We start from the raw sequence: 223,334 nt of genomic DNA, 5'->3' as shown, positions 1-223,334 counted from the left end.
CCAGAAAGTCGCCCGCCGGATCGCAGATCCCGACCAGTCCTGTCCTGAGCCCGCGAGTTCGTTCGAACGACAGTTCGGCGACCCAGCGGAAGCCGACGACGAATCGGGCGACGACGCGGAGGACTGTCCGCTCGTCGTCACCGTCTTCTGGGACAGCGGCGAACGGTACCTCTCGACCGGGCTGTTCGACTGATAATGATGGCTGTGACTGGGTGCCGACGCAACCGCACGATGGTTCGCGGTTGCTGTGGTAACGACTCACAGCCATCGTTATGATACGGTCTGCTGTACCGATTTCCCGGTGCAACCGCGACCACTCTGCGGTTGCACCGGAAATGACTACAGCAGCCGTATGATAGGTACGTCGATCGGAGAGAACGAAAGGCGCGTGCGCCGACCGATCACGGCGAGAACTCGGATTCCGTGAGCCGGACGACGAGCGTGTCCTCGACGTCCCGGAGGTCGTACTCGGGCACCTCGCCGTCGGTGCGGCGGACGAAAAGCGGTTCGACGAGTCGGTCGGTCGCGGGTGGCACCGTCGTCGCCGCCTCGCCGCTTTCCGCCGTCTCGGCGTCCGTACCAGCGTCGGCGTCGCCCGGGTCACCGCCGGCGTCGGCTCGCTCGACGCCGTAGACTTTCAGGAACTCGCCGGTCTTCTCGGGGTCGACCTCACCGTTTCGCAGCGACTCGGCGAGGTCGCGCGAGAGCCACTCCGATTCGCTGACGCTCGGTTCGCGGACGAGCGCCTCGTCGACGAACCGGACGAGGTACCACTGGAGGTCGTTGAGCAGCGACACTGCGGCCCCGACGCTTACCGTGCGGACGGCCAGCGCGTTCTCGAAGGGACGCTCGAGGTCGTAGGTCGCGAGCGCCTCGCGGGAGGTCTCTCGAGAGAGGAGTTCGTACCGCAGGTTCACCTCCGGGGAGCCGATGAGACAGACGCGCGTCACTGTGCTGTACTGTGTGCGTCGTGGTAATGTCGTTTTCGTCTCCAGTCGCCGTTCAGCGACGCTGTTGCCGTCGCCGGGACAGCTATCAAAAAGTCACAGTTCGATCAGCGTCGCGTTCGCCGCCGCCTCGTCGGCGCGCTCGAGTACGTCGTCGGGTTCGGCCTCGAGGAGTGGCTCGAGTCGCGCGTTCGTCTCGGCCTGGTCGGGGGCGATCCGGTTGCAACCGGCGGGGATCGTCGAGTCGGTGAAGGTGTCGATCTCGCGGGCGCGAGCGACGATATCCTGTTTGTCCCAGGTGAGCAACGGCCGGTGGATGGGGAGGTTCGTCGCGTGACTCGTGACGCCGAGGTTCTGGGCGGTCTGGCTCGACTTCTGGCCGACGGCCTCGCCGGTGACGATCCCGCTGGCGTCGACGCGCTCGGCGATTCGTTCGGCGACGCGGTAGAAGAAGCGTCGCAGCGAGAGCATCCGCCCCTGTTCCATCGTCTCGGCCAGCAGGGAGACGGTGTCGCCGCCGGGGACGCGGTAGACGTCCATCTCGAAGTTCGGCGCGTACCGGGCGAGCGAGCGGACGGTCTCGTACGCCCGCGCCTCGTGGTCGGGGCCGCCGTAGTCGCCGAGGTCGACGTAGACGGGGATCACGGGACTGCCGCGTCGCATCAGTTCGTAGGCGGCGACGGGCGAGTCGATCCCGCCGCTGACGAGCGCGACCATGGGTGCCTGCGAGCCAAGCGGTAGGCCGCCTGGTCCGTCGACCGTCTCGAGGTAGAGGTACGCGGCGTCCTCGCGGACCTCGACGCCGAAGGTGAGGTCGGGATCCTCGAGGTCAACTTCGGGTTCGAACTCGTCTTCGACCGCCGCCCAGATGGCGTCGCCGCCCTCGTAGGCGACGTCCTCGCTGGTGAAGGGGAGGTCCTTGTCGGCCCGGCGGGCGTCGACGGCGAACGAACCCCCATCGTAGTGGGCGCGGGCGGTCTCGGCGAGCGCCTCGCTGATCGCCTCGAGTTCGGGCGATACCGTGAGGGCGGCGCTCGCGGAGACGACGCCGAAGGTGTCGGCTGCGACCGTGGTCGCGTCTTCGACCGCGTCCTCGGTCGTGTGGATCAGGGGTCGGTTCCAGCGCCGTTCGACGTCACCGGGGACCGATCGGTCCTCCAGGAGGGCCTCGAGGTTGTCGGCGAGCATCCCCACCATGTACCGCTTTACCTGCGTGCTCTTCGTGTTCACGTCCCCGTGACGGACGAGAACGACGTCAGCTCCTGGTGGGTGCATATAACGGGAATAGTCGGTCAGGGTTATAAGGGGATTACGAGGTGGCTCTCATCCGAGCGACTCCGGAATCGTCGGACTCAGCCGGCCAGTGTGGACGTAGATGCCGACGACGAGCACCAGGCCCGCAAGGAGGGGGACGAGCGCGCTGATCGCGTAGACGGTCTCGAAGCCGAGTCGCTGGACGAGCGGCAGCGAGACCAGCGGCCCAAGTCCGCCGCCGACGTCGCCGAGGACGTTGTTCGTGCCCATCGCACGACCCATCCGCTCCTCGGGCGAGAGGTCCGCGAGGAGGGCGGTCAGCGGGCCACCGACACCACCCTGTCCCGCGCCGATCAGGAAACACGCGACTACGAGAAGTTCGATCGACGAGGAAACGGCGAGGGTGGCAAAGCCGACGCAGGTCGTGGCGAGAAAGGCGAGCAAGACCGGGACGCGAGCGCCGACCGTGTCGCTCAACACCCCGCCGCCGAGCGTGAACGTCGCGCCGGCGAGGACGGTTACGGCCATCAACATCCCCGAGGAGCCCTGCGAGTCGAGACCGAAGACGGTGATCTCTCGAGCGCCGAGCAGGAGGACGAGCGTCGAGAACAGCACACCGATGTACGCGAAGTAGAGCCCGAAGTTGACGAGACCGACGGTGAGTGCGGGGACCGTGCGTTCGACGTCCCACGGTTTGACCGACTCTTTCGCGCCCTCGACGTGGGTCTCGGGGACGATCAGGTAGGCGACGACGCTCGCGAACGCGGCGAACGCGGCGGCGAGGACGAACGCCTCCGAGTTCCCGTAGAGGTCGCTGACGACGCCGCCGAGGACGAGTCCAGCCGGGAAGCCGAACGTGATTCCGGCACGGACGATCCCCATACTGGTCCCGCGCGAGTCGGCCTCGCTGACGTCTGCCGTGATCGTATACGCTGTCGCGAAGACGAACGCACTGCCCAGCCCCCAGAGGATCCGGGCGAGGAGGAACCAGACCTCCGGTACCGCCGAGTTGATGGCGATCACGTACCCGAACGTCGCGACACCCTCGATCGCGAGGCCGGCGACGAACGGCGTTCGGGTGCCGATCCGATCGACGAGTGCGCCCGCGGGGGCGTTGCTCACCAGCCTGACGAAGCGGTTGGCACTCAGGATGATGCCGACCAGAAACGCGGAGATCCCGAGGACCTCGCCGAGGTTCGGCAGGATCGGGAAGACGACGCCACCGCCGAAGCCGACGAAGAATGTACTCGCGACGACCGCGTAGACCACGCGTCGCGGGTTCGGACTCGAGTCAGACACCGTCGACCCCTCGCTGTGATGTTTCGAATCGCAATTCGTCCGCTCGGTACCACGCGAGGTGGTTTGTGTCTGTCGAACCCGGAGCGCGGAGAGGAGTCGTCGAATCGACCGCTCTCGATTCGTTGTCAGAACGTCGTCAGTTCGCCGTCGACGACGCGGCGGGTGATACCGGTCACGTCGGCGAGTTGCTGGTCGACGATCGCCTCGATCTCGTCTTCGACGTCGGCGACCGAGACGCCGTCTTCGGTGACGACGTGGACGTCGGCGACGTGGGGCTGGTCGATCGGGCGGCCGATCTGGGAGAGCAGGCGGACCCGCATGTCGCGGATGCCGTCGACGTCGTCGACGACGCTCTCGGCGATCTCCGTCGACAGCAGGTTGTAGATCTTCCCGATGTGGTTGACCGGGTTCTTGCCGCTGGTCGCCTCCATCGACATCGAGCGGTTGGGCGTGATGAGGCCGTTCGCGCGGTTGCCCCGGCCGACGGAGCCGTCGTCTCCGTTCTCCGCGGAGGTACCGGTGACGGTGAGGTAGATCGAGCCCTCCTCGTAGTCGTCTGCCGTGTTGACGTGAACGTCGATCTCGCGGTCGGTGTACTCCGCGGCGACGTCGCGGACGTACTCGCGGACGGACTCGACGGCCTCGACGTACTCGTCCATGTCCGCGACGTGTTCGTCGACCATCGCGGCGGCGACGGTGACGTCGATCTGGTCGCCCTCGCGTTTGCCCATGATCTTCACGTCGGGGCCGAGTTCGGGGTGGTCGGCCGCGTACTCGCCGTTCAGTCGCCGCTCGGCGTTCAGGACGATCTGCTCGGTCTCGGTCAGCGGCGCGTGGCCGACGCCGAAACTCGTGTCGTTGGCCATCGGCACCGTCGCGCCGTCTTCCCCGAAGACTTCCTGGAGGTCGCCGCTTCCCTCGCCGAGTCGGACGTCGACGACGACGTCGGTGCCGTACTCGAGTTTCGGGATGTGCTCGTCCAGATACTCGCGTGCCGCCTCGAGGGCGATCTTCTCGGTCGGGATGGTCGTCCCCTCGTAGCGTTTCGTGGCTCGACCGACGATCAGCACGTAGATGGGGTCGACGACCTCGCCGCCGCCGAACGCCGGTGCGGCCTCGCCAGCGACCAGTTGCGTCTCGTCGGTGTTGAAGTGCAAAACCGTACCGACGCGGTCGATGTACTCGCGTGCGAGCGCTCCCGCGACGCTCTCTGCGATTCCGTCACAGATCGAGTCGGGGTGGCCGATTCCCTTTCGTTCGACGATCTCGATCCCCTGGTCCTCTACTGCTCGCCGGTCGATCGGCTCGACTCGGATGTTCCGCTCGGTCATTGCCGAATCTTGAGTCGGCGTGGTTCTATAACTTGCGAAAAGCTATGTCGAGCGAAATATGTCTCAGGATAATACATCCGGGCGAGCGAGCGGCACCGACTCAGCCCTCGAGTGCGAGCTCGAGGTACGACGTCCGGAGCTGTTCGTCGGGGTCCAGTCCGAGCCGCTCGAGGACGTCGAACGCGCCGTCACGAGCGGCGTCGATCTCGTCTTCGTCGGTTTCGGTTTCGACCTCGACGAACTCGCCGACGCCGTCGACGACGTCGAGCGTGATCGTGTATCCCTCGAGAGCGAACCGTTCTCGCGTCTTCTGGACCGTCGCCGCGGGGTCGAACCCGAGGTTCGCGAGGATCGCGGCCATCTCCTCGGCGTCGTCGACCCCCGTCTCGACTTCCTCGCGGGTCTTCGAGTCGTCGTCGACCAGCGGTCCCTTGTAGGTGATTCGTACGATTCCGTCGCCGCTGTCGTCTCGCCTTCGTTCGCGTCGAATCCGTAACGCCTCGTCGGTGTCCGGAAACGAGCGGTGGGGCGCATCGTAGTAGGTGTCCTCCTGAACGACGGTCGCGAGCGGGTCGGCCTCGAGTTCCGCCAGTCGGTCGCGAACGGACTCGAGTTCTGCAGGGACTTTCACTTCGACCTCGTACATATCAGAGGCCACGGAGAGCGGCCGTAAGTATCGGTCGTTCCCGCTGAGCAAAAACGTCGCCCTTAAATGTCGACGGCGGGACCTACCATGTATGACCGAGGAAGAGGAGGCCGAGCAGAAAGCGCAGGCCGATGACGTCGACGAAGAAGTCGAAGACGTAGCCGACGAGACCGAAGGGCTCCAGCCCGGCGACTTCGTCGAGATCGATTACACCGCCCGCACCGTCGAAGACGGTCAGCTGGTGGACACGACCGACCCCGACGTCGCCGAAGAAGAAGGCGTCGACGACCAGGGTCGCGAATTCAAGCCACGAACCATCGTGCTCGGCGAGGGCCACATCTTCCAGGCCGTCGAGGACGAGGTCATCGGCGAGGAGGCCGGCGCCTCCGGCACCGTCACGGTGCCCGCCGAGGAGGCGTTCGGCGAGTACGACCCCGACGATGTCGAGACGATCAGCGCAGAGAAGATCGACGAAGACGACCGCTACCCCGGCGCACACATCGACATCGACGGCCGCCACGGCCACATCAGCACGATCGTCGGCGGTCGCGCCCGCGTCGACTTCAACCACCCCCTCGCCGGCGAGGACGTCGAGTACGACTACGAGATCACGGACGTCGTCGACGACCGCGAACAGCGCGCTGCAGGGCTGTTCGAGATGTTCCTCGACGTCGAACCCGAACTCTGGATCGAGACCGAGGAGGTCGAAGAGGAAGTCCCCGTCGAACCCGACGAAGATGAGGAGGACGCCGAACCCGAGTTCGAAACCGAGACCGTCGAGAAAGAGACGCTGTACGTCGAGTCCACGCCGCAGTTGACGATGAACCAGCAGTGGATGTTCTCGAAACAGCAGATCGCCCAGGACGTCATCGACAAGGTCGGCGTCGACCGCGTCATCGTCCAGGAGGTCATCGACGGCATGGGCGGCATGGGCATGCCCGGCATGATGGGCGGTATGGGCGGCGGCGACATCGAAGACGCACTCGAGGACGCCGACGTCGACGCCGACGAGATCGTCGACGAACTCGAGGGCGACCTCGACGAGGAGTAGGAGTAATCGGCCACCCGCGGCACGGACGACCGCGAGCAGTGCAGGGCTGACGTTTTTCGCCCGGCGACGGCGCACGTCGTCGCCGTTCGACTCCGACAGCGACGCCGATTCGCTGTGTCGATTCGAACGAAACGACCTCGCCACGGACTCCTCGACGAGGGCGAGTCCGGGATCTTCGACGTCCTGTCGACGACCCTCGAGACGACCTCCGCCTACCAGGTTCAGAAACTCGAGGGGATCGACGTCTCATAATGATGGCTGTGACTGGTTACCGACGCAACCGCAAGACGGCCCGCGGTTGCGTCGGTACAGACTCACAGCTATCGTTATCAGAGACGCAGTCGGTTGTGGCCATTCTGTGCTCGTGGCGCGATCGGGATGCTCGCAGCGACTAACCTTTCGAATGACACTTACTGTGAATTATCAAAAATTGGAAGCCTGAATAATAGTATTATAGGAACTTTTCGAGACGTATCCGACTGACCGCCAGAAGGCTATTACGTCAGCGTGACCGCTGTGACAGACGCACTGTCACTTCCATTGACGATGAACGCAACGTCGTCGACGACGAACGGAGGGAAAAACGGCACGTAGTCCCACTTCGCTTCAGTCAGTCCCGAGTCGGAATCCGGGTCCAACACGTGGACGGAGTCGTCGAATCCCATTACGTACAGCCAGGAGTCCGTCGCCGTGATTCCGTAGGGGATCGCCGATCCGTACCAGCCCTCGGAATTCGGATCGGCGTCGACCGTCCAGAGACGGTCGCCCTCGAGCGTTATCGCGTGTACGACCCCGTCACGATCCATGACAAATATGCGATCGTCGTTGATTACCGGGTTCGTGATTATATACGAGTCGTCGATCTCGTATTCCCATCGCCGTTCACCGGAATCCGCATCGAACGCGTGAAGATTCGTATCGGTAGGTCCAGAACGTTTGGCGTCCATATCCACGAGAACGAGATCGTCGACCAGTGTGAGGTAATCACCGAATCGACCATCGGTCGATTGTTCCCACACGAACTCTCCCTCGTGATCGATGTGAACGATCCGATCTACGAAGACGATCCCGAAAACACCGCGATCGTTGACTGCGATCGGATCGGTGGTACCACTTTCTTCGACAGACCACATCAACTCACCATCGTCAGCTGAGTGTTTCCAGAACCCCTTGCTTCCATAGTAGAGGGACCCGTCGTATAGTGTTGCGGTCCCGCTATACTCTGCATCCTGTTTCCACTCTACTTCGCCTGTTTTCGCATCGTATGCGACGATACCGTTCTTTCGCCCATATACGAGTTCGCTATCTGCTGCGCCAAGTCCAGCGATATCCACCTTACTCCACAGTGCCTCCCCCGTCTGTGCATCGAGAGCCATCCCCTGAAATCCTCTCGGTGAGAAAAAGAGCCGGTTGTCAGCCATCACTGGCCTGGTCATGACACTGGAACCACTCCACTCCCACGCGAGCTCGTCCGGTCTCGATCCGGAGTCGACGCCCACGTGTCCAGTACGTTGCGCGTCTCCATACTTCATCGGCCACTCGGTACCGATCGGATCGAGATCGGTCGTCTTCTCGTCGGGCAGGTCGACTGTCTCGTCGTTGTCCGAAACACCAGTACAGCCCGCGAGGGCTATCGCACCAGTCACAGCGAGGAACCGCCGACGGGAGGATCTGTGTCTCATCTCTGCTCAACTTCCAGTTCCACCAATATATTACTAATGCATATTACCACCACCCGTAAACTGCTGGATTTCAGCATCGGCTTGGCTGTCTTGCGACGCGGTCAAACGCACACCTATCCTCGGCTGGATCAATCGCCAGGCCAAAACTAGTAGGTCCGCTGTTCACTACAATGTGGCTCTATTGCTAACTACCTATCAGCTCACTTTTTTAGCATTCAGTATAGGCAAATCCATAGCTGGTTTCGAGGCTTTTGTATATGTTGTAGCCAATTATGTCGCGTACGGTGAACTCACCACCTGCAGTCCCTATACTATCCCAACAATACGGCATTTCATAGAAGGGAGTAATACTCCCAGCTCCTAGAGTCTCTGATTCATCACGGTTATCATTCCATTTCCACCGAATGTCTACGAGATCTGAACTTGAATAATCAGTTCGTGAAATATCTGGTACAGTGTTCGTCCATGAGATAGATGGAGCACCATAGGTGAGGGTAAAATCCTGAGAGTACTCCCCGTCACGGGATCCCGATGGTTCTCGTGAAGACATTGACTTGTCGCTTGGCCAGTCATGTGTAGCATTAACCCGATGGCACTCCCAGTAAGAGCTAGAATCACACGAATTGGGGCCTGCTCCAGGATAGATATTGTGCTGAGACGCTAGTGCGAACGTAGATTGATATCGGTGCATTTCGAAGAAATTGTCGAACTCACCATAAGCGGAGCCATCACACTTTTCGATGTGATCATGGACATACCGACTAGTAGTCCAGTTGTCTGATTCGAAGAAAGATGATCGCTCATCCCGATACATTGTAACATAGGAGTTTCTCGAACCAGCTATCTGGTTCGTTGAGTTTCAGTTCAAGGAAATTGAGATACCGTTGGAGATGATGTTTTGAGACACCTCTGAACTTCGCCAGCCACTGGCGAAGGAAGCTGTGGCGGTTCTCACAGGTGTTCGTGTGGGCATCGCCGATGACGTAGGTGTCGGAGTGGGTGACGGCCAGATGGCCGTCCACCCCCTCCTTCTCCTCGATCTCGTCGTAGATTGTGTAATCATCGGTACAGAGGATGACGCTTCCATCACCGTATTCAGCGATGTCTTCGTCGGCGTCTTGGAGATCCTTGCAGACGAGAAACCGAACTCGTCCGTCATCCCGACGGACGAGTGTCAACACCGGTGGTTTGTCTGATTCGAATCGTCCTCGTCCCTTTTTTTGAGTCCGCGCTTGCGCGGACTCTGATCCTCGTCTTCGATCCCTTTCTCACCAGCTGTTACGTAGATCTCGTCAGCTTCACAGACATCGTACAGCTCAAATTCATCGATCTCCCGCTCACATCCTGGACTTTGTGAACGAAGTTGAGAACAGCTTCGTAGTCTCGGCCAAGGTCACGAGCGATCTGAGCGGTCGGCTCAGATCGCATCTCCTTGACGATATAGAACATCTCTTCCAGTTCGAAGCGATGTTGGCCGAAGATCGTGTTTGTGAGGTCGTTGAAGTACGTCTCACACCCCTTGCACCAGTACTGCTGGGCGTCTTTTCCGGTTGTTCCGCGCTTGACAACGTCGTCACTCTCGCAATGGACACACGTCACCGTCTCGCCGAAGCGGGCGAGACGGAGACGTTCAAAGCACCGCTCACGTGGTGGAAGGAACACTTGCGCAGACTTCTCGTCCATCTTGGAAGACACTTGGAGAGTAAGGAAAATTGATGTTACGACTTATCGAGATGAGCGAAGATGATTTATACTCTTCACCGTCCTTCCGTTCACAGTCGTCATCGGAAACACAGTCGTCCGGAGAGACACTGTACTCTGATGGAGAGACACTGTCACCATCCTTGAGGAACGCCCTCGCACGGTCGTGTATTCCAGCAACATCATCATCGCTCTCGCGTGCTTTTCTGATCTCTCTTCTCAGAATGCTATTACGTTTATGCTTCGGAACGTCTTCGTCGAACTCGAGTCCGAAGTTCTCTTCCGTGTAATACGAATCTGGCCGACCGTATCCAAAGTGCGACCACATAGCACCATTGTCGTCGACGTACTGTGCGTACGCGAGAACTTCACGCGATTCCTCGAGGTTTGGTTCCACTACGATCTTATCCTCGTCGTCGACGTTCTCATGGCGGTCGAATGCATCCGCCTGGATGTCTTCGATTGCGCCGAGCTCAACTGGATCGCCAGGCACACCGAAACGAATTGCAGATCCTTTTTTTCGTGATGGATTGCTTGCTGCCACAGTCCCGGTCGTAGTGAGACTGGTAGCTGCAATTACTCCAAGGACTTTGCGCCGTGACATGCCATCATGTGAATCAGGCATACATGTAAGTTTTTCAACTTGATTAGAAAAAGACCTAATGTAAATTATCAAAAATTGAAAACCCAAATAATAGTATTATAGGAACTTTTCGGGACGTATCCGACTGACCGCCAGAAGGCTATTATGTCAGCGTGACCGCTGTGACAGACGCACTGTCACTTCCGTTGACGATGAACGCAACGTCGTCGACGACGAACGGAGGGAAAAACGGCACGTAGTCCCACTTCGCTTCAGACAGTCCCGAGTCGGAATCCGGGTCCAACACGTGGACGGAGTCGTCGAATCCCATTACGTACAGCCAGGAGTCCGTCGCCGTGATTCCGTAGGGGATCGCCGATCCGTACCAGCCCTCGGAATTCGGATCGGCGTCGACCGTCCAGAGACGGTCGCCCTCGAGCGTTATCGCGTGTACGACCCCGTCACGATCCATGACAAATATGCGATCGTCGTTGACTACCGGGTTCGTGATTATATACGAGTCGTCGATCTCGTATTCCCATCGCCGTTCACCGGAATCCGCATCGAACGCGTGAAGATTCGTATCGGTAGGTCCAGAACGTTTTTCATGCATATCCACGAGAACGAGATCGTCGACCAGTGTGAGGTAATCACCGAATCGACCATCGGTCGATTGTTCCCACACGAACTCTCCCTCGTGATCGATGTGAACGATCCTATCGAAGACGATCCCGAAAACACCGCGATCGTTGACTGCGATCGGATGGGGGGTATCATTCTCTTCGACAGACCACATCAACTCACCGTCGTCAGCTGAGCGTTTCCAGAACCCCTCGCTTCCATAGTAGAGGAACCCGTCGTATAGTGTTGCTATCCCGCTATGTTCTGCATCCTGTTTCCACTCTACTTCGCCTGTTTTCGCATCGTATGCAACGAGATACGAGTCGAACTGCCCCACAATGTTCTTTCGCCCATATACGAGCTCCCCATCTGCTGCGTCAAGCCCAAAGATATCCTCCTTACTCCACAGTGCCTCCCCCGTCTGTGCATCGAGAGCCATCGCCTGAGATCCTCTCGGCGAGAAAAAGAGCCGGTTGTCAGCCATCACTGGCCTGGTCATGACACTGGAACCACTCCACTCCCACGCGAGCTCGTCCGGTCTCGATCCGGAGTCGACGCCCACGTGTCCAGTACGTTGTGCGTCTCCATACTTCATCGGCCACTCGGTACCGATCGGATCGAGATCGGTCGTCTTCTCGTCGGGCAAGTCGACTGTCTCGTCGTTGTCCGAAACACCAGTACAGCCCGCGAGGGCTATCGCACCAGTCACAGCGAGGAACCGCCGACGGGAGGATCTGTGTCTCATCTCTGCTCAACTTCCAGTTTCACTAACATATTACTAACGCATATTACCACATCCTGTCGACGACCCTCGAGACGACCTCCACCTACCAGGTCCGGAAGCTCGAGGAGATCGACGCCGCTCGCCAGAACTTCACGTCGATCTACCTGCAGGTCGAACGCTCCGAACTCTCGAGGTTCCTCCGCCACGTGGGAGTGCCCGCCGTCGGTATCGCCGTCGCCGTCACCGCGTTGCTCGTCCTGACGGGAAGCGACGGTCCCGTTGTCTCGAAACCGATCCAGCGGGCGTCGTTCTCGATCGCGATCACGGTGGGCGTGATCCCGGTCACGGTGCTGTTTTCGTACATCCGCCGTCCCGCGACGGTCACGGAACGGACGGCGGCGGTCATGCCGTTTATGACGCCAGAGCAGGAGCGTTGATACCTGCTGTCCCTGTTTTCGGAAAACCGCAGGACTGCACACGGTTGTACCGGAAACGACGGACGGCAGACGTTATCAGGCGATGTCGCGGCTGGTGTCGATCTCGACTCGCTCCGACAGCTCGAGTTTGATCGCCTCGGTCGGGGCACCGCCGCGGCGGTACTTGGGGATCGTGAGGTGGTTCTCGAGTTCGGTCGCGTTGACGGCCGTCCGGAGGTCGAAGACGGCGTCGGCGAGGTGGAGGGTCGTCGACCGGTTCGCTGGTTCGTCGTCGCCTTTGAGACAGTGCAAGATCGCGATACTGCGGGTCTCGAGCATGCGCTCTTTGAGGTCGTTGAGAAAGTCGACGTACTCACCGCGGTCCGTGCGCTCGAGGACGTCCATCGGGTCGACGATGAGGTTGGCTCCGTCCGGGAGCGCGCCGATCAGCCGCCTCGTCTCCTCGAGTGGCTGCTCGCTGTTGACCTGTCGGACGGTCGGACTGCCGACCTCGGCCATCGACTCGTCGATAGCCGTTCGAATGGCGCTGTCCGATCGCTGAGTCGAGAGATACAGCGTTCCGCGGGCGGCCGTCAGTTCGTACAACAACAGCTCCGACTGGCTGGCCGGCTCGGCAGTGTACGCCACGACACAGCCCGGCGGGAGGCCTCCGTCGAGTTTCCGATCCAACACGTCGATCCCGGTCTCCAGCCGACCCACCATACGATTGTGAGTAATTCCCGCACGCCGTTGATAACTCTTTGCCTTGAGCGCCGCTGCGACGCCGTCGTACGCCGCTCTGGCCGATTCCGCCTCGAGTGGCGACGGCGTCTCGGGGACCGTCTCGATCACCGACACGTCGAGTCGCTTCTCGATCGATCGTGGAACGGTCGCCGTGTCCGTGCGGGTAACGATCGTACCGCCCACGGGGACGCCGAGTCGGCGTGCGACGTCGACGGTCTTTCTCGCGGCGGCGACGCTTCGGTCGGTCCCCGTCGTCACGACGACGGCCACGTCGGCGAACTCGAGTGGTTCGGTCACGTGCGGTCCCACGCCGGACGGGCAGTCGAGGACGGTCTCCACGGAGGCCGACTCGAGCCGACGGAGACGGCGTCCGAAGTCGACGGTCTCCGACTCGGTCGGCGCGGGGACGACGCCGACGGTCGCCTCCGTTCCCGGAACTGTCCGTCGAGCGAGGTCGGTCACGTCGGATTCGTCGTCGATCGTGGCGATCGTCGGCTTCCGGTCGACGTCCGCGAGGAGGTGCAAGTTCGGGAGCTGTCGGTCCGCGTCGACGGCGACCGTCGGACGTCCAGCACGTGTGAACGCGTCCGCGAGGCCGATCGTCGTCGTGGTCTTTCCACAGCCGCCTTTCGCACCGACGATTGCGATCATAGCGAGGCTGGCCGCGTCATCCGTCTTGAACGTCAGGTCTGACGGACACCGAATGGAGAGATTCAAGGGCCACGGGAGAGCCCTAGCGAACAGATGCGCCACGATCACCTCATCACGAGCAAACAACTCTCGCGTGCGGACATCGAGACGGTCCTCGACCGCGCAGCCGAGATCGACGCGGATCCGGAGGCCGTAGCCGGGAAGTACGCAGGAACGCTCCTCGGCCTGCTCTTTTTCGAACCGAGCACGCGGACGAAGATGAGCTTCGAGACGGCGATGAAGCGTCTGGGGGGCGACGTCGTCGACATGGGCTCGATCGAGTCCTCGAGCGTGAAGAAAGGCGAGACCCTGGCCGACACCGTCCGCGTCATCGAGGGGTACGCGGACGCGCTCGTCTTGCGCCACCCACGACAGGGAGCACCGAAGATGGCGAGCGAGTACGTCGACGTGCCGCTCGTCAACGCCGGCGACGGGGCAGGCCACCACCCGTCACAGACCTTGCTGGACCTCTACACCATCCGCGAGAACGCCGGACTCGACGACCTCACCATCGGCATCATGGGCGACCTGAAGTACGGGCGGACAGTCCACTCGCTCGCGTACGCGCTGACGAACTTCGACGCCCAGCAACACTTCATCAGCCCCGAGAGCCTCCAGTTGCCCCGCGAGGTCGTCTACGACCTCCACCAGGAGGGCGCAACGGTCCGGGAACACGACGATCTAGACGACGTGCTCCCCACTCTCGACGTCCTCTACGTCACCCGGATCCAGCGCGAGCGATTCCCGGACGAAGACGAGTACCAGAAGGTCGCCGGCCAGTACCAGATCGACCTCGAGACGCTCGAGGCGGCAAGCGACGACCTGACCGTGATGCACCCACTGCCACGCGTCGACGAGATTGCGCCGGACGTCGACGAGACCGACCACGCGTCGTACTTCGAGCAGGCACACAACGGCGTTCCCGTTCGGATGGCGCTGCTCGACTTACTCCTGGGTGATTCTGCATGAGCGACTCCAACGCCAACGACCACAAACTGCGGGTCAGCAAGATCCGCGACGGCACCGTCATCGACCACATTCGCGGGGGACAGGCGATCAACGTCCTCGCCATCCTCGGCATCGACGGCTCGAGAGGCGAGGAGGTCTCCGTGGGAATGAACGTCCCCTCGGATCGACTCGCCCGAAAGGACATCGTCAAAGTCGAGGGCCGGGAGTTGAGCCAGGACGAAGTCGACGTCCTCTCGCTGATCGCCCCCGACGCGACGATCAACATCGTCCGCGATTACGACGTCGAGGCGAAACACCGCGTCGAACGTCCCGACGTCGTCGAGGGCGTCCTTGAGTGTCCCAACGCGGACTGCATCACTGCGACGGACGAACCGGTCACGAGTCGCTTCGAGGTCCTCGAGGACGGCGTCCGGTGTGACTACTGCGGAACGATCGTCCGCGAGAACATCGCCGAGTTGATCCGCGAGTGACCGTTCGCGACGGTTCTCGAGTCGACCTCTAGAAAAGTCTAAGTGCGTACCGCCCGACCGTTTATCCGTACATGTCACGTACTGTTAAAATACTGGTCGCGCTGGTCGTAATCGCTCTCCTCTGGAAGGTCGTCGGCGGTGGCTCCTCCGACGTCGAAGTCGAGTACGAACCAGCGGAGTAGCGGGGGATTCCGAACGCCTTACTCTCTGCGGTCTCTACGCTCGTCTATGTATGGCGTCGTCACGCGCAACGCCGAGGAAGTGAACTGGAAGGAGTTCGACCGCGGGTTCTACGAAGTCAAAGACGTCACCGGCCGGTCTGCGGATCCGGTGCCCGATGCCATCAACATGGTCTCGTGTTTCGGTGACAACGCCGCCGCCGACGCCGACCCGTCGCTCGTCCCGGTCGACGACGAGGGACGACGCGCGACGCGCGAGCAACCGTACTTCGACTGGGCGTACATCTGTCCGTCCCGCGAGGAGTACCGCGAGGGACTCCTCGAGATCATCGACGACTGCGCCGACGCAAACGAGGACGTTCGCCTCGACGACGTCGGCTTTCCCCGGGCCGAGTACTGTCACTGTGAGGTCTGTGACGAGCGGTTCGAAGCCAGCGAGTACGACGACCGCCTCGAGTGGCGCGCCAGCGTCATCACCGAGTTCGTCGAGGAGGCCGTCGAGCACGTCCCGGGTCGCGTCTACCTGACGCTCTACCCCGACCCCTACCCCGGCCACCTCTACGAACGCGCCGGCCTCGACCTCGAGGCGCTCGAGGAGGTCGTCGACGAGTTCGTCGTCCCGCTGTACGACATGGCCTACTCGACGACCTACTGGCTCGAGGTGATCGCGAGCGGATTCGAGAGCGCACTCGAGACGCCGTTTAGCATCGAACTGTACGCGGTCGACGTCGACGTCGACGACCTGATCCACGCAGCCGAGGTCGCCGACGCCTACGGGAAAGACGTCTTCTTCGGATACGAGGCGGGGAACGCCAGAGCGGCGATTCGCCGGATGCGCGCCGACAAGCGCGAGGGTGTCAGCTACGGCGATCCGGACGAGTAGCGCCGGTCGTCCGTCAGTTCCGTGCTCGCCACGCGAGCAGGTCGTCCCGATCGCGCGTGTCTTCCGGCAGTTTCGAAAACCACCGCGCGACCGAGATCTCGCCGTCGGGGTCCGTGACGTCGGGTTCGAACGTCTCTGCCCTGGCAGCGAAAATCGGGAGGACGCCCCAGGTTCGGTACCCCGACGCGTCGAGTTCGATCCTGGTAACCATCGCGAGGCCGTCGTATCGCGCTTCGACCCCCGCCTCCTCGGCGAGTTCGCGGCGTGCCGTCTCGGCGAACGACTCGCCGCCGTCGACGCCACCGCCCGGGAGCACCCAGAGGTCGACGCCCTCGTGGCGAACCAGGAGCAGTTCGCCCGACTCGCGGTAGACGATCGTGTGCGCGCCAAACGGTGCACCGGTCCGCCGAATGCGCTCGACGAGGGTGCGAAACCGTCGCCGTGAGACGCGCTGCGTTCGGTCGCGTTCGACGAACTCGTCGTACCTGGCCTCGAGGCGTCGGTACGCGTCCTCGGCGCAGCGGGACGCTTCGTCGGCCCGAAGCGTCAGTTCGTCGACTGCCATCGGCCTGGCCAGGCGTCGCAGTCGTCGGGAGTTGATCCGGACTGATACTGCCGGACAACACGGTTCAGCCATCGATCGCACTCGAGACACTGTCGTCGCTGACGACAGCCGTCGAGACGCGATCGAGTAGTCACTGACTGTTGTCTGGTAGTATGAGACGAAGTGAGCGGGAACGTGGACATAGTGGCGCGTACGCCGGACGACCGGAATAACGCTTCGGTCGTAACAGTCACTCGCAGTGTCCTCTCGAGCGGGCGTCGAGAGGCAGGAACGTCGCTCGTGTGCGCACACCGTTTTGTCCGTCGGAACCGTACGTCGGAACCGATGTACGAACGCATTCTCTTCCCGACGGACGGCAGCGAGACGACGGAACACGCACTCGAGCACGCGATCGATCTCGCCGACCGGTACGACGCCGAGTTGCACGTCCTCTACGTCGTCGACGCGACGATCTTCGCCGACGACGTCGACACCGGGGCGATCGTCGAGGAGTTCGAGACCGCGGGCGAACGGATCGTCGACGACGTCGCCGGCCAGGCGCGTGCGACCGACCTCGAGCCGGTCACGACCGCCGTCGTCCGTGGAACGCCACACCGGGAGATCCTCGCGTACGCCGACGCACACGACGTCGACCTGCTCGTCATGGGGACCCACGGTCGGGCGGGGATCGAGCGGTATCTGCTGGGAAGCGTCACCGAAAAAATCGTTCGACTCTCCGAGGTGCCCGTGCTGGTGGTCAGCCGGCCGGAGACGTGATGACCCCGACCGTTACCTGACGACGGTGACGGGAATCGGCGCGTGCCGGACGAGTCCGTTCGCGACGCTCCCGAGCAACGATTCGGCACGCTCCGAGAGACCGCGGTGGCCGACGAAGAGCCCGTCGTGGACGTCCGGATCGGCGTAGTCGACGATGCTCTCGACCGGTTCACCGTAGAGGAGTTCGGTCTCGACGTCGAGTCCGGATTCGGACGCCACCTCCGTTGCGTCCTCGAGGATCGATTCGCCGCGCTCTTCTGCGTTCTCGACGTTCTCGAGGATCAGTCGGCGGTCGGCGTCCGACAGCGAGCGGATCGGTTCGACGCCCTCGGAGTAGACCCGTGGCGTGACGACGTGGAGGACGGTCAGGTCGGCCCCGGCCGCGTCGGCGACGTCGATCGCGTGGCGAAGCGCCTGGTCGCTCTCCGGCGAGCCGTCGGTTGCGACGAGAAAGTGCACTGGTGAACACCTACCTATCAACTAGTCGATTGACTTATAAAGCTCTGTTGGGGCCTCGAGTCGGCCGATCTCCCGGGCGCGTCGCGACCACCCGTGGTCGATCTTTTATCCACCTGCGTATCGTACGACGGCCGACCATGGCCAACGCGCTTCGATTCGGGCTGACGGGCGACGTGATGCTCGGCCGGCTGGTCGACGACCGTCAGCGAGATCGGAACGTCGGTGCCGTCTGGGGGGACGTCCGCGAACGCCTCCAGTCGCTCGATTGCCTGGCGATCAACCTCGAGTGTACGCTCTCGACTCGCGGACAGCCCTGGACGAGGACGCACCGTCCCTTTCACTTCCGCGCCGATCCCGACTGGGCCGTCCCCGCGCTGACGGACGTGGACGTCTCGTTTGCAGCACTCGCGAACAACCACGTCCTCGACTTCGAGGAACCTGCCCTCGAGGACACCCTCGACGAACTCGAGGAGGCGGGGATCGCCCACGCGGGAGCGGGCCGAACCGAGGCGGCAGCGTTCGAACCGGCGACGATCGAAGTCGGCGGGCTGACGGTCGCGTTCGTCTCTCTGACCGACAACACACCGGAGTACGCGGCGGGTTCCGACGAGCCGGGGACCGCGTACGTGCCGATCCGGGACGACCAGGAGGAGACTCGAGAGCGAGCAGCGCGGGCGCTGTCGGATGCACGGGCAGCAGAGCCGGACCTGCTCGTGGCCTCGCTACACTGGGGGCCGAACATGGTCGAGGAACCGCCACCGGAGTTTCGCCAGTTCGCACGCTTTCTCGTCGACGAGGGCGTCGACCTGATCCACGGCCACAGCGCGCACGTCTTCCAGGGAATCGAGGTCGTCGACGGCGTTCCAGTCCTCTACGACTGTGGCGACTTCGTCGACGACTACGCAGTCGATCGACAGCTACACAACGACCGGAGTTTTCTCTTCGAGGTCCGACTCGCTCCCTCTGGAACGATCGAGTCGCTGCGACTGTTCCCAACCCAGATCGACAGCTGCGCCGTCTACCGGGCCAAAGAGCCGGCGGCGTCGTGGTCACGCGAGCGGATGCGCGACCTCTCCGAGCCGTTCGGTACGACGTTCGAGCGCGACGACGAGGAACTCGTCCTCGAACTCGAGTAGCAGGTCGCCGACGTCGAAAGCGTCGCACCTTTTAGCACACCGGACCCATCCTGTCACATGTCGCTCCCGACAGTACTCGAGGAGGCCGACGGACCGCGGGCGATCGACACCCACGCCCACCAGCCGACGAGCGAGTTCCTCCACGACGCCGGCGGCGAGATGATGCGAGACGCCGCCGACCGCTTCGGTGCCGACCTCGAGACCGACACCTACGAGAACATGATCGAGGAGTACCGCGAGGTCGGCGTCGGCCGCACCGTCTTGCTGGGGTGGGACGCCGAGACGAACACCGGGAACCCACCGGTCCCGAACGACTACGTCGCGGAGGTCCGCGACGAGTACGACGACTTCTTCGTCGGTTTCGGCTCCGTCGATCCCCTCAAAGACGACTGCGTCGAGGAGGCGATCCGCTGTGTCGACGACCTCGATCTCTCGGGGTTCAAGTTCCAGCAGATCGCCCAGGGCTTCGATCCGTCCGATCCCGAGCACGAAGAACTGTGGGCGACGATCGAGGACCTCGGCGTGCCCGTCGTCTTCCACGGCGGGAACTCGACTCTCGGGGCCTGTGCGCCCGGCGGGCGCGGCCTGCAGATCAAGTACGGCAACCCGATGTTGATCGACGACGTGGCGGCGAACTTCCCCGACCTGCAGATCCTCATCGCCCACCCCGCGTTCCCCTGGGAGAAAGAACAGCTCGCCATCTGCCAGCAAAAGGGCAACGTCTACATGGACCTCTCGGGGTGGATGCCCCGGTACATCGACGACCAGGTGCTCCACTACGCGAAGTCGCTGCTCAAAGACAAGGTCATGTTCGGCACCGACTACCCCATGCTCGAACCCGAGCCGTGGCTCGAGCAGTTCGCCGAACTCGACCTCTCACCCGAGGTCCAGCGAAAGATCCTCTGGGAGAACGCGGAGTCGTTCTTCGACCTCTAGGCTAGTCGAAGACGCCGACGACGGATCGACCGACCGAGGGGCGACGCGAGAGCACGAGCGCCGCGAACGCGACGGCCAGTAGCGCGAGCGCGTCGAGGTGAAAGCCCGTCACGAAGACGGCGACGACCGAGAGCGCGAACGCGACGACGAACGGCAGTGTGTGGCGATCGCCGTATTCCTCGAAGAGCGCTGACGTCGCAGCGAGGTAGACGAGGCCGACCGCGACGCCCGCGAGGACGTCCACGAGGTAGTGGACGCCGAGCAGGACCCGCGAGAGCGAGACGGCCGCGACGACCGTCCCCGCCGCGAGGTAGCGCCGACGGGCGGTCCCGACCGACAGCGTTCGCGCCAGGCCGACGTAGACGACCGTCGTGACGAGCGCGTGACCGCTCGGGAAGCCGTAGCCGCCGGCGTGTGCCGTCGACGCGTACAGCGGCCGGAGCACCGCGGGCAGTTGCTCGAGCGCGACCAGCGCCTGGTCCGGTCGCGGATACGCGAACAGATACTTGAGGACGTACAGCAGGCCGATCGCGCCCACGGTCTGGGCGACGAGGACGGCAACCTCCTCGCGTCGGGTGCGCAGGTAGAGCCACCCGAGCAGTACCGAGACGAACCAGATGTCACCCAGCTGGGTGACGAGCGCGACGATCAGCGCCGCCCACTCGGGGACGAACTCCTGGACGCCGAACTCGCCGATTGCCCTCGACATTCACTCGCCACTCTGTGAGCGAGCGTCATGTACCTGACGCAGACGGGTCGCACTCTCGCGAGCGCTCGAGTCGATGAACTCGCTGGATCGGACTCGAATGTCGGTCTCTCCAGCCGGGGGCTCGCTTACGAGGACAGGTCGTCCTCGTCGTCCTCCGCGCCGGCGTCCCTGGCGCGGTCGTCTGCAGGTTCTGTCTCGCGCAGCTCCATCTCGTCGGGTTCTTCCGACTCCGCTTCGGACGGCACCGAGTAGCGGAGGTCGTCACCGCGCTCGAGGCCGACGTCGGTGTCCGTCCGGCCGCGGTCCGCCTCGGGGTCGACTCGAGCGTCGGTTCGCTCCGACGGGTCGGTCGGTTCGACCTCGGCGTCGGTGCGGTCGCCCACGTCCTCCTCTGGCCGGAGCTCTGCCTCCGGTTCCCGGTTCGTCACCTCGGTCGGATCGACCTCCAGTTCTCGGGTCGTCCCCGTCTCGCGACGTTCCTCGCGACTGATCGCGTCCTCGGGGTCGACCCCGTGTTCGGACTCGAGGTCGCCTACACCGGGCTCGCGGCGATTCGGGTCGAAGACGCCGGATCTGCTGTCCGGGGTGGCCTTCTCGTCCGTCGCAGGACCGCTTTTACCATCTCTCGTCGATCGATTCGCTTCGGGTGGTTCGCTCCCTTTCAGCCGGACTTCGTCGTTCGTAACTCGTTCCACGGCGTCCTCGTCGAGGACGTACGATCGGGTCGACGGCTTCGACCAGCCAAGCGCCGCTTTGATCGTCTCGGTCAGTCCGGTGTCCGGATCGACGCGAACTGCGTCGCCTTCGACGGTCGCGACCGTCCCGATCCGCTCGCCGTTCGCGTTCACGACTGGCTTGCCGACGTCGTCGTCCGAAAGTCGTGCTGACATGGCACTAGAGACTATGCGACCGGTGCCAAGCAACAGGTGCCTGCACAGGCCGGTCGAGCCGATGCGTCGTCGTGACTCGCCGCAAAAATAGAACTCGTTCCGGCTTACAGCCCGGTATCCGTCCCGCCGACGTTGGAGAGGTCGCCCTTGAGTCGGATTTCGTCGTCTGTGACGCGGTCGACGGCCTGTTCTTGCAGCGGGTACGTCTCCTCGTCCATCTCTTCCCAGCCGAGTTTCGCCTTGACCGTGTCGATCGTCCCCGGATCCGGCTCGATCCGCGGCGTCCCGTGTTCGATCGCCGAGACGATGCCGATCTGGTCACCGCTCTCGTTCACGACTGGCTTGCCGACGTCGTCGTCGGTGAACATTGCGGACATTGCATCTGGGCCAAAGCGGGACTCGGCAAAACCAGTGTGGCCTGCAGATGCGGGGCCGACAGCGCGCTCGAGAGCCGACGGCCGAACCGACGCCGCTACACCGTTTTCCGGCCGGTCGCGTCGATCGTCGAGCGTGCGAGCGATCATAACGATAGCTGTGAGTCTGTACCGCCGCAACCGCGAACCGTCCTGCGGTTGCGTCGGCAACCAGTCACAGCCATCATTATCAGTCGAAGTCGGGCTTTCGACCCTCGAGGAACGCCTCGACGCCCTCCTCGTGAGAATCGGACATGTACGCCTGCACCTGCATCAGGTTCTCGTAATCGAGCGCCTCGGACCAGTGACGGCCGAGGTTCTCGTGCATCGCCTGTTTCATCAGCCCGATCGTCTCCGTCGGTCGCCGGCGCAGCCGATCGACCGTCTCCGCGACGCGCTCGTCGAGGTCCGCGGTCGCGACAGCCTCGTTTATCAGGTCGAGTTCCGCCGCCGTCTCGGCCGAGACGAACTCGCCGGTGAACGCGAGCCGCTTGGCGGTTCGCAACCCGACGAGTTGCGGGAGGAGGAACGTCCCGCCCGTGTCCGGCACGAGGCCGACCCGGACGAACGCACAGGAGAACGTCGCCTCCTCGTCGGCGTAGGCGAAGTCCGAGAGCGCCACGATCGCCAGCCCCGCGCCGACCGCGTCGCCGTTTACCTTCGCGACGATCGGTACGGGACACTCGAACATCTCCTCGACGACGCGGCCGAACGTCTCGCCGATGCGCTCGTACGCCTCCTGCGGGCCTTCCCTGCGTTCGGCCATCGCCTGGATGTCGCCGCCGGCACTGAAAGCATCGCCCTCGCCCGTGAGGACGACGGCGTGGTGGTCGTCGGGGTCGGCGCTCGCGACAGTGTCGGCGAACTCCGCTGCCGTCTCGGTCGAGAACGCGTTCATCACGTCCGGTCGATCGAACGTGATCCGCAACACCCCATCGTCGTTGTCGACGTGCATGAGACGAGGGTAATCGTCACGAACCTTAACTCTGATCGTCCGTCCGTCGTCGCTCCTCGAGTCGCGTGGCACTCCAGGGACGTGCCACTCGAGATCCGTCCTCGCCACGCGTTCCGACTCGCGCGTCGAGAATACGGGCCGGGCGCGATTTGAACTACGCCGAGACATTCCGGGTCGCTCACTACGTTCGCTTCCCGGGCTGTGACTCGTCTACTTCAAATCGCTTGTGACCGTTTTGCCACTCACGAAGTTGTTAGTCGCAAAAGCGGGCCGGGCGCGATTTGAACACACGGTCGCAGCAAAGCTGCTCTCTGCGTTCAAATCGTGCCTGCCGGTTCACTCACTGGTTCGCTACGCTCACCAGTTCGTTGCACGGGCCGGGCGCGATTTGAACACGCGACCGTCTGATTAAGAGTCAGACGCTCTGCCTAACTGAGCTACCGGCCCTACACCTGCACTTTTCCGGCGGGCGTTGATATAGGTTTTGTTTAGAACGCGGCCTGCGAGGCCACCACAAACCCATCACGTCCCGTGGTCTTCTTCACGACCGCACAAAAACGTAACAGTCTTCGGGAGCGTTAAGTGCGCTGGGTTCAACCGATCGCTCACATGAGTACGGGGGCTACGATCTCGTCGATCTCCGACTACGCCATTCTCGGGTGTGGCAGCGTCGGCTACGCCGTCGCGGAAGAACTCGCCGAGGAGGGGAAAGACGTCCTCATCGTCGACCGCGACGAGAGCCGCGTCGAATCGCTCCGAGATCAGGATCTTGACGCGCGCACCGCCGACATCCGCCAGAAGGAGGCCGCCGAACTGGTCGCCGACCGGAGCGTCGTCCTCATCCTCGCGTCCGACGTCGAGGCCAACAAACAGGCCGTCGAACACATCCGAAACGAAAACGGCGATCAGTTCGTCGTCGCTCGAGCGAGCGATCCCGTCTCCGGCGACGAACTCGAGGAACTCGGCGCGGACATCGTCATCAACCCCTCTGCCGTGATCGCCGACTCCGCACTGCGGGCACTCGAGTCGGGGGAACTCGAGTACAACGCCAGCAAGCTCGCGGAGTTACTCGAGGAGACGTCGGGGCGGCTGGCGATCGTCACGCAGGACAATCCCGATCCGGACTCGATCGCCAGCGCGGCGGCCTTGCAGGCGATCGCGGATCACCTCGACGTCGAGTCGGACATCGTCTACCTCGGCGACATCGGCCACCAGGAGAACCGAGCGTTCGTCAACCTGCTCGGGATCGAACTCCTCCAGTGGGAGGAGGTCGACGACCGGTCGGTCTACGACGTAGTCGCGCTCGTCGACCACGCCACCTCCGGCGAGATGGACCTCGAGGTCGACATCATCGTCGACCACAACGAGCCTGCGGAAGGGTACGACCCGGCGTTCGTCGACATCCGGCCGAACATGTCCTCGACGTCGACGATCATGACGAAGTACATCCAGGAGTTCGACGTCAACGTCTCCGAAGAAGTGGCGACGGCCCTGCTCTATGGCATCCGTGCGGAGACGCTCGACTTCAAGCGCGATACGACCCCCGCCGACCTCACCGCTGCCGCCTACCTCTACCCGTTCGCGAACCACGACACGTTAGAACAGGTCGAGTCCCCGTCGATGTCGCCCGAGACGCTCGACGTCCTCGCCGAGGCGATCGCCAACCGCGACGTACAGGGCAGTCACCTGGTCTCGAACGCCGGTTTCGTCCGCGGGCGCGAGGCGTTGACGCAGGCGGCCAACCACCTGCTCGACCTCGAGGGAGTGACCACGACGGCGGTCTTCGGCATCGCAGACGAGACGATCTTCCTCGCGGCGCGGTCGAAAGACATCCGAATGAACATCGGCAACGTCTTGGAAGACGCCTACGGCGACATCGGCGAGACGGCGGGTCACTCGACACAGGCGAGCGCCGAGATTCCGCTGGGCATTTTCACCGGCATCGAGATCTCCGACGACACCCGCGAGACGCTCCTCGAGCTCACCGAGGAGGCGGTAAAGCGGACGCTGTTCGACGCGATGGGCGTCGAGGGCGGCGAAGGGTCGAACGGGAGCTAACCGAGAAAACAGCGCGACGGTCGTGGTCGTACCCCCGATTCATACGGTCTGCTGTCCCGATTTTCCGCAGCGACCACCCGACGGGACGCGGTCGCTTCGGGACGGACGGACAGCGGTCCGTATCAGGCGACGATTTCTTCCGTTTCTTCGTCCGGTTCGCGAACGCGTTCGACCACGTCGTTGACCAGGACGATGTCGCCGACGGCGCGCACCCACCTGTAGGGGACGATGACGCCGACGTGGTCGGCGTTGTCGGCGAACAGTTCCGAGTTCAGGCCGCCGAGTGCGAGTCCGGTGACGGCTTCACCGTCGACGTCCAGGCGCAGATCTTCGACTTCGCCGACGAAGACGCCGTTGTTCGAGTAAACCTCCCGTCCGACGAGCGACGTGATTTCCTGTGGTGTGTCGTCCATATCTGGCTCCACGACTGGCAAACTATTAATTCTTGGTCAGACGACGTTCAGCGAATCGTGAACGTCGTGCGTTCTCGCCGAGATCCGGTCCAGCGGGCAGTCTACGGCGACAGTCAGCCCACCAGGCGACGGTCAGTACCCGTTTCATCCTGCAGTTTCATCGCTCCATCTAATTAAATGGTGGAAAGTGTTATATACTATAATTCACTCCTTGACCGAGAGTGCGAAAGATGAGGGTATATCGGTGGATAGCGTGTATTCGAACGCCGGGGTGCCTCTGACAACCGGCACATTGTCGGCGGGTCGCCTGCCCTACGACCCGCTCGCAACTACTGTACTCACCAGACGCGTCGTTGGGCACCAGCCGGACGGCCGATTCGTCCATCGAGCACCGTTCGAGCGTCGTACTCGACGAAATCGAACGCAGACGCTTCGTGCGGATGGGTCGGCGAGTTGAACACTCAACCGCGGAGGATGGCCTCGACGTTCGCGTGATCGGACAACAGTGACTCCATCTGGTCGACCGTCCGTTCGTCTCGCGTCCGGCCGCTCCGAACGACGTCTTCCGCGCGTTCGATCGTCGTGAGCGTATCCGTCTGAACCATCAGGATCGGTACCTCCTTCTCCGCGGCCTTGCCAAGGACGGCACTCGAGGGTCGGTGGCCGCCGGTGAGGATGAGACAGTGAATGCCCGGGGCCTCGAGTGCAGCCGTGTGAACGTCGGCGCGATCGCCGCCGGTGATGACCGCGGCGTTTTTGGTCCGCCGGAAGTGACGCAGGGCGCTATCGCCGCCCATCGCGCCGACGCTGAACCGTTCGACGTACGCGTCGAGTCCCTCCTCGACGAGCGCCGTCGCACCGAGTTCGTCCGCCAGTTCGGCGGCGGTGACGCCGGCCAGCGTCCGCTCTCGCGGCAGGACGCCGTGGACCGTGACACCCTTGCCCTCGAGGAAGGGCACGACGTCGGTCTCGAGCTGGTCGAACGCGGCGTCAGCGACGTTGTTGAACAGGACACCGTCGAGACGGTCGCCGAACGGCCGGGCCGCGGCGAGGACGTCGTCGACGTCCGCCGGGGTCTCGTACGGCGCGATCAACAGCGCACGAGCGTCGAGCAGTTCGGCGACGTCAGGGTCCGTGAGGTCGACGATACCGCCGAGGTCGAGCCGTCCCCCGCCTTCGAGGAACATCCGGTCGGTCCCGTCGGCGAGCGTCTCGAACGCCTCGCGGACGCGCTCGCTGAGGGCGTCGGGATTCTCGCGGCCGCGGATCGCCTGCTCGATGAACGTCGGCGAGTAGACGACGGGCTCCAGGTCCGCGACGTCCGCGTCGAGTTCGAGCAGTTCGCGGGCGAGCAGCGGATCCTCGTCCAGGGTCTTGCCGACGGTACTCTCGAGTCGCGTTCCCTTCGGTTTCATGTAGCCGACGCTGTCGCCGTCCTCGCGGGCCAGTCGTGCGAGTGCGAGCGCCACCGCCGTCTTGCCGGTGCTCTCTTCCAGTGACGTAACGAGTGTGTTCATAGCTTCTCCGTGTCGAGTGTGATGACGAGATCGAGTGCCTGTACGCCGTCTGCGCCCGCGACGAGCGGGTTCACGTCGAGTTCGACGATCGCCGGGAAATCCGTGACGAGCTGGGAGAGTCGCTGGATGGCCTCGACGAGCGCGTCGACGTCGGCCGGCTCGCGACCGCGCGCGCCGCGCAACAGCGGTGCCGCCTGGATTTCGTCGACCATCGCGCTCGCCTCGTGCTCCCCGATCGGTGCCACGCGCACCGAGGTGTCCTCGAGGATCTCGACGAAGATGCCACCGAGGCCGAACAGCAGGAGGGGACCGAACTGCGGGTCGCGGTTCATCCCGACGATGGTCTCGGTCGTCCCCTCGAGGTCGACCTGTTCTTGCACCTGGACGCCGAGCAACTGCGCGTCCGGCTGGTAGTTTCGCGCCCGCGAGACGAGGTCCTCGTAGGCGTCGTACACCTCGTCGTCGGGAACGCCGATCTTGACGCCGCCGATGTCCATCTTGTGTGCGATGTCCGGGCTGACGATCTTCATGACAGCGTCGCCCTCGAGCGACTCGGCGACGGCGACCGCGTCGGCCGGATCGTCGACGACCTCGCCATCCGGGATCGGGATGCCGTAGGTCTCGAGGAGGTCCATCGCCTCGACGCCAAGCCGGTTGTCATCGCGCTCTTTCGCCTGTGCGAGGATCTCCCGTGCGCGGTCGCGGTCGACGTCGAACGTCGTCGGCTCGTCGACTTCACGGTGTCTGACGTCGCGGTACGCCGAAAGCGCGTCGAGACCCGAGACGGCCCGCGCGGGGTCGAAGTAGTTCGGGATCCCGCCTTCCCGCAAGATCGCCGCCGGCGCGTCCGTCCGCTCGCCGCCCATCAGGCAGGGGACGATCGGCTTGCCGTGGATCTCGCTTTCCTCGACGACGATCTCCGCGAGGTCCTCGTACTCGAGGACGGCCGTCGGTGCGCTGACGACGACCGCGGATCCGACGTTCGGGTCCGAGAGGACGACGTCGAGTGCCCGTTCGAATCGCTCGACGTCGGCGTCGCCGATGACGTCGACCGGGTTGTAGACGTTCGCCTCCTCCGGCATCGCGTCGGCGAGTTCGTCGACGGTCTCGTCAGTGAACGAGGCCATCGACAGCCCGGAGTCGCCGACGGCGTCGGTCGTCAGCACGCCGGGGCCGCCCGCGTTCGTGACGACGGCGACGCCGTCCGTCTCGGGGACGTCAAGTCCCGACAGCGCGCGGGCGTAGTCGAACAGTTCCTGGACCGACTGGGCCCGGAGGACGCCGGCCTGCTCGAGTCCGGCCTCGTAGGCGCGCTCGCTGCCGGCGATCGCCCCCGTGTGCGAGGACGCCGCCTGCGCGCCGGCGTCGGTCCGCCCCGCCTTCACGAGGACGATCGGCGTGTCGTCGACGACCTCGCGGGTCGCGTCGACGAACGCACGACCGTCGTCGATCCCCTCGAGGTAGCCGATGACGACGTCGGTTCCGTCGTCGTCGCCCCACTCGCGGACGAAGTCCGTCTCGTCCAGGACGGCCTTGTTACCCAGCGAGACGACGTCGCGAAAGCCGATCTCCTGATCGTTCGCCCAGTCCAGGACGGCCGTGACGAACGCACCCGACTGGCTCATAAAGGAGATCGACCCCTCGAGTGCGTTCTCGGGTGCGAACGTGGCGTTCATGCCGACGGGAGTGCTCATCACGCCGAGGCTGTTGGGGCCGACGACGTCGAGATCGTACTCAGCGGCGAGTTCGCGCAGCCGCCGTTCTCGCGTCGCGCCCTCGCCGCCGGTCTCGCTGAAGCCAGCGGTGATGACGACGACCTGTCCGATCCCTTCCTGGCCGATCTCCTCCAGGACGTCGACGACGACGGGCGGCGGAACGACGACCACCGCGAGATCGATCGCCGGCGCGCTCGCGACGTCGGGGTAACACGTCATCCCGAGCAGTTCGTCGCGGTCGGGATTGACGGGGACGACCTCGCCCTCGAAGTCCGAACGGAGGTTCTCGAGGATCGCCCGGCCGACGGATCCCTCGCGGTCGGTCGCGCCGACCACGGCGACCGTCTCGGGTGCAAACAGTTCCGATAACCTTCCCATCGTGTGAGACCTCACTTGCAGACGAGTTAAAACCACGCCACCGGCCGCTGAGAGGTCGCTAAACGAGAGTATCGACGGCGACGAACCACACCGAAGTCACGCACCCGCGGCGACGGCGCTGTCCCGATCTGCGATCGCGACCGCGACGAGGTAGAGCACGATCGCGACCACGACGATCGAGCCGCCGGGCGCGAGTCCGTAGAGGAACGCGGCCGTAATACCGACCAGAACGGAGACCTCGCCGAGGATGATCGAGAGGTACTGGGCCTCGCGGAAGCTGTCGGCGACCGCGGAGGCGGCGGCGACCGGAACGACGAGCATCGCGGTCACGAGGATAATCCCCAGAATCTGCATCGCGCCGACGACGACGACGGCCGTGAGCAGGATCAACAGCGTATTGTACGCCGATACGTTCAGCCTGGCGACGCGGGCGGCCTGCTCGTCGAACGTGATGAAGAGGAACTGTTTGTAGTTGAACGCCACCAGCACGACCACGACGACGCTGACGACGCCCATCAACTGAGCGCCGCTCTGGGTGACGGCCGCCATCTGGCCGAACAGGTACGCGTCGATGCTCACGCCGCCGAACCCGCGTCCGAGGCTGATGACGATCGTCCCGATCGCGAAACTCCCCGTGAGGACGATCGCGATCGGCACGTCGCCGTGTGCCGCGGTCCGACTGGACAGGTACTGGACGCCGAACGCACCGATGACGCCCGTGACGAGGGCAGCGAGCAGTACCGAGACGCCCCAGTTCGTCGCCGATCCGAAGAAGATCCCGAAGGCGACGCCGGCGAACGCGGTGTGTGCGAGCGTCTCGCCGATCAGCGCCATCTCGCGGTGGACGACGTACGACCCGATCAACGGCCCGACGATGCCGACGAGCACGCCCGTCGCGACCGAGTACCAGACGAAGTTGAAACAGAGCAGTCTGGTCCCGGCGACGCTCCCGAGGGTACACCCGCCGTCGACCAGTCGGGTAGCGACCAGGCCAGCCGCCGAACTGTACTCGGCCAGCCCGCGAGCGGCCAGAAACGCGAGCATCACGACCGCGAGCACGCCCACTGCGAACACGCCGAGTCGCTCGAGACGGAGACGAGTGTCGTACTCCATGGTCAGTGGTCGTGGTGGACGATTTCGCTGTTCGGTCCATAGGCCGCCTCGAGCGCATCGCTCTCGGCGAACGAACTCGCCGACCCGTGGTGGTACAGCGTGCGGTTGATACAGGCGATCCGATCGGCGCGATCGGTGACGACACCGAGGTCGTGCTCGATCAGAATGATCGTGATTCCCCGATCGTTAAGGTCGCCGAGAAGGCCGTAGAACTGCTCTCGCGACCGGGCGTCGACGCCGACGGTCGGTTCGTCCATCGCCAGCAGGTCGGCCTCGGAGGCCAGCGCACGTGCGATGTACGCTCGCTGTGTCTGTCCGCCAGACAGCCCGTTGATACGGCGGCTCTCGAGGTTGCGGACACCGACCGTCTCGAGTGCCTCGTCGACGGCCTCGTGGTCGCGGTCCGAAAGACGGCGGTGACCGGCGTGGGCGAACCGGCCCATCGTCACGACCTCGCGAACGGTGACGGGCATCGTCGAACCCGCGTCGGTCGACTTCTGGGAGACGTAGCCGATCCGTTCGCCGTCGGCGAACTCGTCGACGGGGTCGCCGAACAGTTCGACCCGGCCCTCGTCGGGCGAGAGGACGCCGAGCATCAGCAACAACAGCGTCGTCTTGCCGGATCCGTTGGGACCGACGAGTCCGAGGAACTCGCCGGGTTCGACCGTCAGGCTGACGTTCTCGACGGCAGGCTGGTCTCCGTATCCGAACGTGACGTTTTCCATCCTGACGGCTGGCTCGGACTCGTGCTCGAGGGTCGCCGACGCCTCGGTTGCGTGGTCGTGGCCGGGCGTCGAGTCGGCTACGTGGTCGTGGTCGTGGTCGTGGTCGTGGTCATGATCGGAGTCGTCGTGGCCACCACCGGTCGTCTGGTCGTTCATCCGGTAATGTGCGTCAGCGTGTAGATCTATCGTCATACGTGTGACTCTGTTCGCGATCTCGAACTCGAGCGTCCGCGTGGCTTCGAAACGATTTCGGCTCCAATTCGGCGTGATCGGGTCGCTCGAGAAGACGGTCCGAAACGAGTTCCCGTCCCGACGAGGTGCGCTCGTCGGCCGTGTGTCGGACGAGACCAGGAAGGTCTCACCGGCGGTCCGTGGCGACGGGAACGGTCCATGTAAACGTGGTTTCTCCGGACGGATAAAAGAATTATTATCGGTGGTTGAGTTATTAATAACGGCGTGCTCGAGCGGTTCCGGGCGCTGGCCGTTCGGCCACGCGACCCGTCGACCGACGTGGCGAGCACGCGCTGCTTTCACTCCTCGGCACCGAGCGCCTTCCGCAACGCGGGGAGGTTGACTTCCTGCATCTGGTCGACGTATCCCCAGCCCTCGTCGTTCCACTCCTGGGTGGTCGACGTGAGGGTCGTCAGTTCTGCGATCTCCTCGGCGTGGCTGTCGGCGACGAGCGTCCTGGCGAGGTTGTCGTCCTCGAACGTGCCTTTCAACACGTAGTCGATCTCTTCGGCGTCGATCACGTCGATCAGGTCGACGATTTCGTCGGTGCTGGGCTCTTCGTCCGGGGAGACGCCGACCGGCGTCTTGAACTCGATGCCGTATCGAGCACCGATGTACTGGTAGGAGTCGTGACCGGCGAGGACGGCGACGTCGTGGTCGGCGTTCGCGACGACCTCCTCGAACTCCTCGTGGAGCTCCTGCAGTTCGGCCTTGTACTCCTCGGCGTTGTCGCGGTAGTACGACTCGTTGTCGGGGTCGACGTCGACCAGCGCCTCGGTGATGGTGTCGACCATCGTCTGGGCGTGGACGGGATCGATCCACGCGTGCGGGTCGTGCTCTCCGTGGTCGTGGTCGTGTCCGTCGTCCTCGCTCTCGTGGTTGTGTTCTTCTTCGCCTTCGTGGTCGTGCCCGTCGTCCTCGCTCTCGTGATTGTGCTCTTCTTCGCTCTCTTGGTCGTGCTCGTCCTCTCCCCCATGGTCGTGTTCATCCTCGCTTCCGTGGTCGTCGTGACCGGAAACCCCCTCCGCGAGGAGCGTTACACTCGTCCCTGCGCCGCCGGAAACCTCGAGCGTCACCGAACCGGTCTCGGTCTCGACGACGTGGTAGGCTGCGATGCCGTCACAGCTCTCGACGCCGTGTTCGTCGTGGACCGCGTGGCCGTCGACTGGGGCGAGCGCGTCCTGGAGGTTGGTAAAGAAGGCGTAGGTCCCGGGCTCACCCTCGAACGTGACGTAACCTGTCTCCGACTCGAGCGTGACTGCGTACGGCTGGTGGGTCTGTGAAAATGCCGGCGCGTCGCCCTCGGCAGCGGTCGCCGAAAGCGGCTCTCGCTCGTCGCCTTCCATGTGGCCACAGGCGTGAGACAGCGCGTGGTCGTCGAGTGCGCCATCGTCGTCGTGATCGTGGTCGTCCTCTGTCCCGTGATCGTGGCCGTCGTCGTACTCGTGGTCCCACTGAAGGAGGTCGATGCCCTCGAGTGCGTCGACGGTCCGGACGTCGTGGTCGCCGTCCTCGACGTTCGCGACGAAGTCCTGGGCCCAGGCGAACTCGGGCGAGTCGAGGTAGACGAACAGGTCCGAATCAGCGACCTTCGGCTGGAGGTCGGCACTGGGCTCCCAGCCGTGTCCCATCGCGCCGACCGGCACCGGGTTCTCGACCTGGAACTCGTCGCCGCCGACCGCGTTCGTGAACTCCGCCAGCGCGAACAGGATGGCGTAGCCGTCGTCGTCGCCGCCGCTCGAACCGGCGATGTCACCGAGGCAGCCGGCGAGCGATCCCATCGCCACTCCAGCAGTTCCCGTCAGCACCGAACGTCGTGACAGATCCATACTCGGGAATACGAGTCGTCGGGTAAAAGTGTTATTATTCTCTAACCCATAGTTATTAACTAGTGCCACTCCACACCCGCTCGTTGTTAACGTCGAGTGGCGACGACCGTACCAGTCGGTGGTCATCGCCGATCGACACGGACGTAGCGATAGCTCTCGTCGGGTACGACGCCAGAGAAATCGACGCGTCGACCGGGGTCGCGATCTCAACCGGTGACGTCGACCGGTTCCGCGTCCGCGTACGCCCGCAGTTCGGCCGGGTCGATCGGGAACACGGCCTCGGGCGTCCCTGCGGCCGCCCAGACGGTGTCGAACTCGAGTAACGTCTCGTCGATCAGGACGGGGACAGCCGTCTCGTGACAAAATGGCGGGACGCCGCCGATAGACCAGCCGAGCGTCTCCTTGATCCGGTCTGCATCGGCCATAGAGACGTCGTCGGCCGACACGTCGAACTGCGCCCCGAGTGCGGCTTCGCTCACGCGATTCGCCCCGCTCGTGACCGACACGACGAGGTCGCCGTCGACGTCGAACGCGAGCGAACTCGCGATCTGTGCGACGTCGCAGCCGACCGCCTCGGCCGCCTCGGCCGCCGTCTTCGTGCCCTCGGGAAACTCCTCGACCTCGGGGTCGAACCCGTACCGTTCTCGCGCCCGCTTCGAAAACTCCTCTGCGCGCGGATGCATCGGGCTGTCGATCGTTCGCACGGTGCGAAAAGGTACCGGTCGCGGTCACTCGAGCGAGACCGCAAGCCGGACGTCCTCGAGCCGTCGGTATCGCGGCGTCGACTCGCGGACGACCTCGAACGCGTCGACGCGGACCACCAGCCTGCCTGGGTCGATCGTCGCCCGGAGGACCGGGCCGCGACTCGTCACCGCGACGTACGGCGGTGCGGCGACCGGCGACGCCGGGAGGGCGTGTCCCGTCGCATCGACGGCGTCGACGAGGACGTTCGGCAGGCGAGCCAGCACTCCCATCGATTCGAGTTCGGTCCGTAGCGGATCGACGACGTCGGCGCGGTCGGTCGCCGCGTCGCCGTCCCAGGACGCGGTGACGCGGTCCGCACAGGCGTCGATCCCCTCGAGTACCGTGTCGTGGTCGCGTCGAATCCGCCGTCGGGCTGCTCGCGAAGGTTCTGACACGGGCGACGGTGTGTGGTCGATAACCAAATGTGACTCGACTCCTCGTCACTCCCGCTCACGTCGATCGCGAACCGTCCCGATCGAGAGCGTCGTCGTCCGTTCGCCGACGTACGACAGCACCGCTCGCCACCACGGCTTCCGTCGTCGCTCGAGTCGCCGTCGGAGACGCTCGTTCTCGCGGTCGAGGCGCGTCCGTTCGCCCTCGAGGTCGGCGATGCGGCTCTCGAGTGCGTCGGCTCGCTGGCGTTCGGCTTCCAGTTCCTGTCGTGCGAGTCCGTAGGCGCGCTCGAGCTTTTCGTGACGTCGTTCGAGGGTTTCGGTGCGCCGTTCGAGGCGAGTCGTGGCGAACGTGTCCGAGTCACCAGGCTCGTCGGTGTCGACGTCCGGGAGCGAGAGCCGACCGCCTACAGTCGCGTTGACGACGGCACCGACCAGCAACACGAGGCCGCCGAAGTACAGCCACGTCAACACCAGCAGGATCGCGCCGATCGCGCCGGCCGAGTCGGAGCTCGAGGCGACTGCGACGTAGACCTGGAAGAGCGCCTGAAGCGCGGCCCAGCCGACCGCCGCGACGACGACGCCCGGGAGGACCTCGCGGACGCCGACGTCGACGTCGGGGAAAACGTAGTACATCGGGAAGAACGCGACCGAGAGGCCGACGACGAGCAAGAGCGGGTTGAGCACGCCGACGAGCGCGTTGTCCGGGAAGACCGCGAAGACGGCGCTCGCGACCGCAGCCGCGAGCAGCGCCAGCCCGAGCGCGACGAAGACCACGAGTCCGTCTCGCAGCTGGTCGAGGATCGAGGATGTCGCCGTCGTGTCGTAAATCTCGGAGAACGCCGTGTCGAGCCCGCGAAAGATCTTCAGCGACCCCCACAGAAGCGTCACCAGACCGATCGCGGACGCGCCGGTGGTAGCGACCGAGCCAGCGATGGCCTCCTCGAGGAACTCACGTCCGCTCTCGGGGAGAAATCCCGCCGTCGTCTCGGCGACGCGAGCGGCGAGCGCGTCGTCGCCGACGATCGAGACGAGAAAGAAGACGAGCACGAGCAGCGGGAGCAACGAGATGAACGCCTGGTAGGCGATGCTCGCCGCCATGAACGTGACGTTCTTCCGTGTGATGCCCCGTACGACCGCCTCGACGAACGAAATCGCACCTCGGGAGTCGGTGGCCATGTCGTGGCGACGACGGCCGTCGAAATAGCTCGACGGCCTGCAAGCGACCGGTCCACCGGTCGACGCTCCGCCGTCGACGGTTCACTCGTCCGTGGCAGCCGTCAGGAACGACTGCACCGTCTCGCGGTCAGGAAGCGCAGTCATCGCCCCCGCAGCCGTCGTCGCCGTGGCCGCGACGGCGCTCGCGAACGCGAGGGCGTCCTCGAGTTCACGGCCGTCCCGGAGCGCGGCGACGAGTCCGGCGACGAACGCGTCGCCCGCGCCGGTCGTGTCGACGACGTCGACGTCGAAGCCGTCGTGTGCCGCCGTACCGGCCCAGGGTGAGTCCTCGGAGGCGACGGCGACGGCACCCTCGCTCCCCCGCGTGACGAAGACGGTGTGTGGACCGGCGTCGGCCGCGTCTCGAGCGAGGTCCATGGCCGTCTCGCCGTCGAATCCGAGCGTCTCGAGTTCCTCGCGGGTCGCCTTGAGCACGTCGACGGACGAAAGCGCCTCGCGAGCGACGCGGGCGAACGTCTCCTCGTCGGGCCACAGCTCCGGCCGTGCGTTCGGATCGAACGAGACCGTACAGTCCCGGTCGGCGGCGCGCTCGAGCAGGTCCAGCGTCGCCGCCCGCGAGGAGCCACGCGAGAGCGTCACGCCGCCGGCGTGGACCCACTCGCGGTCGGCAAGCACGTCGTCGTCGATCGTTCCCGACTCGAGGCGGGTGTCGGCGGTGTCGTCGCGGTAGAACGAGAACGTTCGATCACCCGTCTCGTCGTGAGTGACGAACGCCAGCGTCGTCTTCGCGTCCGGATCGCGCTCGACGAACCGATCGGGAACGCCGTTCTCCGCGAGGATCGTCTCGAGGTAGCGACCGAACGGGTCGTCGCCGACCCGCGTCCAGAACAGGGGCGGTCGCTCGAGTCGGGAGAGCGCGACGGCGACGTTCGCCGGTGCGCCCCCGGGTCGCCGTTCGAAGCCCTCGACGGCAGCGAGCGGTCCGGGCCGTTCGGGGAGAAAGTCGACGAGCGTCTCGCCAGCGACCAGTACGTCGTGGGTATGGGTCATGGGCGCAATTTGACCGGTATCGGGTAATGATTGCTGCTCTTCGGCCGCAGGTCGTGGGGCTGTCCGCCGGGGAACATTTTTCGTCTCCCGTTCGTTAGCAGTGGTCGTGGAATCCCCGTTCGACGTCCTCCTGATCGATTCGGATGCGGACGACGAAGAGATCGAGCAGGCGTACAGACGACGAGTGAAGGAGACACATCCTGACCACGGCGGCTCCGCAGCGGAGTTTCAACTGGTCAGAGCGGCCTACGAGGCGATCAAGGCGGGACGGTACGGCGAACGGTACGACGCCGACGGCGAGAGCGAGGATCGGTATCCGCGAGACCAGTCTCGAGTCGAGTACCTCAACTACGAAGTTCTCGACGACTACGGCTGGGACCTCGACGACGACGACCTCTTCGAGAAGTCCTCGGCCGAAGGCCTCGACTCGACGGATCGCGGTCGGCTCCTGGTCCAGCCACGCGAGACGCTCCTCGAGGCGGCCGAGAACCGCGGGTTCAGGTGGCCGTACGCGTGTCGAGGCGGGGCGTGTGCGAACTGTGCGGTCGCGGTCGCGGAAGGCGAGATGTCACAGCCGGTCAACCACGTCCTCCCACCGGAGATGGTCGACCGAGGCATTCGGCTGTCCTGCGTCGGCGAACCGATCACGGACGAGTTGAAGGTCGTCTACAACCTCAAACATCTTCCCGATCTCGACGAACTTCGACTGTCGCCGCGGCCGTTCGAGCAGGCGTACATCGACGAGTAAGCGGAGAACGAAGGAGAGTCGACGAGAACGGATCGAGTGTTCAGCGCCGGGCGTTTACAGCACGATGCTCTTCTTGCGCATCATCGCGTGGATCGAGGCGTCGATCCCTTCGCGACCGATGCCCGAGTCCTTGTTCCCACCGAACGGGACGTCGCCGAGGCCGTGTGAGGGGGCACCGTTGATGTTGACGGAACCGGCGTCGACGCGTTCGGCGACGTCCATCGCGCGGTCGTAGTCGCTCGTGAAGACGGCGGCGTCGAGTGCCAGATCGGAGCCGTTTGCGATCTCGAGGGCCTCCTCGCGATCCTCGAAGGTGGTGACGACGGCGAGGGGCCCGAACTGCTCTTCGTCGATGAGGCGGGCGTCGTGGGGAACGTTCGCGAGCAGCGTTGGTTCGAAGAACTGCGACTCGAGTTCGTCGGGGATGCCCTCCGGAGTGTGGCGTTTCCCGCCACGGACGAGGTCTGCACCCTTCTCGACGGCGTCTTCGACGAGTTCGTCGACCCAGTCGGCCTGCGATTCGCTGATGAGCGGACCGAAGGCCGTGTTCTCGTCGAAGAGGTCGCCCGCCTGCCACGCGTCCATCTCGGCGTCGAGTCGGTCGACGACCTCGTCGTGGACGGATTCGTGGGCGAGCACGCGCGAGACCGCCGAGCAGCGCTGGCCGGCGTACTTGATCGAACCCTTGGTACAGGCACCGGCGACCAGGTTCAGGTCGGCGTCGTCGAAGACGATCGCCGGCGCGTTCCCCCCGAGTTCCATGTGTAGGTTGACCATCCCGCTCTCTCGAGCGACGTGTTTGCCCGCGCCCGACGAGCCGGTCATCGCGATGGCGTTGACGCGGTCGTCGCCGGCGAGGACGTCACCGATGTCGCCTGCGTTTCCGGGGACGAAGTTGAACGCACCCTCGGGGATCCCCTCGACGCCGCTGACGACGTCGGCGAGGATCGCCGCCGAGATCGGCGTCTTGCTCGCCGGTTTCAGGAGGACACTGTTGCCCGCGGCGATGGCGGGGGCGACCTGCAGTGCCGTCGTCGCGAGCGGGTAGTTGTACGGCGTGATACACAGGACCGCACCGATCGGTTCGTGTTTCACGATGGCCTGCCACCCCTCGTGGCCCTCGGTCGATCCCTCGCGGAACTCGCCTTTGCTGACGATGTTTCTGGCCTCTTCGGCGGCGCGACGGAAGCGCTCGGCCGCACTTTCGACCTCGCCGCGCGCCGAGGAGATCGGCTTTCCAGCTTCGCGGACGATGACCTCGGCGAGTTCCTCTGCCCGTTCCTCGAGGCCGTCGGCGATGGCCTCACACCACTTCGCGCGCTCGACGACCGTCGTCTGTCGGAGTTCGGGTTTGATTTCGTCGGCAGCGGCGAGCGCCGTCCGAGCTTCCTCGGGACCCGCCGCCGCGACCTCTGCGAACGTTCCGCCGGCTGCGAGATCCGATACCGGTAGCGTTCGGTCGGCCTCGAGCCACTCCCCGTCGACGTACATCCGCTCTCTCCGCTGTGCGACTCTCGTTGCCATAGTCGTACGTTCGCGTTCCTCACTGAAAGTATTTACTCAAGGATGAAAAAACACTCCGAGCTTTGCTAGTGTCTTTCAGAGTAACGTGTGGATGTGGCCTATTTCTGACAGGAACGTACGAGATAGTGGCAGAATGAAAAGAAATATTCCTATATCGCGAAGGAAAATTCTTGCATGGTCAGGTTTTAAGTGAGTTAGCCGCGTAGCTAGAGTCGAGATGAGCACTCAGAAGACCGTCCGTCAACAGGCCGACACCGTCGAGGAGAACAGTCTCCGCCTCGAGCAGGACAAGGCCGAGCAGATCGTCGACGCGCTGAACACCGAACTCGCCAACGCGTACGTCCTCTACCACCAGCTGAAAAAGCACCACTGGGTCGTCGAGGGAGCGGAGTTCCTCGATCTGCATCTCTTCCTCGAGGAGGCGTACGAACACGCCGAGGAAGGTGCAGACGCCATCGCCGAGCGCGCCCAGGCAATCGGCGGCGTCCCCGTCTCGGGACCGTCGAACCAGGAAGCGCGGGCGACCGTCGAGTTCGAGGGTGAAGACGTCTACGACGTCCGCACGATGTTCGAAAACGACCTCGAGATGTACGGCGACATCATCGAGTCGATGCGCGACAGCATCGAACTCGCCGAGAACCTGGGCGACCACGCCACGGCGGAGATCCTCCGCCAGATCCTCGTCGACGTCGAGGAGGACGCCCACCACTTCGAACACTACCTCGAGGACGACACGCTGGTGCTCGAGGAAGCGACGCACTAAGACGGTCGGTCGGCAGTCGACTCCGGAGCGACTGTAGCGTCTTGCAGTCGTCCCAGAACACAGCACGACCGACAGTGCGAGACGGTCGAGCGAGGACGATAGTGCGACGGACGTTCGCTTTTCTGACCGCGGTCACGGAATAATCGTGGTATCGTCCTCGCCGTGGTTCCTACGTTTCACGCCTGTAGCTCGTCTGCCATCCAGATACCTGCTGACATACCGAAGATTCCAAGTCCGAAACCAAGGATGCCAGCGCCGAGATGATATTCAGCGCCAATACCTTCTGCCAGTGAGCAGACACCGAACGTCGTAACTCCAGCGAACACCGCTGATGCCATTCGAGTCTCGCTATTCGAACCCCACAGCAGAGACGGGTATCGAAGCAGGATCGCGATGGCGACCGCGAAGACCTGAAATATGCCAGTGAGAAGAATTACTGAACGATACGTAGTTGCGACTCCAGCGGTGATGGCACCAGCGGCAACGAGAGCGATCACGTACCGTACGAAGCGATGCATGTCGACGTTTCTTCATCAGACTCCGAAAGAGGTGTCGATGATCGGACGTGATTCGCGTTCGTCATCCAGTTTGTGCCATCTCACGCCGAGAAACAATCCAATAACCTCTGGGTGACTCGAGCAGCCCATCGGCGCGTCCCAGTCGAGGACTCGTCGACCGTCACCAGTCAGTGTAGCGCCGGCTGCGAGAGAACTGTATGCTACTTCGGCAGAAAGAGCCGGGGCGAAGCTAGGGCTCGAGGTCGACGACGACGTCGGTCGCGATCCAGCCGTCGGTGTTGTCTCGCTCGGTGAACACGACTTTGCCGGGGCGGGTGACGTGGCTCGTCACGATCGACTCCGGCTGTTCTGGTTCGTCGACGGAACTTCGATTCTCTCGGGCAGGGACGTCCATCGATGTGAATTAGGCGGGCCTAAAAATAAAAGAGTTTTGGTCAGCCTAACTCCGGGGGGAGCCACTCGATGCGGCGGTGGTCGTCGCTCTCGAGTGTCTTCGAGAAGTGACGACGGAACCTTTAGGGATCGATGGGCGCTAACTCAGCGTACGATGATGCTGAGCGACGTGATGGAAGACTACCTCAAGACCATCTACCAGCTCCAGCGCGAGGAGGACGACCGGATTCGGACGTCCGAGATCGCCACGGAGCTCGACGTCACGTCGCCGACCGTCACCAGCATGCTCGAGAAACTCGAGGAGCGGGGACTCGTCGACCGAGAGAAGTACCGCGGTGTGACCCTCACCGAGGAGGGAAAGACCGTCGCACTCGAGGTCGTACGCCACCATCGCCTGCTCGAGGCCTACCTCACCGAACATCTCGACTACGACTGGTCCGAAGTCCACGAAGAGGCAGATCGACTCGAACACCACATCAGCGAGGACTTCGAGGCGCGCGTCGCGGCCGCCCTCGACGACCCCGACGTCGACCCACACGGCTCGCCGATTCCGGGTGCCGACCTCGAACCGCCGACGGCGTCCGACGCGGAGTCGGTCACCCAGTTCGAGGAGGGCGACGTCGTCGTCGTCGAGGAAGTCGCCGACCACGACCCGGAGGTCCTCTCGTATCTCGCAGACCACGGCGTCGAACCCGGCGTCGAACTCGAGATTCTCGAGGTCGCCCCGTTCGGGATGATCACCGCCCAGGCGATCGGTGCTGACGGTCCGGTCTCGTTACCCGCCGACGTCGCACGCCACGTCCGCGTCGCGTCTCCGTCCGGCGTCGAACACTGACCGCCGACTCGCCGTCACGGCCCGCACGGATACGTCAGTCGACCACTGACACAGTTTTCGAAACGATAAGTTCTAACTACCCACCAGATAAAGGTCAAAACCCAGCAGATGCCCGGTGGACCCGCCGGGTTTAAGGAAATCTATTACGAAGGACTACCTATGTCATCCATCGAACTAACCCCGAGCCAGAAGAAAATCTTGCGCGCGCTGACGAACCTTCACAAAGAATCCGAGGACGCGATCAAAGGCGAGGACATCGCCGAACAGGTAGACCGCAACCCCGGGACGATTCGCAACCAGATGCAGAGTCTCAAGGCACTCCAGCTCGTCGAAGGCGTACCCGGGCCGAAAGGGGGGTACAAACCGACCGCCGCAGCGTACGAAGCACTCGAGATCCAGCGGATGGACGAACCCGCGTCCGTCCCGCTCGAGCACGAGGGCGACCCCGTCCAGGACGTCATCGTCGAGGAGATCGACCTCTCGAGCGTCCACCACCCCGAACTCTGCCGCGCAGAGGTACACATCCAGGGGTCGATGAGCGACATCCACGAGGACGACAGCGTCGTCGTCGGCCCGACCCCGCTGTCGAAACTCGTCGTCGAGGGAACCGTCGACGGAAAAGACGACACGAACAACATCCTCATCCTGCGGATCGACGACATGCTCGCGCCGGCAGAGGAGCCCGAACACTAAACGGCGCTACCCGTCGGCACGGTTTCCCGCTCGAAAAGCCGCTGCGATAGGGAAAAACGGCTCGGGGCGTTTCTCGAGGTTACGCCGCTTCGTCTCCGTCCTCGTCTCCATCTCCCGCCGCGGCCGGGAGGACGTCGACGCTCGCGACCGCGTCACCTTCCTCGACGTCCATCACCGTCACACCCTTCGTATTTCGCCCGACCGTCGAGATTTCGCCCGCTCGCGTACACATGATCTGGCCGTTCTCGGACATGATGACCAGCGAGTCGTCAGCCGTCACGGCCTTGACTGCGGTGACCGGGCCGTTGCGGTCGTCCGTCTTGATGTCGATCAGGCCCTTTCCGTACCGGGACTGGGTTCGGTACTCGGAGAGCAGCGTTCGCTTGCCGTAGCCGTTCCGGGTCACGGTGAGCAGCGCCCGCTCGTCGCTTCCGTCGGTCGCGACCAGTCCCGCGACGGCGTCTGCGCCCCCGAGTTTGATGCCGTTGACGCCGCGGGCGTTACGGCCCATCGCTCGTACCTCGTCTTCGGCAAAGCGGATCGTCATCCCCTGCTCGGTCGCGATCACGAGGTCTTGTGTCCCGTCCGTGACCTCGACGTCGACGAGTTCGTCTCCCTCCTCCAGGCTGGCGGCGATGATCCCCGTCGAGAGGATGTTGTCGAACTCCTCGCCGGCCGTGCGTTTGACGTAGCCGTTCTGTGTGACCATCGTCACGAACTCGTCGTCCTCGAAGGCGTCGGTGTCGACGATGGCCGTGATGTTCTCGGCCGGATCGAGATCGAGGATGTTGACCGCGGACTTCCCGCGGGCGGTCCGACCCATCTCGGGGATCTCGTAGGTCTTCAACCGGTAGACGTTACCCTGGTTCGTAAAGCAAAGCAGGTAGTCGTGGGTGTTCGCCCGGAAGACCGTGGCGACGCGGTCGTCTTCTTTGACGTCCGCGCCGATGATCCCCTTGCCGCCGCGACGCTGTGCGTCGAACTGGTCGACCGGCATCCGCTTGACGTAGTCGTCCTCGGTCATGACGACGAGGACGTCCTCCTCGGGGATGAGGTCCTCGTGGGTAACCGTCCCCTCGTCCTCGACGATCGAGGTCCGCCGCTCGTCGCCGTACTCGGCTTTGACCTCGCGCAGTTCGTCTTTGATGACGGCGAGCAGTTCCGCCTCGCTCTCTAAGATCGCCTCGAGGCGCTCGATCTCCGCCTGGACGTCCTCGTACTCGGCTTCGATCTCGGCCGCCTCCATCGAGGTGAGGCTGCCGAGTTGCATCCTGACGATGTGTTCGGCCTGGGGCTCGGAGAAGTCGAACGACTCGCGCAAGGCCGCTTTGGCTGCCGAACGGTCTTCCGACTCCTGGATCAGGTCGACGACGTCCTCGACGTTCTCGAGTGCCTTCAGCCGGCCCTCGAGGATGTGAGCGCGCTCTTGGGCCTCGTTCAGATCGTACTCGCTGCGCCGGCGGACGACCTCCTTGCGGTGGGAGACGTACTCCGCCAGGGTCTCTTTGAGCGTGAGCACCTGCGGCTGGCCGTCGACCAGCGCGAGGTTGATGACGCCGAACGTCCGCTCTAAGTGATTCTCGAGGAGCTGGTTCTTGACGACCTCGGTGTTCGCGCCGCGTTTGAGTTCGATCACGACGCGGACGCCGTCGCGATCGGACTCGTCGCGCAGGTCGGAGATACCCTCGATCTTCCCCTCGTTGACGTCGTCGGCGATGCGCTCGACCAGCCGGGCCTTGTTCGCCTGGTAGGGAAGTTCCGTGACGACGATCCGCTCGCGGTCGTTTTTCCACTCCTCGACTTCGAACTCGGCGCGCACGCGGATGCGCCCGCGGCCGGTCTTGTACGCCGAGTAGATCGCGTCGCGGCCGACGATGTTCGCACCGGTCGGGAAGTCGGGGCCCTTGACGTGGTCCATCAACTCCTCGACGGTCGCGTCGGGGTTGTCGATGAGTTCGATCGTCGCGTCGATCACCTCACCGAGGTTGTGCGGCGGAATGTTCGTCGACATTCCGACCGCGATCCCCGAGGAGCCGTTCACCAGCAGGTTCGGGAACGCCGCCGGGAGGACGTCCGGTTCCTGGAGGCGGTCGTCGTAGTTCGAGGAGAAGTCGACCGTATCTTTCTCGATGTCCTCGAGGAGTTCCTCGGCGATGGAGGCCATTCGGGCCTCGGTGTACCGCTGGGCTGCGGGCGGGTCGCCGTCCATCGAACCGAAGTTCCCCTGACCGTCGACGAGCGGGTAGCGCATCGAGAACTCCTGGGCCATCCGCACGAGCGTGTCGTATATCGCCTGGTCGCCGTGAGGGTGGTAGTCACCCATCGTCTCCCCGACGATCGAGGAGGACTTGCGGTGACTGCTCCCGGAGGAGACGCCCATCTCGTTCATCGCATAGAGGATGCGCCGGTGGACGGGCTTGAGACCGTCTTCGACCCGGGGGAGGGCACGGCCGGCGATGACGCTCATCGCGTAGTCGATGTAGCTTTGCTCCATCTCGTCTTCGATGCGGACGGTCTCGACCGTCCGGGCCTCTACGTCTGTCGGGTCGGGTACCTCTGAGCTCATATCGTACTCACCTCAGATGTCGATCCACTCGGCTTCCGGCGCGTTCTCCTGGATGAACTGCTTTCGCGGCTCGACGGCGTCGCCCATCAGGACGGAGAACATCTTGTCCGCCGCCGCCGCGTCTTCGATCGTGATCTGCTTGAGAATGCGGTTGTCGGGATTCATCGTCGTCTCCCAGAGCTGTTCGGGGTTCATCTCACCGAGCCCCTTGAATCGCTGGACCTGCGTCGGGTTGCCGTCGCAGACCTCCTCGATGATCTCGTCGCGTTCCTCGTCGGTCATCGCGTCGTAGGTCTCGCCTCTGTACCGGATGCGGTACAGCGGCGGCTGGGTCGCGTAGACGTAGCCGCCCTCGAGCAGCGGCCGCATGTGTCGGTAGAAGAACGTGAGCAACAGGGTTCGGATGTGTGCCCCGTCGACGTCGGCGTCGGTCGCCATGATGATCTTCTTGTACCGGACCTCCTCGACGTCGAACTCGTCGCCGATGCCAGCGCCGATCGCGGTGATGATGTTTCGGATCTGGTCGTTCTCGAGGATGCGATCCAGCCGGTGTTTCTCGACGTTGAGCACCTTCCCCCGGATGGGGAGGACGGCCTGGAATCCCGGATCGCGGGCCTGCTTTGCGCTGCCGCCTGCGGAGTCGCCCTCGGCGATGAACAGCTCGGCCTCGTCGGGGTCGCGGGTCTGACAGTCGGCGAGTTTCCCCGGCAGCGAGGTGGACTCGAGGGCCGACTTCCGGCGCGTGAGTTCCTCGGCCTTCTTTGCGGCCTTGCGGGCTTTCGCCGCCTCGACTGCCTTGGCGACGATGGCCTCGGCGGTGTCGGGGTGTTCCTCGAAGTACGTCCCCAGTCCGTCGTGGACGGCGCTCTCGACGATTCCGCGTACCTCCGAGTTGCCGAGTTTGGTCTTCGTCTGCCCCTCGAACTGCGGGTCCGGGTGCTTGACGGAGATGACCGCGGTGAGTCCCTCGCGGATGTCCTCGCCGCGCAGGTTCTCCTCTAGGTCGTTCAACAGGCCGTTCTCGTTTGCGTAGTCGTTGACGACTCGAGTCAGCGCGGTCTTGAAGCCGGTGAGGTGGGTCCCGCCCTCGCGCGTGTTGATGTTGTTCGCGAAGGCGTGGATCGACCCTTGCAGCTCCTCGGTGGCCTGCATCGCCACCTCGACCTGGATGTTCTCGTCTTCGTCCTCGAAGTAGATGACGTCCGGGTGCATCGCCGCCCGGGTCTCGTTCAAGTACTCGACGAACTCGCGGATGCCGCCTTCGTACTCGTAGGTCTCCTCGCGGACGCCGTCGTCGACGCGCTCGTCGCGGAGGGTGATCCGGACGCCGGAGTTGAGAAACGCGAGTTCGCGAAGCCGGTTCGAGAGCGTCGAGAAGGCGAACTCGTCGGTCTCGAAGATGTCGTCGTCCGGCCAGAACGTGATCGCCGTCCCCGTCTCCTCGTCGGGTTCGAGGTCGCGAACGCGCTCGAGGTCGCCCTTGGGTTCGCCGCGGTCGAATCGGTGGTGCCAGACCGCGCCGTCACGTCTGACCTCGACTTCCAGGCGCTTCGAGAGTGCGTTGACGACGCTGACGCCGACGCCGTGGAGACCGCCGGAGACCTGGTAGGACTTGTTGTCGAACTTGCCGCCGGCGTGGAGGACGGTGAGGATCACCTCGAGGGCCGGCCGATCGTACTCTTCGTGGGTGTCGACCGGAATGCCCCGGCCGTCGTCTGCGACGCTCACCCCGCCGTCGTCGTGGATGGTGACGGTGATGTCGTCACAGTAGCCAGCCAGTGCCTCGTCGATCGAGTTGTCCACCACTTCGTAGACGAGGTGGTGGAGCCCTCGAGAATCCGTAGAACCGATGTACATCGCCGGGCGTTTTCGCACGGCCTCCAGGCCTTCCAGAACCTGGATCTGTCCGGCGCCGTACTCGCTTTCCTGGGACATGAGAAACCTGTTTCCGGGTAGTGTACCGGGGGTAATAAAACTCACGTACGCGCGCTCGCGCGTAGCGATTTTCCGGACACAGCAGCATACGCGGCACGCTGTGTGGGATTCGTCGGACGACAACCGCCGCTAGTGGTGGCAACCACTTTCACTCCGGTAGCGCACACCTTTTACCCCCGCCGCTGATACACAGGGACGATGACGTCGTTCCAGTCGACACTCGGCGACGAGCCGGGGATCGCCGAGGAGCTGGCAGAGAACCAGCGTGCGATCTCCATCGCCGAGTTCTTCGAGAAGAACAAGCACATGCTCGGCTTCGACAGCGGCGCTCGAGGTCTCGTCACGGCCGTCAAGGAGGCCGTCGACAACGCTTTGGACGCCGCCGAAGAAGCCGGTATCCTCCCCGATATATATATCGAAATTAAAGAGGAAGGAGACTATTATCAGCTAATCGTAGAAGACAATGGGCCGGGGCTGACGAAGGAATCGCTTCCGAAAGTATTCGGCAAATTACTATATGGGTCCAGGTTTCATGTGAGAGAGCAGTCACGTGGCCAGCAGGGGATCGGGATCTCCGCCGCCGTGCTCTACTCCCAGCTGACAAGCGGCAAGCCGGCGAAGATCACGAGTCGAACGCAGGAAGCAGACGAGGCACAGTACTTCGAACTCATCGTCGACACCGACGAGAACGAACCCGAGATCAGCGTCGACGAGACGACAAGCTGGGACCGCCCCCACGGCACGCGCATCGAACTCGAGATGGAGGCGAACATGCGCGCCCGGAGCCAGCTTCACGATTACGTCAAGCACACGGCGGTCGTCAACCCCCACGCCAGACTCGAGCTCCGGGAACCCAAGGCGCACTTCAAGTTCGAGCGGGCGACCGACCAGCTCCCCGAGGAGACAGAGGAGATCAGACCCCACCCCCACGGAGTCGAACTCGGGACCGTGATGAAGATGCTCTCTGCTACGGACTCACACTCGATCTCCGGCTTCCTCCAGGAGGAGTTCACGCGCGTCGGCAAGAAGACCGCCGACTCGGTCATCGACGCCTTCCGCGATCGCTACTACGGTCGCGAGATGAGCTGGACGACGCCGACGGGTAGTGAAGACGCCAACGTCGCCACCGCCGTCGAGGCGGCGACGGCGAACAAGGGAGCCGAGGCGACGACCGCCTTCGCCGAGACGATCGCCGAGGCGGTCGCTGACGCCGACCGGATCGCACACCACGAACTCCTCGAGGTCGTCGCCTCGAGCGCGGAGTCAGTCACCGAGGAGTACGGAACGACGTTCGGCGACACCGTCCAGGAGAACGCCGCCGAGGCGGCCTGGCGGACGATCGCCGGCCTCGAGGTCGAGGAGGGAGACGAACCCCACGCGGACGAAGAGCCGCGAACCGTCGCCGACCTCTACGAACTCACAGACGAGGCGACGAGCACTCGCAAGGACGACGAGGTCGTCCACGCGTTCGCGACGCGACTGGCGGGCAAGTTCGAGGACGCGGACGACTCGCGGCACCGACTCACCTGCGGTCGACTCCGGGAATACGTCGACCGCGCCGCCGACCTCACCGAGGAGTACGACGACGTCGCATTCGGTGACACCGCCCGCGAGAACGTCACCGACGCCGTCTGGGACGTCATGGTCACCGTTCCCGACGATCCGCCGCTCGTGCGCGAACTCGCCGACGACCGGGACGCCGCGAGCGACCTCGTCGACGCGATGCGCGCGACCGACATCATGGCACCGCCAACGCGGTGTCTCTCGCCCATCTCGGCAGACCTCATCGAGGCGGGCCTCAAAAAGGAGTTCGAGGCGGACTTCTACGCCGCCGCGACTCGCGACGCCGAAGTCCACGGCGGCGACCCGTTCATCGTCGAAGCGGGGATCGCCTACGGCGGCGACCTCGAGGCAGAGGGCAGCGTCGACGTCCTCCGATTTGCGAACCGCGTGCCGCTGGTCTACCAGCGCGGAGCGTGTGCGACGACCGACGTCGTGAAGTCGATCGGCTGGCGCAACTACGGACTCGACCAGCCCGGCGGCTCCGGCCTGCCCAACGGTCCGGCCGTGATCATGGTCCACGTCGCCTCGACGAACGTCCCGTTCACAAGCGAGTCGAAAGACGCGGTCGCGAACGTCCCCGAGATCGAAGACGAGATCGAACTCGCGATCCGGGAAGCCGCCCGCGAACTCAAGAGCTACCTCAACAAGCGCCGTTCGATGCAGAAACGCCGGCGCAAACAGAACGTCCTCGGCGAGATCCTCCCCGAGATGGCCCGGAAGGTCGCGGAGGTCACCGGCAACGACGAGCCGAACATCGACGACGCGCTGGCCCGCATCATGAACAACGTCCTCGTCGAACGCAGCGTCGAGGCAAACGGCGACGGCCAGGCCGTCGAGATCGTCGTCGAGAATCACTCGAGTACGAACGAGTCGCTCGAGCTCACCGACATCGTTACCGCCGAACCGACGCACCTGAGCGACGGTGCGACCGTCGTCGAGATGGACGGCGAGTGGTTCGTCAAGTGGGAGACAGACGTCGGAAGCGGCGACGAGGCCGTCCTCGAGTACGAGGTGGCCGACGACGCATCGTTCGACCTCGACGTGAAAGGGGTCGAAACCGAGAAACTCACCGTAACTGATCAATGAGCGCAGACAACGACCAGCAGGCCAGAGAGCAACTGATCGACCTCGCGGCGCAGTTTTACGACCAGTTCGAACTGGGAGAGATCCCGCACATGTCCGTGCCGACGCGGACGAAGAGCAACATCGAGTACGACGAGGAGAAAGGCGTGTGGGTCTACGGCGACCGCACCTCGACCCGGTCTGCGAACTCGGTCCGCGGCGCGCGGAAGCTTCTCAAGGCCGTCTACACGATCGAGTTCCTGGCGGACCAGCTCGAGGAGGAGCGCTCGTCGACGCTGCGTGAACTCTACTACCTCTCGGAGAGCTGGGACAACGAGAACGCCCAGTTTTCGGACCAGGACGAGTCCAACGGACTGATCGAGGACCTGGAGATCGTCTCCGGCGTGACCCGCGAGGACTTTCACATGCGCCCCGAGGAGTCCGGCGCGACGATCATGGGGCCGCTGCACCTGCGCGAACAGACCCGTCGTGGCGAGCGCGAGATCCACTGTCAGAAAGACGTCGGCGAGGGGGGCTACCAGATCCCGAACAACCCCGACACGATCGACTTTCTCGACAACGACGCCGACTTCATCCTCGCAGTGGAGACCGGCGGGATGCGCGATCGACTCGTCGAGAACGGCTTCGACGAGGAGTACAACGCGCTGATCGTCCACCTCAAAGGGCAGCCCGCGCGGGCGACCCGACGGATCACGAAGCGACTCCACGACGAACTCGACCTGCCAGTGACGGTCTTTACCGACGGCGACCCGTGGTCGTACCGCATCTACGGCTCCGTCGCCTACGGCTCGATCAAGTCCGCACACCTCTCGGAGTACCTCGCGACGCCGGAAGCACAGTTCGTCGGCATCCAGCCGGCGGACATCGTCGAGTACGACCTGCCGACCGACCCACTCAGCGACTCCGACAGGAACGCCTTGGAGAGCGAACTCGAGGACCCGCGCTTTCAGACCGACTACTGGGAAGAACAGATCGAACTCCAGCTAGACATCGACAAGAAGGCAGAACAGCAGGCACTGGCGTCTCGCGGCCTCGACTTCGTGACGGACACCTACCTGCCCGAACGCCTCGACGCGATGGACGTGCTCTGATCGCGACGGAAAACGAGCCCGCAGGCGCAGGCGCGGTCAGCCGATGAACCCGAGGCGAACCGCCGCACCCATCGCGCCGAAGATCAACACGAGCACCAGACTGACGACGTAGTAGACGTGCCAGGCCCGGGAGGGGCGGAACGGCTCGGGCAAGTTCTTCTCGACGACGTACCAGTTGGCCGGATAGAAGAAGATCTCCGTGACCGCGAGGATCGCGGCGACGTAGAGCAACAGCGTCACGGGCACCTCGCCGAGCGCGACGACCGTCGCACTGCTGACGACGACGACGCCGACGACGACGAGTTTGCGGACGCGTTCGCTGTCGATGCTCTCGTCCTCGAGTGCCATCGGGAGGATGTCGCCCGTCGCACGTGCCGACCCGTCGAGGAGCGTGATGACCGTCGAGTAAAGCGCCGCGAACGCGCCGACCAGCATGGCGTAGTACGACCAGTCGCCGAACGACTCGCTCAGGATGTTCCCGATAGCGAAAGCGAGGTTGGCGTCCGTCGGCGGGTTCGGATAGAGGACGTTCGACGCCAGGATCACCATCGCGACGATCAGCAGGAAGCTGAACACGTAGCCGATGTTGAAGTCGCGTCGGCCGGTCTTGATCCACGCCCGGATGTAGTCGTGGTACTTCGGATCGTCGGGGTCGAGCCCCTTCTCGTGGAGTTCACTCGCGCCTTCGCCCTTGGCCATGCTCCAGCTGCCGATCAGGATGCTCGTGCTGAAGCCGGTCGGCGCGAAGCCCGCGGCGGCGGCAAACAGGCCGACGAACACCGGCCCCGTCAGGTCTGGCATCGCGAACGTGGTCTCGAGAACGACCTCCTGTGACGGCGGCCCGACGACCACGCCGAGCAAGACGAGTACGCCCAGGGCGACCGTAAAGCCGATCAGCGCCTTCTCGAGCAGGCTGTATCGAGAGACCAGGACGAGCACGCCGGCACCACCGACGAACGTGACGTACGCCCAGGCGGCGGTGAACCACTCGGGCGTGAGTGCGGCGACGAACGCCGCGGTGCTCATCCCCACACTCGCCGTGATGAACGTGTACATGACCGTGAACACGAGAATCGTCAGCCATAGCGCCCAGTTTTTCGGCCCCGGAAGGTCGCGGTACCCCTCGATCGGGTTCGATCCGACGCCGTAGTTGTACCGGATACCGAGCTCCCAGGCCCCGTACTTCGCGAGGTAGATGAGTCCGAACATCCAGATCGCCGCGAGGCCGAAGGTCCCTCCGAGCGTCGGTGCCAGGACGATGTGGCTCCCGCCGATGCTGATCAGCGCCCAGAGCATCGACGGCCCGAAGTGACTCTCGAAGAAGCCACGCCAGTCGGTTTCGGGATACTCGAGGCTCGCCTCCCGACCGACGTCCTCCGCTCGCTCGCTAGCCATCGACACCACCGGTCGTTCGTCTCGCTGTACCCCCATCAGACGACGTCTCCGCCGATCGTGGCGGACGTGTCGTGACAGTCGATCCCATCGTGAGTGTGCAAAGATGCGCAACGGGGGACTTATAATTACACTACTCGGACGGCGGCGGGCCGAAGACACCCCGGTCCTGCGGGTCCTGCTGGTCCTGCGGGCAACCCGCCGGTCTCATAATGGTGGCTGTGACTGGTTGCCGACGCAACCGCACGATGGTTCGCGGTTGCAGCGGTACAGACTCACAGCCATCGTTATCAGGGGTTCTCGAGTGCGACCGGAACCCCGCGTCTCGCGACGTCGACGACGAACGCCTCCTCGTCGGTCTCGAGCGCCTCGAACGTGTCGTAGTGGATCGGGACGACGAGTCCGGGGTCCATCCGCGCCGCGAGGTCGGCGGCCTCCTCGCGATCCATCGTGAAACTGCCGCCGATCGGCGACAACAGCACGTCGACGGCCAGTTCCTCGTGGAACTCGAGGACGTCGGTGTCGCCGGGCCAGAAGGCGGTGACGCCGTCGATCGTCACGCCGTAGCCACAGCCGAACCCGCGCGGGTGGATCGGCTCGCCGTCGGCGGTCGTGTGCGGTCCGTCGGGGTGGTTGTACGCCGGCGTGGTAAACAGGTCCAGCGGGCCGACGGCGAAGCTCTCGTCGGCACGGACGCGCTCGACAGTGTACGGAAGCTCCTCCGGCGGTTCGACGTCGCGGTCGATTCGATCGGCGTCGACGGCCTCGTAGACGACCACGAGCGCGTCGTCGCGGGCGACCCGCCTGATGCCGTCGGGATCGTAGTGGTGGTCGTGCGTGACGAGAATCAGGTCGCCGTCGCCGGCGTCGTACCCCTCGAGTACGCCGTAGCGGCCGGGGTCCATGTAGACGACGGCACCCGTCTGGCCCTCGAGTCTGACGGTCGCGTAGCCGAGCCAGTCGACGGTCACCGCGTCGAATCTGACGGTCATGCCCCGACGTTGGCCGGAGAGAGCGAAAAGCGTTGTCTCGCGTTCGGCGTCTTACGGGATCCGAACCGTGTGCTCGAGCGTTCCCACGCCCTCGACTTCGATCTCGACCTCGTCGCCGTCCTCGAGCGGGCCGACGCCCTCGGGCGTGCCGGTCGCGATGACGTCGCCGGGCTCGAGCGTGAGGTAGGTCGTGATCTCCGCGATCAGCTCGGGGATCGAGAAGATGAGTTGCTCGCGGGAACCGTCCTGTTTCAGCTCGCCGTTGACCCTCGAGCGGACGAAGGCGTCTTCGGGGACCTCGTCCGGCGTCGCGAGGACGGGCCCGATCGGTGCCGCGCCGTCGAAGGCTTTCCCGCGCACCCAGTTTTTCTCTTGGCGCTGATCGTCGCGGTTCGAGACGTCGTTCACGCAGGTCATCCCCGCGACGACGTCCATCGCCTCCGATTCGGGAACGTGGCGACACTGCTCGCCGATCACGACGCCGAGTTCGGCCTCGTGGTCGATCCGCTCTTTCCCTTCCGGGACGGTGACGGTGTCACCGTGGCCGGCCAGCGTGTTCGGCGGCTTGAGGAACAACAGCGGCCGGTCGGGGACGTCGGAGTCCATCTCCGCCGCGTGGTCGGCGTAGTTGCGGCCGATGCAGACGATCTTCGACGGCTCACACGGTGGGAGGACGTCGACCTCCTCGAGGTCGTAGGAGTCGTTTGCGAAGTGGACGCGGCCGTTCTCGAGTTCGCCACGGCGAGTTGCACCTGCTGGATCGCGGAATCGAACGTATCTCATGCGCAGTCGGTCGCGCTCCGGGTGCAAAAGCGTTGAGAAGGCGGCGATGTCTCGGGTCGTGCGTGACCGCGTGCCACCCCGGCCACGGAACGGAACGCTTTTTACTAGCCCCCGGCAACGAAAGACTGTAATCGCCCTCGAGGCGTGACCGCTCCGTTGGTGTAGTCCGGCCAATCATTTCGGCCTTTCGAGCCGATGACCTGGGTTCAAATCCCAGACGGAGCACTTTTCGGCGAACAAATCCGTGAGCCGAAAATGCGACCCTGGATTTGAATCAGACCAGTCGCGCGCAGCGTAGCGAGCACGTCTGGGCGTGGTTCAAATCCCAGACGGAGCATTCTTCTGAGAAACGAAGTGACGGAGAGGGAAGCGCACGCTCTGGGATGCGACCCTGGATTTGAAGTAGAGAAACACGAGCGATAGCGAGCGTTTCGCGTGGTTCAAATCCAAGACGGAGCACTACCGCGACCGAGTTTTCCGAGGGAACGAAGCATAACAGCACACTCGAGAACCAGGCAGCTACGACCGAACTCGAGCGTGGCCCAGTCGTTCTCGACGCTCGCTCGACACCGTCTCGAGGGCGGCGTATGTATCGTTGTCCAATGGACTCTCCTACAGGAGAACGAGGCTATAAGCCGACGTCCCGCATTACCGCGATAGTGTATGTCACACAAGCGAGCTATTATCGCTCTCCTGTTGATCGCGTCGCTTCTCGTGGCGGTGCCGGTCACACCGGCACTCGCACAGGAAGACGAAGAAGCAGGCGAGGACGAAGAAGCGGAGAGCGAAGGGGGACTCGAGGGGATGATCGAGGGGTTCGTCGAAGCGCAAGGGCTGGTGGGAGCGATACTCGTCCTCGCTGGTGGTGCGGTCTTGCTTACGGTCTGCGTCGAGAAACTGATCAGCTATCTCACCCGTGCGGCGTTCGGGTTGCAGCTGTCGCTGTTCGCGCTCGCGATCATCTTCACGGGGTTCGAGTTCGACGACACGATCCTCGCGCTCGTCCTGTCTGCGGGCGGACTCGAGAGCGCTGCGCTCGGGACGGCGCTCGGCACTGGACTGGCGATCATCGGCGTCACACTCGCACTCGCTGCGATCGTCAGGCCGTTTCCCGTCGATCTTCCGACCGATTACGTCGTTCTCTTCGCGCTGGCACCGCTGTTGTTGGTTCCGTTCGTCCTCGTGGGGACGCTGACGTTCGTCCACGGCGTCTTGCTGCTCGGTTCGTTCGTCCTGATGTTCGGCTACCTCATCGTTCGCGAGTACCAGCGCGAGACGCCCGTGTTTCGAAATACCGAACTCGGGAGGGAAGTGCAACCAGACGGCGGCGTCGCCATGCCCCAGTCGATCTCGGAGATCCCCGAAGATCGCCTCGTCGGTGGGCGCTCCGCGTCCGGGTGGATCTGGATCGGCCTCTCCGTACTCGCGCTCGCCGGGATCGTCCTCGGAGCGATGCTTCTGGAGGCCGGATCGGAGGTCGTCGTCGACGGGTTCGGCATCGAAGAGACCGTCTTCGGTGCGACCGTCCTGACGGTGATCCTCACCTTCGAAGACGTCATGCTGACGATCGAACCGGTTCGCCGGGGCGTCCCCGAGATCGGCGTCGGGAACGTCATCGGAAGCGTCCTCTTCTCTGTGACCGGAAACGTCGGCGTCATCATGCTGTTGAGCGACCTCGAGATCTCGAGTTCCGTGCTGACGTTTCACCTCCCGGTAGTGATCGCCGTGACGGCCCTCGCCGCGTACTTCCTCTACGAGGGGCACCTGAAGCGGTGGCACGGCGTCCTCCTCGGTGGGCTCTACGTCGCCTACTGGCTGGTCGCGATCGTCGTGTTCGGTGGAGTTCCGATCAGCGGCTAACCCCGGGCTCTCCACGCCGGGTCGAACTCAGATGAATGCCAGCGGGAGCATGATCGAGACGCCGATGGCGACGCCACCCAGTAATTCGAGTTTGCCGCCGTTTGGCAGCCCTTCGCCGTGCTCGAGCGCCTCGGGGATGAACTCGGTGAGCACGAGGTAGATCATCGCTCCGGCGGCGAAGCCAAAGCCCAAGGGCAGGAAGTCCCGGGCGAGGCGGACGAACGCGAACGCGATGACGGCCCCGACGGGCTGGGGGAGACTCGAGAAGACCGCCCACCAGACCATCTTCCACTCGGAGACGCCCATCGCTCGCAGCGGGATCGAGATCGCGGTTCCCTCGGGGACGTTGTGGATCGAGATCGCGACCGTCATGAAGATCGCGAGTACAGGAATCGTAAACCCGAGAAACTGCGGACCGGTGCCGAGGTTGAGGTCGGCAAACGAGACGCCGACCGCCACCCCCTCCGGGAAGCTGTGGACGGTCAGGACGCCGAGGATCAACAGGAGTTTCTTGAAGTCGGCTTCTCCGTACTCGCGAGGGTCGACTTCGGCGTTCGTGATGACGTTGTGGGCGACGACGACGAGCACGACGCCGACGGCCATCCCCGCGAGAATCTCCGCGGGGCCGCCCTCGGCGAGGCCCTCCTCGATGAGTCCGAACACGGACGCAGAGACCATGATGCCGGAGGACAGTCCCCAGAGAACCACGTTGCCGCGGTCGCTGATGGAGTCGAAGAAGAAAAACGGAATCGCACCGAGTCCGGTCGCGAGAGCGGTGACGAATCCGGCGACGAACACCAATACGAGGTTCTCGACGAATCCCATCTCTGGTTCAACCTACGAATCGTGCGTATATATCAAACAGGGATTAGGTCGCCCAAAATCGGTTCAGACGGCGAGTACCGAGTCTTGCAGTCGTCCCGTGCTGGATCGGCCGAGGACGCTACAGCGGGAGAACGGAGACGCCGAAGGCGTACTCCGCCACGATATCGGCTGCGAACAGCAGAAACATCGCTGCCGCCGCGCGGTGAACCCACACGAGGTTGAAGTAGTGTGCGACCCGGTCGAACACGAGCGCCGTCGCCAGGCTCACGGGAACGATCGCGAGCATCTCGCCGACCCAGATCGCGGGGTGTGCCCCGTACTGGACGGCGAGGCTGATCGTGACGAGCTGGGTCTTGTCGCCGAATTCGGCAAACGCCATCGCCGAGAACGACGAGAGGTAGCCGGTCGTCGACGACGAGATAGCATCCGACGCGTGCTCGAGTGTGCGCTGGCCGCCGTTCGCGACGGAGTCCGAATCGCCGTTGGTGGCGGGTTCGGACGTCGACGCGTCGGCAGTCAGGTCGTCGATCCGCGAGTACAGAATCCAGATCGCAAACGCCACGAACAGTCCCGCGGTGATCACGTCGAGGTACAGTTCCGGGAGTGCTCCCTGAAGCGCCTGGCCCAGGTAGATCTCGAGGAGCGTCCACCCACCGAACGCCGTCGCTGCGCCGGCGACGACCGCGTACGGGTTGTACTTCGTTGCGAGCCCGGCGATCACGAGCTGGCCTTTCTCGCCGGGGAGCGCGAGAAGTTGCAACACGAAGGCCGTCACGAGGACGTCGACCCACGTCGCCATTGGGGAACGTAGAGACAGCAGACGAATGAGCGTTTCGAGTGGTATCGGGCCGACTCCGACCCCGGCCAAGCGTCGCTCGGACGCAACTCGAGCGGCGACGACGTGACAGAGGGATACACCCATGGGGACCGGAATAGAAGACGTAGACAGTGTCCGATCCAGCACACGCTCGAGACGCGACCGAGGTTCTGGACGACCTCGAGACGCGATGGGACGGGCTGTCTCCCGAAGAAGCCAGTCGACGACTCGAGGAGTACGGCGAAAACGACGTCGTTCGGGGCGAAAAGCGGACGTCGCTCGACATCTTCGTCGCCCAGTTCGACAGCGCGCTCATCTGGGTGCTCCTGGGTGCCGTCGTCCTCTCGGTCTGGGCGGGAAACACCGTCGACGCTGTCCTGATCAGCATCATCGTCGTGGCGAACGGAATCTTCGGCTTCATTCAGGACTACCGGGCCGAACGAAGTCTCGAGTCGCTTCGGGAACTCGCCGCGCCGACGGCGACGGTCCGCCGAGACGGCGAGGCGACCGAGGTCGACGCCACGGAACTCGCCCCTGGCGACGTCGTCCTGTTGCGCGGCGGCGACGTCGTTCCCGCCGACGGCAGGCTACTCGAGGCGACCGATCTCGTGGTCGACGAGGCCGCACTCACGGGGGAGAGCGTGCCGGTCTCGAAGTCGTCGTCGCCGGTCGATCACGAGACGCCGCTCGCCGAACGCGAGAGCATGGTGTACAAGGGGACGAACGTCGCCCGCGGCAAGGGCGTCGCCGTACTCACGGCGACCGGCATGGAGACGGAAGTCGGCGCGATCGCGGAGGAACTGGCGTCGACGGCAGAGACGCGGACACCGCTGCAGGAGGAGCTGGACGTGCTCGGCCGCAACCTCGGAATCGGCGTGCTCGTGCTGGCTGCGCTCGTCGTCCCGCTGTTGCTCGTTCGAGGGGTCGGGGCGATCCAGGCCGCGCTTACCGCAGTGTCACTCGCCGTCGCCGCGGTCCCAGAGGGACTGCCGGCAGTGGTGACGCTCACCCTCGCGCTGGGGGTCCGGAAGATGACCGAGGCGGACGCGCTCGTCCGGCGTCTCCCGTCGGTCGAGGCGCTTGGCTCCGTGGACGTCGTCTGTACGGACAAGACGGGGACGCTCACGAAAGGCCAGATGACGGTCAGCAGGCTCTGGCTGAACGACACCGTCGTCGACGTCCAGGATCGAGAGGGCGAAGCCACCGATCGCGAGGAACTGCTCTTGCGGATCGCGGCGCTGTGTAACGACTCGACGGCCGACGAGGGCGGCCCGACCGAGCGGGCGCTCGTCGAGGTGGCCGAAAAGCGAGGACTCGACGTCGCGACGCTCCGCGAGGAGCACCCGCGGACCGACGAGGTCCCGTTCTCCTCCGAACGAAAGTGGATGGGGACCGTCCACGACGACGTGGGCTACGTCAAAGGTGCACCCGAAGTCGTCGTCTCGAACTGCGATCGGGTGCTCACCGCCGACGGCCCGACGGCGATGACCGACGACGCCCGCGACCGGATCGAGTCGCGGGTCCAGGCGTTCGCCGACGACGCCCTCCGCGTGCTGGCGATGGCGTACCTCGAGGACCCCGACGACGGCGAGGACCTCGAGGACGGACTCGTGTTCGTGGGGATCGTGGGCATGATCGATCCGCCCCGCGAGGAGGTCGCCGACGCGGTCGCGGCGACGAAACGCGCCGGCATCGCCGTGAACATGGTGACCGGCGACAACGTTCGGACGGCGAGAGCGATCGCAGAATCGCTGGGCATCGGGACGTCGGTACTCGAGGGTCGCGACCTCGAGGCGATGGACGACGAGACGCTTCGCGAGCGCGTCGAGGAGGTCGACGTCTTCGCCCGGACCTCGCCCAGCCACAAGGTTCGGATCCTGCGAGCACTGCAGGCGAACGGCCACGACGTCGCGATGACAGGTGACGGCGTCAACGACGCGCCGGCGCTGAAAAACGCCGACATCGGCGTCGCGATGGGGATTCGCGGGACCGACGTCGCCAAACAGGCCTCCGACATCGTCCTGATGGACGACAACTACGCGACGATCGAGCGCGCCGTCGAGCGCGGCCGGGCGATCTTCGACAACATCTGGAAGTTCGTCGCCTACCTCCTCAGCGCGAACGTCGCCGAGGTCGCGCTGGTCTTCATCGCCTCGCTGTACGGCTACCTCATCCTCCCCGCCGTCCAGCTACTGTGGATCAACCTGATGACCGACGGCCTGCCGGCGCTCGCCCTCGGGGCCGATCCCGCAAGTGAAGACGTGATGGACCGACCGCCACGCGAGCCCGATCAGGGAATCGTCGGCAAGCCGATGCTCGGGCTGATCGGCGGGATGGGGACCGTGACCACTGTCGTACTGCTCGCGCTCATGATCTACACTCTCGAAGGAGCCCCCGAGACCACGCCGTACACGATGACGATGGTGTTCACGGGCTTCGTCTTCCTCGAGCTCCTGGGGCTGTACGTCATCCGCTGGCTGCGCGACACGCCGATGCTGTCGAACCCGTGGCTCTCGGTCGCCGTCGTCACGTCGATCCTCCTTCAGCTGTCGGTACTGTACACGCCGCTGAATCGGTACTTTGGAACGGTTCCGCTCGGACTCGAAGACTGGGCGCTCCTCGTCGGCGTCCTCGTCGTCTGTCTCCCCGCCTATCTCGGCGTCGCGACTCTCGTCAGACGCATGGTGCCGAACGCGCCGGCCAATCGATGAGCGTCCAGTATCAATAAGAGCACCCGGGTCGAATCGGAGGACGTCGTGACCGTACCGATACAGCGGCTCGTTCTCGATCTCCTGAAACCGCACGAACCGGGCATCGTCGAGTTCGCAGAGACCGTCGCGGCGTGTGACGGCGTCGACGGCGTCAACGCGGTGCTGGTGGAGACGGATCGCGAAGTGCAGAATCTCAAACTCACGCTCGAGGGCGACGCGATCGACGCCGAGGTCGTCGAGGAGACGGTCGAGGAACTCGGCGGGACGGTCCACTCGATCGACGAGGTCGTCTGCGGCGAGCGCGTGATCGAACAGAGCGAAACGCCCCAGGACCGCTGAGCTGCGACGATGGCCGACATTCGCGAACTGCTCCGCAAGGAGGACGTCAGGTCGATCTCGCGGCGGTACTTCATCTCTAACGGCTTCGACGGCACGCTGACGAGCATCGGCGTCATCGTCGGCGCGTACCTGTCGGGCGTCCCAGACGGCCTCACGGTGTTCAAGATCGGCCTCGGGGCGGCCGTCGGGCTGGGAACGTCGGGCGTCTGGAGCGTCTGGGAGATCGAACGGGCCGAAAAACAAGCCGAGATCGTGCGGATCGAACGTGCCATGCTGACCGACCTCGAGGACACGAAAGTCCAGCGAGACCAGGTCGGCGCGCGGAAAGTCAACGCGGTCGCCAGCGGCATCGGTCCGCTGATCGGCATCATCCTCCCGCTGCTCCCGTTCTTGCTCCACGAGATCTACCTGTCGCTGCTCGAGGCGACGCTCGTCGGCATCGCGATCGGCGTACTCGTGTTGTTCAGCTTCGGCGCGTACCTCGGGTCGATCTCGAAACAGAACTGGATCGTCGCTGGCGTCCGCATGGGACTTGCGGGACTCGTCGTGGCGTTTCTCAACCTGTTTCTCCCGGGTTGACAGTTCGATACCCGATCGGTTCGCCATCGAAAACGAACGACGGTGATCGAACCACGGTTAAGGTAGACGCGAACGCTAGTGGCAGTATGTACGACCGAATCCTGGTCCCGACCGACGGGAGCGAGACGGCCGACCTCGCCGTCGACCACGCACTCGAGGTCGCGTCGCGCCACGACGCGGAATGCCACGTGCTGTACGTCGCGGACACGAACGAACCGAGTCTCGTTCGAATCGAGGGGAGCGTCCGCGACGTCCTCGAGAGCGAAGGCGAAGAGATCGTCACGGCGGCGGTCGAGCGAGCGAGAGAGCGAGGCGTCTCCGTACGAGACGACGTCGTCCAGGGCCACCCGGCGGAGGCGATCTGTGAGTACGCGACCGCGTACGAGATCGACCTCGTCGTGATGGGTGCCCACAGCGGCGACCCTGGACAGCACCGACTCGGGAGCGTCACAGAGCAGGTGATTCGATCCGCCGACGTGCCGGTCCTGACGGTCCGTGAACCGGGGGCGTTACCGTCGTACGAGACCGTCCTCCTGCCGACCGACGGGAGCGACGTCGCCGCGAGCGCGCTCGAGGTCGCCGTCGAGGTCGCCGACCGAAACGATGCGACGTTGCACGTCGTCTCCGTCGTCGACACGACCGGGATCGGGTTCGACGTGCTCACGTCTCCCGCCGAAGCCATCGAGGCGACCCGGACCGTCGTCGACGACGCCGCAGAGCGCGCCCGGGAAGAGGGCGAGGGGGTCGACGTCGTGACGGCAGTCGAACGCGGCTCACCCTGGCGGGAGATCGGCACGTACGTCGACGACCACGACGTCGACCTCGTCGTGATGGGCACGCACGGCCGTGGCGGTATCGAGCGCTACCTCCTGGGAAGCGTCACCGAGAAGGTGGTCCGCACCAGTCCGGTCCCGGTGGTGACCGTTCGATCCGGCGATCGAAATCTCGAGTCAGACCAGTAACGGACCGCAGGGTCGACCGGCCACGAACGGAAGCACTCGAGTTCGTCGCGAGCCAGCGATCGGAGATCGAGTGGGTCTCCGCTGCACCTGGCGACAGCCACACCTCGTCGAGCGGTCGTTTCTCTCGAGATACGAATCGGCCACGGAGTACCATGCTGTTGTAATACCGACGAATGGTTGGCTTCTCGGTGCCAGAACGGCCGATAGAGCTAAAGTATCGATGTGTAAATATATCGGTCGAACGTATGGGGAGGGAGTCGCTAGCTGAGATCGAGTTTCTCGTCCGCTCTACCTGTCGGGTACGAATTCTCGAGGCACTGACCGAATGCGGGTCCCTGACCAGTGCGGAGTTACGGCGAGAGATCGGCGTCGTTCGGACGACTGTACAGCGAAACCTCGACGCACTCGAGGAACGCGGGCTGGTTCACTCGGTCGCCGACGGATACGAGATCACGATCGCGGGAGAACTCGTCGCGACGGGCATCGGCGAGATGACCGAGACGGTGGCGTTTATCGAGCGAGCGAAAGCCGTGTTGAGCCAACTTACTGAGGCAGACGTTCCCCTGGACGTCGATCCGCAGGCGCTGGTCGACGCGACGGTCGTCGAGGCGACGGCCGCGAACCCGTACGCGCCGGTCGAGAGTCATCTGAAGACGCTGACGACGACCGCACGCACGAGAGCGGTCCTTCCCGCGACGTCGGCAGACGCACTCGAGACGGCGCGGTCGGCCGCCGAATCGGGAGCCACCGCGGAGATCGTCCTCGCTGACGAGGTCGTCGAGACGGTGCAGTCGACCCCGACTCTTCGCGAGCACTTCGAGTCGCTGGCCGACCTGGAGAACGTCACGATCTACCAGTACGACGGCGAGGTTCCGTACTACCTGGGCATCCTCGACGACGCCGTCCAGATCGGCGTCCACGACGAGGCCGGCATTCCGCAGGCGTTGCTCGAGTCGACGGACGACGACGTCAGGGAGTGGGCGACGGAGCGGTACGAGGCGTACAGGAGAGACGCAGAGCCCCTCGCGTAACGCTGGCGATCCGTGCACGGCGTGCACATCGTGTGTGGAATACACTGATATGGCGCTCGTACGTGATACTGCCTGCGGTAGGTGGTGGGGGGTGGCTCGGTCCCGCGTCACGGAACGGGGGTGCACAGATAACGTCAGCCGGACGTGAACGGGACCGCTTTTTCGTACTGCCGGCAAAAGGGTCACACACTGATCGCACGTGAGACGCTGTCGCCGGTGGCGACAGCCGTCGAGTCGCGATCAGGAGTGTACTGACTGTTGTCCAGTAGTATTACTGACTGTTGTCCAGTAGTCTCAGGCGCGCGTTCTCTCGTGTCGACGCACTCGAGCCGGTCGCTGCGACGGCTCCGCCGTCGGCCCAGTACGGACGAGGTCGTATAAAAGAAGCGGAATGAGCGCGAGACAAACTGGCAGGATTTAAGCGGGGAGGAATCCGCCTTTCGAGTGCGCATGAAACTGCACGAGTATCAGGCGAAGCAGGTCTTCGCCGATGCCGGAATCCCGACGCCGGAGTCGAAATTGGCTTCGGACGTCGACGGCGTCCTGGCCGCGGCCGAGGAGATCGGCTACCCGGTCGCGATCAAGGCGCAGGTACAGGTCGGCGGCCGCGGAAAGGCCGGCGGGATCAAACTCGCCGAGGACGAGGAGGAAGCCCGTGAGGCGGCCGACGCCATTCTCGGGATGGATCTCAAAGGCTACTACGTCGACCGCGTGCTGGTCGAGCAGGCAGTCGACTTCACTGACGAACTCTACGTCGGAATCACGATGGACCGCGGCGAGGGCAAGCCCGTCGCGATGGTCTCGACGAAAGGCGGCGTCAACATCGAGGAGGTCGCCGAGGAGGACCCCGACGCGATCGCGCGCGAACACGTCGACCCCTCCTTCGGCATGATGCCCTACCAGGCACGCAAGGCCGTCTACGACGCGGGCGTCGACTGCGACCTCGCTCGTGGCGTCTCGAGCGTCCTCTCGACGCTGTACGATCTCTGGGAGGAAAAAGACGGCAGCGACGCCGAGATCAACCCGCTGATGGTCACTTCTGACGACGAGGTCATCGCGGCCGACGCCGTGATGAACATCGACGAGGACGCGCTGTTCCGCCAGCCCGAACTCGCCGAGATGGAAGAGGAGGCCGCCGGCGGCGACGAACTCGAGCAGAAGGCCGACGAGTACGGCTTCGACTACGTCCGACTCGAGGGCAACACGGGGATCATCGGCAACGGTGCCGGTCTCGTCATGACCACGCTCGACCTCGTCGACTACTACGGCGGCGAGCCCGCGAACTTCCTCGACGTCGGTGGCGGCGCGAAAGCCGATCGGATCGCGAACGCACTCGATATGGTGTTTTCCGACGACAACGTCGAGAGCGTCGTCTTCAACATCTTCGGCGGCATCACTCGCGGCGACGAGGTCGCCAAAGGGATCAACGAAGCACTCGAGCAGTTCGACGAGATCCCCAAGCCGGTCGTCGTCCGTCTGGCCGGCACCAACTGGGAGGAAGGTATGGAAATTCTCAACGAGGACCTCGTGACGGTCGAACAGACCCTCGAGGATGCGGTCCAGCGTGCTGTCGAGTACGCTGAGGAGGTGAACGAATAATGAGCGTACTCGTCGACGAAGACACTCGCGTCGTGGTACAGGGCATCACTGGCGGCGAGGGCAAGTTCCACGCCCGCCAGATGATGGAGTACGGCACCAACGTGGTCGCCGGTGCGGTCCCCGGCAAAGGTGGCCAGGACGTCGACGGCGTCCCCGTCTACGACACCGTCGACCAGGCCGTCGAGGAGGAAGACGCCGACACCTCGGTCATCTTCGTCCCGCCGGCGTTCGCCGGTGACGCGATCTTCGAGGCTCTCGATACGGACCTCGATCTGGCAGTCGCCATCACCGAGGGTATCCCGACCCAGGACATGGCCAAAGTCAACAAGCGCCTCACCGAGACGGACACCCGTCTCATCGGCCCGAACTGTCCCGGCCTCATCACCCCCGGCGAGTCCAAGCTGGGCATCCTGCCCGGCAACATCTTCGAGTCGGGTAACGTCGGCCTCGTCTCCCGCTCGGGCACCCTGACCTACCAGGTCGTCGATAGCCTCACCCAGCGCGGAATCGGGCAGACTACCGCGATCGGCATCGGTGGCGACCCGATCATCGGCACGAGCTTCATCGACGCGCTCGAGCTCTTCGAGAACGACCCCGAGACGGAAGCCATCGTCATGTGCGGTGAGATCGGCGGCGAGGACGAAGAGCAGGCCGCGGCCTACATCGACGAACACGTCGACACGCCCGTCGCCGGCTTCATCGCTGGTCGCACGGCCCCGCCAGGAAAGCGCATGGGTCACGCCGGCGCGATCGTCTCCGGCTCCGGCACCGGCACGGCAGAGAGCAAGATCAACGCCCTGAACGACGCGGGCGTCCCAGTCGGCGACACTCCCGAGGAGGTCGCCGACCACATCGAAGAGTTCCTGTAACCGGCTCTCGTCTCTCCGTTTTCGGTTCTACGCTGGCTGGTGGTTCGAGATTACCTGCCGGAGCGTCGCCTCGTTTTGCATGCCGACGAGTCGTTCGACCGGTTCGCCGTCGACGAAGAGCACCAGCGTCGGCAGTCCCTGCACGCCGTGTTGCTGGGCGAGCCGCTGGTGGGCGTCGGTGTCGACTTTCGCGACGGTCGCCGTCGTCTCCGCGGCGATCGTCTCGAGCGTCGGCGCGAGCATCTGGCAGGGCCCACACCAGTCGGCGTAGAAGTCCACGAGGACGATCGGGTGACGGTCGACGACCTCCTGGAAGTGCCCCGATCCCGTCACCGAAACCGGCGTGTCGGGACTCGAGGCGGCCTGCTGTTCGCGCTCGGCGCGCTTGCGCAGCTCTTCTCGCTTCTTCTCACGAATCCGCTCGAGTTCGTCGGTCTCGTCCATACGTGAATGTATTACGGCCGGCCGAAAAACGATTCCGACACCGGTCCATTAAAAAATGGCCCCGAGTTTCGCGCGAAGCCAGCCGAAGAACCCGGACGGTCCGTCGTCGTCGGTTTCGTCGGCATCGGCGTCTTCGTCCGCTTCGGAATCCGTTTCGGCCATCTCGTCGGCAGACGAGTCGTCGGTCTCGTCCTCGAGTGTGTCGGCTATCTCGTCCTCGAGATTGCTCGACGCGTCGTCCTCGATCGACTCGTCGTCGACCACGTCGTCGACGCTCGGCTCCGGTTCGAGGTCGTCCGTCGACTCGCCTTCGTCGACGGTCTCACTCGAGAGTTCGTCTTCGGTCGCCCCCTCATCGGCGAGTTCGTCCGTGAACTGCTCGACGTCGTCTGATTCGGCCGTCGACGCCGCAGCTGGCTCCGTCTCGGCGTCGGAGTCGGTCGCCGTCGTCGATTCGTGGTCGTCTGCAGACGACGCCCCTTCCGTGTCGCTGTCGATCCAGAGGAACTCGTCTTCTTTCGTCCGCCCGGTGAGGAGCAACTCGTCGAGTGCTGCCTCGTCGACGAGCGCGTCGTCGAGGTCGGATTCGTCCTCGTCGGCGTCTTCGTCGGCGCTGGCGATGATCTCCTCGGGACTCTCGTCGACGAGGACCGAATCGGTATCGAGCGTCGCGTCCCCTTCGGCGCGAAGTTGGTCGAATACGTCGGTGGCCGTCCGGTCTTCGATCCCGTCGTCTTCGGCGCTCGTCTCGGTGGCCGATCGATCGTCCTCGTCGATTTCGAGGGACTCGTCCTCGAGGTCGCCAAAGAGCTCGTCGGCGCTGGGACCGAGTTCCACCATCCCCTCCCCGGATTTCTCGTCCGTCGTACTGTCGGTCATGTCCTCGCTTTTGGCTTCTACACCGGCCAAAAACTTTAAATTTTGGTACGGTCACTCAACTGAACCATTATGTGTTCGACGAGCGGGCGAAACGCGCTCGTAGAAACCGGCGTCGTCAGCGGGTTTCTCGCCGAGATCGGAACCACAGACCACACGAGAACCGTGATCGGCGAGCGTTCCGGTACTGCGAGTCGACAGGAACCGAGCGTCAAGGAGAACGGTGACCTGCTCTCACCCGCGGGCGGTCGTTCACAACTGGACTCGACAGGTCGAGGTCGTGTGTGAACGGCCGCGTCGAAGCCGTCGGCACAAGCGCTATTGCGCCGGGCAGTGAACCGACGAAATCACGATGACTGGAATCGAGTACGACGACTTCCTCGACCTCGAGTACGAACCGTCGGAGACCGAGCTGGTCTGTGAGTTTACCGTCGAACCGGGCGAAGGGATGTCGATGGAGAGCGCGGCGAGTCGCGTCGCCTCCGAATCGTCGAACGGGACCTGGGCCGCCCTCCACGTCGACGAGGACGAGTTCACCGACCTCGGGGCGGTCGCCTGCGGAATCGACGGCGACGAGATCACCGTGGCCTACCCCGCCGACCTGTTCGAGGAGGGGAGCATGGCGCAGATCCTCTCGTGTATCGCGGGCAACATCATGGGGATGAAGGCTGTCGAGACGATCCGACTCGAGGACTGTCGCTGGCCCGAGACGATCGTCGAGGGATTCCCGGGCCCACTGTTCGGGCCAGACGTGGCGACGGAAAAACTCGACGCGGACGACCGCCCCGTGCTTGCGACGGTGCCGAAGCCGAAGGTCGGCCTCTCGACGGCGGCACACGCCCGCGTCGGCGAGGAGGCGTGGCTCGGTGGCGTCGACCTGCTGAAAGACGACGAGAACCTCACCGACCAGGCGTTCAACCCGTTCGAGGATCGCCTCGCCGAGAGCCTCGCCGCGCGCGACCGCGCCCAGGAGGAGACGGGCGAACGCAAAGACTACCTCGTCAACGTCACCGGGGAGACGACGGAGATGCTAGAACGGGTCGACCTCGTCGCCGAACACGGCGGCGGCTTCGTCATGGTCGACGTAATCACGTCGGGCTGGTCGGCCGTCCAGTCGGTCCGCGAGCGCGCCGCCGACCACGGTCTCGCGATCCACGCCCACCGCGCGATGCACGCCGCCTTCGACCGACTCGAGTACCACGGCGTCTCGATGCGCGTACTCGCACAGATCGCCCGCCTCTGTGGCGTCGATCACCTCCACACCGGCACCGCGGGACTGGGCAAACTCGAGAACGAGGACACGCCGGGGATCAACGAGTGGCTCACGTCGGACCTGTACGGGCTGAATCCCGTCCTGCCGGTCGCCTCCGGCGGCCTCCACCCGGGCGTCGTCGACCAGTTGCTCGAGGCGCTGGGGACGGACATTATCGTCCAGGCCGGTGGCGGCATCCACGGCCACCCGGACGGCACTCGAACCGGCGCGAGGGCGCTCAGGCAGTCCGTCGACGCCTCGATGGCGGGCGTCCCGCTCGAGGAGTACGCCGACGACCACGACGAGCTGGCGACGGCCCTCGAGAAGTGGGGCGCGGAGACGCCGCGGTGAGTGCGATCGGTTGACGATCGAGCCGGCGTCTGGCTCATCGACCTCGACGTTCGGCTATCGGACCGTCGCTGTGGCCCGAACGTGACGAAATTTGTGACGTACCACAACGATTATAGTTACGTCAACCAATCGCTAGGCCGTGGTTTACGAGACGGGAAATCGGACGGTAGACGACGCACTCGAGCGGGTGTTCGCCGGCGAGCAACTCGATCGAACTGACGGGTTGGCGCTGATCGCCCAGCCTGTCGAACCGCTCGCGGAGGCGGGAGCCGCCGTTCGCGATCATTTCGGCGACGGCACGGTCGACGCCTGCTCGATCGTCAACGCGAAGGCGGGCAACTGCGCGGAAGACTGCGGCTTCTGTGCGCAGTCGGTCCACTTCGATACGGGCATCGAGACGTACGACTTCATCGGCCCGAAGGCAGTCCTCGAGGCCGCGAAACGCGCCGAACACGACGGCGCCCAGCGATTCGGCATCGTCGTCGCGGAACGGGGCGTCTCGAAAGAGAAGCGCCCCGAGGAGTGGGCGGAGGTCCTCGAGGCCATCCGGCTGGTTCGCGAGGAGTGTGACCTCGAGATCGACGCCTCGCTCGGCATCCTCACCGAGGAGGAAGCCGCGATTCTGGCCGACGAGGGTATCCAGCACTACAATCACAACATCGAGACCTCGCCGAACTACTTCCCCGAGGTCGTCGGCACACACGAGTTCGAAGACCGCGTCGCCACCCTCGAGGTGGCCAGGGAGGCCGGCATGGACCTCTGTGCGGGCGTCATCCTCGGGATGGGCGAGACGCCCACCGATCGGGTCGACGCTGCCATCGCCTTACAGGAGATCGGGATCTCCTCGCTGCCGGTGAACGTCCTCAACCCCATCGCCGGCACCGAACTCGGCGGCGAGACGCCGGAGATCACGACCGAGGAGATCGTCAAGACGGTCGCAGTCTACCGACTCTTGCACCCGGAGGCTCGAGTGCGCCTCACCGGTGGCAGGGAGGCGAACCTCGCCCCCGACGAACAGCATCTGCCGCTCGAGGCGGGTGCGGACGGCATCCTCACCGGCGACTACCTCTCGACGGAGGGGCAGTCGCCCGGCGAGGACATCGAGATCGTCGAACGCGCCGGGCTCGAGCCCAACCGATCGGTAAACGACTTCGATCCCGAGGCCGTGAAAGCTCGCGGTCGGGACGACCCGGTCGAGCCCGCCGTCGGCACCGTCGAGAGCAACGCCAGCGTAGAATCGAGCGACGACTGATACTGCTGGACAAAACGGTTCAGACATCGATCGCACTCGAGACGCTGTCGCCAGCGGCGACAGACGGCGAGACGCGATCGAGTATTCACTGACTGTTGTCCAGTAGTATGACGACAGCAGACGACACGACACGCCATGGACGACGTCAACTTCGCAGTACTCGGAACCGGCGGTATCGGACGACGAACGCTCGAGGTCAGCCAGCACAAAGACGGCCTGACCCCCGTCGCGGCGTGTGACCGCCACGGCGTCGCGGTCGACTTCGACGGACTTGACGTCGAGGAACTGCTCGACGCCACCGAAGGGAATATCGACAACGAGGTCGCAGCCGATGGCGGCGCGGCCACAGTCAAACAACACGGCGAGGACAAAGGCGTCGTCGCCTCGGAGCAGGCCCGTCCCACGGAGGACGCGATCGGCGACGTCATCGACGTGAGTGAGGAGATCGACGCCGTGCTCGTCGCCCTGCCGAACTACGAACACGACTTCATCCCTCGAGTTGCGGATCGGTTCGTCGACGCCGACTACGAGGGTGTCCTCGTGGACGTTCTCAAGCGTTCGCGCGTGATCGGGATGCTCGACGAGCGAACGGCGGCGTTCGAGGAGTCGGGTATCACGTTCGTCTGTGGGGCCGGCGCGACGCCGGGTTTTCTCACCGGCGCAGCGGCGATCGCCGCCCAGTCGTTCGTCGAGGTCGAGTCGGTCGACATCTGGTGGGGCGTCGGTCTCAAGTCGGGTTACGAGGACAACCGCGGCACCGTCCGCGAGGACATCGCCCACCTTGAGGAGTACGACATCGAGACCGCCCGCGAACTGGGCGACGAGGAGATCGAGGAGATCGTCGACGAACACGACGGCGTCATCGAGTTCAACGACATGGAACACGCCGACGACGTCCTGCTCGAGCGTGCGGGCATCTGCGACGCCGAGGACGTCACCGTCGGCGGAATACTGGACGTCCGCAGCGACGAGAAGCCGACGACGACGACCGTCCGGGTGACGGGGACGACCTTCGACGGCGAGACGGGAACGAACGCGTTCGAACTCGACGACGCGACGAGCATGGAGGCAAACGTCAACGGGCCGGCGCTCGGCTATCTGAAAGCCGCCGTCCGTCGGAACCGGGCCGGAGAGTACGGCGTCCTGGGCCCCACAGAGCTGATGCCGGGATTCTAACCGGTCGCCGCACCTGACACTCGTGGGAGCCGGAACGAGACGAATCGTGAGAGTCAAATCACGGGGCTGTGACGAAAGAAGCGGATGGAAGACCGTGGGTTCGATCTCGAGGAACGCGTCGCCACGCTCGAGGAAGCCGACCTGAGGCGGACGCTCGCGCCCGCCGACCGCGTCGCAGAGCGGGGCTACTTCGCGCCGCCGCCGGAGGGCGGCCTCCCCGTCCTCGACGCCGAGGAGGTGCTCGTCTTCGCGTCGAACAACTACCTCGGGTTGACGGGCGATCAGCGGGTACAGAACGCCGCTCGACAGGCGGCCGCGACCGTCGGGACCGGTGCCGGCGCGAGCCGGCTCGTCACCGGCGATACGATCGTCCACCACGACCTGGAGCGCCAGCTGGCGGAGACCAAAGGGGCGGATCGCGCCCTCGCGTTCTCCTCGGGGTACGCGGCGAACGTCGGGACGATCACCGCACTCGAGCCGGACGTCGTCTTCTCGGACGAGTTGAACCACGCGAGCATCGTCGACGGCTGTCGGCTCTCCGGGGCCGACGTCGAAATCTACGACCACTGCGACGCGTCGGACCTCCGCTCGAGGCTCGCCGCGCAGGCCGATCGACCCGGAGCCGACGACGAGTCGTGGCTCGTCGTCACCGACTCCGTGTTCAGCATGGACGGCACCGTCGCCCCGCTCGCAACGATCTGTGACGCTGCCGAGGAGTTCGGCGCGTGGGTGATGGTCGACGAGGCCCACGCGACCGGTCTCTACGCCGACGGCGGCGGCGTCGTCCAGGCCGAAGGGCTCGCAGATCGCGTCGACGTCCAGCTCGGGACCCTCTCGAAGGCGCTCGCGAGCCAGGGCGGCTACGTCGCCGGCGACGACGCCCTGATCGAGTATCTGGTCAACGACGCCCGCTCGTTCGTCTTTTCGACCGGTCTCGCGCCGACCGCGGCCGCCGCCGCGAGCGAGGCGCTACACGTCGCCCGTCACGGCGACGTTCGCGAACGCCTCTGGGAGAACGTCGCCCATCTCCGGGACGGCCTCGAGACGATGGGCTATACGGTCCTCGGCGACTCCCAGATCCTCCCCGTCCTGGTCGGCGACCGCCGCGACGCACTCGACCTCGCGGACGGGATTCGCGATCGCGGCGTTCTCACGCCGGCGATCCGTCCACCGACGGTTCCCGAGGGGACGAGTCGAATCCGCGTCGCGCCCACGGCCACCCACGACCAAGACGACGTCGTCGCCTGTCTCGAGGCGTTCCGCGCTGCCGGCGAGGAGGTCGGGATCCTGTGAACGGGCGTCCACTCGCCGTCGTCGGCACCGGCACCGGCGTCGGCAAGACGGTCGTCACTGCCGGGGTGACGGCGTGGCTTCGCGAGGAGGGTGTCGACGCTCGAGCGATAAAACCCGCCCAGACGGGACATCCGCCGGACGACGACGTCCACGTCGTCGCGACCGCCTGTGGCGACCCCGACGCGTCGACGTGTCTCCAGTACCTCGAGGAACCGCTCGCCCCCCGCGTCGCCGCCGAACGCGGGGGTGTGGCACTCGCCTACGACGAGTTGCTGGCCGACTGCGAACGCGAACTCGAGACATGCGAGGTCGGTATCGTCGAGGGAATCGGCGGTCTGCGCGTCCCGCTTGCGGGCGAGCGCGAGGTGATCGACCTCGTCGCAGACCTCGAGTGCGAGGCGGTGCTCGTCGCCCGGTCGGGACTCGGCACGCTCAACCACACGGCGCTCTCGGTCGAGGCACTCCAGCGTCGCGGCGTCGACGTTCGCGCGATCGTCCTCAACGAGTACGCCGGCGAGACCGTCGCCGAACGGACGAACCCGGCGGAACTCGAGCGGATGACCGGGCTCCCGGTCGAGACGGTGCCGCCGCTCGCGACGACCGATCCGAACGCCGTCGCGAGTGGCGTTCGCAAGGCGCTCACACCGGCCGTCGTTCCGGTCAGTACTGGCCGAGAGTAACTCACACCGTCGGCGTGGACCGTTCGCGTTCGGCCGCCGGATCGGTCGTCGGCTCGTGACGGTCGACGACGTACGTCGCGAGTTCCGACTTCCGATGTTCGACCTCGAGGTGGACGAGGAGACGTGATTCGCCTTCGTACGTGTCGTTACACAGCGGGCACTCGTGGGTCACGACCATCACTGGTCACCATCGAGTACTGTCACCCCGTGTCATCGTAATAGTGTCGATCGTTCTACATCTAGACATGTCGTCGAGCGACCCTCGAGCACGTCGACGGCTCCAGGGTCGCTCAGAGAAAGTCCGAAAGCCCCGACTGGTTGTCGTCGGTCGCGTCCTCGCCACGATCGTCGTCGTTCGGTTCGTCGCTCGAGGCGTCGAGCGTCTGCTGGTCGGCACTGTCCGACGCCTCGTCGCTCGAGTCGGCGTCCGCTGTGTCGTCGCCGTCCGACCCAGAACTGTCGAAGAAGGCGTTTCCAGACCGTTCGACCGTCTCCTCTATCTTTCGTTCCACCGCTTCCTCGACGATCGACTGCACTTTGTTGGTGTCGGTACCGCTTCCAGTGACGAACGAGACGTCGTCCGCGTCGAAGTCGTAGGCGGCGGCCATCCGGATCGTCAGGTCCCGGTTTCGGCAGTGGTGGGTCAGTTCCGAGAGGAACGGGACGATCTCGCGGCGCGCGGTCGCGACGCTCGTTCCCTCGCGTTCGGCGATCCGTTCGGCGATCGAGTCGCGGGTGTCGCGCGTCCCGCGGGTTCGGCCGAGTTTCGACCAGTAACTCGGCGGGCCGTAACGGGTCCAGCCGCCTTTGGGTTCGCGACGGGAGGCGGCGACGCCCGCGGTCATGTTGTCGGTCGCGTACCGCCAGAACGAGTAGTCCTGCGTCGCCCGGACGCGTCCCAGCCAGCGGTCGGCGTTCGAGAGGAAGCCGTAGGCGTCGGCCAGTTCCGCCCCCTCGTAGTCTTTGGGGACGTTATCCTCGATCCAGTTGAGCAGGTCGTCCGGCGTCTCGTCGACGTCGTAGGACGATCGCAACGCCCCTTCGGCGTCTTCCTCCTTGATGAGCGCGTCGAGGAAGTCGAAGATGCCCTCCGTGCGGTCGCGCTCGCCCGTGACCACGTCGTCGACGGTCAGTGTCTCTGCCTCCTCGGCGATCGCCTGGAGGTCGTTGACCGCCGATCGGAGGTCGCCGGAGGTGGAGTCGGCGATCTTCTCGAGGGCTGCCTCGTCGTACTCGATGCCCTCGCGTCGGCAGATGTCCCGCAGGACGGGGACGATCGACCGTTTGGAGACGTCGCGAAACTCGATCGTCTCGCAGGCGTTTCGCAGCGACTGGCTCATGTCGTAGAACTCGTTTGCGACCAGGACGATCGGCTGGCTCGCGTTCTTGACGACCTTCGTGACCTCCCGGGAGCCGCCGTAGTCCGCAGAGCCGTGGAAGTTGTCCGCCTCGTCCAGGATCACGAGTCGGCGGCCGGCCTCGCCGCCGGTGAGCGTGCCGCTTTTCGAGGCCTCGCCGGCGACCCGCTCGATGACGTCGGCCTTCCGATCGTCGCTCGCGTTGAGTTCCATGACCGGCCAGCCCATGTCGTTGGCCAGCGCATGGGCGGCCGAGGTCTTGCCGACGCCCGGACTGCCGTGGACGATGACCGCCTTCCGGTGGTCGTCCCAGGTCTCGGCCCACTCTTTCAACTGGTCGCGGGCCTTGTTGTTGCCCCGCACCTCCGACAGCGTCGACGGGCGGTACTTTTCCGTCCAGTCGGTCATTGCATCGTGGTAGGGATGAGCCGCGTTTAGTGGTTGCGGAGCCTCACTCCTCGTGCTCGTCGACCGTCTTCAGGTCCAGACGGGATGTGACATCCTCGTACGTCTCGTCGCTTGAGACGATGGTCTCTCCATTCGATTCAACGAGGTGAAGTGCGTCGAACGGTGTGAACCCGTGGTCTTCCACATATGTCGCCGCCGTAACGACCGTCTCCACATCACCACGTACCTCAACGAGGTTGGCGGCGTTCGAAACGACGCGTTCGGTATCACGTTCCTCGCGGTAGGCGACCATCAGGAGTTCGATGAGCGTAAACTGCGATGTCCATAACACGTCGCGGTGCTCTCGGTATACCGACTCGACAGCGTCGCCGAGCCAGTCATCGTCCTTAATCAGCGCGAGAAGGAAATCGGTTTCCGCATACATCTATCGTCCGGCCTCATCGAGCGCTGCTTCACGTGCTTCTTTACAAAGTTCGCCGGCCGACTTCTCGACGTCCGCGAATTCGTCCCTGAGTGCCTCGAGCGGGTCGTCGGCGACAGGAATCAATTTGAGCCCATCAGGAAGCTGCACGACGTGATATCGGTCCCCGTATCGCTCTCGGACCTCCTTTGGGAGCGTGAGACGACCACGGTCGTCCAGCGCTACGTCTGACATACCTTGATGTTCGGTGGGCGAAAATAAAAACATTCCCCTAATTTATCGGGATACCCATCAGTGGGTGCAGCTACCGAGCTCGTCCACTCGTTCGCAAATAGCGATTACCACACTCGGTACATCGAATCGACATCATATTCTATTGACTTTTCCGTCCAGTCCATTACCGTATTTTTGGCGCGACCGGCGTTTAGTGGTTGCGGAGCGTCACTCGTCGAGTGCCGTCTCACGTGCCCGCTCACGAAGTTCGTCGGCCGATTTTTCGACATCGGCAAATTCGTCACTGAGCGCTTCGAGTGCGCTGGTCACGCCTCCACCGTCACGTCGTCTGCCGGGTGCGGACGCGGCGCGTCCCGGCGGAGGTCGGTCGGCCCCCACCAGACGAGGACGGCGACGACGACAAGCGTCGTCACCGCCGTCTCGTAGAGATCCGCCTGGGGTGTGACCTCGAGTAACTGTCCCGTGGCGTTACCGACGAAGTGAAACAGGATCACGCCGATCACGCTGCGGTTCGTGTTGTTGTACAGCCACGTGTAGAGGACGGCACCGACGAGAACGTTGTAGCCGAAAAAGAGGGGGTCGGGCGCGAAGTCCCAGCTGCTGAAGTAGCCGACCATCGCGAAAAGCGGCGCGTGCCAGAGCGCCCACGCGACGCCGAGGACGAGGCTGGCGGTCAGCGCGCCCCAGCGCAACTGGAGGCGGTCGAGCCAGTAGCCGCGCCAGCCGATCTCCTCGTGGAACGGACCGAGGAGGAAGATGGGGACCAGCGTGACGACCAGCGCGATCGGATCGGCGAGCACCGCGAGCAGCGGTCCGGCGTCGATCGGCTGTGGCTGTCCGTCGATCACCGCTGCCATCGCGGCCCCGACGACCGCGAGCGCCGGCCAGAGAAAGAGGACGACCAGGCCCCACCGCGTCGGGATCCGCCGCAGTTCGATCAGTCGTCGCCAGAGGTCGACGAGTCCGGTCCGTCCCTCGACCAGCCACGACATGACGACGCCGCCGATGGTCACCCCCAGCCCGCCGACGATCAGGAACACGATGCCGGGAAACCGGAAGGCGTGCCAGCCTGCGAGGATCGGGACGCCCCACCAGGCGAACGTCCAGCCGTGGGAGAAAAGCAGGAATCCCCAGACGTCGAATCCCGATCGGGTCACGAGCGTATCACGGCGCGTCATCGCGTCTCCTCGCTCCGGACGGTCGCCACTCGCTCGAGCCCGGCCCACGAGTCGGATGGTCGACACATACCAGAGTGTGATCGTGGGTCGACCGATCAGATACCCTCGAGGATGGTCGCGAGCGCCGTCGCCGCCTCCCTGAAATCCTGGATGGTGACGCCGTCGGTCGTCGCGAATACCCCCTCCGTTTCCGTCGTCACGCGGAGCAAGAACCCCTCGTCGAACACGCGGATCGTGAACTGGTAGTCGCCGAGTTCGGAACCGCGGTAGGCGGTGTGGGCGTCGAACCCGATCGACTCGTAGTCGACGAACCCTGCGAGGTCGGCGTCTCGCTCCAGATCCGAGCGGAGGTACAGCTGGTCGAACTCGTCTCTGGTGAAATACGTCAGCGAGCGCAGTTGATCGCCGACCGCCGTGCGGCAGGCGCTGATCAGCTGGTCGGCCCGCTCGTCGGCAATTTCGTCGGTCATCGCCTGTCGTTTGGCGTGCAAGGTAATAACACTCGAGGTAACGTCCCGCCCTCGCCGGACGGACAGTGGGTGGCTGATCGCCCGCCGGGAGAGGGTCATAACGATGGCTGTGAGTCTGTCCCGCCGCAACCGCGAGATGGTTCGCGGTTGCGTCGGCAACCAGTCACAGCCACCATTATCAGTCCCCGAAGGTGTCGATCAGTTCGCCGTCGACGTACCGACGCTGCCGATAGCCGAGCGCGTTCGTCAGCATCGTGTGTCCGAGGAACGTCGGCGTGTGCTCGAGCAGGCCGAACGGATGGAGGTTTCGCTGGCGTCCTGGCGGGAGGAGGCCGCCGATCACGTGGATCGCACCGTCGTCGGTCGGGAGCGTCCCGGCGGCGACCCATAGGACGGGATCGGCACCGAACGGGTCGTCGTAGGCGATCCCGGCGATCGATCCGCCAGCGTCCTCGAAGGCGTCCGGATCGATCCCCGTCGTCGGCGCGTAGCCCGGCACGTCGATCGGATAGCCAAGCGGTGCTGGCTTCCAGAGCTCTCGCTGGATCGGCCGCGTCCCGGCGAGCAGCGGGTGGTCGGCGTTTTTCTCCCCGAGGAACGAACTGAACGCCTCGAACTCCGCGACGTCGTCGGGCTCGAGGTCGCCGGCCGCGGCGGTTTCCATGACGCCGAGGAGGTGGACGCCGCGGTCGGTCGCAACGAGCGTGCCGCCCGCGTCGACGAACCGATCGAGTTCGGCCACGTACGCGTCGTCGTCGATCCCGTCGTCGTGGTTGACGACGACGTTGTCGACGGCGAGCCGACGGCTTCGACCCCGGAAGAGCCCGCCGTCGCGGATCTCCTCGACGGAGAGTCCGTCGATAGACTGTGGCCCACCGTGGCGACCGCGAGTGCGACCGTTACTACGCCCCGGGCCCGTGGTGTACTCGGCGTAGGCGTCGTAGTACTCGAGCGGCGTCACCTCGTAGGCGCGTTGCTGGTAGCCGATCGCCTCGAGCGGATCGACCGTCTCGACGGCGTCGCCGCGCTCGGTCAGCAAGACGGCGCTGCGGACGGTGACGGACGCGTCGCGGTCGCTACGGAGCGTCTTCAGTTCGACCGTCCACTCGCCGGGTTCGGGGTCCTCGATCGTCCACTCGACGCCCGGTCGCGGCTGTGGACCTGACCCGGCGAGGGGGTTGTACTGGTGGACCGTTCGTCCGGTCGGATCGACCAGCCGTGCACGGACGAACTCGCCGTGGTCCGGATCGACCGAGACCGAGAGTTCGACGGCGTGCGAGGAGACGTCGACGTGAACGTCGCGAGGACGGGCACCGAGCGTGACCGACGCCGAGTCGACGACGCGGTCGGCGTCGACGGGCTCGAGATCCGCAGACGTTCGTGTGAGGGCGTCCGTCTCGACGTACGCCGTCGACGCGCCGTCGGTCTCGATAGTCGCCTCGACGTCCCTGGCCGTGTGCGCCGCCGTCGCCCGGATGATCTCCTGGTAGCCGACGACGTGGAGCTCGACCAGTTCCGGCATGTAGGGGATGCGATCGAGGATCGCGTTGTCCCAGCCGATCTCGTGGGCCATCATCGTGATGCCGAGTCCGCCCTTCTCGGGCGGCTGGCTCATCCAGCTGATGAGCGTCCCGGAGGTCGTGTACCCGATGGTGTCGAGGATCGTTCCGTAGTCGAACGCCTCCTCCGGCGTCGGCAGCACGCTCCCGTCGAACCCGCCCTCGTCGCCGATCCGCTCGTTCAGATCCTCGAAGAACGCCTGCCGTTTCGGCTCCTCGAGCAGCGGCCCGAGCGCCGACTCGAGGCGCGTCTTCGTCGTCCGGTTGAGGTGGTAGAGGTCGTGATACTCACCGTGGTCGTACTGGTCGTTGACGATGAGCCCGAAGATCAGCTCTTCGGACCAGTACATCCCGTGGAGGTCCGTTCCGTACTCGAGGTTCTCGTAACTGCGCATGTGCTCGGCGATCGCCAGCGAGTCCGGGACGTTCGTAACGTACTCCTCGGGAACGTCGTCGTCGACGCCCGGATCGTCGTCCCGGAGGTTCGCCCCGTCGGGCTCGGCGGGGTACCGACCCGAGTCGATCCAGCCGACGGTCGGGTACTGCCGGTTCGGGTCGTTGCCAGCGCCGGTGGTACGCGTGAACGACGGCTCGTCGCCGTACTCGGGTCGGCGGGCGACCCATCCGTCGGGATTCGCGTAGAGGAACAGGAGGACGACGTCGTCGAGCAGCGCCTCGAGTTCGGGCTCCTCACCGGCGAGCAGTCGCTCGACGAGTCGGGAGCCGGCCTCGACGCCGGAGCGTTCGTCGCCGTGTATCGACTGGACGAACAGCACCTTCTCTTTCTCCCGAAAGCTATCCTCGTCGGTGACGTCGTTGGTGACCTCGGCGACGTAGACCTCCTTCGGATCACGCTCGTCGAGAAAGAGGTTATCGTACCCCGGACTCTCCCCGACCGCGCGGAACCGCAACCGATCCGAGTGGGCCGACTCGAGTCGGCGCATCCCGTCGATCAACTGCTCGTAGTCGACGAAGTCGACGCTCTCGTAGACGTCGGGGAAGACGCCCCGTTCGTACTGTCCGAGCCTCCAGAACGGGTTCGAGCCGGGGGAATACTGGAGCTCCGTCACCGACTCGACGTCCGCAACGGCGGCGGCCTCGTCCTCGGTCAGCCTCGCCCACGCCGCCGGTCGTGGCTCGGTCGTCGTCTCGGGGTGAAGTCCGAGCTCCTCGAGGTCCCCAAAACCCGCCGCGTCCTCGAGTAAGATCAGCGAGGCGACGGCGAAGTCGGCGTCGGTGTGGTTCAGGACGAACTCGTACAGCGACGTGAACGTCTCCGACGTGGTCTCGGCCGAGACGGCACCGGGGACCGCGACCGCACCGGCCGTCGCCGCCGAGAGCCGGACGAACTGCCGTCGAGAGAGGGGACTCGATTGGAACCTGTGCGCTGGAACGGATACTAGCGAGTCCTCACCTGTCATCGTGACCGAATGGTAGTGCCATTCGATGCCAACAATCACGTTCTACTAGTTATATCTAATCGTGATAGTAAATTTAGAATACACGATCCGGTGAGATCGTCAGATTTCGTCGACGACGTATTCACGCGTCATACAGTCTGCTGTGACGATTTGCCGGTGCAACCGCAAGGCGGCCGGGTTGCACCGGAAATGACTTACAGTCGTCCGTATCAAAAGACGAGGAACCGGAACGTCCACAGCGCGACCATCCCGACGCCGATCGTCGCGAAGACGTTCTCGGTCCGCCAGGCGACCGCACCGGCGACCAGGCCAGCGAGCAGTCGTTCATCGAGGAGCGTCGCCTGGATCGTCGGACCGACGGTGACCAGCGCGGGAGCGACGAGCGCCGCAAGCACCGCCGGCGGGACGAATCGAAGTGCCAGCTTGATCCGCGGCGGGACGTCGTTTATCTGTCCGAACAGATAGATGAACGACAGTCGGATCGCGAACGTGGCGATGCCGATCGCGACGATGGCACTCCAGATCGCGATCGGACCGTGTTCGGTCATCGCGGGACCTCCTCCGACAGCACACCAGCCGCGATACCCGAGAGCGCACCGACGAGGAGACCGAGGTTGAACGGCAAGCCGGCGGCGACGACGGCGACGATCCCGCCGACGGCCGCGGCGACGGTCCGCGGACGGCTCTTCATCGCCGGAACGAGGATCGCGAGGAAGACGAGCGGGACGGCAAACGAGAGTCCCCACGACTCGGGGACGCCGGCACCGACGACGACGCCGACGAACGTCCCGACGATCCAGACGGCCCAGATACTTGCAGCGACGCCGAGGTAGTAGGACCGTTCGTCCCTGTCGTCCTCGTCGCCGTACTCCGCGATCGCCATCGCGTACGCCTGGTCCGTGAGAAAGTACGCGAGAAACGCACGCGTCCGCTGCCGGTAGTCGGCGAAGTACGGCGCGATCGACGCCGAGTACATCAACATCCGCAGGTTGATCACGACCGCGGTGCCGACCACGACGACGATCGGTGCGGTTTCGCCGAGCAACTCGAGGGCGGCCAGCTGGGAGGCACCCGCGAAGACGAGGAGCGACATCCCGACTGCCTGCCCCGACGTCAGCCCCGCCTCGGCGGCTGCGATACCAGTGACGAGTGCAAAGGGGACGACCCCGAGGAGGAGTGGTAACGCATCACGAACTCCTGCCTTGAGGTCTCTGTTCATGTTTCCCATCGTGTGGTCCCGATCAAAATGGTGTCGAAGCCGGAACGGGACCTGCCGTCGTTCTCGTCGCCGGTCCTGACCCGTCGGAATCACTCGAGGATGGCGACCAGAACGGCTTTCGGTGCCGTCGCCGTCTACGCCGGCATGAGCGAGACCGATCGGTTCCCGATCCCCGCCACGGCCGGCGCGATTGCCGGCGCCGGTGCGTGGCTGCTCGGCTATCTCGTTACGTACCTCGTGACGATCGACGAGATCGGGAGCAATCTGCTGGCCCAGGGGCTCCAGCTTTTCACCGCCGACGCCGCCGACTGGAAGCTGGTCGGCTGGTTGTTCTACAACGCACACAACGTCGCCGTCCGCATCCCACGTGGCCCGTTCACGCCGAGCAACGGGAACTTCGTCGCGGCCGACGACGGGATGTTGTGGATCCTGTATCTCGTCCCGCCCGTATCGTTGATCACGGCGGGAACGCTCGTCACGTGGCGTCGGCGGACGGCACTTCGATCGGCCGCCAACGCGGTCGTCGGCGGTTCGACGATCCTCGTCGGCTACCTCCTGCTCTCGATCGTCGGCGTCACCGCCTTCTCGGTCGGTCTCGGTGGCGAGACGCTGCGTCCGGATCCGATCACCGCCGTCCTCCTCGCGGGCGTCGTCTACCCGCTCCTGTTCGGCTCGATCGGCGGGCTCCTCGCCTGGCTCGTCGCCGACTGATACCAATCGCCCGACCGATCACTCCGTCGCGCTCTCGAGCGGTCTCGCGACCATCTCGCCCCAGTGTTCGAAGCCGTATCGCTGGTAGAACGCCCTCGCCCGATCGTTCTCCCGGTCGACGTCGAGGACGATCCGCTCGAGCGGGAGGTCCTGTTCCCTGGCGGCCTCGAGTGCGGCGTCCATCAGGTCGTCGGCGACGCCGGTGCCGCGGAACTCCTCGACGACGAACAGTTCGTTCACCACGGCAGCGTCCCAGATCATCGACAGCGTCTCGGGGAGGACGAAGATGTAGCCGACGAGGTCGCCCTCGCGCTCGGCGACTGTGACGGTCGTCGGCTGTTCGGCGACGCAGCGGTCGACCCACTCGAGGTAGCGCTCGCGGTAGGCGTCGGTCAACTTCTCCTCGTAGACGCGCTCTTTCTCGTCTCCGCCGGTCGCGCTCCCGAGGCCGCGCTCGAACGCTCGCTTGAGCGTCCACAGCGCGGTCCGGTCCGAGTCGGGGTCGTACGGGCGAGTCTCGACGTGCATACCCGTCGTTTCGACCCGGCAGTGGTGTGTCTGCCGATCTCGAATCGATCACCGGTAGTACTCGAGACACCGGTACAGCACCGTCCCGTAGCTGGCGAGCATGACGACGAACAGTTCGCCCGACGACGCGACCGGGAAGATCCGTTCGGTGTCCGGTTCCGGATCGCCACGCGTCGGATCGAATCCCGTCGCGTAGTGCGTGTCGCCGGTCGTTCCGCGGATCGCCGAGTCCGAGACGGCCGGCGTCCCGTCTGCGGTCGTCTCGAGTTCGAGGAACGTCTGGACGAGACCGCGCTGGTCGGTAAGCAGCATTCGTCCGGAGAAGTCGTAGAACCGGTCGTGTACGGGCCAGAAGACGTTGACGCCGTTGAAGAAGGCGTCGAGCGAGACGTGGGCGACGAGGACCGTCACGAGGCTCACCCAGGCGACGCGGTAGCCGTACTGTCCGAATCGAGTGCGGACGACCGACGTCTCGCGGAGCCAACCGTCCCACAACAACAGGAGGCCGGGAATCGTCACCACGAAGACGTTGTGAAACGCTGCGCGATGCGTTCCCGGGACGTAGATGCCGACGAACGTGTCGAGGTCGACGAACGCACAGGCCACCATCACCACGAGGATGGCCCTCGGGTCGAACTCCTCGCCGAGCAGCGCGGCCCCCAGCAGTCCCGCGAACGCGACGTGGACGGCAACTGATGGCATGGCACACGAACTAGGGGCGAATCGACTTGACTGTTCGGGCGCGATTCGCCTCGAGAAGCCGGGATTCGATCGATCGGGTGAGTGTCACGACGGCGAATATCTCCGCCGTTCGAGTGGACGCCGCGGCTCCGCGTCACACTCACCAGTGAGAGACCGTCTCCGGTAGCTACTTGAGTCGACCGGTCGAGCGAACGCACATGGGAGGACGTGGGCCGAAGCGGGAGCTCGCCGAGAAGATTGCCGGGGAGATCACGCTCAGCGACGATCCAGGAGCGACGCTTCGCAAGTGGCGGACCGACTTCGACGTCTCCCAGACCGACCTCGCCGCCGAACTCGAGGTGTCGTCGTCGGTCATCTCCGACTACGAGAGCGGTCGCAGGGAGAGTCCCGGGATCGGCGTCGTCAGACGACTCGTCGAGGGACTGCTCTCGATCGACGAACGCCGCGGCGGCGGGCGCATTCGCCAGTACGGACGTGTCCTCTCGGCTGGCTTCGAGAGCGACGTCGTCTACGATCTGCGCGAGTACGCCACGTCGATGCCGCTCTCTAGGTTCTACTCGACCATCGACGCGACGGAGGTCACGTCCGGGACCACGGATCAGATCAGCGGCCACACCGTCATCGACAGCATCGAGGCGATCACGCGCCTCTCGAGCGAGGAATTCTTCCGCCTCTACGGGCAGAGCACGAACCGCGCGCTGGTATTTACGGGCGTCACGCGCGGCGAATCACCGCTCGTGGCGCTGCGGGTCGTCAACCCGACCCCGAACGCGGTCGTCCTCCACGGACTCGAGGAGGACGACCTCTGGGACCACGCGAGGGACCTCGCCCGCATCGACGGCTACTCGCTGGCGATCACGACGGCCCCACTCGAGGAGATGCTCGAGAAACTGGTCACGCTCGAGTGAACTGCCGTCCCGTTCGGGCTTCGTTCCGGCTAGTCACCTCGCCAGGGAGGGGCCCGGAGTTCGTGTAACGACTCGAGGACGTAATCCGGACGAGGACTCGGACGGCGATCGGCATCGGCCAGCCACGCGGCCCGGAGCCCCGCTGCTCTCGCCCCTGCGACGTCGACCGAGGGATGGTTCCCGACGTACACCGCCTCCGCGGGGCTCGTCTCGACGGCCGTCAGCGCCCGCCGGAACGGTTCGGGGTCGGGCTTCGCCGGCGTGTCGTACCCGGCGAACACGACCGTCTCGAAGACGTCGGGGAACGCGAGCGTGCGGAGTTTGTGCCGCTGTAGCTCGGGATGGCCGTTCGTGACCAGTCCCAGTCGATACTCGGCCTCGAACGTGGTGAGCACCTCGTGTGCACCCTCGAGGGCCACGAGGTCGTCGGGGTCGCGTTCGTCGTGGAACGCCCGGTTGAGACGTTCACCCAGCGACGGGTCCAGGTCGTGCTCGTCACAGAGGGCGGTAAACGTCCGCTCGTAGAGGTCGAACCCGTCCGCGCTGGCCGGGAGGAACTCGAGGTACCGCTCGTGGAAGTCCGCCATCTCGAAACGTGGCTCGAGGCCGAGGCGGTCGAACGCCGCCTCGAGGATCTCCGATCCCGGCCGTTCGTAGGTACAGAGCGTCCCGTCGAGATCGAAGAGGACGGCGGACGGCGTGGACATACGAGCAGCTACGGCCGAGGGCTGGATAACGCATTCGCCCGGTAGAGTGAACGTTCGGTCGGGATATTCGGGACGAGAATCGGACTAGGCGATCTGGTCTTCGTACTCGTCGGCGGTGAGCAGGTCCTCGAGTTCCGACTCGTCGTCGGGGTCGATCTCGAGCATCCAGCCGTCGCCGAACGGGTCGTCGTTGACGCGCTCGGGCGCGTCGAACAGGTCGTCGTTGATCGCGACGACCTCGCCGCTGACGGGCGCATAGAGGTCGGAGACCGCCTTGATCGATTCGACTACGCCGAATGCCGCTTCCTGTGTCACGTCGTCGCCCTCGTCGGGAAGTTCGACGAAGACGACGTCACCGAGTTCGTCCTGTGCGAAGTCGGAGATGCCGACGCGAACGACGCCGTCTGTTTCGAGTGCCCACTCGTGTGATTCCAGGTACCGCCGGTCGTCTGGTGTCTCGAAGCTCATTATACTGTGTCGACGAAGGGTGTGGTTTCAACTCTTGCCTTTTTCGACTGGCCGCGGACGACGACTTGCAGCGTCGTGCCGGGCTCTGCGTACTCGACGGGGACGTAGCCCATGCCGATCGACGCCTCGAGCGTCGGACTCATCGTCCCGCTCGTGACGGAACCGACGACCAGGCCGTCGGTGTTCGTGATGTCGTAGCCGTGACGGGGGACGCCGCGGTCGATGAGCCGGAAGCCGACGAGTTTCTCCTCGACGCCCTCCTCACGGGCCTGCTCTAAAGCGTCTCGGCCCACGAACTCCGTGTCGAGTTTGACGGTGAAGCCGAGTCCCGCCTCGTAGGGATTTCGCGGATCGGACTCGTAGTCGAAATCCTGGCCGGCCAGCAGGTAGCCGGCCTCGATCCGGAGCGTGTCCCGCGCGCCGAGTCCACACGGCTGGCAGTCGAACGTCGACCAGACCGTCTCGGCCTCGCCCCACGGAACGATAAACTCGAAGCCGTCCTCGCCAGTGTAGCCGGTTCTGGCCGCCCAGCACTCGACGCCGTCGATCGTGACGTACCGCGCCTCGAACCGTCGGAGGTCGAGGATCGACTCCTCGACGGCGTCGCCGACGAGGTTTGCCGCCTCCGGGCCCTGGACCGCGAACATCGCGTACTCGTCGGTCCGGTTGTCGACGGTCGCCTCGAGGTCCCACTCGTTTCGATGGTCGACCCAGCGTTCGTGCATCGCCTCGTCGTTGCCGGCGTTTGGCACGAACAGGTACGTCTCCTCGCCGTCCTCGTCGGGGAGTCGGTAGACGATGGTGTCGTCGACGATGATCCCCTCCTCGTCGGTGATCGTGGCGTACTGGGAGTCACCGACCTCGAGTTGCGTCACGTCGTTGGACGTGAGTCGTTGCAGCAGCGTCGTCGCGTCCGGCCCGGTGACGTGAATCTCGCCCATGTGCGAGACGTCGAAGATGCCGGCCGCCTCGCGGACGGCAACGTGCTCCTCGCGGATCGAATCGAACTCGACGGGCATGTCCCAGCCACCGAACTCGGTGAACTTCGCCCCGCGCTCGTCGTGTAACCCACGTAACGGCGGCGTCTGAAGCGGCATACTCGAACCGACACTCTCGGGGTAGTAATGTCTTTTCGTCAGTCGGACCGGTTCGAGCGTCGGACCCGAACTGACGGACGCGTCCGGTGGCCAACTCGAGACATCGCGGCTCGGCGGTAGCTGGCCGTCTCTTCGGCACGCTTAATTGGCTTCTGCCTGTACGAACCTGCGAATGGAGACCCTACGGGAGCGGCTACCGAGACGGCTGACGAAACCAGAACTGGCCGTCTTCGTCTCGGGCGTCGCCAGCATGGGACTCGAGATCCTCGCCGGTCGAATCGTCGCCCCCGAGTTCGGAAGTAGCATCTACACGTGGGGGAGCATCATCGGCGTGTTCCTCGCCGCGTTGAGCCTCGGCTACTACGTCGGCGGGAAACGCGCGGCGATCCGTGCGACGAACGAGCGGATGGCCCTGCTGTTGCTCGCGACGGCGGCGTACGTGGCGGCGCTGATCTTCGCGGGAGACCTGTTGCTGTCCTCGATGTCGGTGTATCCGCTGCCCGCACGCTACGCATCGCTGCCGGCGATCACGCTCCTGTTCGGGCCGCCGACGTACCTGCTCGGGTTCATCAGCCCCTACGCGGCGGAACTCTCCGAGAAGCGCGGCGTCGGACAGGTCTCGGGGCACGTCTACGCCCTCGGGACGATCGGGAGCATCGTCGGCGCGTTCGGGACGACGTTCGTCCTCATCCCGTCGCTGAGCGTCGAGTTGATCGGACTCGTCTTCGGCGTCCTGCTTGTCGCCACCGCGCTCGCGATCACGTTGCCCTCGCCGTCCCGAAAACCAGCGGTCGCCGTCGCCGTGGTCGCGCTGTTGCTCGTCGGTGCCGTCGGCGCGCCGTCGATGGGCTACTCCGTCAACGGCGAGATCGTCTACCAGACCCAGACGCCCTACCAGGAACTCGAGGTCGTCGACCGCGGCGACACCAGGACGCTGCTCCTCGACGGGCAGCGCCACAGCGCGATGGACCTCGACGATCCGAACCGACACGTCTTCGAGTATACCCGCTACTTCCACATGCCGTACCTGATGACCGAGGACGTCGATCGCGTCCTGTTCGTCGGCGGCGGCGGATTCACGGGGCCGAAACGCTTCGTCGAGGAGTACGACGCGACCGTCGACGTCGTCGAGATCGACCCCGAGGTGATCGACGCGGCCGAACAGTACTTCGGCGTCGAAGAATCGTCGCAGTTGAACGTCCACAACGGCGACGGGCGACAGTTCCTCGAGCAGACAGAGGAGACCTACGACGTGATCGTCCTCGACGCGTACAAGCGCGACAAGGTCCCCTTCGAGATGACGACCGTCGAGTTCATGCAGTTGACCAGCGACCGCCTCTCGGACGACGGCGTGCTCGTGGCGAACGTCATCTCCGCGCCCAGCGGCCCCGCGTCGCAGTTCTACCGGGCCGAGTACAAGACGATGGCGCAGGTCTACCCGCAGGTCTACAGCTTCTCGACGGCGACGCCGGGAGTGGTCCAGAACATCGAACTCGTCGCGACCAAAGACGATCGCCGGCTCACCGAGTCGGACCTGCACGAGCGCAACCGGCAGCGCGAGATCGGCCTCGACCTCGGCGACGAGATCGACACCTACGAATCGCCGCCGCCGACCGACGACGTCCCCGTCCTGCGAGACGACAGGGCCCCGGTCGACAGCCTCCTCGAGCCGATGGCCGGACAGCGCTACGTCGTCGAGGAGACCACGACGGCCAGCGACGGCGACGGTTCCCGGGAGCGCGCTGCGCGCGTGACCTAGCGGGTCAGGAACGAATCCAGGACCGCCGTCTCGCTCGAAGAGGCGTCCCAGCGGCTTTCGTCACACCTATTTTCGGACCCTGATTACGATGCCTCATGTTCGATTCCGTTCGCGCCCGTCTCTGTTCTGACGACGAGCAAACCGTCGGTCTCTTCGTCGACGGGCCGAACGTCCTGCGCGACGAGTTCGACGTCGACCTAGACGACGTCAGGCAGGCCGCGATGGACCTCGGTCGCGTGGGCGTCATCCGGCTCTACCTCGACGAACACGCTACGCCGGGACTGATCCAGGCGGCCGAAGCACGCGGGTTCGAGGTCGTCGTCACGAGCGGTGACGTCGACGTGAAACTGGCCGTCGACGCGACCGCCTTCGTCACCGACGGGACGCTCGACACGCTCGCGATCGCCTCGCGAGACACCGACTTCAAGCCGGCGGTCGAGCACGCGGGCGCCGCCGGGGTGAAGACGGTCGCGATCGCGCCCGGCTCGTACGGCCGCTCCGACGCCCTCCGGAACGCCGCCGACGACGCGATCACGCTCGATTCCTGACCGTCCGCGATCGAAGCCGGTGCGTTTTCCACCCGTCCGGTCGCATCGTCACGTATGGACGCAAACGACCTCGGAACGCCGGTGCTCGACGATCACCTCCACCTCGATCCGGACCACGGCCGCGGGCTCGAGGCGGTCAAAGACTTCGCGCGCGTCGGCGGCACGCACCTGCTCGTCGTCAACAAACCCTCCTGGTACCTCGGCGTCGAGGCCGACGACGGCGAGGACTTCCGGCCGGTGTTCGAGCGAACGATCGAGGTCGTCGAGGAAGCTTCGAAACTTCTCAGGGGACGTGCGTGGGCGATTCTCGGCGTCCACCCCGGTCTCGTCTCGCGACTGGTCGACGAGCGCGGCTACGCGCCCGCGGAGGCCCGCGAGATCATGCAGAGTGGGATCGACGTCGCCGCGGAGTACGTCGACCGCGGCGAGGCGCTCGGCCTGAAGTCGGGACGGCCACACTACGACGTCGATGACGACGTCTGGGCCGCCTCGAACGACGTCATGCGCCGCGCCTTCGAACGCGGGGCCGACCTCGAGTGTGCCGTCCAGCTCCACACCGAGGCGAGCGAAGATCTGCGCGAGGTCGCGGCGTGGGCCGAAGACGCGGGACTGCCGGCACACAGGGTCGTCAAACACTACGCCGCCGGCCGCCTCGAGGGGCCGACGCCGAGCGTGATGAGCGAGAAGGACCGCCTCGAGGTGGCGGCCGAGCGCGGCGAGCCGTTCCTGATGGAGACCGACTTCGTCGACGACCCCGACAGACCCGGCGCAGTGCTCGGTCCGAAGACCGTCCCCCGGCGCGTCTCGTGGTTACTCGAGGAGGGGTACGAAGAGGCCGTCCGAAACGCCCACGTCGAGACGCCGAAACGTGTCTACGGAATCGACACCGAGGCGACGCTGGCGTAGCCACTCCTGACGGCTCGAGTCGACGAGAATCGGGTCCGTCGTCGTCTCTGACGATCGATCACGACGTTTTCGGGATCGCACAGGTAGAGAAAGGCATTTCAAGCGGCCGGTGTAGGTTGCTGTATGAGCAATCCCCCGACCGAGTTCTACTCGGAGGAACGCTGGCAGAACTGGATCGACCGCATCAACGACGAAGACATCGATCCGGAAGACGAATCGTCGGCGCGCCTGCTGTTGAACCTGCAGGACGACACCGCGATCGCCATCGCAAAGATCGTCGCCGCCTACGACGACGGCGAACTCGACCAGGAGGAGGCCCTGGAAGAGATCACCGACGTCCGCGAGATCGTCTTGGACGACGTCGACGTCGACGACGAGGAGAAACGCCTGCTCGTCGACGGCGTCCAGACGAGTCTCGTCTGCGTCTTCTTCGCCGCCGAGGAGTACGTCGCGAACGGCCCCGCCGAGGAAGGAAGCGTCAACGACTACATCGGTGCCGCGGCGGACGCCGAGGCCGAAGAGGACCTGGACGCCGCCCTCGGCTACGCGGCCCAGGCGGGCACGCTCATCGTCGACGGCGAGGAACTCGACATGACGATGGCCGAAGAACTCGAATACGGCCTCGTCACCGAGTGGATCAACGGGCTGGACAGCCTCCAGAGCGCGATGAGCGATCCGGAGGTCGTCGAGGAAGACGAATAACGGGGATCTGATCTCTTTTCGCGCCCGACCGACTGCCGATGCGGAGTAGCGACGCTCCCGGCCGCGTCCGGACACGTTCGAAGCATCGAACGCGGCAGGGACGGCCCCCGTTACGTCCAGAAGGTTCGACGGTCGTCGAAACCGCGAACGACAATAACTTGTAGCCCCTCGAGCCGTGTATCGCGGGGACCCAGAGCCTATACGATGCGCGTAACTGGATCTGCGTGGGACGAAATCGTGGTCGCGGCGCACTCGTGATCGCGACCGACACCGCGCTCTACGCTCGCGGTAACGCCGGCGAGGTGGCCCAGAGTGAAGGGACGATCGCGATGTAGATCGCCGAAGAACCGACGGGAGCGAGACGTTTCTCCTGTCGTAAGGTGACTACGAGGTCACCGCCGATGCCGACGGTCACCAACGGGTCGGTCACGCTGGGCAAACGGACCATGCTCGAGACGACGGTCGAGAACGTCGGCGACATCGAGGGCGAGCAGGACGTCGGGTTCCGGGCCGACGATGAGTGGATCGGGACCCGGTGTCGAGGTCGGCAGCGAAACGCTCCGACTCGAGTTTGACTTCGAACTGACCAAGGTGCACGCTGGCGACGCAAGGAGCATCGGTAGCGTCGAGCTCAAAGACGCAAGCGTCGACAGGGATATCCAAGAACAACAGGAGTCGTGCTGAACGAGGCCAAAACGTAGACCACGACCTTCGAGTCGGGTTCGCCGTGCGGTCATCTCGATGGGCGTGACGAACCCACTCGGGATTCTCGAGGAGATTACAGTAATTCAGCGAATCAGCACCGGCTGGGAGAGACAGGCAATGATCGAATCCCATCGAATGTCCTCGGGTAGAGCAGTCTACTACTGGACTACATATTTCACAAGGGTATTTATACTCGAGATCTAGTACTCGAGTTTAGATATATTCATCAGTAGTTTTTTATACATATATAGTCGAATATCCAATGATATGGCTCGGTCCCCCAATGGACTATCGGGGCGGTTCTCGGACGATCGTGCCTTCTCCCCACAGGTTGGGCTGGTACTCTTGTTCGTCATGGTCTTCGCTGGAGCGACCCTGGTTGCCCTCACCGGGATGTCACTTATCGACGCCCTCGAGGGTCAGGCTACGAGAGAGCAAGCGGACCAGACGTTGCAGGTGGTCGACAAGGAACTGTCGACCATGATTCACAGCGGGGAGGAAGAAACCACGATAGCGATCGACTCCAGATACGCAGAGGACTACGATATCCGCGACGGAGGGAACCTCTCGGTCGTAGTCACGAACCGTTTCGGTGATCGCTGTTCGCAAAACACGACGCTAGGAACGCTTCAGTACGACGGTGGTGAGGATCTGATCGGCTATCAGGCTGGAGGGCGCTGGCAACGAACCGGCGACAGTAGTACGATGCTCTCGTCCCCGGACATACGGTACGTAGAGCGAACGGACGGAGAAAATACGGTCTACTCGCTCGATCTCACACTGCCGAGCGTTAGTGGCGAGATTTCAGGGGGAGAGAACATAGCTCGAGGAACGAGTTTCGACGATGGAGCGGAGCTACAGTCGTGTATACAGGACGACGACTTTGGCTACCCATCGAACGTCACGCTCGAGGTCGAAGACACGCCGTTTCACGAGGCCTGGTACGACTTCCTGCGCGAGGAGTTCGACGCGGAGGGACACGACAAGGTCGTCTACCACGAGCCGGATAATCGAACCGTGCGCGTCGAGGCACCGCTCGGCTCCGACCGGCCGTTCGCCGACTACGTCGACCTCGAGCCGACGATTTACGGCGGACTGTACGTCGAGGGGGCGTCCACGGGGAACACCCAGTTCGACCGAGAACTAGCCATCGACAGGTACGACAGTCGATACGATACCTACGAGGGTTCGGATAGCAAAAACAAGACGAGTGACTTCTTCCTCATCGACAGTGACGACAGAGTCAAACTTCAGGGGACTGGAAACGGGAATGGGAACGGGCCGAAAGCCGACATCGAAGGGTGGCTCGTCGTCAACGACGAATTGCAGGTGTTGCCTGGCGCGAACGTGACGCCGCCGCTCGCGTTTGCAGATGTGGAGAAGGAACCGTCCGGTACTCCAGGATCCAGTGACGTCCACGTCAACGAGGGGAACGTGACCTTCGACTCGATCGCTCCCATCAATGACGAGATCGAGCAAGCCCACGAATATCTCGAGAACGAAAGCGCGCCCGGAACAGGGACGGTCAAGAACGGCATGTACTACAAGGACGGTCTGTACAAACTCGATGGAGGGACGATCAATACGTCGGACGGTGACGTTCATGTTGCCGTCGACGGAGACCTCAATCTCACGGACGTCACCGTCACCGGAGACGGACAGGCCCACTTCTACGTCGACGAGGATATCGACGTCAAGGACGTCGAGGTTCCAAACGACCGCGCCTCTGCACTGTGGATCTACGGTACCGACTCGACTGGCGGGTCGGTTGGCGGGGAGTTCGGCGGCGTCGTGTACGCACCCGGTAGCGACGACCTCGAGATCGACGACGGTACCGAGGTGTACGGTGCGATCGTCGGCGGAAAGTACGACAAGATCGGAGACGGCGTCGACGTCCACTTCGACGAGTCGCTTCGGACCGACATCCCGATCGAGGAGGATATCGAATTCAAGATCGGAGGTGGAACCAGGGATCCGATCGACGTCACGTTCGTCCTCGACCGCTCCGGCTCGATGGACTGGAACGACCCAGACGGTATCCGCGTCGACGCGACCAAGGATTTCATCGGATTACTCGACAACTCCGAGTACGGGGACAAAGCGGGCGTGTTCGAATTCAATACGGGCGGGAACCAGCTTCATGAATTGAGTGGCGACCTGACGTCGGTGAACCAGAGCGTTGTCGCCCGGGAGGATGGCGGAACGGATATGTCCGCCGGAATGGAACTGGCGCTCGACGAGTACGACGACGGGGACGACCCCGACCGCGATCGAACTATGATTCTCCTGAGCGACGGGGAGAACGACTGTGGATGGTTCTGTGACTCCGACGAACTCGACGAACAAACAATGGATCTGGCCCAAAACGACGCCAACGACAAGAATGTCACCATCTACACGGTCGGTCTCGGAGACCACGTCGACGAAGATTTGCTCGAGGACGTGGCTGACGCCACCGGCGGAGAATACCACCACGCCGATAACGCGGAGGAACTCGAGGACATCTTCGCGGAGGATATCGGCAATGCCATCGTCGAGGATCCACCCGAGCCCAAAGTCGTGAGTGTGAAAGCGGATGGGGCCGGCGACAATTACGCGATTCGCGTCGTCGAACAGGAAATCGAGTTCGATTGACCTCACCTCACGGCTGAAGGGCAGTCGTCTCGAAATTCTGTGATACGACTCCGGCCGGGTCGTCCATTTGTGGGCGACACTGCTTCCAACGACCGCATAGTTCGACGAACGACGAAACAGGGAACGACAATATCATATGAGCCGACTCGTATATACGAACCATGACAACTGTCGGAATCGAGGCCGTCGAAATCTGGACCGGAAATCTCAAACTCGACTTGCCGGGGACGTTCGCACCACAGAAGGGCGAAGATCCGGAGAAGTACACGAAGGGGCTGGGTCTGAACGCGAGTTCGTTTCCCGACAGTTACGAGGACATCGTCACGATGGCGGCGAACGCCGCCTATCGGCTGATGGACCGAAAGGGGCTGGAACCGGACGACGTCGGGCGGATCGACGTCGCGACCGAGAGCGCCTTCGACAACTCGAAACCGGTTTCGACGTACGTCGCAGGCTGTCTCGAGGAGGTGTTCGACGGCGACTTCCACCACGCGAACAAAGGCGAGCGCAAGTTCGCGTGTATCGCAGGGACCCAGAGTCTGGACGACGCGTGTAACTGGATCCGCGCGGGACGAAACCGCGGTCGCGGCGCGCTCGTGATCGCGACCGATACGGCGCTGTACGCTCGCGGCGACGCCGGCGAGGCCACCCAGGGTGCAGGTGCGATCGCGATGTACATTACCGAGGATCCGTCGCTGGTCGAGCTCTCGATCGAGCAGGGCTACGGCTCGGCCGACGAGACGGACTTTCTCAAACCCAACCAGCAGTTCCCGAGCGTCGACGGCAAGCGCTCGGTGCAGGTCTACCTCGCCCGCATGCGCGAGGCACTCGAAGATTACGAGAGCGTCGCTGGCGACACCCACCCCGACGACTTCGCGTTCATCCCGTTCCACACGCCGTTCCCGGGGATGGTTCGGAAGGCCGCGCTACTCGGCTACCGACACATGACCCGTGACACGGCAATCGAGGAGGAACTCGCCGAGGAGATCGGTCGCCAGCCCCGTGCCGAGGCGTTCGACGACGACGAGGGGTTCCACGACGCCCTCCGGGAGTACATGGACGCGCTGAAGGGGACCGATCGGTACCAGGAGTGGTACGCACGGACCATCGACCCCACGCTGACGATTTCCCGCGAGGTCGGCAACTGGTACACCGGCTCGGTCCACGTCGCCCGCGTGAGCGCGTTGAAACACGCCCTCGAGAACGGTGAAGACGTCACGGGCGAGCAGTTCATCGTCGGCTCCTACGGCAGCGGCGCACAGGCCGAGATCCACGCCGAGACGGTCCAGGACGGCTGGAAGGACGAGATCGCTTCGTTGAACGTCGACGAACAGCTCGAGGCCCGGTACGAACTCACGTGGGAGGACTACGAGGAGATCCACGACGCGCACAACCACGAGATGGACGTCGACATCGAACCGCGCACGGCACCCGACGGCGAGTTCGTCTTCGACGGCTGGGGCCGGATGGGCGAGCGAAAGTACCGCTACGTCGACTGACGATCCGGCTTCGACGCCTTACTCGAGCGATCGTCGATCTTCTCTCTCTCCTTCTGGTTCTCCCCGTCCGTTAAAGCCGTAGACTAATCCGTCGAGCCGTCGCAGCTAGGGCCGTGACAGATTCCCCCGAACCGCCGAGATGGGTCGTCGAGCAGCCAGCCCTGACGGCTCTCGCCTTGCTCAGCGCCGCTCTCGCGCTCTTCGTCGCCTTGCCGTACCTGCAGTACGTCCTCTTCGGTGGCGTCCTCGCGTATATCCTGCTGCCCGCACAGCGACGACTCGAGGAGTACGTCCGGTCGACGATCGCGGCGTTCGCCCTCGTCGTCGCTGCAGTGCTCGTCATCCTCGCCCCACTCGTCTACGTTCTCAGAGTTGCACTCCAGCAGTCGACCCAGCTCGTAAGCGCCGTCCAGGAGGGGAACCTCGATCTCGAGATGGTCGAACGGGAGCTTGCGGCCAACGGCTACGCAGTCGATCTCACAGCCATGTACGAGTCGTATCAGGGTTCGATCACGACCGGCGTCGAGCGAGTCGCGAGAGGTGTGATCGACGTCGTCGGTGGATTGCCGGGGATCGCGATCGGGTTGACCATCACGCTATTCGTCTGCTTCGCACTGTTACGGGACGCCGACCGACTCCTCGAGTGGCTGTACCACGTGATGCCGATCGACGACGAGGTCCAGCAGGAACTGTTCGCGAGACTGGACCGGCTCATGCAGGCGTCGGTCGTCAGCAACGTTGTCGTCGCGGCCATCCAGGCGGGCATGCTCGGTGCCGGACTGTTCGTCCTTGGCATCCCCGCCGTTGTGTTGCTCACCGTCCTGACCTTCGTACTCACCCTCCTCCCGCTCGTCGGCGCGTTCGGCGTCTGGCTCCCCGCATCGATCTACCTGGTCGCGGTCAGCCGCCCCGTCGCTGCGGTGGCGCTCGTCGCCTACGGCCTGCTCGTCACCGTTTCGGACACCTACCTTCGTCCCGCGCTCATCGGCCAGACGAGCGCCTTCAACTCCGCGATCGTCGTCGTCGGCATCTTCGGCGGCCTCATCGCGTTCGGTGCCGTGGGGCTGTTCGTCGGCCCCGTCGTCGTCGGCAGCGCGAAGATCACGCTCGACCTCTTCGCTCGAGAGCGCACCGAACGGGGAGCCGGGACTGACTCGAGTGTCGCGGACGCGGCCGCCAGAACCGAACCATCGACCGACGCGGGTGCCGCCGGGTCAGACTCGTAGTCGCCCTCGAACGACCCGCTGGCCGTGGATGGCCGAAACGAGTGCGTTCATTATCCCCTGTCCACTAGATGTGAGTATCGTGTCTCGGATCGAACGCAGCGATCGGCGTGGGCGAGGATCGAACGGATCACTCGACCGAGACCACTGCTAACTATGCACGGATCACACACGACGGGGAGTCCATACGCACCCCACACGGACGACGACACCGCGGCGATGCTCGAGGCGGTCGACGTCGACTCGGTCGACGACCTCTTCGACATCCCGGGGGACGTACGGTTCGACGGCGAGTTCGGTATCGACGCCAGAACCGAAGCAGAGACGCGCGAGCTGGTCGAGGGAATCCTCGAGAAGAACGAGGACCTGACCGAACTGCTCGGACGCGGCCACTACGGCTACTACGTACCGTCGCTGGTCGATCACCTCTCTGATCGCGCCGAGTTTCTCACCTCCTACACCCAGTACCAGCCGGAGGCCTCGCAGGGCTTCCTGCAGGCGCTTTTCGAGTATCAGTCGCTGCTGGTCGAACTGACCGGCCTCGAGGTCGCAAACTGCTCGATGTACGACGCGGCAACCGCCCTCGGCGAGGCGGCGACGCTCGCAGATAGGGTTCGCGACACGGACGGCCACCGGGTGCTCGTTCCCGACCTCCTGCTCGAGGGGCGACGGAGCACGCTCGAGAACTACGTCGCCGGCACGGACCTCTCGGTCGAGACGTACCCGACCGACGACGCCACCGCCGACGTCGACGCCCTCGCCGGGGAAATCGACGAGGACGTCGTGATGGTCTACGCGGAGAACCCGACCGTCCGCGGCGCGATCGAGGAGAACCTCGCGGCGATCGGCAAACTCGCGACCGACGCGAACGCGCTGTTCGTCCTCGGCTCGGACCCGGTGGCGCTGTCGCTGCTCCAGCGGCCCGCAGACGTCGGCGCGGACGTCGTCGTCGGCGACGCCAGCGTCCTCGGACTGCCGACGAGCTACGGGATGGGGCTCGGACTGTTCGCTACCCGCGAGCAGTACCTCAGGCAGGTTCCCGGCCGACTCGTCGGCGCGAGTGAAGACGCGACCGACCGCCGGGCCTACACGCTGACGCTCCAGACCCGCGAACAGCACATTCGCCGCGAGCGAGCCACGAGTAACATCTGTACGAACCAGGCGTGGGTCGCCCTCCGGTCGGCGATGCACGCCGCGGCGCTAGGTCCGTCGGGACTCGTCGACCTCGCGAAACGTGGGGTGACGAGAGCCGAGGAGCTGGCGGCACGCGTCGACGACATCGTCGGCGTCACCGCGCCGGTCCACGACCGCCGACACTTCCGGGAGTTCGTCGCACACGTCGACCAGCCAGCCCGGGCGATCGCGGACGACCTCGAGAACCTGGGCTACGCGGTTCACGTCGTCGGCGACCACGAGATTCAACTCTGCGTCACCGGCGTCTCCGACGCGACGGTCGATGCGTTCGTCGAGGACCTGACGGAGGTGGCACGATGACGGGCGATCGAACGCGATACGACCAGGCGCGCTGGACGGACGACGGGCAGTACGAACCGCTCCTGTCGGAGAAAGACCGGACCCGCGTCCAGATCGACGAAGACGACTCGCCGCTTCCCGACGATCTCACGCGCGACTCCCTCGAGTTACCCGAACTCTCGGAGCCAGAGCTCGCTCGCCACTACACCCGGCTCTCCCAGATGACCTACGGAATCGACAGCGGGCCGTATCCGCTCGGGTCGTGTACGATGAAGTACAACCCGAAGTTCACCGAGGACGTCGCGGCCCTGCCGTCAGGGGCGGTCCACCCCGACCGCTCCGAACGATCGCTCCAGGGCACCCTCGAGCTCTGCTACCGGCTGCAGGACTACCTCGGCCGAATCGGCGGGATGGACGCCGTGACGCTTCAGCCGCCCGCCGGTGCCGCGGGCGAGTTCACCGGGATCCGTGTCGCGGCGGCCTATCACGAACACAACGGGGAGGACCACCGAAACGAGGTGATCGTTCCCGAGAGCGCCCACGGGACGAACTTCGCGACGGCCGCCCTGGCCGGCTACGACGTCATCTCGTTGCCCAGCGACGAGGGCGGTCGGGTCGACCTCGAGGCGCTCGAGGCCGCCCTCTCCGAAAATACGGCGGCACTCATGCTAACCAACCCCAACACGCTGGGGCTGTTCGAGCGCGACATCGTCGAGATCGCCGAGATGGTCCACGACGTCGGCGGCCTGCTCTACTACGACGGGGCGAACCTGAACGCCCTGCTCGGGCGGGCCCGCCCCGGCGACATGGGCTTCGACGTGATGCACTACAACGTCCACAAGACGTTCGCGACGCCCCACGGCGGCGGCGGACCCGGAGCGGGGCCGGTCGGCGTCGTCGACGACCTCGCGCCGTTTCTCCCCGCACCGCGCGTCCGGAAGACGGCGACCGAGTACGAACTGTTCGAACCCGAGCACACCATCGGCCACGTCCACGGCTTCCAGGGCAACTGGCTCGTCCTCGTGAAGACGTTCGCCTACATCGCTCGCCTCGGTGACGAGGGGCTGACCGACGCCAGCGCGAAGGCCGTCCTCAACGCGAACTACCTCGCGAGCCAGATCGAGTACGACGTGCCATACGAGCCGTTCCACCACGAGTTCGTCGCCAGCGCCGGCGACCAGGACGCCGCCGACGTCGCCAAACGGATGCTCGACTACGGCGTCCACCCGCCGACGACGAAGTGGCCCGAGATCGTCCCCGAGGCGCTGATGACCGAACCCACGGAAGTCGAGAGCAAAGAGACGCTCGACCAGCTCGCCGCGGCGTTCAACGCCGTCGCAGGCGAGGACGACGAGACGCTCGAGACCGCGCCGGAACGGTCCTCTGCCCGCCGGATCGACCAGACCAGCGCCGCGCGCAACCCCCGGCTGTCCTGGCAGGCACTCGAGGAGGAGTGAGCGGTCGGCGTCGGAGGTCGGTTTCGCGCGGCAGCTCCCAAACTGCGTATCTCGGTATGCGGTTTATCGACTGAGACCCAAGTCGGGCATACCCCGGCAATCGGTCGATCGGCGACTCGAGCAGCATCTCACGGCTGGGAGAGTGTGCGACTCGACGCTACCCTGTACGGAAGAGAATATTTAGGATCGGTCCTCGTAGCACGAGATCGATGTCCCACCCCCACCGGATCGCTCCCGAAACCCCACGCGTACAGCAAACGCTTCGACTTCCGGTATCGAAACTCGAGTCCCTTCGGGAGTGGGCGACTGACGGGACGGGACTTGCGGCGGCGGCTCGAGTGCGAGATGCCAGCGGCCGCATCGCGCTCGTCGAGAACAGCTGGACGAACGGGTGGTTCTTACCCGGCGGTGGGGTCGAACCGGACGAACGTCCATCCGACGCCGCTCGACGGGAAGTTCGTGAAGAAACGGGACTGGACGCCGCTATCGAGTCCCCGCTCGTCGTCCTCGACCAGACCTACGTCTCCGAACGCGACGGAAACGAACAGTTTTCGGCACGATACGTGATCTACTCGGCCTCGGCGGAGGGAGAAATACCCGACTCCTCACAGCTGGGGGTGACCGACGACGAAATATCGGCGGCACGGTGGTTCGAGACCCTTCCAGAGGACCTGCACGACGGAGACCTTCTCCGGCCGTATCTGTGAGCGAACGACGCTTCGACGACGTTCGGCGAGGATCGACGCAATCCCCTCCGCTCCGGTAAACAGTGAACGGAAGCCGCTCGAGACGGAGCCGGCAGTATCCCTCAAACGACGACGTCGATCGGAGAAACAGACGCGACGACGTGCGAGCCGGATCAGGCGCTCGCACTCGAGTCGATCCCGTCGATCTGGACGAACCCGTAGTCGCAGTCGGGGCAGTGCCACTTCACCTTCTCGCCGAGGTGAAGCGTCGTGCTCGCGGCACGGTAGAACGTTCGTTCGCCGCCGCAGTTCGGACACTCGTGCTCGAGTTCTAGGGCCATATCTCGAGTCGGTCCCGAATCGAGTTTAACGTACTGATTTCGACGAACCTCGCCGATCCTCGCGCGGGCGACGCAAGTTAGATAAATCATATACTGCGATACAAAATTAGGACGTTCGGGTCCCGGCGTGGCGAGTGACCGCCCACTCGACATTCGTCGGGTACGGCCGCCCGGTCGCGAAGGGTTCGAACGACGCGGACAGACCGGCGCGTTTCAGCGGCGATCACCGGGGTGACGAACTCCAGGCATAGGCGAGTCGGGCCGGCGGTGATCGCCGCCGACGGCGGAACTAAGTGACGAGCCTCCCTCTCTCCGAGCATGACGATCTACACCGGCCGCGGTGACGAGGGGAAGACGGATCTGCGGGACATGACCCGCGTCTCGAAAGCCAGCAGTCGCATCGAGGCCTACGGTGTGGTCGACGAACTCAACGCCCTCATCGGCACCGTCCGACCGACGGGCTACGAGGACGTCGACGAGCGACTCGAGGCGATCCAGAACCACCTCCACGTCGTCCAGGCGGATTTCGCGAACCCGGACGCAGACGAGGACGACCCGGTCGTCCGGACCGAGCACGTCGAGACGATCGAAGACTGGATCGACGAGTACGACGAGGAACTCGAGCCGCTGACGTCGTTCATCCTCCCGACGGGAAGCGAACACGGCGCTCGCCTGCACCACGTCCGGACCGTCTGCCGTCGCGCCGAGCGGCGAGCGGTCGCGCTCGCCAGCGAAGAACCAGTCAACGAACAGGCGATCGAGTACCTGAACCGGCTCTCAGACGGCCTGTTCACGTTCGCCCGCGTCGTCAACCAGCGCGACGGCGAACCGGAAGAGGAGCCGACCTACTGATACTACCGGACAACAGTCAGTACATACTCGATCGCGTCTCGGCTGTCGGCAGCGACGACAGCGTCTCGAGTGCGATCGATGTCTGAACCGTGTTGTCCAGCAGTATGAGCCGAAGCGACTTTCTCCGGTGCGATCACGCGTCGGACGCCGCGTCGACCTCGAGACCGACGATCGATCTGTCGAGGAGGTCCGCGTAGCCCGAAAACGAGAGTTTCAGCGTCGGCACGCCGGGGAACGACAGCGTCTGGACCGTCAGCAGCGGGCGGTCGACGTCGACGCCGAGTTCGGACAGCGTCGCCTCGAGCGTCTCGAACCCCGCCGCGACCGCCGGAATCGGCTCGTCGGCTGCAGCACCCGCGATGGGCATCGGGAGGTCGGCGACGACCTCGCCGTCTCGCACGATGGCCCAGCCGCCGCCCAGCGAGGCGACGTGCTCGACAGCGAGACTGGCATCGTCCGGGTCCGCCGCCACGGTAACCAGTCCCGGCAGTTCCCACGTGTTCGTCGTCGCGACGGCTCCAGCCTCGAGCCCGAAGTCGGTGAGAAAGCCGGTGAAGCCGCGGTCGTCGGTCGACGGATCGCGGTCGAGCAGCGTCGCCGTCAGCACGCCGTCGTCGGGAGCGGGAACGTACCGCCCGTCATCGACATCGGGTTCGACCGTCGTCTCGGTCGTGAGCAGTCCACGACCGACCGCCATCGCGCGAACGGAGCCGTCCGGCGCAGTCTCGACCGACGACGTGAACCAGTCCCGGTCGGTGGGGACGGCGATCGAATCGGAGACGAAGTCGGGGTACGACGCCTGCGGTTCGACCTGCGGGCTGCCGTTGGCGACGACGACCGATCCCTCCACGAGGACCGTCTCGACTGCCATCGACTCGAGGTCGTCGACGACCACCATGTCGGCGTAGGCGCCGGGAGCGACGACACCGCGACCGGCGAGTCCGAAGTGTTCGGCCGGGTGGCGGGTCGCCATGTCGATCGCGATTTCGGGATCGACGCCGGCGGCGATCGTTCGCCGAAGGACCTCGGCCATCCCGAAGCCGTCGACCAGATCCGGGGGCCAGACGCCGTCGGTCGACAGCGAGACGCTCGTCGGGTCGACGTCCTCGTCGTCGAGCGCCTCGAGGACGGCCTCGAGGTCGTCGCGAATCGAGCCACAGCGGCCGACGACGTGGACGCCGTGTTCAGCCCGTTCGACGACCTCTTCTGGGGAGATAGCCTCGTGGTCGTTGTCGACGACGGTCGCGAACGCGCGAAGTGAGTCGCCGCGACACCCAGCCCCGTGCCCGACGATGCTGACGTCGGCCGCTCTCGCTCGCTCGTACAGTGCCTCGACCGGCGAGTCCCGACCGACGACGTGGATCCAGTCGATCTCGCCGACGCCGACCACGCGATCGTGATCGAGGAGACTCGCCAGCGCCTCGAGTTCCGCGTCGTCGGCCCGTCGCGGTTCGAACGTGTCGACGAGCGACTGCGGTGGGATCGTGAGAAACGCAGAGAGCGGCAGATCGGCGGTGGCCTCGAGAAACGCCTCGACGCCCGCCGCGCCGAAGAGTCCGCCGAGCGCCGACGCCTCGGTGACGACCGACGTCGTCCCCGTCGCGAGGAGGTGGGGCGTCGTCCGCTCGACGACGGCGTGGATGTCGGCGTGGGTGTGTGCGTCGATCAGGCCGGGGACGACGACGCCGTCGGTCGCCGAAATCACCGTCGTCTCGGGACCGACGACGTCGCTACCGTCCTCGAGGATGGCGGCGATGCGCTCGCCGACGATCGCGACGTCCCGCTCGAGGAACGTCCGTCGGTTCGAACAGTAGACGCGACCACCCTCGACGACGAGATCGGCTGGCGCGTCGCCGAGTGCCACGGGCTGTAGGTCGTTCATAGTCGCCGTTTGTCATGCGGGTTCGTATGTGATGTGGTTGTGTTCGCGTCTGCGGACGCGGTCGCGCTGCTCGAGTATGTCGAGATGGCCCACCGCCTCGCTCATCCCGCCGAACTGGTCGCCGATCGAGAGATCGTCGAACAGCCCCTCCATCACCTCGTAGGCGGTCGTCTGCCCGTCGAGGAGTCCGAGCACGGCGTCGGTCCGTTCCTCGTGTGCCGCGAAAATGGCGTCGATCCGCTCGGTCGGTCGGTCGATCACCTCGCCGTGTCCCGGGAGGAACCGATCGAAGCCGCGGTCGCGAAGCCGCTCGAGCGAGTCGTTGAACGCGGGGAGGACCCGCGGCCGGTCGCCGCCCGGCTCCGTGGGCGGCTGCAAGAGCGGGTTCGGCGTGATTCGACCGAGCACGTGGTCGCCGACGATCGCCACCCGATCGCCGCCGTCTTCGTACGAAAAGAGGAGTTCGCCCGGCGCGTGGCCGGTCACCGCTTTAGCAGTCAGCGTCGTCGGACCGACCTCGATCTCGTCCCCGTCTGCCAGTACGCGATCGACGTCGCAGTCCGAGACGTACTGGCGGAAGGCGTTCGTGAGGTCGGCGATCGCCGACGCCGTCGCCTCGGGCATTCCGTGGCGCGGCAGGTGCGTCCGGAAGTACGACTGTTCGTACTCGAGGCGAGCCCCGAAGTCGGCGAGTATCGCGGCCGTTTCCGGGCTGGCGAAGACGTCGGCCCCCCTGTCTCGAAACCGCCTCGCCAGCCCGCAGTGATCCGGGTGCGGGTGCGTGACGAGCACCCGTTCGACGTCCGCCGGCTCGAGGTCGCGATCGGCCAGCGTCGACCGAACCGTCGACCAGGCCTCGTCGGTTTCGGGGCCGGGATCGACGATCGTCCGGGCCGCGACGTAGACGTTGACTGGATCGACCTGGAACGGAGTTGGAACCGGACGACGCTCGAACATCGTCGGTACCTCTCGGTCCGTCCCGTTAAGCGTTCGCAAACGACGGGTCCGTCGCGACGAGTTAATCCACGCCTCGAGTCGATCGACTGCGTCGCCGAGCGAGTAGACCGACCGTCCCGGGCGCGAGATATTCTGTTTCCTGTGAAAGGACTTTATTTGGTAATGACATAGAACGAGACAGAACAGCCATGAATAAACCTTCGAAGACGCCCTGTACTGCCTGAAGCGGGCCGGCGAACACGCACGCATCGGCGTCGAAGAGACACTCGAGGCCGCCGAAGCGAAACTCCGGGCGTGGACCGATCGGGAGAAAACGCCGGAGCCGAGTCGCGTCGAGACGCTGCGCGAGGACGCCGCCGAGCTCGAGCAGCGAGACTCGAGCGGCGATCGGGAAAGCACGCGGGAAACTCGAGGCGTATCGAACAGACCGGTAGCCCGTCGCTCGGTTTTCGAAAGGAAGTCTTAAGTCCCATCGACGGGTATCGTCGCGTGCGGGTTGGTGATCTAGTCCGGTTATGATACCTCCTTCACACGGAGGAAGTCGGCAGTTCAAATCTGCCCCAACCCACTACTTCTGTCGCGAGCAACTCCGCGATCGACAGGATCGTGACGTTGGACAGATTTGAACGAGACGAGACGCGCGCAGCATCGCGAGTGCGTCTCGGGGTGGCTCAAATCTGCCCCAACCCACTCGTTTGTTACCTGCAGTCAAAGGACCGGACTCCCGTACGGTCATAGCCGACGTCGTCCCGAGTACATCGATGGGACCATCTGCGACCGCTCGAGTCTCACCGAGCCGTCCGAACGGGTAATGGCTCGCATCCAAGGTGTCCGGTGTGGTGGTTTCGGTCAGTCTTCCACAGTTGTTTCAGAAGCGTCACGTGTCGAACTTTGGGGTGATTCGGGGTGGTCGGTTCTGTCGTCGGCGTCCGGGATCTGCCGTGGCAAGAACGTCGATGCGACAAGCAAGAGCAGCACGAACAGGACGAGGAGGAGCAGCGCCGCCCGTTGCGCGTCGAACATCGCAGCCTCGAAGATTTCCTCGAGCAACTGTCGTTGAGTCGGAGTGAGCTGGTTCAGGAACTGTTGCTGGGTGGCTTCTGTCGCCGTCTCTGCTGCGTCCTCGAGCGCGATCACCAGGTCATTTCGTTGCTCCGCTGAAACGGTCTCGTGTTCTGCTCGTAGTACTCCATCGACGACGCTACCATAGAACTGTCCGAGAAAATACGAGCCGACGACTGCCGTCCCCAGGGAGAATCCGATCGAATAGCTCACGTTCAGGACTCCGGATGCCTCGGCGGAGTACGCGGTCGGGATAGCCGACATCGTCATATTGGTGATCTGTGCCAGTATGAGTCCGACGCCGACTCCATAAATCGCCACTGGGAGAGCCATTCTGCTGATCGTCTGACCGGGGCCTGTCTGCTCGTACAGCAGCACCAGCGCAAAGCCGATACACACGATACCGACCTGGATAAGCGTCTTTGGCGAGATGTACTTACGCAAACCGGGCGTAAACGTCGAAAAGAGGATCGACGCGATAGAATACGGTAACAACGCGAGCCCAGTTTCGAAGGCGGTGTATCCGAGTACTGCCTGGAGATAGACCGGGAAGATAAAAAAGAAGCCAGCCGAGACGATCGAGCGCATGTTGTATGTAAGAACACCGGCCAAAAACGGGCGGTTCGTCAGTACGTGCAGCGGAACGAGCGGCGACTTCCCAGCACGTTCCATTCGGCGTTCGTACTGAACGAACACGGCGAACGCGAGCAGTCCGACTCCGAGAAACCAGACCGCTGGCGACGTTCCAAGCGGATTGAACTGTATTCCGTCGACAACAAACGGCCGCCGTTCGACTACCCATCCATACTTCCCGCTCAGAACGAACCCGGTGACGAGCGACGTCGAACCGACGATGGACAGCGCTGTCCCACCTTTATCCAGTGAACTGGGCGTTTCTGACAGTGGGTTCGGACTCACGTACTGAGCGAAGAAGAGAATAACCCCCACACCGACGAGCTGGAGCGCAAATCCCCATCGCCAACTCGCGTACGTGGTTAGTGCGCCACCGATAATCGGTCCAATAGTCGATCCAACGCCGCTCACGCCAGCCAGCAGTCCGAATGCCGTCGCCCGGTCGTCGTCTTCGTAACTGATTATCAGTACAGTGAACGTCAGGGGAAATATCACAGCGGCCGCGGAACCCTGGATGAGCGACCAGCCGACGTAGAGGATCGTCGTATTCCAGCTAATCGACGCCACCAGCGTCCCACCGGCATAGAGGATCAGTGCGACTGCCAGTACACGCCGAATACTATGCCGAGACGGCAGCGTACCGGCTGGGAGAACCAGCGCAGCTGTCACCAGTGAGTAGAGTGCGACCGCCCCCTGAATCACGGTGACCGTGGTGTCAAACTCGTTCACCATCGTGGGGATCGCCACGTTCATCAGAGATGCGTTGAGGACCACGATGAACGTCGTCAGACTCACGGCGATTGCTGGACCCCAGTATCGTACGCTCGTCTTTACGTCCGTAGAGAGACGAGAACTCCCGTTGGGAGTAGACCCATCTGGGGGCATGCAGTTGTCTAACACTGTTGATCCTCAAATAGCATGGACACCGGAAGTCAACGATAATGCCCGGCATTCGGGACGAAGAGGACGTCAGTTCGGTTCGTTAGAGGCTGATAGTTGCCAGATCCTGCTCCTTACCGAAGTAGTTGTCTACGCGAACACGTCTCGGCATGGTTCGAATCTGGCCCCACCCCGCTGGACGAGATCGAGCAGCGTGGCTGCAGGTGTCGTTCGTTCGAAAAGCCGCGAGCGGCGTCGTGATACTACCGGACAACAGTCAGTGAATACTCGATCGCATCTCGACGGCTGTCGGCAGCGACGACAGCGTCTCGAGTGTGATCGATGTCTGAACCGTTATGTCCGGCAGTATGAGCAGCACCGAGTTCCGACCGAGATGGTCAACACACGACGTTTCGTCGCCTGCAACTCGAGTGCGGTCCGGGCCAACGGTTCTTCGATGCGAACGAGCGCGCCGTCTCGCGATTCCGAAGCGACCACGCGAGAATCGTTGGCTCCCGCGAAACGGCGTCGAGAACGGTCTCGAGCGGCGCAACGGCGGAAATCCGTCTTGATCCAGGTTAACGAGCGGTTGTGTTTACGTGGCGATGGTGTCGACGTCGTTCCGATGCGGAAGATGCCACAGACAACGCGTCGTACCGTACTGACAGCCGCCGGAACGGTTTCGCTGCTCGGTCTCGGTGGAATCGCCACCGGGAGTTCGTCGCCGGTCGTGGACGCCCCGATTCCGGCCGATTCGGACGCACGGACGTACCCGACGATGGGAAACGCCGACGCCCCCACGGCGACGGTCTACAGCAATTTCAAGTGCCCGTACACCCAGGAGTTCGTCCTCGGGAATCTCGAGGCGATCGTCGACGAGTTCGTCGAGACCGGACGACTCGCGATCCAGTTCTACGACCTGGCGTACGAACCGGGCGATGCGTCGACGTACTACATCTCGAGTAGCGATCCGCGTATCGCGGCGTTCGCCCTCGGCGTCTGGGACGAGGACCCGAACAGTTACTGGCAGTTCTACGTCGAGACGTTCGAGGACCTGCCCGGGGGGTACATCGACTACGACGAACTGGCGTCGCGAGCCCAGTCGGCCGGCGTCTCGAGCGTCGACCAGATCGTCGAACGGACTCGAGCGGGGACGTACGACGACGCGGTCGAGCAGGTCGCGACTGCGGCGGCCGACGACGGCGTGACGTTTACGCCGACGCTGGAACTGGCTGGCGAGACGACCGCTCCGCACCACGACACGCAGTCGATCCTCGAGTGGATCGAGACGCGACTCGAGGACGAGCCGACCGAGACGAGTGGTGGCGGGGACGAATCAACCGAGACGGACGGTGACGAGGACACGGCGGAGAGTGACAGCACCGAAGATACGGACTCGGACGCGGACTCGAGCGAGGGCGTCGACGAGTCGACGGACGAGACGTCGAGCGACGGTGGCGACGAGACCGCAACCGGCGACGCAGACGTGAACGAGTCGGAACCGGTAGCGTCCGACGAAGACGAGTTCGAGTGGGTGAGCGAGCCCGAAGAGCCGACCGCAACCGGCGAAACGTGTCCGTGATGCACTGACGAGAGCCCGTGTAGGACGACTGTCGACGGCCTGTGGCCACTCTCCAGGTCGAATTCTACTGCACGGCGCGACCGAGACCAGCCGACTGGATGATGCAGATCGACAGACCGTCAGAGAACGTCTTATGACGCTTCGCGAGTAGAATTGCGTCGAATACTACGACCAGACGGGGAATCTACCGGCTATCCGATCGGGGACGGATGTCTCTCGAGGGAGACCTCGACGCGAGCGACCTCGAGGGAGACGCCGAGTAGCGTCGATCACGCTCGAGTCGCGTCACCGTCGTCGAGCTGTGCGGCCAGGATTGCCGTGTGGACTGTCCGCAGGTCGGCCTCCTGGATCGTCGCGGCGGCCCGAAAGCGTTCGCGGGCGCTCGCCACCGTCTCGGGTTCGGCGGCAAGGTGGACGAGGACGAACGCGTCGGGGTCGACCCGCCGGGCCGCCTCGAAGTCGGCGGCGTCGTACAGGGCAGCGAAATTCTCGACGACCGCCGAGACGAGCGCGTCGGTCGCGTCGGCCCCGGGATCGCCGACGGGAACCGTCGACGCGTCGGGATCGAAGTAGCTCTCGAGGTCGACGACGCCGCCTTCCTCGTAGGCGAACTCGGCGAGCGAATCGGCGATCGACTGCGGAACGTACACACCGAACAGTTTGTATCGGTCGTCACCAGTCATCGTTCAGTAGTACGACGGCGACGCCACTCAAATGTACGCCCGAGGACGGCCCCACGCGGCGTAGCGTCGCACCGACCGCACGAGTGGCCCGGACTCGAGGGCCGTGTGTCGTCGACGGTCGATCGGAGATCTGTCCGCGCGTCGCGTTGCACGCCGTGCAACCAGTGTACACCATGCAATTCGACCTGCAGTTGGGACGGTTTCACCAGATGTCTCTTTACTGCCACCAATCGTACCGGCTTCATGGCAACAGAAGATCGCCACGGACACAGCCACCACGAGCACGCCCACCACGAACACGGCGTCGAGGGACCGGGGTACGCGACCCCACAGGCCGCCATCGAGGAGTCGACTCCCGAAAAACTCGCGTACGTCGCAGCACTCTACACGGGGACGGACGTCGACGCGTCTGACTTCGTCGCGGTCGTCGACGTCGATCCGGGATCGCCGACGTACCGGGAGATCGTCGACCGGATCGAGATGCCGACTCGAGGCGACGAACTCCACCACTTCGGCTGGAACGCCTGTTCGTCGTCCTGTCACGTCGAGGGACTCGAGCGCCAGTACCTCGTGATTCCAGGGAACCGCTCCTCGCGCATCCACGTCGTGGACACGTCCGACCGTCGACACCCGGAGCTTGTGAAGGTCATCGAACCGGAGGAGGTCCACGAGCAGGACCTCTCGGGGCCACACACCGTCCACTGTGCTCCCGGCAGGGAGATCATGATCAGTATGCTGGGGAACGCCGACGGCGAACTTCCGGGTGGCTTCCTCGTGCTCGACGACGACTTCGAGATCGAGGGGCGCTGGGACGCCCCCGGCGAAATCGAGTTCAACTACGACTTCTGGTACCAGCCGCGACGCGACGTCATGGTCTCCTCGGAGTGGGCCGCACCCGCGACGTACCAGCCGGGGTTCGACCTCGAGGACGTCGAGGCCGGCAAGTACGGCCACAGCCTGCATTTCTGGAACTGGGGAGACCGGACGGTCGAGCAGACGATCGACCTCGGCGAAGAGGGGATGATCCCGCTCGAAGTTCGGTTCATGCACAACCCGGAGGTCGCCCACGGCTACGTCAACGCTGCACTCTCGTCGAACATCTTCCACTTCTGGAGGGAAGACGGGGAGTACCACGCCGAGAAGGTCATCGACTTCGAGGGCCGCGACCTCGAGGGATGGGACATGCCCGTGCCGGCGCTGCCGACGGACATCCTGCTCTCGATGGACGATCGGTACCTCTTCGGTGCCAACTGGTTGCACGGCGAGGTCTGGATGTACGACGTCAGCGATCCGGCGAACCCGCGCGAGAGCGACTCGATCTCGATCGGCGGATACTTCGGCGAGATTCAGGCGGTGCAGGATCGAGAACTGATCAGTGGACCACAGATGATTCAGTTGAGCCTAGACGGGAAGCGGCTCTACTGGACGACGTCGCTGTACTCTACGTGGGACGACCAGTTCTTCCCCGAGGAGGGAGAGAGGGGCTCAGTGATGCTGAAAGCCGACGTCGATCCCCGGCGGGGGACGATGACGCTGGACGAGGAGTTCCTCGTCGACTTCGGCAACCTGCCGGACGGGCCGGCTCGCGCCCACGAGATCCGCTGGCCCGACGGAGACTGTACGAGCGATGTCTGGCAGTGAGGCGACGACGCGCGAGGTAACGCTGACGTGGCGGGACGGCCGCCGGGAGACGGTCCGAGCGACGGAAGCGCAGACGATACTCGAGGCCGCCGAGGCGAGAGCGGTCGGCCTGCCGTTTGGCTGTCGAACCGGAGCGTGTGCGACGTGTACCGGGCGGGTCGCAGACGGGCGAGTCACCCACGACAGGGAGCCGCGTGCGTTGAAGCCGCGACACCTCGAGAGAGGGTACGTGCTGTGCTGTATTGCCCGGCCGCGAACCGACTGCCGAATCGAAGTTGGCGCGGACGTCCGAACCGCGATGGTGTCGAACCCATGGAAGTGACCGACCGGATCGATCGACGAGAGTCGCCGACTCGCGAGAAGCGACCGCCCAGTCGCGCCGGCGATCGGGGTGACGTGTGGCCGTCGACAGCTCCGTCTCGAGTCCTCACTCGCGTCGTCCTGTTCGCTATAGGGCTGGTCGCCGCCTCCGCGACGGTCAGCGCCCACACGGCTCACGATACCGGTGGCGCTGGCTCCGGCGTCGCGTTCGCGATCGTCATCGGGCTCCCGATCGTCGCCGGACTCGTCGGTGGCGTCGTCACCGTGCGACACCGAACGCGGGCCTACTCGAGTGAGACGTCCCGACGGTCGAATCTCGCCTTCGGCGTCTTCCTCGTCGGCCTCGCCATCGCATCCGTGATCACGGCGCTCACGATGGGTGTCTGGCTGTCGATCGCGGGCGTCATCGCTGGCGTCATCGCGGCGCTGTGGTTCGCCACGCGAAGCAGAAGGGCCGCGGGACGCTGTCGGGGTCACGCCGAACTGACCTTCGGGGGACTCTTCGTGCACCGGCTGCTGGAGGGGCTCCTGGTCGGTGCGCTCTACAGCACTGGCGCGGCCATCGGACTGCTCGGCGCGATCGCCATCGCCGGTCACACGACGCTCGAGACGGCCGCCGTCGGCGGGGTGTATGCGCCGTATCGGCTCCAGGGGCTCCTCGCCATCGCCCTCGTCCAGGTCGGATACGCCGTCGGCGGTCTCTTCGGAGTCGGCGTCGGTGAGACGGTCCCGCCGTCGGCACGGATCCTCTCGCTCGCGTTCGCGGGCGGGGTCCTCCTCCTCGTGGGGAGCGGTGAAGCGAGACGCTCGACGACGTCTCGATCGAGCCCGACGATCGGAGAGACGGACGAAGTCGGTGGCGTCAGGTAGGACCGGCCGTTCGTGTTCCTCGGTTCTCGAATCGATCGCCGACCGCAGTCACGGGCCGAGCAACGTCTCGTCTACCGGGACTGCGTCTCGCCGATACGACTCGAAACGGGACGTCGCCCACGCGTGTACCTCCTCGTCGGTCGTATCGATCGTCGCGTGGGGAACCCCGTCCTCGTCGAACAGACACAGGTTCACGACATCGTCGGTGACGACGACGACGTGGGGGAAGGGACTCCCGGAGCGGTACACTCGAGCCGAGTCCGATCGCAACAGCTCTCGAAGGTGAGACGCGAGCGTCGGGTGGCTGCCGATGGCGGTGAGGACTGGTTCCTCGACGATCAGATCCAGTTCCTGGCCGCCGTCGGTGACCGCGCGCCAGCACGTCTCGAGACAGTCGGGGAACATCGAGTACGACGTAATCTGCACCTGCTCGGCGGCCTCGAGCCGCTCGGCGAGGTGGTTCGTCGGGGCGAACGCGTCCTCCTTGCTCGAGCGAACGACGTCGGCCCCGGCTAACCGGGCGAGGTCGAACCCGTACCCCTCGGCGGGGAACCAGGAGACGATTCCCTGAAGTTCCCGCACGACGCGCAGTCGATCGAGCAGTTGCAGGAACTCGCTGGCGACGAACGCACCGAGTTCCGTTAGTTCGTATTCGCACCCGGTGTGATCGACCCAGCCGCGCTGCTCGAACGTGGCAAGCGTTCGACTCAGGGTCGCACGCGAGAGGTCGGCCGCAGCCGCGACGTCGCGTCGTTCTATCGGTTCCGACCGGGAGGCCAGAACCTCGAGGACGCGAACGCGGTTCGTAGACCGTGCGAGAACGTCGATGACCTCGAGTTGCGGTTCGATCCCGTCAGTCTGCATCGTAGTGTGTGTCACTATCTCCCACCCATCGAACAGAGCGTATGCTGTGACGGCGTAAGTAGTCATCCCACACCCGCGAAGAGCATTCGTTTCACCCGTCCGGCTTCATCGAAACTCTCAGTTGACGATTGGTTTGGTTTACATCAGTAGTCAACACGGACAAAGACGTTTAATACCAATCGACAATCACACGAGATACATTCATGGATAATCAGGCATTCGTTGGACTCGCATGTCTCGTCGGCGGTGTACTCGGGTATCGGTACGCCTACGAGTTAGCACAGTTGAACGAACGGCTGGATGCAATCGGAAGCACGACGTCGTGGGATGCGGTTGAACCAGCAAACTGGAAGGTTATCCTCTATCAGTTCGGGAGCATCGTCATCGCAGGCGTCGGTGGGTTGGCCCTGCTCGCGGGACTGTTCTGAAACGGCCCCGCTATGAGGGATGCACGTGGGAGCGGTAGTCGATCCACAGAAAGAGGTGTCCGACGAGTGGATTTCAACGGGATCGGCCGTCGATCAACGACCAGTTCGTCGCGACGAACCCCGCAGTCGTCACGAAAAATCCCAGCAGCGTAACTGCCGTCACGACCTCGCCGAGGATCGACCATCCGACGACGGTAGCGACCACCGGACTGGCGTACGACGTCAGACTGCTTCGCGCGGGACCGACCTCCGCGAGCAACAGGAGGTAGGCCACGTACCCACCGACGCTGACCACGACCGCAAGGTAGAGCACCGCCACGACGGCACCCGGTTGCCACCGAACGGTCCCGACGGGTTCGGCAAGTCCAACGCTCACGAGATGGAGGACGAGTCCACCCAGCAGTGCACCCCAGCCAGTCAGTGCCGGCGTCGAAAGCGTCGTCTCGAGGAGACTGAGCAGGACGGTCCCCAGGCTCGAACAAACTACCGCACAGAGCACGAACACGACGCCCATTCCACCGTCGATTCCACCGGGGGACGGATAGACGAGGACGACGGCACCGACGAGTCCGAGCCCGACGCCGAGGGCGTCCGTCCGGGACAGGCATTCCTCGGGAACGAGGGCGGACGCGACGAGTGCGGTCAAGACCGGACCGAGACTCATTACGATCGCTGCCGTGGACGCCGTCGTGTACTGCTGGCCGACGAACAGGAAGCCGATCGTGCCAGCGAAGACGAGGCCACCCAGAAGGAGGATGGCGGCCACATCCGCTCTCGCCTGCGGATACCACCGGCCGCGCGTGACGGCGTACGACAGCAGGATCGCCGCAGAGAGGTCGAAACGGACTGCAGCGAGAAACGCCGGTGGAACCGTTTCGGTACCGACTCGAATCGCCACGTATCCACAACCCATCACGACGGCCGTCGCCACGAACAGGAGACAGGCCCGGTACCGAACAGCGAGCGCGACGACGAATCGCCGAACCACACCCGAGGCGTCGAAAGAAAGTGTCGTCATCCCGGTTGGAGGGAGGACGACAGACGCACTATAATTCACCATCGGTACGTGTGGCAACAAAAGAGAGCCCCGGCAACCGGTGAGCGGTATCTCACCAACCGAGACGATTCTCAGAAGACTCCAGGACTGCGGTCGAATCGAAGATTCGACGGTCAGTCGATCGCGACGTCGTCCAGCGACCGGATGGGATCTGAACGACTCCGATACGTCTCGAAGACGCGTTCGGCCCACCCGCGAGCGATCGCGGAATCGGTGTCGACGAAGACGCGCATCGTCCCCGTCTCCTCGTCGTAGCCCGCGACCCCGACGCGATCGTCGAAGATGGCGAGGCCGTAAGGAAGCCGTTCGCGCGTTCGCAGTGTGAGATGTCCCGCGTCGACGGCCTCGCGGACCCGATCCGGATGCGTCTCGAGTAGGCTCTCGACGACGTCCGGCAGGTAGATGAGCTCCGCCTCGACTCCGTCGAAGAGGTGGTCGGACGCGTCCCCCGACGTCGGCGGGATCACGTGCATCGTGTTGAACCCGCGAAGCGTCTCGCTCTCTCCTAACAGTTCGACGAATCGAGAAACCGGCGCGTACGGATCTTCCGGCGTCGCCGTGGTCACCCTCCCGTCAGCGAACGGGGCGATGACGAACTCCCGGTGGACCTCACAGATGGACTCGAGCAGCGGCGCCAGCGCCGTCGCCGCGCGGAGATCCCGCTCGAGGTGCAAGACGGCGTCGGCGTACGCCTGGCCCTTTCCCGTCAGCGTGAACCGGCCGTCGACGCGCTCTGCTAAGTCGCGCTCCGCGAGCCAGCGAGTGAACCGATGGCTCGTCGCGCGGGAAATCTCCAGCCGTGCCTCGAGATCACGCCGATCGAGCGGCGTCTCGAACAGCGCCTCGAGTACCTCGCGGTGACGAACGACGTCGACGAGGTCGTCGGTCTCCATCCGCGACGTGAGTTCGTGTGCCGAGACCGAGTTGTCCTCGATCTCGAGTGTCGTCTCCAGTATTTCGTCGAGTACTGATTTTGTCATCTGAATCGATAGCCGTCATGCGACTGGGCGTACATTCGCGTCTCAGCCGCTTATCTGTGTCTCAGCCCTTGAGACACTACTCCGATAAAGGTATCAAAATCAGAGAATGACTATACGGTCCGTGGCGACCTCCGGACGAGTATGAAAGCAGAGACGGACGCCATTCGAACCGACAAATCGGACGCGACGGTGCCGTGGGACTCACGAACCGTGCAGGTCGTTCTGGTGAGTACGGCACTCGCACCGCTGGGCGTGCCGCTCATCAGCCCCGCACTCCCCGTGTTCCGCGACACCTTTGGTATCTCCGACGCGCAGGCGAGCCTCCTGGTGAGTTCCTACTTCCTCGTCGGAATCGTGCTCTCGCCGTTCATCGGCGTCCTCGTCGATCGGCTGGGTCGCAAGCGGGTCCTCGTGGGCGGACTGATCTCGTTCGGGGTGATCGGCGGCGGAATGGCCGTCGCACCGACCTTCGAGGCGCTGCTCGCACTTCGCATCGTGCAAGGGAGCGCTGCCGCGGCGATCTTCATCACGACAGTGACGCTCGTCGGCGACGAGTTCGACGGCGTCCAGCGCAACGCGGTACTCGGCGTCAACGTCGCCGTCCTGTCCGCCACCGCGGCGCTGTTTCCCGTCGTCGGCGGCGCGCTCGCGACCGTCGCGTGGAACGCGCCGTTTCTCACCTACCTCGCGGCAATTCCCGTCGCGCTGTTCGCGCTGGTGACACTCGAGGAACCCCAGCACGACCGCACCAGTCGCGGCACGGCGTACCTCACGGATGCCACCCGAGCAATCGCGACCGTCCCCACGCTGGCGCTGTTCGGCGTCGCGTTCCTGACGGAGTTTCTGCTGTTCGGCGTACTCTTCACCGCCCTTCCGTTCCTGCTCGCAGCGGCCCTGGCACCCGTCGTGATCGGGCTGGTGATCCTTGCGTCGGAGGCCGCGTCGATGATCGTCGCCGCAGCGAACGGGAAACTTGCCCGCACCACCTCGAACGAGCGACTGATCGCAGGCGGATTTGCGTGTTATGCAGTCGGATTCGCCGCGATCTGGCTCTCATCTGGACTACTGTCCGTCGTCGCCGCAGTGACGATCGTCGGCGTCGGGGTAGGATTGTTGATGCCGGCGGTCGACGCTGCAGTGAGCGACCTGGTCCCTACCGACCAACTCGCCGGCGCGATGAGCCTCCGGAACAGCACGACATTTCTGGGACGAACCGCCGGCCCGTTCGCGTTCACAGGACTGGCGATCCCGGCCGGATACGGGTACGAGACCCTTCTGCTCGGTGCCGGAATCGTCGCGCTAATTGCGACTGGCGTCGCGGCTCTCCCGCAGACTCGACGCCTCGTTCAGACGGTGCTCGTTCCCGAAAGCGCCTGAGCGGCCGACCGGTCGCACTCCTCATACTGCCGGCCAAAACGGTTCATAAATCGATAGAGCGTCGGCACAGCTGCTCGCCACTCGCGACCGGACTCCAGTCTACGGAAACCGATGCAAAGCGACTGCTGCTTGGCTTTTCAACCGTTCGCGGATAAATGAAAATCGCCACACAGCATCGCCACTGTGTGGGGTAATGATGAAAACCACGACCAGCGAACGCTGGCCGTGATCAGTATGAATGGTCGGCGGCGAATCGGTGTTCCCAGAGGGTCGCCCACTCCAGTAGTGACCGATACGCAGGCGAGCTTATCTTCCGTGTTCGGGATGGGTACGGGAGGTACCTCGCCGCTGTGGCCGCCGTAACGCCGATCGACGGAATCGAACCGTCGTCACACCTGGCCAGGATCGGTGGAAAACCGTGTGTATGTGTAGTCCAGTTAGCGCCTGGACCCGTTCGCGGGTCCTGTGATCCATGCGAAATGAATGGTGGCTCGACCTGTTAGTGCTCGCGGGCTCAACGCCTCGTTGCCTTGGCGCGTACACCCCGAGTCTATCGAACTCGTCTTCTACGAGTGGTCTCGGTGGTTCCTCGTTTCCAGGTGGGTTTCGAGCTTAGATGCGTTCAGCTCTTACCCCGTGGTGCGTCGCTGCCCGGCACGTGCTCTCTCGAACAACCGGTACACGAGTGGCACCCATTCGTAGTTCCTCTCGTACTATACGAACGTTCCCGTCAGGAACCATAACACCCCCAATAGATAGCAGCCGACCTGTCTCACGACGGTCTAAACCCAGCTCACGACCTCCTTTAATAGGCGAACAACCTCACCCTTGCCCGCTTCTGCACGGGCAGGATGGAGGGAACCGACATCGAGGTAGCAAGCCACCCGGTCGATATGTGCTCTTGCGGGTGACGACTCTGTTATCCCTAAGGTAGCTTTTCTGTCAGCAATTGGCCGCATCAAGCAGCCTAATTGGTTCGCTAGACCACGCTTTCGCGTCAGCGTCCGTCGTTGTGCCGGACACTGTCAGGCTTCCGTATGCTCTTGCGCTCTTTCCCGGGTCTCCGACCCGGGTGAGGAAACCTTGGGGCGCGCTCGATATCTTTTCAAGCGCGTACCGCCCCAGTCAAACTGCCCGGCTACCAGTGTCCTCCGCCAGGAGTGAGAGTCGCAGTCACCATCGGGTAGTATTTCAATGTTGCCTCGGTGGCCCGCTAGCGCGGGTACCTGTGTAGTGGCTCCTACCTATGCTGCACAATGGCGACCACGTCTCAGTGACAGCCTGCAGTAAAGCTCTATAGGGTCTTCGCTTCCCCTTGGGGGTCTCCAGACTCCGCACTGGAATGTACAGTTCACCGGGCCCAACGTTGGGACAGTGGCGCTCTCGTTGATCCATTCATGCAAGCCGCTACTGAAGCGGCAAGGTACTACGCTACCTTAAGAGGGTCATAGTTACCCCCGCCGTTAACAGGTCCTTCGTCCCCTTGTACGGGGTGTTCAGATACCTGCACTGGGCAGGATTCAGTGACCGTACGAGTCCTTGCGGATTTGCGGTCACCTATGTTGTTACTAGACAGTCGGAGCGCCCGAGTCACTGCGACCTGCCCCTTTCCGGGGCAGGCATCCCTTATTGCGAACGTACGGGACTAACTTGCCGAATTCCCTAACGTCGGTTATTCCCGACAGACCTTGGCTTTCGCCGCCACGAGTACCTGTGTCGGATCTCGGTACGGACAGTGTGCTCGCCTTTTCACGGGCTCTAGGTTGACCTGACTTGCGCTATCCAGCCATTCGGTCGCTTCGTGCCGTTACGGCTTCCACGAACTTCGACTGTTCGACCGGGCGATAGCCCGGCTCAGGCGGCCCCAAAGCGTCGGCTTTGGATGCACACTGGCATAGGAATATTAACCTATTTCCCTGTTGTCTCATTCGAGTTGCGGTGAGACTTAGGACCGGCTAACCCTCAGCTGATTAGCATTGCTGAGGAACCCTTACTCGTTCGGCCGTCGGGGTTCTCACCCGACTCACGCTGCTACTATGACCAGGATTTTCGTTACTGCACGGTCCACACGAAATCTCTTCCGTGCTTCCGCCCGAACAGAACGCCAACCTACGGGATCATCCTTTGACGGATGCCGCCAGGTCTCGGTGGTGGACTTGAGCCCCGATCATTTTCGGCGCCCCGAACCTCGGCCGGTAAGCTGTTACGCTTTTCTTAGAGGGTAGCTGCTTCTAAGCTCACCTCCCGGCTGTCTAGGGCTCGGGACCACCTTCGATCGCACTTAGTCCACACTTGGGGACCTTAACCCAGCTCTGGGTTGTCTCCCTCACGGTACACAGGCTTACCCCGCATACCGGACTCCCTGCGTCAAACGGCGTCCGTAGGTTCGGAGTTGGACAGGGAGGCTCACTCCTCTCGGAGTGAGGGCTCCCAATCCGTCGCTCTACCCCACGGACTACCTCGGCAGAGGTCATGCTTCGACATGTTTCGGTTGGAACCAGCTGTGTCCGGATTCGATGGGCCTTTCACCCCTAGACGTAGGTCACGCGAGGGTATTGTAGGACACCAACGCTATCGGGCCTCCACGTGGCTTTCGCCACGCTTCACCCTGCCCACGCCTAGATCATCCGGTTTCGGGTTGTGCCCGATTGACTCCCCGCGCTTGAACACGGCGGCCCTCGCACAAAGTGCTGCGGCCCTGTCGGTTTCCCTGCGCCTTCCCCGATACTCGGGTTAGACTTGCCAATCAGGCACACTCCCTGGTTCGTTTTTCAAAACGTACGACAGAACATCGGCTTCCTGTACTTCCTACTGCACCCTCGCGGGTGGGTCGTTTTGTACAGGACCTTGTATGCCCTGTCGCTCTATCGCCAACTGAGTTCACGCACTATTTCACCTCCCTGTTGGGGGTGGTTTTCAGCGTTCGCTCACGCTACTTGTTCGCTATCGGTCTTGAGGAGTGTTTAGTCTTCGCGGTCGATGCCCGCGAGATTCACGAGGGATATCCAACCCCCGCTACTCTGGAGCTGACGCGTCTCTTACTCAACGACAGTACGGGACTGTCACCCTGTTTCGTGCTCCGTTCCAGGAGACTTCGTGTCGCCTTTCGGAGAGTGAGAGTCAGTCCGAACACCACATTGCCCGAAGGCTTCGGTTTGGACTGCGTCGCGTTCAGTCGCCCTTACTAACGACATCGCGGTTGCTTTCTTTTCCTGCCGGTACTGAGATGTTTCAATTCCCGGCGTTCCCCATTGCGCGAAGCAATTGCGGTGGGGATTCCCATTCGGAGATCCCAAGTTCTTCCCCTCCGTGCGGGTCCCTTGGGCTTATCGCAGCTTGGCACGTCCGTCATCGGCTCTCAAGCCGAGCGATCCACCAGTTGGCACAGTAGCCACGTTCGTCGGATCAAAGTGACCCGGGAACGGGTCCAGTGGACGCCTGGACTACACGTACACACGGTCTCATCTGCAACACCAGTAGACGGCTGGCGTGCATTGACCCTTCCCAGCCACGTTTACACGGACTGGTGCATCGGTTTCGTTCGGATTCAATCGTCGGGCCGTCTCCCACTTAAGGGATACGATCCGAGATTTCCTCCGAGAGATGGACCCACAGGGATTCGAACCCTGGGCATCCTCCTTGCAAAGGAGGCACTCTACCACTGAGCTATGGGCCCACCCTCGTCGAGCCAATCGGGGCCCGACGAGGAGCAAGTGTTAGCCTCGACAGTTCAAAGGTGCCCGGTCGGCCACTCGCTGGAGTGGTGACCGAACGTGGACCGCTGGTGGGCCGGGGCGACGCCCCGGTCCCGGTCTGTGGAGGTGATCCAGCCGCAGATTCCCCTACGGCTACCTTGTTACGACTTAAGCCCCCTTGCGAAGCCCAGATTCGACCCCGGAATCGGGGCCTCATCCGGACCTCACTCGGGTGCTTTGACGGGCGGTGTGTGCAAGGAGCAGGGACGTATTCACCGCGCCCTTCTGAGGCGCGATTACTACCGAATCCAGCTTCATGAGGGCGAGTTTCAGCCCTCAATCCGAACTACGATCGAGTTTCGGAGATTAGCGTCACCTTTCGGCGTAGCATCCCACTGTCTCGACCATTGTAGCCCGCGTGTCGCCCAGCACATTCGGGGCATACTGACCTACCGTTGCCCATTCCTTCCTCCAGTTTGGCACTGGCAGTCCTCCTAATGTACCCATCAACCACGTGGGTCATGCTGGCAATTAGGAGTGTGGGTCTCGCTCGTTGCCTGACTTAACAGGACGCCTCACGGTACGAGCTGACGGCGGCCATGCACCTCCTCTCAGTAGCTCCAATAAGCTCATCACACTGATCTTCACGGCTACTGTCGGTGCTGGTGAGATGTCCGGCGTTGAGTCCAATTAAACCGCAGGCTCCTCCGGTTGTAGTGCTCCCCCGCCAATTCCTTTAAGTTTCATCCTTGCGGACGTACTTCCCAGGCGGTCTGCTTCACGGCTTCCCTACGGCACAACACTGGCTCGTAGCCAGTGTCACACCTAGCAGACATCGTTTACGGCTCGGACTACCCGGGTATCTAATCCGGTTCGTGACCCGAGCTTTCGTCCCTCACCGTCGGATCCGTCTTCCAGAGGCGCTTTCGCCACCGGTGGTCCGTCCAGGATTACGGGATTTCACTCCTACCCCGGACGTACCCCTCTGGTCTTCCGGTCCCAAGCCAGGCAGTTTCCGCCGGACGCCCGCACGTTGGGCGTGCGGATTTCCCGACGGACTTGCGTGGCCGGCTACGGACGCTTTAGGCCCAATAATAGCGGTCATCACTTGGGCTGCCGGTATTACCGCGGCGGCTGGCACCGGTCTTGCCCAGCCCTTATTCGTGTACCTCCCTACGGTACACAAAAGCGAGGACGATATGCCCTCGCACTGGGAGTCCCCTTATCGCACTGGCGTGCAGTGTAAAGGTTTCGCGCCTGCTGCGCCCCGTAGGGCCCGGTATCTTGTCTCAGATACCGTCTCCGGGCTCTTGCTCTCACAACCCGTACCGATTATTGGCACGGTGGGCCGTTACCCCACCGTCTACCTAATCGGCCGCAGTCACATCCTGTCGCGCCGGAGCGTTTCGAGCTCGCGCCACTCCAGGCAGCGAGCCGTATGCGGGATTAGCCTCAGTTTCCCGAGGGTGTCCCGCTCGACAGGGTAGTTTGACCACGTGTTACTGAGCTATTCGCCACGAGTCTGAACTCGTACGACTAGCATGGCTAAATCGGACTCCAATAGCAATGACCTCCGGCAGGATCAACCGGAATGCTATTCCCTGGCGGAGCCAGGGAGGTTTGGCGGTGAATGTAGGTACACACTCACACTATGGGTCCACGTTCGGCGACTCCAGATCGAGAGACCGATCAGGCGTCACCGAACTGTCGAGGCTAACATCAGATCCCATCTGTACGGCGGACCGCAGGGGTGAGATCCTCATTTCCTTCGGACGTATTCGTAAGCCCCGAGGAGTACTTAACCCCTTCGGAGCGGACGTCCAAGATGACGGAGCGAGTTGAACGCCCCGTCGATCACGCGTTCGTTGCGTTTACATCCGAGTGCCCTCGTACACTTAAGGGCATCGGATCGATCCCCTGCCGGAAACCGCATCCGGCGAGGGCTTTTGCGTTCCAATCTGAACGGCCAAAAGTATATAAGGGCGTCGGATCGAATCAGGTCGGCAAAACCGACCAGATTACGTTCCGAACGACCTCACATACTGACAGCCCCAGATCGGGGCACCACCGGACGGCGCCCGGTGGCGCGTTTGCATCCCTATCTCAACGGTCGGGTATGTATAAGGCCGTCGGATCGGCTCCGTGGTGGGATTGATTCACTTTGGCATCGTGGAATGTCGCGTCGATTGTCCCATATCCGGTCGTTCGGACGGCGGTAGCGCCATCGTCGAATACATCGTCGAGTTTTGTCGCGAGCCGACATCGGCATAATCTCTCTCGTCGTTACTAGCGTCATCTGCAGCCGTATCCGCGTCGCCGTCATCACCAGCCATCCCTTCGAGTCGGCCACGCAAATCTTGAACTTCGTCACCGAAGTCACCAAGTGCGGAACGCATCGTCGATTGCAGGCCCTCTTCTCGTCCGTGCTCGTCGGTGCGATCGGCGACCACGGTCCGAAGCTCCGCGAGCGATTCGCCGCAGTCGCGATCGATACCGTCCGAGAGCCTCGCGAGTTTCACCAGCACGCGGAGGTCCTCGACTCCACTCTGCTCGCCACCGGCGATCGCCTCGGGGATCGTCTCCGGACGGCTCCCGTCAGGCAACTCGGCGAGATCGAGCGCCTCGAGTAACGCCCGAGAGTCCGCCGTCTCGAGCAGGTCGGCGGCGTCGTCGGCGGCCTCGAGCAGTCGGTGGCCGTCTTCGTCCGCTAACGCGCCGACGAGGTCGTCTTCACTCGCGTCTCCGTGCAAGGGGAGCGAATCGACGCCCGCTTCGGCCTCGTCCAACAGGTCAGTCACGCGTTCTCGTAGGTGATCGGTCTCGGTCATGGCTACTGTGGCTGTGGCTTCGGATTACCCCGCAACTTCCGCGACGATCTGGTCGGTCATCTCCTCGCGGCTGAGATCCGCGTCGACTCCTACGTCACGGGCGACCGACTGGAGATGCTCGTCGGACATTACCTCGAGGAAGTCCTCGAGCGTGTCGCGTCGGAGGTCGTCGAGGTCGTCCGCTCCGACGTGATTCGACGAGTCGTCTGTCGGTTCGTTCTCGGCCACTTCTTCACCGTCACTTTCGCCTCCTTCGTCTTCGCCTTCGTTATCCTCGGCCTCGGCTTCGTCGGCGGCCGGTTCGTCCGCTTGCGGTTCGTCGTTGGCTCGCTCGCCGTCCCCGGTGAGTGCGTTCGCTGCCGCGCCGGTCAGCTGATCGCCGGCATCCCTCTCACCGACCCCCCGAAGGAGAGAGGCGAACGAGTCGCTACCGTCGAGTTCGTCGAGGGCGTTCCGAGCACCGCGTACCGCCGCCGATTCGGCGTCGGCGACGAGTTCGCCCAGATCGCGGCCCTGCTCCAATCCGTCAGAGATCGCCGCGTGTATCTCCCGTCCGACCGCTTTGCCCAGTTCGCGGCCGATCTGGGCACCGAACTCGCGGCCCAGGGAGGCGCCGATAGATCCCGTATCGAGCTGCTCCTCGAGATCCCCGTCCCCGAGCAGGTCGTCGACGGCGATCTGATCGGTCACTTCCTCGGCGACGGCATCGACCAAGCTGGTATCGTCGCTCACGCGAGACACCTCGTCGATGAGGAGACGGCGATCCACGCCGGTCGATTAGCACCGAGTCGCGTCGGACGTTCGACCGAGGTCGCCGTCTCGCTCGGAGCTAGTATGCTGTTCATCGTATTACTCCGAATCTACGTCTTCGGGCTCCGTCTGTTCTCCCTCGCGTTCCGTTTCGGTCTCACCGCCGTTCGACGCCGCCTGTTCGTCCGCCGGAGTCTCGACGGAGCGTGCTTCTTCGGTTTCTTCTGGCTTTTCTTCCGCTTCTGCTTCTTCCGTCTCTGCTTCTTCCGTCTCTTCCGGTGTTTCTTCGGCTTCCGACTCCTCTTCTGCCGTCTCTTCTGTGTCTTCCCCTTTTTCGGCTTCTTCCGAGCCCAAGAGCTCTTTCACCAGCGTATCTCCGACCGTTTGTCCGACGGCTTCGCCGATTTTTTGGCCGACGATCGCGCCGATGATCCCGCCGATCGCCGCCCCGAAATTCTCGCTCTCGTCGAACTCGCCCTCCCATCTGGTCCCCTCGAGTAGCTCGTCGGTGTCGATGTTCTCGGCGATTTTTCCGTAGTCGATCTGTTGAACGACGGAGTCGCCGCTCATGATTCTGCCTCCGCTTGCTGTGACTCAGGCTGTGACTGGGCGGGGCCTTCGCTCGCCTGCTCGGCGACGTCCTCGCTGGCCTGGGATCCAGACTGGTCGAGAAGCTGTCGAATCAGCGCCTGCACGCCCTGGGCGATTACTTCTTCGAGAGGGATGCTCGAGACGGCACGATTGACGCCGCTTCGGACGCTTCCGGCGATCGAGGACAGGATGCCGCCGCCGTCCGATCCGTCGCCCGATCCGAACAGCCCGCCGAGAGAGGATCCGAGTCCCCCAAGGAGGGAGCCGGACGTGCCGTCGAACAGCGACGACACGGTCGACAGCAGGTTCCCGAGGAGCCGGTTCGATCCCGGATGGGCCGACACGTCGAGGACGACTTCGTTCAGGTCGACCTCGAGTCCGAGCACGTTCAGGAACAGCCCCTCGAGATCGAGGTGCAGGATTTCGGCCTCCTCCCCCTCTTCTTCGGCTTCTTCGGCTTCTTCACCCTCTTCTTCGGCCTCTTCACTCTCTTCTTCGACTTCCTCGCCTTCGATCTCCTCGGCCTCCTCCGACGCTGCTTCACTCCCGTCCGTCTCTTCTACCGGCGTTTCTTCTGAATCGCTCGCTTCTGCGTCGCCGTCCGATTCGGCGTTCTGGTCCGAACTCTCGTCGACTTCGCCGCCATCAGGTACGAGCCGTCCGCTGGATTTCGACTGCTCAGACGCAATACGAATCGTATCCGGAGTACGATAGCGCATCTCCGGCTGTCCGGAATCCGTACGTTCACTACCGCTGTCTTTTTTTGATCGGTTCCACATATGATAAAACCAATATAGGTTACGGTCCACGTCGGTGTGCAAGTTGGGCTTGCGTGTGCTACGCTCACACGTTCTCGTGTAACCGTTCACGGCATTCGCAATCGCTGACGACCGAAGCGAACGGGACCGCTCGTCACCACGCGATGGCCTACTCGAATACGGTGTGGTCGATCCGGTAGCCGTCCTCGAGCGATTCGACCGCGTCGACGGCGTACAACCGAATGTTGCGCTCCATCTTGGTCATCACGGGAACGTCGTAGTGCTCGGCCCGGTACTCGAGGTCGTCGCCGTCGGCTCGTCGCTCGGCGACGAACGCCCGGTGGTCGGCCAGTCGCGTTCTGGCGACCTCCTGGGAGAGTTCGTCGACCGTCGAGACGCGGTCGTCGAAGACGGAGACGAACTCCGCCTCGAGCTCGCAGCCGATAGAGTTTCGTCCGGCGCACATCGCGGCGAGCGACGTCGTCCCAGTTCCCCAGAAGGGATCGAGAACGGTGTCGCCATACGTCGAGTACATACAGATGAGGCGATAGGGGATCTCGAGTGGGTACGCCGCGGACCGCTCCCGGAGGTCGTCTCGCTCGAGCGCCTGGAGTTCGCCACGGACATCGGTCCAGACGTCGGAGAACCAGCGGTTTCGTTCCTCCCAGAAGTACGCCGCCTCGTAGCGACAGTCGGCACGGGACTCGAAGCGCCGGGACGAGGAGCCGTTCCGGAAGATGAGCACGTACTCGTGCTCGAGGGTGACGTAGGCGTTAGGCGGGATCATCCCGCTGCCCATGAACTTCGCGGCGCTGTTGGCCGGTTTTCGCCAGAGAACGTCGGGCAACGGGTCGAATCCGCGCCGTTCGAACGCCTCGACGATCCGGGCGTGGTTGGGATAGACGCGAAAGCTCCCGTCGAGGGTGCGCGTCGCGTCGCCGACGTTGATACAGGCGATGCCGCCGTCGACGAGGACACGCTCGAGTTCGTCCCAGACGCGATCGAGCTGGGCGTGCATCGCCTCGAACGCTTCTCGACCGTCGCCACGCTCGAGGGCGTCGCCAACGGTCGGATCGAGATCGATAAAGAGGTCGTCCCAGAGGTCGATCATCGGGTACGGCGGGGAGGTGACGACGAGTTCGACCGAGTCGTCGTCGACTTCGGTGAACGCTCTCGAGTCGCCGACGATAACGCGATGGGACGTCTCCATTGCACCACACTGTCGCCGTCGCCCCCTTAGCTTCTTCGCCAGACGCCGTGGTGGGCGCCCACTCAGACGATCACTCCTCGGTCGTCTCCTCTTCTTCGTCCGTGAACTCCTCGCCTGCTCCGGCTTCGGACTCCTGTTCGGGAGTCTCTTCGCCAGCCTCCTCCGTCTCTTCGTCGGTACTCACAGCGGGTTCGAACTCCTCGATCGGTTCCCACTCTTCCTGTTCTGACGACGAGAAACGACGACGAAGGAGGGCAATTCCGGCGAGAATTCCGAGTGCGAGGAGAATCCGCCGAAGGCGGCTGCCACCTGACTCCGCCTCTGTCTCGTCGTCGGTCTCTGTGCTTTCGCCCGTGGATTCCGCTTCTGTGGACTCGTCTGTCTCTTCGGGGCCGTCGATGACGGTCGGCGTCTCGAACTCCTCGATCGACAGTTCGTCGGACTCGACGATCTGCTCGCCCCGGCTTCCGATGAGATAGCCCACCGCAGCACCGAGTCCGAGGACGGCACCCAGCAGCGGAAGCTGGCGTTTCCGCGCCGGACGGCTGCCGTCGGCCTCTTCGACTGCCTCGAGAATCGACTCTCGCATCGGTGACTCCATGCCGATGCCGACTGCCTCTTTCACGACACGCTCGGACAGATTTTCGTCCGGTTGGTCAGTATCGGGCATATTGCGGTCGAATACATCACTGTAAATAGTTCTGTCCAACGTTTCGATCAGTTCGGTCGAGCAGTACTCTGTTACCAACATCATAATACGGTCGTTCCGTCAGGGAAATACGGGACTAATCGGGATCTGTCGAAGTCCATTTCGACGCTCGAGAGGGGAAAGTGACCGGTTGGGTATGTGTTTGTTGTCAGAGAGGAATTGGCACGCCGAGCGCCTCGAGTGCGGTGAATCCGTGGAAGCCAGAACCGAAGACGAGCGCGGCTGGAACGACGCCGGCGAGCGTCGCCCGGATCAGCGACGTCTCGTGGACGACCTGGAGACCGACGATCAACAACACGGCCCCGTACGTTGCACAGATGAGGCGGAGTCCAGGAACCGGAATGCCGGCGAAGACACACGGTGCAGTCGAGTAGGCTATCACCTGCACCGTCTGGCTGATTCCGGCCCGGTCGGGGACGAACAGCGCGAGAAACAGGGTCTGGACCGCCGAGACGAGGTGTAACGAGAGCGGTGCGACGAAGAGGACGACCAGACTGAGCCAGAACGCACCCTCGAGCGGGCGGGCGATCGGCAACGACGGGTACGCGCCGTCGACGAGGAGGTACCGCGACGTCTCGGAGACCAGGACGACGGCCATCAGGAAGACCAGCCCCGGCGCCTGATCGCCGGGTGCGACGCCGACGCGGAAGAACCGCCACGGCCGAACGAGCACTTCGAACCACGCTCTCACCAGCGCTTTCACGCCGCGGTCGCGTCCACCGCTCGGGTTCTCTATCCACTGTGTCATTCGAATCGATCGGACCGCAGTGTCGCGGTTTCGACGTCGCGTCTCGGTTGCATCGATCTCCGAGAAGCCGATCTCGAGAGGGGGAGAGTGGTCGGTTCCGTCGCGATCACGTCCATCGGATGGAACCGGGGAAAGCGTTGCTTAAATCGTTTGCCAATTCCGCCGCGGCTGGCTGTGGCCCCGGTTGTCCGATCGGGAGCGAATAACAGTTCCATAACGAAACGGCTCGAGTTCGAAGCGTCGGTATGAGCGTCATTCGCCGGCCGGGCGTCCTCGGCCGAACCACACAGCGGCGGCTCGTCGGTGCAACTGCTGCGCTCTCTGCGGCGACGGTCGAGACGGTCGCGGTCGTCTCGTGGTTCGTGCTCGTCGTCGAATCGCGGACGGTCTCGACCGCCATGGCCGGACTCGGGATCCTCTTCTGTGGATCGCTTCTCAGGACCGGCGTCTTTGGCATGGCGACCCGAAGCATCGGGGACCTGCTTCGCCCGCAGCGACTCGTCACCGCGATGGTGCTCACCGGAAGCTGGATCGTCTGGCTCCTGGTCGCCGAGTGGGTCGGGGGCGTCGGTGGGGTCGTCGCCGCTGCGCTCACCCTCGCGGTCGTTCTCACCGGCCAGTTCACCCTGGAACGCTACGTCTTTCGGTTCGAGCATAGATACGACGGCGATTCGCTGCTGACTAGTGTCGCGAACCCCGCGACGTTGGTTCCGGGAGCGCTCATCGCTCTCGGTGCGACGACGCTGCTCGCAACGGCGTGGTTCACCGACTGGTCGTTTACCACAGCCCTCTTCTCGGTTCGCGAGATGAGTCTCTTCCTTCGAATCCAGGCATACCAGCTCGGTGCCCTCGCGTTCTGGCTCGTCTCCCTTTTCGCACAGCAACACCGTCTCCGGCGGATACTCGAGCCGTGATCCGCCACCGGTCACCGTGCGCCGACGTTCTGGCCGCTCTCGAAGGAGTCCGGGTCCGGTTCGATCGTCGCGTACTGGACCGCTCGCCGGCCGAGCGTCGCCACACGCTCCTCGAGGCTCGTGTCGACGAACTCGCCGTCGTCGAACGCACGGCTCGCGTTCGGGATGGCTGCCTGGTGTGGAATTACCCACGCGTTGAGCGCCCGGCAGACCGACCGCATGTGCTCTAGGGTGGTCACCGGAAACGCACCGCCGGAGACTGCGAGGAGGCCGACGGTCTCGTCTTCGAACTCGTCGAAGCCACAGTAGTCCAGTGCGGTCTTCAGCGGCGAGGAGTACGATCCGTGGTACATCGGCGATCCAAGTAGTATTGAGTCGGCCGCGCGCACGCGAGCGGTGAACGCTTCTGCCTCACCCGCGTCCTCGCGGTCGACGTCGGCGTCGTAGAGCGGGAGGTCCCACTCGCGCAGGTCGAGCAGTTCGGTCTCTGCGTCCAGCCGGGCGGCTTCCTCGAGTGCGCGCTCGAGGGCGATGCGGGTGTAACTGCGCTCGCGAAGACTGCCACAGATCGCGACGACGCGAACCGCGTCGTCGACGTCCTCCGACGGCGGGTCGGCTTCGGTCATACCGTTCACCTCGTGGTCGGGCCTGAAAACCGCTGTCCCGACGCCACACGTCAGCGCCGGAGCCGGGCGACCGTCTCGCCGTCTCGCATCTCGAGTGAGACCAGGCCGTCGTCGGCCAGGTCCGAGAGGAGGTCGCGGAGCCACTCGCGGCCGTTCTCACCGTCTGGAGTGTAGTCAACTCGCACTCGCGGCCCGAGGTCGTCGAGTGAGAGTTCGTCGTACTCTTTGAGTATCGAAATCGCACGGCCACGCATCTGGCGACGGCTTCCTTCGAACGTCGGCTGGGTGGGGACGTCGGGAGCGGTGAAGTCGCCGGTCGCGTAGGCGTCACACCACTCGCGCCAGGGACAGCCCGCCTCGTCACAGCGGGGCCGCTGGCGACAGGCGACGCCACCGAGTTCCATGATCGCGTTGTTCCAGACGCGCGATCGCCCGTCCGGCATGAGGTCGTTCGCCGCCGTCTCGAAGGCCGCGTCGTCGTCCGGCACTCCGAACGCCCGATAGCAGACGCGTTTGACGTTCGTGTCGACGACGGCGTCGCCGGTGTTGAACGCGAAACTCGCCACCGCGTTCGCCGTGTACGGCCCGACGCCCATCAGTTCCTGGAGGCCGTCGGGCGTCGTCGGGAACTCGCCGTCGAACTCGGTCTCGACCTGGTGGGCCGCCTCGTGGAGGTACTTCGCCCGGTTGTTGTACCCGAGGCTGTGGTCCGTCCAGAACCCGACGACGTCGGCGCGATCCGCCTCGGCGAGCGCCGCCGTCGTCGGCCACCGCTCGAGAAACTCCTCCCAGGCCGCTTCGACCCGCTCGAGTTGGGTCTGCTGGCTCATCACCTCGCTGACGAGGATCGCGTACGGATCGTCGGTTCGTCGCCAGGGAAACGGCCGGTGGTCGTCCTCGTACCACGCGATCAGCGCCTCACGAACTGCCTCGAGGTCGTCGGGCAGCGTGGGCTCCTCCCGTTCGCTCATCGGTCGCCCTAGCGAGCGTACCGTCTTATACGTCCGGAAGTTCGCCGTCCGGCGCGCGCACGTGAAGACGATAGTAGAGTAGCAGGGTGAGAATACCACGACAGAGCAAGAGCACCACGAGCACGAAAGGCATATGCGGCCGGCTCGATACCTCCAGCGTATGGGTCTCGACGACCTCAACGACGAGATACAGGACGCGTACGCCGACCTGGGTGACGAACTCGAGGTCTCGCTCGATCGCGAAACGCGAAACGAACTCGCCTTGCTCGAGACAGCACTCGATCCCGAGGAGACTGACGAACTCGTCCGCCGTGCGATTCACATGCTTTTCCAGACGGCGGTCGACACGGGGAACCTGGATTTCCACCTGCGGTCGGGCTACGACGTCACCTACGACGAGTACCTCACGGGGATGACCTTCGACGAGATGACGGGTGCAGACCAGTACCCGACCAGAGACGACGAGCGTCGGTACCAGTTCTAGGTGCCGTACCGGCCGGGGAACGGTAGCCCGCTACGTCGCCTTCTCGGTGACGTCGTCGATGGCCTCGAGGAGAAGGTCCGCTCCGAGGTCGATCTCGCGTTCGGTGACGTCGAGCGGCGGAAGCAGTCGCAGCGTCTTGTAGCCACAGCCGAGCGTGAGCAGGCCGCGTCGCATCGCCGCCTCGACGATCGCTTCGCGTCGCTCTTTGGTGTCGAATTCGACGCCGAGCATGAGTCCGCGTCCACGGACATCGACCACGCAGTCGGCGTCGGCACCCACGATTATCTCACGGAGCTGCTGGCCCCGTTCGCGGACGTTCGCCAGGAGGTTTTGTTCGCGGATGGCGTCGATGGTGAGCACGCCCTGCATCGCGGCGACGACGTCGCCGGCACCCCAGGTCGAGGAGAGTCGACCACCCTCCGCCGGGAACACGTCAGAGCGAGAGATCGTCGCGCCGACGCGCAGTCCCTTCGCACTCGTGATGACGTCCGGCGTGAGCTCGAGGTGATCGACGGCCCACAGTTCGCCGGTACGGCCGAGCCCGGACTGGATCTCGTCGGCGATCACGTTCAGGCCGAAGCGATCGCGGAGGGCCTCGAGGTCGCGGGCGAACTCGGGGTGGGCGGGCCGGTAGCCGCCTTCGCCCTGGATCGGCTCGAGGATGAGGAAGGCGACTTCGTCGGGGTCGACGACGCCCCGTTCGGGGTCGAGCTGGTCGGCGACGACGTTGCCGCCGGGACCGTCGGTACGCCACTCGCGCTCGTACTCCCGGTCGGTCGAGGGGTACGGAACGCTGACGACGCCCGGCACTTCGGGGTAGCCCGTGCGGTGAACCGTCTTCGAGCGGTTGAGCGAAAGCGCACCGAGCGTCCGGCCGTGAAACGCACCGTCGGTCGTAAACGCACGGTGGCCGCCGCTCGCGTAGCAGATCTTGATGGCGTTCTCGATCGCTTCGGCGCCCGAATTCGAGAGGAAGACGGTGTCCATGTCGTAGTGATCGGTCGCGTCGACGAGCCGATCCATCAGCTGGGTCGGGCCGGGAAACTCGCTGTCTTCGGGCGGAAAGCCGCCGCTGACGTAGAAGTCCTGGCCGGCGATCTTGAGTGGATCGACGAGATCGAACTCGCGGAGCTTCTCGACGATCGTGGGGTTGTTGTATCCCAGCGGCGCGGCGGCGACGTGGCTCGTAAAGTCCATCAGGACGTTCCCATCGACGTCGGTACAGAACGGGCCGATCGCCTCGGCCTGCGTGTCCCAGACGAACTCGTAGACGTAGGTGCTCGGGGCAGCGAACTCGTGGTGGTAGTTCACCCACCTTTCGGCACGTGCACCCGGAATGGAGTCCACTTCGGGTTCGACCGTGTCTCGATCCATACGACACGTTCGACGACTGGTCGATTAAAATATTCGTTATGGTTCGGGCAAATCTTAGAGGACGACCGCGACGGAGGCGACCGCCCCGCCGACGAGCAACACACCGCTGTAGACGGTGACGCGGTAGCGAAACTGCGTGTTCGTCGACGTCGCTGCGAGTATCGCCTTGACCACGATGCTCGAGACGGTCGCCAGGAGGACGGCGATCGTCGCCTCGGGCGCTGTCAGCTGTCCCCCGCGGTAGAGGACGACCGCCGACGTCGTCGCACCGGCACTCGAGACCAGGCCGCTCGCGACGGCGGTCGCGTAGAAGCCGAGTGTGCCGAACCAGGTTTCGGCGAGCGACCCGAACACGAGAACGACGAGGAAGACGGCCCCGAATCCGAGGGCGTTTTTCATCGAGAACGGACTTTCGAGGTCCATCGACATCGGCTCTCGCCAGTCTGCCGTCGTGCCGGCGATGACGAACGCGAGGACGATAACCGCGCCAAGCGGGATGATCGCCTCGAAAAGCGGCGAGACGCCGTTTCCGACCGTAAACGCGACGGCGATCGTGAGGTTTCGGACGGCCATCGCGGCGTCGGCGAGCAAGATTGCGGCGACGGCGTAGGAAGCCGCCTCCGGACGCTGTCTGACGTGGTCGAGCATCGTTCCGACGACGGCTGTCGAGGAGGCCAGCCCGCCAAAAAAGCCCGTGACGGCAATCCCTCGACCACCGTACGTCGAGACGATCGCGTAGTTGACGATGCCGATTCCCGCGACGGCGACGACCATCAGCCAGATGACCTGTGGCTCGAGTGGAATGGACACCTCGCCGACCTCCAGGGTCCACTCCGGGGGGAGAAGCGGGTAGATGACGAACGCGAGGATGGCGAACTCGGTGCTCGAGCGCATCTCCTCGCGTGAGAGTCCCCAGGCGAACTCGTGGAGTTCGCGTTTGAGCACGAGCAGCAGCGACGAGAGGACGGCGACGGTCACCCCCTCGAGGATGAACCCCGCGGCGACCATCGCGCCGACGCCGTAGGCGACGAGCATCGTGACGGACGTGGTCAGTGAGAGACCCGTGTCCTCCTCGCCGGTGAGTCCCTGTACCGCGAGCAAGACGCCCTGGACGATGACCAAAACCCCGCCGAGAACGAGGAGGCTCTCACCGACCTCGGTCTCGAGGACGAGGATCGTAAAGACCGCTGCGAGCAGACTGATGAGTGAAAACGTTCGGATGCCCGCGGACTTTTGAGACCACTCACGCTCGAGTCCGAGGAACATACCGAGTGCTCCGGCCAGCGCGATTCGAACGACCGTCTCTTCGAGCGGTGGGTCGACGACCTGCAGCGTGACCTCGTTCACTCTCCGTGATTCTCCGTAACCGAATATAAATAACGTGCCAGAACAGTCGCCCCCTTATAAACGGCCGGCAACGACGCCGACGGCGGGCAAAGCCGGTTCGTCGCCATCCCATCACGCGAGAGGCGAGACCTCCGACTTCGTGTGTTCCGAATCCAGGGAGACGAAGACTGGCGATCACTCGTGGAGTCGTGTCCCGTCTCGAGGACAGTACTCGAACTCCGAGTCGGCCGTCCGGAAGCCACATTGAGGACAGGATCGGTAGTCGGGGGCGGTCCGTTCGCCGGCACTGCGGTCGGCGAACAGGAAGGGAACGAACGGCAGAAACAGCAGTAGCAGAACCGTATCGAAGTATACCCAGGCGCCGACGCTCACGGCGAGTCCGATGGCGAGTCCGACCAGTGCAGTGATCGTCCGCGAGGAGACCACTGCTACAGGTCGACGTACTGGGCTTCCCACTCCCGGCGGGCCTCGAGTTCCCTGCGTCCTCGTCGGGTGAGCGTGTAGAAGTTCGTCCGTCGGTCACGGCGACCCTTCTCGACTAGGCCTTTATCGACGAGCGTGTCGAGATTCGGGTAGAGCCGACCGTGGTGGATCTCTTTTTCGTAGTACTCCTCGAGTTCTTCTTTGATCGCCAGTCCGTGTGGTTCCTCCTCGCCAGCGATGACGTAGAGCAAGTCACGCTGGAATCCTGTCAGGTCGTACATTGGGTAAGTACCGGTCGTACTTACTGTCGGAATTTAATAAACATGTCGGGTCGTTTCGATCGAAACAGCGATATTACCATCGAAGACAGATGTATTGGTCGACTCCGAATGATAACGCTCGTGATTGATCGCCGGGATCGGTTACATAACCGCTAGATCATGTTTACTCTTCTGACCGTTTCGACGGGTACAATTAGTCACTAGTTGGATCTCTCGGATACGGCAGACGATCGGGCGAACGACGGTGTCCGAATTCAACGCAGTGTTCGGGCTAATTCGACCGAACCGTTAGCTCGAGGGAACGTCACAGCGAGATTCGCGTACGCTGCCGGAGAAGTGACTGGTTGATCGAGAGTAAACAGGAAAGCAGATCGCGCGACGTGAAAAGGGTCGCGCGATCGCTTGCCGCCCTGAATTGGTCCCCGCTGACGCTTCGGCCCTCCAAGCGAAGCGTCACGTTGAGAATTTCGCCGGTTGAACTTAAATGTACCGACAACGGCTGAGCACGTGATAGGTCTGCAGGCGTTCTGTCGGACTCCCGGCGTCACATATGTTCTTCCTCGAGGACCCACCCCAGCGCCCGCTTGTAGTACGTGAACATCCGCTCGACGCCTTCGTGACGCATCTCCTCGCTCTCGAGGTGTTCTTTGAGAAACTCGTACTGTTCGCGAATCTCTTCTTCGTCGCGCATACCTGCAGCTATCGAGCGATGGCCTAAAAAAGTCCAGTACGGATGATCGAGCGAATTTCGTCACCTGGACTCTCGGCGGCTCGTGGCCGTCAGTTCCGCTCCGGACGACGTTTGTGAACAGTCAGCGGCTGTCTGGCGACGAGTTCACACTCGAAATCCGGGTGTTCGTCGAAGTGACGGACGAGCAGATGACGTCTGCTGCCGGTCAGTCCCGCTCGCCCGACGTCGGTGGCGGTAAACCGGTCCGGAAGCCGATCGTAGAGGCGTCGACACTGCTCGAACGACTCGAACACCTTTCGGTGACCACTCGAGTCCGCTCGCCGGCGCTCGACGACGTACGTCCCGTCCTCACGGTGGCAACCGACCGTGTGGGAAAACTCGTGTTCGCACGCCAGTGTCGACGACAGTCGATCTCGAAGGGCGAGCGCGTCGGTTCTGGACAACAGGTACGTCTCCGAGCCGACTTCGATCCGGACACGGCCGTCCTCGAGGACGACAGTGGCGTCGTCACTGTCGGAGAATTTCGCGACCAGGAGTGTGGGAACTCCGCGTCATCGTACGTTCGACGTCCTCCTCTCGGCTCAAAAGCGTTCCGTTCAGTTCAGTGAACGTCCAGCTGGATCGTCACACGCACCGTGGAATCGGCCCGCCGACTCGCGTGAGCACGTTGCAAAACGGTGCTCGAGGAAGACGGTGGGCGTCGCGAAAGCCGATGGGACGTGGCCGTGGTGCCGGATTACGCGCCGTCGTCGCCGGTTTCGTTGTCCGTCTCGTTGTCGCCGGTTTCGTTGCCAGCACCGTCTTCGCCCAGCGTCAGCGTCACTTCCTCGTCGGCACCGTCGATCTCGACGTCCTCTTCGGCCTGCTGCCCGTCGGATTCGGCGGTGACGGTGTACTCTCCGTCCTCGAGTTCGGTGAACTCGACCATCCCCTCTCCGTCGGTCTCCTGCTCCATCTCGGTGCCCATCCCGTCTTCGGTGTCAGTCTCGTTGCCGGCGTCGGTCTCGTTGTCGGCCCCAGTTTCGTTGTCAGTGCCGGTCTCGTTGCCGACGTCGGTCTCGTTGTCGGCGTCGGTTTCGTTGCCGGCGTCGGTCTCGTTGTCGGCCCCACCGTCTTCCATCATGCCGGCTTCCTCGAGCATGACGGTGGCGCCCTCGACCGGTTCACCCTCGCTGTCCTCGACCGTCACCGTCAGAGTGTACGTCTCCCCGTCGGCCGTTTCGTTGTCCGTCGTCTCGTTGTCCTCTGGTTCGTCGTCCTCGGCACCGTTCCCGTCGCCGCCGTCTGCACATCCGGCGAGAGCGACGACACTCGTGGTTCCAGCGGCAGCTACGAACTTTCGTCGACTGAGTCGTCGGCATGACATATCTGCGAGTATCACGTTCAGATACGTTGCAGTGCGGCCTGCAACTGCCGCACATTAATCACCTATTGAGTATCCAGTAACATACGGAGAGTGTCCCGTCAGCGATGTATTTCTATCAGGTGATCTGTTACAGATGAGAGAAGCCCGACGTTTCCATCGTCACAACTTCGATCGACCCGGCGGAAGGTCGTGTGCTGCTCGGTGTTCGAGAATTTCGTCGTAGCGGAACGCACGAAGTCGGAGGTCTGACAGTGGCTTCGCCGTGCAGGTGAGGACGAAGTCCGCCTCCTCGTCGACCTCGTAGTAGCGTCTGGCGTCGCTCTGGTCGACGTCGCCCTCGAGCAACCGTGCGGCACATCGCGTACACCAGCCCTGCTGGCAGTCGGCCTCGAGCCACAGTCCTGCCTCGCGTGCCGCCGGAAGCACGTACTCGTCGGCACCGACGTCGATCGTCACTGTCTCGCCGGCGTGGTCGCTGTCGACGTCCTCGGGCACTTCGATCTCGACGATGTACGTCTCGGTCACGAGAAATCTGTAGGGTGGGAACCGACTTATACTACCGGACGACGGAGCTTTTGTGTCTGCTCGAGTATCCTCCCGTATGAAGATCCGCGGCGAACGAGAGTGTACCGACTGTGGGACCCGCTGGTCGTACTACGAGACTGGCAGCGTCGGCTGTCCAGCCTGTGGAAGCCTTCGAAGCGTCGGCCTCGACGAACGAACCGAACACACGGATCTCGAGGTCGAGTTCGACCTCACCGCCGTGCGAAACGACGTCGACGAGGCGGCGACGACCGACCTCGCCGAACGCGCCCGCGATCACGCACGCGAGTACGTTCGTCGCCGAGGATTCGTCCGCGGCGGGACCTTGCAACTGCTCGACGACGCGTATCTGGCCGCAATCGAACTGCTCCACGTCGCAGACGTCGTCGCCAGAGCACGCACGCTAGACGAGCGCGAGGAGCTGTACTTCCTCTCGCTTTTGGGCGATGCGGACGCCGGCAAGCGCCCACCCGTCGAGGAAGTCCCGACGACGCTCCGTGACGCGCGCGGGCTCGCCTACGCGAACGCCGTCCGCGAGTACCGGCGCGACGTCAGGACCTGGGTGGAAGACGGCGAACGGGAACTGGTTCCGCTCGAGCGATCGACGCTCGAGATGCTCACCGAACACGTCAAGCGGATTCGGATGCTCGACGGCGACGTCCCGCCCCGGACGGCCGAGACGCTCGTCGAGGCGACACGCGACCTCACGACCGGGCTCTGCGAAGACGACGACGAGGCGATCCTCCGGGCGGAAAACCGGCTCGAGCGCCTCGAGGACAGTCTCGAGTGATCTCGAATGGCAGACGCAGCCGGTTCTCGAGACCTCACGTTCGAGGAGTGCCAGACGTTCCCCTCGTGGATGGGGCCGGCGCTGATCGCCCTCTCGCTGCCCGCTTTGCTCGTGACGCCGATCCTGATCTTCGCCGACGAAGGCGTGACCCTCGAGTCGACGGCGATCGTCGTCGCGACCGTCGCCATCGTCGTGGCACCGCTGCCGTTCCTCTTGCGCTCGACGCTTCACACCGAGGTGCGCGAGGACGGCGTCTACTTCCGGTACTGGCCGTTCCATCGCTCGTATCGCCACGTTCCGTTCTCCGCGATTCAGGACGTGCGACGTGAGGAACGACGCTCCTACAGCTACGGACTCAGGTGGACGCGCTCGGGCTGGGAGTACGCGCCCGACTCGAGCGAAGGGGTTCGGATCTACCGAACGGATGCGAAACCGATCTTCCTGAGCTCCGAGCGGCCACACGACCTCCTGACTGCGATCGAGTCGGGACGGCGCAACCGGGATCGGCGAAGGGAGTAAAAGGGACGGATCAGGGCAGGTCGACGTCGACGTCTTCCTGCAGGCTCGCCGCCTTTACGGTGTTGTACAGCAACATCGCCCGCGTCATCGGGCCGACGCCACCGGGGACGGGCGTGATGGCGCTTGCTTTCTCCCTGGCGCTCTCGAACTCGACGTCGCCGACGAGTTCGTAGCCCTTCTCGGTGTCCGCATCCACCCGGTTGACGCCGACGTCGATCACGACGGCGTCCTCGCCGATCTTCGAGCCGTCGATCAGTTCCGGGACGCCGACCGCAGCGACCACGACGTCCGCGTTCCGGGTCTTCGCCGCGAGGTCGTCAGTCCGGGAGTGACAGACCGTCACCGTCGCGTTGCCGTCGTCGGCTTTCTGGAGCAACAGATTGGCGAGCGGTTTCCCGACGATGTTCGACCGACCGACGATCGTCACGTCCGCACCCTCGGTGTCGACGTCGTAGGCCTCGAGGAGTTTCTGAACGCCGTGGGGCGTACACGGACGGAAACGAGCCTCCCCCGCGACGAGACGACCGACGTTCTCGGGGTGAAAGCCGTCGACGTCTTTCATCGGATCGACTCGGCGGATCACTTCGCGATAGTCGACGTGGTCCGGCACAGGTGCCTGGACGATGTATCCGTGGACGTCCGGATCGTCGTTTAAGTCCCCGATCGCGTCGTACAGCTCCTCGGCGGACGCGTCCCCGTCGACGTCGACGTGCACGCTCTCGATGCCGACCTCCTCGCAGTCCCGCTGTTTCATGTTCACGTAGGTCTGGCTCGCGGGATCGTCGCCCATCAGCACCGTGGCGAGCCCCGGTCGCGCGCCCGCGTCGGCCAGCGTCTCGATCGCGTCGGTCAGGTCGTCGCGAATCTCGCTCGCGACGGCGTTGCCGTCGATGATCTCGGTCATGGTCGAACGAGTGGCTTCGATTCCCTTAAACACCCGGATTCGTGTATACCTTCACCTATTTAGAAGACCGATTATACACATTCATGGATATCTCGACGCGTCAGACGCGGCTCGTGAGCGCCCTCACGATCCGGTGTTTCGTCGTCGTCACTTTCTCGAGTAACCGCGTGCCGTCGGTCAGAATCGGATGTGACGTCGAAAGCGATCGGTAGAGATAGGCGTACATCGTCCACGGGTCGGTGAACTGTCGGCCGACAGTCTCGGAGCCCTGTATCGCCTCCTGGCGAGACGTGAGTTGCGTGTCGGTCCGTCGTTCGAGCTCTCGCAATTCGTCCCAGGCGTCCTCGAGTTCCTCGTAGGAGTAGTCGAGCGACGGTCGATCGTTGATCGACTCGAGGGTCGCCTCGACGCGCTCGAACGAGTCGGTGGCAGACTCGAGCGCGTCGGTTTCGCGCTCGAGCACCTCGAGGAATCGTTCGCGCCGATTTCGCGCTTCGGTCGCTCGGGCGACGACGAGCCGTTTGACCTCCGGCGTCCACTGTCCGCCGTCCGTAAGTACCGTCGCGACGGTTTCGTCGAACTCCTCGGCGACGTTCTCGGCAAGCGGCTCGTCGTACTCTTCTCGGTAGTGCGAAACGGACATGACTGTCTCTCGATAGGTTTCTCGAACGTCTCGTAACGCTCGGTCGTTCGACGACGTGGCGAACGAAGCCGTCACCGCGCCCGCAAGCGCTTGCTGGGTCGGCTGCTCTCGCGGTGACGAGACGTCGATCTCGGCGACGCGGCGTGCGAATCGATCGAAGGCCTGTGCTTCCTCGCGGGTGCGATCGTACTCTTCGTCGCACGCCTCGAGCGCCCGTGGAACGTACCACAGGGCCGCGACGACGATTCCGAGCGCACCGAGCCAGAGGAACACGAGCAGGTGATCGATCGTGCCCGCGAGCGTACACTCGATCCCGGAGCAGGCCGTCTCTGGCTCGAGCTTTGGAGAGGCCCTGGAGTAGTAGGTCGTCATCGGTCTTGTATGATACTACTTGTCATTGATTGCGGACCCAATAACCGTTACGAACGACAAGGTAGTTGCCGCAGCCTTGCGGTGAGTAGACGATCGAAAAAGGAGACTGGAACCGATGGTACCCGGCCAGAACGCTATTCGTACAGCGGAAACTCCGCACAGAGGTCGTCGACCGTCTCGCGGACGTCAGCTTTGACTGCGTCGTCGTCGGGTGCGTCGATGACGCGAGCGATGCACTCTCCGACCGTTCGGATCGCGTCGTCGTCGAACCCACGAGTGGTGAGTGCGGGCGTTCCAGCACGGATACCGCTTGGGTTGAACGCGGATCGGGTTTCACCCGGAACCGTGTTGGCGTTGAGGACGATGCCGGCCTCCTCGAGTGCCTCCTCGGCGTCACCGCCGGTCGTATCGGGGTGTGAGTCACGAAGGTCGACGAGCACGAGGTGGTTGTCAGTGCCGCCGGAGACGAGCGAGAACCCGTGGTCGGTGAGCGTCTCGCCCAGGACTTCGGCGTTTCTGATCGTCTGTTCGGCGTACTCCTCGAACTCGGGCTCGAGTGCTTCCTTGAAGCCGACGGCCTTGCCGGCGACGTTGTGCATGAGTGGGCCGCCCTGTCCACCGGGGAAGACCGCCGCGTCGACGTCGTCGGCGTACTCCTCGCTCGTCATGACGATGCCGCCGCGACCGGCGCGGATCGTCTTGTGCGTGCTCCCGGTAACGAAGTCGGCGACGCCGACGGGGGAGTCGTGGACGCCCGCCGCCACCAGTCCGGTGATGTGGGCGATGTCCGCGAGGTGAAGCGCGTCGACGTCGTCGGCGACCGCCTGGATGCGTTCCCACTCGACCTCGCGCGGGTACGCGGAGTACCCCGAAACGATGATGTCCGGTTCGAACTCCTCGGCGTGGTCGGCAAGTCCGTCGTAGTCGAGGTAGCCGGTCTCGGGGTCGACCTCGTACTGCTCGACCTCGTAGAGCTGGCCCGTGAAGTTCGCCGGGTGGCCGTGGCTGAGGTGGCCACCGTGGGTGAGATCGAGCGAGAGGATCTTGTCACCCGGCTCGAGCATCGCGAAGTAGACCGCCTGGTTCGCCTGCGTGCCCGAGTGGGGCTGGACGTTGACGTGTTCGGCACCGAACAGCTCTTTCGCCCGATCGATCGCGAGTCGTTCGACCTCGTCTGCGTACTCGCAACCGCCGTAGTATCGCTCCCCGGGGTAGCCCTCGGCGTACTTGTTCGTCAGAGCACTCCCCTGAGCGTCGAGGACGGCCTCGGAGACGTGGTTCTCGCTCGCGATCATCTGCAGCGTGTTCCGCTGGCGTTCTACCTCGCCCTCGAGGGCGTCAGCGACCGCCGGGTCGACGGCCCGGACGTGCTCGTGTTCCATATCTGGAGTGGAGTCTGGGCGATGTATAAGTGTACCTTTCTCCGGCAAATGGAGTCGAGACGGTACCCGGACACCACGCCGTCGGCGACGTTCGCTGCTCGACGTCGGGTTCCGACCGGGAATCTCGTCGGTTCGACGAGTACCGTCCGTACCGACGGCCGAGAGGGGCGATCCATCGACAGCGAGAACATTACCCTCTACCGATAAGTAGATCGTGGATAAACAACTAAAGTGCTATAATTATGGAATTATTCATTGTACAAACGAAGAAATGATCTGATTACCATTAAAAATAACCAATTAATGAGTGTGATCAGAAGTTGCGGCACGGTGTTGGCCAACAAAATTAAGTATTGGGCAGTCTTTTACTTCTGCATAGCCATGGACTCGAATTTATTAAACCACCAGATTGACGATATTCTCGAGTCGGTCCTCGAGGATACGACAGGGGACGTATACATGGTCAACCCATCGTGGGACGCGATCGAAGAGTTCGTCACCGTCGCGACCGGGTTCGACGGTGAGTTGCCGACCGTCCACATGCTCGCCGACGAGCGGACGCTCAAAGACGTGATGGACGACTTCATCGTGGCCAGCAACGCCGCCGACCTCATCGCGGACGACGTACTCGCGCTCCGAACGCTCGAGGAAGCGCCGGAGAACTCGCTGCTCGTCGCCGACGACGCCGTTGTCGCCATCGTCCACGCAGGCGACCGCGTCGGGGGACTCGTCACCGACGACCAGGAGTTCGTCGATGCCGCGTACGAGACCTACGCGGCGCGCTGGGAAGATGCGACGTCCTTTAACCTCCGGACACCGCCGATCTCGCGCGTGCGCGAGACTCTTTCGGAGGAGATCGGTCCCGACGCCGAGGAGGACTTCACCGCCATCCTCGAGTCACTCGAGACTGCCCGTGGAGACGGCGAAGGGCTCGACGAAGTCACCATCTCGCTGCTCGTCGCCGCGAAAAACGAGGCCTTGCTGTACGACATCAGCAAGTGGGGCGAAGACGTTGGCATCGCCAGCAAGGCAACGTTCTCACGTACGAAGACCAAACTCGAAGACATGGGGCTGCTCGACACCGAGAAGGTGCCGATCGACGTCGGCCGTCCCCGTCTCCGTCTGAAGATCGGCGACGACCGCCTGCGCGAGGCCGACAACGGCCAGCTCGCGACGGTCGCACAGTCGATTCTGAACTGACGACTCGAGGATCGAAACGTCCCCAACCGGTTGCCCTGCCCTCTTTCTCACTGTTTCTACCAGGCGTTGCGTTCATTTCACGACGTCGGCACTGCCGGGGCACCAGTCGTTTCACACCCCCTTCGGTTCCGTCGTTTCCAACGTATCGAAGGGGGTGTGTCCCACCCACCCCAGGTTTCCGACGTATTGGTGAAGAAGGTGGGGGTGGGGTGGAGTGGAGGAGAGAGGAGTGGAGGAGGGAGGAGTGGAGGAGGGAGGAGGGAGGGAGAGGTGGAGGAGGGAGGAGTGGAGGAGGGAGGAGTGGAGGAGGGAGGAGTGGAGGAGGGAGGAGTGGAGGAGGGAGGAGTGGAGGAGGGAGGAGTGGAGGAGGGAGGAGTGGAGGAGATATCGAGTGGGTAGTGGAAGAAGATATGACGATACGAGCGACGAGCGACGAGTGACGAGAAGAGGCGAGATGATACGAGCAGACGTAAAGAGGAGGATGGAAGTGGGAAGACAAAGTGAGTGAAACAAACCGATCCCTCGAGCAGCGCACAGTAAGCGAACACGACACCCCCCACGTTTCCGTCGTTTCCGTCGTTCCTCCGACGCCAGTTCTCGTCCCCGTTTTGACGTTCCACGATGCAGGCGCCGTATACTATACCGCTCTATAGATCTACAAACTCTATCCTAGATCTATAAGTACTAGATTTGAGAATAGTCCATTGGGTTAACTTCGTTTAAGGAATAAACGAATAGTAATTTCGTTTATTCAGCCGAAATAGAGGTTTCCAGTAGTCTTACCTCGAGTATGGAACTCGAGTTGAATCCGACGTAGACTGACGATCTCTGTCGCTGACTGACTCTCCTTCTGGAATCCCATGGACGCCCACGTCCGTTTCGTCTCCACCCACCCACTCTCGCACAATTACGACGGAAACCTGGGGTGGGTGGGACACACCCCCTCTTCACGGACTCATCCCACCAACTGTCGTCACAGTCACGGCATCGCACGGGACGTCGGAAACGCGGCGTGAATGGTCGAATACCGAACCTCCCTTCTCACTCTCTCATATGCCCGGTTTCGTGGTCGAAAACGTCGGAAATACGGTGTGATCAAATCCACTGGTTTTATCAGTCCACCTTCCGCTACCTCGTCGTAGTAGATGACGTCTGATTCCTCCCTGGACTCCGTCGACGATCCGTTGTTCCAGTCCGGCCACCGGATCTTCGCGAACAAGGATCTCCTGAAGATCGGTCACGTTCCAGAGGCCGACCGGATCGTCGGCCGCGACGAAGAAATCTCGAAGCTGGCAAAGCGACTGAACGGTGCCGTTCACGGTTACTCTCCCGAGAACGTGATGATCTACGGGAAGACCGGGACCGGAAAGTCGCTCGTCTCCCGTCACGTCTGCCAGCGAGCACAGAACGCCGCCCAGGATAGCGTCGACATCGGAACCGCGTACATCGACTGTGCGGAGGACAACACGGAGACCCAGGCAATCTCTTCGCTCGCCGCGAAACTCAACGACGAGTCGGTCACTGGAATCACCGTCCCGCACACGGGGTTGAGCACGTCGAAGTACTACAAACTCCTCTGGCAGACCCTCGATTCGCAGTTCGATTCGGTGATCATCATCCTGGACGAGATCGATCTGATGACCGACGGGAGCGTGCTGATGAAGCTGTCTCGAGCGGAGGAAGCGGGCAAGATCGACTGCAGTATCGGAATCATCGCGATCAGTAACAAGATTCAGTACGTCGACGACCTCAACGAGCGGGTCAAAAGCAGTTTCCAGCACAAGGAGTTGTTCTTCAAGCCGTACGACGCCAACCAGCTCCGCGAGATCATGTACAACCGCGACGACGCCTTCCAGGAGGGCGTACTCTCGGACGACGTCATCCCGCTCGCTGCGGCGTTCGCCGCCCAGGAACACGGTGACGCACGGAAGGCGATCGACATCCTTCGTCACGCCGGCGAGGTCGCCTACGAGTCCGGAGACGACACGGTTCGAGAGGAGCACGTCCGCCAGGCACAACAGCACGCCGAGAAAGACCGGTTTCGCGAGCTGGTCAACGGCGCGCCGACCCAGGCGAAAGCCGCGTTGCTCGCGTTGACCGAACTCACGGTCACCTCCCAGGAGGACGCGTTTCTCACGAGTCGCGTCTACGACGAGTACGAGCGCATCTGCAACTACCTCGACATGGACACCCTCTCTGTCCGTCGATTCCGGGACATTCTCAAAGAACAGGCCTTCCTCGGCGTCGTCGAGATCGAGAAGATCAACAAGGGGAGTGCGGGAGGAATCCACCTCCAGAATCGCCTCATCGAGGATCACGAAGTCGTTCGCGAGACGATCCTCGAGGACAGTCGGATGCAAAACTGGGCGGATCGCTAGCGTCGTCGCCGCACTTTCGAGACCTGCAGGATCCGCCGGAGCGCACAGTCGGACGTCGTTTCGAACGACGGAAACCCAGGGTGACACGCCGGAAACGTCGGAAACATGGGGTGGGGTACGCGTCCACATACGGTGCGATCGACGCGACTCTACGGAAACGGCGGAAACGTGGGGTGGGGTTGAAAAACGCCGGAAATACGGGGCGGTTCGCGAAGAAACGACGGAAACTCGGCGTGTCGGGAGTCTGCAGAAACGTCGGAAACGTGGGGTGGGTCTGACAAACGACGGAAATCCGGGGTCCGACATCCGGCCTGAAGTCACGGGCGAGAGTCACGGGCGAGAGTCACGATGCGAACGTGATGGCCCAAAGAAACGTCGGAAACGAGGGGTGCGGTCTGTGAACGATTATGCCTGTGACCACTCGAGTTCGAAGGCGACCCGGGATCGTCTCGAGCCAGCACAAATCGAACGCCCTCGGCCGCCTGTCCGGCGTTGCCCCCGTCGTCGGCCGACCAGCACTACTGGACGTCGATATCGCGACGGTGGCCGAGAGACGCAACGCCCAAGTTCCGACCGGGACTCGTCTCGAGTATGTACGAGGCCGTCCACGCTCGACCCGACGGCGACAGCACGGTCGCTCGAGTGGCGAAGACGGCCGCCGAATACGGTTTCGACGGCGTCGTCGTCTTGAATTCTTCTGACGCGCGCGCGACGTACGACGCGACGACCGTCGGGAACGAGTACGACGTCGACGTCGTCGACGGCGTCGAGGTCCGTGCGGACACCAAACGGGAAGCGAGCGGGTCGGTCGGAAACGTCCGCAGCACGCACACGGTCGTCGCGGTCGCAGGCGGGACCCCGGCGCTGAATCGCTTCGCCGTCGAGAACGACAAGGTCGACGTGCTCACCCATCCGATGGCGCGGGAGGGTGAGTTCAATCACGTTCTCGCCAGGGCTGCCGTCGAGAACGGCGTCCGAATCGAGTTCGATCTCTCCGGCGTCTTGCGCCAGAGCGGCGGGCGGCGGGTCCGGACGATCCAGTCGCTGCGCAAGCTTCGAGAGATCGTCGACTACTACGATACGCCATACGTGGTGAGCGCCGACCCCGCTTCCCACCTCGAGATACGGGCACCTCGCGAGCTATGCGCGCTCGGCGAACAGATCGGCTTCTCGAGTGAGTGGATCGAGTCGGGGCTCCGGGAGTGGGGTCGACTCGCCGAGCGAAATCGCCGCGTGCTCTCCGAGTCTTTCATTGAGCCGGGAGTCGAACGAGGACGGTATGAAAAAGAGCGTTGAGGAACACGCGGCCCGGTTCGACGAGAAGGCGAGCGAGTACGACGACTCGAAACAAGAGGAGTATCTGGCCTGCGCGAACCTCGTGATCGAACACGCGGCACCCGGCCCAGACGACGTCGTCCTCGATCTCGGCACCGGGACGGGAGCGATCGCACTTGCACTCGCCCCCGACGCGGCACGGGCCGTCGGCCGCGACATCAGCGACGGAATGATGGCCGAGGCGCGGGCGAAAGCCGACGACGAGGGACTCGCGAACGTCGAGTTCGCCTACGGAACCTTCCGCGAACCCGAGTACGGCGACGACGTCGATATCGTCACCTCGAACTTCGCGATGCACCACCTGAGCGACGAGGAGAAACGCGAGGCGATCGACGTCATCGCGGGTCTCGGCCCGCAGCGGTTCGTGCTAGGAGACGTGATGTTCTTCGGTGAGCCAGATCCCGGCGAACCGTTTTACAGTCCCGACGTCGATGACCCGGCGACGGTCGGCGTCCTGGCTGACGCGTTGACCGACGCCGGCTTCTCGCTGACCGCCGTCGAACGCGTCCACGAGCAAGTCGGCGTGCTCGTCGCCGAGCGTGCCCGCGACGCGACCGAATCCGGCGACGACAAATGAAACACCTCCCGAAACACCTCCGGCCCCGCTGGCGGTATCTCGCGGTCGGCATCGAGTCCTGGCCGGACGCGAGAATCGGCCGTCGGGCGTTCCAGCGGGAGGTCTGGTACGCGGGACAGAACCTGCTTGGCGACCCGGGAAGCGCCGACGCCGATCTCACGGTCGTCCGGTTCGACTTCGAGGACGGCGCCGGCGAGGCGCTGGTCAAAGTCCGTCACGGAGAACTCGAGGCGGCGAGGGCGGCGATCGCCTGTGTCGACGAAATCGACGGCTCGCCCGTCGGAATTTTCGTTCACGGTATCAGTGGCACGATCCGTGCCGCTGAAGAAAAGTATTTAGGACGCCGCGGGCAAGTTTCGAAGGAGAGAAACGTCGTGTTCGGGAACGAAGAGCGTGTCGCCGTCGTGCGTGATGGATCTGCAGACGTGCGACTCGATGACGCGTTCGCGGGCGCGACAGACCTCGATTTAGCGTGATACTATGCAGGGACAAGCCCAACAGCAGGCGTACGACCGTGGCATCACGATCTTCTCGCCCGACGGCCGACTCTACCAGGTGGAGTACGCCCGCGAGGCGGTCAAACGTGGCACTGCGAGCATCGGCATCCGGACGAACGGCGGCGTCGTACTCGCAGTCGACAAACGGATCCCCTCGCCGTTGCTCGAGGACTCGAGCGTCGAGAAGATCCACAAGGCGGACGACCACATCGGCATCGCGAGTGCGGGTCACGTCGCCGACGCCCGCCAGCTCATCGACTTCGCACGCCGCCAGGCGCAGGTCAACCAGCTCCGGTACGGCGAACCGATCGGTGTCGAGACGCTGACCAAGGACGTCACCGACCACATCCAGCAGTACACGCAGGTTGGCGGTGCGCGTCCGTTCGGCGTCGCGCTCATCGTCGGTGGCATCGAGAACGGCGAACCGCGCCTGTTCGAGACCGACCCGTCGGGGACGCCCTACGAGTGGAAGGCCCTCGCAGTCGGCGCCGACCGCGGCGAACTGCAGAGCTACCTCGAGGAGAACTACGACGAGGAGGCGGACCTCGACGGCGGAATCGCGCTCGCGCTCGATGCGCTCGCGTCGGTCAACGACGGGTCGTTGCTCCCCAACGAGGTCGGCCTCGCGACGATCGACGTCGAGACCGAGCAGTTCGAGCAGTTCGACTACGATCGGATCGAAGAGCACCTCGTCGAGAACGATCTCCTCGCCGAGGAAGACGAGGAGACAGACGAGTAACGATCCCGGCGTTCTTTCGGCGACACGCTTGCCGTTCTCCCGTCGAGTAACGCTCGATCGCGGACGGCAGCAGTTTCGACGCCGTCGATCGTTCTGCCCCGTCGCGACGACTGTTTCGATCCCTGTCGTCCGGCGAGATGCCCGTTCGGTAGATGCGTGGCTACCGTCGCCACGTCTACACAGGACGGGTGAGACGCTACCGTTTCGAGGTCGTTTGCGATCCGCGCGTCGGCGCGGACCATCGGGAAAAGGTCTTTTATTCACGCACGGCTACGTGCTGGTATGATATCACTCGACGAGGCGGTGACGGCGCGACTCGAGTCCCACGGGGCGCGCTTCGAAGTGCTGGTCGATCCGGACGCCGCACTCGCGATCAAACGCGGTGAGTTCGATGGCAACCTGGAGGACGTAATTGCCGCCGAAGACGTCTTCGAGGACGCCTCTCGTGGCGACAGACCGGCAGAAAACGATCTCGAGAAGGTGTTCGATACGACCGATCCACTCGAGATCATCCCCGAAGTCATCAAACGCGGCGAGATCCAGATTACGGCCGACCAGCGCCGCGAGATGCAAGAACAGAAGCGAAAACAGTTGATCAACCGAATCGCGCGCAACGCGATTAACCCGCAGATGGACGACGCGCCCCATCCGCCCGAACGCATCGAGAACGCACTCGAAGAAGCGGGGTTTACGGTCGATCCGATGGAGCCCGCCGAGAGCCAGGTCGATGATGCCCTCGATGCGTTGCGCCCGGTCATTCCGATCCGATTCGAGGAAGTGACCGTCGCGGTGCAGGTGCCTGCGGAGTACGCCGGCAGTGCACAGGCGAAGATCCGCCAGTACGGCGACCTGGAACGCGAGGAGTGGCAACCAGACGGCTCGTGGATCGGCGTCGTCACGTTCCCTGCCGGACTCCAGAACGACTTCTACGACGTGGTCAACGAGAACACGAGCGGCGAGGCCGAGACCCGGATCGTCAAGGACAAAGACGAACTTAGCACGCGGTAGGCTCGTTTTTCACCGGTCGACGCCCCGGTCGACCGCCGACAGCTTCGAGAACGCTACGCACGACGAAAGCCGACGAGGAAGCCGGCGGTGAAACCGGCTCCGATAGACAGCGTCGACACGAGCGACTCGAGGTAGCTCGGATCAGCGTACTCGCTGGTGCTCACGAGTCCTGCAGTGAGTGCGTCCCAGTCGACGATGATGATGCCCTGTGACTCGAGGTATCGGAAGACGACGAGCTGGACGCCGACGAGGACGGCGATGAGCTTCGCAATTTTCTTCGCGGCAAACCCCATGACGGCGCCGATGAAGGCACCACCGCCGAACTCAAAACCGAGTGCCGTTGGATCGAGTTCCATGAGTCCACGTTTTCGAGTCAGTCGTCAAGACCTTTGTGGTACTGTGACTGTACCGGTCGATTATGTTTTCGCCACGGGATTCAAGACGGCTGGTGCCGTACCCTGGTCTATGAGTGCCGTCTCGCGAACGGAGGTGATCGGTCGCCGTCCGTAACGTGGTTCGGAACGTGCCGCCCCAAGGAACCGCGACCGAACGGCCGGTGACCTGCGGGATCCGTCTCGAAGACGAAACGTCCCCGGGCGGCGGCGGTAGACTCTTCCACGTTCACTCACCCACATGAGAGCGATCATTGCAAAACGCGTCGACTCAGGAACGCCAGACACCGAAGAGATTCGCGACCTCGCCGAAGCCGCGGGTTACGAGGTCGCCGGCGAAGTAACACAGTCCAGAAAGGCCGATCCTGCCCTCCAGCTGGGCGAGGGGAAAGCCGACGAACTCGCCGACATGGCGGCCAGAGAAGACGTCACGACAGTTATCTTCGACAATCGACTCGGCCCCTACCAGACGTACAACCTCGGACAGAAGCTCCCCGACGGCGTCGAAGTGATCGACCGCTTCACGCTGATTCTGGAGATCTTCGGCCAGCGGGCCCAGACGCGCAAGGCGCAACTCCAGGTCGAACTCGCCGAGTTGCGGTACGAACTGCCACGCGTCGAGGCGAAGACGAGCCTCGCCAAACGCGACGAACACCCCGGCTTCATGGGGCTCGGCGAGTACGACGAGAGTCGCGAACAGGACATCAAAGCCCAGATCAGCCGCATCAGGGACGAACTCGAGCGGATCGAGCAGACCGAAGAACACCGACGCGAACGTCGCCGTGCGTCGGGGTTCGACCTCGTCGCGCTGGCAGGCTACACGAACGCCGGGAAGTCGACGCTGCTTCGCCAGCTCGCGGCGGACCTCGCGGTCGACGAAAACGAGCAACTCCACCCGGACCTCGAGGCGACGGCCGAGTCCGAAGATCGGCTGTTCACGACGCTCGGCACGACGACCCGCCGGGCAGAGGTCGGCCCGCGCGAGGTCCTGCTGACCGACACGGTCGGGTTCATAAGCGACCTGCCCCACTGGCTCGTCGAATCGTTCAAGTCGACGCTCGATTCGGTCTACCGGGCGGATCTCGTCTTGCTCGTCGTCGACGTGAGCGAACCGGTCGAGGAGATTCGCGAGAAGCTCGTCACCAGCCACGACACGCTCTACGAGCGCAACGAGGCGCCGATCGTGACGGTGTTGAACAAGATCGACCAGGTCAGCGAGGCCGAACTCGAGGAGAAGCGAGCTGCGCTGTCGGCGCTCGCGCCGAACCCGGTCGCCGTGAGCGCGAAAGAGGGGACGAACGTCGACGAACTGCTCGAGCGCATCGACCGCGAGTTACCGGACTGGGAGCGCGAACGACTGGTGCTTCCGATGACCGACGACACGATGAGTCTGGTCTCGTGGATTCACGATAACGCGCGCGTGGAGGACGTCACATACGGCGACGACGACGTCATCCTCTCGTTCGAGGCTCGACCGGCCGTCATCTCGCAGGCTCGCGCTCGAGCGAGCGACCTGCAGACGGCGGCCGCAGAGTCGGCCTGATACTGCCTGCTGTACCTGTTTCCGAAAACCGCCGGACAGTTCGGGGTTGCTCCTGGAATGACTTACAGCAGACGTTATGACGAGTTCGACGCAACTCGACGACGGTTCCCGGACGACGCCGACTCGACGCTCGCGGCGACAGTCGCGAGAAGTGACCAATACCTTAAATATAAATTCTCGACCCAAGTCTGTGAGACCATGGAACGAGTCGCGATCATCGGGGCGTCGATGACCCAGTTCGGGAAACGCGAGGAGTGGATCCGCGAGTTGCTCGTGGAGGCCGGCCTTGCCTGTCTCGAGGATGCGGGCGTCGACCCCGCTGACGTCGAGCACCTGTACGTCTCGAACATGGCGAGTGGCGAGTTCGAGGGACAAAGCGGCGTCGTGAACGCGCTAGTTCACGACCTCGACGCGATGCCGGCGTACACCCAGCGCGTCGACCAGACGAGTTCGAGCGGCGGTGCAGGGATCTACGCCGCCTGGCAGTCGGTCGCCAGCGGGGCAAGCGACATGACGTTGCTCGTCGGCGGCGAGAAGATGACTCACCGGACGACCGCTGAGGCGACCGACGTCATCGCGTCGCTCACCCACCCGGTCGAGTACAAACACGGCGTCACGCTCCCTTCCTTTGCGGGCCTGACCGCGCGCCACTACCTCGAGCGCTTCGACGCGCCACGGGAGAGTCTCGCGAAGGTCGCCGTCAAGAACCACAAGAACGGCGTCGACAACCCCAAGGCGCAGTTCCAGAAGGAGATCGACCTCGAGACGGCCATGGAGTCGCCGATCGTCGCCGACCCGCTTCGACTGTACGACTTCTGCCCGATCACGGACGGCTCGGCGGCACTCATGCTCTGTCCCGAGTCGGTCGCGAAAGAGTACACCGACGAGTACGTCGTGATCGCGGGCGTCGACGGTGCGACCGACACCCACGTCGTCCACGAGCGGGAAGATCCGACGATCATGGGTGGCGTCGTCGAGAGCGGCGAGGGTGCCTACGAGATGAGCGGCTACGGACCCGACGACATCGACGTCGCAGAACTCCACGACATGTTCACCATCCTCGAGTTCCTCCAGATGGAGGGGCTTGGCTTCGCCGAGCAGGGCGAGGCCTGGCAGCTCGTCGAGGAAGGCTATACCGAGCGCGACACCGGGGAGTTGCCGATCAACACCTCCGGCGGCCTCAAGTCGAAGGGCCATCCGCTCGGGGCCAGCGGCGTCGCACAGGCGGTCGAAATCTACGAACAGCTGATGGGCGAGGCCGGTCCGCGACAGGTCGAGGCCGACGTCGGCCTGACCTGTAACGTCGGCGGCTTCGGAAACTGTGTCATCACCACCATCATGGAGGCAGCACGATGACGATGGAAGCCTACCGCTACGAGAACGGATCGATCACCTACCCCGGCCACCCGATCGGACCGGACGGGAGCGAACCAGTCGAGACGATCGACCTGAGCGAGTACACCGCGGAGGTCGTCACCTGGACGACGAGCACCGCGACGCCGCCAGGCGTGCGCGAGCCGAACACGATGGCGATCGTCGAGTTCGACGTCAGCGAGGCGTCCGACGACGCCTCGAGCAGCCGGACGCAGTCCGGCGACGACGGCGAATCCGTCCGGGCGCTCGGGCAGGTGACGACCGACGACGTCGAGACGGGCGATACGGTCCGACCCGTCCACGTCGAGGAACTCCGCGAGCCCGGCGCGGGGATCAGAGAACCGGAGAGCCAGGAGTGGGACGGCTACCGGTTCGAACCGGTCTGATCACGACTCGTTCTCGCCGGTCTCGTCGTCCGGTTCGTCGCCGTCTGTCTCGTCACCGGCGTCGTCCGATCCGTACTGATCTTTCAGCGTCTCGAGTTCGGCGTCGACGTCGACGTCCGACTCGTCGGGTCGGTCGTCGGTCGAGTCGTCGATTTCGATCGTTCGGCCCTTCGTCTCGGCGTCGACCTCCTCACCGGCGTCTCGCAGTCGTCGATCTACCTCGTCGCGCAACTCGCGTGCGTCCTCGACGAGGTCGCGTGCCTGGCGGTTCTGTGGCAGCGCCCCCTCCCCGAGCGCCCGCTGGAGTTCTGCCAGCGCTCCGTCGAGTTGCTCGAGCGTCGTCTCCCGGAGTTCGGTCGCCCGCGTTCGGGTGACGTCGGTCGCCCTCCCGGTCCGCTCCCGAACGTCGCGGTCCCGGCGGACGAGCCTGAGACCGCGCTGGAACGCCTCGAGTGCCCGGACGTTCGCCTCGAGGATCGCGACGAGCGCGGGGATCGCGACCTCGTCGGTCAACCGGAGGAGTTCCCCCGGCGTCGGCGGTCGCAGTCGCGGCTCCGGACGCGGCTCGAGTTCGTGGCGGAGGTCGCGCAGCGTCTGTGTGAGTTCGTCGATGGATTCCGCGAGGTCTTCGTCTCGGTTGGCCATGCGTGACCTACGGACCGCGGATTCAAAACGATAATCGAGGCGTGATTCCTCGAGTCGGATCCCCCGCGCGATCGGTACGTGTCACGCGTTCGTCGGCTCGTCGAACGTGATCCAAGCGTTTTTGACGGGGCGATGCACCTGAACGAACGTGCGAATCGAGAACAGTTTCATCCCCGTCCGGGGCGTCGGTGAGAAGACGGAACGGGACCTGTGGGCACACGGCGTCACCCACTGGGACGAGTTCGACGGCAGCGTCGTCGGACCGACGGTCGCAGACCGCATCGAGTCGTTCATCGACGACGCCCACGCTCGCCTCGAGGCCGGCGACGTCTCCTACTTCGCCGACGCGTTTCCCACCTCGAGTCACTGGCGACTGTACGAGAACGTACGCGAGGACGCGTGTTTTCTCGACATCGAGACGACCGGTCTCGACGCGACCCGCCACGAGGTGACGACGGTCAGCGTCCACCGCGGCGGCGAGACGACGACCTTCGTCAGAGACCGCGATCTGACCGCGACGCGATTGCAGGCCGAACTCGAGAAGGCGTCGCTGCTCGTCACGTTCAACGGAAAGCGCTTCGACGTCCCCTTTCTCGAAACGTGCTACGACGTCGACGCCTCGTTACCCCACGTCGACCTCATGTATCCGTGTCGCAGACTCGGGCTCGAGGGCGGGTTAAAACGAATCGAACGGGACGTCGGCATCGATCGCGACCGACCGGACATCTCGGGTCGCGACGCGGTCCGACTCTGGCGCGAGTACGAGCGCGGCGACGACGGCGCCCTCGAGACGCTCGTCGAGTACAACCGCGCCGATACGGCTAACCTGGAGACGCTGATGGACGTCGTCACCAGTCGACTCCACGACGACGTGTTCGAGTCGGTGGCTGCCACCCAGCGCGGATGACGAGACTGCCCAACCGGCGACGTCGCCGATCAGTGCGACCGCGAAAGCTGGAGCTGGATTCTACGCGTTCTCGGTGTCGGTACGATCGCGGTGGCCGTCGATCGCGACCGATCTCCGTTGTGACGAGAACGGCTCCTCGTCCCTTGCAGTAGCCGAGACGGGGTACAGATGTGTGACCAGCAACTCAGTCGAGGATCTCGACGTCGCCGTCGCTCGTGACGACGACGTCGTATCCACAGTAGGAAAACGCTACTCGCCCGGAACTGCGAGGTGTCCCGTCTTCTCGAGGCGCAAACAGTGCGTCGAGCGCTTCTGGATTGAGAACGTCGTAAAGGGCTTCGTACTCCGGTGGTTCGATCTCGGTCGCCTCTACTCCTTCTCGTTCGGCAATTGCGTTAATGATCTTGAAACTAAGGGGAATGCTTTCGCCCGAACGTTCCACTGATAGTAGCATTGGAAGGTGGGTTCACCCGATCAGATATAAATCCTGTGGGCCCTCCTCGTAGCTAATGGGCTCTTTTGTGTTTTAATGCATATTTATATACATTGGGGGCTATTTTGGCGTCATCGATAGAGATATTCTTAGTACGGTCGTCTTATACAGAACTATTCAAGAAAGAGAAGAAACAGAAATAGAGACCGTTAGTAACTGATTACGGGCGTGGTGTCTTCCCTTTCCACGGAAAATACTCTATTGAACGATACTATCTCACCGATCAGTTCCAGCGAGCAAGTGGTAGCTAGTTCGCGACGTCAAGCCAGGGGCGGAATCGAACCCGGCTGCGAGATCGAGCGAAGTCTCGCGCGGTTCAAACTGTTGCCTTGCTGTTGCTCGCGAATTCGTTCGCGACAGTAAGCCAGGGCCGGGATTTGAACCCGGGAAGTCTCGATTACAAGTCGAGTGCATGAACCGCCCATGCTCCCCTGGCGCGATCCGTTGATTATTGCTCTTCCTTTGAGTGTGTATCGTTTTCGCTCCGGTCGTCGAGCGATCGCTCCATCGCCACGCGATGGGTATCGTACCCGTTGCGGCGATAAAAGCGCCGCGCCGCGTCGTTTTTCGCCATCGCCTCGAGCGTGACGACGTCGGCCCCTCGCTGGGCGAGTTCCTCTTCCGTCGCCTCGAGCAACGCCGTCCCGATTCCCCGTCCGCGATACGCCGGACGGACGTACAGGTTCGAGAGCAGTCCACGGGTCGCATCGAGCGCAAACGTCCCCCGCTCGAGCGAGAACGAGGCGAACCCGACGACGTCGCCGTCGACGCGAGCGACCAGCAGCCCGCCACCGACCTGGTGTGCGGCGAGCGTTTCACCGATCGTTTCGCGGTTCGCGTCCGGCAGGACGTGCGAATCGTGCTGGCGCTGTTCGCGGGCGAGGTCGACCCAGTAGTCGGTGAGGGTCTCGACGTCTTCTCGCGTCGCCGGTTCAATCACCGGCTGTTCGTCGGGGGCCATTCTCGAGCGCCGTAACGGCGGGAAGCGGTTCGGCGGTGAGCATCTTCAGGGCGGCCCCGCCGCCGGTGCTGACGTGGGTGAAGCCCTCGACGCCGAGGTGACGCAGCGCCGACGCGGTGTCGCCGCCACCGACGATGCTCACCTCGACGTCGGTCGCCGCACGGTACAGCTGGCGAGTACCCTTCTCGAAGTTGTCGTCCTCGTAGACGCCGGCAGGACCGTTGAGGATGACGGTGCCGGCGTCCTCGAGGATGCGCCGGTAGTACGTGAGCGTCGAGTCGCCGACGTCCATTGCTGCCTCTCCCTCTCGAGGCGGGAGGGCGTTGACGCCGATCTCGTGTCGCTCGCCGTCTCGAGCGACTGCGACGTCGCGCGGGAACGCGATCTGCTCGCCGTAGGCGTCGAGCAAGTCGGCAGCGCGGTCGATCTCGTCCCAGTAGCCCTGATCGTAGATGAAGTCGGAGCTCGCGTCCCCCAGGTCGACGCCGTCGGCGATGAGGAAGACGTTTCCAACGACGCCGGCGGTGAGGACGTGGTCGGCGAGCCCCTTCTCGAGGATGCTCCAGGCGACGTCGATCGAGTCGGGGACTTTCGCCCCGCCGAGGACGTAGACTCGCGGCTCGGGCGTCTCCTCGATGTTGCCGAGGACGTCGAGTTCGGCTTCCATCACGCGGCCGGCGTAACCGGGGAGGACGGTCGGAAACCCGACGAGCGACGGCTGTGAGCGGTGGGCCGCGGCGAACGCGTCGTTGACGTAGGCGTCCAGGACGGGTGCGAGCCCCTCGACGAGGTGGGTTCGAGCGGCACGGTCGGGTTCGAACTCCATGTACTCCTCGCTGTAGAAGCGGGTGTTCTCGAGGACGACGCACTCGCCGTCCTCGAGCGAGGAGACGGCGTCTCTGGCGGCACTGGAGAACGTCGCGTCGACGTAGTCGACGGGACGACCGAGGAGATCCGAGAGTCGAGCCGCGTGGGGTTCGAGACAGGAGAAGTCGTCGCCGCCAGGCCGCCCCTGGTGGGCGAGGACGGCGACGCGGCCGCCACGCTCTAGCAGTTCCGAGAGCGTGTCGACGTGTGCGCGCAGTCGAGCGTCGTCTGCGAGCGACCCGTCGTCTCCGATCGGACTGTTGACGTCGACCCGAACCCCGACGGTCGTCCCAGAAACGTCGAGGTCGTCGAGGGTAGCGATCATTACCGATCTGTCCACCGGCACGACCGAAAGGTCTTTCCATCGAAAAGGTAGAGTGCGTTATTTGTTGGCACGGAACCGGGGTCGTTCTCGTAACGCCGATCGTCCGCCAGTTCGGCGCAACTGTGACGCGCTCGCGGTCACGCCGGGAACCAGGCACGACTGGCAGTATCAGACGGTACGGCAGTCGGCACAGACGAGCTGTCCGTTCGACTCCCACAGTGACTCTGCCAGCGAGCCACAGGCCTCACAGACGCCTTGCGTCGTGTACTCGTCGCCACCGCTACCGTTGGGACGTAACTTGGCGTCGGTGTCGGTATTCGAGGGCTGGCCGATCGGTGGCTCCTGGGATCGCGACGGGGCGGTCGTTGCCTGGAACGACCCTGCAGCGGCGATCACGTCTCGCTGTGTGAGGACGCCGAGCAGGTTGTCGCCGTCGAAGACGACGAGATTACGGAAGTTCTCCCTGGACATCGTGTCTGCGGCGTCGGTGAGCGACCGGTCGGCGTCGATCGTCACCACTGGCGTCGACATGACGTCCTCGACGAGCGTTTCTCCGGGATCTCTCTCGTCGTCGACGAGACCGAGGACGTCCCACTCGGTCATGATGCCGACGGGATCCGACCCGCGAAGGACCAGGACGCACCCGACGTGCTCTGCGCGCATGAGTTCGACGGCACCGAGGACGGTGTCCGACTCGCTTGCGGCAACGTACTCTTTCGTCAGGACATCCCTGACCGACAGTTCCGGTTCCATGTGTGAACAATGACCACAGGGAGTCTAAAAACTACCTCCGGCAGGCTTATCAAATCGGCCGACGAAGGTTTCTTTTCGGTAGTTTCGACAGTTCTGTGACGGTCTCGTCTCCCGTCGTCTCACCACTCGAGTTCCACGCGAGAGCAGTCCGCCCGACAGGTCTCGAGGGCGTGTTTGGCGTCCATCCCGGCGGCGCGTGCAGTCTCCCCGCGGCCGACGCCGACTTTGAGTTCGACGCCGACCGACGCCTCGACGTGAGCGATGGCGTCCTCGTAGTCGTCTCGCTCGAGGTCGGGACAGACGGCGATGACGTTGTCGCCGCCGACGAAAAACGAGAGGCTGTCGTGGGTCCGGCGCATGTACTTCATGAGCGCGGCGTAGCCCTGTTCGATCTCGATGAAGCTGTCGAAGGCGTTGAGTTCGTCCGTGTACTCGCCGGTGGCGTCGTTGACGTCGAAGTGTGCGATCTGGACGTCGTCGTCGGTGCGGTGGTTCGCGTCGACGACGCGACCGTCGAGGATCTCGCGACGATTCGCGTCCTGGGCACTGCCGGCTTCCTGCAGGAGCGAGGTGGCGTCCGAAAGCGCCTGCGCGGGACTGGTTCCCGTCGCGACGCCGAGACTGAGCGTCACGGGATATCGGTTCCCGATCGATTCCTGGAGGAGGGCGTGATCGTCGACGTCGAGGCCGTTCGTGACGGCGATCATGTTGTCGAAGCGCGTGAAGAAGGTGTAGCCGTCACGGTTGCCGACGAACTGCGAGATGTCGGCGTACAGCCGCGACTGCAGCGTCTGAAGGTCTGCCTCCCGCCGTGGCTCCGGCGTCACCGTCCACGGTCCGTAGTTGTCGATTTGAACGAGCGTAACCTGCGTGTTCGTCACGGGTATCCAACGGTACCGTCTGTCTTCGTATAAGTGATACGTAATCCAGATTCGTGATGGCGTGTGCCGCCGTCGATTACGCTGGCTTTTTCTCGGGGTTCGCGCCCTCAGGGTGGTACTCCCAGAAGCCGCCTTCCCGCATCGCGTTCCCGACGGCCTTGTGCATGTCGGTGATCGTCTCGAACTCCTCTTGGTCGACGTACTCGAAGATGTCGCGCAGGGCGACGACCGTCTGGTGGTTGATTCGGATGGGGTCGTCGCCGTGTTCCGCGACGAGGTCGTCGCGCTCGAGCGGGAAGTCCTCTTCCTCGTCGACTTTCTTCGCGATGATCGCCATATCGTACTTGCGCATCCCTTCGCTTCCTTCCTCGCCGTCGGGATCGTGTGGCCAGTCCATACGCCGTGATGTGCGTGGCCACCGCAAAAACGTTACTCTCTGTCGGCCTGGCGATCAGTCGTCGGCGGCTGTCTCCGCGTCGGCGGTCTCGTCGCCGAGGATCTCCTCCTGGTGTTCGCCGAGCAAGGGCGCACGGCCCCGCACGCGCGGTGGCGTCTCGGTCATCTTGATCGGGTTGCCGGCGATCTCGACCTCGCGGCCGGCACCCGGCTGTTCGACCGGGACGATCATGTCGCGATCGTGGACGTGAGAGTCCGCGAAGATGTCCTCCGTGTTCTGGACGGGCGCAACCGGGACCCGTCCCTCGAGGGTCTCACAGATCGTCTCGGCGGTCCGTTCGGTGGTCCACGAGCTGATCTCCTCGCGGAGGTACTCGCGATTCTCGAGGCGGCTCTCGCGGTCGGGGTACTCCTCGGCGAGGTCCGGGCGGCCGATCTCCTCACAGAGGGCCGTCCAGTGGTTGGTCCCGAATCCGGCGATCACGACGTGGCCGTCGGCGGCCTCGAAGGCGTCGAAGGGAAACAGCGTCGGGTGGGAGTTGCCCTGGCGCGTCGGCGGTTCTCCCGTGTACGACTGCTGGTAGATGGCGCGCTCGGTCATGCTGACCATCGAGTCGTACAGCGCCGTGTCGACGTACTGCCCCTCGCCGGTCTGTTCGCGGTGGTTGACCGCCGCGAGGATGCCGATGCAGTTCAGCGTCGCGGTGAAGAGGTCGCCGATGCCGGGGCCGACTTTCGTCGGCGGGCCGTCCTCCTGACCTGTGATCTCCATGACGCCGCCGAGCGCCTGGGCGATGAGGTCGTACGACGGTTGGCCCTGTCGGTGGGTCTCGCCGGTCCGCGGGTCGCCGAAGCCGCGAATCGAGGAGTAGATGAGTTGCGGATTGTGCTCGCGCAGGGTTTCGTAGCCGAGATCGAACTTCTCCATCGTGCCCGCGCGATAGTTCTCGATGACGACGTCCGCTTTCTCCACCAGCGAGAGGAACGCCTCGCGGTCGTCGTCGTCGCCCAGGTCGAGCTCGATGCTTCGCTTCCCGCGATTGACGCTCTGGAAGTAGCCGCCGTAGGCTTCTTCGTCGGGATCGTCGACGAACGGCGGGTTCGGCCGGATGAAGTCGCCGCCGGGACGCTCGATCTTTACGACGTCTGCGCCCATGTCCGCGAGCAACATCGTACAGTACGGTCCGGCAAGCACCTGCGTCAGATCGAGGACGCGTAAGTTCGAGAGCGCTCCCATGCGTGTATCCCCACAATGCAGACAGGGACGCAAAAACCTTTACTATAGATCATGATGGTGTTCACACGTGACAATCTGAGGGTCCAAGGCTGTATAAGGAGTATTATCATGAAAAACCATTAGAGTTAAGGCCCCATTCCTCATGGTTGTCCATACAATGACCCGAACGGTCGTCCTCGGTGTGATCGGGTCCGACGCGCACGTCGTCGGGATCACGATCCTCGAGCAGGCGTTCAGTGCAGCTGGTTTCGACGTCGTCAACCTCGGCGTACAGACCTCCCAGGAGGAGTTCGCCGAGGCAGCGAAAGCCCACGACGCCGAGGCTGTACTGGTCTCCTCGCTCTACGGTCACGCCGAGCAGGACTGTCAGGGTTTCCACGACGTCCTCGCCGAGGCGGACGTCGACGCGATCACCTACATCGGGGGCAACCTCGCAGTCGGCCAGGACGACTTCGAGGAGACTCGGGCGACGTTCGAGGACCTCGGGTTCGACCGGGTCTTCGACTCCGAGACCGATCCCGAAGAGGCGATCGCCGCCCTGGAGCGCGACTTGCAGATCACGACGACAGAGTCGGAGCGTGTTACCGTTAATTCCTAGATGATACGAGACGAGCGTATTCCTTCCGACGAGCTACGGCGTATCGACGACGAGATCCGATCCAACTGGGCGACGGGTGCGGCCGTCGACTTCGACGAGGCGATTCGCTACCACGAGTCGCTTCCGGCCGAGAAGCGCTTCGCCGAGGTGCTCGAGTCCGCGGACAAACCGCTGTTGCAGCCCAGAGCGGGCGTCCCGCGACTCGACGACCAGATCGAGCTGCTCGAGTACCTCCACGGTGAAGGCGAGGCGGACCTCCTCCCGACGACCATCGACTCCTACACGCGCGACAACGAGTACGGGAAAGCCCAGGAAGGTCTCGAGAAGGCCCGGGAGACGGGCGAGGACACCCTGAACGGCTTTCCGGCCGTCAACCACGGCGTCGACGGCTGCCGAAACCTGATCGAGGCGATCGACGCCCCGATCGAGGTCCGCCACGGCACGCCCGACGCTCGGCTGCTCGCGGCGATCACCTTCGCGGGCGGCTTCCAGAGCTTCGAGGGCGGACCGATCTCGTACAACATCCCCTACACGAAAGAGCACGGCCTCGCCGAGACGATCGAACACTGGCAGTTCGTCGATCGGCTGGCCGGCGCGTACACCGAACGCGGCGTCCGGATCAATCGCGAGCCGTTCGGTCCGCTGACCGGGACGCTCGTCCCGCCCTCGATCGCGATCGCGATCGGTATCGTCGAGGGCCAGCTTGCGGCCACCCAGGGCGTCCGGTCGGTCACGCTGGGATACGGACAGGTCGGCAACGTCGTCCAGGACGTCGCCGCCCTGCGTGCCCTGAAGAAACTGGGCAACGAGTACCTCCCGGACGACGTCTATGTGACGACCGTCTTCCACGAGTGGATGGGCGGGTTCCCGCCGGACGAGGCTCGTGCCAACGGCGTCATCAGCCTCGGCGGGATGACCGCAGCGATCGCCCAGCCCGACAAGGTCATCACCAAGTCCCCACAGGAGTTCCAGGGTGTGCCGACCAAGGAGGCCAACGCCGCCGGATTGCGAACGACGAGACAGATCATCGACATGGCGATCGAGCAGAACATCGACATCGACGGTATCGACGAGGAGCAGGAACTGATCGAACGCGAGACTCACTGTCTCATGGACACGATCCTGAAACACGGCGACGGCGACGTCGCCTGGGGGACAATCAAGGCCTTCGAGTCCGGTGCACTCGACGTGCCCTTCGCCCCGAGCGACAGCGCGGCGGGTGCGGTGCTCCCTGCACGCGACGACGATGGCCGGGTCCGCATCTTCGAGTGGGCGGACCTCGAGATGGACGACGACATCAAGGAGATCCACCGCGCGCGACTCTCACAGCGGGCCGAGACCGAGGGACGACAGGAGTCGTTCCGGATGGTCGCCGACGACGTCGACGCGATCAGCGACGGGAAACTGATTGGTCGTCCCCACAGCGGCACTGGAGGTGTCGGCAATGCGGATTGAGGCCGTCCACGCCACGCCCGGCTTCTCGGGCTTTTACTTCGACGACCAGCGCGCGATCAAGCGGGGAGCGAGCCAGGACGGCTTCGCCTACGTGGGCGAGCCCGTCACCGAGGGCTTCGACTCGATCCGTCAGGCCGGCGAGGCCCTGATCGTCGACGTCGAACTCGAGGACGGAAGCGTGGTTCGGGGCGACTGCGCCGCCGTCCAGTACTCCGGTGCTGGCGGACGCGACCCGCTCTTCCAGGCCGAGGAGTACGCCCCCGTCGTCGAGGGACCCGTGGCCGAGGAACTCGTCGGCCGCGACGCGACGGACTTCCTCGAGAACGCGGAACTGCTCGAGGAGATGGTCGTCGAGGGCGACCGGCTTCACACGGCGATCCGCTACGGCGTCTCCCAGGCGTTGCTCGCCGCGGCCGCCGAGGCCGAGGGGACGACCCGGACGGACGTCTTAGCCGCCGAACTCGACACCGAACCCGCCGAGGAGCCGATCCCGGTGTTCGGCCAGAGCGGCGACGACCGCTACGTCAACGCCGAGAAGATGTTCATCAAGGGCGTCCCCGTCCTCCCCCACGGACTGATCAACGCCGAAGAGAAGATCGGCTCGGAGGGTGAGACCCTACTCGAGTACGTCGAGTGGCTCGTCTCCCGCTCGCAGGAACTCGGCCCCGACGGCTACGAACCGCGGATCCACATCGACGTCTACGGGATGATCGGCGAGATCTTCGGTGCGCCCTACGACCGCCCGGAGGTCGTCGAGTACTTCGCCGACCTCGAGGAAGCCGCCGGCGACCTCCCGATCCAGATCGAGGGGCCGATGGACGTCGGCGACCGCGAGGCCCAGATCGAGGCGATGTGTGAACTCCGCGAGGGACTCGCCGAGGCCGGCGTCGGCGTCGACGTCGTCGCCGACGAGTGGTGTAACACCTTCGAGGACGTTCAGGCGTTCGTCGACGCGGGTGCCGCCGACGTGGTCCAGGTGAAAACACCCGACCTCGGTGGCATCCAGCGAAGCGCTCGGGCCGTCCAGTACTGCGACGGGACGGACACTCGCGCGTACCTCGGCGGCACCTGCAACGAGACGGAGACGTCCGCACGTGCCTGTGCCCACGTCGCGCTCGCGACGAACGCGGCCCAGGTACTCGCGAAACCGGGTATGGGCTTCGACGAGGGGTACATGATCGTCGAAAACGAGATGCGTCGCACGGTCGCTCGCCGACGGCGTGGGCGACTCGAAACTGAAGACGAGGTGACTGCAGATGACTGACTGGACTGACCCCGAGACGTTCGCACAGGCACTCGAACAGGTCGAGACCAAAGAGAAGGGCAACTGCTTCGAGGACTTCGAAGAGAGCCAGATCATCGAACACGAACCCGGCCTCACGCTGACTCGCCACGGCAACGAGGCGTGGATGAGCCAGACGCTCAACCACGACCCCGCCTACTGGCGGCAAGACGTCGCCGAAGCCCGGGACTTCGAGGAACCGCCGGTCCACCCGGACTATCTCACGGCCGCCACCCTCGGCATCACCGTCGAGGACCTGAGCGAGAAAGGCGGCTACTTCCTCGGCCGAACCGACGTCCGGTTCCCGACCGACGCGGTGTACACGGGAACCGAACTCCACGTCGAAAGCGAAGTCGTCAACAGGGCCTCCTCGAGTTCTCGCCCCAACTACGGCATCGTCTCCTGGCGCACCCGCGGGAAAGACGCCGAGACGGGCGAGGTACTCTGCTCGTACGAGCGCACGAACATGATCCCGCGACGCCAGCCCCTCGAGACGGACGGGGGCGCGGTCGAAAATCCAGAAGAAGACGAACCCGGCCTCCCCAGTGAGTTCGTCACGCCCGAGGGCGGCTACTTCGAGGACTTCCTCGAGGCGCTCGAGGAAGCCGAGGGCCGCGACGCCGCGGTCGCCTACCGTCACGAACGCGGACGGACCCAGGACGACGTCACTGTCGCCTACCTGCCGCTCTCGACGCTGAACACGGCCAAACAGCACCACAACGTCGACGTCATGGCTGACTCGCCCTCGGGCGACATCGTCACCTACGGCGACGTGACCCGCTCGACCGCGCTCGGCCACGCCCGCTCGGACGAGGAGACCTACCGCGAGGTCGGCTTCGACGACGAGAAGTTCCACACCTTCGTCACGCCCGGCGACACTGTCTACGCCTTCACGCGCGTCCTCGACGCCGAGAACGATGGCGACGTCGCCGGCACCGTCCGCTTCGAGCACATCGCGTTCAACCAGAACGACGAACCCGTCTACTCCGGCACCCGGACGGCGGCGATCCGAAAGCGAGGCGAATAGGACCAGAAACACAACGATTAAACGTTAACTATCGAATCTACCAGATACATGAGCGACGTGAGACTCTGCCGAACCTTCCAGACCGCACCGGCCGCCGTCCCGAAAGACGACACGGCGAAGTACCTCCGCTCCGGCCTCGAGGCCGAGGGCTTCCAGGCTCCAGACTGGCTCGTGCCCGACATGGAAGACGGCACGGCCCCGGACATGAAAGAGCAGGGACTCGAGAACACGATCGACTTCGTTCCCGAGTACGACTTCCCGGGCGAGATCTGGCCCCGCGTCGAGTGGAGCTACGAGGACGAGTCGTTCCGCGAGCGCGGTCGCGACCAGATCGACCGCCTCGTCGCGGAGATCGGCGACGAGATCGACGGCGTCGTCGTCCCCAAGGTGGGCCGACTCGAGGACGTCGAACGCGCGGCCGCCGCGGTCGCCGACGCCGAGGCCGAACACGGCCACGCGGACGGCTCGATCGGCCTCTCGGTCATCATCGAGACCGGCCGGGCGAAGTCCGACCTGCGCGAGATCGCGAAGTTCGGCGAGGACTCCCGGCTCACCGCGCTCGTCTTCGGTCCCGTCGACTACGCGGCCGAACTCGGCGGTCGTGACTTCGGCGACGGCATGCCCCGCTGGGACGGCCTGCTCGAGGAACTCTCGAACGAGGCCAGCGCGGGCGACCTGCTCTCGATCGGCGGTCCGTTCGACGACCTGTTCAAAGAGCGCGCCGGCCTCACCTACTACAACGCCGACGCCTACGCCGACCAGGTCGAACACGAGGCGAGCCTGGGACTCGACGGTTCCTGGTCGCTGTACCCCAAACAGACGATCCAGGCCAACACGATCCACATGCCCACGCCCGAGGAACTCGAGCGCGACGTCAGCAAGATCGAGCGCTTCAACGCGGCCAAACGCGAGGGGACGGGTGCCGTGACCCTCGACGGCCAGATGGTCGACGAGGCCACGTTCAAGAACTTCCGCAACACCGTCCAGCAGGTTCGGACGATCCACGAGACCCGTCCCGCACAGACCGAAGAACGCTACGACGAGGACCTGCTCGAGCGGGCGCTCGAACTCGAACTCTCCTACGAGTAACCCGGTTCGCGAGCGGTTCCGTTCTACCGACCGTACTGCTTACTCGTCCCCCAGTCCGCCGAAGACGCGTTCGGCGTCGGCTGGCACGTCGAAGTCGTGGTAGCGTTCGCCACGTTCCTTCGAGAGGACGTCGAGGGCGGCTGCGGCACCGTCGCCGACGGCGATCGTCGCTTCCCACTTCTCGGGACGCACCATCGCACCCGTCGCGTAGGCGTCGTCGACGCTCGTCTCCATGTCCAGATCGACCTCGACGACGCCGTCGTCGTCCGTCTCACAGCCGAGGTCGGTGGCGAGTTCGCGGTTCGCCCCCGTCGCGAAGATCACGTACCGCGCGTCGTAGTCGCCGTCCTCGGTCTCGACGACGAACCCGCCGTCGGACGACGCGACGCCGGTGACCTGTTCGCCCTGGTGGCGGTCGACGCCGAACGCGTCGACCTGCTGGCGTGCCGTCGCCATGAACTCGCTGCCGCCGATCGAACCGACGCCGAGGTAGTTGAACAGGTGTGCCTTGTGCATCCACGTCTCGTCGGTGTCGAAGACTGTCGTCTCGAGGCCGTTTTTCGCGGTAAACAGTGCTGTACTCAGTCCGGCGGGACCACCGCCGACGACGATTACGTCGGTGTCACTCATTGCGTCCACCACTTATTTTCGGACAGCTAAATATCCTGTAGAAACAGTGGTGTAACCACGTGACACCCGTGTCATCGGGCGTGAAACTGTCTCTCACGCTACCGAGAGGTTACTGCTCGAGTCGTCGACCAGCGGTTCTCGCCGACCGCTCGAGCGAGTACTCGAGAGGTCGCCTGCTGCACTCGTCGTGCCCTCCCAGAGAAAACGGTGGGGATGGGATTTGAACTGCGCCCGAGAACCTGCGCGTCGTGCAGAACCTCGGTCTAATTCAAATCCCACCGTCTCGTTTTTCCGCTCATGTGCTCCTCGCTGCGCTCGTCGCAGTTGTTCGCGGAAAAACGGTGGGGATGGGATTTGAACCACGGTCGCAGCAAAGCTGCTCCCTGCTTCAAATCCTATCGAACCAATTTGCCGCTCGCGGAATTGCTCGCGGCAAAATACGGTGGGGATGGGATTTGAACCCATGAGGCTTGACAGCCACCTGCTCTCAAGGCAGGCGCGTTAGGCCGCTCTGCCACCCCACCTCGAGTACGCCTTTCACATCCCGTCAAAAAGCGTTGTCGGTCTATCGTCGGGCGAGCGTCGGTCCGTCCTCGACGACGAGTCCGAGGTCGTCGATCACTGTCGCCGTCGCTTCGGGGAGCGGCCGGCCGGCCGCGCTGCGAGCCTCGAGTCCGGCGATCGTCGAACAGAGGTCCGTCTCGGTGGCCACCGTCGGTAGCATCGGTGCGAAGCCGACGTCCAGTCCGGCGTCTGCACCGCGACGGGCGAGCGTCGACAGTTCGGGCGTCGCGTACGCGTCCTCGAAGTCGATCGGTTCGGCGAACGCAGCGAGGTAGGTCCGGCCACCCGGTGCCGGGCCGAGCACCACGTCGTTGCGTCGGATCGACATCGCCGCGCCGTCGATCTCGGTGCGTGCGACCAGCGCCGCGGTCGGCTCGAGGACGCCGACGCTCGTCGCGTCCTCGTTCTCGAGGAGATGTGTCACCGTATTGCCGACTCGTGCCGCCTGCGTCGATCCGACCTGGCGCTCGAAGCGAACCTCGTCGGTGCCGCCGAGGGCGTCGGCGGCCAGCGCGCGAATCTCGGCCTCGGGCTCGCCGCCGAGGGCGTCGGGCAGGGTCTCCTCGTCGCGGTAGTTCACGAGGAGGTCGCCGCCGCTCGAGGCGACGGCCCGGAGGACGTCTGCCGTCGCGGCTTCGTAGAGGCGCGTCGCGTCGTCGCTCGACAGCGACGTTTCTTCGACGAGCGAGGCCAGCACGAGTCCGTCACGAGGTGGATCTACCGGGACGACGACGATCATACGCTACGTCGGGCCGTCAGCGACTTCAACGCGGCGCTTTATCTCGAGTTCAGCGAGCGGGCGATCCGCCGGTCGGGATTTATGGGTCAGCCCGGTGACCGAACTGTATGATCGGACGAAAACTCCTGGGGTTGCTCGGCACGCTCGTCGTGGTCGCGATGGTGGCAGCGGGCGCGGTGGCGTTCGTGACGACTTACGGGCTCGAGGCGTCCGCCGGCGACCTGCTCGTCCCGACGCTCGTCACGCTGTTCGTCGTCGCCGCCGCCGTCTTCGGCCTGTTCGTCCTCGGGGCGCGGTCTGACAGCTGGATCCGGAGTCCGTACTGGTAGCCGTCACCGCTCGCGTCGACCCTTCGTCTGGCGGTAGTCCGACGCCATCAGCTCCGCGAATCCCTCGAGCCATGTCTGGGTCTGTGCGTCTGTCTGCTCGCGTGGGTCGATCATCGGGACGAGCTCGAATCCCCGTCCGCGGATCGACTCGCCGTGGTGTGTCTCGACGTCCAGATCGTCCGCGGGCGTGGTCGTGTACTCCGTCCCGATCTCACGGAGGGCACGCTGCCCGACGGGGACGATGATCTCGGGATTTATCATCCGTATCTCGGCGTTCAGGAACGGCTCGCAGTTGCCGATCTCGTCGTTGGTCGGCGGCCGTTCCGGATCGCGACACCGCGTCAGATTCGTCAGGTAGACGTTCTCGAGGTCGGGCCGCTCCGGGTCGGAGTCGACCGCACACAGGCCGAGGCGCTCGAGGAGTCGCCGGAGCGTCGTCTCGCCCTCGTCGACGAACGGAACGCCGGCCTCGTCCGCACTGGCACTCGGCCGCTCGCCCACGAACAGGAAGTCGGCCCCGACGTCGCCGTAGCCGTGGACGACCTGCGTGCGCGTCTCACAGAGTGCCGGACAGTTCCGACACTCCTCGTCCATGCCGAACGGGTTCGCCCAGGTCTGCTGGTCTGCGTCCACAGGTGGACCTCGGCCGGCGCGTACAAAATCGCGTCGACCGTCACCGCCCGAGGCCGCCGCGTTCGTTGACCTCGAGGATGAACTTCACGTTTCTGACGATCTCTTCTGGCGAGGTGTCCTCGTCTTCGTCGTAGAGGTCGCTCACCCGGTAGAGGACGTTCGCGAGCTGTTTGCTCTCGGAGCTGTCGCCGCGGACGTCGTCGGCGACCGTCCGCAGGAAGTCGACGCGCCCGGGGTCCGGTTCGAAGTCCGACCCCTCGTCGGACCCGGCGTCGGTCATCGTTCGTCGGGCTCGGCGGGCGGCGTCCGCTGCTCGACCGATCCGGAGGCGTCCCGACGGTGGACGACGCCGGTGTTGTTCGCGACGTTCGCGGTCAGTTCGCGGAACGCCTCGCCGGTCTCGTTCCCCTCGTCGAGGACGGTCGGTTCGCCCTCGTCGCCGCCCTCGCGGACGCTCGGATCGAGAGGAATCGAGCCGAGGAAAGGCAGGTCGTGGGCGTCGGCGAACGCCTCGCCGCCGCCGGAGCCGAAGATGTCGTGTTCGCTCCCGCAGTCGGGACAGACGAACGTCGCCATGTTCTCGGCGATTCCAAGCACGACGGTGTCGTGGCGGGCGAACATCTGCAGCCCCTTCCGGGCGTCGTCGAGCGCGACGTCCTGGGGTGTCGTGACGATCACCGCGCCGGTGACGGGCATCGTCTGGAGCATCGTCAGCTGCGTGTCGCCGGTCCCCGGCGGCAGGTCGACAACGAGGTAGTCGAGGTGGCCCCACTCGACGTCCTCGGTGAGCTGCGTGATGACCTTGTGGACCATCGGTCCGCGCCAGATGACGGGGTCGTCCTCGCCGACGAGGAAGGCCATGCTCATCAGCTTCACGCCGAACTTCTCCGGTGGAACCAGGGTCTCCTCTTCGGTCGCCATCGGTGGTTCGTCAGCGTCGACCATCCGTGGCACGTTCGGTCCGTAGACGTCTGCGTCGAACAGCCCGACTCGAGCACCGAGTTGCGAGAGCCCGGCGGCGAGATTGACGGCGACGGTCGACTTGCCGACGCCGCCTTTGCCGGACGCGACGGCGATGACGTTCTTGACGTTCGGCAACACCGACTCCTCGGCCGGCGCGTCGTCTCTGTCCGGAATAGTCGCGGAGAGCTCCGGTTCGATTCCATCCTCGGCGAGGGCGTCACGAACCTCGCCAGCGATCGCCGTCTCCGTCGGCGAGTACGGTGCACCGAGTGCGAGGTCGATCGTGACGTCCCCGTCGTCGACGGAGATATCGTTGACGAGTCCGAGCGAGACGATGTCGTCGCCGAGGTCGGGATCTTCGACGGTCCGCAACCGGTCACGAACGGCGGCTTCGTCCATGTCGAAGAGTGACACCGCACGGTCGAAAAGCGTTGTGTTCGTTCGTCTCGCTTACGGCCGGAAGTCAAAGCGCGGCCCGCCGTAGGTCGGCGGGTCCGGCTCGAGTTCGACTCCGCGTTCGAACCGAACGAAGTTGAGGTAAAACGGCCGACTGCAGCCCTCGACCGGCTCGCCCTCACGGTCGGTCGTCGGCCCGTCCTCGCCACAGATGAAGGCGATGCCGTCGGCCGACTCGAGATCGTCGTCGCCGGGGTCGGCGTACTCCCAGCCCGGCTGTGGGACGGTGGTGACGGACTTGTCCGCGAGGTCGGCGCGGCGTTCCACGCGCGTGACCGCGCCGCAGTGGGGACAGGTGTAGCTGACGGAGACTGTCATAGGCGACCGTAGGTGCTGGCGGGTCCTAAGGACGTTGCCTACGCGAGGCAGCTGTGGAGACGCGGCGGGTCCACCCGGAACACCTTTTGCCCACACGAGAGTTCACTCGAGTATGATCGACGAGACTGTCGAGGAGATCCAGGAGATGCAGACACACAGCTCCTCGGTGGTCGCCGTGAAGGCGACCCGCGCCCTCGAGGACCTGCTGGACCGGGAGTTCGCGACGGTCGAGGAGTACGTCCGGGCGCTCGAGCGCAACGGGACGGTGCTCAGGCGGGCCAACCCCTCCCACGCCTCGCTCCAGAATGCCGTTCGCGACGTGGTCGAGACGGTGTCGGCGGCCGACTGCGAGAGTGTCGATGAGGCCAAGGAGTTGACCGCAGAGCGGATCGACGAGGTCGTCGCCCGCGTCGAGTCCGGAAAGCGCCGGGCGGCCGAGAACGCGGTCGAGCACCTCGAAGACGGCGCGACGTTGCTCACCCACGACTACTCCTCGACGGTCCTGGAGGCGCTGTCGCTCGCGACCGACGCGGGGAAGACCTTCGAGGTTTACGTCACGGAGGCCAGACCGCGGTACATCGGGCGCAAGACTGCACGGACGCTCGCCGAGATGGACGGCGTCGACGTCACGCTGATCACCGACAGCGCCAGCGGCCACTACCTCGCCGACTGCGACCGGGTCGTCGTCGGCATGGACTGTATCGTCGAGGAGACGCTGTACAACCGGGTCGGCACCTTCCCGATCGCGACCACGGCGGCCGAACTCGACGTCCCCGTCACCGTCTTCGGCTCCGCTGCCAAGCTCATCACCGAGGGGTTCGTCTTCGAGAACGAGTTTCGACCGGGCAGCGAGGTGCTGCCCGAGCCGGCAGAGGGGTTCGACGTCGAAAATCCCGCCTACGACGCGACGCCAGTGTCCCTGCTCGAGAGCGTGATCACCGACGAGGGCCGACAGACGTTCTGATCGTTCGTTCCCGAATCTAGTTCGCTGTGTACGTTCTGAACGGCAGACAATCGTCGTCGTCGTACAGGCGTCATTTCCCTGTCAGCGCCGTAACTATTCTATGCGCCTCGTCCAGTTGTTCGTCCCGCGTGGCGACCGCGGGCGCGTCCTCGAGGTCCTCGAAGCGGAGGACCTCGACTACGCCGTCACGGAGGAAGTCGGTACCGGCGAGTTCGAAGTGATCGTCTCGATTCCAATTCCGCCGGCCGGCGTCGAACCCCTGCTCTCGCAGTTCCAGGACGCTGGGATCAGCGAAGACTCGTACGCAGTCGTCGTGGCCGCGGAAGCGGTCGTCTCCCGACGAGCCGGCGACCTGACTCGTCGATTCGTCGACGACAGGATCTCGCGAGAGGAACTCCAGTCACGCGCGAACGAACTCGCGCCGACCGCTCTGACGTACTTCTCTTTGCTCGTGTTGAGTACGGTGATCGCGACCGCCGGCCTGTTGCTCGACTCGGCGGCGACGATCATCGGTGCGATGGTCGTCGCACCGCTTATGGGACCCGCGCTCTCGGCGAGCGTCGGCCTCGTCGTCGACGACGACGAACTCACGTCTCGTGGGGTCGTCTTCCAGATCGCCGGACTGCTCGTCGCCGTGGCGACGGCCGCAGTCGTCGGCGCGACGTTGCGCGGAACGATCCTCCTCCCGCCGGGGTTCGACCCGACGACGGTCCCGCAGATTTACGAGCGGATCACACCGAGTCTCCTCGCGCTGGTACTCGCGCTCGGCTCCGGCGCGGCCGGCGTGATCAGCCTCACGCGAAACGTCGGCTCGGTGCTCGTCGGCGTCGCCATCGCCGTCGCGCTCGTCCCGCCCGCCGCGACGGTCGGCCTCGGAATCGCCTGGTGGCACCCCGCGGTCGTCGTCACTGCGGGCACCCTCGTCCTCGTCAACCTGCTCTCTATCAACCTCACCGCGTTGATCTTGCTGTGGCTCTCCGGCTATCGACCCCAGCGAACGGAGCGAGTCGATCGCGCCTACGGACGGCTCCAGTCTCGAGTGGCAGCCATCCTCGTCGCGATCGTCGTGCTCTCGGTCGTCCTCGGCGGTGTTACGTACGCCCTCTACCAGACCGAAGCGGTCGAACACGACGTGCAGGTCGAACTCGAGGCGATGAACGACGACCCGGTCTACGACGACCTGCGATTCCAGGAGGTGTCCGTCGAGTACGAACTCGTCGACGTCTACACCGGCGGGCAGCCGGCGGTGACGGTCCTCGTCGAACGACCGCCCGGCGAGGAGGAACCGCCCGACTTCGCCGACGACGTCAGGGAGCGACTCGAGACGGCGACCGGTCACGACCTCGAACTCACCGTCGAACTCGTCGACACCCAGCACAGCGAGTGACGAGGGTCTCCCGCCACGGTCGCCGGATCGGTCGGATCAGTCCCTGTCCCGATCCCGGTGGCCGAACGTCCTGGGTGCCCCCTCGGTCGGCGCGGCCCACTCGACGGCGTTGTCGAGTATGCGGCGAATCTCCTCGTGCTCGTAGATCGGGTACGTCTCGTGGCCCGGCCGGAAGTAGAAGATCCGGCCGCTCCCGCGGCGGTAACAACAGCCGCTGCGGAACACCTCGCCGCCCTCGAACCAGCTCGTAAACACCAGCCGGTCGGGCTCGGGGACGTCGAACGGCTCGCCGTACATCTCCGTCTCGGGGAGTTCGACGTACTCGCCGACGCCGTCTGCGATCGGGTGGCCGGGGTCGACGACCCACAGTCGTTCCGTCCCCTCGTCCTCGCGCCACTGCAGGCTACAGCTCGTCCCCATGAGCCGCTTGAAGATTTTCGAGTAGTGCCCCGAGTGGAGGACGATCAGTCCCATCCCCTCGAGTACCCGCTCGTGGACGCGGTCGACGACCGCGCCGTCGACCTCGTCGTGGGCCTCGTGGCCCCACCACAGCAGAACGTCGGTCGACTCGAGGGTGTCGGCAGTGAGACCGTGCTCCGGTTCGTCGAGCGTTGCCGTCTCCACGTCGTGGTTCGGCTCGAGTGCGTCGGCGAGTGTCGCGTGGATGCCGTCCGGGTAGACGGCGGCGACGTCGTCGTCCTCGCGTTCGTGTCGGTACTCGTTCCAGATCGTCACTGCGACCATAGTAGCAGATCCCTCGCCTCGAGGGAAAACGTAGCCGATCGACTGGTGCTACAATATCTTGTTACGGGACGTCAGACCGACATCCTCGAGACTGTCGTCGAGGGTAGCCGTCACCTATCGCCCGGTCGGCGGTATCAGTGTAATACTATCAAAACGAGTGACCTCTACACACGAGAATGGATTAATGGGTCACAATCCTTATCTTGATCGCTCCCTCCTTCTCAGGTAATGGGTCCCCGGTATCGCACTCGAACGACCGTGAAACGACGTATTGACTGCCAGTACACCGACCGACGCCGACGGAAATCGGAGGTTTCCGCATGAGTTCGGGGATCGGTATCGGCGTCGTCGGGCTGGGGGGAATGGGACAACACCACGCCGCGGCGCTGCGCGACCTCGGTGCCGACATCGTCGCTGGCGCGGACATCGTCCCGGAGCAGCGCCGTCGCTTCGCAGACGAGTTCGGCGCGGCGACCTACGAGGACCACGAGGCGCTCGTCGCCGACGACGCGGTCGACGCCGTCGTCGTCACGACGCCGAACCGGTTCCACGAACCGATCACCGTGGCCGCACTCGAGGCGGGCCGCGACGTCCTCGTCGAGAAACCGCTCGCACATACCTTAGAGAGCGCAGAGCGGATCGCCGACGCGGCGGCCGACGCCGACGGCTTCTGTATGGTCGGCTTTCACAATCGCCACGCCGCCTCGGCGGCCATGCTCGCAGAGCAGAAACGCCGCGGGCGCTTCGGCGAGGTGACCCACGTCGAGGCGAACTACGTCCGCCGACGCGGCGTCCCTGGCCCCGGGTCGTGGTTCACGAATCCCGACCTCGCCGGCGGCGGCGCGCTGATCGACATCGGCGTCCACGCGCTCGACCTCGCCCTCTACGTGCTCGACTTCCCAGAGATCGAGGAAGTCACTGGCGTCACACGAACCACGTTCGGCGAACGCGAGGAGTACGCCGACCCCGACGACTTCGGTGCGAACTGGGACGCCGAGGCGGAGACCTACGAGGTCGACGACTCCGTCACGGCGTTCATCCGCTCTACCGACGGCAAGACGATTACCCTCGAGGCCGCGTGGGCCAGCAACCGCGAACCGACGTCGGAGTTCGCCGTCCGTGGGACCGAGGCCGGCGCGCAGTTCGACATCGGGAGCACCGATCTCTCGATTCTCGAGGCTGGAACTGCGGGGGCAGACCACTACGCCGACGTCGAACTGACCGGCGACCCTTCGGTCACTGGACACGAAGAACAGGACGCGGTCTTCCTCGAGGCTATCGCCGCTGGCGAGGCCCCGTCGACGAACACTATCGAGGAGGCGCTGACCGTCCAGCGGGTCATCGACGCGATCTACCGCTCGAGCGAGACGGGGCGAACCCAGCGACTCGACGACCTCGAGCGCGAACGCGAGAGCGCGCCGACGCCGAAAGTCAAGTAGTCGACCTCGCTTCTGTCTGTTCTCTCTCGAGTCATCGCTCTCCGGAATCGATGCGACGGCGCGGACGCTGAAAACTGCAAGCTAGCCGACTGTCCGAAATCGTCGACGGGATCGACGGCTCTGACCGTGAAAACGTCGTGGTAGTGACTTTCTGTCCCTCGAGCGGACCGAGACGGCGGATGGAACGCGTCTAGATGACTTCCTCGAACTCGTTGTGGCCGTGGATGTCGACGCCCTCGTCGGTGATTTCACAGAGGAAGACGCCGTTGCCGGAGCCCGTGTCACGTTCGGCGGCGGACTTGATGCCGCGAGCCGCGATCGTCATCGCCTCCTCGTTCGAGAGATCGTCCTCGTACTCCTGCTCGAGCAGGCCGTAGGCGAGTTGCATCCCGCTGCCGGTGACGGTGTAGTCGTCCTCCATGACGCCGCCGGCGGGGTCGATGCTGAAGACGTGGCTGCCCTCTTCGTCGACGCCGCCCAGGATGGGGTGGATGGCGAAGAACGGGCCGCCGCGTGCGAAGTTGCCCGCGAGCGTCGAGAGCGCCTCCATGCTCATCTTCTCGCCACGACGGGCCTCGTAGAGGTTGACCTCGGCGCGGAGACTCGAGATGAACGACTGCGCGCCGCCGACGCTGCCGACCAGCGTGAGCGCGGCGGTCGGGTGGATCTGCTCGACCTTCTGGACGTTCTTGTTCGAGACGAAGCGGCCGCCGAGGCTCGCGCGCATGTCCGTCGCGATGACGACGCCATCGGCGGTCGTGATGCCGATCGTCGTGGTTCCCGTCTTGTTGACGTTCTCGAGGTCCGCCCGCGACAGGTCGTTCTGGGGGAGCGAACCGATTTCCGGCTCGTAGGGGTTGGCACTGTCCGCCAGCTGATCGGCCGTGCGGGAGAAGTCGGAGTCGTGCATAGGCGTTCGCATTGAGCGTCACTAACGGCCGGCACGGTATAAAACATCGGCGTTCACCACCGAGGTTTCCGCTACCCACAGCACGTCGTGGATGCGTCTCGCGCTACGAGCGGTGGCGTCGAGCGTTCGGAAACGAGCGGATCGAGAAAACAGGCGTGGCGGTAGTGGGCTTACTTCATGGTAGACTGGGCGTTCTCGTAGGCCTCCCCGATGCGCATGAGGAGGCGGTTGATCGGGAGCGTGAACCCGGCCTGGCGGGCGGCGAGCGCGATGGGCATCGCGACGATACCGATCGCGATGCTGAACTGGTACAGTGCGAACAGGGTCGCGCGGTACACACGGGATTTCATCAGCGTTCAGTCGAGGGCAGTCGGAGGTCGTATATAAGTCTTGTTGAAGCTGATAATCCATAATTATTGTACATCCAATATTGGGTCGGCGCAGTCTTGCGATTCAACTGTAGTTGTAGTAGCTCCAACTGCAGTCGGACTCGAGGCGAAATACGGCTATCCAGGCGGGACTCCACCCGGTCAATTCTCGTAACTTATGCTCATTATCCCCCTCACGTGCGCACTGTCGTGTGCCCGAGGCGACGGTCGTCGACCGTCGGCGTGTCGAACCGAACCTGAAAGACGAACCGCAAAGCAGGAAACCCCCCGGAACGACCAACGAATATGAGCAACTATCTCGTCGCGATGGAAGCCGCGTGGCTGGTCCGTGACGTCGAAGAGATCGACGACGCGATCGGCGTCGCGGTCAGCGAAGCCGGCAAACGACTCAACAACGAGGGACTCGAGTACGTCGAGGTCGAGGTCGGCGCGACCGGCTGTCCCGCCTGCGGAGAACCGTTCGACTCGGCGTTTATCGCGGCCGAGACCGCCCTCGTCGGGCTCGCACTCGAGATGGAGGTCTTCAACGCCGACAGCGAGGAACACGCCTCCCGCATCGCAAAGAGCGAAGTCGGCGGCGCGCTCCGGGACGTCCCCCTCTCGGTCGTCGAAGTCGTCGAGATTCCCGAGGAGGACTGACGCGGCGACCGCTCGCGGCGTCTGTGGCCACCCAAACACCTTTCTATAACCTGCGGTTATTGTACCGCATGGAGCTTCCGACGCCCGAAGACCTCAGACAGCGCCGGACCGACCTCGGACTGACCCAGAGCGAACTCGCCGACCGCGCCGACGTCTCCCAGCCGCTCATCGCCCGCATCGAGGGCGGCGACGTCGACCCGCGGCTATCGACACTCCGACGGATCGTCAACGCACTCGAGGCGGCCGAGAGCGACGTCATCCGCGCCGAAGACCTGATGCACGAGGAGGTCGTCAGCGTCGCGCCCGAGGATCCGGTCAGCGAGGCGGCGAAACGCATGAAGACCGAGGCGTACTCCCAGCTCGCGGTCATCCAGGACGGCATCCCGGTTGGTTCGATCAGCCAGAGCGACCTCGTCCACCTCGACGCCGAGGCCCGCGACGAACCGATCGAGAAACACATGAGCGAGAGCTTTCCGACGGTCTCGAAAGACGCCACCCTTGACGAGATCAGCAACCTGCTCGATCACTACAAGGCCGTTATGATCACCGAGGCGGGCGAGACGGTCGGCATCATCACCGAAGCCGACCTCGCGGCGCGGCTGTCCTGATTTCTCGCGGTCGCCGGCCGCTCTCGGCTGGCGTTGACGTTCCGCCGGCAACTCGCGAGTTTCGCGTCTGTCGTCGCTCCGGGAGCCATTCCCTTCGGCGCCGACCGGGTTCGTTTCTCGCTGCGTCGTTCTCGTAGCCTATTCTCGAGTGGTAGTAGTTAGTTATATAACTCGGGAATCGGTACTTCCGGTGACTATGGCGTTCAGCGATCGACTCCTCGAGACGGGAGCGGACCTCTGGGACGCACAGAAGCGACATCCGTTCGTGCGAGAACTCGCGGACGGCACCCTGGCTGAGGAGGCGTTTCTCCACTGGGTGCGACAGGACTACCGGTACCTGCTCGACTACGCCCGCACCTTCGCGATGGCCGGGACGAAAGCGCGAGACGAGGAGACGATGACGCATCTGATGGACGTCGCACACACGATCCTCGACTACGAGATGGACCTCCACCGGGAGTTCGCCGCCGACTACGGCATCGACCGCAGCGACCTCGAGTCGACGGAGAAAGCTCCGACCTGCGTCGCGTACACGAACTTCCTGGTGCGGACCGCCTCCGAGGGATCGCTCGCCGAGATCGCCGCGGCGATCTACCCGTGTGGACAGGGGTACCTCGACGTCGCCGAGCACATGGCCGACCGCGCGACCGGGGAACACCGGTACACGCCGTTCATCGAGAAGTACACGAGCGACGAGTTCCGCGAGGCCGTCGACTGGATGCGCACGTTCGTCGATCGATGCGGGGAGCGCTACCCCGGCGAGCACGAGGCGATGGAGGAGGCGTTTCTCACGAGTGCCCGCCTCGAGTACCGATTCTGGGAGATGGCCTACACGCGGGAGGGGTGGGACGTCGGCTCGACGGAGTACTAACGACGTCGGCAATCGTTGAGCACCGATCGACTCCCGCCGTTCACGGCGGGCGAGGACGTCACTCGTGGCCCGAGACGCGGACCGGCTCGTAGGGCTCCTCGAGGTACGCCACGTCCGACGACGACAGCGAGATCTCGAGTGCTTCGACTGCCTCCTCCAGGTGTTCGACGCTCGTCGTGCCGACGATGGGGGCGTCGACCCACTCTTTGTGCAACAGCCAGGCGAGTGCGATCTGGGCCATCGTCGCGCCGTGGTCGGCGGCGAGTTGTGCGACGCCAACGGCGAAAAAAGACTACGTGAGTCGGCGATCGGTGCGTCCGAAAGACGTCGCGACTCGAGTCCACGGACCGACGCCGAACCCGATCAGGCCGACGCCATGTTCCGACAGGACTCGGCGCAGTCTCGCACCACGTCGGCACAGACCTGACAGTGCTCGTGGTCGTGACGTGCACACTCCTCGGCACACTCCTCGCAAGCGCCGGCACAGGCCTCCGCGAGCTGGGTGCTGTAGTTGGAGTTGCGGGCCATGAAACGTGCGTGCATCGTCGCGAGGTCGGCGACGTCTCGACAGAGCCGGATGCATCGAGCCATCTCCTCGCCCTCGCCAGCACACTCGTCGGCACACCACTCGCAGGCCTGGGCCGCCTCGAAGCAGTCGTCGATACAGCGTTCGATCTCGTCGCGTTCGTCTACGTGGGGGATCTCCATCAGAGCCATTGCGTCTGCACGAACGGATCGACCGCTCTTTGTTATGCGGAGGGAAGCCGCGGCGCGTAATTAGTGAGGACCTACACGAGGACAGGTCGCGATCCGATCGCCGGGGAGTTCGAAGCGAGCGCCTGGCCAAATCGACCGCGACGGCGACGAGAGCGGTCAATCGAGAATTAACGGCCGAAAGACGCCCGGAATGTCCCGGTACCAGCCTTACAACGCTCGCGAGACTACCCGGCGTATGGTCGATACGCTACTGCACTCGACGAGCATCCCGTTTGCGATCGTCACGGGGACCTCGGCGGTCGTCGTCGCCTTCCTCTCGTGGGAAGCGCTCCGTCAGTCGCTGATCGGCCGGCTCGTCGCGTTGCTCCCGCTCTCGATGGCGCTCGCGACCGGATATCACGTCGCTGCGCTCGTGGGCCGTCCGGCGTCGGTTCCCCTCGAGGCGATCCAGAGCGCGGTCTACACCGCGATCGCCCTCCTCGCGTTATCGCTGGTACTGACGCACAGACGGATCCGGCGAGACGCCACAGGCCGATGAGCGGCCTCACGCTGTTTGCCGAATACAATCTCGCGGTCGGCGCACTCGCGGCCGGCTGTCTCGTCTACCTGCTCTTTCGGGCCGAACCGCGAATACGGGAGAACCGACGCTTCGGTTCGATCGTCGCCGGACTGTCCCTCTTCGTGATCGGTGGCCCCGTCGTCGACGTCGTCTCCCCTCGAGCCGTCCACTGGATCCACGGCCTGGCTGCAGCCTTCGTGGTACTCGGGCTGTACAGCCCGGTTCGAAACGACGTGCACGAACGGCACTCGACGACGCTTCTCCTCACCGACCCGACCGCCGTTCGCCGTCCCGCCGAGTGGATGGTGCCGATGGACGACGACGTCCTCGAACTGCTCGACGACTCCGGGCTGGTCGTCACCCCGGCCGTCGTCGCGCTCAACATCGACCGGAGCCGGGAGGAGGTGAATCGACGGCTCGGACGACTCGAGGAACACGGCCTCGTCGAGCGCGTCGCCCGCGGCAAGTACCGGATCACCGACCGCGGCGACCGATACCTCGGCGGCACGCTCCGGTTCGACGATCCGTGAGCGCGACTCAGACGATCGCCCTGCTCAGCGCGCCGACCACCGGCAACCCGAGCGCCGCGGCGACGGTCACGTAGACGGCCGGCGTCATCTCGAGGACGGCCCCCGTCGAACTCCCGAGCGAGAGAGCGAACGCGACCAGCACTAGCAGACCGAACGCGAGTGCCCCGCCGATCGCTCGTGGGAGCGTTGGCGAGAGCAGGCCGACGAGTGTGCCGCCGACGACCAGACCGAGCCAGTGGATCCAGGTGGCGACGAGCCCGAGACCCACCGCAGTGACGACTGCGGCCGCGTGCGCGCGAGGCACCGTTCGAACGCGCTCGAGTGCGTCGTCCGGACCTCGTTCCGTCTCGACGCCGGCGTCGGTGTGGCGTTCGGTCACCGGGATCCCTCCGCGAACCGAACGGCGACGTCGCCCTCGAGCGTCCGATCCATCGACCTGTACTCGCCGTCGACCCAGCGACGAAACTGGTCGTCGTAGTGCGGAGAGAAGTAGTCGCCCGAGTTACCGCCGGGGAGGATCGCCGACGCGTCCTCGCCCGGCTGGACGACCATCCGCCAGCTACTGCCGACGGCGTCGGCGACGCGATAGTTGTCGACGGTGGCACTCGAGCCGTCCGCTGGCACCTCGTCGTAGTCCAGAAACGGCGCTTCGCCGCCCAATGGGTGTGCGATCGCGCCCGTCGTGTTCCAGTCGCCGTACCGTTCCCAGTCCTCGTCGTCGATTTCGGCCGTCGCCTCCCGCAAGGCGGCGACCATCGTCTCCTCGCGCGAGCAGTCGGCGAAAAATCGGCTGTCCGCGGGCAGCGTCGCCAGCACCCAGTCGTTCGGGTAGTACGATTCGTCGAGGTCCGCCTCCTCGAACGTCGGCTCGAGGATCGCCCGTCGAAAGTGCGCCATCCACCGGGCGAAGACGAGCGCTCCCCTCGACGCGCGGTCCATCCGGTAGTCCCACGCCTCGAGCGCGTCGACCGCGTCCGCGAGGTCCTCGCTCGTCTCCGGGTCGGCCGCGACGGCCTCGAGCAGTTCCGGAACCAGTCGAACTGCGCGTTCGTCCCGGACGTCTCGCTGGAGGTCGCGGTGAAAATCGGGGTCCATAGGCTCGCCCGACCGAGCGCGCTCGTCGAGGACGTCGTAGATGCGAGTGCCGCGGTACGGCGGCGCGTAGTCGACGCCGACGTAGTGGTCGGGATCGTCCACCACGCGCTGGTTCGCCGTCGCGACGTAGTCGGGGTCGATCGCGTGTGGCTTCTCCTCGAAGGGGACGAATCCCTCCCACGACGACTCGCCGTAGGGGGTGAAGCCGTCCCACTCGCCCTCACCCGCGGAGCCGTCGAAGAGCCGGTCGCCCGAGACGGGATCGCCGTCGACCGTCCTGATCGGAAGCTTGCCGGTCGCGTAGTACAGCGTCCGGCCGTCGGCGTCCGCGTAGACGAGGTTCTGGGTCGGCAGGTCGAACTGCCGGGTCGCCTCGAGGACGTCCTCGAGGCCGTCGCTGCGGCCATACTCGTGAATCGCTTCGGTGGTCCGCGTCGCCGTCAGCCCGGTCCAGGCGACGCCTATCGTCTGCCCCTCGCGTTCGATCACCGGCCCGTGGACGGACTTTCTGACCGTCGTCGTCCGGTTCTCGCCGCCCGCGACGACGATTTCGCACGTCTCGGTCTCGAACTCGCGCCACTCGCCGCGGTACCGGTAGCGCTCGCCGTCGGCGTCGATCTCGTAGGTGTAGCAGTCGAGGACGTCCGCGCCCACGTTGGTAAAGCCCCACGCGCCCCGTTCGTTCGCACCGATGATCACGAACGGCACGCCGGGGAACGTGACGCCGCGGACCGCCGTCTCGGCGGTCTCGACGTGCTGTTCGTACCACACCGGCGGCGTCGACAGCGAGAGGTGGGGATCGTTCGCGACGATCGGCGTCCCGCTCGAGGTGTACTCGCCGGCGACGACCCAGCTGTTCGAGCCGATCCCGGGCGGGGACTCGAACTGCGAGAGCCACCCGGTCAACGCGGGATCGACGGCAGTTCGCCTCGATCCGTCGCGGTCGGGCGGGCCGTCGCCCGCACCAGCGTCTCTGAGGATCGGCACGTCGTGGTCCATCCGGTCGGGATACAGCTCTCCGACGGTGTCGTCGCCGAGTCGGTCGGCCACGAGCGCCCGTCGCAGTTCGCCGAAGTTCCCCGTCAGGGTCCACGAGATCTGCTTTTCCATCAGCATCGTGTCGACCGGCGTCCACGGCTCGGGCTCGTACCCGAGCAGTTCGAACTCGAGTGGCAGTTGCTCCCGCTCGATCGCCGCGTCGACGCCGTCGGCGTAGGCCTCGACGAGCGGACCGACCGACGTCTCGCTTGCGACGTCCCACGTCGCTTCGGCCGCGCTCGCAAAGTCCATCGCGACGTGGAACTCGTCGCTTTGCAGGGTCGCGGAGCCGACGACCGCTGATAGCTCCCCGCGCATGACGCGTCGCTGGAGGTCGAGCTGGAACAGCCGATCGAACGCCTGCACGTAGCCGACGGCGAAGTAGGCTGCCGCCTCGTCGTCGGCCCCGACGTGCGGGACGCCGTCGCCGTCGATCCGAATCGTCGCCGCGCCGTAGGGGCTCTCGACGGTCTCCGAGAGCTCCCGGTCGGCAGCGTCCCAGGCGGTCCCCGAGAGCGGTGCGAACGACTCGAGGAGGTCGCGAGCCGACGACAACGAGAGCCCGCCGACGCCCGCCGCGAGTGCGCCAGCGAGAACGGCACGCCTCGTGGTGTCGTCTGTCATGGAAGGAACGAAGTCCACCGAACAGTAATGTGTATCGGCCACCGCCGACGAGCGTGACGGCTTCGACGCGGGCAGGATCGTGCCACTGCGGTCGCGGGGACCGGCGTGGCGGTCTCTCCCGCCGGACCGGGCGACCACAGGATTACGTGTATGCCCGTCGGACGTTCCGGGGATGACGCGCATCCAGACTGCACCCGCGTCTCACGGGTCGCAACTCGAGGTCTCACACGTCGTCGACGCGCCGCCGGACGACGCCTGGGAACTGCTCGTCGACACCCACGAGTGGCCGGTGTGGGGCCCGTCGATCACGGGTGTCGCGTCCACCGACCGACGAATTCGTCCCGGCACGACCGGACGCGTTCGAACCGTCGGCGGGCTGTGGCTTCCGTTCGAAATCTCGAGTTGTTCGGACGATCGGAGACGCTGGACGTGGCGCGTCGCCAGAATCCCCGCGACCGGCCACCGGGTCGACGCGCTGAGCGACACGCGCTGTCGCATCGTCTTCGAACTCCCGACGGTCGCCGCGGGCTACGCGCTCGTCTGTACTCGCGCACTCGAGCGACTCGAGAACCTCCTCGAGTCGGCCGGCTCGATCGAATCACCCGCCTAGACCGGCCGGGGCGATCGACGCGTGGCTCACGCCCCCCGACCGTGTCAGCAGTCCGTACTAACGCCGTGTTACCAGGTGCGATACCGAACCACCTATACGCGTTCGCGAACGTAGAGCGGAGCAGGTACCATCGATGTCACTGGAACCATCCGAAAGCCGCCCCGACGAGACCCCCATCGACGCCTGCCCGGTCGTCGAATCGATCGAACAGATCGGCTCGCAGTGGCGACTGATCGTCCTCCACGAACTCGGCGACGGCGAACGCCGATTCAACGAACTCAAGCGATCGACCGGCGCGAACGCCCGGACCCTCTCGCGAGTCCTCGACGACCTCGGCGAGACGGGCTTCGTCGACCGCCGACTCGAGGAAGACGCCCCCGTCGCGACCTACTACAGCCTCACCGAGAAAGGCGAGTCGCTCGCCCCGGTCTTCGACGAGATTGCCTGCTGGGCCGACGAGTGGCTCGAGACGGACGAGTTCGCCGGAGACGACTAGCGGCTCCGACGTGCTGACCGCGCTGGTGCGCGCCGAGTCGCGGCGAACGACGTGTGAGCCGCGGCTCGACGTCGTGCGAGGGGTGAGCGAGTGAGCGAAGCGAGCGAGCGAACCGGCTGGGGAGGGTGTGGGCGCGTCGTCGATGTCGCCCGTCCGTCTGAACCCGACTCTCATGATTTCGAATCGGAATTCATTTTTACTAACTGTTCGACTCGACGGTATGGAATCGAGACGACAGTTCCTCCGACGAGGTGCACTCGGCGCGAGCCTCGCCGCACTCGGTGGACTCGCTGGCTGTCTGGACGACGGAACACCCGGCGAGACTGACGAGAAGGGCGACGGCCAGGTCGAGAAAGACTACACCGCCTGGCTGTACGACCCGGCGGAGTTCTTCGACCCCGACGTCACGATGTTCACCAGCGTCGACGTCGCGCGAGCGAAAACCCTCTTCGAGGAGGAACTCGACGGCGAGTACGGCCAGTTCGACGAGGAGGTCGAGCAACTCGAGGACCTCGACGGCCTCGAGGAGTACGACCGGGCCACCGCCATCGCGTTCGGGACGGCGGAGATGGACGCCGGTGCGTTCGGCGGTGGTATCGCACTCACCGGCACGTTCGACGTCGAGGCCCTCGTCGACGAACTCGAGAGCAAGGAGGACTTCTCCGAAGACGACGTCGAACGAGAGACCTACGAGGGCTACGAAGTGTACGCCTTCGAGGAAGACGGAATGCGCGGCGGGATGGCGCTGCGCGACGACGCCGTCCTCTTCGGCGCGATCCAGGGGGCCGACGCCGACCCCGCCGCGGCGGTCACGACGCTGATCGACGAACACGCCTCGGCCGACTCGAGTTACTACGACGCGAGCGACGACGCTGCGGCGATCGTCGACGCCCTCGAACCCGACGGTCTCTCGATGTCCGGCGTCGAACTCGATCCGACGGCGCTCGGCCTCGACGGGGGAAGTGGTCGGATCGAGGGCCAGATGATCGGCGAACTCGCCGCCGTCGGCTCCGCGACCGACGTCACGGACGACGACCGGGTCACGGCCGACGTCGTGCTCCGGTACGAGAGCGAGGACGCCGCCGACGCCGACGCCGTCGAGTCGCTGATCGACACGATGCTGATGGACGCCCCCGACGTCGACGAGGACGACTTCGAGGAACTCTCGGTGAACGGCGACGGCCGACAGGTCCAGATCTCGCTGGCGTTCGATCCGGAGGAGATCGCAGGTGACGACGCCGCCGTTGACCCGTCGTCGCTGTTACTCGTCGGCGCGTTTCCGGTCCCGGCAGTGGTCGGGGCGTTCGTCCTCGACCTCGGCCAGAGCGCGAGTGCGACTCCACAGGTCGGCGTCACTATCGACGAGGCGACGACGGCCGAGGAAGTCTCCGTGACGGTGACGTCGGTCGCGAACGCCGACGACGTCCGGATCGTGGTGTTCGGTGCCGGTGGCGTCACGGAGATCGACGACCTCGAGGCAACAGCCGGCTCGACGGTCACGCTCTCGGCGGCCGACGGCGACTACGAGCCTGGCGACACGATGCAGGTGATCGCCGAGCGCGACGGCACCGAAACGGTGATCGCGACGTACGACACGTCTCGCTGATCGATCGGCCGGGCGCTCGCCGACCGCTTTTTCGGCTTCTGTATCAGTCGTCGTCCGACTCGAGGGGCTGGCGAGGTCGCTCGTCCCCTGTCGGGTCTATCCGGGCGACTGCCTCGAGTATCTCCTCCGGCGTCGCTTCGCGCCCCCGCCGCCGGAGGTCGTCGTACAGCTGTTTTGCGCGCGACCCCGCGTAATTCCGCTCGTCGAACGGGCGCGTTTCGACGACGACCAGTCCCGACGCGTCGGCGAGCGACTCGAGGACGAGCTGGTTCCCCGTCCCGACCTCGAGGTCCGCGAGCACCGTCGCCTCGGCGTCCGAGAGGTGGTCCTCGAGGGTGGCGAGCGTCTCCTGGGACAGCGACGCGAACGGTTCGACGGTGAGCACGTCGGCCGCGAGTCGCCGTGCCGTCGTCGCCGCGGCGTCACCGCTCGAGACGGGGCCGACGGAGACGTCGACGCCGGCGGCCGCCAGTCGGGCGACGACGCCGGCCGCTGTCGGTCCCGTGCCGAGGACGTGGACGCGGTCGGGCGTCTCGAGGTCGTCGCCGTCGCCGTCGCCGGGGTCGTGGTCGCTCGAGAGTGCGGTGACGGTCTGCGTTCCCGTCACCGGGTTCGTCGTCACGGCTGCGGTCGCGTCGAACGCCCGCGCGATGGCGTCGGCGGTCAGCACCTCGTCGGCCGTGCCGCGCTCGAGGACGGTGCCGTCCGCGAGGACGATCAGCCGGTCGCAAAACCGTGCGGCGAGGTCGAGGTCGTGGATCGCCGCCACCGCCGTTTTGCCGTCGGCGACGAGGTCGCAGACGAGCTCGAGCGTCTCGATCTGGTGGTTGACGTCGAGACTCGCCGTCGGTTCGTCGAGCAAGACGACGGGCGTGTCCTGGGCGATCGCCCGCGCGAGCAGGACGCGCTGGCGCTCGCCGCCGCTGATCTCGTCGATCGGCCGGTCGGCGAACTGGGCGGTGCGGGTCCGCTCGAGTGCGTCGTCGACGAGGGCGCGATCGTCCGGCGTTGGCGGCGCGAACCGCGAGCGGTGTGGCGTTCGTCCCATCTCGACGACGTCCCGGACGTCGAAGGAAAACGAGAGGTGGGTGTCCTGCGGGACGACCGAGACGAGTCGGCTCGACTCCCGCGAGGAGAGGTCGTGGATGGGGACCCCGTCGATCTGGACGGTTCCTCGATCCGGGGAGCGGACGCCACTGATCGCACGCAAGAGCGTAGTCTTTCCGGCCCCGTTCGGGCCGACGAGGCCGACGAACTCGCCGGATTCGACGGTAAACGTCGCGTCCTCCAGGACGGGCACGTCGCCGTACGTCACGGAGAGCGAGTCGACGTCGATCACAGCGCGTGCACCTCCCGCTGTTTGAGCAAGTACAGGAAGAAGGGCGCGCCGAACGCGGCGGTGACGATGCCGACGGGAACCTCGGCGGGACCCGCCCGGGCGAGGGTGTCGGTCGCGACGAGAAACGACGCCCCCGCGAGGGCGCTCGTAGGCAGCAAGATACGGTGATCTGGGCCGACGATCAGGCGCATCACGTGAGGGACGACGAGGCCGACGAAGCCGATGACGCCCGCGACGGCGACGCCGGCGGCGGTGACGAGACTCGCGATCACGAGCAAGAGTAGTTTCGTCCGTTCGACGTCGACGCCGAGGTGGTAGGCGTCCTCCTCACCGAGCAGGAGGACGTTCATCTCGCGGGTGAACGCGCCGAGGACGGCGACGCCGAGGATCGTCACGGGGAGAGCGAAGCCGACGTCGCTCCACGTGCTGTTGTTGAGATGCCCCATCATCCAGACGACCGCCTGCCGGAGGCTATCGCCGCTGTGGACGAGCATGTAGGAGATCATCGCGCCGAGAAACGCCTGGATCGCGACGCCGGCCAGCAAGAGGGTCGCGACCGGCGTTCGACCGCCTTCAGTGGCGATGGCGTAGACCAGAAACGCGGTCGCGACCGCCCCCGCGAACGCCGACAGGTGAAGACTCTCGAAGGGGGCGATCGCCGGAAACGCGATCGCAGCGACCGCTCCGGCTGCCGCCCCAGTCGAGACGCCGATGATCGACGGGTCGGCGAGCGGATTGCGGAAAAAGCCCTGCATCACGGTCCCGGCGGCGGCGAGCGCGAACCCGACCGTCGCCGCGAGGGCGATCCGGGGCAGCCGGACGTCACCGACGATGATCTGGTGTGTCTTGGGGACGTCGAAGGCGAACACCGACGCGTACTCGAGCGTCGGGACCGACACGTTCCACCCAAAGACGGGAATCGTCGTCGGACCGACCGAGACGCCCGCCGGAACGACGACGGCGTTGAGTGCCGCCATCGCGACGGTGACCGGATCGATCCGCACCGAACCGATCGCTGCGCTGCCGACGACGACGCCGACGAGGAGGGCGATTAGTGCCCCCGACCACGCGACGATCCGAGCTGGTCGCTCCATCGATTGACAACCTCGCTTGCTTTAGTCAAATATTTGTTGGAGTGTCACGGACCGAGTATTCGATGCGAAAGTTACTGATCGTTTTGCTCGCTACGCTGGTTGCGACCGGGGCCGTCACACCGCTGGCTGCCGCCGATAACGCGGCCGCCGCGCAAGCAGAAAGCGACTGCGAGTACCCACTGACCCTGACCGACGCGACCGGCGAGGAGATAACGCTCGAGGAACCACCCGAACGGATCGTCACACTGGGAGCGAGCGACGCCCAGACGGCCTTCGAAATCGGTGCCGGCGACGCCGTCGTCGGGATGCCGCTAACCGCCCCGACCGAAGACCTCCAGACCGGCGAGCGGACCGACGTCACGGCCGCTGACGGCTTCGAAATCGACACAGAGGCCGTCGTCGAACTCGAGCCCGACGTCGTTCTCGCGGCGAACATCATCGACACCGATACCGTCGACCAACTCCGCGAGCTCGGTCTGACGGTCTACTACTTCCCCGAAGCCGAATCGATCGACGACATCCGCGACAATGTGGCCGTCACCGGCCAGCTGACCGGCGAATGTGCCGGTGCCCAGGAGACCGTCGACTGGATGGATCAGCGACTCGACCTGCTCGAGTCCGCAGTCGACGACGACGATCGTTCGCTCGCGTATTACCCGATGGGTGGTGGCTACACGGCCGGAACCGGCACCTTCCAACACGAGATCATGCTGACTGCTGGCCTCGAGAACGTCGCCGCGACCGCCGAAATCGACGGGTGGGGTATCATCAGCGAGGAAGTCGTCGTCGAAGAAGATCCCGAGTGGATCGTCTACGGCGACAGCTTCGACGAGCCGCAGGTATCGGAGGCCGTCCACGAGACGACGGCCTACCAGGAGGAGAACTTCGCCGCCGTGGACAACAACGACTTCAGTCAGCCCGGCCCGAACGTCGTCTTCGCGGCCGAACAGCTCCTCGAGACGGCTCACCCGGAGGCGTACGAGTCGATCAGCGACGACCTCGCGGAACTCGATTCCGAGTACGAGGATACCGATTCGACCACCGACGGAGCTGACGAAGGTGGTGAGGAGAACGAAAGCGAAAACGGGAGCGACGAGGAGGGGACAGAAAGCGACGAGAACGATGCGCTCCCCGGCTTCGGCGTCCCGGTCGCCGCCGCCGCGGTGCTCGCGACCCTGGGACTGCTGGCCCGGCGTCGGTAACCCGGACCGTCTCGTTTTGAAAAGCGTTTACTCGCCTGACCGCACAGGTTGGCGCATGGTCGAGAACGTCATCTGGCCCGCCTATCTCGATGCGACCCTCTCGCGGGCCGAGGGGCGGCGCGTGCCACAGGACCTGGCAGTCGAGGAGCCGACGGTCGACGAGATCGCGAAAGCCGTCCAGCAGATCGGCTACGACGCCACGATCGAGCGGGAGAAGTCCTACTCGCGCGAACCGTGGCGCGAACGCGGCCGGGTCGTCGTCCGCGGGGCGGAGGACTCGACGAAAAACGACCTCGTCCAGGCCGTCGCGGCGTACGTCGTCGCGATGCGAGAGTGATGTACCGGGTCGGCCAGGTCGTCCGGACCGCGCAGGGACTCGCCGTCGTCCGGTCGGACGACGACGACCACGCCGACGTCGGGACGATCGTTCTCGACGACTCGCTCGAGGAGGTCGGCCGCGTCGTCGACGTCTTCGGACCGGTCGACAGGCCGTACCTCGCGGTCACGCCCGACGACGACGTACATCTTCCAGGGCTGGTTAGCTCGACGCTCTACGCGAGATAACGGGCGACGGCGGGCGACGATCCAGTGGCGACAAATCGGAGAGCGCAACACCAATACGGTCGGACGGTCAACTCCGTGGCATGAACGATCGGACCCGGATCGTCGTCGCCGTCTGCGTGACGGTCCTCCTGTTTCTCGCCGTCCAGCTCGGCGCGCTCGCGCTGGTCGAGCCGTTCCACGAGGCGGAGTACCAGGCCGTCGAGGATCCCGAGGATCCGACGAACAGTCTGGTCTACTTCGGGATCATCCTCGTCGCGACGGCGTTCATGCTCGCCGCCTTCAAGTTCGGCGGCCAGATCCTCATCCGCGGGCTGATCATCGGGGTCAGCGTGATGCTCGCGTGGTTCGTCTTCGGCGAGGTCGTCCCACCGACGGTCACGTACGGTGGCCTGAACGTCGTCGCGGCTCTCGCCGCGCTGTCCGTCGGCGTCGGCCTCCTCGTCTACCCGGAGTGGTACGTCATCGACCTCGCAGGGGTGTTGATGGGTGCCGGTGCGGCCGGTCTCTTCGGGATCAGCTTCGGCCTGCTGCCGGCGCTCGTCTTGCTCTCCGTCCTCGCCGTCTACGACGCCATCAGCGTCTACAAGACGAAACACATGCTGAGTCTCGCCCAGGGTGTGATGGACCTCAAGATCCCGGTCGTCTTCGTCGTCCCGACGACGCTCTCGTACTCGTACCTCTCGACCGAGAGCACCGACGGCGTCATCGAAGACGGGTCGGGTGAGCGACGAGACGACGCCGAATCGGATCCGGCGACCGACGGGGAGGGCGACGGAACGTACGGAGACGCCAACGAAGCGCGCGACGAATCGACCGGTGACGAAGACGAGGGCGACCTCGAGCGCGACGCGCTGTTCATCGGCCTCGGCGACGCCGTGATCCCGACGATCATGGTCGCGAGCGCGGCGTACTTCGTCGACGCGCCGACGATCGGCGTGCCGGGAATCGCGCTCAACGTACCGGCGCTGGGAGCGATCGTCGGCACGATCGCCGGCCTGCTCGTACTGATGTACATGGTCCTGCAGGGGCGTGCCCACGCCGGCCTCCCGCTGCTCAACGGTGGTGCGATCGGCGGCTACCTGGTCGGCGCGCTCGCGAGCGGGCTGTCGATCGCGACCGCGCTCGGACTCTCGTAACTCGTCTCTTTTCGATCGTCGTCGAGAACCGGCGCACGGCTCTCGGTTCGTGCCAGCACTACAGTCACTACGCTTCGTGCTCGAGGCCTTTGATCAGCGTCGTGACGCGCTCTGACTCCTCCGGAACGTGGTCAGGGTAGACGCCGACGATGACGACGTGATCGCCGTCGTGTTTGAACGTGGCGACGTCGACGAGGACGTCTATCTCGGTCAGGTCGGAGACGGTCCCGTCGAGCAGCGAGAGGTCACTCGAGTCGGGTGCGACGTCGCTGGCGAGGGCGGCCTGGCCCTCGTAAGTCGTGACGGACTCCGACTGGTCGAGCGTCGCGACGTCGCGGCTGTCGACGCTGCTGTCGATCTGCAACTGCTCGTACTGTTCCTGGATGAGTTCGACGATCTCGTCGTCGTCCCACTTGTCCAGTGGGTTGAAGTCCTTTCCCGCGACGCCGACCTGTGGAGAGGTGATCGTCGCGAACACGGCCGCCTCGATAGAGCCGATTCCCGGGAACTCGACCGTCCGGTGGTACTGACTGATGTAGTTCGTTACCTCGACTGACTCGCTGGCGAACTCGCGCGTTTCGACCATCTCCTCGGTCCCCTTATGTTCGTAGTCGGCCGCTGCGAGTGCGTCCTCGGTGACCGTCGCGGGCGTCGACGCGAACGTCGTCAGGTCGTCGATTAGACTTCCGAGACAGCCAGCAGAGGCGACGACACTGCCTGCCCCGAGCGTCGCGACGAACCGTCGTCGATTCATACACGTGCCGAATTCGTTCGACCCTATAAGCTTCGTGGCTTTGGCTCCACGCGGTTCGTCAGCGCCTCGTCGATCGGCACGGAGAAACGGGTCCTGCTGCTCGAGAGTGGTCGTGGTTCGAGACCACTCGAGCCTTTGATACGGATCCCGAAGCACATCACTTCGGATTCCGTATCAATATCTCACCGGCCCGGCAGTCGGTAGGTCGGTCCCTCGTCGGTATCCTGCACCTCGACGCCGAGGGCCTCGAGTTCGTCGCGCAACTCGTCGGCACGTTCGTAGTTGCCGGCGTCCCGTTCTTCCTCGCGCACGTCGAGGACGAGTTCGACCACGTCGCCGGCCAGCGAGACGTCGCCGGTCGTCTCGCCGTCGAACGTCAGGCCGAGCACGTCGCCGAACTCCTCGAGCGTCTCGACCGCCCGCCGGAGGCCGCGATAGTCGTACTCGCTCGCATCCTCCTCGTGGCGGTTGATCGCCGTCGCCACCTCGAGCAGCGCGGACTGGGCCTCGCGGGTGTTGAAGTCGTCGTTCATCGCGTCGACGAACGCCTCGCGAGCGTCGGCGACGGTCTCGCGGAGATCGTCGTCTTCGCATTTCGTCCGGGCGTCCGGCGAGTCGAGTGCCGCCGTCGCGCGTTCGTGGGCGCGCTCGAGTCGCTCCCAGCGCTCTTCGGCCTCGGCGATCGTCTCGTCGCTGTACAGTTGCTGGCTGTTGTACGACCCTGCCGTGAGGAACGTTCGCAGGACGTTCGTCCCCCACTGCTCGACGGCGTCGTCGACGGTGACGAAGTTGCCCAGACTCGAGGACATCTTCTCGTCGTCCATCTGGAACAGCTCGCAGTGGAGCCAGTAGTTGGCGAACCGCTCGCCGGTCGCCGCCTCGCTCTGGGCGATCTCGTTTTCGTGGTGGGGGAAGACGAGATCGCGACCGCCGACGTGGAGGTCGAGCGTCTCGCCCAGGTGGGTCGTGCTCATCGCCGAGCACTCGATGTGCCAGCCTGGCCGGCCTTCGCCCCACGGGGAGTCCCAGGTCTGCCCTTCCGGCGGGTGGCCACAGACGCCGTCGTGGCGGTGTTCGCGGACCGCGTCGGGGTCGACGCCGTCGGCCTTCCAGAGCGCGAAGTCCGCGGGGTGGCGTTTCTCCGCGCGCTCGTCGGGATCGCCCTGGGACTCGATCTCCTCGAGATCCTGGTTCGAGAGCGTGCCGTACTCCTCGAAGGTGGTCACGTCGAAGTAGACCGATCCGTTGGACTCGTAGGCGTAGCCCTTCTCGACTAAGGTCTCGATCATCTCGACGATCTCCGGAATGTGCTCGGAGACGCGCGGGTAGACCTCCGCTCGAAGCAGGTTCAGCGAACGCATGTCGGCCAGCGTCCGCTCGATGTACGTCCGGGCGACGTCGGCCTCGTTCTCGCCCAGGTCGTCCTCGCCAACGCGGGCGACGATCTTCTCGTTGACGTCCGTGAAGTTCTCGACGTGCCGAACCTCGTAGCCGAGGTACTCGAGCCAGCGGTGCATCACGTCCACGTGGACCCACGACCTGGCGTGGCCGAGGTGGGGCGGATCGGAGACCGTCAGGCCACAGTAGTAGAGCAAGACGTTCTCGGGGTCCTGTGGCTCGAACGGCTCTTTTTCGCCCGTCAACGTGTTCGTCACGTGCAGGGTCATTGCCCGCCTCTACCCACGGCCGGAAGTTAAAGCGTTGGATGCCGTGTGCCCGGTTTTCATTCGACGCTCTTTGCCGCCGTCGAATCGGGCACGTCCTCGAGCGCCCGCTCTACTGCCCGAACCGCGTCGGCTCCGTCGAGGCGGTCGACGACGACCGCCAGCATCCCCTCGCCGACGCCCGCCGCCAGTACGGAAATCTCCTCGAGTGCGAGCGTCTCGAGTGCGTGCGAGAGCGCCGTCGCGCCCACGTTTCCGGTCGCGACGATCGCGGTCTCGTCGCCTCCGACGCCAGCGCCCAGCGCTGCGCCACCGACGACGAGCAGCGCGTCCTCGAGGTCGTCGACGGGACCGATTCCGCTTTGCATCCTCACGCGGGCGTCGCACGCTGTCGTCTCGTAAGCTGGCAGGTCGTCGGCGTATCGTCGCAGTGCGGTCGCGACGGCGTCTGTCTCCCCGTCGACGTCCAGAAACCGGGCGGCAGCGGTGAAGTTGACGACGCCAGCGCGCAGCGCGGCGACCAGAAACGGGTGTCCTGCGGCGGCACGGCGCGTCTCGGCTGCGAGTGACATGCCTGCGAGAGCGGCCCGAGACGAGATAAAAACGCTGGTCGGTGTCGCCGGGACCGCGGCGTTTTTGCCGCGAGCGGACGACTCCCGGAACATGAACCCCGACGACGTCGAACGACTCATCGAAGCGGGACTCGAGGACGCAGACGCCACCGTCTCGCGTGCACGCGGCAAACACGACGACGACCACCTCTCTGCGACCGTCGTCTCCCCGGCGTTCGAGGGCCTCCCGCTGGTCCAGCAACACCAGCTCGTCTACGACGCCCTCGACGAGCACATGACGACCGACATCCACGCGCTCGAGCTGTCGACGTACACGCCCGAGGAGTACGACGAACGGTCGTAGCGCCTACCCGTCAAGACTCGGCGCGAACGACTGGTCGCGGGCCACGACGGTGTCCGGCTCGAAGCGGACGAACCGCCACCGGTCGGGATCGAGGTCTGCGAACCGCGGGTCCCACCGCTCTCGCTCCGGGCCGAGGTAGCGCTCGAGGAGCCTGTGCGCCCGGCCTTCGTCGAACGGTTCGATCGCCGCTCTGCCCCGCATGCCGACGTGGTGGACGCGGCCCGCACGCGGACCGAAGTCGACGACCGCGAGCGCCGTCTCGGGACGTCGCCGGACGCGATCGGTGTAGGACTTGCCGACGCCGTCGGCGATGATCCAGACGGCCTCGTCTTCCCAGAGGTACCACAGCGGCGAGACTCGAGGGCGACCCTCGCTCGACGCCGTCCCGAGAAAGCAAAACAGCGGCCGCTCGAGGACCGTCTCGAGGTCGTCCTCGAGCGTGTTCTCGACGATCTCCATGCCGGTTCCTGTCGGGCGGTCGGCATAGTGCTTTGGTCGTCGCCGTCGCGTCCCGGTTCGATGCGGGACGACGATCGGAAGCAGGGTCTTTATCCATAATTGCTGATACGAGTCCCGTATGGAGACCCTCCACCCCCGCATTCGACTGCTCTGGATCGGTCGAGCAGCCCTCGGCGCGGTCGCGCTCGGCGTGGTGCTCGCGGCGATCGACAGCCAGTTGTACGCGCTGCCGACGGCCGTCCCCGTCGGGGCGGTCGCGATCGGGCTGGTTCTCGGCGTCGCCTACGCCGTCCGCCGCTACCGGCAGTGGCGATTCGAACTCCAGGACGACGCCCTCTACCTCGAGCGGGGCGTGATCACGTTCGTCGAGACGTCGGTCCCGTTCGTCCGCGTCCAGCACGTCGACACGCGATTTGGACCCATAGAGCGGGCGCTCGGGCTCTCGAGCGTCGTCGTCTACACGGCGGGCTCGCGAAACGCCGACGTCCGCGTACCGGGGCTGACGCCGAACCGTGCGCGTGCGCTGCAGGATACGCTCCGCGAACTCGCAGTCGAAAGCGAGACCGAGGACGCCGTATGAACCGTCTTCACCCACTGAGCGCCGTGACGAACGCCCTCCAGCGTGGGGGTATCGGGCTCTCGGTTCCGTTTTTCGTCAGCACCCTCGCGAGCGTCTTCGAGTTCGTCGACGTCGGCTGGGCGCTCGTTCTCGCACCGGTCGGGTTCGTCCTCGGTTCCGCCTACGGCGTCGCGTACTACTACCGGTTTGCGTACGAACTCACCGCGGATACGTTCGACGTGGCCTCGGGCGTCCTCTCGCGACGGACTCGAGAGATTCCCTACCGTCGGATCCAGAACGTCGACGTCGAGCAGGGCGTCGTCTACCGACTGCTCGGGATCGCCGTCGTCAACGTCGAGACGGCCGGCGGTGGCGATACCGAAGCGGTGCTGGACTTCGTCGGCGAATCCGAGGCGAAGCGTCTCCAGCGGTCGATCCGCCAGCGGACCGCCGAATCGGCGGCCAGCCGGCGAGCCTCGAGCACGGCGGCCGGTGACGACCAGCCCGCGGGAGCGGTCGTGGACGAGACGGCAGCCGAGCAGACGACTGGCGACGCCGAACCGACCGCACACCGTCCGACGCTGCTGTTCGAGCTGGCACCGCGAGAACTGCTCCTGTACTCGCTCGCGTCGGTCCGTCCCGCCGCCGCGGCGGGCGTTCTCTTTCTCGCTTTCTTCGCGAGCGGACCGATCCTCGACGCGCTCGTCGCGACCGCACAGCCGTTCGGCGGACCGGCGACGCTCGAGTCGGGCTCGATCCGAAGTTACGCGATCCTGAGTGCGGTGTCGTTCGCCCAGGGGGTAGTCGCCACCTACCTGCTGGGTGCCGTCTACACGTTCTTCGCCTACTACGGGTTCCGACTCGGCCGCGCGGGTGAGGACCTCGTCTACGAGCGCGGCCTGCTGCAGAACTACAGCGGCTCGATCCCGCTCGAGAAAGTCCAGACGGTGACGATCACCGACAACCCACTCCAGCGCGCGATCGGCTACGCGGGACTGTGGGTCGAGACGGCGGGATACGGGCCCGACAGCGGCAGCGGCAGCCAGTCGGCCGTGCCGCTCGCTCGAGCGAGACGGATCTACCGGTTTGCCGAACGGTTTTCCGGTCTCGAGAAACCGACGTTCGAGCGGCCGACGGCGGTCGCCCGGCGGCGGTACCTCGGACGATACGCGATCGTCGCCGGCGTCGTCGTCGCTGCTGCGTTCGTCGTCTCGCTCGTGACGCCGATCGAGCGGTGGTACCTCGCCGCCGTCGTCTTCCTCGCCGTCCCGCCCGCTGCACACCTCCGGTGGGTGAACCTCGGCTACGCCGTCGCCGACGAGCACGTCGCGATCCGGGCTGGCTTCTGGCGACGGCGGACGACCGTGGTACCATACTACCGGATCCAGACGATCTCGACCCGACGATCGATCTTCCAGCGACGGCTCGGCCTCGCATCGCTGGTCGTCGACACCGCGAGTTCGCGGACGTTCGCCCGGTCGGATCCGACGATCTACGACGTCGACCTCGAGGTCGCCCGCGAGATCCACGACGCATCACGCGAGCGGCTGCAGTCGGCGTTGCGCGATCGCACGAGTTCGGACGACGGCGGGGTTTCGGTGGCTTTTACCTGACCGGGCGTGACCCCTCGCGTATGGCAGACGGAGACGAATACCGAATCGAGGAGGACAGTCTAGGCGAGATGCAGGTGCCTGCGGACGCCTACTGGGGCGCACAGACCCAGCGTGCGGTGCAGAACTTCCCCATCTCGGGGATCACGTTTGGCCGCCGGTTCGTGCGCGCACTCGGCGTCGTCAAGAAGGGGGCGGCACAGGCCAACCGCGACCTCGGACTGGTCGACGAGGAGGTCGCCGAGGCGATCATCGAGGCCGCAGACGAGGTCATCGCGGGCGAACACGACGACCAGTTCCCCGTCGACGTCTTCCAGACCGGCTCTGGCACGTCGTCGAACATGAACGCCAACGAGGTCATCGCCAACCGCGCCGCCGAGATCATGGGCGCGGAGATCGGCGACCGCGTCGTCCACCCCAACGACCACGTCAACTACGGCCAGTCGTCCAACGACGTGATCCCGACGGCGATGCACGTCGCCGCCCTCGAGGCCGTCGAGAAAGACGTCATCCCCGCACTCGAGACGCTGCGCAAGGCGCTCGAGGAGAAAGAAGACGAGTTCGCCGACGTCGTCAAGACTGGCCGCACGCACCTTCAGGACGCGACGCCAGTCACGCTCGGCCAGGAGTTCGGCGGCTACCGCACCCAGGTCGAGAAGGGGCTGGCCCGCGTCGACAAGGTCCGCGAACACCTCGCGGAACTCGCGCTGGGCGGGACGGCGACTGGGACCGGTCTGAACACCCACCCCGAGTTCCCCGGCCGCGCCGCGGAGTACATCACCAAAGAGACCGGCGTCCAGTTCCGCGAAGCCGACAACCACTTCGAGGCTCAGGCCGCCCACGACGCGATGAGCGAGGCCCACGGCGCGCTGCGGGTCGTCGCCGGGTCGCTGAACAAGATCGCCAACGATCTTCGACTGCTCGCCTCCGGCCCGCGCAACGGCCTGGGCGAGATAGAACAGCCCGAGAACCAGCCCGGCTCCTCGATCATGCCCGGCAAGATCAACCCCGTCGTCGCCGAGGCCGTCAACCAGGTCCACAAGCAAGTCGTGGGCAACGACGCGGCCGTCTCCGCCGGCGCTGCCGAGGGCCAGATCGATCTCAACCTCTACAAGCCCGTCCTCGCGCACAACTTCCTCGAGTCGGCCGAACTGATCGCCAACTCGAGTGAGGTCTTCGCCGACCGGTTCGTCGCGAAACTCGAGGCGAACGAGGAGTACTGCGCCGAGCGCGTCGAGGAGTCGATGGCGATGGCCACCTCGCTGAACGTCCACATCGGCTACGACAAGGCCAGCGACGTCGCAAAGACCGCCCTCAAGGAGGACAAGACCGTCCGCGAGGTCGTCTTAGAGAAGGGCTACCTGGACGAGGAGGAAGCCGACGAGGTGCTCGACCCCGCAAAGATGACCGAGCGCGGCATTCTCGGCCAGGACGACTGAAGTCCGCCACGCGAGTTCCAGCTAGGTTGATCCGTCAGCTCCCAAAAATCGCCTACCTTTTGACGCGACCCCCTCGCGAACTGCCCCACTGACCGAGCCGTACGCCGTCGCCAGCGACCTCGAGACGGCGTGGTCGACCCGCCGGAACAGTGACCTTTTGGCTCCCGCAGCGGTATCCCCGCACATGACGACGCTCGACGAAGAGACGGTCATCGTCACCGGCGCGAGCCGGGGACTCGGCGCGTCGATGGCGAAACGGTTCGCTCGAGAGGGGGCAAACGTCGTGCTGACCGCCCGCAGCGAGGCCGATCTCGAGGCGGTCGCTGCCGACGCGGACGGCGAGACGCTCGTCGCACCCGCTGACGTCACCGACGAGCGCGCGGTGCGTGCCGTCGTCGACGCGACGGTCGACGAGTACGGAACGGTGACCGGCCTCGTGAACAACGCCGGCATCGGGCTGTTGACCATGTACGACGAACGCCGCGCCCTGCACGAGGTCGACGTCACGGACTTCCGGCAGATTCTGGACGTGAACGTGACCGGCGTCTTCCTGTTCTCGAAGTACGCTGTCCTCGAGATGATCGACGGCGGGCGCGGCAACGTCGTCAACGTCTCGTCGGGACTGGGTCGTCGGGGCGCAGCACGGTGGGGGCCGTACGTCGCCTCGAAGTGGGCTCTGGAAGGGATGACCCGGACGCAGGCCGCCGAACTCGAGGAGTACGGCATCACCGTCAACGCGGCCGATCCCGGCGGACGCGTCGAGACCCGCTTCTGGAACCACCTGCCCGACGCGGAACGGGCGGAGATTCTCGACCCCGACGTGATGAACGACGCTGCCACGTCCTTGCTCGCACAGGGGCCAGGCGGCGTCACCGGCGAATCGATGTCCGCTGCCGAGTGGGAACGGCGCCTGGAGTGACGGCACCGTTTCCAGCGACCCCGACTCGAGTCGGCACTCGATCACGTCGCCTGCTTTCGATCGTGCGAGTCTATCTCGTGGTGAGTGGCCCCGTCCGAACGTGGCAGATGATGGAGTACTCGAACTCGAGTAACAAGCAATGTCGATAGTTCTTTTTTGTCGACCGACGATCCCTAAATCGGCGGAGTGGAGCCGTATTACGTCATTTCCGACGGAATAAAAGAACCCAAGCAGTTTTTAGGGATGCTCGCGTCAGACGAAATATGCACACCTGTCGCAACTGCAACCAGTCGTTCCAGACGGAGCTCGCACTCGAGTTGCACCGAGACACCTGTGCGGAAGGACAGCTCTTCTGTCAGATCTGTGGAGACCGATTCCGAGAACGAGAGGCCACGCAAGACGGGTGGCACTACGAGTGTCCCAACGAGGACTGCGACGGCGAGGGGCTCCAGGAGGATTTGATCAACGTCGCTGACGTACGGGCAGCACAGCACTGACTTCTGTGGCCGTCTGCGATTTCGTCGCGTTCGCGTTCGTCTGGAGCGGCTGTCTCGCCGCCCTCGAGTGTCGGCCGTCTCGAGGTCGGCCAGCGACTGGCGGCGGGTGAACTCGAGCGCAGGCCGACGGGGTAGTTCCCCTTTCCGATCTTTTATTCGCGATCCTGTCGTCTCGAGAGACATGGAACGGCTCGATCCGCGGATCCGCGTTCTCTGGGTCGTCGCGGCACTCGTCCGGACCGCGGTCTTTGGCGGGGTTGTCGTCGGTGCTGCGCTCTACTTGCAGACGACGACCCTCCTCGCCGACTTCCACTCGCTGCTTCTCTGGGGCACCGTCGTACTGGCGATCGTTCTGGCGGTCGGTCGAACCGTCGTCGCGTGGCTGCGCTACCGCGTCTGGCGGTTCGAAATTCGGGACGACACCCTCTACATCGAACGGGGCGTCTTTACCCGCATCAAGACCGTCGTTCCGTTCGTGCGCGTCCAGCACGTCGACTCGCGGCGCTCGCCGCTCGAGCGAGCGGTCGGTCTGGCGACGGTGGTCGTCTACACGGCCGGATCGCGCAGCGCCGACGTGGCGATCCCCGGATTGACGCCGGCTCGGGCGGAGGACCTGCGCGAACAGTTGCGACGACTCGCCATCGAGAGCGGCGGTGAGGACGCGGTATGACGAAACTCCACCCGGCCTCCGTTCCGGTTCGCTCGCTCTCGCGAAGCCTGAGTACGGGGACGCTCTTTTTCTTCCTCGGCGTCGTCGCCTCGCCCGGCGGCCCCGGGAACGTCCTCGTGATCGGCTCGATGGTACTGTTCGGAATCGTCGTCGGCGTCGTCTACGAACTGGCCTACTACCAGCGATTCGAGTACGAACTCACCGCGAACACGTTCGACGTCGCCTCCGGCGTCCTCTCGAGGCGCGCCCGCGAGGTTCCCCTCCGCCGGGTCCAGAACGTCGACGTCAGACAGAACGTCGTCCAGCGGGCGCTTGGCATCGCCGCCGTCCACGTCGAGACCGCGGGCGGCGGACAGACGGAAGTCACCCTGCGGTACGTCGACGAAGCCGAGGCGCGACGGCTGCGACGACGGCTCCGTGAGGGGGCGAGCGAGGAGCGGCCAGAAACAGAGCGCGAACGCGAGGACGCCGGCGAAACCGAAGACCTCCTGTTTGCGATCCGACCGGACGAACTCGCAATCTTGAGCGTGTTCACGATCGACCCCGGGGCGAGCATCCTCGGCGGCATCGCCCTCTCGTTTGCCAGCGGGTTCGACCCCGCGACGTTCGTCCCGGCCGACGGCCTCGAGAGCGACCTCCCGGGGTCGGGGCTGATCGCGATCGGCTGGGCACTCTTGCTGTTCTTGCTCGCGGCGTGGGTCCTGAGCGCCGCGTTGACGTTCAACCGCTACTACGGGTTCCGGCTCACGCGCGTCGGCGACGAACTCCACTACGAGCGCGGCCTGCTCCAGCGCTACAGCGGGACGATCCCGCTCGAGAAGGTCCAGACGCTGACGATCAAGGAGTCGGTGCCGGCCCGCTGGTTCGGCTACGGCTCGCTGGCCGTCGAGACGGCCGGTTACGCGCCGGGACAGTCGGGCTCTCGCGGTGCCGAGTCGGCGATCCCGCTCGCCGAGCGCAGTCGCGTCGACGCGCTCGCCCGCTCGATCGAACCGTTCGGCTCGACCGACCTCGAGCGGCCGCCGTCTCGAGCGCGCGAACGGTACGCGGTGCGGTACGTCGCGGCCCTCTGTGCGATCATGGCCGTGGGCTACGTCCTCGCGACCTACACGGCGGTCGTCGAGGACTGGCACGCCGTCGCCGCGTTGCTGGTTCTCGTTCCGCCGGCCGCCCACCTCAAGTGGCGCAGCCGAGGCTACCGCGCCGGCGAGCGGTACTTCCTCACGCGAACGGGGTTCTGGCGGCGGACGACGAAGGTCGTCCCCTACTACCGGGTCCAGACCGCCGTCTACCACCAGACGATCTTCCAGCGTCGACGGCGACTGGCGAGCGTCACCGCCGACACCGCGAGTTCGGCCTCGTTTTTCGGCCGGCCGGCGACGGCGATCGACGTCGACGCGGACCGCGCGCTCGAGTTGCAGCAACTGCTGGCGGACCGCCTCCAGGAACGACTGCGAGTTCGCAGACGGCGGCGAACGCTCGACGGGTGGTTCGACGACGAGGTCGACGGCTCGTCGACGGGCGAATCCACGTCCGGCCCAACGTGACGTTTCCGTCCCATGCTCGAGGACGGGTCGCTTCCTCGACGCGCCGATCGATCGGTCGTGCCCGGCCAGACCGTCGACGCCACCGATTCCGAAACGCTGCACTTCCCACGTCGGTCCGTACTCTGTTCAGTGGTAATACCCTTCTATCGACGTGGAACGGTGTCACTCGTTTTTGCCCCCTACTTTCCACAGACCGACCGTGAGACACATGGCTGATCGACGAACCGTCCTTCGACTGCTGGGTGCGACAGCGGCAGTGACTGGACTGGCGGGAACCACGGCAGCACAGGACGACGACAACGAAACCGAAACGGACGACGGGGAAGACGAAGACGACCGCCTGCCGATCGTCCTCGGCGGCAAACAGGAGTACTGGCTCGGCGTCGCACCCGAGGAGATCGAGGGCGAGGAGAATCCGACGATGGAACTCGAAGACGGCCAGCAGTACGAAATCGTCTGGATCAACCTCGACGGACTCGAGCACGAACTGGTCGTCGAGACCGAAGACGGCGAGGAACTGGCCGCGTCCGACTCGAGCGAGGACGCGGGAGAGGCCGTGTCGACGACCGTCGACGCGAGCGACGAGATGGCCGAGTACTACTGTTCGTTCCACCCCGACTCGATGCGCGGCGACGTCGAGACGAACGGGGGATTCGATCTCTCGGCTGACGGGGACGACTCCGACGACGGGGACGACTCCGACGACGGAGACGATTCCGACGACGGAGACGACTCCAACGGCGATCACGATTCGGACAACCACGACTCCGACGACCACAACTCCGACGACCACAACTCCGACGACCACGACTCTGACGACCACGGGGGCGACTACTAGCGTCGCCCGCACCGGTACCGCTCGAGTCGACGCCGGATGCCACGCGACCAACTCGAGTCGCCGGGAGCGCTCGAGACTGGACGGTTTTTTACCCCTCGGCCTCCGAGTGCTCGCCAATGACCGAGTACGACTACGACGAGCTCGGACTCGTCGCCGGGCTGGAGATCCACCAGCAACTCGACACGGCGGCGAAGCTGTTCTGTAACTGTCCGACCGAGTTGCGCGACCCCGAGGAGTCGACGCGTCGGTTCACTCGTTACCTCCACCCCACCCGGAGCGAACTGGGCGAGATCGACGAGGCCGCCCTAGAAGAGAGCAGGGTCGACCGCGAGTTCGAGTACCTCGCGTACGACACGACCTGCCTCGTCGAGGAAGACGACGAGCCGCCGCACCGTCTCGACGACGAGGCGCTCGAGACGGCCCTCGAGATCGCCCAGCTGATGGACATGCAGCCGATCGACCAGGCCCACGTGATGCGCAAGATCGTCGTCGACGGCTCGAACACGTCGGGCTTCCAGCGGTCGACGCTGATCGCCGTCGACGGCGAGATCGAGACGAGCGAGGGGGCCGTGGGAATCGAGGACCTCATGCTCGAGGAGGAGAGCGCCCAGCGGGTCGAGGAGACCGACGACGGCGTCGTCTACAGTCTGGACCGACTCGGCATTCCGCTCGTCGAGATCGGCACGAGCCCCGACATCTCGACGCCCGAGCAGGCGCTCGAGGCCGCAGAACGGATCGGGATGTTGCTGCGCTCGACGGGGCGTGTAAAACGCGGGCTCGGCACCATCCGCCAGGACGTCAACGTCTCGATCGCCGAGGGAGCCCGCGTCGAGATCAAAGGCGTCCAGAGCCTGGACGACATCGACGACATCGTTCGCACCGAGGTCGGCAGGCAGGCCGAACTCGTCGAGATCGCCGACGAACTCGAGGCTCGCGACGCGAGCGTCGGCGACACCGTAGACGTGACCGAGGTCTTCGAGGACACCGACAGCGGCGTGATCCGCGGCGCACTCGACTCGGGCGGCTCGGTCACGGCCGTCCCGCTGTACGGCTTCGACGGCCTCGTCGGCCGCGAGATCGCCCCCGACCGCCGGCTCGGTACGGAGTTTTCCGATCACGCCAAACGCCACGGTGCGGGCGGTATCTTCCACACCGACGAACTTCCGGCCTACGGCGTCACCGAGGCGGAAGTCGCCGCCCTCCGTGAGGCCGTCGGCGCGGGCTCCAAAGACGCCGTCGCGATCGTCGCCGCCGCAACCGAGGTCGCCGAAAGCGCCATCGAGGCCGTCGCCGAGCGGGCCGAAAGCGCACTCGAGGGCGTCCCCGAGGAGACCCGCGGCGCGAACGACGACGGGACGACCCGCTACCTGCGCCCGCTGCCGGGTGCGGCGCGGATGTACCCCGAGACGGACGTCCCGCCGGTCGAACCCGACCCGAGCACGGTACCCGAACCCGAACTGCTGACCGAGAAGGTCGACCGCTACCAGGCGGAGTACGACCTCGACGCCGGCCTCGCCGAGCAGGTCGCCTACGGCGAGTACATGCCGCTTTTCGAGTCGGTCGTCGACGGCGGCGTCTCCGCGAGCGACGCGAGCGGAGGCTCGTCGGATTCGTCTGACGGCGTCGACCCGACGCTCGCGGCGACCACCCTCGAGTCCACGCTCACCGAACTCCGTCGCGACGACGTCCCGGTCGCGAACCTCACCGACGACCACCTCGAGGAGAGCCTGCGACTCGTCGACGACGGTGAGGTTCCGAAAGAGGCCGTCGGCGACCTGCTCTCCGCGCTCGCCGACGAGCCCTCGCTCACCGCCGAAGAGGCGGTCGAGCGCGAGGACCTGGGTGGCGTCTCCGAAGACGAGGTTCGCGAGGCCATCCTCGAGGTCGTCGAACGCAACGAAAAACAGGTCGAAGAGGAAGGAATGCAGGCGTTCTCCGGACTCATGGGCGAGTGCATGGGCGCGCTTCGCGGGAAGGCCGACGGCGATCTCGTGAGCCGACTGCTGCGCGAGGAGATCCAGAAGCGCGCCTGATCGCCTGGGGACGACCTCGAGCGTGAACAGTCGGCGACGTTCGTACGATCGAACACCGGTCAGCACGTACTCGATCGCGCCTGGTGGCTCGTCGCCGGCGGCGCCGGCCGTTCGAGTGCAATCGATATTCACTGACTGTTGTCCGGTAGTATATCAGTTGAGGTCGGCACGCGAGAAGTGCCAGTAGCCGACGGCGACGGGAACGACCAGCCACGCAAGCAGGACGACGACGCTTCCCCACTCGGTCAGGTAAAACGGGAGGTCGCCGCTCAGTCGATTGGTGAGCAACAGGGCGTCTCCCGACGCCTGCTCCATGGAGACGTCCTCGACGATGGTCGACCAGCCGATTATCGGCCAGAGGTACTGGTCGGTCAGCAGCCCCAGCGCGTCCCGGTACGCCACGAGCGGGTTCAGCCGTAACAGCAGGAAGTACCAACTCGGCGCATCGTAGCCCACGAGTTCGCCGGCGCTCAGGTAGTGGACGGCGGCGACGAACGGATGCCACAGCAGCACGAACACGACGTAGCTGCCGATCGCTCCGCCCATGGCCTTCGCGCGGTTCCCGGTCAGCGACGAGATGCCGACCGCGATCCCGGTAAAGGAAGCCGCGAGCAGCACCGTCAATCCGGCAAACGCGAGAAAGGTCCCGACGTCGGGAACGCCGAACAACGCGAGCGCCACCCCGAGGGTCACGAGACAGAGCAAGACCGCGGCGACCACCATGATGGCGACGCGGCTACAGAACTTGCCGAAGACGACGTCGCGGCGGTCGTGCGAGAGGCCGAACAGGATCCGGAGACTCCCGGACTGGCGCTCCCCGGCGATGGCCATGTAGCCGAAGATCAGGGCCGTGACCGGGATCAGCAGTTGGGCGCCGAGCGAGTTGAACAGTCCGAGGATCTCGACCCACGTCGCGTCGCCGAGGTCGTTCGTGCCGATGCCAAAGGAGATGATCGCCATCAGCAACACGAACACGCCAAGGATCGACCAGAGCATCTTCGAGCGGACGACGTCCTCGAAGTCCTTGCGCGCGACGAGTCGGTAACTCATCGATCCACCTCCACGCTCGCAACGTCGGCCGACCCCGCGGTCGTCGCCGACGGACTCGCTTTCGTGGCCTGGCCGTCGGTCGCCTTCAGATCGCCGTTCGTGTACGCCTCGAAGAGATCCTCGAGCGTCGGTTCACGAATCTCGAAGTCGAGCACGTCGACGCCGTTCTCGACGAGTCGGTGGACGACGGTCGCCTTCGCCGCTGGCTCGACGTAGGTCGCCGTCACCGACCCGTCCCCGAAGGCGACGTCGGTTACGCCTTCGATCCCCTCGAGGTCGACCGTCGGTTCGTCGGCGACGCGGACGACGAGTCGCGAGCCCGCGCCTGCGGTCTCCCGAAGTCCCTCGATGGTGTCGACCGTCACGAGCTCGCCCTCGTCGAGGATGCCGACGCGGTCACAGACCGCCGACACCTGGCTGAGGATGTGCGAGGAGAAAAAGACGGTCGTCCCGTCGGCGGCCCGCTCTCGTACCAGCTCCTGCATCGTTCGGATGCCGTGGGGATCGAGCCCAGTGGAGGGTTCGTCGAGGATCAGCAGGTCGGGATCGCCGACCAGGGTCATCGCCATCGCGAGCCGCTGTTTCATCCCCTTCGAGTAGTCGCCGACGTGGCGTCGTGCGTCCTCCTGCTCGAGGCCGACCCGCTCGAGCAGGCCGTCGGGGTCCTCGTCGCCGCCTTTCGATTCGATCGCGAACTCCAGATGGCGGTAGCCGGACGACCGTTCCCAGAGGTCGAAGCCGTCCGGAAGGACGCCGACTCGCTCGCGGACCGCGTCCGCCTCCACCTGCGCGTCGTATCCCAGAACGGTCGCGGAGCCGGCGGTCGGTCTGATGAAGTCTAGCAGCAGGTCGATGGTCGTCGTCTTGCCGGCCCCGTTCGGCCCGAGAAAGCCGAACACTTCTCCCTCGCGTATCGATAGATCGATGCCGTCGAGCGCGACGACGTCGCCGTAGCGTTTCGTCAGGTCGTGCGTTTCGATCGCCGTCATTCCACGTGGACCGACGTGACCTATTTAAATAGAATCGGATGCACGGTTTCTGGCCCAGAAACTGTGGGGAAACCGGGGCCGCCGTCGGCCGAAAACGCTGAATAGTCGGGCCGACGACACGACTGGTATGGACGGTCGCTTGCAGCGTCTCCTCGCCGATCCCGCCAGGTTTTTCGAGACCGCGTCACCCTCGCTGTCGCGGTCGGCCAGCGTGCCCGCAGCGATCGGCGTGCTGTGTCTCGGGGTGTTCCCGCCGGTTCAGTCGCTGTTGCGGTCGCCGATGATTCCCGACGAGGAGGTCCTCGGCGCGTTTCCGCCGATCCGGTACGCGACGGCGGGTTGGGAAGTATCCCTTCCGGGCCTCTTTGGGATCATACTCGCGACCCTGATCGTCGGTCCTGCGTTCTTCTGGCTCGTGTATACGGCGATTTTTCACGTGCTGTCATGGCCGGTCGCGAGCGAGCGCGGGTTCGGCCGGACTGCGGCGCTGGTCGCCTGGGGGTTCGTCCCTCTGCTGTTCGGCAACGTCGTCGTACTGGCGCTCCTGCTGGTCGCGTTCCCAGCGACGCCGACGGAACTCTGGAGCGTCGGGGTCACGCTCCCCGCCCGGATCTACGCGCTGCCGCCGGATCCCGGCCTGGCGTTCGTGGTGGCGAACGGCTTCTCGATCCTCTGTACGCTCTGGTCGGGCTACCTGTGGGCACACGCAGTTGCCGTCGCTCGAGGCGTGACGTTCCGACAGGCGATTGTCGTCGTGGCCGTCCCGGTCGTGCTCTCGCTCGGGCCGATCTGATACTATCGGACGTAACTGTGTGAAGATTCTCGCCACCCCGGGACGGCGAGAATCTTTCACGACTTACGTCCGGCAGTATGAGATCACCGCTCCTCGAGGTCCGGCCGTTCAGTCGCCCGGCGTAATAGTCCGAGGAACGTGTTGATCTCTCGCTCGGTCGGGTCCGCGCGACCGTACACGCGGCGGATCATCCGCATCGTCTTCTCGCGTTTCTCCACGGGGTGGTTGATCTCCGCGAGCAGGGCGGCCCACTCGTCGTACAGGCGCTCGACCATCGGTTCGGGGGCGCGAACGCGCTCGACGTCCGGCAACTGGGTTTCGGCGAGCGCGAGATCACGGAGTTCGTAGAGGACGATCGTCGCGGCCTGGCCGAGGTTGAGGACGGGATACTCGGCGCTGGCCGGGATCGAGCAGATCTCGTCGATCCGGGCGAGTTCCTCGTTGGTGAGGCCGACGCGCTCGCGGCCGAAGACGAGCGCGGTAGGAGCGTCGACCGTTGGGAGGCGGTCGGCGAGATCGGCGGGCGTCGAGAACGGGAAGCGGACGTGGCTGCGGTCGTCCTCGCCCGTCACGGCGGTACAGCCGATCGTGTGGTAGTTCTCGACGAGGTGGTCGAACGTGACCTGCTGGGCGTTCGGGAGGACGTCCTCGCGGGCGTGACCCGCGAAGCCGTAGGCCTCGCCGTCGGGGTCGAGTTCCGGCGGGTCGACGAGCAGGAGGTCGTCGAACCCGAAGTTCTTCATCGCCCGGGCGATGGTGCCGACGTTCCCGGGCGTCTGTGCGTCGACGATGGCGACGGCGGGCGGATCGCGACGGGTGGACGCACCGTCTTCCGGTCGGCCGTCACTCATTCGTCGCTGGGGTACTCCGAACCGAAGTCGACGCCGCTCTCTGCGATCTCCTCGTCCGTGAGACCGACGCGATCGGAGACGTCGCCACCCATCAGGTCGCCGTGTTCGTCCGGGTCGGGTTCCGGCGGCTCCGGGAGATCGTCTGGGTCGGTCGAGACGTACTCCATGCCCTCGTATCCCTCGGGTGCGCGATTGCCCTCGAGGAACCACTCGTAGAACTGGTCTTCGAACTCCTCGGTGCCGCGGTACGCCGAGCCGCCGTCCTCGCGGAACCAGTAGACGAAGTCGGGTTCGTGTTCCTCACAGAGGATGACCTCCGAGAGGGGCTCGCCGTAGACGTACCGGGCAGTGTTACACTCGTCTAGGTTCTCGTCACCGTGGATCAACCAGCAGGCGTTACAGGGCGCGTTGTAGATCGTGTCCAGCCGGATCATCCGCTCGCGGGCGTCCTCCGGCATCTCGTCGAGCGGGAGGAACTCGCCGTTCTCGTCGAGGATGTCGTCCTCGTCGAAACGCCAGCCGAGCATGCCGATGCTGACTTTGGCCATGTCCGTGTGTTTCGACCGAGCGGACAAAAAGAGCCTGTTCACGGTCTGGTCGTCCGCTGGCCGCCGCCAGTGCCCAGTTCGCCGGAACCGCGTCGTCTTTTTATCTCGCCTCCCCACTCGGGCGTATGGACAGCGTCGACGCGGCCGGGCTCGGGATCGGCGACCAGTACCCGCCCCGGATCATGGGCGTGTTGAACGTCAGCGAGGAGTCGCCGTACGACCCGAGCGTCTACGACGATCCCGGCGAGGCCGCCCGCTACGTCGACGAACAGTTGATCGACCAGGGAGCCGACGTCGTCGACGTGGGACTCGAGTCGGCGAACAAACGCTTCGAGGTTCTCACCGCCCAGCAGGAACTCGAGCGCCTCCACGTCGCCATCGAGACGCTCGAGAGCGTCTCCGGCGACGCGGTCTTCTCGATCGAGACGCGCTACGCCGCCGTCGCAGACGAGGCGCTCTCGCAGGGATTCGATATGGTCAACGACGTCTGTGGCTTCGCCGACCCTGAGATGCCGACCGTTTGTGACGAGCACGACGCAGCCGTCGTCAAGATGGCCAGCCCGCCGGACCTCGAACGACCGGGCGCGATCGAGGAGACCGACTGGGCCGAATGCAAGAGCGAGGAGTGGGTACGCGAGGCCGACTACGTCGACATGGTTTACGAGGCGCTGAAACAGAACGGCCTCACGGAGAAGACGATCGTCGATCCCGCCTTCGGCGGCTGGAGCGAGGCACAGACGCTCGCGGACGACCGCGAGACGTTCCGTCGCCTGCGGGAGTTTCGCGCGCTCGGCAAGCCGATGCTGGTCTCGATCAACCGGAAGAACTTCCTCGGCGAGATCGCCGACCGCGAGACCGACGAGCGCCTGCCGGTCAGCCTGGCGGCCACGTCGATGGCCGTCGAGCGTGGCGCACACGTGATTCGCACTCACGACGTCGCCGAGACGCGGGACGCGGCCCTGATCGGAGCGGCGTTTTCCGAGCAGTCCACGACGACTCGAGACGACGTCACGGTCTCGCGGCTGGACGTTGGGTCGACGAGGGAGCTGCACGCACACCTCGCCGAGCGGGACGTCGATCCCGAACTGGCGGCCGACTGGGTCCACCACGCCTTCGAGATCGACGGCCTGACCGCAGACGAGCGAGGCGTCCTCGAGCGCGTCGCAGGCGAGAGCGGCGCGGTGTGGATCGATCTCGCGAGCGGTCGGTCGCTGCTGGTCGGATCGACGGCGGCAATCGAGCGCGTGGCAGCCGGAATTCGGGACGAAGACGGCCGGCTGTCGGTGATCGAGGACGAACTCGAACGACGCACCCGGTAAGAGAAAGCTTATGCCGGAGGATTCGAAACAGGGGTGTGGAAGCCGGGCGGCCTCCCGGGTAGGGGTACTTTGGAGGCGTCCCCCGGCCCACAACACGGAATTATTGTGACGTCGAACTCGACAGTGACGACCATGACGCTCGACGGAGGGAGCTGAATGCAGTTCGACGAGTGGGAACCGGTATACGAGACGATCCTCGAGTCGTTCGGGTTCGATCGCACGGCGGACGAACGCGCGCGGGACGTCCTCGCCTCGCAGACGACAGCGTTCGACCTCGAGACGCTCTCGTCGATCCGGGGAGCGACTGTCGCCGTCGCCGGCGCGGGACCCTCACTCGAGTCCGGGGCCGCCCTCGAGCGCGCTCGCGAGGCCGACGTCGTCGTCGCCGCCTCGACGGCGGTCGACGTCCTCGAGCGCCACGACGTGAGCGTCGACTGCATGGTGACGGACCTGGACAAGAACCCGGGGACGGTTCACCGGCTCACGGAGACGGGGACGCCGGTCGCCGTCCACGCACACGGAGACAACGTCCCGGCAGTCCGTGCGGTCGTCCCCGACTGCGTCGACGAGTTCGTCCTGCCGACGACGCAGGCCGAGCCCCGTGGGCCGGTCCGGAACTTCGGCGGCTTCACCGACGGCGACCGCGCCGCCTTCCTCGCCGACCACCTCGGGGCCGCCCGTCTCGCGTTCGTCGGCTGGGACTTCGACGACCCGTCGGTCGACGCGATGAAAGCGCAGAAACTCGAGTGGGCAGAGCGCCTGCTCTACTGGCTCGAGTGCCGCCGCGACGAGCGCTTTGCCGTTCTCGACGGCCGGCGAGACGGGATCGACGCGGCGGCGCTGCCGCTCGAGTGATACGGTCTGCTGTAACGATTTACCGGTGCAACCGCAGGGCGGTCGCGGTTGCACCGGAAATGACTGACAGTAGTCCGTACGAGGGTGCTGGACGCTCGAGCTATAAGTGGTCCGTCGATGTCGTTCGGCCCGTATGTCTGCCGACCTGCCGACGAGAAACGAACTCGTGACCGGGATGGCCGTCGAAGTCGAACAGGAGAACGGTGACAGGATCGTCGGCAAGATCGGTGCGATCCTGTCCGACGAGCGCACGCACCCAGAGGGAATCCTCGTGAAACTCGAGTCCGGCGCTCGGGGCCGGGTCGAGGAGATCGCGCCGGAGACCTAACCCGTCTCACCTAACCCGTCTCGTCCGAGCGGCCGTCGAGTCGGGGTCGGTCACGGACGTTCGCGTTCGTACGTGACCGGATCGTCGCGGACACGCTCGATTCTCCCCGCTCGCTCGAGCCGCTCGAGGTGTGCCGCCGCCTCGCCGGCCCCGAACTTGACGTGGATTCCCTCGAGGTCGCCGAACAGGTCGCGGGCAACGTCCCACGGCGTCGCCGCCGTCCTGGACTCGAGTGCCGCGAGCACTCGGTCGGTTCGCTCCCGGTGGTGTGAGCGGATCGTCTCGATCCTGTCGGGGTCGACGGTCGTCCCGTGGCCCGGCAGGAGCGTCTCCGGGCGTGACTCGAGACACTCGAGCGTCCGGTCGAAGTCGGCGAGTGGATCGGTCGTCCGGGTGTCGCTGCCGCCGACGTTCGGCGTGTACGTCGAGAGGACGGCGTCGCCGACGGCGATCGCGTCGGCGGCGACGAAGGCGATGTGGCCGAGCGTGTGCCCGGGCGTCTCGAGGACCTCGAGGCCCGCGACGACGTCACCGTCGGCGAGCGGTTCGACCGGGAACTCGTCGGGCATCGGCGACGGCTCGTCGCCGGCGATCACGACGTCGACCGCGTCGTCGGGGACCCCCCAGCGTCGCATCGTCGCCACGTCGCGGCGGAGCCGTCGGTCCCGTTCGGCCGCGTAGTCGGCGATCAGCGCCGCGTCGTCGTCGCCCATCGCGAGCGTGGCGTCTGCTGTCTCGGCCAGCCGCGGCGCGAGTCCGGCGTGGTCTGCGTGCCAGTGGGTGACGAGGACGTGATCGATCGACTCGAGGGCGAGTCCGACGCGCTCGAGTCCCTCGCGGAGGTCGGTCCAGGCGGATTCGGTCGGCGGACCCGGATCGATCACGACGCCTCGATCCGGAAGTACGTACGCGCTGTTGGTTCCCTCGGGCGTGCCCTGCCCGACGGCGACGCGTTCGGCGGTCATCACCTCGAGCGTGGCACTCGAGGGTCGTCACTCCGGCGGTCTCGGTCGATCTTGCTATCAGACGTCGGGTGCCAGCGCCTCGATCGTCGACTCGAGTTCGTCTGTCGTCGCACCGCGGGGGAAGCTGACGGCGACGGCGTCGAGGCCGTCGATCTCCTCGAACTTCCGCAGCTGTTCGCGGGCGTGCTCGGGCGTGCCGACGGCACCGAGATCGTCGAGTAAGTCGTCCGAGATGAGCGAACACGCCCGCTCCTGGTCGCCGCTCGCCCACGCCGCCGCGATCTCGTTTGCCTCCTGTTCGTAACCCTGTCTCGAGAGCGATTCCCGGTAGTAGGTGCCCATCGCGCCGACGTAGAACGCGAGGTGCTGGCGGGCGAGTCGTCGGGCGCGTTCGCCGTCCTCGAGTGCACACGCCGTGATCGACAGCGTGGTGCGGACGTCCTCGGGGTCGCGGTCGCCGAGTTCGATCCCCCGCTCGAGGTCCTCGAGGCGCTCTCGCAGTCCGTCGGGCGTGAAGACGATGGCGTGCCAGCCGTCGGCGAAGCGCCCGGCGAGTTCGACCGACTTGGGGCCCATGCCAGCGGCGTCGATCGGGACGGGCTCCTCGGGGGGGTCACAGCGCAGACGGAAGCCGGCCAGCGAGAAGACGTCGCCGTCGTAGTTGAGCGTCTCGCCCGCCATGACCGTGCGCATGATCTCGAGGTACTCGCGGGTGCGCCGGAGCGGCCGCTCGAAGTCGGCCCCGTGCCAGCCCTCGATGACGGCGGGGCCGCTGGGGCCGATGCCAAAGCGCATGCGGCCGTCGGCGACCTCCTGTAACGTCGTCGCGGTCTGGGCCAGCAGCGCGGGCGACCGGGAGTAGATGTTCAGGATGCTCGGCCCGAGACCGATCTCCTCGGTCTCGTGGGCCATGCTGGTCAGGACGGTGACGGCGTCGCGGCCCCACGTCTCGGGGAGCCACGCGCGTTCGTAGCCGTACTCTTCGCCGAGGACGGCGAGGTTCACGAGCGAGTCGACGCTCGGCTGTGCTGCGACGGGCAAGTGGAGTGTACGATCTGTCATGAATTCGGTAGCTGGAACTGGCGAGAGCGCACACGGCGTCGGCGACGCGAACCTGCTCGGTCGTCCGTCACCGCGTCGTGCGAATCGTTCGCAGGCGGGAATACACAGTCAACGCTCTTAAAATTGTGTGGCGCGGCGTCCCGACGACGGTCAGGCGTACTGGCGCTCGAACTCGGCGACGCTCTCGTCGGTGCCGGCCAGGACGACGTGGTCGTCGGACTCGAGTCGGAACGAGTCGGGGTCGAACTCGGTGATCGTCTCCCCACCTCTCTCGACGGCGAGGACGGTACAGCCGGTCTTTGCCCGCACGTCCGCCTCGACGAGCGTTCGGCCCGCCAGGCCGTCCACGGGTAGCCTCGTCACCTCGATCTGCTGGCCGAACGCCAGCACCTCCTCGTCTTCTAGCACCGTCGACGCCATCATCCGGCCGCTGACCGTCGCCAGCGACTGGACGTAATCCGCCCCCGCCCGGTAGAGCTTCTGGACGTTCTCCGGTTCGGTCGCCCGGACGATGATCTCGAGGTCGGGATTCTGGTCCCACGCGATCAGCGTCGTGAAGATCGCGGTCGTGTCGTCGCCCGTCGTGACGATGATCGCCGACGCGTTCTCGAGGCCCGCCTCGGACAGCACGTCCGGATCGCGAGCGTCGCCGACGACGTCGACGCCGTCTTTCTCCTCGAGGTCGAGGACGGTCACTTCCGTCCCCTGATCGGCGAACGCGTTCGCCGCTGCCGTCCCGGAGTCGCCGTACCCGGCGATCAGGACTCGCTGTGGTGCCAGCTGCTGGATCGTCGACGACGCTTCTTCGCGTAGCGCCTCGATCTGCCCTGGCTCGCCGGCGACCAGCAGCCGCGTTCGTGCGTCGATCGTGGCGTCCGGATCGATCGGACTCTGGAACTCTCCGTCGAACCACGCGCCGATGACGTCCACGCCGAAGCGGTCGCGGAGCCTCGCTTCGCCGACGGCTCGTTCGCAGAGTTCGCTCCCCGGCTCGACGGAGAGTTCGACGAGTTCCACGTCGTCGACGATCTCGACGCCTTCATCGACCACGGGCGTCACCGCCGTCGGCACCTGGGCTGCGAGGCTCTCGCCGACGAGCTGGCGGGGCGACAGCACCTCGTCCGCGCCCGCGATCCAGTGATACTCGGCCAGTTCCCGGTCTTCGATCAGCGTCACCACCCGAACGTCGGGATTCGCCTCCCGCGCGGACAGCACGATGCTCGCGTTCGTGTCGTCGGCTGCGTCCGCCACGACCGCCGTCGCCGTCCCGATGCCTGCACGCTCGAGTACCTGCACGGATTCGGGATCGCCGTGGACGACCCGGTAGTCTTCCTCGTGTAACTCGGTCGCGACGTCCAGGTCCGGTTCGACGATGACGTACTCCCGGTCTCGTGACTCGAGTTCTGCGACGAACACCTCCACGCGCGACGTGTACTCACAGACGACGACGTGATCCTCGAGTCCCGACACCCGCTCCGGCGGTGACGGGGCGAGCGCGGTCTGCAGCCAGGGAACGGCGAACACGTCCACCGCCGTGAGGATCAGGCCGATCCCGGTGAGTTGTATCCCGATCACGAGCAGGTTCATCTGGGGGGACTGCCACGGCGAGTCCTCCCCGTAGCCGGTGGTCGTAAAGCTCTGGAAGACGATCTCCAGGGAACGATACAGCGGCTGTGGGCGGCCTTCCCACGCCGACATCCCGTAGTTGTACGTCAACGTGAGGACGACGGTCGCCGTAGCGACCAGCCCGATGTAGTACCAGGTTCGACGGGACTGCCACAACGCCATACGATACCTCACTCGTTCACCCGTAGAAACGTGTTGGTCAGTCGTATCTACTAGCCATCAGGTCGCCGGTGGCTCTATGTCCGCGTCCCGTCCACCTCGAGACGGGAATGGACCGATCGAACCGAGGCGACGACGCACGAGCGATTTCGGACGTGGAAACGACGATCGAGTGTCGACCGATCGGGGTCGTACGAACGCCGTTCGAGACGCTCGAGGACGCCCCCCGGCAGGGGATCGAATCTGACGCGAGAGGCGAGATCGTCCTGGACGACCAGTATGCACCCGGACTCGAGGGATTGACGGCGGGCGATCGCGTCGCCGTAGTCTGGTTCGCCGACCGGGCGGACAGGGAGACGCTGCGGGTTCGCGACGGCACCCGGGGCGTGTTCGCGACCCGGTCGCCGATGCGGCCGAATCCGATCGGGATCAGCCCGTGTCGCATCGAGCGCGTCGACCCGCCGCGGGTGGTCGTTCGCGGCGTCGACGCGCTCGACGGGACGCCGGTACTCGACCTCAAGATCGGACTCGAGTGATCGATATCCCGGATCAGAGGGTGTCCAAGATCTGGATGAGCGCGTACCCAATGGTGATGGACCCCACAGTGATTCCGATTTTCCCCAGTAGTTGATTTCGCGGCACGACGGTCGTCTGCGCTACGAGCAGTAGCGCCACTAGTACGATGAGGATGGAGAGTAGCCGATCGGTACGATCCGTCATACCTCGTCATCTTATACCAGAGATGTGAATTGTTCGATTCTTTTCCTGTACCATCGGTGCCTCGAGTCGGCGCTCTCCGAAGGACGGGCAGCTAAGTCCCCCCGCCGTCAACCGACGGACATGACCGAACGAATCCTGGTTCCGACCGACGGGAGCGACGGGGCGACCGCCGCACTCGAGCACGCGATCGACCACGCCGCAGACCGTGAGGCGACGATCCACGCACTGTACGTCGCCGACGTGACTCGCGACGAGGCCGTCGCGAGCGACTCCGAGGTACTCGAGGTATTCGAACAGCGGGGCTCGCGGTTCGTCGCCGACGCCGTCGACCGCGCGGAACGGCGAGACGTCACCGTCGTCGACGCCGTCGAACGCGGCACGCCACACGAGACGATCCTCGAGTACGCCGGCGCACACGACGTCGACCTGCTCGTCATGGGGACCCACGGTCGTCGCGGCTTCCAGCGGTTCTTCCTCGGCAGCGTCGCCGAACGGGTCGTCCGGATGGCCGACGTTCCCGTGCTGACGGTCAACGACACCGGGGCATCGATCCCCTACCCCTACGAGGACGTGCTCATCGCGACCGACGGCAGCGAGTGCGCACGAGTGGCTGCCACCCACGGCGTCGAACTGGCAGCGACACACGACGCGACGGTCCACGTCGTCTCCGTCGTCGACGCGAGCGCGACCAGTTACGACGTCGCTGCCGGCCAGTTACTCGAGGCGCTCGAGGTGGCCGCCGAGGAGACCGTCGAGACGGCGGCGACGAGCGCTCGAGAGGCCGGCGTCTCGACTGTTGAGACGGCAGTAGAGGTCGGGAGCGTCTCGAAAGAACTCACCGCCTACGCCGACGACCACGACGTCGACCTCGTCGTCACGGGAACCCACGGCCGGTGTGGCGTGGATCGGTACGTCATGGGGAGCGTCGCAGAACGAGTCGTCCGCACCGCGCCGTGTCCCGTATTGACTGTGAGCCAGCGAACCGACGAGTGATCAGAACAGCGCGTCCAGTTCTCCACCCGTGTCCACCAGTGCGGCGGTCTCGTCCTCGCTTCGCGCGTCGATCTCCGTCGTCGTCTCCTTGGCTTCGATGGCGACCTGCTGGAGTCGTTCGATCCGGTCGACGTCGGTGACGCCCGAGAGGAGGACGATCGAACTGACCTCGTCGCTGCCGGGAATGGGATAGTCGCCGCCCCGGACCTCCATGCTGCCGGTCTCCTCCTCGAGCCAGGTGCGACCGCGTTCGATTCCCTTGCGGTTGAGCCGTTCGGGCGGGCCGGCGGCGACCACGAGTGCACGGTCGGCGCTCGAGACCGCACACGGGAGCGTGAGCCTGCCGAGCGTCGCCTTGCGGACGAGACTCGTCATCCGGGTCGTCTCCTCGACCTCGGTTCCGGCGTCCGATCGGCCAAGCCGTGAGAGCAGTCCGCCGTCGCTGGTCTGGACCGCCTCGGTCGCGTAACCGATCGTGGAGACGCCGCCGCCCGAGAGCGTGTTGATGATCTCCGAGGAGTCGACGACGCTCTCGGCGACGTGTGTGCCAGATCCGACTTCGCCGGCGGCGAACAGTTTGCCGAACCGTTCGACGATCTCTCGGTTGATGCGGTCGTAGCCGCTTCCGACCGACTCGCCGGTGCGTCGCCAGTCGTCGTTGTCGAAGACCAGCAGGTTGTCCACCTCGCGGACGAACGTCTGGAACGACCTGGCGGCGTTCAGCGTGTAGATGCCACCTTCGTCCGTCCCGGGGAGGATCCCGAGCCCGTAGACCGGTTCCGAGTAGACCCGTTTCAGGTGTTTCGCGAGGACGGGCGCACCACCAGAGCCGGTGCCGCCGCCCATTCCGGTGACGATGAGAAACGCGTCGAGGTCGTAGACGGGGACGTCGTCGATCGCCCCCTGGATCTCGTCGATGTCCGCCTCGGCGATCTCCGCGCCGAGTTCGTTGTCCGCACCGACGCCGTGGCCTTTCACGCGTGCCCCGCCGATCAGTACCTGCTTTTCCGGGGGAACGTGCTCGAGTCCCTGGAGGTCCACTTTTGCCGAGTTGATAGCGATTGCGTCCTCGACGAAGCCACCGTCGATCGCTGCGTCGTACGCGACGAACTCGTCGACGACCTTCCCGCCCGCCTGTCCGAAGCCGATGAGTGCGAGTTTCATGGGTATCTCTCGTGTATCACGTCCGTAACCCGACGTAAGGAGCTGCTGTCGACCGGAAGGGATCGCACACGGATCGACTACAGTCCGATTTATCGGGTTTCGTGAACGCATTCCACACTGGATCGAATCCCGAAGACGGCCATTGTTATGACCGTGCTAGCTGGTCGTTAGGAACCCTGTACGCTCGAGACCAGCCGGTTTCGGACGTTCTCGCGAGACGCAAACGACGACAGGTTCGCGCGCTCGACGGTTCGGACACGCGCGGTGTCGTACGGCAATAAAGTCCGACACTGCGTGGTTGGTAATAACTCCCTTACGGTAGTCTGGCAAGCGCACGTTCTCGCTCGCACAGTCGAGTCCCTCGAGGCGGGGATTCGCGTCGCTGCGACGATCCTGCCGCTCGCGCGTTGCGCGGCGATGAGACGAATCCGCCGCTGGCCGCCATCCCTACGCTTTCGTTCCCGGGGACCCTCTCTCGAGTATGTACCTCCACTGGCACCGACGGGATCTTCGTGCGAGCGACAACCGTGGGTTGTCGACGGCGACCGATCGCGGCCCGGTCGTTCCCGTCTTCGTCCTCGATCCGACCGTCCTCGAGCACGCCTCGCCGCCGCGGGTCGCGTCGATGCTCGAGGCACTGTCGGCGCTTCGGGCGTGGTACCGCGAGCGCGATAGCGACCTCGTCGTCGCTCGCGGGGAGCCGAGTGCGGTCCTCCCGGAACTCGCCGACGAGTACGGCGTCGACGGCGTCACGTGGAACGCAGACTACAGTGGGCTTGCACGCGACCGGGATCGGGCGGTCACTGCCGCGCTCGAGGACGAGGGCGTCGACGCGACGTCGGTTCAGGATGCACTCCACCACGAACCCGGCTCGATCACGCCCACCCAGGGCGACCACTACTCGGTGTTCTCGTACTTCTGGAAGAAATGGCGCGACCGGGAGAAAGCCGACCCGCTCGAGTCGCCGCCAGCGGCCGATCTGGCCGACGTCGCGGGCGCGGACCTCCCCTCGCTCGCCGACCTCGAGTTCGACGAGCCGGCGGCGGCGCTCCCGACGGTGACGCCCGAGGCGGCTCGCGCGCGGCTCGAGGCGTTCTGCGACGAGGACGTGTACCGGTACGCCGACGAGCGGGACTATCCGGCCGCCGCCGCGACGTCGCGACTCTCGGTCCACCTCAAGTGGGGGACGATCGGCGTCCGCGAGGTGTACGCCGCGACCGAGGCCGCGAGAGCCGCGGCGACGACCGAGGCCGACCGCGATTCCGTCGTAGCGTTCCAGCGCCAGCTCGCCTGGCGGGAGTTCTACGCCCACGTCCTCGCGTTCAACCCCGAGACGGTCACCGAGAACTTCTCGGGATACCAGCGGGCGATCGAGTGGCGCGACGCTCCCGACGAACTCGCGGCCTGGAAACGCGGCGAGACGGGCTACCCGATCGTCGACGCGGGGATGCGCCAGCTGCTCGCGGAGGGGTACGTCCACAATCGCGTGCGGATGATCGTCGCCTCGTTTCTGACGAAAGACCTCCTGATCGACTGGCGAGAGGGCTACGACTGGTACCGACGGAAACTCGTCGACCACGACACGGCGAACGACGTCGGCGGCTGGCAGTGGGCCGCCTCGACGGGCACCGACGCCCAGCCGTACTTCCGCGTGTTCAACCCGATGACGCAGGGCGAACGCTACGACCCCGACGGCGAGTACGTTCGGTCGTACGTCCCCGAACTCGAGGGCGTCCCGGCCGAGACGATCCACTCCTGGCACGACCTCGACGACGACCGGCGGACGGCGGCCGCACCCGACTACCCCGTGCCCATCGTCGATCACGCCGAGCGCCGCGAACGGGCGATCGAGACGTTCGAACGGGCGCGTGGCGAGTGACGGGGGGTTCTGAGAGATTCAAGTTCGTGGGACGCGAACACACCACACGATGTCCAGCGACGGAACCCTCACGTTCGTGCCGAGCGTCCACTACTCGCCGACTCACCGCCGTCGCACGCGCGAGACGATCCGCAGGGAACGGCCGGACCTCGTCGCGGTCGAACTCGACGAACGGCGCTTCGAGCGACTCGAGTCTCGCGTGCGAGCGACGCCCGCCGACCTGCTGCACGAGCTTCCGCCGGAGATGGCGGTCACGTACGGCACGCTCCGGGCGATCCAGCAGACCGTCGTTCGGCTGTACGGCTTCGACCCCGGGAAGACCGAGATGGAGACCGCCATCGAGACGGCTGCCGAACTCGGAATCGACGTCGCGCTCGTCGACGACCCGATCGCGGAGACGTTCGACGCCCTCTCGTCTCGCGTGGGACTCGAGACGATCCCTCGGACGATGATCCGGGCGCAGTTCATGGGGCCGAAACAGCGGCTCGACCAGTTCGAACTGCTGACGCTGCCGTTTCGCGAGATCGAGAGCGGCGACGACGTCCAGCCGGCGATCGATCAGTTGCGGTGGCTGCTCCCCGAGGTCGCCGAGGTGCTGATCGACAGGCGCGATCGGGCGATGGCGACGCGACTCCGGGCGCTCCGTCGAGCGGGTCACGACGTGGTCGTGGTCATCGGGGCGGGCCACCACAACGGCATCCGCCGCGTCCTCGAGGAGCTCGAAGCCGCTGACGCGATGCCGGAGGTGGACGTTCCGATCAGGAGCCCGACGCGGGAGGTCACCCGAATTCCGATCGAGTAAGTCCCGTCGGGCCTCGGGCCTACTCGGCCCAGTACGCCTCGCCCGGCTGTTCTTCGAAGATCGCCCGCTCGAGCAGTCCGATCGCTTTCTCGAGACCCTCGCGCGAACTCGTCAGCGAGTCCTCGTGTTCGATGCTCAACGCGCCGTCGTAGCCGACCATCCGCAGGGTCGAGACGACGTCTTTCCAGTGTTCTTCGCCGTGGCCGTAGCCCACAGACCGGAAGAGCCACGAACGGTTCGGTTCGTCGTCGTAGGCCGTCGTGTCGAGGACGCCCTTCTCGCGGGCCTGGGCCTCGTAGACGCGAGTATCTTTGGCGTGGAAGTGGTGGATCGCGTCGCGCTCGCCGAGGTAGCGGATCGCGTCGGTGATCGAGATGCCCTGCCAGTAGAGGTGCGAGGGGTCGAAGTTCGCGCCGATCCGGTCGTTGGTCTCCTCGCGCAGGCGTGCCATCCCGTGGGGCTCGTAAACCAGCATGTTCGGGTGCATCTCGATGGCAACGTCGACGCCGTGGTCGTCGGCGTGTGTGGCGAGGTCGTCCCAGTACTCGAGGGCGACGTCCCACTGGTACTCGTGGGCCTCGGCGTGTTCGCTCGGCCACGGTGCCGTGATCCAGTTCGGTACCTCGTCGTTCGGTCCGCCTGCGGGCAGTCCGGAGAAGCACGTGACGGTGTCGACCTCGAGCTGGGACGCGAGCCGGATCGCCTCGCGAAGCTCGGTGTCGGCCGTCGCCGCCTGCTCCTCGTCGGGATGGAGCGGATTGTTGTGGGTCGCGAGGGCGCTGATCTCCATCCCGTACTCCTCGAGCAGGTCGTGGAGTTCGGCCTGGGCGTCCTCGTCGTCGAGGTACCGCTCGCGCTCGAGGTGGTCGTCGCCCGGATAGCCGCCGACGCCCGGTTCGACGGCCGAGACGGCGGTTTCGGAGAGGTACTCGAGTGCCTCTTCGAACGATCGGTCGTACAGCGGCGGGGTGTGCAAACCGATGTGCATACGACCGCGTACTACCCGGAATTGAATAAATCTTCGAGGTGGGTGAGCGTTCGACCGCCCGACAGGTTACGCTACGCCGCAGAGATGCCGGCCACGGCCGGTCTGTCCGCTCAACACTGGACGGAAACGCCCTCCTCGCTCGAGCGGTAGATCGCGTCGATGATGCGCTGGACCGCGAGTGCGTGTTCGACGCTCTCGCCGACGTCCCGGCCAGTCACGATGGCATCGAAAAAGGCCCGCTGTTCGTCGGTGTGCGTGTCGTTCTGGCGCGTCTGGATCGTCGTGTCCTCGAGGTGATCGGGGCCAACCGTACTCGCCGAGTAGATCGTGAGGTCGTTCTCGAGGAGGTCGAACCGGGCGGCTGCGTCGGTGCCGCGGACGACGAACTCGTGGTTGGCCGGTCGGTTGGTCGCCCACGCGGTCTCGAGCGAGATCGTCCGGTCGCCCGCACAGCGGACGAACGCGCTCGAGGAGTCGTCCACGTCGAACCCGTCGGGCCCCGCGTCCTCACCCCACATCTCGAGGTAGGCGTAGTCCTCTCGCGGGCCGAACTCGGATCGGGTGACCCCCGAGACCTCCTGGATGTCGGGGTAGCCAAGCAGGTACAGCGCGAGGTCGATCGCGTGGACGCCGAGGTCGATGAGCGCGCCCCCGCCGGCGATCGCTCGCCGGGTGAACCACGAACCTCGCCCGGGGACGCCACGGCGGCGCACGTAGTTCGCCTCGAGGTGCGTGACTCGGCCGAGTTCGCCGCGGTCGATCTGGTTTTTGACGATCTGGACGGCGTTCGAGAACCGGTTGTTGAAGCCGACCATACAGGTCGCGTTGGCGTCGGCCGCTGCGTGTGCGATTCGCTGTGCACTCTCCAGATTATGGGCGAGCGGTTTCTCGAGGAGGACGTGCAGGCCGCGCTCGAGGGCGTCGACGGCGTACTCCTCGTGGAATTTGTTGGGCGTCGTCACGACGACGGCGTCGACGGCGTCGAAGAGGTCGTCGTGATCCTCGTAGACGTCGACGCCGTAGCGCGTGGCGAAGCGTCTGCGCGCCTCGGCGGAGACGTCCATCCCGCCGACCAGCGGCACGCCGAGGTCGACGAGTCGCTCGGCGTGGTACTGGCCGATGTTTCCGAGACCGACGATGCCCGTTCGAACGTCGGTGCGATCTGTCGTCATCTGTGGCTGATTCGAGCGTGAGGGTCTGTCAGCGGGTGATACCGATGGCAGCCGGTCGGCGGCCGAGTTCGCCGCTGCGCTCCGCCGACGGTGTGTCCCCCGGAGTCGAGGGGAGGTGCTGGCCGGTCGGGACGGCTGCCACTGTTTCTTTTCACGTTCTCCCGTACGTTCTCTGCCCTCTTTGAGGTTCGTTCACTCGCGACGATACTATCTGACACCTGGAACGGTTTCGTTCGTCGAGACGGGGACGACCGGGGCGATCCACTCGAGTGCGGTCTGCTGTCCTACTCCGCTTCGGTGACGGTCGTTCCCGGTTCTCGTTCCGCGAGATCGCCGATGCCGTGGACGAGCGCTTCGCCGGTCGTCGAATCGAACAGGTGGATCTTGGAGCCGTCGAGGACGACGTCGACGCGTTCGTCCGCTTCGATGTCCGTGTCGGGGCTGACGCTCATCAGGAGCTGGTTTTCCATCGTCTCTTTGCTCTCCATGGTGCCGTCCGTCGTCTCGTCGAGCAGGATGTAGACGAAGATTTCGTCGCCCATCGGCTCCAGGACGTCGGTCGTCGCGTCGATCGATCTGGTCGGCCGGGCCAGCGAGTCCGCGTAGTCGGCGATGTGGACGTCCTCCGGTCGCACTCCAAGCGTGATCTCGTCTCCGACGGTCGCACCCGGTACCTGCGCCGGATCGAACTCGACGGCGAAGTTCTTTGTCCGAACGCCGTCGTCGACGAGTTCGCCCTCGACGAAGTTCATCGAGGGCGAGCCGATGAAGCCGGCGACGAACCGGTTTGCCGGCTCGTTGTAGCAGGTCAGCGGCGGATCGATCTGCTGCAGTTTTCCCTCGTTGAGGACGGCGATCCGGTTTGACATCGTCATCGCCTCGGCCTGGTCGTGGGTGACGTAGATGATCGTCGTCTCGAGTTCCTTGTGGAGGCGCTGGAGCTCCGTGCGCATGTGCACGCGGAGCTTCGCGTCCAGGTTCGCGAGTGGTTCGTCCATCAGGAAGACGTCCGGGTCACGGACGATCGCGCGGGCGATGGCGACGCGCTGGCGCTGGCCACCTGACATCTCGTCGGGCATTCGATCGAGCATCCCCTCGAGCTGGACGACGTCGGCGGCCTGCTCGACGCGCCGGCGGACCTCCTCGTCGTCGTACTTCCGGAGTCGGAGCCC

The 223,334-nt window shown here is 64.7% G+C and carries 223 protein-coding genes, 6 tRNA genes, 3 rRNA genes and 3 pseudogenes (2 of these 235 running past the window's edge); 109 read left to right on the top strand and 126 right to left on the bottom strand.

Annotated features, from left to right (window positions below; all coding sequences use genetic code 11):
- On the top strand, positions 1 to 193 hold the final stretch of the coding sequence (locus MU558_RS15945; protein WP_246968690.1) for a PLP-dependent cysteine synthase family protein. It extends 794 nt beyond the left edge of the window; only the last 193 of its 987 coding nucleotides appear in the window; the start codon falls outside the window, past its left edge; the stop codon is at positions 191 to 193.
- Between the two features lie 208 nt (positions 194 to 401).
- Here the strand turns inward: MU558_RS15945 and MU558_RS15940 are convergent, their stop codons facing one another.
- The 5 genes from MU558_RS15940 to cyaB all read right to left on the bottom strand — a co-directional run bounded on the left by MU558_RS15940 (position 402) and on the right by cyaB (position 5,477).
- The gene (locus MU558_RS15940) at positions 402 to 950 is read right to left on the bottom strand and encodes a DUF5804 family protein (protein WP_246968688.1); all 549 of its coding nucleotides are present in this window, start codon (positions 948 to 950) and stop codon (positions 402 to 404) included.
- 93 nt (positions 951 to 1,043) lie between these two features.
- Entirely contained in the window at positions 1,044 to 2,222 is a 1,179-nt protein-coding gene (locus MU558_RS15935; protein ID WP_246968685.1) for a tRNA sulfurtransferase, read from the bottom strand.
- A 48-nt stretch (positions 2,223 to 2,270) separates the two neighbouring features.
- Positions 2,271 to 3,500, bottom strand: coding sequence for an MFS transporter (locus MU558_RS15930; RefSeq protein ID WP_246968683.1), 1,230 nt, complete (start codon positions 3,498 to 3,500; stop codon positions 2,271 to 2,273).
- A 125-nt stretch (positions 3,501 to 3,625) separates the two neighbouring features.
- Complete coding sequence (locus MU558_RS15925) at positions 3,626 to 4,831, bottom strand: methionine adenosyltransferase (protein ID WP_246968680.1); 1,206 nt, start codon at positions 4,829 to 4,831, stop codon at positions 3,626 to 3,628.
- 100 nt (positions 4,832 to 4,931) lie between these two features.
- The gene (gene cyaB, locus MU558_RS15920) at positions 4,932 to 5,477 is read right to left on the bottom strand and encodes a class IV adenylate cyclase (RefSeq protein ID WP_246968677.1); all 546 of its coding nucleotides are present in this window, start codon (positions 5,475 to 5,477) and stop codon (positions 4,932 to 4,934) included.
- 91 nt (positions 5,478 to 5,568) lie between these two features.
- Here cyaB and MU558_RS15915 point away from each other — a divergent pair, with 91 nt between their 5' ends.
- Complete coding sequence (locus tag MU558_RS15915; RefSeq protein WP_246968674.1) at positions 5,569 to 6,528, top strand: FKBP-type peptidyl-prolyl cis-trans isomerase; 960 nt, start codon at positions 5,569 to 5,571, stop codon at positions 6,526 to 6,528.
- 114 nt (positions 6,529 to 6,642) lie between these two features.
- Positions 6,643 to 6,780, top strand: coding sequence for a hypothetical protein (locus MU558_RS15910; protein ID WP_246968671.1), 138 nt, complete (start codon positions 6,643 to 6,645; stop codon positions 6,778 to 6,780).
- Between the two features lie 245 nt (positions 6,781 to 7,025).
- Here MU558_RS15910 and MU558_RS15905 read toward each other — a convergent pair whose 3' ends face one another.
- The 4 genes and pseudogenes from MU558_RS15905 to MU558_RS15890 all read right to left on the bottom strand — a co-directional run bounded on the left by MU558_RS15905 (position 7,026) and on the right by MU558_RS15890 (position 11,761).
- Positions 7,026 to 8,210, bottom strand: a complete 1,185-nt coding sequence (locus tag MU558_RS15905) for an outer membrane protein assembly factor BamB family protein (RefSeq protein WP_246968668.1) — start codon at positions 8,208 to 8,210, stop codon at positions 7,026 to 7,028.
- A gap of 800 nt (positions 8,211 to 9,010) precedes the next feature.
- A pseudogene (locus MU558_RS15900) lies at positions 9,011 to 9,893 on the bottom strand (IS1595-like element ISNpe28 family transposase).
- Positions 9,853 to 10,515: a hypothetical protein gene (locus MU558_RS15895; protein WP_246968665.1), complete on the bottom strand. Its 663-nt coding sequence runs from the start codon at positions 10,513 to 10,515 to the stop codon at positions 9,853 to 9,855. Before MU558_RS15895 ends, MU558_RS15900 begins: the two are co-directional and overlap by 41 nt.
- 142 nt (positions 10,516 to 10,657) lie before the next feature.
- Positions 10,658 to 11,761, bottom strand: a complete 1,104-nt coding sequence (locus MU558_RS15890) for an outer membrane protein assembly factor BamB family protein (RefSeq protein ID WP_246968649.1) — start codon at positions 11,759 to 11,761, stop codon at positions 10,658 to 10,660.
- Between the two features lie 128 nt (positions 11,762 to 11,889).
- Between MU558_RS15890 and MU558_RS23545 the strand changes: the two genes are divergently transcribed.
- Positions 11,890 to 12,276, top strand: a complete 387-nt coding sequence (locus MU558_RS23545) for a DUF7972 family membrane protein (protein ID WP_486642000.1) — start codon at positions 11,890 to 11,892, stop codon at positions 12,274 to 12,276.
- Positions 12,277 to 12,351: 75 nt separating this feature from the next.
- On the opposite strand, the gene MU558_RS15880 is transcribed toward MU558_RS23545, so the two are convergent.
- A complete protein-coding gene (locus MU558_RS15880) occupies positions 12,352 to 13,650 on the bottom strand; it encodes a DUF7125 family protein (protein WP_246968644.1) in 1,299 nt (432 codons plus the stop codon).
- A gap of 93 nt (positions 13,651 to 13,743) precedes the next feature.
- On the opposite strand from MU558_RS15880, the gene pyrB reads away from it, so the two are divergent.
- The 3 genes from pyrB to MU558_RS15865 all read left to right on the top strand — a co-directional run bounded on the left by pyrB (position 13,744) and on the right by MU558_RS15865 (position 16,190).
- A complete protein-coding gene (gene pyrB / locus MU558_RS15875) occupies positions 13,744 to 14,658 on the top strand; it encodes an aspartate carbamoyltransferase (RefSeq protein ID WP_246968641.1) in 915 nt (304 codons plus the stop codon).
- Entirely contained in the window at positions 14,655 to 15,128 is a 474-nt protein-coding gene (gene pyrI / locus MU558_RS15870; RefSeq protein WP_246968638.1) for an aspartate carbamoyltransferase regulatory subunit, read from the top strand. Before pyrB ends, pyrI begins: the two co-directional genes overlap by 4 nt.
- Before the next feature lie 228 nt (positions 15,129 to 15,356).
- Positions 15,357 to 16,190 (top strand): hypothetical protein, encoded by an 834-nt coding sequence (locus MU558_RS15865; RefSeq protein ID WP_246968635.1) that lies wholly within the window; start codon positions 15,357 to 15,359, stop codon positions 16,188 to 16,190.
- Positions 16,191 to 16,203: 13 nt separating this feature from the next.
- Here MU558_RS15865 and MU558_RS15860 read toward each other — a convergent pair whose 3' ends face one another.
- Complete coding sequence (locus tag MU558_RS15860; RefSeq protein ID WP_246968632.1) at positions 16,204 to 16,755, bottom strand: NUDIX hydrolase; 552 nt, start codon at positions 16,753 to 16,755, stop codon at positions 16,204 to 16,206.
- Positions 16,756 to 17,079: 324 nt separating this feature from the next.
- On the opposite strand from MU558_RS15860, the gene MU558_RS15855 reads away from it, so the two are divergent.
- Positions 17,080 to 17,511, top strand: a complete 432-nt coding sequence (locus MU558_RS15855; protein WP_246968615.1) for a universal stress protein — start codon at positions 17,080 to 17,082, stop codon at positions 17,509 to 17,511.
- 12 nt (positions 17,512 to 17,523) lie between these two features.
- Here MU558_RS15855 and MU558_RS15850 read toward each other — a convergent pair whose 3' ends face one another.
- Complete coding sequence (locus MU558_RS15850) at positions 17,524 to 17,970, bottom strand: universal stress protein (protein WP_246968612.1); 447 nt, start codon at positions 17,968 to 17,970, stop codon at positions 17,524 to 17,526.
- A gap of 137 nt (positions 17,971 to 18,107) precedes the next feature.
- Here MU558_RS15850 and MU558_RS15845 point away from each other — a divergent pair, with 137 nt between their 5' ends.
- Positions 18,108 to 19,106 carry a CapA family protein gene (locus tag MU558_RS15845; protein ID WP_246968609.1) on the top strand — a complete coding sequence of 333 codons (999 nt, stop codon included), beginning with the start codon at positions 18,108 to 18,110 and terminating at the stop codon, positions 19,104 to 19,106.
- A 57-nt stretch (positions 19,107 to 19,163) separates the two neighbouring features.
- Positions 19,164 to 20,042: an amidohydrolase family protein gene (locus tag MU558_RS15840; protein WP_246968606.1), complete on the top strand. Its 879-nt coding sequence runs from the start codon at positions 19,164 to 19,166 to the stop codon at positions 20,040 to 20,042.
- A 1-nt stretch (position 20,043) separates the two neighbouring features.
- Here the strand turns inward: MU558_RS15840 and MU558_RS15835 are convergent, their stop codons facing one another.
- The 5 genes from MU558_RS15835 to MU558_RS15815 form a co-directional block, all read right to left on the bottom strand.
- Entirely contained in the window at positions 20,044 to 20,751 is a 708-nt protein-coding gene (locus tag MU558_RS15835; RefSeq protein ID WP_246968603.1) for a phosphatase PAP2 family protein, read from the bottom strand.
- Positions 20,752 to 20,876: 125 nt separating this feature from the next.
- The gene (locus MU558_RS15830; RefSeq protein ID WP_246968599.1) at positions 20,877 to 21,641 is read right to left on the bottom strand and encodes a PRC-barrel domain-containing protein; all 765 of its coding nucleotides are present in this window, start codon (positions 21,639 to 21,641) and stop codon (positions 20,877 to 20,879) included.
- Positions 21,642 to 21,745: 104 nt separating this feature from the next.
- Positions 21,746 to 22,018: a hypothetical protein gene (locus tag MU558_RS15825; RefSeq protein WP_246968596.1), complete on the bottom strand. Its 273-nt coding sequence runs from the start codon at positions 22,016 to 22,018 to the stop codon at positions 21,746 to 21,748.
- Positions 22,019 to 22,244: 226 nt separating this feature from the next.
- Positions 22,245 to 23,009, bottom strand: a complete 765-nt coding sequence (locus MU558_RS15820) for an enoyl-CoA hydratase/isomerase family protein (protein WP_246968593.1) — start codon at positions 23,007 to 23,009, stop codon at positions 22,245 to 22,247.
- A 373-nt stretch (positions 23,010 to 23,382) separates the two neighbouring features.
- Positions 23,383 to 23,456, bottom strand: a tRNA-Lys gene (locus MU558_RS15815).
- Positions 23,457 to 23,618: 162 nt separating this feature from the next.
- Between MU558_RS15815 and MU558_RS15810 the strand changes: the two genes are divergently transcribed.
- Positions 23,619 to 25,067: a DHH family phosphoesterase gene (locus tag MU558_RS15810; RefSeq protein ID WP_246968590.1), complete on the top strand. Its 1,449-nt coding sequence runs from the start codon at positions 23,619 to 23,621 to the stop codon at positions 25,065 to 25,067.
- 122 nt (positions 25,068 to 25,189) lie between these two features.
- On the opposite strand, the gene MU558_RS15805 is transcribed toward MU558_RS15810, so the two are convergent.
- The 10 genes from MU558_RS15805 to MU558_RS15760 all read right to left on the bottom strand — a co-directional run bounded on the left by MU558_RS15805 (position 25,190) and on the right by MU558_RS15760 (position 36,353).
- A complete protein-coding gene (locus tag MU558_RS15805) occupies positions 25,190 to 25,480 on the bottom strand; it encodes a PRC-barrel domain-containing protein (protein ID WP_246968587.1) in 291 nt (96 codons plus the stop codon).
- Between the two features lie 461 nt (positions 25,481 to 25,941).
- The gene (locus MU558_RS15800; RefSeq protein WP_246968584.1) at positions 25,942 to 26,997 is read right to left on the bottom strand and encodes a phosphotransacetylase family protein; all 1,056 of its coding nucleotides are present in this window, start codon (positions 26,995 to 26,997) and stop codon (positions 25,942 to 25,944) included.
- The gene (locus tag MU558_RS15795; RefSeq protein ID WP_246968581.1) at positions 26,994 to 29,090 is read right to left on the bottom strand and encodes an acetate--CoA ligase family protein; all 2,097 of its coding nucleotides are present in this window, start codon (positions 29,088 to 29,090) and stop codon (positions 26,994 to 26,996) included. The genes MU558_RS15800 and MU558_RS15795 overlap by 4 nt, the downstream gene beginning before the upstream one ends.
- A gap of 96 nt (positions 29,091 to 29,186) precedes the next feature.
- A complete protein-coding gene (locus MU558_RS15790; RefSeq protein ID WP_246968563.1) occupies positions 29,187 to 30,203 on the bottom strand; it encodes a metal ABC transporter permease in 1,017 nt (338 codons plus the stop codon).
- A 2-nt stretch (positions 30,204 to 30,205) separates the two neighbouring features.
- Entirely contained in the window at positions 30,206 to 30,928 is a 723-nt protein-coding gene (locus MU558_RS15785; RefSeq protein ID WP_246975016.1) for a metal ABC transporter ATP-binding protein, read from the bottom strand.
- 530 nt (positions 30,929 to 31,458) lie between these two features.
- Positions 31,459 to 32,988 carry a metal ABC transporter substrate-binding protein gene (locus tag MU558_RS15780; RefSeq protein ID WP_246968560.1) on the bottom strand — a complete coding sequence of 510 codons (1,530 nt, stop codon included), beginning with the start codon at positions 32,986 to 32,988 and terminating at the stop codon, positions 31,459 to 31,461.
- Positions 32,989 to 33,194: 206 nt separating this feature from the next.
- On the bottom strand, positions 33,195 to 33,671 hold the full coding sequence (locus MU558_RS15775; RefSeq protein ID WP_246968557.1) for a YbaK/EbsC family protein: 477 nt from the start codon (positions 33,669 to 33,671) through the stop codon (positions 33,195 to 33,197).
- A gap of 45 nt (positions 33,672 to 33,716) precedes the next feature.
- Entirely contained in the window at positions 33,717 to 34,127 is a 411-nt protein-coding gene (locus MU558_RS15770) for a DUF7988 family protein (protein WP_246968554.1), read from the bottom strand.
- Between the two features lie 45 nt (positions 34,128 to 34,172).
- The gene (locus tag MU558_RS15765) at positions 34,173 to 35,303 is read right to left on the bottom strand and encodes a YhjD/YihY/BrkB family envelope integrity protein (protein ID WP_246968542.1); all 1,131 of its coding nucleotides are present in this window, start codon (positions 35,301 to 35,303) and stop codon (positions 34,173 to 34,175) included.
- Between the two features lie 81 nt (positions 35,304 to 35,384).
- Positions 35,385 to 36,353, bottom strand: a complete 969-nt coding sequence (locus MU558_RS15760; RefSeq protein ID WP_246968540.1) for a carbohydrate kinase family protein — start codon at positions 36,351 to 36,353, stop codon at positions 35,385 to 35,387.
- 106 nt (positions 36,354 to 36,459) lie between these two features.
- Between MU558_RS15760 and fer the strand changes: the two genes are divergently transcribed.
- A complete protein-coding gene (gene fer, locus MU558_RS23330; RefSeq protein ID WP_345781503.1) occupies positions 36,460 to 37,101 on the top strand; it encodes a ferredoxin Fer in 642 nt (213 codons plus the stop codon).
- Between the two features lie 54 nt (positions 37,102 to 37,155).
- Here the strand turns inward: fer and MU558_RS15745 are convergent, their stop codons facing one another.
- Entirely contained in the window at positions 37,156 to 38,625 is a 1,470-nt protein-coding gene (locus MU558_RS15745; RefSeq protein WP_246968538.1) for an aldehyde dehydrogenase family protein, read from the bottom strand.
- A 217-nt stretch (positions 38,626 to 38,842) separates the two neighbouring features.
- Between MU558_RS15745 and dpsA the strand changes: the two genes are divergently transcribed.
- The gene (gene dpsA, locus MU558_RS15740) at positions 38,843 to 39,388 is read left to right on the top strand and encodes a DNA starvation/stationary phase protection protein DpsA (protein ID WP_246968535.1); all 546 of its coding nucleotides are present in this window, start codon (positions 38,843 to 38,845) and stop codon (positions 39,386 to 39,388) included.
- A 176-nt stretch (positions 39,389 to 39,564) separates the two neighbouring features.
- Here the strand turns inward: dpsA and MU558_RS15735 are convergent, their stop codons facing one another.
- Together MU558_RS15735 and MU558_RS15730 are read right to left on the bottom strand one after the other, a co-directional pair.
- Positions 39,565 to 39,906 carry a hypothetical protein gene (locus MU558_RS15735; RefSeq protein ID WP_246968531.1) on the bottom strand — a complete coding sequence of 114 codons (342 nt, stop codon included), beginning with the start codon at positions 39,904 to 39,906 and terminating at the stop codon, positions 39,565 to 39,567.
- Between the two features lie 229 nt (positions 39,907 to 40,135).
- A complete protein-coding gene (locus tag MU558_RS15730) occupies positions 40,136 to 40,300 on the bottom strand; it encodes a hypothetical protein (protein WP_246968528.1) in 165 nt (54 codons plus the stop codon).
- 153 nt (positions 40,301 to 40,453) lie between these two features.
- On the opposite strand from MU558_RS15730, the gene MU558_RS15725 reads away from it, so the two are divergent.
- Positions 40,454 to 41,134, top strand: a complete 681-nt coding sequence (locus MU558_RS15725; protein ID WP_246968525.1) for a metal-dependent transcriptional regulator — start codon at positions 40,454 to 40,456, stop codon at positions 41,132 to 41,134.
- Positions 41,135 to 41,293: 159 nt separating this feature from the next.
- A complete protein-coding gene (locus MU558_RS15720; protein ID WP_246968522.1) occupies positions 41,294 to 41,827 on the top strand; it encodes an Rrf2 family transcriptional regulator in 534 nt (177 codons plus the stop codon).
- A 79-nt stretch (positions 41,828 to 41,906) separates the two neighbouring features.
- Here MU558_RS15720 and gyrA read toward each other — a convergent pair whose 3' ends face one another.
- Both gyrA and gyrB read right to left on the bottom strand, forming a co-directional pair.
- Positions 41,907 to 44,393 (bottom strand): DNA gyrase subunit A, encoded by a 2,487-nt coding sequence (gyrA, locus tag MU558_RS15715; RefSeq protein WP_246968519.1) that lies wholly within the window; start codon positions 44,391 to 44,393, stop codon positions 41,907 to 41,909.
- Positions 44,394 to 44,405: 12 nt separating this feature from the next.
- Positions 44,406 to 46,328: a DNA topoisomerase (ATP-hydrolyzing) subunit B gene (gene gyrB, locus MU558_RS15710; protein ID WP_246968516.1), complete on the bottom strand. Its 1,923-nt coding sequence runs from the start codon at positions 46,326 to 46,328 to the stop codon at positions 44,406 to 44,408.
- A 198-nt stretch (positions 46,329 to 46,526) separates the two neighbouring features.
- Here gyrB and MU558_RS15705 point away from each other — a divergent pair, with 198 nt between their 5' ends.
- Positions 46,527 to 48,977, top strand: a complete 2,451-nt coding sequence (locus MU558_RS15705; RefSeq protein ID WP_246968513.1) for a DNA topoisomerase VI subunit B — start codon at positions 46,527 to 46,529, stop codon at positions 48,975 to 48,977.
- Positions 48,974 to 50,065: a DNA topoisomerase IV subunit A gene (locus MU558_RS15700; RefSeq protein ID WP_246968511.1), complete on the top strand. Its 1,092-nt coding sequence runs from the start codon at positions 48,974 to 48,976 to the stop codon at positions 50,063 to 50,065. Before MU558_RS15705 ends, MU558_RS15700 begins: the two co-directional genes overlap by 4 nt.
- A 36-nt stretch (positions 50,066 to 50,101) precedes the next feature.
- Here the strand turns inward: MU558_RS15700 and MU558_RS15695 are convergent, their stop codons facing one another.
- From MU558_RS15695 to MU558_RS15685, 3 genes are all read right to left on the bottom strand, one after another.
- Positions 50,102 to 51,460 carry an Nramp family divalent metal transporter gene (locus MU558_RS15695; RefSeq protein WP_246975013.1) on the bottom strand — a complete coding sequence of 453 codons (1,359 nt, stop codon included), beginning with the start codon at positions 51,458 to 51,460 and terminating at the stop codon, positions 50,102 to 50,104.
- Positions 51,461 to 51,747: 287 nt separating this feature from the next.
- The gene (locus MU558_RS15690; protein ID WP_246968508.1) at positions 51,748 to 52,449 is read right to left on the bottom strand and encodes an MBL fold metallo-hydrolase; all 702 of its coding nucleotides are present in this window, start codon (positions 52,447 to 52,449) and stop codon (positions 51,748 to 51,750) included.
- A gap of 51 nt (positions 52,450 to 52,500) precedes the next feature.
- Entirely contained in the window at positions 52,501 to 53,232 is a 732-nt protein-coding gene (locus MU558_RS15685; protein WP_246968505.1) for a fumarylacetoacetate hydrolase family protein, read from the bottom strand.
- 150 nt (positions 53,233 to 53,382) lie between these two features.
- Here MU558_RS15685 and MU558_RS15680 point away from each other — a divergent pair.
- Together MU558_RS15680 and MU558_RS15675 are read left to right on the top strand one after the other, a co-directional pair.
- Positions 53,383 to 53,457 (top strand) — tRNA-Glu (locus MU558_RS15680).
- 438 nt (positions 53,458 to 53,895) lie between these two features.
- Positions 53,896 to 55,092, top strand: a complete 1,197-nt coding sequence (locus MU558_RS15675; protein ID WP_246968502.1) for a sodium:calcium antiporter — start codon at positions 53,896 to 53,898, stop codon at positions 55,090 to 55,092.
- Positions 55,093 to 55,119: 27 nt separating this feature from the next.
- Here the strand turns inward: MU558_RS15675 and MU558_RS15670 are convergent, their stop codons facing one another.
- The gene (locus MU558_RS15670) at positions 55,120 to 55,917 is read right to left on the bottom strand and encodes a ZIP family metal transporter (protein WP_246968499.1); all 798 of its coding nucleotides are present in this window, start codon (positions 55,915 to 55,917) and stop codon (positions 55,120 to 55,122) included.
- 118 nt (positions 55,918 to 56,035) lie between these two features.
- A complete protein-coding gene (locus MU558_RS15665) occupies positions 56,036 to 56,716 on the bottom strand; it encodes a TMEM165/GDT1 family protein (RefSeq protein WP_246968497.1) in 681 nt (226 codons plus the stop codon).
- A 149-nt stretch (positions 56,717 to 56,865) separates the two neighbouring features.
- On the opposite strand from MU558_RS15665, the gene MU558_RS15660 reads away from it, so the two are divergent.
- The 7 genes from MU558_RS15660 to sucD all read left to right on the top strand — a co-directional run bounded on the left by MU558_RS15660 (position 56,866) and on the right by sucD (position 64,824).
- Positions 56,866 to 59,445 carry a calcium-translocating P-type ATPase, PMCA-type gene (locus MU558_RS15660; RefSeq protein WP_246968494.1) on the top strand — a complete coding sequence of 860 codons (2,580 nt, stop codon included), beginning with the start codon at positions 56,866 to 56,868 and terminating at the stop codon, positions 59,443 to 59,445.
- Positions 59,446 to 59,490: 45 nt separating this feature from the next.
- A complete protein-coding gene (locus MU558_RS15655; protein ID WP_246968489.1) occupies positions 59,491 to 59,784 on the top strand; it encodes a DUF211 domain-containing protein in 294 nt (97 codons plus the stop codon).
- A 9-nt stretch (positions 59,785 to 59,793) separates the two neighbouring features.
- Complete coding sequence (locus tag MU558_RS15650) at positions 59,794 to 60,363, top strand: VIT1/CCC1 transporter family protein (RefSeq protein WP_246968487.1); 570 nt, start codon at positions 59,794 to 59,796, stop codon at positions 60,361 to 60,363.
- Positions 60,364 to 60,449: 86 nt separating this feature from the next.
- On the top strand, positions 60,450 to 61,325 hold the full coding sequence (locus tag MU558_RS15645; protein WP_246968484.1) for a universal stress protein: 876 nt from the start codon (positions 60,450 to 60,452) through the stop codon (positions 61,323 to 61,325).
- A gap of 245 nt (positions 61,326 to 61,570) precedes the next feature.
- On the top strand, positions 61,571 to 62,356 hold the full coding sequence (locus MU558_RS15640) for a helix-turn-helix transcriptional regulator (RefSeq protein ID WP_246968481.1): 786 nt from the start codon (positions 61,571 to 61,573) through the stop codon (positions 62,354 to 62,356).
- A gap of 450 nt (positions 62,357 to 62,806) precedes the next feature.
- Complete coding sequence (gene sucC / locus MU558_RS15635; protein WP_246968478.1) at positions 62,807 to 63,955, top strand: ADP-forming succinate--CoA ligase subunit beta; 1,149 nt, start codon at positions 62,807 to 62,809, stop codon at positions 63,953 to 63,955.
- Complete coding sequence (gene sucD, locus MU558_RS15630; RefSeq protein WP_246968475.1) at positions 63,955 to 64,824, top strand: succinate--CoA ligase subunit alpha; 870 nt, start codon at positions 63,955 to 63,957, stop codon at positions 64,822 to 64,824. Before sucC ends, sucD begins: the two co-directional genes overlap by 1 nt.
- A gap of 27 nt (positions 64,825 to 64,851) precedes the next feature.
- Here the strand turns inward: sucD and trxA are convergent, their stop codons facing one another.
- A complete protein-coding gene (gene trxA / locus MU558_RS15625) occupies positions 64,852 to 65,268 on the bottom strand; it encodes a thioredoxin (RefSeq protein ID WP_246968473.1) in 417 nt (138 codons plus the stop codon).
- Positions 65,269 to 65,316: 48 nt separating this feature from the next.
- On the bottom strand, positions 65,317 to 66,147 hold the full coding sequence (locus tag MU558_RS15620) for a hypothetical protein (RefSeq protein WP_246968470.1): 831 nt from the start codon (positions 66,145 to 66,147) through the stop codon (positions 65,317 to 65,319).
- A 349-nt stretch (positions 66,148 to 66,496) separates the two neighbouring features.
- On the opposite strand from MU558_RS15620, the gene rbcL reads away from it, so the two are divergent.
- From rbcL to bioD, 5 genes are all read left to right on the top strand, one after another.
- Complete coding sequence (gene rbcL, locus MU558_RS15615; protein ID WP_246968467.1) at positions 66,497 to 67,747, top strand: type III ribulose-bisphosphate carboxylase; 1,251 nt, start codon at positions 66,497 to 66,499, stop codon at positions 67,745 to 67,747.
- A gap of 139 nt (positions 67,748 to 67,886) precedes the next feature.
- A complete protein-coding gene (bioB, locus tag MU558_RS15610; RefSeq protein ID WP_246968448.1) occupies positions 67,887 to 68,999 on the top strand; it encodes a biotin synthase BioB in 1,113 nt (370 codons plus the stop codon).
- Between the two features lie 135 nt (positions 69,000 to 69,134).
- The gene (gene bioU, locus MU558_RS15605) at positions 69,135 to 70,175 is read left to right on the top strand and encodes a (S)-8-amino-7-oxononanoate synthase BioU (protein ID WP_246968445.1); all 1,041 of its coding nucleotides are present in this window, start codon (positions 69,135 to 69,137) and stop codon (positions 70,173 to 70,175) included.
- A gap of 84 nt (positions 70,176 to 70,259) precedes the next feature.
- Positions 70,260 to 71,468 carry an aminotransferase class I/II-fold pyridoxal phosphate-dependent enzyme gene (locus MU558_RS15600; RefSeq protein ID WP_246968442.1) on the top strand — a complete coding sequence of 403 codons (1,209 nt, stop codon included), beginning with the start codon at positions 70,260 to 70,262 and terminating at the stop codon, positions 71,466 to 71,468.
- Positions 71,465 to 72,148: a dethiobiotin synthase gene (bioD, locus tag MU558_RS15595; protein ID WP_246968439.1), complete on the top strand. Its 684-nt coding sequence runs from the start codon at positions 71,465 to 71,467 to the stop codon at positions 72,146 to 72,148. The genes MU558_RS15600 and bioD overlap by 4 nt, the downstream gene beginning before the upstream one ends.
- Position 72,149: 1 nt before the next feature.
- Here the strand turns inward: bioD and MU558_RS15590 are convergent, their stop codons facing one another.
- The 9 genes from MU558_RS15590 to MU558_RS15545 all read right to left on the bottom strand — a co-directional run bounded on the left by MU558_RS15590 (position 72,150) and on the right by MU558_RS15545 (position 80,416).
- Positions 72,150 to 72,326, bottom strand: coding sequence for a hypothetical protein (locus MU558_RS15590; RefSeq protein ID WP_246968436.1), 177 nt, complete (start codon positions 72,324 to 72,326; stop codon positions 72,150 to 72,152).
- 112 nt (positions 72,327 to 72,438) lie between these two features.
- Entirely contained in the window at positions 72,439 to 73,914 is a 1,476-nt protein-coding gene (locus MU558_RS15585) for a replication factor C large subunit (RefSeq protein ID WP_246968420.1), read from the bottom strand.
- Positions 73,915 to 73,957: 43 nt separating this feature from the next.
- Positions 73,958 to 74,338 (bottom strand): PIN domain-containing protein, encoded by a 381-nt coding sequence (locus tag MU558_RS15580; RefSeq protein ID WP_246968403.1) that lies wholly within the window; start codon positions 74,336 to 74,338, stop codon positions 73,958 to 73,960.
- Entirely contained in the window at positions 74,339 to 74,569 is a 231-nt protein-coding gene (locus MU558_RS15575; protein WP_246968400.1) for an AbrB/MazE/SpoVT family DNA-binding domain-containing protein, read from the bottom strand.
- A gap of 305 nt (positions 74,570 to 74,874) precedes the next feature.
- Complete coding sequence (locus MU558_RS15565) at positions 74,875 to 75,747, bottom strand: CPBP family intramembrane glutamic endopeptidase (RefSeq protein WP_246968385.1); 873 nt, start codon at positions 75,745 to 75,747, stop codon at positions 74,875 to 74,877.
- Positions 75,748 to 75,842: 95 nt separating this feature from the next.
- Entirely contained in the window at positions 75,843 to 76,217 is a 375-nt protein-coding gene (locus MU558_RS15560; protein WP_246968382.1) for a DUF7522 family protein, read from the bottom strand.
- A gap of 178 nt (positions 76,218 to 76,395) precedes the next feature.
- Positions 76,396 to 79,197, bottom strand: a complete 2,802-nt coding sequence (locus MU558_RS15555; protein ID WP_246968379.1) for a M14 family metallopeptidase — start codon at positions 79,195 to 79,197, stop codon at positions 76,396 to 76,398.
- A gap of 209 nt (positions 79,198 to 79,406) precedes the next feature.
- Entirely contained in the window at positions 79,407 to 79,745 is a 339-nt protein-coding gene (locus MU558_RS15550; protein ID WP_246968376.1) for an AzlD domain-containing protein, read from the bottom strand.
- Positions 79,742 to 80,416, bottom strand: a complete 675-nt coding sequence (locus tag MU558_RS15545; RefSeq protein ID WP_246968373.1) for an AzlC family ABC transporter permease — start codon at positions 80,414 to 80,416, stop codon at positions 79,742 to 79,744. The genes MU558_RS15550 and MU558_RS15545 overlap by 4 nt, the downstream gene beginning before the upstream one ends.
- 99 nt (positions 80,417 to 80,515) lie before the next feature.
- On the opposite strand from MU558_RS15545, the gene MU558_RS15540 reads away from it, so the two are divergent.
- Positions 80,516 to 81,127 carry a DUF7978 family protein gene (locus MU558_RS15540; protein ID WP_246968370.1) on the top strand — a complete coding sequence of 204 codons (612 nt, stop codon included), beginning with the start codon at positions 80,516 to 80,518 and terminating at the stop codon, positions 81,125 to 81,127.
- Positions 81,128 to 81,145: 18 nt separating this feature from the next.
- Here MU558_RS15540 and MU558_RS15535 read toward each other — a convergent pair whose 3' ends face one another.
- Together MU558_RS15535 and MU558_RS15530 are read right to left on the bottom strand one after the other, a co-directional pair.
- The gene (locus MU558_RS15535) at positions 81,146 to 81,655 is read right to left on the bottom strand and encodes a GNAT family N-acetyltransferase (RefSeq protein WP_246968367.1); all 510 of its coding nucleotides are present in this window, start codon (positions 81,653 to 81,655) and stop codon (positions 81,146 to 81,148) included.
- 48 nt (positions 81,656 to 81,703) lie between these two features.
- Positions 81,704 to 82,357, bottom strand: a complete 654-nt coding sequence (locus MU558_RS15530) for a metal-dependent hydrolase (RefSeq protein ID WP_246968363.1) — start codon at positions 82,355 to 82,357, stop codon at positions 81,704 to 81,706.
- 197 nt (positions 82,358 to 82,554) lie between these two features.
- Here MU558_RS15530 and MU558_RS15525 point away from each other — a divergent pair, with 197 nt between their 5' ends.
- Positions 82,555 to 83,265, top strand: coding sequence for a helix-turn-helix domain-containing protein (locus MU558_RS15525; protein ID WP_246968360.1), 711 nt, complete (start codon positions 82,555 to 82,557; stop codon positions 83,263 to 83,265).
- Between the two features lie 29 nt (positions 83,266 to 83,294).
- Here MU558_RS15525 and MU558_RS15520 read toward each other — a convergent pair whose 3' ends face one another.
- The 3 genes from MU558_RS15520 to gcvT form a co-directional block, all read right to left on the bottom strand.
- Positions 83,295 to 83,972, bottom strand: a complete 678-nt coding sequence (locus MU558_RS15520; RefSeq protein WP_246968357.1) for an HAD family hydrolase — start codon at positions 83,970 to 83,972, stop codon at positions 83,295 to 83,297.
- Positions 83,973 to 84,056: 84 nt separating this feature from the next.
- Positions 84,057 to 84,440, bottom strand: coding sequence for a glycine cleavage system protein GcvH (gene gcvH / locus MU558_RS15515; RefSeq protein ID WP_246968354.1), 384 nt, complete (start codon positions 84,438 to 84,440; stop codon positions 84,057 to 84,059).
- Entirely contained in the window at positions 84,440 to 85,537 is a 1,098-nt protein-coding gene (gene gcvT, locus MU558_RS15510; RefSeq protein WP_246968337.1) for a glycine cleavage system aminomethyltransferase GcvT, read from the bottom strand. Before gcvT ends, gcvH begins: the two co-directional genes overlap by 1 nt.
- 172 nt (positions 85,538 to 85,709) lie before the next feature.
- On the opposite strand from gcvT, the gene MU558_RS15505 reads away from it, so the two are divergent.
- The 12 genes and pseudogenes from MU558_RS15505 (at position 85,710) to MU558_RS15450 (ending at position 99,150) form a co-directional block, all read left to right on the top strand.
- Positions 85,710 to 87,296 (top strand): spermidine synthase, encoded by a 1,587-nt coding sequence (locus tag MU558_RS15505; RefSeq protein WP_246968334.1) that lies wholly within the window; start codon positions 85,710 to 85,712, stop codon positions 87,294 to 87,296.
- A gap of 95 nt (positions 87,297 to 87,391) precedes the next feature.
- Positions 87,392 to 87,844, top strand: coding sequence for an NYN domain-containing protein (locus MU558_RS15500; protein WP_246968331.1), 453 nt, complete (start codon positions 87,392 to 87,394; stop codon positions 87,842 to 87,844).
- Positions 87,845 to 87,898: 54 nt separating this feature from the next.
- The gene (locus MU558_RS15495; protein ID WP_246968328.1) at positions 87,899 to 88,750 is read left to right on the top strand and encodes a TatD family hydrolase; all 852 of its coding nucleotides are present in this window, start codon (positions 87,899 to 87,901) and stop codon (positions 88,748 to 88,750) included.
- A gap of 123 nt (positions 88,751 to 88,873) precedes the next feature.
- On the top strand, positions 88,874 to 89,452 hold the full coding sequence (locus tag MU558_RS15490) for a DUF2150 family protein (protein ID WP_246968325.1): 579 nt from the start codon (positions 88,874 to 88,876) through the stop codon (positions 89,450 to 89,452).
- A 176-nt stretch (positions 89,453 to 89,628) separates the two neighbouring features.
- A pseudogene (locus tag MU558_RS15485) lies at positions 89,629 to 89,784 on the top strand (hydroxymethylglutaryl-CoA synthase); the annotation flags it as partial.
- 69 nt (positions 89,785 to 89,853) lie between these two features.
- Positions 89,854 to 90,027 carry a hypothetical protein gene (locus MU558_RS15480; protein WP_246968322.1) on the top strand — a complete coding sequence of 58 codons (174 nt, stop codon included), beginning with the start codon at positions 89,854 to 89,856 and terminating at the stop codon, positions 90,025 to 90,027.
- A gap of 397 nt (positions 90,028 to 90,424) precedes the next feature.
- On the top strand, positions 90,425 to 92,791 hold the full coding sequence (locus MU558_RS15475) for a vWA domain-containing protein (protein WP_246968319.1): 2,367 nt from the start codon (positions 90,425 to 90,427) through the stop codon (positions 92,789 to 92,791).
- Positions 92,792 to 92,952: 161 nt separating this feature from the next.
- A complete protein-coding gene (gene hmgB / locus MU558_RS15470) occupies positions 92,953 to 94,290 on the top strand; it encodes a hydroxymethylglutaryl-CoA synthase (protein ID WP_246968316.1) in 1,338 nt (445 codons plus the stop codon).
- A 113-nt stretch (positions 94,291 to 94,403) separates the two neighbouring features.
- On the top strand, positions 94,404 to 95,516 hold the full coding sequence (locus MU558_RS15465; protein ID WP_246968313.1) for an AI-2E family transporter: 1,113 nt from the start codon (positions 94,404 to 94,406) through the stop codon (positions 95,514 to 95,516).
- Positions 95,517 to 95,669: 153 nt separating this feature from the next.
- On the top strand, positions 95,670 to 97,007 hold the full coding sequence (gcvPA, locus tag MU558_RS15460) for an aminomethyl-transferring glycine dehydrogenase subunit GcvPA (RefSeq protein WP_246968310.1): 1,338 nt from the start codon (positions 95,670 to 95,672) through the stop codon (positions 97,005 to 97,007).
- The gene (gcvPB, locus tag MU558_RS15455; RefSeq protein WP_246968307.1) at positions 97,004 to 98,443 is read left to right on the top strand and encodes an aminomethyl-transferring glycine dehydrogenase subunit GcvPB; all 1,440 of its coding nucleotides are present in this window, start codon (positions 97,004 to 97,006) and stop codon (positions 98,441 to 98,443) included. Before gcvPA ends, gcvPB begins: the two co-directional genes overlap by 4 nt.
- Before the next feature lie 209 nt (positions 98,444 to 98,652).
- A complete protein-coding gene (locus MU558_RS15450) occupies positions 98,653 to 99,150 on the top strand; it encodes an NUDIX hydrolase (RefSeq protein ID WP_246968304.1) in 498 nt (165 codons plus the stop codon).
- 152 nt (positions 99,151 to 99,302) lie between these two features.
- Here MU558_RS15450 and MU558_RS15445 read toward each other — a convergent pair whose 3' ends face one another.
- Positions 99,303 to 99,470, bottom strand: a complete 168-nt coding sequence (locus tag MU558_RS15445; protein WP_246968301.1) for a DUF7838 family putative zinc beta-ribbon protein — start codon at positions 99,468 to 99,470, stop codon at positions 99,303 to 99,305.
- Between the two features lie 318 nt (positions 99,471 to 99,788).
- On the opposite strand from MU558_RS15445, the gene MU558_RS15440 reads away from it, so the two are divergent.
- Positions 99,789 to 100,322 carry a cob(I)yrinic acid a,c-diamide adenosyltransferase gene (locus MU558_RS15440; protein ID WP_246968298.1) on the top strand — a complete coding sequence of 178 codons (534 nt, stop codon included), beginning with the start codon at positions 99,789 to 99,791 and terminating at the stop codon, positions 100,320 to 100,322.
- Positions 100,323 to 100,455: 133 nt separating this feature from the next.
- On the opposite strand, the gene MU558_RS15435 is transcribed toward MU558_RS15440, so the two are convergent.
- Together MU558_RS15435 and MU558_RS15430 are read right to left on the bottom strand one after the other, a co-directional pair.
- Positions 100,456 to 102,204: an adenine deaminase C-terminal domain-containing protein gene (locus tag MU558_RS15435; RefSeq protein ID WP_246968295.1), complete on the bottom strand. Its 1,749-nt coding sequence runs from the start codon at positions 102,202 to 102,204 to the stop codon at positions 100,456 to 100,458.
- Positions 102,205 to 102,216: 12 nt separating this feature from the next.
- Positions 102,217 to 103,161 carry an MBL fold metallo-hydrolase gene (locus tag MU558_RS15430; protein WP_246968291.1) on the bottom strand — a complete coding sequence of 315 codons (945 nt, stop codon included), beginning with the start codon at positions 103,159 to 103,161 and terminating at the stop codon, positions 102,217 to 102,219.
- A 211-nt stretch (positions 103,162 to 103,372) separates the two neighbouring features.
- Here MU558_RS15430 and MU558_RS23415 point away from each other — a divergent pair, with 211 nt between their 5' ends.
- Both MU558_RS23415 and MU558_RS15425 read left to right on the top strand, forming a co-directional pair.
- Positions 103,373 to 103,627, top strand: coding sequence for a DUF7553 family protein (locus tag MU558_RS23415; protein WP_425607629.1), 255 nt, complete (start codon positions 103,373 to 103,375; stop codon positions 103,625 to 103,627).
- A 27-nt stretch (positions 103,628 to 103,654) separates the two neighbouring features.
- A tRNA-Val gene (locus MU558_RS15425) sits at positions 103,655 to 103,729 on the top strand.
- 281 nt (positions 103,730 to 104,010) lie between these two features.
- On the opposite strand, the gene MU558_RS15420 is transcribed toward MU558_RS15425, so the two are convergent.
- Entirely contained in the window at positions 104,011 to 105,651 is a 1,641-nt protein-coding gene (locus MU558_RS15420) for an MFS transporter (protein ID WP_246968288.1), read from the bottom strand.
- 718 nt (positions 105,652 to 106,369) lie between these two features.
- Between MU558_RS15420 and MU558_RS15415 the strand changes: the two genes are divergently transcribed.
- Positions 106,370 to 107,317, top strand: a complete 948-nt coding sequence (locus MU558_RS15415) for a DsbA family protein (RefSeq protein WP_246968286.1) — start codon at positions 106,370 to 106,372, stop codon at positions 107,315 to 107,317.
- Positions 107,318 to 107,586: 269 nt separating this feature from the next.
- On the opposite strand, the gene MU558_RS15410 is transcribed toward MU558_RS15415, so the two are convergent.
- Positions 107,587 to 108,000, bottom strand: coding sequence for a hypothetical protein (locus MU558_RS15410; RefSeq protein WP_246968283.1), 414 nt, complete (start codon positions 107,998 to 108,000; stop codon positions 107,587 to 107,589).
- A 243-nt stretch (positions 108,001 to 108,243) separates the two neighbouring features.
- On the opposite strand from MU558_RS15410, the gene MU558_RS15405 reads away from it, so the two are divergent.
- Genes MU558_RS15405 through MU558_RS15395 form a run of 3 tightly spaced genes read left to right on the top strand, consistent with a single transcriptional unit; the run spans position 108,244 to position 110,832 of the window.
- Complete coding sequence (locus MU558_RS15405) at positions 108,244 to 109,641, top strand: selenium-binding family protein (protein WP_246968268.1); 1,398 nt, start codon at positions 108,244 to 108,246, stop codon at positions 109,639 to 109,641.
- On the top strand, positions 109,628 to 109,963 hold the full coding sequence (locus MU558_RS15400) for a 2Fe-2S iron-sulfur cluster-binding protein (RefSeq protein WP_246968265.1): 336 nt from the start codon (positions 109,628 to 109,630) through the stop codon (positions 109,961 to 109,963). The genes MU558_RS15405 and MU558_RS15400 overlap by 14 nt, the downstream gene beginning before the upstream one ends.
- Complete coding sequence (locus MU558_RS15395) at positions 109,954 to 110,832, top strand: cation:proton antiporter (RefSeq protein WP_246968262.1); 879 nt, start codon at positions 109,954 to 109,956, stop codon at positions 110,830 to 110,832. The genes MU558_RS15400 and MU558_RS15395 overlap by 10 nt, the downstream gene beginning before the upstream one ends.
- A gap of 48 nt (positions 110,833 to 110,880) precedes the next feature.
- Here the strand turns inward: MU558_RS15395 and MU558_RS15390 are convergent, their stop codons facing one another.
- On the bottom strand, positions 110,881 to 111,711 hold the full coding sequence (locus tag MU558_RS15390; RefSeq protein ID WP_246968259.1) for a helix-turn-helix transcriptional regulator: 831 nt from the start codon (positions 111,709 to 111,711) through the stop codon (positions 110,881 to 110,883).
- Positions 111,712 to 111,899: 188 nt separating this feature from the next.
- Here MU558_RS15390 and MU558_RS15385 point away from each other — a divergent pair, with 188 nt between their 5' ends.
- The gene (locus MU558_RS15385; protein ID WP_246968256.1) at positions 111,900 to 112,124 is read left to right on the top strand and encodes a DUF6199 family natural product biosynthesis protein; all 225 of its coding nucleotides are present in this window, start codon (positions 111,900 to 111,902) and stop codon (positions 112,122 to 112,124) included.
- Positions 112,125 to 112,197: 73 nt separating this feature from the next.
- Here MU558_RS15385 and MU558_RS15380 read toward each other — a convergent pair whose 3' ends face one another.
- On the bottom strand, positions 112,198 to 113,142 hold the full coding sequence (locus tag MU558_RS15380) for a DMT family transporter (protein ID WP_246968254.1): 945 nt from the start codon (positions 113,140 to 113,142) through the stop codon (positions 112,198 to 112,200).
- Positions 113,143 to 113,294: 152 nt separating this feature from the next.
- Positions 113,295 to 114,161 carry a helix-turn-helix transcriptional regulator gene (locus MU558_RS15375; RefSeq protein WP_246968251.1) on the bottom strand — a complete coding sequence of 289 codons (867 nt, stop codon included), beginning with the start codon at positions 114,159 to 114,161 and terminating at the stop codon, positions 113,295 to 113,297.
- A 141-nt stretch (positions 114,162 to 114,302) separates the two neighbouring features.
- Between MU558_RS15375 and MU558_RS15370 the strand changes: the two genes are divergently transcribed.
- Positions 114,303 to 115,538 (top strand): MFS transporter, encoded by a 1,236-nt coding sequence (locus MU558_RS15370; protein WP_246968248.1) that lies wholly within the window; start codon positions 114,303 to 114,305, stop codon positions 115,536 to 115,538.
- A 240-nt stretch (positions 115,539 to 115,778) separates the two neighbouring features.
- Here the strand turns inward: MU558_RS15370 and rrf are convergent.
- The 11 genes from rrf to MU558_RS15315 all read right to left on the bottom strand — a co-directional run bounded on the left by rrf (position 115,779) and on the right by MU558_RS15315 (position 126,827).
- A 5S ribosomal RNA gene (gene rrf, locus MU558_RS15365) occupies positions 115,779 to 115,900 on the bottom strand.
- A gap of 119 nt (positions 115,901 to 116,019) precedes the next feature.
- A 23S ribosomal RNA gene (locus MU558_RS15360) occupies positions 116,020 to 118,938 on the bottom strand.
- A 204-nt stretch (positions 118,939 to 119,142) separates the two neighbouring features.
- Positions 119,143 to 119,214: transfer RNA gene (locus MU558_RS15355), tRNA-Ala, on the bottom strand.
- Between the two features lie 140 nt (positions 119,215 to 119,354).
- A 16S ribosomal RNA gene (locus tag MU558_RS15350) occupies positions 119,355 to 120,826 on the bottom strand.
- The 16S, 23S and 5S rRNA genes sit together here with 1 tRNA gene alongside, the layout of an rRNA operon.
- Before the next feature lie 563 nt (positions 120,827 to 121,389).
- Positions 121,390 to 122,031 (bottom strand): hypothetical protein, encoded by a 642-nt coding sequence (locus MU558_RS15345; protein ID WP_246968244.1) that lies wholly within the window; start codon positions 122,029 to 122,031, stop codon positions 121,390 to 121,392.
- A 54-nt stretch (positions 122,032 to 122,085) separates the two neighbouring features.
- Positions 122,086 to 122,793 (bottom strand): hypothetical protein, encoded by a 708-nt coding sequence (locus MU558_RS15340; RefSeq protein WP_246968241.1) that lies wholly within the window; start codon positions 122,791 to 122,793, stop codon positions 122,086 to 122,088.
- Positions 122,794 to 122,910: 117 nt separating this feature from the next.
- Complete coding sequence (locus MU558_RS15335; RefSeq protein WP_246968238.1) at positions 122,911 to 123,381, bottom strand: hypothetical protein; 471 nt, start codon at positions 123,379 to 123,381, stop codon at positions 122,911 to 122,913.
- Positions 123,378 to 124,121, bottom strand: coding sequence for a hypothetical protein (locus MU558_RS15330; protein WP_246968235.1), 744 nt, complete (start codon positions 124,119 to 124,121; stop codon positions 123,378 to 123,380). The genes MU558_RS15335 and MU558_RS15330 overlap by 4 nt, the downstream gene beginning before the upstream one ends.
- 208 nt (positions 124,122 to 124,329) lie before the next feature.
- Positions 124,330 to 125,370 (bottom strand): DNA-methyltransferase, encoded by a 1,041-nt coding sequence (locus MU558_RS15325; RefSeq protein ID WP_246968232.1) that lies wholly within the window; start codon positions 125,368 to 125,370, stop codon positions 124,330 to 124,332.
- A 70-nt stretch (positions 125,371 to 125,440) separates the two neighbouring features.
- Positions 125,441 to 126,040, bottom strand: coding sequence for a hypothetical protein (locus MU558_RS15320; RefSeq protein WP_246968229.1), 600 nt, complete (start codon positions 126,038 to 126,040; stop codon positions 125,441 to 125,443).
- Between the two features lie 187 nt (positions 126,041 to 126,227).
- Entirely contained in the window at positions 126,228 to 126,827 is a 600-nt protein-coding gene (locus MU558_RS15315; protein ID WP_246968226.1) for a YIP1 family protein, read from the bottom strand.
- A gap of 245 nt (positions 126,828 to 127,072) precedes the next feature.
- On the opposite strand from MU558_RS15315, the gene MU558_RS15310 reads away from it, so the two are divergent.
- Positions 127,073 to 127,741, top strand: coding sequence for a hypothetical protein (locus MU558_RS15310; protein ID WP_246968223.1), 669 nt, complete (start codon positions 127,073 to 127,075; stop codon positions 127,739 to 127,741).
- An 11-nt stretch (positions 127,742 to 127,752) separates the two neighbouring features.
- On the opposite strand, the gene MU558_RS15305 is transcribed toward MU558_RS15310, so the two are convergent.
- A complete protein-coding gene (locus MU558_RS15305) occupies positions 127,753 to 128,367 on the bottom strand; it encodes an NADPH-dependent FMN reductase (RefSeq protein WP_246968220.1) in 615 nt (204 codons plus the stop codon).
- Positions 128,368 to 128,417: 50 nt separating this feature from the next.
- Positions 128,418 to 129,338: an HhH-GPD family protein gene (locus MU558_RS15300; protein WP_246968218.1), complete on the bottom strand. Its 921-nt coding sequence runs from the start codon at positions 129,336 to 129,338 to the stop codon at positions 128,418 to 128,420.
- Between the two features lie 160 nt (positions 129,339 to 129,498).
- Between MU558_RS15300 and MU558_RS15295 the strand changes: the two genes are divergently transcribed.
- A complete protein-coding gene (locus tag MU558_RS15295) occupies positions 129,499 to 129,822 on the top strand; it encodes a ribbon-helix-helix protein (protein ID WP_246968215.1) in 324 nt (107 codons plus the stop codon).
- Positions 129,823 to 129,852: 30 nt separating this feature from the next.
- Here MU558_RS15295 and MU558_RS15290 read toward each other — a convergent pair whose 3' ends face one another.
- From MU558_RS15290 to MU558_RS15255, 8 genes are all read right to left on the bottom strand, one after another.
- A complete protein-coding gene (locus MU558_RS15290) occupies positions 129,853 to 131,196 on the bottom strand; it encodes an aminotransferase class III-fold pyridoxal phosphate-dependent enzyme (protein ID WP_246968212.1) in 1,344 nt (447 codons plus the stop codon).
- 54 nt (positions 131,197 to 131,250) lie between these two features.
- A complete protein-coding gene (locus MU558_RS15285; RefSeq protein ID WP_246968209.1) occupies positions 131,251 to 132,543 on the bottom strand; it encodes an MgtC/SapB family protein in 1,293 nt (430 codons plus the stop codon).
- A gap of 174 nt (positions 132,544 to 132,717) precedes the next feature.
- On the bottom strand, positions 132,718 to 132,969 hold the full coding sequence (locus MU558_RS15280; RefSeq protein ID WP_246968206.1) for a hypothetical protein: 252 nt from the start codon (positions 132,967 to 132,969) through the stop codon (positions 132,718 to 132,720).
- 2 nt (positions 132,970 to 132,971) lie between these two features.
- A complete protein-coding gene (locus MU558_RS15275; protein WP_152942641.1) occupies positions 132,972 to 133,247 on the bottom strand; it encodes a PadR family transcriptional regulator in 276 nt (91 codons plus the stop codon).
- 544 nt (positions 133,248 to 133,791) lie between these two features.
- Positions 133,792 to 133,938 (bottom strand): hypothetical protein, encoded by a 147-nt coding sequence (locus MU558_RS15270; protein WP_246968203.1) that lies wholly within the window; start codon positions 133,936 to 133,938, stop codon positions 133,792 to 133,794.
- Between the two features lie 89 nt (positions 133,939 to 134,027).
- Positions 134,028 to 134,408 carry a DUF7528 family protein gene (locus MU558_RS15265; protein ID WP_425607628.1) on the bottom strand — a complete coding sequence of 127 codons (381 nt, stop codon included), beginning with the start codon at positions 134,406 to 134,408 and terminating at the stop codon, positions 134,028 to 134,030.
- A gap of 266 nt (positions 134,409 to 134,674) precedes the next feature.
- Positions 134,675 to 135,304: a hypothetical protein gene (locus MU558_RS15260; protein WP_246968197.1), complete on the bottom strand. Its 630-nt coding sequence runs from the start codon at positions 135,302 to 135,304 to the stop codon at positions 134,675 to 134,677.
- A 159-nt stretch (positions 135,305 to 135,463) separates the two neighbouring features.
- Positions 135,464 to 135,829: a 2Fe-2S iron-sulfur cluster-binding protein gene (locus tag MU558_RS15255; RefSeq protein ID WP_246968194.1), complete on the bottom strand. Its 366-nt coding sequence runs from the start codon at positions 135,827 to 135,829 to the stop codon at positions 135,464 to 135,466.
- A gap of 76 nt (positions 135,830 to 135,905) precedes the next feature.
- On the opposite strand from MU558_RS15255, the gene MU558_RS15250 reads away from it, so the two are divergent.
- Both MU558_RS15250 and MU558_RS15245 read left to right on the top strand, forming a co-directional pair.
- Positions 135,906 to 136,637 (top strand): DUF7117 family protein, encoded by a 732-nt coding sequence (locus tag MU558_RS15250; RefSeq protein WP_246968191.1) that lies wholly within the window; start codon positions 135,906 to 135,908, stop codon positions 136,635 to 136,637.
- A 6-nt stretch (positions 136,638 to 136,643) separates the two neighbouring features.
- Entirely contained in the window at positions 136,644 to 137,156 is a 513-nt protein-coding gene (locus tag MU558_RS15245) for a hypothetical protein (protein ID WP_246968188.1), read from the top strand.
- 10 nt (positions 137,157 to 137,166) lie between these two features.
- Here MU558_RS15245 and MU558_RS15240 read toward each other — a convergent pair whose 3' ends face one another.
- From MU558_RS15240 to glyA, 3 genes are all read right to left on the bottom strand, one after another.
- Positions 137,167 to 138,060: a bifunctional methylenetetrahydrofolate dehydrogenase/methenyltetrahydrofolate cyclohydrolase gene (locus MU558_RS15240; RefSeq protein WP_246968186.1), complete on the bottom strand. Its 894-nt coding sequence runs from the start codon at positions 138,058 to 138,060 to the stop codon at positions 137,167 to 137,169.
- A gap of 100 nt (positions 138,061 to 138,160) precedes the next feature.
- Positions 138,161 to 139,075, bottom strand: coding sequence for a DUF7260 family protein (locus tag MU558_RS15235; RefSeq protein ID WP_246968183.1), 915 nt, complete (start codon positions 139,073 to 139,075; stop codon positions 138,161 to 138,163).
- A gap of 134 nt (positions 139,076 to 139,209) precedes the next feature.
- Positions 139,210 to 140,457 carry a serine hydroxymethyltransferase gene (gene glyA, locus MU558_RS15230; RefSeq protein WP_246968181.1) on the bottom strand — a complete coding sequence of 416 codons (1,248 nt, stop codon included), beginning with the start codon at positions 140,455 to 140,457 and terminating at the stop codon, positions 139,210 to 139,212.
- Positions 140,458 to 140,838: 381 nt separating this feature from the next.
- Between glyA and tbsP the strand changes: the two genes are divergently transcribed.
- The 8 genes from tbsP to MU558_RS15190 all read left to right on the top strand — a co-directional run bounded on the left by tbsP (position 140,839) and on the right by MU558_RS15190 (position 148,191).
- Positions 140,839 to 141,657, top strand: a complete 819-nt coding sequence (gene tbsP / locus MU558_RS15225; protein WP_246968178.1) for a transcriptional regulator TbsP — start codon at positions 140,839 to 140,841, stop codon at positions 141,655 to 141,657.
- A gap of 229 nt (positions 141,658 to 141,886) precedes the next feature.
- On the top strand, positions 141,887 to 142,165 hold the full coding sequence (locus tag MU558_RS15220) for a hypothetical protein (RefSeq protein ID WP_246968175.1): 279 nt from the start codon (positions 141,887 to 141,889) through the stop codon (positions 142,163 to 142,165).
- A 637-nt stretch (positions 142,166 to 142,802) separates the two neighbouring features.
- Positions 142,803 to 144,035: an orc1/cdc6 family replication initiation protein gene (locus MU558_RS15215; protein ID WP_246968172.1), complete on the top strand. Its 1,233-nt coding sequence runs from the start codon at positions 142,803 to 142,805 to the stop codon at positions 144,033 to 144,035.
- Positions 144,036 to 144,626: 591 nt separating this feature from the next.
- Positions 144,627 to 145,331 carry an RNase P subunit p30 family protein gene (locus tag MU558_RS15210; RefSeq protein WP_246968169.1) on the top strand — a complete coding sequence of 235 codons (705 nt, stop codon included), beginning with the start codon at positions 144,627 to 144,629 and terminating at the stop codon, positions 145,329 to 145,331.
- Positions 145,315 to 145,947 carry a class I SAM-dependent methyltransferase gene (locus MU558_RS15205; RefSeq protein ID WP_246968166.1) on the top strand — a complete coding sequence of 211 codons (633 nt, stop codon included), beginning with the start codon at positions 145,315 to 145,317 and terminating at the stop codon, positions 145,945 to 145,947. Before MU558_RS15210 ends, MU558_RS15205 begins: the two co-directional genes overlap by 17 nt.
- Entirely contained in the window at positions 145,944 to 146,423 is a 480-nt protein-coding gene (locus tag MU558_RS15200; protein WP_246968163.1) for an Rpp14/Pop5 family protein, read from the top strand. The genes MU558_RS15205 and MU558_RS15200 overlap by 4 nt, the downstream gene beginning before the upstream one ends.
- Positions 146,424 to 146,427: 4 nt before the next feature.
- Positions 146,428 to 147,183, top strand: coding sequence for an archaeal proteasome endopeptidase complex subunit alpha (gene psmA, locus MU558_RS15195; RefSeq protein ID WP_246968160.1), 756 nt, complete (start codon positions 146,428 to 146,430; stop codon positions 147,181 to 147,183).
- A 282-nt stretch (positions 147,184 to 147,465) separates the two neighbouring features.
- Entirely contained in the window at positions 147,466 to 148,191 is a 726-nt protein-coding gene (locus MU558_RS15190; RefSeq protein WP_246968157.1) for a ribosome assembly factor SBDS, read from the top strand.
- Between the two features lie 53 nt (positions 148,192 to 148,244).
- Here the strand turns inward: MU558_RS15190 and MU558_RS15185 are convergent, their stop codons facing one another.
- On the bottom strand, positions 148,245 to 148,547 hold the full coding sequence (locus MU558_RS15185; RefSeq protein ID WP_246968154.1) for an FUN14 domain-containing protein: 303 nt from the start codon (positions 148,545 to 148,547) through the stop codon (positions 148,245 to 148,247).
- 277 nt (positions 148,548 to 148,824) lie between these two features.
- Here MU558_RS15185 and hflX point away from each other — a divergent pair, with 277 nt between their 5' ends.
- The 3 genes from hflX to MU558_RS15170 all read left to right on the top strand — a co-directional run bounded on the left by hflX (position 148,825) and on the right by MU558_RS15170 (position 151,886).
- Positions 148,825 to 150,126 (top strand): GTPase HflX, encoded by a 1,302-nt coding sequence (hflX, locus tag MU558_RS15180; protein ID WP_246968151.1) that lies wholly within the window; start codon positions 148,825 to 148,827, stop codon positions 150,124 to 150,126.
- 198 nt (positions 150,127 to 150,324) lie between these two features.
- Positions 150,325 to 151,482, top strand: a complete 1,158-nt coding sequence (locus MU558_RS15175; RefSeq protein ID WP_246968107.1) for a thiolase family protein — start codon at positions 150,325 to 150,327, stop codon at positions 151,480 to 151,482.
- Positions 151,479 to 151,886: a PhlB family protein gene (locus tag MU558_RS15170; protein WP_246968104.1), complete on the top strand. Its 408-nt coding sequence runs from the start codon at positions 151,479 to 151,481 to the stop codon at positions 151,884 to 151,886. Before MU558_RS15175 ends, MU558_RS15170 begins: the two co-directional genes overlap by 4 nt.
- Here the strand turns inward: MU558_RS15170 and MU558_RS15165 are convergent, their stop codons facing one another.
- Positions 151,887 to 152,531 (bottom strand): DUF7547 family protein, encoded by a 645-nt coding sequence (locus tag MU558_RS15165; RefSeq protein WP_246968101.1) that lies wholly within the window; start codon positions 152,529 to 152,531, stop codon positions 151,887 to 151,889.
- Between the two features lie 148 nt (positions 152,532 to 152,679).
- On the opposite strand from MU558_RS15165, the gene MU558_RS15160 reads away from it, so the two are divergent.
- Positions 152,680 to 153,438: a ribonuclease H-like domain-containing protein gene (locus tag MU558_RS15160; RefSeq protein ID WP_246968098.1), complete on the top strand. Its 759-nt coding sequence runs from the start codon at positions 152,680 to 152,682 to the stop codon at positions 153,436 to 153,438.
- 184 nt (positions 153,439 to 153,622) lie between these two features.
- On the opposite strand, the gene ddfA is transcribed toward MU558_RS15160, so the two are convergent.
- From ddfA to mct, 8 genes are all read right to left on the bottom strand, one after another.
- Complete coding sequence (ddfA, locus tag MU558_RS15155) at positions 153,623 to 153,892, bottom strand: DdfA family disk-determining factor (RefSeq protein ID WP_246968090.1); 270 nt, start codon at positions 153,890 to 153,892, stop codon at positions 153,623 to 153,625.
- Positions 153,893 to 154,293: 401 nt separating this feature from the next.
- Positions 154,294 to 154,367 (bottom strand) — tRNA-Thr (locus MU558_RS15150).
- 12 nt (positions 154,368 to 154,379) lie between these two features.
- Complete coding sequence (locus MU558_RS15145; protein ID WP_246968088.1) at positions 154,380 to 154,892, bottom strand: GNAT family N-acetyltransferase; 513 nt, start codon at positions 154,890 to 154,892, stop codon at positions 154,380 to 154,382.
- On the bottom strand, positions 154,864 to 156,084 hold the full coding sequence (locus tag MU558_RS15140) for a phosphoglycerate kinase (RefSeq protein WP_246968086.1): 1,221 nt from the start codon (positions 156,082 to 156,084) through the stop codon (positions 154,864 to 154,866). The genes MU558_RS15145 and MU558_RS15140 overlap by 29 nt, the downstream gene beginning before the upstream one ends.
- Before the next feature lie 168 nt (positions 156,085 to 156,252).
- Entirely contained in the window at positions 156,253 to 156,837 is a 585-nt protein-coding gene (locus MU558_RS15135) for a CBS domain-containing protein (protein ID WP_246968084.1), read from the bottom strand.
- Positions 156,838 to 156,956: 119 nt separating this feature from the next.
- Complete coding sequence (locus MU558_RS15130) at positions 156,957 to 157,718, bottom strand: GTP cyclohydrolase III (RefSeq protein WP_246968082.1); 762 nt, start codon at positions 157,716 to 157,718, stop codon at positions 156,957 to 156,959.
- A 76-nt stretch (positions 157,719 to 157,794) separates the two neighbouring features.
- Entirely contained in the window at positions 157,795 to 158,115 is a 321-nt protein-coding gene (locus MU558_RS15125) for a DUF5785 family protein (protein WP_246968064.1), read from the bottom strand.
- A gap of 54 nt (positions 158,116 to 158,169) precedes the next feature.
- Positions 158,170 to 159,351 (bottom strand): succinyl-CoA:mesaconate CoA-transferase, encoded by a 1,182-nt coding sequence (gene mct / locus MU558_RS15120; protein ID WP_246968061.1) that lies wholly within the window; start codon positions 159,349 to 159,351, stop codon positions 158,170 to 158,172.
- A gap of 142 nt (positions 159,352 to 159,493) precedes the next feature.
- On the opposite strand from mct, the gene glmS reads away from it, so the two are divergent.
- From glmS to citE, 5 genes are read left to right on the top strand one after another with little or no spacing between them, the layout of a single operon-like run.
- Complete coding sequence (gene glmS / locus MU558_RS15115) at positions 159,494 to 159,949, top strand: methylaspartate mutase subunit S (protein ID WP_246968058.1); 456 nt, start codon at positions 159,494 to 159,496, stop codon at positions 159,947 to 159,949.
- Positions 159,950 to 161,404 (top strand): methylaspartate mutase subunit E, encoded by a 1,455-nt coding sequence (locus tag MU558_RS15110; RefSeq protein WP_246968042.1) that lies wholly within the window; start codon positions 159,950 to 159,952, stop codon positions 161,402 to 161,404.
- A complete protein-coding gene (locus MU558_RS15105) occupies positions 161,394 to 162,668 on the top strand; it encodes a methylaspartate ammonia-lyase (RefSeq protein WP_246968039.1) in 1,275 nt (424 codons plus the stop codon). Before MU558_RS15110 ends, MU558_RS15105 begins: the two co-directional genes overlap by 11 nt.
- Positions 162,661 to 163,713 (top strand): 2-methylfumaryl-CoA hydratase, encoded by a 1,053-nt coding sequence (mch, locus tag MU558_RS15100; RefSeq protein WP_246968035.1) that lies wholly within the window; start codon positions 162,661 to 162,663, stop codon positions 163,711 to 163,713. Before MU558_RS15105 ends, mch begins: the two co-directional genes overlap by 8 nt.
- Positions 163,714 to 163,761: 48 nt before the next feature.
- On the top strand, positions 163,762 to 164,802 hold the full coding sequence (gene citE, locus MU558_RS15095) for an L-malyl-CoA/beta-methylmalyl-CoA lyase (protein WP_246968032.1): 1,041 nt from the start codon (positions 163,762 to 163,764) through the stop codon (positions 164,800 to 164,802).
- A 39-nt stretch (positions 164,803 to 164,841) separates the two neighbouring features.
- On the opposite strand, the gene MU558_RS15090 is transcribed toward citE, so the two are convergent.
- The 3 genes from MU558_RS15090 to MU558_RS15080 form a co-directional block, all read right to left on the bottom strand.
- The gene (locus MU558_RS15090) at positions 164,842 to 165,432 is read right to left on the bottom strand and encodes an NAD(P)/FAD-dependent oxidoreductase (RefSeq protein WP_246968029.1); all 591 of its coding nucleotides are present in this window, start codon (positions 165,430 to 165,432) and stop codon (positions 164,842 to 164,844) included.
- 440 nt (positions 165,433 to 165,872) lie between these two features.
- Positions 165,873 to 165,956: transfer RNA gene (locus MU558_RS15085), tRNA-Ser, on the bottom strand.
- Between the two features lie 41 nt (positions 165,957 to 165,997).
- A complete protein-coding gene (locus MU558_RS15080) occupies positions 165,998 to 166,735 on the bottom strand; it encodes a hypothetical protein (RefSeq protein WP_246968026.1) in 738 nt (245 codons plus the stop codon).
- A 107-nt stretch (positions 166,736 to 166,842) separates the two neighbouring features.
- Between MU558_RS15080 and MU558_RS15075 the strand changes: the two genes are divergently transcribed.
- Positions 166,843 to 167,064: a hypothetical protein gene (locus MU558_RS15075; protein WP_246968023.1), complete on the top strand. Its 222-nt coding sequence runs from the start codon at positions 166,843 to 166,845 to the stop codon at positions 167,062 to 167,064.
- Between the two features lie 3 nt (positions 167,065 to 167,067).
- Here MU558_RS15075 and MU558_RS15070 read toward each other — a convergent pair whose 3' ends face one another.
- Genes MU558_RS15070 through MU558_RS15055 form a run of 4 tightly spaced genes read right to left on the bottom strand, consistent with a single transcriptional unit; the run spans position 167,068 to position 169,434 of the window.
- Complete coding sequence (locus MU558_RS15070) at positions 167,068 to 167,697, bottom strand: uracil-DNA glycosylase (protein ID WP_246968021.1); 630 nt, start codon at positions 167,695 to 167,697, stop codon at positions 167,068 to 167,070.
- Between the two features lie 40 nt (positions 167,698 to 167,737).
- Entirely contained in the window at positions 167,738 to 167,977 is a 240-nt protein-coding gene (locus MU558_RS15065) for a DUF7976 family protein (protein WP_246968018.1), read from the bottom strand.
- Complete coding sequence (locus MU558_RS15060) at positions 167,974 to 169,059, bottom strand: Mrp/NBP35 family ATP-binding protein (RefSeq protein ID WP_246968015.1); 1,086 nt, start codon at positions 169,057 to 169,059, stop codon at positions 167,974 to 167,976. The genes MU558_RS15065 and MU558_RS15060 overlap by 4 nt, the downstream gene beginning before the upstream one ends.
- Before the next feature lie 51 nt (positions 169,060 to 169,110).
- A complete protein-coding gene (locus tag MU558_RS15055) occupies positions 169,111 to 169,434 on the bottom strand; it encodes a DUF7969 family protein (protein ID WP_246968012.1) in 324 nt (107 codons plus the stop codon).
- A gap of 112 nt (positions 169,435 to 169,546) precedes the next feature.
- On the opposite strand from MU558_RS15055, the gene MU558_RS15050 reads away from it, so the two are divergent.
- Positions 169,547 to 170,398, top strand: a complete 852-nt coding sequence (locus tag MU558_RS15050; protein WP_246968008.1) for an eIF2B alpha/beta/delta subunit family protein — start codon at positions 169,547 to 169,549, stop codon at positions 170,396 to 170,398.
- Positions 170,399 to 170,498: 100 nt separating this feature from the next.
- Positions 170,499 to 171,785, top strand: a complete 1,287-nt coding sequence (locus tag MU558_RS15045; protein ID WP_246968005.1) for a TIGR00341 family protein — start codon at positions 170,499 to 170,501, stop codon at positions 171,783 to 171,785.
- Between the two features lie 36 nt (positions 171,786 to 171,821).
- Here MU558_RS15045 and MU558_RS15040 read toward each other — a convergent pair whose 3' ends face one another.
- Positions 171,822 to 172,529: a ThuA domain-containing protein gene (locus MU558_RS15040; RefSeq protein WP_246968002.1), complete on the bottom strand. Its 708-nt coding sequence runs from the start codon at positions 172,527 to 172,529 to the stop codon at positions 171,822 to 171,824.
- A gap of 320 nt (positions 172,530 to 172,849) precedes the next feature.
- Here MU558_RS15040 and MU558_RS15035 point away from each other — a divergent pair, with 320 nt between their 5' ends.
- Positions 172,850 to 173,968, top strand: coding sequence for a Gfo/Idh/MocA family protein (locus MU558_RS15035; RefSeq protein WP_246967999.1), 1,119 nt, complete (start codon positions 172,850 to 172,852; stop codon positions 173,966 to 173,968).
- Between the two features lie 190 nt (positions 173,969 to 174,158).
- Here the strand turns inward: MU558_RS15035 and psmB are convergent, their stop codons facing one another.
- Together psmB and MU558_RS15025 are read right to left on the bottom strand one after the other, a co-directional pair.
- Positions 174,159 to 174,890 (bottom strand): archaeal proteasome endopeptidase complex subunit beta, encoded by a 732-nt coding sequence (gene psmB, locus MU558_RS15030; RefSeq protein ID WP_246967996.1) that lies wholly within the window; start codon positions 174,888 to 174,890, stop codon positions 174,159 to 174,161.
- A gap of 158 nt (positions 174,891 to 175,048) precedes the next feature.
- Positions 175,049 to 175,228, bottom strand: coding sequence for a hypothetical protein (locus MU558_RS15025; protein WP_246967984.1), 180 nt, complete (start codon positions 175,226 to 175,228; stop codon positions 175,049 to 175,051).
- A gap of 324 nt (positions 175,229 to 175,552) precedes the next feature.
- On the opposite strand from MU558_RS15025, the gene MU558_RS15020 reads away from it, so the two are divergent.
- The 3 genes from MU558_RS15020 (at position 175,553) to tenA (ending at position 177,385) form a co-directional block, all read left to right on the top strand.
- Positions 175,553 to 175,906, top strand: a complete 354-nt coding sequence (locus MU558_RS15020; RefSeq protein ID WP_246967981.1) for a DUF555 domain-containing protein — start codon at positions 175,553 to 175,555, stop codon at positions 175,904 to 175,906.
- 68 nt (positions 175,907 to 175,974) lie between these two features.
- Entirely contained in the window at positions 175,975 to 176,514 is a 540-nt protein-coding gene (locus MU558_RS15015; RefSeq protein ID WP_246967978.1) for a CBS domain-containing protein, read from the top strand.
- A gap of 196 nt (positions 176,515 to 176,710) precedes the next feature.
- Positions 176,711 to 177,385: a thiaminase II gene (gene tenA, locus MU558_RS15010; RefSeq protein WP_246967975.1), complete on the top strand. Its 675-nt coding sequence runs from the start codon at positions 176,711 to 176,713 to the stop codon at positions 177,383 to 177,385.
- A 58-nt stretch (positions 177,386 to 177,443) separates the two neighbouring features.
- On the opposite strand, the pseudogene MU558_RS15005 reads toward tenA, so the two are convergent.
- A pseudogene (locus tag MU558_RS15005) lies at positions 177,444 to 177,659 on the bottom strand (aldo/keto reductase); the annotation flags it as partial.
- A gap of 89 nt (positions 177,660 to 177,748) precedes the next feature.
- Positions 177,749 to 178,102, bottom strand: a complete 354-nt coding sequence (locus MU558_RS15000; RefSeq protein ID WP_246967972.1) for a four-helix bundle copper-binding protein — start codon at positions 178,100 to 178,102, stop codon at positions 177,749 to 177,751.
- 235 nt (positions 178,103 to 178,337) lie between these two features.
- Here MU558_RS15000 and MU558_RS14995 point away from each other — a divergent pair, with 235 nt between their 5' ends.
- Together MU558_RS14995 and MU558_RS14990 are read left to right on the top strand one after the other, a co-directional pair.
- On the top strand, positions 178,338 to 178,640 hold the full coding sequence (locus tag MU558_RS14995; protein ID WP_246967969.1) for a hypothetical protein: 303 nt from the start codon (positions 178,338 to 178,340) through the stop codon (positions 178,638 to 178,640).
- On the top strand, positions 178,637 to 179,191 hold the full coding sequence (locus MU558_RS14990) for a type IV toxin-antitoxin system AbiEi family antitoxin domain-containing protein (protein ID WP_246967966.1): 555 nt from the start codon (positions 178,637 to 178,639) through the stop codon (positions 179,189 to 179,191). The genes MU558_RS14995 and MU558_RS14990 overlap by 4 nt, the downstream gene beginning before the upstream one ends.
- 7 nt (positions 179,192 to 179,198) lie before the next feature.
- On the opposite strand, the gene MU558_RS14985 is transcribed toward MU558_RS14990, so the two are convergent.
- Both MU558_RS14985 and MU558_RS14980 read right to left on the bottom strand, forming a co-directional pair.
- A complete protein-coding gene (locus MU558_RS14985) occupies positions 179,199 to 179,570 on the bottom strand; it encodes a hypothetical protein (protein ID WP_246967963.1) in 372 nt (123 codons plus the stop codon).
- The gene (locus tag MU558_RS14980) at positions 179,567 to 181,948 is read right to left on the bottom strand and encodes a penicillin acylase family protein (protein WP_246967960.1); all 2,382 of its coding nucleotides are present in this window, start codon (positions 181,946 to 181,948) and stop codon (positions 179,567 to 179,569) included. Before MU558_RS14980 ends, MU558_RS14985 begins: the two co-directional genes overlap by 4 nt.
- Before the next feature lie 172 nt (positions 181,949 to 182,120).
- On the opposite strand from MU558_RS14980, the gene MU558_RS14975 reads away from it, so the two are divergent.
- The 3 genes from MU558_RS14975 to MU558_RS14965 all read left to right on the top strand — a co-directional run bounded on the left by MU558_RS14975 (position 182,121) and on the right by MU558_RS14965 (position 184,660).
- Positions 182,121 to 182,558 carry an SRPBCC family protein gene (locus MU558_RS14975; RefSeq protein ID WP_246967957.1) on the top strand — a complete coding sequence of 146 codons (438 nt, stop codon included), beginning with the start codon at positions 182,121 to 182,123 and terminating at the stop codon, positions 182,556 to 182,558.
- Between the two features lie 133 nt (positions 182,559 to 182,691).
- A complete protein-coding gene (locus MU558_RS14970; protein WP_246967938.1) occupies positions 182,692 to 183,054 on the top strand; it encodes a winged helix-turn-helix transcriptional regulator in 363 nt (120 codons plus the stop codon).
- Positions 183,055 to 183,274: 220 nt separating this feature from the next.
- On the top strand, positions 183,275 to 184,660 hold the full coding sequence (locus MU558_RS14965; RefSeq protein WP_246967935.1) for a hypothetical protein: 1,386 nt from the start codon (positions 183,275 to 183,277) through the stop codon (positions 184,658 to 184,660).
- A 43-nt stretch (positions 184,661 to 184,703) separates the two neighbouring features.
- Here MU558_RS14965 and MU558_RS14960 read toward each other — a convergent pair whose 3' ends face one another.
- Positions 184,704 to 185,999, bottom strand: coding sequence for an ATP-binding cassette domain-containing protein (locus MU558_RS14960; protein ID WP_246967932.1), 1,296 nt, complete (start codon positions 185,997 to 185,999; stop codon positions 184,704 to 184,706).
- Positions 185,996 to 187,093 carry a vitamin B12 ABC transporter permease BtuC gene (gene btuC / locus MU558_RS14955; protein WP_246967929.1) on the bottom strand — a complete coding sequence of 366 codons (1,098 nt, stop codon included), beginning with the start codon at positions 187,091 to 187,093 and terminating at the stop codon, positions 185,996 to 185,998. Before btuC ends, MU558_RS14960 begins: the two co-directional genes overlap by 4 nt.
- A gap of 62 nt (positions 187,094 to 187,155) precedes the next feature.
- Between btuC and MU558_RS14950 the strand changes: the two genes are divergently transcribed.
- From MU558_RS14950 to MU558_RS14935, 4 genes are all read left to right on the top strand, one after another.
- The gene (locus MU558_RS14950; RefSeq protein WP_246967926.1) at positions 187,156 to 188,295 is read left to right on the top strand and encodes a PGF-CTERM-anchored ABC transporter substrate-binding protein; all 1,140 of its coding nucleotides are present in this window, start codon (positions 187,156 to 187,158) and stop codon (positions 188,293 to 188,295) included.
- A 55-nt stretch (positions 188,296 to 188,350) separates the two neighbouring features.
- On the top strand, positions 188,351 to 188,632 hold the full coding sequence (srp19, locus tag MU558_RS14945; RefSeq protein WP_246967923.1) for a signal recognition particle subunit SRP19: 282 nt from the start codon (positions 188,351 to 188,353) through the stop codon (positions 188,630 to 188,632).
- Positions 188,632 to 188,859, top strand: coding sequence for an H/ACA ribonucleoprotein complex subunit GAR1 (locus MU558_RS14940; protein ID WP_246967920.1), 228 nt, complete (start codon positions 188,632 to 188,634; stop codon positions 188,857 to 188,859). The genes srp19 and MU558_RS14940 overlap by 1 nt, the downstream gene beginning before the upstream one ends.
- A gap of 80 nt (positions 188,860 to 188,939) precedes the next feature.
- Entirely contained in the window at positions 188,940 to 189,995 is a 1,056-nt protein-coding gene (locus MU558_RS14935) for a presenilin family intramembrane aspartyl protease PSH (protein WP_246967917.1), read from the top strand.
- Between the two features lie 67 nt (positions 189,996 to 190,062).
- On the opposite strand, the gene MU558_RS14930 is transcribed toward MU558_RS14935, so the two are convergent.
- The 3 genes from MU558_RS14930 to MU558_RS14920 all read right to left on the bottom strand — a co-directional run bounded on the left by MU558_RS14930 (position 190,063) and on the right by MU558_RS14920 (position 192,985).
- Positions 190,063 to 190,749, bottom strand: coding sequence for a DUF6517 family protein (locus MU558_RS14930; protein ID WP_246967915.1), 687 nt, complete (start codon positions 190,747 to 190,749; stop codon positions 190,063 to 190,065).
- A gap of 182 nt (positions 190,750 to 190,931) precedes the next feature.
- Entirely contained in the window at positions 190,932 to 192,416 is a 1,485-nt protein-coding gene (cysS, locus tag MU558_RS14925; protein ID WP_246967912.1) for a cysteine--tRNA ligase, read from the bottom strand.
- Positions 192,417 to 192,472: 56 nt separating this feature from the next.
- Positions 192,473 to 192,985 carry a DUF7523 family protein gene (locus MU558_RS14920; RefSeq protein WP_246967909.1) on the bottom strand — a complete coding sequence of 171 codons (513 nt, stop codon included), beginning with the start codon at positions 192,983 to 192,985 and terminating at the stop codon, positions 192,473 to 192,475.
- Positions 192,986 to 193,076: 91 nt separating this feature from the next.
- On the opposite strand from MU558_RS14920, the gene MU558_RS14915 reads away from it, so the two are divergent.
- A complete protein-coding gene (locus MU558_RS14915) occupies positions 193,077 to 193,328 on the top strand; it encodes a BolA family protein (protein WP_246967907.1) in 252 nt (83 codons plus the stop codon).
- Between the two features lie 3 nt (positions 193,329 to 193,331).
- Here the strand turns inward: MU558_RS14915 and MU558_RS14910 are convergent, their stop codons facing one another.
- Positions 193,332 to 193,787 carry a pyridoxamine 5'-phosphate oxidase family protein gene (locus tag MU558_RS14910; RefSeq protein ID WP_246967904.1) on the bottom strand — a complete coding sequence of 152 codons (456 nt, stop codon included), beginning with the start codon at positions 193,785 to 193,787 and terminating at the stop codon, positions 193,332 to 193,334.
- A gap of 118 nt (positions 193,788 to 193,905) precedes the next feature.
- Between MU558_RS14910 and MU558_RS14905 the strand changes: the two genes are divergently transcribed.
- The 9 genes from MU558_RS14905 (at position 193,906) to gatE (ending at position 203,899) form a co-directional block, all read left to right on the top strand.
- Positions 193,906 to 194,367: a PH domain-containing protein gene (locus MU558_RS14905; RefSeq protein WP_246967901.1), complete on the top strand. Its 462-nt coding sequence runs from the start codon at positions 193,906 to 193,908 to the stop codon at positions 194,365 to 194,367.
- Complete coding sequence (locus tag MU558_RS14900; RefSeq protein WP_246967898.1) at positions 194,364 to 195,959, top strand: PH domain-containing protein; 1,596 nt, start codon at positions 194,364 to 194,366, stop codon at positions 195,957 to 195,959. The genes MU558_RS14905 and MU558_RS14900 overlap by 4 nt, the downstream gene beginning before the upstream one ends.
- 20 nt (positions 195,960 to 195,979) lie before the next feature.
- Positions 195,980 to 197,395 (top strand): class II fumarate hydratase, encoded by a 1,416-nt coding sequence (locus MU558_RS14895; RefSeq protein ID WP_246967896.1) that lies wholly within the window; start codon positions 195,980 to 195,982, stop codon positions 197,393 to 197,395.
- Between the two features lie 184 nt (positions 197,396 to 197,579).
- Positions 197,580 to 198,314, top strand: a complete 735-nt coding sequence (locus MU558_RS14890; RefSeq protein ID WP_246967879.1) for an SDR family NAD(P)-dependent oxidoreductase — start codon at positions 197,580 to 197,582, stop codon at positions 198,312 to 198,314.
- Positions 198,315 to 198,577: 263 nt separating this feature from the next.
- Positions 198,578 to 198,811 (top strand): HVO_2901 family zinc finger protein, encoded by a 234-nt coding sequence (locus tag MU558_RS14885; RefSeq protein ID WP_246967876.1) that lies wholly within the window; start codon positions 198,578 to 198,580, stop codon positions 198,809 to 198,811.
- A 181-nt stretch (positions 198,812 to 198,992) separates the two neighbouring features.
- On the top strand, positions 198,993 to 199,481 hold the full coding sequence (locus MU558_RS14880) for a PH domain-containing protein (RefSeq protein ID WP_246967873.1): 489 nt from the start codon (positions 198,993 to 198,995) through the stop codon (positions 199,479 to 199,481).
- Positions 199,478 to 201,028 (top strand): PH domain-containing protein, encoded by a 1,551-nt coding sequence (locus MU558_RS14875; RefSeq protein ID WP_246967871.1) that lies wholly within the window; start codon positions 199,478 to 199,480, stop codon positions 201,026 to 201,028. Before MU558_RS14880 ends, MU558_RS14875 begins: the two co-directional genes overlap by 4 nt.
- Before the next feature lie 208 nt (positions 201,029 to 201,236).
- Positions 201,237 to 201,866, top strand: coding sequence for a cupredoxin domain-containing protein (locus tag MU558_RS14870; RefSeq protein WP_246967853.1), 630 nt, complete (start codon positions 201,237 to 201,239; stop codon positions 201,864 to 201,866).
- Positions 201,867 to 201,982: 116 nt separating this feature from the next.
- On the top strand, positions 201,983 to 203,899 hold the full coding sequence (gene gatE / locus MU558_RS14865) for a Glu-tRNA(Gln) amidotransferase subunit GatE (protein ID WP_246967837.1): 1,917 nt from the start codon (positions 201,983 to 201,985) through the stop codon (positions 203,897 to 203,899).
- Between the two features lie 153 nt (positions 203,900 to 204,052).
- Here gatE and MU558_RS14860 read toward each other — a convergent pair whose 3' ends face one another.
- Together MU558_RS14860 and MU558_RS14855 are read right to left on the bottom strand one after the other, a co-directional pair.
- Entirely contained in the window at positions 204,053 to 204,949 is an 897-nt protein-coding gene (locus tag MU558_RS14860; RefSeq protein ID WP_246967834.1) for an ABC transporter permease, read from the bottom strand.
- Entirely contained in the window at positions 204,946 to 205,938 is a 993-nt protein-coding gene (locus MU558_RS14855; RefSeq protein ID WP_246967831.1) for an ABC transporter ATP-binding protein, read from the bottom strand. Before MU558_RS14855 ends, MU558_RS14860 begins: the two co-directional genes overlap by 4 nt.
- Before the next feature lie 127 nt (positions 205,939 to 206,065).
- On the opposite strand from MU558_RS14855, the gene MU558_RS14850 reads away from it, so the two are divergent.
- Positions 206,066 to 206,731 (top strand): YIP1 family protein, encoded by a 666-nt coding sequence (locus MU558_RS14850; RefSeq protein ID WP_246967828.1) that lies wholly within the window; start codon positions 206,066 to 206,068, stop codon positions 206,729 to 206,731.
- 83 nt (positions 206,732 to 206,814) lie between these two features.
- On the opposite strand, the gene MU558_RS14845 is transcribed toward MU558_RS14850, so the two are convergent.
- Positions 206,815 to 207,582, bottom strand: a complete 768-nt coding sequence (locus MU558_RS14845; RefSeq protein ID WP_246967825.1) for an RNA methyltransferase — start codon at positions 207,580 to 207,582, stop codon at positions 206,815 to 206,817.
- Complete coding sequence (locus tag MU558_RS14840) at positions 207,579 to 208,130, bottom strand: DUF8114 family protein (protein WP_246967822.1); 552 nt, start codon at positions 208,128 to 208,130, stop codon at positions 207,579 to 207,581. The genes MU558_RS14845 and MU558_RS14840 overlap by 4 nt, the downstream gene beginning before the upstream one ends.
- A 125-nt stretch (positions 208,131 to 208,255) precedes the next feature.
- Here MU558_RS14840 and folP point away from each other — a divergent pair, with 125 nt between their 5' ends.
- The 3 genes from folP (at position 208,256) to MU558_RS14825 (ending at position 210,632) form a co-directional block, all read left to right on the top strand.
- Complete coding sequence (gene folP, locus MU558_RS14835; protein ID WP_246967819.1) at positions 208,256 to 209,449, top strand: dihydropteroate synthase; 1,194 nt, start codon at positions 208,256 to 208,258, stop codon at positions 209,447 to 209,449.
- Positions 209,450 to 209,605: 156 nt separating this feature from the next.
- Positions 209,606 to 210,304 (top strand): 6-hydroxymethylpterin diphosphokinase MptE-like protein, encoded by a 699-nt coding sequence (locus tag MU558_RS14830; RefSeq protein ID WP_246967817.1) that lies wholly within the window; start codon positions 209,606 to 209,608, stop codon positions 210,302 to 210,304.
- 133 nt (positions 210,305 to 210,437) lie between these two features.
- On the top strand, positions 210,438 to 210,632 hold the full coding sequence (locus tag MU558_RS14825; RefSeq protein ID WP_246967814.1) for a DUF2196 domain-containing protein: 195 nt from the start codon (positions 210,438 to 210,440) through the stop codon (positions 210,630 to 210,632).
- 50 nt (positions 210,633 to 210,682) lie between these two features.
- Here MU558_RS14825 and MU558_RS14820 read toward each other — a convergent pair whose 3' ends face one another.
- The 3 genes from MU558_RS14820 to MU558_RS14810 all read right to left on the bottom strand — a co-directional run bounded on the left by MU558_RS14820 (position 210,683) and on the right by MU558_RS14810 (position 214,447).
- Positions 210,683 to 211,597: an MBL fold metallo-hydrolase gene (locus tag MU558_RS14820; protein ID WP_246967811.1), complete on the bottom strand. Its 915-nt coding sequence runs from the start codon at positions 211,595 to 211,597 to the stop codon at positions 210,683 to 210,685.
- 57 nt (positions 211,598 to 211,654) lie between these two features.
- Entirely contained in the window at positions 211,655 to 212,659 is a 1,005-nt protein-coding gene (locus MU558_RS14815; protein ID WP_246967808.1) for a TIGR04024 family LLM class F420-dependent oxidoreductase, read from the bottom strand.
- A 150-nt stretch (positions 212,660 to 212,809) separates the two neighbouring features.
- Positions 212,810 to 214,447 (bottom strand): potassium channel family protein, encoded by a 1,638-nt coding sequence (locus MU558_RS14810; protein WP_246967803.1) that lies wholly within the window; start codon positions 214,445 to 214,447, stop codon positions 212,810 to 212,812.
- 107 nt (positions 214,448 to 214,554) lie between these two features.
- On the opposite strand from MU558_RS14810, the gene tsaA reads away from it, so the two are divergent.
- Both tsaA and MU558_RS14800 read left to right on the top strand, forming a co-directional pair.
- Complete coding sequence (tsaA, locus tag MU558_RS14805; RefSeq protein ID WP_246967800.1) at positions 214,555 to 214,980, top strand: tRNA (N6-threonylcarbamoyladenosine(37)-N6)-methyltransferase TrmO; 426 nt, start codon at positions 214,555 to 214,557, stop codon at positions 214,978 to 214,980.
- Positions 214,981 to 215,284: 304 nt separating this feature from the next.
- Entirely contained in the window at positions 215,285 to 216,157 is an 873-nt protein-coding gene (locus tag MU558_RS14800) for a universal stress protein (RefSeq protein WP_246967797.1), read from the top strand.
- Here MU558_RS14800 and MU558_RS14795 read toward each other — a convergent pair whose 3' ends face one another.
- Entirely contained in the window at positions 216,158 to 217,321 is a 1,164-nt protein-coding gene (locus MU558_RS14795; protein ID WP_246967794.1) for a tubulin/FtsZ family protein, read from the bottom strand.
- A 481-nt stretch (positions 217,322 to 217,802) separates the two neighbouring features.
- Here MU558_RS14795 and MU558_RS14790 point away from each other — a divergent pair, with 481 nt between their 5' ends.
- The gene (locus tag MU558_RS14790) at positions 217,803 to 219,200 is read left to right on the top strand and encodes a cryptochrome/photolyase family protein (protein WP_246967790.1); all 1,398 of its coding nucleotides are present in this window, start codon (positions 217,803 to 217,805) and stop codon (positions 219,198 to 219,200) included.
- Positions 219,201 to 219,249: 49 nt separating this feature from the next.
- Positions 219,250 to 220,002: a TraB domain-containing protein gene (locus tag MU558_RS14785; protein WP_246967787.1), complete on the top strand. Its 753-nt coding sequence runs from the start codon at positions 219,250 to 219,252 to the stop codon at positions 220,000 to 220,002.
- Between the two features lie 19 nt (positions 220,003 to 220,021).
- On the opposite strand, the gene MU558_RS14780 is transcribed toward MU558_RS14785, so the two are convergent.
- The 3 genes from MU558_RS14780 to MU558_RS14770 form a co-directional block, all read right to left on the bottom strand.
- Positions 220,022 to 220,990 (bottom strand): sugar phosphate isomerase/epimerase family protein, encoded by a 969-nt coding sequence (locus tag MU558_RS14780; protein WP_246967784.1) that lies wholly within the window; start codon positions 220,988 to 220,990, stop codon positions 220,022 to 220,024.
- A gap of 110 nt (positions 220,991 to 221,100) precedes the next feature.
- Positions 221,101 to 222,162 (bottom strand): Gfo/Idh/MocA family protein, encoded by a 1,062-nt coding sequence (locus tag MU558_RS14775; protein WP_246967781.1) that lies wholly within the window; start codon positions 222,160 to 222,162, stop codon positions 221,101 to 221,103.
- A gap of 284 nt (positions 222,163 to 222,446) precedes the next feature.
- Positions 222,447 to 223,334, bottom strand: partial view of an ABC transporter ATP-binding protein gene (locus tag MU558_RS14770; RefSeq protein WP_246967778.1) — the 3' portion only. Its footprint extends 294 nt past the window's final position; 888 of the gene's 1,182 nt are visible here — the last part of the coding sequence; its start codon lies beyond the right edge, outside the window; it ends in the stop codon at positions 222,447 to 222,449.

This window comes from Natribaculum luteum (assembly GCF_023008545.1).
Taxonomy (GTDB): Archaea; Halobacteriota; Halobacteria; order Halobacteriales; family Natrialbaceae; genus Natribaculum; species Natribaculum luteum.
Note: the sequence above shows the minus strand (reverse complement) of the source record. Positions and strands in the feature narration are given on the sequence as shown.

What these genes read in the sequence shown, in the direction of transcription:
- MU558_RS15935 (WP_246968685.1), bottom strand. Translation starts at nt 2,222, where the DNA reads ATGCACCCACCAGGAGCTGACGTCGTTCTCGTCCGTCACGGGGACGTG.
- MU558_RS15925 (WP_246968680.1), bottom strand. Translation starts at nt 4,831, where the DNA reads ATGACCGAGCGGAACATCCGAGTCGAGCCGATCGACCGGCGAGCAGTA.
- cyaB (WP_246968677.1), bottom strand. Translation starts at nt 5,477, where the DNA reads ATGTACGAGGTCGAAGTGAAAGTCCCTGCAGAACTCGAGTCCGTTCGC.
- MU558_RS15915 (WP_246968674.1), top strand. Translation starts at nt 5,569, where the DNA reads ATGACCGAGGAAGAGGAGGCCGAGCAGAAAGCGCAGGCCGATGACGTC.
- MU558_RS15905 (WP_246968668.1), bottom strand. Translation starts at nt 8,210, where the DNA reads ATGAGACACAGATCCTCCCGTCGGCGGTTCCTCGCTGTGACTGGTGCG.
- MU558_RS15895 (WP_246968665.1), bottom strand. Translation starts at nt 10,515, where the DNA reads ATGTCACGGCGCAAAGTCCTTGGAGTAATTGCAGCTACCAGTCTCACT.
- MU558_RS15880 (WP_246968644.1), bottom strand. Translation starts at nt 13,650, where the DNA reads ATGATCGCAATCGTCGGTGCGAAAGGCGGCTGTGGAAAGACCACGACG.
- pyrB (WP_246968641.1), top strand. Translation starts at nt 13,744, where the DNA reads ATGCGCCACGATCACCTCATCACGAGCAAACAACTCTCGCGTGCGGAC.
- pyrI (WP_246968638.1), top strand. Translation starts at nt 14,655, where the DNA reads ATGAGCGACTCCAACGCCAACGACCACAAACTGCGGGTCAGCAAGATC.
- MU558_RS15865 (WP_246968635.1), top strand. Translation starts at nt 15,357, where the DNA reads ATGTATGGCGTCGTCACGCGCAACGCCGAGGAAGTGAACTGGAAGGAG.
- MU558_RS15860 (WP_246968632.1), bottom strand. Translation starts at nt 16,755, where the DNA reads ATGGCAGTCGACGAACTGACGCTTCGGGCCGACGAAGCGTCCCGCTGC.
- MU558_RS15855 (WP_246968615.1), top strand. Translation starts at nt 17,080, where the DNA reads ATGTACGAACGCATTCTCTTCCCGACGGACGGCAGCGAGACGACGGAA.
- MU558_RS15845 (WP_246968609.1), top strand. Translation starts at nt 18,108, where the DNA reads ATGGCCAACGCGCTTCGATTCGGGCTGACGGGCGACGTGATGCTCGGC.
- MU558_RS15840 (WP_246968606.1), top strand. Translation starts at nt 19,164, where the DNA reads ATGTCGCTCCCGACAGTACTCGAGGAGGCCGACGGACCGCGGGCGATC.
- MU558_RS15835 (WP_246968603.1), bottom strand. Translation starts at nt 20,751, where the DNA reads ATGTCGAGGGCAATCGGCGAGTTCGGCGTCCAGGAGTTCGTCCCCGAG.
- MU558_RS15830 (WP_246968599.1), bottom strand. Translation starts at nt 21,641, where the DNA reads ATGTCAGCACGACTTTCGGACGACGACGTCGGCAAGCCAGTCGTGAAC.
- MU558_RS15825 (WP_246968596.1), bottom strand. Translation starts at nt 22,018, where the DNA reads ATGTCCGCAATGTTCACCGACGACGACGTCGGCAAGCCAGTCGTGAAC.
- MU558_RS15820 (WP_246968593.1), bottom strand. Translation starts at nt 23,009, where the DNA reads ATGCACGTCGACAACGACGATGGGGTGTTGCGGATCACGTTCGATCGA.
- MU558_RS15810 (WP_246968590.1), top strand. Translation starts at nt 23,619, where the DNA reads ATGAGTACGGGGGCTACGATCTCGTCGATCTCCGACTACGCCATTCTC.
- MU558_RS15805 (WP_246968587.1), bottom strand. Translation starts at nt 25,480, where the DNA reads ATGGACGACACACCACAGGAAATCACGTCGCTCGTCGGACGGGAGGTT.
- MU558_RS15800 (WP_246968584.1), bottom strand. Translation starts at nt 26,997, where the DNA reads ATGAACACACTCGTTACGTCACTGGAAGAGAGCACCGGCAAGACGGCG.
- MU558_RS15795 (WP_246968581.1), bottom strand. Translation starts at nt 29,090, where the DNA reads ATGGGAAGGTTATCGGAACTGTTTGCACCCGAGACGGTCGCCGTGGTC.
- MU558_RS15790 (WP_246968563.1), bottom strand. Translation starts at nt 30,203, where the DNA reads ATGGAGTACGACACTCGTCTCCGTCTCGAGCGACTCGGCGTGTTCGCA.
- MU558_RS15785 (WP_246975016.1), bottom strand. Translation starts at nt 30,928, where the DNA reads ATGGAAAACGTCACGTTCGGATACGGAGACCAGCCTGCCGTCGAGAAC.
- MU558_RS15780 (WP_246968560.1), bottom strand. Translation starts at nt 32,988, where the DNA reads ATGGATCTGTCACGACGTTCGGTGCTGACGGGAACTGCTGGAGTGGCG.
- MU558_RS15775 (WP_246968557.1), bottom strand. Translation starts at nt 33,671, where the DNA reads ATGCATCCGCGCGCAGAGGAGTTTTCGAAGCGGGCGCGAGAACGGTAC.
- MU558_RS15765 (WP_246968542.1), bottom strand. Translation starts at nt 35,303, where the DNA reads ATGGCCACCGACTCCCGAGGTGCGATTTCGTTCGTCGAGGCGGTCGTA.
- MU558_RS15760 (WP_246968540.1), bottom strand. Translation starts at nt 36,353, where the DNA reads ATGACCCATACCCACGACGTACTGGTCGCTGGCGAGACGCTCGTCGAC.
- MU558_RS15745 (WP_246968538.1), bottom strand. Translation starts at nt 38,625, where the DNA reads ATGGCAACGAGAGTCGCACAGCGGAGAGAGCGGATGTACGTCGACGGG.
- dpsA (WP_246968535.1), top strand. Translation starts at nt 38,843, where the DNA reads ATGAGCACTCAGAAGACCGTCCGTCAACAGGCCGACACCGTCGAGGAG.
- MU558_RS15735 (WP_246968531.1), bottom strand. Translation starts at nt 39,906, where the DNA reads ATGCATCGCTTCGTACGGTACGTGATCGCTCTCGTTGCCGCTGGTGCC.
- MU558_RS15730 (WP_246968528.1), bottom strand. Translation starts at nt 40,300, where the DNA reads ATGGACGTCCCTGCCCGAGAGAATCGAAGTTCCGTCGACGAACCAGAA.
- MU558_RS15725 (WP_246968525.1), top strand. Translation starts at nt 40,454, where the DNA reads ATGATGCTGAGCGACGTGATGGAAGACTACCTCAAGACCATCTACCAG.
- MU558_RS15720 (WP_246968522.1), top strand. Translation starts at nt 41,294, where the DNA reads ATGTCATCCATCGAACTAACCCCGAGCCAGAAGAAAATCTTGCGCGCG.
- gyrA (WP_246968519.1), bottom strand. Translation starts at nt 44,393, where the DNA reads ATGAGCTCAGAGGTACCCGACCCGACAGACGTAGAGGCCCGGACGGTC.
- gyrB (WP_246968516.1), bottom strand. Translation starts at nt 46,328, where the DNA reads ATGTCCCAGGAAAGCGAGTACGGCGCCGGACAGATCCAGGTTCTGGAA.
- MU558_RS15705 (WP_246968513.1), top strand. Translation starts at nt 46,527, where the DNA reads ATGACGTCGTTCCAGTCGACACTCGGCGACGAGCCGGGGATCGCCGAG.
- MU558_RS15700 (WP_246968511.1), top strand. Translation starts at nt 48,974, where the DNA reads ATGAGCGCAGACAACGACCAGCAGGCCAGAGAGCAACTGATCGACCTC.
- MU558_RS15695 (WP_246975013.1), bottom strand. Translation starts at nt 51,460, where the DNA reads ATGGCTAGCGAGCGAGCGGAGGACGTCGGTCGGGAGGCGAGCCTCGAG.
- MU558_RS15690 (WP_246968508.1), bottom strand. Translation starts at nt 52,449, where the DNA reads ATGACCGTCAGATTCGACGCGGTGACCGTCGACTGGCTCGGCTACGCG.
- MU558_RS15685 (WP_246968505.1), bottom strand. Translation starts at nt 53,232, where the DNA reads ATGAGATACGTTCGATTCCGCGATCCAGCAGGTGCAACTCGCCGTGGC.
- MU558_RS15675 (WP_246968502.1), top strand. Translation starts at nt 53,896, where the DNA reads ATGTCACACAAGCGAGCTATTATCGCTCTCCTGTTGATCGCGTCGCTT.
- MU558_RS15670 (WP_246968499.1), bottom strand. Translation starts at nt 55,917, where the DNA reads ATGGGATTCGTCGAGAACCTCGTATTGGTGTTCGTCGCCGGATTCGTC.
- MU558_RS15665 (WP_246968497.1), bottom strand. Translation starts at nt 56,716, where the DNA reads ATGGCGACGTGGGTCGACGTCCTCGTGACGGCCTTCGTGTTGCAACTT.
- MU558_RS15650 (WP_246968487.1), top strand. Translation starts at nt 59,794, where the DNA reads ATGGCCGACATTCGCGAACTGCTCCGCAAGGAGGACGTCAGGTCGATC.
- MU558_RS15645 (WP_246968484.1), top strand. Translation starts at nt 60,450, where the DNA reads ATGTACGACCGAATCCTGGTCCCGACCGACGGGAGCGAGACGGCCGAC.
- MU558_RS15640 (WP_246968481.1), top strand. Translation starts at nt 61,571, where the DNA reads ATGGGGAGGGAGTCGCTAGCTGAGATCGAGTTTCTCGTCCGCTCTACC.
- sucC (WP_246968478.1), top strand. Translation starts at nt 62,807, where the DNA reads ATGAAACTGCACGAGTATCAGGCGAAGCAGGTCTTCGCCGATGCCGGA.
- sucD (WP_246968475.1), top strand. Translation starts at nt 63,955, where the DNA reads ATGAGCGTACTCGTCGACGAAGACACTCGCGTCGTGGTACAGGGCATC.
- trxA (WP_246968473.1), bottom strand. Translation starts at nt 65,268, where the DNA reads ATGGACGAGACCGACGAACTCGAGCGGATTCGTGAGAAGAAGCGAGAA.
- MU558_RS15620 (WP_246968470.1), bottom strand. Translation starts at nt 66,147, where the DNA reads ATGACCGACAGTACGACGGACGAGAAATCCGGGGAGGGGATGGTGGAA.
- rbcL (WP_246968467.1), top strand. Translation starts at nt 66,497, where the DNA reads ATGACTGGAATCGAGTACGACGACTTCCTCGACCTCGAGTACGAACCG.
- bioU (WP_246968445.1), top strand. Translation starts at nt 69,135, where the DNA reads ATGGACGACGTCAACTTCGCAGTACTCGGAACCGGCGGTATCGGACGA.
- MU558_RS15600 (WP_246968442.1), top strand. Translation starts at nt 70,260, where the DNA reads ATGGAAGACCGTGGGTTCGATCTCGAGGAACGCGTCGCCACGCTCGAG.
- MU558_RS15590 (WP_246968436.1), bottom strand. Translation starts at nt 72,326, where the DNA reads ATGGTCGTGACCCACGAGTGCCCGCTGTGTAACGACACGTACGAAGGC.
- MU558_RS15585 (WP_246968420.1), bottom strand. Translation starts at nt 73,914, where the DNA reads ATGACCGACTGGACGGAAAAGTACCGCCCGTCGACGCTGTCGGAGGTG.
- MU558_RS15580 (WP_246968403.1), bottom strand. Translation starts at nt 74,338, where the DNA reads ATGTATGCGGAAACCGATTTCCTTCTCGCGCTGATTAAGGACGATGAC.
- MU558_RS15575 (WP_246968400.1), bottom strand. Translation starts at nt 74,569, where the DNA reads ATGTCAGACGTAGCGCTGGACGACCGTGGTCGTCTCACGCTCCCAAAG.
- MU558_RS15565 (WP_246968385.1), bottom strand. Translation starts at nt 75,747, where the DNA reads ATGACGCGCCGTGATACGCTCGTGACCCGATCGGGATTCGACGTCTGG.
- MU558_RS15560 (WP_246968382.1), bottom strand. Translation starts at nt 76,217, where the DNA reads ATGACCGACGAAATTGCCGACGAGCGGGCCGACCAGCTGATCAGCGCC.
- MU558_RS15555 (WP_246968379.1), bottom strand. Translation starts at nt 79,197, where the DNA reads ATGACAGGTGAGGACTCGCTAGTATCCGTTCCAGCGCACAGGTTCCAA.
- MU558_RS15550 (WP_246968376.1), bottom strand. Translation starts at nt 79,745, where the DNA reads ATGACCGAACACGGTCCGATCGCGATCTGGAGTGCCATCGTCGCGATC.
- MU558_RS15545 (WP_246968373.1), bottom strand. Translation starts at nt 80,416, where the DNA reads ATGAACAGAGACCTCAAGGCAGGAGTTCGTGATGCGTTACCACTCCTC.
- MU558_RS15540 (WP_246968370.1), top strand. Translation starts at nt 80,516, where the DNA reads ATGGCGACCAGAACGGCTTTCGGTGCCGTCGCCGTCTACGCCGGCATG.
- MU558_RS15535 (WP_246968367.1), bottom strand. Translation starts at nt 81,655, where the DNA reads ATGCACGTCGAGACTCGCCCGTACGACCCCGACTCGGACCGGACCGCG.
- MU558_RS15530 (WP_246968363.1), bottom strand. Translation starts at nt 82,357, where the DNA reads ATGCCATCAGTTGCCGTCCACGTCGCGTTCGCGGGACTGCTGGGGGCC.
- MU558_RS15525 (WP_246968360.1), top strand. Translation starts at nt 82,555, where the DNA reads ATGGGAGGACGTGGGCCGAAGCGGGAGCTCGCCGAGAAGATTGCCGGG.
- MU558_RS15520 (WP_246968357.1), bottom strand. Translation starts at nt 83,972, where the DNA reads ATGTCCACGCCGTCCGCCGTCCTCTTCGATCTCGACGGGACGCTCTGT.
- gcvH (WP_246968354.1), bottom strand. Translation starts at nt 84,440, where the DNA reads ATGAGCTTCGAGACACCAGACGACCGGCGGTACCTGGAATCACACGAG.
- gcvT (WP_246968337.1), bottom strand. Translation starts at nt 85,537, where the DNA reads ATGCCGCTTCAGACGCCGCCGTTACGTGGGTTACACGACGAGCGCGGG.
- MU558_RS15505 (WP_246968334.1), top strand. Translation starts at nt 85,710, where the DNA reads ATGGAGACCCTACGGGAGCGGCTACCGAGACGGCTGACGAAACCAGAA.
- MU558_RS15500 (WP_246968331.1), top strand. Translation starts at nt 87,392, where the DNA reads ATGTTCGATTCCGTTCGCGCCCGTCTCTGTTCTGACGACGAGCAAACC.
- MU558_RS15495 (WP_246968328.1), top strand. Translation starts at nt 87,899, where the DNA reads ATGGACGCAAACGACCTCGGAACGCCGGTGCTCGACGATCACCTCCAC.
- MU558_RS15490 (WP_246968325.1), top strand. Translation starts at nt 88,874, where the DNA reads ATGAGCAATCCCCCGACCGAGTTCTACTCGGAGGAACGCTGGCAGAAC.
- MU558_RS15480 (WP_246968322.1), top strand. Translation starts at nt 89,854, where the DNA reads ATGCCGACGGTCACCAACGGGTCGGTCACGCTGGGCAAACGGACCATG.
- MU558_RS15475 (WP_246968319.1), top strand. Translation starts at nt 90,425, where the DNA reads ATGGCTCGGTCCCCCAATGGACTATCGGGGCGGTTCTCGGACGATCGT.
- hmgB (WP_246968316.1), top strand. Translation starts at nt 92,953, where the DNA reads ATGACAACTGTCGGAATCGAGGCCGTCGAAATCTGGACCGGAAATCTC.
- gcvPA (WP_246968310.1), top strand. Translation starts at nt 95,670, where the DNA reads ATGCACGGATCACACACGACGGGGAGTCCATACGCACCCCACACGGAC.
- gcvPB (WP_246968307.1), top strand. Translation starts at nt 97,004, where the DNA reads ATGACGGGCGATCGAACGCGATACGACCAGGCGCGCTGGACGGACGAC.
- MU558_RS15450 (WP_246968304.1), top strand. Translation starts at nt 98,653, where the DNA reads ATGTCCCACCCCCACCGGATCGCTCCCGAAACCCCACGCGTACAGCAA.
- MU558_RS15445 (WP_246968301.1), bottom strand. Translation starts at nt 99,470, where the DNA reads ATGGCCCTAGAACTCGAGCACGAGTGTCCGAACTGCGGCGGCGAACGA.
- MU558_RS15440 (WP_246968298.1), top strand. Translation starts at nt 99,789, where the DNA reads ATGACGATCTACACCGGCCGCGGTGACGAGGGGAAGACGGATCTGCGG.
- MU558_RS15435 (WP_246968295.1), bottom strand. Translation starts at nt 102,204, where the DNA reads ATGAACGACCTACAGCCCGTGGCACTCGGCGACGCGCCAGCCGATCTC.
- MU558_RS15430 (WP_246968291.1), bottom strand. Translation starts at nt 103,161, where the DNA reads ATGTTCGAGCGTCGTCCGGTTCCAACTCCGTTCCAGGTCGATCCAGTC.
- MU558_RS15415 (WP_246968286.1), top strand. Translation starts at nt 106,370, where the DNA reads ATGCCACAGACAACGCGTCGTACCGTACTGACAGCCGCCGGAACGGTT.
- MU558_RS15410 (WP_246968283.1), bottom strand. Translation starts at nt 108,000, where the DNA reads ATGACTGGTGACGACCGATACAAACTGTTCGGTGTGTACGTTCCGCAG.
- MU558_RS15405 (WP_246968268.1), top strand. Translation starts at nt 108,244, where the DNA reads ATGGCAACAGAAGATCGCCACGGACACAGCCACCACGAGCACGCCCAC.
- MU558_RS15400 (WP_246968265.1), top strand. Translation starts at nt 109,628, where the DNA reads ATGTCTGGCAGTGAGGCGACGACGCGCGAGGTAACGCTGACGTGGCGG.
- MU558_RS15395 (WP_246968262.1), top strand. Translation starts at nt 109,954, where the DNA reads ATGGAAGTGACCGACCGGATCGATCGACGAGAGTCGCCGACTCGCGAG.
- MU558_RS15385 (WP_246968256.1), top strand. Translation starts at nt 111,900, where the DNA reads ATGGATAATCAGGCATTCGTTGGACTCGCATGTCTCGTCGGCGGTGTA.
- MU558_RS15380 (WP_246968254.1), bottom strand. Translation starts at nt 113,142, where the DNA reads ATGACGACACTTTCTTTCGACGCCTCGGGTGTGGTTCGGCGATTCGTC.
- MU558_RS15375 (WP_246968251.1), bottom strand. Translation starts at nt 114,161, where the DNA reads ATGACAAAATCAGTACTCGACGAAATACTGGAGACGACACTCGAGATC.
- MU558_RS15370 (WP_246968248.1), top strand. Translation starts at nt 114,303, where the DNA reads ATGAAAGCAGAGACGGACGCCATTCGAACCGACAAATCGGACGCGACG.
- MU558_RS15335 (WP_246968238.1), bottom strand. Translation starts at nt 123,381, where the DNA reads ATGAGCGGCGACTCCGTCGTTCAACAGATCGACTACGGAAAAATCGCC.
- MU558_RS15330 (WP_246968235.1), bottom strand. Translation starts at nt 124,121, where the DNA reads ATGCGCTATCGTACTCCGGATACGATTCGTATTGCGTCTGAGCAGTCG.
- MU558_RS15325 (WP_246968232.1), bottom strand. Translation starts at nt 125,370, where the DNA reads ATGGAGACGTCCCATCGCGTTATCGTCGGCGACTCGAGAGCGTTCACC.
- MU558_RS15320 (WP_246968229.1), bottom strand. Translation starts at nt 126,040, where the DNA reads ATGCCCGATACTGACCAACCGGACGAAAATCTGTCCGAGCGTGTCGTG.
- MU558_RS15315 (WP_246968226.1), bottom strand. Translation starts at nt 126,827, where the DNA reads ATGACACAGTGGATAGAGAACCCGAGCGGTGGACGCGACCGCGGCGTG.
- MU558_RS15310 (WP_246968223.1), top strand. Translation starts at nt 127,073, where the DNA reads ATGAGCGTCATTCGCCGGCCGGGCGTCCTCGGCCGAACCACACAGCGG.
- MU558_RS15305 (WP_246968220.1), bottom strand. Translation starts at nt 128,367, where the DNA reads ATGACCGAAGCCGACCCGCCGTCGGAGGACGTCGACGACGCGGTTCGC.
- MU558_RS15300 (WP_246968218.1), bottom strand. Translation starts at nt 129,338, where the DNA reads ATGAGCGAACGGGAGGAGCCCACGCTGCCCGACGACCTCGAGGCAGTT.
- MU558_RS15295 (WP_246968215.1), top strand. Translation starts at nt 129,499, where the DNA reads ATGGGTCTCGACGACCTCAACGACGAGATACAGGACGCGTACGCCGAC.
- MU558_RS15290 (WP_246968212.1), bottom strand. Translation starts at nt 131,196, where the DNA reads ATGGATCGAGACACGGTCGAACCCGAAGTGGACTCCATTCCGGGTGCA.
- MU558_RS15275 (WP_152942641.1), bottom strand. Translation starts at nt 133,247, where the DNA reads ATGTACGACCTGACAGGATTCCAGCGTGACTTGCTCTACGTCATCGCT.
- MU558_RS15270 (WP_246968203.1), bottom strand. Translation starts at nt 133,938, where the DNA reads ATGCGCGACGAAGAAGAGATTCGCGAACAGTACGAGTTTCTCAAAGAA.
- MU558_RS15260 (WP_246968197.1), bottom strand. Translation starts at nt 135,304, where the DNA reads ATGTCATGCCGACGACTCAGTCGACGAAAGTTCGTAGCTGCCGCTGGA.
- MU558_RS15250 (WP_246968191.1), top strand. Translation starts at nt 135,906, where the DNA reads ATGAAGATCCGCGGCGAACGAGAGTGTACCGACTGTGGGACCCGCTGG.
- MU558_RS15245 (WP_246968188.1), top strand. Translation starts at nt 136,644, where the DNA reads ATGGCAGACGCAGCCGGTTCTCGAGACCTCACGTTCGAGGAGTGCCAG.
- MU558_RS15240 (WP_246968186.1), bottom strand. Translation starts at nt 138,060, where the DNA reads ATGACCGAGATCATCGACGGCAACGCCGTCGCGAGCGAGATTCGCGAC.
- MU558_RS15235 (WP_246968183.1), bottom strand. Translation starts at nt 139,075, where the DNA reads ATGACGACCTACTACTCCAGGGCCTCTCCAAAGCTCGAGCCAGAGACG.
- glyA (WP_246968181.1), bottom strand. Translation starts at nt 140,457, where the DNA reads ATGGAACACGAGCACGTCCGGGCCGTCGACCCGGCGGTCGCTGACGCC.
- tbsP (WP_246968178.1), top strand. Translation starts at nt 140,839, where the DNA reads ATGGACTCGAATTTATTAAACCACCAGATTGACGATATTCTCGAGTCG.
- MU558_RS15215 (WP_246968172.1), top strand. Translation starts at nt 142,803, where the DNA reads ATGACGTCTGATTCCTCCCTGGACTCCGTCGACGATCCGTTGTTCCAG.
- MU558_RS15210 (WP_246968169.1), top strand. Translation starts at nt 144,627, where the DNA reads ATGTACGAGGCCGTCCACGCTCGACCCGACGGCGACAGCACGGTCGCT.
- MU558_RS15205 (WP_246968166.1), top strand. Translation starts at nt 145,315, where the DNA reads ATGAAAAAGAGCGTTGAGGAACACGCGGCCCGGTTCGACGAGAAGGCG.
- MU558_RS15200 (WP_246968163.1), top strand. Translation starts at nt 145,944, where the DNA reads ATGAAACACCTCCCGAAACACCTCCGGCCCCGCTGGCGGTATCTCGCG.
- psmA (WP_246968160.1), top strand. Translation starts at nt 146,428, where the DNA reads ATGCAGGGACAAGCCCAACAGCAGGCGTACGACCGTGGCATCACGATC.
- MU558_RS15190 (WP_246968157.1), top strand. Translation starts at nt 147,466, where the DNA reads ATGATATCACTCGACGAGGCGGTGACGGCGCGACTCGAGTCCCACGGG.
- MU558_RS15185 (WP_246968154.1), bottom strand. Translation starts at nt 148,547, where the DNA reads ATGGAACTCGATCCAACGGCACTCGGTTTTGAGTTCGGCGGTGGTGCC.
- hflX (WP_246968151.1), top strand. Translation starts at nt 148,825, where the DNA reads ATGAGAGCGATCATTGCAAAACGCGTCGACTCAGGAACGCCAGACACC.
- MU558_RS15175 (WP_246968107.1), top strand. Translation starts at nt 150,325, where the DNA reads ATGGAACGAGTCGCGATCATCGGGGCGTCGATGACCCAGTTCGGGAAA.
- MU558_RS15170 (WP_246968104.1), top strand. Translation starts at nt 151,479, where the DNA reads ATGACGATGGAAGCCTACCGCTACGAGAACGGATCGATCACCTACCCC.
- MU558_RS15165 (WP_246968101.1), bottom strand. Translation starts at nt 152,531, where the DNA reads ATGGCCAACCGAGACGAAGACCTCGCGGAATCCATCGACGAACTCACA.
- ddfA (WP_246968090.1), bottom strand. Translation starts at nt 153,892, where the DNA reads ATGCTACTATCAGTGGAACGTTCGGGCGAAAGCATTCCCCTTAGTTTC.
- MU558_RS15145 (WP_246968088.1), bottom strand. Translation starts at nt 154,892, where the DNA reads ATGGCCCCCGACGAACAGCCGGTGATTGAACCGGCGACGCGAGAAGAC.
- MU558_RS15140 (WP_246968086.1), bottom strand. Translation starts at nt 156,084, where the DNA reads ATGATCGCTACCCTCGACGACCTCGACGTTTCTGGGACGACCGTCGGG.
- MU558_RS15135 (WP_246968084.1), bottom strand. Translation starts at nt 156,837, where the DNA reads ATGGAACCGGAACTGTCGGTCAGGGATGTCCTGACGAAAGAGTACGTT.
- MU558_RS15125 (WP_246968064.1), bottom strand. Translation starts at nt 158,115, where the DNA reads ATGGACTGGCCACACGATCCCGACGGCGAGGAAGGAAGCGAAGGGATG.
- mct (WP_246968061.1), bottom strand. Translation starts at nt 159,351, where the DNA reads ATGGGAGCGCTCTCGAACTTACGCGTCCTCGATCTGACGCAGGTGCTT.
- glmS (WP_246968058.1), top strand. Translation starts at nt 159,494, where the DNA reads ATGGTTGTCCATACAATGACCCGAACGGTCGTCCTCGGTGTGATCGGG.
- MU558_RS15110 (WP_246968042.1), top strand. Translation starts at nt 159,950, where the DNA reads ATGATACGAGACGAGCGTATTCCTTCCGACGAGCTACGGCGTATCGAC.
- MU558_RS15105 (WP_246968039.1), top strand. Translation starts at nt 161,394, where the DNA reads ATGCGGATTGAGGCCGTCCACGCCACGCCCGGCTTCTCGGGCTTTTAC.
- mch (WP_246968035.1), top strand. Translation starts at nt 162,661, where the DNA reads ATGACTGACTGGACTGACCCCGAGACGTTCGCACAGGCACTCGAACAG.
- citE (WP_246968032.1), top strand. Translation starts at nt 163,762, where the DNA reads ATGAGCGACGTGAGACTCTGCCGAACCTTCCAGACCGCACCGGCCGCC.
- MU558_RS15090 (WP_246968029.1), bottom strand. Translation starts at nt 165,432, where the DNA reads ATGAGTGACACCGACGTAATCGTCGTCGGCGGTGGTCCCGCCGGACTG.
- MU558_RS15080 (WP_246968026.1), bottom strand. Translation starts at nt 166,735, where the DNA reads ATGATCGTCGTCGTCCCGGTAGATCCACCTCGTGACGGACTCGTGCTG.
- MU558_RS15075 (WP_246968023.1), top strand. Translation starts at nt 166,843, where the DNA reads ATGATCGGACGAAAACTCCTGGGGTTGCTCGGCACGCTCGTCGTGGTC.
- MU558_RS15065 (WP_246968018.1), bottom strand. Translation starts at nt 167,977, where the DNA reads ATGACCGACGCCGGGTCCGACGAGGGGTCGGACTTCGAACCGGACCCC.
- MU558_RS15060 (WP_246968015.1), bottom strand. Translation starts at nt 169,059, where the DNA reads ATGGACGAAGCCGCCGTTCGTGACCGGTTGCGGACCGTCGAAGATCCC.
- MU558_RS15055 (WP_246968012.1), bottom strand. Translation starts at nt 169,434, where the DNA reads ATGACAGTCTCCGTCAGCTACACCTGTCCCCACTGCGGCGCGGTCACG.
- MU558_RS15050 (WP_246968008.1), top strand. Translation starts at nt 169,547, where the DNA reads ATGATCGACGAGACTGTCGAGGAGATCCAGGAGATGCAGACACACAGC.
- MU558_RS15045 (WP_246968005.1), top strand. Translation starts at nt 170,499, where the DNA reads ATGCGCCTCGTCCAGTTGTTCGTCCCGCGTGGCGACCGCGGGCGCGTC.
- MU558_RS15040 (WP_246968002.1), bottom strand. Translation starts at nt 172,529, where the DNA reads ATGGTCGCAGTGACGATCTGGAACGAGTACCGACACGAACGCGAGGAC.
- MU558_RS15035 (WP_246967999.1), top strand. Translation starts at nt 172,850, where the DNA reads ATGAGTTCGGGGATCGGTATCGGCGTCGTCGGGCTGGGGGGAATGGGA.
- psmB (WP_246967996.1), bottom strand. Translation starts at nt 174,890, where the DNA reads ATGCGAACGCCTATGCACGACTCCGACTTCTCCCGCACGGCCGATCAG.
- MU558_RS15025 (WP_246967984.1), bottom strand. Translation starts at nt 175,228, where the DNA reads ATGAAATCCCGTGTGTACCGCGCGACCCTGTTCGCACTGTACCAGTTC.
- MU558_RS15020 (WP_246967981.1), top strand. Translation starts at nt 175,553, where the DNA reads ATGAGCAACTATCTCGTCGCGATGGAAGCCGCGTGGCTGGTCCGTGAC.
- MU558_RS15015 (WP_246967978.1), top strand. Translation starts at nt 175,975, where the DNA reads ATGGAGCTTCCGACGCCCGAAGACCTCAGACAGCGCCGGACCGACCTC.
- tenA (WP_246967975.1), top strand. Translation starts at nt 176,711, where the DNA reads ATGGCGTTCAGCGATCGACTCCTCGAGACGGGAGCGGACCTCTGGGAC.
- MU558_RS15000 (WP_246967972.1), bottom strand. Translation starts at nt 178,102, where the DNA reads ATGGCTCTGATGGAGATCCCCCACGTAGACGAACGCGACGAGATCGAA.
- MU558_RS14995 (WP_246967969.1), top strand. Translation starts at nt 178,338, where the DNA reads ATGGTCGATACGCTACTGCACTCGACGAGCATCCCGTTTGCGATCGTC.
- MU558_RS14990 (WP_246967966.1), top strand. Translation starts at nt 178,637, where the DNA reads ATGAGCGGCCTCACGCTGTTTGCCGAATACAATCTCGCGGTCGGCGCA.
- MU558_RS14980 (WP_246967960.1), bottom strand. Translation starts at nt 181,948, where the DNA reads ATGACAGACGACACCACGAGGCGTGCCGTTCTCGCTGGCGCACTCGCG.
- MU558_RS14975 (WP_246967957.1), top strand. Translation starts at nt 182,121, where the DNA reads ATGACGCGCATCCAGACTGCACCCGCGTCTCACGGGTCGCAACTCGAG.
- MU558_RS14970 (WP_246967938.1), top strand. Translation starts at nt 182,692, where the DNA reads ATGTCACTGGAACCATCCGAAAGCCGCCCCGACGAGACCCCCATCGAC.
- MU558_RS14965 (WP_246967935.1), top strand. Translation starts at nt 183,275, where the DNA reads ATGGAATCGAGACGACAGTTCCTCCGACGAGGTGCACTCGGCGCGAGC.
- btuC (WP_246967929.1), bottom strand. Translation starts at nt 187,093, where the DNA reads ATGGAGCGACCAGCTCGGATCGTCGCGTGGTCGGGGGCACTAATCGCC.
- MU558_RS14950 (WP_246967926.1), top strand. Translation starts at nt 187,156, where the DNA reads ATGCGAAAGTTACTGATCGTTTTGCTCGCTACGCTGGTTGCGACCGGG.
- srp19 (WP_246967923.1), top strand. Translation starts at nt 188,351, where the DNA reads ATGGTCGAGAACGTCATCTGGCCCGCCTATCTCGATGCGACCCTCTCG.
- MU558_RS14940 (WP_246967920.1), top strand. Translation starts at nt 188,632, where the DNA reads ATGTACCGGGTCGGCCAGGTCGTCCGGACCGCGCAGGGACTCGCCGTC.
- MU558_RS14935 (WP_246967917.1), top strand. Translation starts at nt 188,940, where the DNA reads ATGAACGATCGGACCCGGATCGTCGTCGCCGTCTGCGTGACGGTCCTC.
- MU558_RS14930 (WP_246967915.1), bottom strand. Translation starts at nt 190,749, where the DNA reads ATGAATCGACGACGGTTCGTCGCGACGCTCGGGGCAGGCAGTGTCGTC.
- cysS (WP_246967912.1), bottom strand. Translation starts at nt 192,416, where the DNA reads ATGACCCTGCACGTGACGAACACGTTGACGGGCGAAAAAGAGCCGTTC.
- MU558_RS14920 (WP_246967909.1), bottom strand. Translation starts at nt 192,985, where the DNA reads ATGTCACTCGCAGCCGAGACGCGCCGTGCCGCCGCAGGACACCCGTTT.
- MU558_RS14915 (WP_246967907.1), top strand. Translation starts at nt 193,077, where the DNA reads ATGAACCCCGACGACGTCGAACGACTCATCGAAGCGGGACTCGAGGAC.
- MU558_RS14910 (WP_246967904.1), bottom strand. Translation starts at nt 193,787, where the DNA reads ATGGAGATCGTCGAGAACACGCTCGAGGACGACCTCGAGACGGTCCTC.
- MU558_RS14905 (WP_246967901.1), top strand. Translation starts at nt 193,906, where the DNA reads ATGGAGACCCTCCACCCCCGCATTCGACTGCTCTGGATCGGTCGAGCA.
- MU558_RS14900 (WP_246967898.1), top strand. Translation starts at nt 194,364, where the DNA reads ATGAACCGTCTTCACCCACTGAGCGCCGTGACGAACGCCCTCCAGCGT.
- MU558_RS14895 (WP_246967896.1), top strand. Translation starts at nt 195,980, where the DNA reads ATGGCAGACGGAGACGAATACCGAATCGAGGAGGACAGTCTAGGCGAG.
- MU558_RS14890 (WP_246967879.1), top strand. Translation starts at nt 197,580, where the DNA reads ATGACGACGCTCGACGAAGAGACGGTCATCGTCACCGGCGCGAGCCGG.
- MU558_RS14885 (WP_246967876.1), top strand. Translation starts at nt 198,578, where the DNA reads ATGCACACCTGTCGCAACTGCAACCAGTCGTTCCAGACGGAGCTCGCA.
- MU558_RS14880 (WP_246967873.1), top strand. Translation starts at nt 198,993, where the DNA reads ATGGAACGGCTCGATCCGCGGATCCGCGTTCTCTGGGTCGTCGCGGCA.
- MU558_RS14875 (WP_246967871.1), top strand. Translation starts at nt 199,478, where the DNA reads ATGACGAAACTCCACCCGGCCTCCGTTCCGGTTCGCTCGCTCTCGCGA.
- MU558_RS14870 (WP_246967853.1), top strand. Translation starts at nt 201,237, where the DNA reads ATGGCTGATCGACGAACCGTCCTTCGACTGCTGGGTGCGACAGCGGCA.
- gatE (WP_246967837.1), top strand. Translation starts at nt 201,983, where the DNA reads ATGACCGAGTACGACTACGACGAGCTCGGACTCGTCGCCGGGCTGGAG.
- MU558_RS14860 (WP_246967834.1), bottom strand. Translation starts at nt 204,949, where the DNA reads ATGAGTTACCGACTCGTCGCGCGCAAGGACTTCGAGGACGTCGTCCGC.
- MU558_RS14855 (WP_246967831.1), bottom strand. Translation starts at nt 205,938, where the DNA reads ATGACGGCGATCGAAACGCACGACCTGACGAAACGCTACGGCGACGTC.
- MU558_RS14850 (WP_246967828.1), top strand. Translation starts at nt 206,066, where the DNA reads ATGGACGGTCGCTTGCAGCGTCTCCTCGCCGATCCCGCCAGGTTTTTC.
- MU558_RS14845 (WP_246967825.1), bottom strand. Translation starts at nt 207,582, where the DNA reads ATGAGTGACGGCCGACCGGAAGACGGTGCGTCCACCCGTCGCGATCCG.
- MU558_RS14840 (WP_246967822.1), bottom strand. Translation starts at nt 208,130, where the DNA reads ATGGCCAAAGTCAGCATCGGCATGCTCGGCTGGCGTTTCGACGAGGAC.
- folP (WP_246967819.1), top strand. Translation starts at nt 208,256, where the DNA reads ATGGACAGCGTCGACGCGGCCGGGCTCGGGATCGGCGACCAGTACCCG.
- MU558_RS14830 (WP_246967817.1), top strand. Translation starts at nt 209,606, where the DNA reads ATGCAGTTCGACGAGTGGGAACCGGTATACGAGACGATCCTCGAGTCG.
- MU558_RS14825 (WP_246967814.1), top strand. Translation starts at nt 210,438, where the DNA reads ATGTCTGCCGACCTGCCGACGAGAAACGAACTCGTGACCGGGATGGCC.
- MU558_RS14820 (WP_246967811.1), bottom strand. Translation starts at nt 211,597, where the DNA reads ATGACCGCCGAACGCGTCGCCGTCGGGCAGGGCACGCCCGAGGGAACC.
- MU558_RS14815 (WP_246967808.1), bottom strand. Translation starts at nt 212,659, where the DNA reads ATGACAGATCGTACACTCCACTTGCCCGTCGCAGCACAGCCGAGCGTC.
- MU558_RS14810 (WP_246967803.1), bottom strand. Translation starts at nt 214,447, where the DNA reads ATGGCGTTGTGGCAGTCCCGTCGAACCTGGTACTACATCGGGCTGGTC.
- tsaA (WP_246967800.1), top strand. Translation starts at nt 214,555, where the DNA reads ATGGACCGATCGAACCGAGGCGACGACGCACGAGCGATTTCGGACGTG.
- MU558_RS14800 (WP_246967797.1), top strand. Translation starts at nt 215,285, where the DNA reads ATGACCGAACGAATCCTGGTTCCGACCGACGGGAGCGACGGGGCGACC.
- MU558_RS14795 (WP_246967794.1), bottom strand. Translation starts at nt 217,321, where the DNA reads ATGAAACTCGCACTCATCGGCTTCGGACAGGCGGGCGGGAAGGTCGTC.
- MU558_RS14790 (WP_246967790.1), top strand. Translation starts at nt 217,803, where the DNA reads ATGTACCTCCACTGGCACCGACGGGATCTTCGTGCGAGCGACAACCGT.
- MU558_RS14785 (WP_246967787.1), top strand. Translation starts at nt 219,250, where the DNA reads ATGTCCAGCGACGGAACCCTCACGTTCGTGCCGAGCGTCCACTACTCG.
- MU558_RS14780 (WP_246967784.1), bottom strand. Translation starts at nt 220,990, where the DNA reads ATGCACATCGGTTTGCACACCCCGCCGCTGTACGACCGATCGTTCGAA.
- MU558_RS14775 (WP_246967781.1), bottom strand. Translation starts at nt 222,162, where the DNA reads ATGACGACAGATCGCACCGACGTTCGAACGGGCATCGTCGGTCTCGGA.